General features: G+C 60.9%; 189 protein-coding genes and 1 pseudogene (2 of these 190 cut by a window edge). 101 read left to right on the forward strand and 89 right to left on the reverse strand.

All coding sequences use genetic code 11. The features are described from left to right. Positions 1-172, forward strand: partial view of an MAPEG family protein gene (locus tag J4D25_RS01525; protein ID WP_057716609.1) — the final stretch only. The gene continues 251 nt to the left of window position 1, outside the view; the window shows 172 of its 423 coding nt (coding positions 252-423); its start codon lies beyond the left edge, outside the window; it ends in the stop codon at positions 170-172. A gap of 11 nt (positions 173-183) precedes the next feature. Here the strand turns inward: J4D25_RS01525 and J4D25_RS01530 are convergent, their stop codons facing one another. Continuing rightward, positions 184-576, reverse strand: coding sequence for a GFA family protein (locus J4D25_RS01530; protein ID WP_057714901.1), 393 nt, complete (start codon positions 574-576; stop codon positions 184-186). 333 nt (positions 577-909) lie between these two features. Here J4D25_RS01530 and J4D25_RS01535 point away from each other — a divergent pair, with 333 nt between their 5' ends. The 8 genes from J4D25_RS01535 to J4D25_RS01570 all read left to right on the forward strand — a co-directional run bounded on the left by J4D25_RS01535 (position 910) and on the right by J4D25_RS01570 (position 8685). Then, a complete protein-coding gene (locus J4D25_RS01535; protein WP_057714902.1) occupies positions 910-1590 on the forward strand; it encodes a DUF3313 domain-containing protein in 681 nt (226 codons plus the stop codon). Positions 1591-1749: 159 nt separating this feature from the next. After that, complete coding sequence (locus J4D25_RS01540) at positions 1750-2211, forward strand: hypothetical protein (RefSeq protein WP_079246826.1); 462 nt, start codon at positions 1750-1752, stop codon at positions 2209-2211. Positions 2212-2834: 623 nt separating this feature from the next. Next, the gene (locus tag J4D25_RS01545; RefSeq protein ID WP_057714904.1) at positions 2835-3656 is read left to right on the forward strand and encodes a transcriptional regulator; all 822 of its coding nucleotides are present in this window, start codon (positions 2835-2837) and stop codon (positions 3654-3656) included. Next, positions 3653-4135 (forward strand): hypothetical protein, encoded by a 483-nt coding sequence (locus tag J4D25_RS01550; RefSeq protein ID WP_057714905.1) that lies wholly within the window; start codon positions 3653-3655, stop codon positions 4133-4135. The genes J4D25_RS01545 and J4D25_RS01550 overlap by 4 nt, the downstream gene beginning before the upstream one ends. A 646-nt stretch (positions 4136-4781) precedes the next feature. Further along, positions 4782-5114, forward strand: a complete 333-nt coding sequence (locus J4D25_RS01555) for a hypothetical protein (protein WP_057714906.1) — start codon at positions 4782-4784, stop codon at positions 5112-5114. 127 nt (positions 5115-5241) lie between these two features. After that, complete coding sequence (locus J4D25_RS01560) at positions 5242-6255, forward strand: helix-turn-helix domain-containing protein (protein ID WP_057714907.1); 1014 nt, start codon at positions 5242-5244, stop codon at positions 6253-6255. A gap of 263 nt (positions 6256-6518) precedes the next feature. Then, a complete protein-coding gene (locus J4D25_RS01565) occupies positions 6519-8114 on the forward strand; it encodes an EAL domain-containing protein (RefSeq protein WP_057714908.1) in 1596 nt (531 codons plus the stop codon). Positions 8115-8184: 70 nt separating this feature from the next. After that, on the forward strand, positions 8185-8685 hold the full coding sequence (locus J4D25_RS01570) for an outer membrane beta-barrel protein (protein ID WP_057714909.1): 501 nt from the start codon (positions 8185-8187) through the stop codon (positions 8683-8685). Between the two features lie 86 nt (positions 8686-8771). Here the strand turns inward: J4D25_RS01570 and J4D25_RS01575 are convergent, their stop codons facing one another. From J4D25_RS01575 to J4D25_RS01675, 21 genes are all read right to left on the reverse strand, one after another. Next, positions 8772-10388, reverse strand: a complete 1617-nt coding sequence (locus tag J4D25_RS01575) for a mechanosensitive ion channel family protein (protein ID WP_057714910.1) — start codon at positions 10386-10388, stop codon at positions 8772-8774. Between the two features lie 288 nt (positions 10389-10676). After that, a complete protein-coding gene (locus tag J4D25_RS01580) occupies positions 10677-11132 on the reverse strand; it encodes a YMGG-like glycine zipper-containing protein (protein ID WP_057714911.1) in 456 nt (151 codons plus the stop codon). A gap of 538 nt (positions 11133-11670) precedes the next feature. Then, positions 11671-12381: an NAD(P)H-dependent oxidoreductase gene (locus tag J4D25_RS01585; RefSeq protein WP_057714912.1), complete on the reverse strand. Its 711-nt coding sequence runs from the start codon at positions 12379-12381 to the stop codon at positions 11671-11673. Between the two features lie 9 nt (positions 12382-12390). Beyond that, complete coding sequence (locus J4D25_RS01590; RefSeq protein WP_109790575.1) at positions 12391-14037, reverse strand: ABC transporter ATP-binding protein; 1647 nt, start codon at positions 14035-14037, stop codon at positions 12391-12393. 2 nt (positions 14038-14039) lie between these two features. Continuing rightward, entirely contained in the window at positions 14040-14867 is an 828-nt protein-coding gene (locus J4D25_RS01595) for an ABC transporter permease (protein WP_057714914.1), read from the reverse strand. 3 nt (positions 14868-14870) lie between these two features. Further along, positions 14871-15830 carry an ABC transporter permease gene (locus J4D25_RS01600; RefSeq protein ID WP_057714915.1) on the reverse strand — a complete coding sequence of 320 codons (960 nt, stop codon included), beginning with the start codon at positions 15828-15830 and terminating at the stop codon, positions 14871-14873. 169 nt (positions 15831-15999) lie between these two features. Then, positions 16000-17601: an ABC transporter substrate-binding protein gene (locus J4D25_RS01605; RefSeq protein WP_057714916.1), complete on the reverse strand. Its 1602-nt coding sequence runs from the start codon at positions 17599-17601 to the stop codon at positions 16000-16002. Positions 17602-17700: 99 nt separating this feature from the next. Continuing rightward, complete coding sequence (locus tag J4D25_RS01610; RefSeq protein WP_057714917.1) at positions 17701-19116, reverse strand: aldehyde dehydrogenase family protein; 1416 nt, start codon at positions 19114-19116, stop codon at positions 17701-17703. Beyond that, a complete protein-coding gene (locus J4D25_RS01615; RefSeq protein WP_057714918.1) occupies positions 19109-20299 on the reverse strand; it encodes a pyridoxal phosphate-dependent aminotransferase in 1191 nt (396 codons plus the stop codon). The genes J4D25_RS01610 and J4D25_RS01615 overlap by 8 nt, the downstream gene beginning before the upstream one ends. A 24-nt stretch (positions 20300-20323) precedes the next feature. After that, positions 20324-21931, reverse strand: coding sequence for a 5-guanidino-2-oxopentanoate decarboxylase (locus J4D25_RS01620; protein ID WP_057716611.1), 1608 nt, complete (start codon positions 21929-21931; stop codon positions 20324-20326). Between the two features lie 10 nt (positions 21932-21941). After that, positions 21942-24041: an acetate--CoA ligase family protein gene (locus J4D25_RS01625; protein WP_057714919.1), complete on the reverse strand. Its 2100-nt coding sequence runs from the start codon at positions 24039-24041 to the stop codon at positions 21942-21944. Between the two features lie 18 nt (positions 24042-24059). Continuing rightward, positions 24060-25220, reverse strand: coding sequence for an acyl-CoA dehydrogenase family protein (locus J4D25_RS01630; RefSeq protein ID WP_057714920.1), 1161 nt, complete (start codon positions 25218-25220; stop codon positions 24060-24062). A gap of 40 nt (positions 25221-25260) precedes the next feature. After that, the gene (locus J4D25_RS01635; RefSeq protein WP_057714921.1) at positions 25261-26052 is read right to left on the reverse strand and encodes an enoyl-CoA hydratase/isomerase family protein; all 792 of its coding nucleotides are present in this window, start codon (positions 26050-26052) and stop codon (positions 25261-25263) included. A gap of 384 nt (positions 26053-26436) precedes the next feature. Further along, positions 26437-26922, reverse strand: coding sequence for a hypothetical protein (locus J4D25_RS01640; RefSeq protein WP_057714922.1), 486 nt, complete (start codon positions 26920-26922; stop codon positions 26437-26439). Between the two features lie 250 nt (positions 26923-27172). Further along, the gene (locus J4D25_RS01645; protein ID WP_057714923.1) at positions 27173-28597 is read right to left on the reverse strand and encodes an amino acid permease; all 1425 of its coding nucleotides are present in this window, start codon (positions 28595-28597) and stop codon (positions 27173-27175) included. A 208-nt stretch (positions 28598-28805) separates the two neighbouring features. Continuing rightward, positions 28806-31061 (reverse strand): hybrid sensor histidine kinase/response regulator, encoded by a 2256-nt coding sequence (locus J4D25_RS01650; protein ID WP_057714924.1) that lies wholly within the window; start codon positions 31059-31061, stop codon positions 28806-28808. Further along, positions 31058-31831: an ABC transporter substrate-binding protein gene (locus J4D25_RS01655; RefSeq protein ID WP_057714925.1), complete on the reverse strand. Its 774-nt coding sequence runs from the start codon at positions 31829-31831 to the stop codon at positions 31058-31060. The genes J4D25_RS01650 and J4D25_RS01655 overlap by 4 nt, the downstream gene beginning before the upstream one ends. Before the next feature lie 5 nt (positions 31832-31836). Next, positions 31837-32553, reverse strand: coding sequence for a response regulator (locus J4D25_RS01660; RefSeq protein ID WP_057714926.1), 717 nt, complete (start codon positions 32551-32553; stop codon positions 31837-31839). Positions 32554-32645: 92 nt separating this feature from the next. Next, positions 32646-33293 (reverse strand): TetR family transcriptional regulator C-terminal domain-containing protein, encoded by a 648-nt coding sequence (locus J4D25_RS01665; protein ID WP_007981565.1) that lies wholly within the window; start codon positions 33291-33293, stop codon positions 32646-32648. Between the two features lie 213 nt (positions 33294-33506). Further along, entirely contained in the window at positions 33507-34295 is a 789-nt protein-coding gene (locus J4D25_RS01670; RefSeq protein WP_057714927.1) for a class II aldolase/adducin family protein, read from the reverse strand. Positions 34296-34370: 75 nt separating this feature from the next. After that, positions 34371-35420, reverse strand: a complete 1050-nt coding sequence (locus J4D25_RS01675; RefSeq protein WP_057714928.1) for an ABC transporter substrate-binding protein — start codon at positions 35418-35420, stop codon at positions 34371-34373. Between the two features lie 315 nt (positions 35421-35735). On the opposite strand from J4D25_RS01675, the gene J4D25_RS01680 reads away from it, so the two are divergent. Both J4D25_RS01680 and J4D25_RS01685 read left to right on the forward strand, forming a co-directional pair. Continuing rightward, positions 35736-37697 carry an FAD-dependent oxidoreductase gene (locus J4D25_RS01680; RefSeq protein ID WP_057714929.1) on the forward strand — a complete coding sequence of 654 codons (1962 nt, stop codon included), beginning with the start codon at positions 35736-35738 and terminating at the stop codon, positions 37695-37697. Between the two features lie 179 nt (positions 37698-37876). Next, on the forward strand, positions 37877-38473 hold the full coding sequence (locus J4D25_RS01685; RefSeq protein ID WP_057714930.1) for a cupin domain-containing protein: 597 nt from the start codon (positions 37877-37879) through the stop codon (positions 38471-38473). Here the strand turns inward: J4D25_RS01685 and J4D25_RS01690 are convergent. Continuing rightward, on the reverse strand, positions 38470-39402 hold the full coding sequence (locus J4D25_RS01690; RefSeq protein WP_057714931.1) for a helix-turn-helix domain-containing protein: 933 nt from the start codon (positions 39400-39402) through the stop codon (positions 38470-38472). The two genes, J4D25_RS01685 and J4D25_RS01690, sit on opposite strands and share 4 nt — an antisense overlap. A 162-nt stretch (positions 39403-39564) precedes the next feature. Between J4D25_RS01690 and J4D25_RS01695 the strand changes: the two genes are divergently transcribed. The 10 genes from J4D25_RS01695 to J4D25_RS01740 all read left to right on the forward strand — a co-directional run bounded on the left by J4D25_RS01695 (position 39565) and on the right by J4D25_RS01740 (position 51260). Further along, a complete protein-coding gene (locus J4D25_RS01695) occupies positions 39565-40923 on the forward strand; it encodes a glutamine synthetase family protein (protein WP_057714932.1) in 1359 nt (452 codons plus the stop codon). Between the two features lie 170 nt (positions 40924-41093). Beyond that, on the forward strand, positions 41094-42182 hold the full coding sequence (locus J4D25_RS01700; RefSeq protein ID WP_057714933.1) for a polyamine ABC transporter substrate-binding protein: 1089 nt from the start codon (positions 41094-41096) through the stop codon (positions 42180-42182). Then, entirely contained in the window at positions 42179-43480 is a 1302-nt protein-coding gene (locus J4D25_RS01705) for an FAD-binding oxidoreductase (RefSeq protein ID WP_057714934.1), read from the forward strand. Before J4D25_RS01700 ends, J4D25_RS01705 begins: the two co-directional genes overlap by 4 nt. A 239-nt stretch (positions 43481-43719) precedes the next feature. Further along, positions 43720-44316 carry a paraquat-inducible protein A gene (locus J4D25_RS01710; RefSeq protein WP_057714935.1) on the forward strand — a complete coding sequence of 199 codons (597 nt, stop codon included), beginning with the start codon at positions 43720-43722 and terminating at the stop codon, positions 44314-44316. Next, positions 44313-44969 carry a paraquat-inducible protein A gene (locus J4D25_RS01715; protein ID WP_057714936.1) on the forward strand — a complete coding sequence of 219 codons (657 nt, stop codon included), beginning with the start codon at positions 44313-44315 and terminating at the stop codon, positions 44967-44969. Before J4D25_RS01710 ends, J4D25_RS01715 begins: the two co-directional genes overlap by 4 nt. After that, positions 44950-46626: an intermembrane transport protein PqiB gene (locus J4D25_RS01720; protein ID WP_057714937.1), complete on the forward strand. Its 1677-nt coding sequence runs from the start codon at positions 44950-44952 to the stop codon at positions 46624-46626. Before J4D25_RS01715 ends, J4D25_RS01720 begins: the two co-directional genes overlap by 20 nt. Before the next feature lie 17 nt (positions 46627-46643). After that, positions 46644-47201 (forward strand): membrane integrity-associated transporter subunit PqiC, encoded by a 558-nt coding sequence (locus tag J4D25_RS01725; protein ID WP_057714938.1) that lies wholly within the window; start codon positions 46644-46646, stop codon positions 47199-47201. Between the two features lie 376 nt (positions 47202-47577). Next, positions 47578-48591 (forward strand): iron ABC transporter substrate-binding protein, encoded by a 1014-nt coding sequence (locus J4D25_RS01730; protein WP_057714939.1) that lies wholly within the window; start codon positions 47578-47580, stop codon positions 48589-48591. Positions 48592-48594: 3 nt separating this feature from the next. Continuing rightward, the gene (locus tag J4D25_RS01735; RefSeq protein WP_057714940.1) at positions 48595-50193 is read left to right on the forward strand and encodes an iron ABC transporter permease; all 1599 of its coding nucleotides are present in this window, start codon (positions 48595-48597) and stop codon (positions 50191-50193) included. Next, positions 50190-51260 (forward strand): ABC transporter ATP-binding protein, encoded by a 1071-nt coding sequence (locus J4D25_RS01740; RefSeq protein ID WP_057714941.1) that lies wholly within the window; start codon positions 50190-50192, stop codon positions 51258-51260. Before J4D25_RS01735 ends, J4D25_RS01740 begins: the two co-directional genes overlap by 4 nt. A gap of 4 nt (positions 51261-51264) precedes the next feature. Here the strand turns inward: J4D25_RS01740 and xerC are convergent, their stop codons facing one another. Next, positions 51265-52203, reverse strand: a complete 939-nt coding sequence (gene xerC, locus J4D25_RS01745; protein WP_057714942.1) for a tyrosine recombinase XerC — start codon at positions 52201-52203, stop codon at positions 51265-51267. A 461-nt stretch (positions 52204-52664) separates the two neighbouring features. Between xerC and J4D25_RS01750 the strand changes: the two genes are divergently transcribed. The 5 genes from J4D25_RS01750 (at position 52665) to J4D25_RS01770 (ending at position 58402) form a co-directional block, all read left to right on the forward strand. Further along, positions 52665-54044, forward strand: coding sequence for a UDP-glucose/GDP-mannose dehydrogenase family protein (locus tag J4D25_RS01750; RefSeq protein ID WP_057714943.1), 1380 nt, complete (start codon positions 52665-52667; stop codon positions 54042-54044). Between the two features lie 182 nt (positions 54045-54226). Then, positions 54227-55438, forward strand: coding sequence for an MFS transporter (locus J4D25_RS01755; protein WP_219733037.1), 1212 nt, complete (start codon positions 54227-54229; stop codon positions 55436-55438). A 158-nt stretch (positions 55439-55596) separates the two neighbouring features. Beyond that, positions 55597-56304, forward strand: coding sequence for an HPP family protein (locus J4D25_RS01760; RefSeq protein WP_057714944.1), 708 nt, complete (start codon positions 55597-55599; stop codon positions 56302-56304). A 97-nt stretch (positions 56305-56401) separates the two neighbouring features. Beyond that, positions 56402-57874, forward strand: coding sequence for a nucleobase:cation symporter-2 family protein (locus J4D25_RS01765; protein WP_057714945.1), 1473 nt, complete (start codon positions 56402-56404; stop codon positions 57872-57874). 57 nt (positions 57875-57931) lie between these two features. Beyond that, positions 57932-58402 (forward strand): LEA type 2 family protein, encoded by a 471-nt coding sequence (locus J4D25_RS01770; protein ID WP_057714946.1) that lies wholly within the window; start codon positions 57932-57934, stop codon positions 58400-58402. A gap of 35 nt (positions 58403-58437) precedes the next feature. On the opposite strand, the gene J4D25_RS01775 is transcribed toward J4D25_RS01770, so the two are convergent. Continuing rightward, positions 58438-59454 (reverse strand): AraC family transcriptional regulator, encoded by a 1017-nt coding sequence (locus J4D25_RS01775; protein ID WP_057714947.1) that lies wholly within the window; start codon positions 59452-59454, stop codon positions 58438-58440. Between the two features lie 183 nt (positions 59455-59637). Beyond that, a complete protein-coding gene (gene pssA, locus J4D25_RS01780) occupies positions 59638-60981 on the reverse strand; it encodes a CDP-diacylglycerol--serine O-phosphatidyltransferase (RefSeq protein WP_057714948.1) in 1344 nt (447 codons plus the stop codon). A 217-nt stretch (positions 60982-61198) separates the two neighbouring features. On the opposite strand from pssA, the gene J4D25_RS01785 reads away from it, so the two are divergent. The 3 genes from J4D25_RS01785 to J4D25_RS01795 all read left to right on the forward strand — a co-directional run bounded on the left by J4D25_RS01785 (position 61199) and on the right by J4D25_RS01795 (position 63264). Then, a complete protein-coding gene (locus J4D25_RS01785; RefSeq protein WP_057714949.1) occupies positions 61199-61762 on the forward strand; it encodes a TetR/AcrR family transcriptional regulator in 564 nt (187 codons plus the stop codon). A gap of 55 nt (positions 61763-61817) precedes the next feature. Continuing rightward, positions 61818-62294 (forward strand): nuclear transport factor 2 family protein, encoded by a 477-nt coding sequence (locus J4D25_RS01790; RefSeq protein WP_020799197.1) that lies wholly within the window; start codon positions 61818-61820, stop codon positions 62292-62294. A 190-nt stretch (positions 62295-62484) separates the two neighbouring features. Continuing rightward, complete coding sequence (locus tag J4D25_RS01795; RefSeq protein WP_057714950.1) at positions 62485-63264, forward strand: TSUP family transporter; 780 nt, start codon at positions 62485-62487, stop codon at positions 63262-63264. On the opposite strand, the gene nudC is transcribed toward J4D25_RS01795, so the two are convergent. Together nudC and J4D25_RS01805 are read right to left on the reverse strand one after the other, a co-directional pair. Continuing rightward, the gene (gene nudC, locus J4D25_RS01800) at positions 63232-64062 is read right to left on the reverse strand and encodes an NAD(+) diphosphatase (protein WP_057714951.1); all 831 of its coding nucleotides are present in this window, start codon (positions 64060-64062) and stop codon (positions 63232-63234) included. The two genes, J4D25_RS01795 and nudC, sit on opposite strands and share 33 nt — an antisense overlap. 6 nt (positions 64063-64068) lie before the next feature. Beyond that, positions 64069-64881 (reverse strand): crotonase/enoyl-CoA hydratase family protein, encoded by an 813-nt coding sequence (locus J4D25_RS01805; protein ID WP_057714952.1) that lies wholly within the window; start codon positions 64879-64881, stop codon positions 64069-64071. Positions 64882-65440: 559 nt separating this feature from the next. On the opposite strand from J4D25_RS01805, the gene glgA reads away from it, so the two are divergent. From glgA to J4D25_RS01845, 8 genes are all read left to right on the forward strand, one after another. Further along, complete coding sequence (gene glgA, locus J4D25_RS01810; protein WP_057714953.1) at positions 65441-67024, forward strand: glycogen synthase GlgA; 1584 nt, start codon at positions 65441-65443, stop codon at positions 67022-67024. A gap of 12 nt (positions 67025-67036) precedes the next feature. Next, positions 67037-68833, forward strand: a complete 1797-nt coding sequence (gene treZ, locus J4D25_RS01815; RefSeq protein WP_057714954.1) for a malto-oligosyltrehalose trehalohydrolase — start codon at positions 67037-67039, stop codon at positions 68831-68833. After that, positions 68830-70908, forward strand: coding sequence for a 4-alpha-glucanotransferase (gene malQ / locus J4D25_RS01820; RefSeq protein WP_057714955.1), 2079 nt, complete (start codon positions 68830-68832; stop codon positions 70906-70908). The genes treZ and malQ overlap by 4 nt, the downstream gene beginning before the upstream one ends. After that, a complete protein-coding gene (locus tag J4D25_RS01825; protein ID WP_057714956.1) occupies positions 70905-73700 on the forward strand; it encodes a malto-oligosyltrehalose synthase in 2796 nt (931 codons plus the stop codon). Before malQ ends, J4D25_RS01825 begins: the two co-directional genes overlap by 4 nt. A 21-nt stretch (positions 73701-73721) precedes the next feature. Continuing rightward, complete coding sequence (locus tag J4D25_RS01830; RefSeq protein ID WP_057714957.1) at positions 73722-74039, forward strand: DUF2934 domain-containing protein; 318 nt, start codon at positions 73722-73724, stop codon at positions 74037-74039. A gap of 229 nt (positions 74040-74268) precedes the next feature. Continuing rightward, positions 74269-76431: a glycogen debranching protein GlgX gene (gene glgX, locus J4D25_RS01835; protein ID WP_057714958.1), complete on the forward strand. Its 2163-nt coding sequence runs from the start codon at positions 74269-74271 to the stop codon at positions 76429-76431. A gap of 213 nt (positions 76432-76644) precedes the next feature. Then, the gene (locus J4D25_RS01840; protein WP_057714959.1) at positions 76645-77403 is read left to right on the forward strand and encodes a PIG-L deacetylase family protein; all 759 of its coding nucleotides are present in this window, start codon (positions 76645-76647) and stop codon (positions 77401-77403) included. Between the two features lie 114 nt (positions 77404-77517). Beyond that, positions 77518-78282, forward strand: coding sequence for an endonuclease/exonuclease/phosphatase family protein (locus J4D25_RS01845; RefSeq protein ID WP_057714960.1), 765 nt, complete (start codon positions 77518-77520; stop codon positions 78280-78282). Between the two features lie 159 nt (positions 78283-78441). Here the strand turns inward: J4D25_RS01845 and glgB are convergent, their stop codons facing one another. The 3 genes from glgB to J4D25_RS01860 all read right to left on the reverse strand — a co-directional run bounded on the left by glgB (position 78442) and on the right by J4D25_RS01860 (position 86244). Next, the gene (glgB, locus tag J4D25_RS01850) at positions 78442-80673 is read right to left on the reverse strand and encodes a 1,4-alpha-glucan branching protein GlgB (protein WP_057714961.1); all 2232 of its coding nucleotides are present in this window, start codon (positions 80671-80673) and stop codon (positions 78442-78444) included. A 2-nt stretch (positions 80674-80675) separates the two neighbouring features. Beyond that, positions 80676-84017 (reverse strand): maltose alpha-D-glucosyltransferase, encoded by a 3342-nt coding sequence (gene treS, locus J4D25_RS01855; RefSeq protein WP_057714962.1) that lies wholly within the window; start codon positions 84015-84017, stop codon positions 80676-80678. Positions 84018-84249: 232 nt separating this feature from the next. Next, positions 84250-86244, reverse strand: a complete 1995-nt coding sequence (locus tag J4D25_RS01860; RefSeq protein WP_057714963.1) for an alpha-1,4-glucan--maltose-1-phosphate maltosyltransferase — start codon at positions 86242-86244, stop codon at positions 84250-84252. 215 nt (positions 86245-86459) lie between these two features. Between J4D25_RS01860 and J4D25_RS01865 the strand changes: the two genes are divergently transcribed. Then, the gene (locus J4D25_RS01865) at positions 86460-86627 is read left to right on the forward strand and encodes a hypothetical protein (RefSeq protein WP_198530240.1); all 168 of its coding nucleotides are present in this window, start codon (positions 86460-86462) and stop codon (positions 86625-86627) included. Positions 86628-86664: 37 nt separating this feature from the next. Here J4D25_RS01865 and J4D25_RS01870 read toward each other — a convergent pair whose 3' ends face one another. Beyond that, positions 86665-87162, reverse strand: a complete 498-nt coding sequence (locus tag J4D25_RS01870; protein ID WP_057714964.1) for an MgtC/SapB family protein — start codon at positions 87160-87162, stop codon at positions 86665-86667. 121 nt (positions 87163-87283) lie between these two features. On the opposite strand from J4D25_RS01870, the gene J4D25_RS01875 reads away from it, so the two are divergent. The 3 genes from J4D25_RS01875 to mapR all read left to right on the forward strand — a co-directional run bounded on the left by J4D25_RS01875 (position 87284) and on the right by mapR (position 90714). Then, complete coding sequence (locus J4D25_RS01875; protein WP_057714965.1) at positions 87284-87517, forward strand: DUF3203 family protein; 234 nt, start codon at positions 87284-87286, stop codon at positions 87515-87517. 195 nt (positions 87518-87712) lie between these two features. Next, positions 87713-89125, forward strand: coding sequence for a cytochrome c oxidase accessory protein CcoG (gene ccoG, locus J4D25_RS01880; protein WP_057716613.1), 1413 nt, complete (start codon positions 87713-87715; stop codon positions 89123-89125). 179 nt (positions 89126-89304) lie between these two features. After that, positions 89305-90714: a GntR family transcriptional regulator MpaR gene (mapR, locus tag J4D25_RS01885; protein ID WP_057714966.1), complete on the forward strand. Its 1410-nt coding sequence runs from the start codon at positions 89305-89307 to the stop codon at positions 90712-90714. 150 nt (positions 90715-90864) lie between these two features. On the opposite strand, the gene J4D25_RS01890 is transcribed toward mapR, so the two are convergent. The 8 genes from J4D25_RS01890 to J4D25_RS01925 all read right to left on the reverse strand — a co-directional run bounded on the left by J4D25_RS01890 (position 90865) and on the right by J4D25_RS01925 (position 104367). Continuing rightward, positions 90865-91611 carry an SDR family oxidoreductase gene (locus J4D25_RS01890; protein ID WP_057714967.1) on the reverse strand — a complete coding sequence of 249 codons (747 nt, stop codon included), beginning with the start codon at positions 91609-91611 and terminating at the stop codon, positions 90865-90867. Positions 91612-91696: 85 nt separating this feature from the next. Further along, the gene (locus tag J4D25_RS01895) at positions 91697-93814 is read right to left on the reverse strand and encodes a bifunctional diguanylate cyclase/phosphodiesterase (RefSeq protein WP_057714968.1); all 2118 of its coding nucleotides are present in this window, start codon (positions 93812-93814) and stop codon (positions 91697-91699) included. Between the two features lie 284 nt (positions 93815-94098). Then, positions 94099-95580, reverse strand: a complete 1482-nt coding sequence (locus tag J4D25_RS01900) for an efflux transporter outer membrane subunit (protein WP_057714969.1) — start codon at positions 95578-95580, stop codon at positions 94099-94101. Beyond that, a complete protein-coding gene (locus J4D25_RS01905) occupies positions 95577-98684 on the reverse strand; it encodes an efflux RND transporter permease subunit (protein WP_057714970.1) in 3108 nt (1035 codons plus the stop codon). Before J4D25_RS01905 ends, J4D25_RS01900 begins: the two co-directional genes overlap by 4 nt. Continuing rightward, complete coding sequence (locus J4D25_RS01910) at positions 98681-101785, reverse strand: MdtB/MuxB family multidrug efflux RND transporter permease subunit (RefSeq protein WP_057714971.1); 3105 nt, start codon at positions 101783-101785, stop codon at positions 98681-98683. The genes J4D25_RS01905 and J4D25_RS01910 overlap by 4 nt, the downstream gene beginning before the upstream one ends. Next, positions 101782-103098 carry an MdtA/MuxA family multidrug efflux RND transporter periplasmic adaptor subunit gene (locus tag J4D25_RS01915; RefSeq protein WP_057714972.1) on the reverse strand — a complete coding sequence of 439 codons (1317 nt, stop codon included), beginning with the start codon at positions 103096-103098 and terminating at the stop codon, positions 101782-101784. Before J4D25_RS01915 ends, J4D25_RS01910 begins: the two co-directional genes overlap by 4 nt. A gap of 177 nt (positions 103099-103275) precedes the next feature. Continuing rightward, positions 103276-103776, reverse strand: coding sequence for a thiol peroxidase (gene tpx, locus J4D25_RS01920; RefSeq protein ID WP_057714973.1), 501 nt, complete (start codon positions 103774-103776; stop codon positions 103276-103278). Between the two features lie 147 nt (positions 103777-103923). Next, positions 103924-104367, reverse strand: coding sequence for a hypothetical protein (locus J4D25_RS01925; RefSeq protein WP_057714974.1), 444 nt, complete (start codon positions 104365-104367; stop codon positions 103924-103926). A 178-nt stretch (positions 104368-104545) separates the two neighbouring features. Here J4D25_RS01925 and J4D25_RS01930 point away from each other — a divergent pair, with 178 nt between their 5' ends. From J4D25_RS01930 to J4D25_RS01990, 13 genes and pseudogenes are all read left to right on the forward strand, one after another. Then, positions 104546-104971 carry a YciI family protein gene (locus J4D25_RS01930; RefSeq protein ID WP_057714975.1) on the forward strand — a complete coding sequence of 142 codons (426 nt, stop codon included), beginning with the start codon at positions 104546-104548 and terminating at the stop codon, positions 104969-104971. Positions 104972-105273: 302 nt separating this feature from the next. Then, positions 105274-105687, forward strand: a pseudogene (locus J4D25_RS01935) (hypothetical protein); the annotation flags it as partial. 115 nt (positions 105688-105802) lie between these two features. Beyond that, entirely contained in the window at positions 105803-106750 is a 948-nt protein-coding gene (locus tag J4D25_RS01940) for a transporter (RefSeq protein ID WP_057714976.1), read from the forward strand. A gap of 8 nt (positions 106751-106758) precedes the next feature. Beyond that, on the forward strand, positions 106759-107739 hold the full coding sequence (locus J4D25_RS01945; protein WP_057714977.1) for a MoxR family ATPase: 981 nt from the start codon (positions 106759-106761) through the stop codon (positions 107737-107739). Continuing rightward, a complete protein-coding gene (locus J4D25_RS01950) occupies positions 107736-108671 on the forward strand; it encodes a DUF58 domain-containing protein (protein ID WP_057714978.1) in 936 nt (311 codons plus the stop codon). The genes J4D25_RS01945 and J4D25_RS01950 overlap by 4 nt, the downstream gene beginning before the upstream one ends. Further along, positions 108668-109234, forward strand: coding sequence for a DUF4381 domain-containing protein (locus tag J4D25_RS01955; protein ID WP_057714979.1), 567 nt, complete (start codon positions 108668-108670; stop codon positions 109232-109234). Before J4D25_RS01950 ends, J4D25_RS01955 begins: the two co-directional genes overlap by 4 nt. Beyond that, positions 109221-110213, forward strand: coding sequence for a VWA domain-containing protein (locus tag J4D25_RS01960; protein ID WP_057714980.1), 993 nt, complete (start codon positions 109221-109223; stop codon positions 110211-110213). Before J4D25_RS01955 ends, J4D25_RS01960 begins: the two co-directional genes overlap by 14 nt. Before the next feature lies 1 nt (position 110214). Then, positions 110215-111795 carry a VWA domain-containing protein gene (locus J4D25_RS01965; RefSeq protein ID WP_057714981.1) on the forward strand — a complete coding sequence of 527 codons (1581 nt, stop codon included), beginning with the start codon at positions 110215-110217 and terminating at the stop codon, positions 111793-111795. Next, on the forward strand, positions 111792-113219 hold the full coding sequence (locus J4D25_RS01970; RefSeq protein WP_057714982.1) for a BatD family protein: 1428 nt from the start codon (positions 111792-111794) through the stop codon (positions 113217-113219). The genes J4D25_RS01965 and J4D25_RS01970 overlap by 4 nt, the downstream gene beginning before the upstream one ends. Then, positions 113216-114241, forward strand: coding sequence for an HAD family phosphatase (locus tag J4D25_RS01975; protein WP_057714983.1), 1026 nt, complete (start codon positions 113216-113218; stop codon positions 114239-114241). Before J4D25_RS01970 ends, J4D25_RS01975 begins: the two co-directional genes overlap by 4 nt. Positions 114242-114314: 73 nt before the next feature. Continuing rightward, on the forward strand, positions 114315-115895 hold the full coding sequence (locus tag J4D25_RS01980) for an arylsulfatase (RefSeq protein ID WP_057714984.1): 1581 nt from the start codon (positions 114315-114317) through the stop codon (positions 115893-115895). Between the two features lie 191 nt (positions 115896-116086). After that, positions 116087-118600: a fused MFS/spermidine synthase gene (locus J4D25_RS01985; protein WP_057714985.1), complete on the forward strand. Its 2514-nt coding sequence runs from the start codon at positions 116087-116089 to the stop codon at positions 118598-118600. Positions 118601-118824: 224 nt separating this feature from the next. After that, positions 118825-121185, forward strand: coding sequence for a tetratricopeptide repeat protein (locus J4D25_RS01990; RefSeq protein WP_057714986.1), 2361 nt, complete (start codon positions 118825-118827; stop codon positions 121183-121185). Positions 121186-121306: 121 nt separating this feature from the next. Here J4D25_RS01990 and J4D25_RS01995 read toward each other — a convergent pair whose 3' ends face one another. Further along, the gene (locus J4D25_RS01995) at positions 121307-121786 is read right to left on the reverse strand and encodes a DUF934 domain-containing protein (RefSeq protein WP_057714987.1); all 480 of its coding nucleotides are present in this window, start codon (positions 121784-121786) and stop codon (positions 121307-121309) included. Next, positions 121783-123456 carry a nitrite/sulfite reductase gene (locus tag J4D25_RS02000; RefSeq protein ID WP_057714988.1) on the reverse strand — a complete coding sequence of 558 codons (1674 nt, stop codon included), beginning with the start codon at positions 123454-123456 and terminating at the stop codon, positions 121783-121785. The genes J4D25_RS01995 and J4D25_RS02000 overlap by 4 nt, the downstream gene beginning before the upstream one ends. 359 nt (positions 123457-123815) lie before the next feature. Here J4D25_RS02000 and ccoN point away from each other — a divergent pair, with 359 nt between their 5' ends. Both ccoN and J4D25_RS02010 read left to right on the forward strand, forming a co-directional pair. After that, positions 123816-125243, forward strand: a complete 1428-nt coding sequence (gene ccoN, locus J4D25_RS02005; RefSeq protein ID WP_057714989.1) for a cytochrome-c oxidase, cbb3-type subunit I — start codon at positions 123816-123818, stop codon at positions 125241-125243. Further along, the gene (locus tag J4D25_RS02010; protein ID WP_057714990.1) at positions 125243-125464 is read left to right on the forward strand and encodes a hypothetical protein; all 222 of its coding nucleotides are present in this window, start codon (positions 125243-125245) and stop codon (positions 125462-125464) included. Before ccoN ends, J4D25_RS02010 begins: the two co-directional genes overlap by 1 nt. Before the next feature lie 57 nt (positions 125465-125521). Here J4D25_RS02010 and J4D25_RS02015 read toward each other — a convergent pair whose 3' ends face one another. The 4 genes from J4D25_RS02015 to J4D25_RS02030 all read right to left on the reverse strand — a co-directional run bounded on the left by J4D25_RS02015 (position 125522) and on the right by J4D25_RS02030 (position 128407). After that, positions 125522-126016, reverse strand: a complete 495-nt coding sequence (locus tag J4D25_RS02015) for a hypothetical protein (protein WP_057714991.1) — start codon at positions 126014-126016, stop codon at positions 125522-125524. 145 nt (positions 126017-126161) lie between these two features. Then, positions 126162-126683: a GNAT family N-acetyltransferase gene (locus J4D25_RS02020; protein ID WP_057714992.1), complete on the reverse strand. Its 522-nt coding sequence runs from the start codon at positions 126681-126683 to the stop codon at positions 126162-126164. Between the two features lie 232 nt (positions 126684-126915). Then, positions 126916-127893, reverse strand: a complete 978-nt coding sequence (locus tag J4D25_RS02025; protein ID WP_057714993.1) for a LysR family transcriptional regulator — start codon at positions 127891-127893, stop codon at positions 126916-126918. A 73-nt stretch (positions 127894-127966) separates the two neighbouring features. Further along, positions 127967-128407 (reverse strand): carboxymuconolactone decarboxylase family protein, encoded by a 441-nt coding sequence (locus J4D25_RS02030; RefSeq protein ID WP_057714994.1) that lies wholly within the window; start codon positions 128405-128407, stop codon positions 127967-127969. A gap of 204 nt (positions 128408-128611) precedes the next feature. Between J4D25_RS02030 and J4D25_RS02035 the strand changes: the two genes are divergently transcribed. The 5 genes from J4D25_RS02035 (at position 128612) to J4D25_RS02055 (ending at position 132783) form a co-directional block, all read left to right on the forward strand. Beyond that, positions 128612-130045 (forward strand): PLP-dependent aminotransferase family protein, encoded by a 1434-nt coding sequence (locus tag J4D25_RS02035; RefSeq protein ID WP_057714995.1) that lies wholly within the window; start codon positions 128612-128614, stop codon positions 130043-130045. A 123-nt stretch (positions 130046-130168) separates the two neighbouring features. Continuing rightward, entirely contained in the window at positions 130169-130462 is a 294-nt protein-coding gene (locus tag J4D25_RS02040) for a putative quinol monooxygenase (protein WP_057714996.1), read from the forward strand. Between the two features lie 238 nt (positions 130463-130700). Further along, the gene (locus J4D25_RS02045) at positions 130701-131120 is read left to right on the forward strand and encodes a cupin domain-containing protein (RefSeq protein ID WP_057714997.1); all 420 of its coding nucleotides are present in this window, start codon (positions 130701-130703) and stop codon (positions 131118-131120) included. Positions 131121-131348: 228 nt separating this feature from the next. Beyond that, the gene (locus tag J4D25_RS02050) at positions 131349-132062 is read left to right on the forward strand and encodes a hypothetical protein (protein ID WP_057714998.1); all 714 of its coding nucleotides are present in this window, start codon (positions 131349-131351) and stop codon (positions 132060-132062) included. Between the two features lie 145 nt (positions 132063-132207). Next, positions 132208-132783 (forward strand): hypothetical protein, encoded by a 576-nt coding sequence (locus J4D25_RS02055; protein ID WP_131726869.1) that lies wholly within the window; start codon positions 132208-132210, stop codon positions 132781-132783. Between the two features lie 90 nt (positions 132784-132873). Here the strand turns inward: J4D25_RS02055 and J4D25_RS02060 are convergent, their stop codons facing one another. Beyond that, entirely contained in the window at positions 132874-137772 is a 4899-nt protein-coding gene (locus J4D25_RS02060; RefSeq protein ID WP_057715000.1) for an NAD-glutamate dehydrogenase, read from the reverse strand. A gap of 503 nt (positions 137773-138275) precedes the next feature. On the opposite strand from J4D25_RS02060, the gene J4D25_RS02065 reads away from it, so the two are divergent. The 10 genes from J4D25_RS02065 to J4D25_RS02110 all read left to right on the forward strand — a co-directional run bounded on the left by J4D25_RS02065 (position 138276) and on the right by J4D25_RS02110 (position 151551). Next, positions 138276-138629 carry a hypothetical protein gene (locus J4D25_RS02065; protein WP_057715001.1) on the forward strand — a complete coding sequence of 118 codons (354 nt, stop codon included), beginning with the start codon at positions 138276-138278 and terminating at the stop codon, positions 138627-138629. Positions 138630-138915: 286 nt separating this feature from the next. Continuing rightward, complete coding sequence (locus J4D25_RS02070) at positions 138916-139875, forward strand: MoxR family ATPase (RefSeq protein WP_057715002.1); 960 nt, start codon at positions 138916-138918, stop codon at positions 139873-139875. 5 nt (positions 139876-139880) lie between these two features. Next, the gene (locus J4D25_RS02075; protein WP_057715003.1) at positions 139881-140825 is read left to right on the forward strand and encodes a DUF58 domain-containing protein; all 945 of its coding nucleotides are present in this window, start codon (positions 139881-139883) and stop codon (positions 140823-140825) included. After that, positions 140822-141316, forward strand: coding sequence for a DUF4381 domain-containing protein (locus tag J4D25_RS02080; RefSeq protein WP_057715004.1), 495 nt, complete (start codon positions 140822-140824; stop codon positions 141314-141316). Before J4D25_RS02075 ends, J4D25_RS02080 begins: the two co-directional genes overlap by 4 nt. Then, the gene (locus J4D25_RS02085) at positions 141309-142391 is read left to right on the forward strand and encodes a VWA domain-containing protein (RefSeq protein ID WP_057715005.1); all 1083 of its coding nucleotides are present in this window, start codon (positions 141309-141311) and stop codon (positions 142389-142391) included. Before J4D25_RS02080 ends, J4D25_RS02085 begins: the two co-directional genes overlap by 8 nt. Next, complete coding sequence (locus J4D25_RS02090) at positions 142388-144121, forward strand: VWA domain-containing protein (RefSeq protein WP_057715006.1); 1734 nt, start codon at positions 142388-142390, stop codon at positions 144119-144121. The genes J4D25_RS02085 and J4D25_RS02090 overlap by 4 nt, the downstream gene beginning before the upstream one ends. Beyond that, positions 144118-145767, forward strand: coding sequence for a BatD family protein (locus J4D25_RS02095; protein ID WP_057715007.1), 1650 nt, complete (start codon positions 144118-144120; stop codon positions 145765-145767). The genes J4D25_RS02090 and J4D25_RS02095 overlap by 4 nt, the downstream gene beginning before the upstream one ends. A 308-nt stretch (positions 145768-146075) precedes the next feature. Further along, positions 146076-147320, forward strand: coding sequence for an exonuclease SbcCD subunit D C-terminal domain-containing protein (locus J4D25_RS02100; protein WP_057715008.1), 1245 nt, complete (start codon positions 146076-146078; stop codon positions 147318-147320). Next, the gene (locus J4D25_RS02105) at positions 147317-150958 is read left to right on the forward strand and encodes an AAA family ATPase (protein ID WP_057715009.1); all 3642 of its coding nucleotides are present in this window, start codon (positions 147317-147319) and stop codon (positions 150956-150958) included. The genes J4D25_RS02100 and J4D25_RS02105 overlap by 4 nt, the downstream gene beginning before the upstream one ends. Next, entirely contained in the window at positions 150955-151551 is a 597-nt protein-coding gene (locus J4D25_RS02110) for a glutathione S-transferase (RefSeq protein ID WP_057715010.1), read from the forward strand. Before J4D25_RS02105 ends, J4D25_RS02110 begins: the two co-directional genes overlap by 4 nt. Before the next feature lie 116 nt (positions 151552-151667). On the opposite strand, the gene J4D25_RS02115 is transcribed toward J4D25_RS02110, so the two are convergent. The 9 genes from J4D25_RS02115 to J4D25_RS02150 all read right to left on the reverse strand — a co-directional run bounded on the left by J4D25_RS02115 (position 151668) and on the right by J4D25_RS02150 (position 158614). Beyond that, entirely contained in the window at positions 151668-151925 is a 258-nt protein-coding gene (locus J4D25_RS02115; protein WP_057715011.1) for a hypothetical protein, read from the reverse strand. Continuing rightward, positions 151922-152134 (reverse strand): hypothetical protein, encoded by a 213-nt coding sequence (locus J4D25_RS02120; RefSeq protein WP_057716614.1) that lies wholly within the window; start codon positions 152132-152134, stop codon positions 151922-151924. Before J4D25_RS02120 ends, J4D25_RS02115 begins: the two co-directional genes overlap by 4 nt. Before the next feature lie 115 nt (positions 152135-152249). Further along, positions 152250-152375 (reverse strand): hypothetical protein, encoded by a 126-nt coding sequence (locus tag J4D25_RS26875; RefSeq protein ID WP_258536466.1) that lies wholly within the window; start codon positions 152373-152375, stop codon positions 152250-152252. A 216-nt stretch (positions 152376-152591) separates the two neighbouring features. Then, a complete protein-coding gene (locus J4D25_RS02125) occupies positions 152592-152771 on the reverse strand; it encodes a hypothetical protein (RefSeq protein ID WP_057715012.1) in 180 nt (59 codons plus the stop codon). A 156-nt stretch (positions 152772-152927) separates the two neighbouring features. Then, the gene (locus J4D25_RS02130) at positions 152928-154097 is read right to left on the reverse strand and encodes a lactonase family protein (RefSeq protein ID WP_057715013.1); all 1170 of its coding nucleotides are present in this window, start codon (positions 154095-154097) and stop codon (positions 152928-152930) included. Beyond that, positions 154090-154428, reverse strand: a complete 339-nt coding sequence (locus J4D25_RS02135) for a DUF5629 family protein (RefSeq protein ID WP_057715014.1) — start codon at positions 154426-154428, stop codon at positions 154090-154092. Before J4D25_RS02135 ends, J4D25_RS02130 begins: the two co-directional genes overlap by 8 nt. Before the next feature lie 119 nt (positions 154429-154547). After that, entirely contained in the window at positions 154548-156128 is a 1581-nt protein-coding gene (locus tag J4D25_RS02140; RefSeq protein WP_057715015.1) for an aldehyde dehydrogenase (NADP(+)), read from the reverse strand. A 10-nt stretch (positions 156129-156138) separates the two neighbouring features. Then, positions 156139-157131, reverse strand: a complete 993-nt coding sequence (araD1, locus tag J4D25_RS02145; protein ID WP_057715016.1) for an AraD1 family protein — start codon at positions 157129-157131, stop codon at positions 156139-156141. Positions 157132-157291: 160 nt separating this feature from the next. Then, positions 157292-158614, reverse strand: a complete 1323-nt coding sequence (locus J4D25_RS02150; RefSeq protein WP_057715017.1) for an MFS transporter — start codon at positions 158612-158614, stop codon at positions 157292-157294. A gap of 194 nt (positions 158615-158808) precedes the next feature. Here J4D25_RS02150 and J4D25_RS02155 point away from each other — a divergent pair, with 194 nt between their 5' ends. Beyond that, on the forward strand, positions 158809-160545 hold the full coding sequence (locus J4D25_RS02155; protein WP_057715018.1) for an IlvD/Edd family dehydratase: 1737 nt from the start codon (positions 158809-158811) through the stop codon (positions 160543-160545). A gap of 172 nt (positions 160546-160717) precedes the next feature. Continuing rightward, positions 160718-161437 (forward strand): FadR/GntR family transcriptional regulator, encoded by a 720-nt coding sequence (locus tag J4D25_RS02160; RefSeq protein WP_057715019.1) that lies wholly within the window; start codon positions 160718-160720, stop codon positions 161435-161437. 176 nt (positions 161438-161613) lie between these two features. On the opposite strand, the gene J4D25_RS02165 is transcribed toward J4D25_RS02160, so the two are convergent. The 9 genes from J4D25_RS02165 to J4D25_RS02205 all read right to left on the reverse strand — a co-directional run bounded on the left by J4D25_RS02165 (position 161614) and on the right by J4D25_RS02205 (position 172822). Continuing rightward, positions 161614-163998: an RND family transporter gene (locus J4D25_RS02165; protein ID WP_057715020.1), complete on the reverse strand. Its 2385-nt coding sequence runs from the start codon at positions 163996-163998 to the stop codon at positions 161614-161616. A gap of 28 nt (positions 163999-164026) precedes the next feature. Further along, entirely contained in the window at positions 164027-165079 is a 1053-nt protein-coding gene (locus J4D25_RS02170) for a YCF48-related protein (RefSeq protein ID WP_057715021.1), read from the reverse strand. A 607-nt stretch (positions 165080-165686) separates the two neighbouring features. Beyond that, positions 165687-165842 carry a hypothetical protein gene (locus J4D25_RS02175; protein ID WP_207253304.1) on the reverse strand — a complete coding sequence of 52 codons (156 nt, stop codon included), beginning with the start codon at positions 165840-165842 and terminating at the stop codon, positions 165687-165689. A 464-nt stretch (positions 165843-166306) separates the two neighbouring features. Beyond that, on the reverse strand, positions 166307-168964 hold the full coding sequence (pepN, locus tag J4D25_RS02180; protein WP_057715022.1) for an aminopeptidase N: 2658 nt from the start codon (positions 168962-168964) through the stop codon (positions 166307-166309). Positions 168965-168974: 10 nt separating this feature from the next. After that, complete coding sequence (locus J4D25_RS02185; protein ID WP_057715023.1) at positions 168975-169805, reverse strand: DUF2797 domain-containing protein; 831 nt, start codon at positions 169803-169805, stop codon at positions 168975-168977. Continuing rightward, positions 169802-170062 (reverse strand): YeaC family protein, encoded by a 261-nt coding sequence (locus J4D25_RS02190; protein ID WP_053158810.1) that lies wholly within the window; start codon positions 170060-170062, stop codon positions 169802-169804. Before J4D25_RS02190 ends, J4D25_RS02185 begins: the two co-directional genes overlap by 4 nt. Before the next feature lie 32 nt (positions 170063-170094). After that, positions 170095-170964, reverse strand: a complete 870-nt coding sequence (locus tag J4D25_RS02195; protein ID WP_057715024.1) for a rhomboid family intramembrane serine protease — start codon at positions 170962-170964, stop codon at positions 170095-170097. Further along, on the reverse strand, positions 170961-171935 hold the full coding sequence (locus J4D25_RS02200) for a metallophosphoesterase (protein ID WP_371319467.1): 975 nt from the start codon (positions 171933-171935) through the stop codon (positions 170961-170963). The genes J4D25_RS02195 and J4D25_RS02200 overlap by 4 nt, the downstream gene beginning before the upstream one ends. Then, on the reverse strand, positions 171932-172822 hold the full coding sequence (locus J4D25_RS02205; protein WP_008016128.1) for an NAD(+) kinase: 891 nt from the start codon (positions 172820-172822) through the stop codon (positions 171932-171934). Before J4D25_RS02205 ends, J4D25_RS02200 begins: the two co-directional genes overlap by 4 nt. 117 nt (positions 172823-172939) lie before the next feature. Here J4D25_RS02205 and J4D25_RS02210 point away from each other — a divergent pair, with 117 nt between their 5' ends. After that, on the forward strand, positions 172940-173890 hold the full coding sequence (locus tag J4D25_RS02210; RefSeq protein ID WP_057715026.1) for a DUF1853 family protein: 951 nt from the start codon (positions 172940-172942) through the stop codon (positions 173888-173890). 196 nt (positions 173891-174086) lie between these two features. Here the strand turns inward: J4D25_RS02210 and J4D25_RS02215 are convergent, their stop codons facing one another. Continuing rightward, positions 174087-174647, reverse strand: coding sequence for an NADPH-dependent FMN reductase (locus J4D25_RS02215; protein ID WP_057715027.1), 561 nt, complete (start codon positions 174645-174647; stop codon positions 174087-174089). A gap of 174 nt (positions 174648-174821) precedes the next feature. On the opposite strand from J4D25_RS02215, the gene J4D25_RS02220 reads away from it, so the two are divergent. Further along, complete coding sequence (locus tag J4D25_RS02220) at positions 174822-175049, forward strand: hypothetical protein (RefSeq protein ID WP_057715028.1); 228 nt, start codon at positions 174822-174824, stop codon at positions 175047-175049. Positions 175050-175137: 88 nt separating this feature from the next. Then, entirely contained in the window at positions 175138-176031 is an 894-nt protein-coding gene (locus J4D25_RS02225) for a LysR family transcriptional regulator (RefSeq protein WP_057715029.1), read from the forward strand. On the opposite strand, the gene J4D25_RS02230 is transcribed toward J4D25_RS02225, so the two are convergent. The 5 genes from J4D25_RS02230 to J4D25_RS02250 form a co-directional block, all read right to left on the reverse strand. Beyond that, the gene (locus J4D25_RS02230) at positions 175997-176611 is read right to left on the reverse strand and encodes a GNAT family N-acetyltransferase (protein ID WP_057715030.1); all 615 of its coding nucleotides are present in this window, start codon (positions 176609-176611) and stop codon (positions 175997-175999) included. The two genes, J4D25_RS02225 and J4D25_RS02230, sit on opposite strands and share 35 nt — an antisense overlap. 14 nt (positions 176612-176625) lie before the next feature. Continuing rightward, positions 176626-178881 (reverse strand): arginine/lysine/ornithine decarboxylase, encoded by a 2256-nt coding sequence (locus J4D25_RS02235; RefSeq protein WP_057715031.1) that lies wholly within the window; start codon positions 178879-178881, stop codon positions 176626-176628. 141 nt (positions 178882-179022) lie between these two features. After that, complete coding sequence (gene dnaQ / locus J4D25_RS02240; protein WP_046037200.1) at positions 179023-179781, reverse strand: DNA polymerase III subunit epsilon; 759 nt, start codon at positions 179779-179781, stop codon at positions 179023-179025. Between the two features lie 213 nt (positions 179782-179994). Beyond that, entirely contained in the window at positions 179995-180447 is a 453-nt protein-coding gene (rnhA, locus tag J4D25_RS02245; protein WP_007979123.1) for a ribonuclease HI, read from the reverse strand. Between the two features lie 92 nt (positions 180448-180539). Beyond that, positions 180540-181298: a class I SAM-dependent methyltransferase gene (locus tag J4D25_RS02250; protein ID WP_007988453.1), complete on the reverse strand. Its 759-nt coding sequence runs from the start codon at positions 181296-181298 to the stop codon at positions 180540-180542. Between the two features lie 65 nt (positions 181299-181363). Between J4D25_RS02250 and gloB the strand changes: the two genes are divergently transcribed. The 8 genes from gloB to fabI all read left to right on the forward strand — a co-directional run bounded on the left by gloB (position 181364) and on the right by fabI (position 192055). Continuing rightward, on the forward strand, positions 181364-182131 hold the full coding sequence (gene gloB, locus J4D25_RS02255; RefSeq protein WP_057715032.1) for a hydroxyacylglutathione hydrolase: 768 nt from the start codon (positions 181364-181366) through the stop codon (positions 182129-182131). Between the two features lie 99 nt (positions 182132-182230). Next, a complete protein-coding gene (locus J4D25_RS02260) occupies positions 182231-183661 on the forward strand; it encodes a transglycosylase SLT domain-containing protein (RefSeq protein ID WP_057715033.1) in 1431 nt (476 codons plus the stop codon). Between the two features lie 210 nt (positions 183662-183871). Then, entirely contained in the window at positions 183872-185692 is a 1821-nt protein-coding gene (locus J4D25_RS02265; RefSeq protein ID WP_373423034.1) for an extracellular solute-binding protein, read from the forward strand. Next, entirely contained in the window at positions 185689-187530 is a 1842-nt protein-coding gene (locus J4D25_RS02270; RefSeq protein WP_057715035.1) for an extracellular solute-binding protein, read from the forward strand. Before J4D25_RS02265 ends, J4D25_RS02270 begins: the two co-directional genes overlap by 4 nt. A gap of 4 nt (positions 187531-187534) precedes the next feature. Beyond that, positions 187535-188608, forward strand: coding sequence for a microcin C ABC transporter permease YejB (locus J4D25_RS02275; RefSeq protein ID WP_057715036.1), 1074 nt, complete (start codon positions 187535-187537; stop codon positions 188606-188608). Between the two features lies 1 nt (position 188609). Then, on the forward strand, positions 188610-189629 hold the full coding sequence (locus J4D25_RS02280; RefSeq protein WP_057715037.1) for an ABC transporter permease: 1020 nt from the start codon (positions 188610-188612) through the stop codon (positions 189627-189629). Between the two features lies 1 nt (position 189630). Further along, positions 189631-191241: an ABC transporter ATP-binding protein gene (locus J4D25_RS02285; RefSeq protein WP_057715038.1), complete on the forward strand. Its 1611-nt coding sequence runs from the start codon at positions 189631-189633 to the stop codon at positions 191239-191241. A 19-nt stretch (positions 191242-191260) separates the two neighbouring features. Continuing rightward, complete coding sequence (gene fabI, locus J4D25_RS02290) at positions 191261-192055, forward strand: enoyl-ACP reductase FabI (protein ID WP_057715039.1); 795 nt, start codon at positions 191261-191263, stop codon at positions 192053-192055. Positions 192056-192235: 180 nt separating this feature from the next. Here fabI and J4D25_RS02295 read toward each other — a convergent pair whose 3' ends face one another. Then, complete coding sequence (locus J4D25_RS02295) at positions 192236-193102, reverse strand: LysR family transcriptional regulator (RefSeq protein ID WP_057715040.1); 867 nt, start codon at positions 193100-193102, stop codon at positions 192236-192238. 112 nt (positions 193103-193214) lie between these two features. Between J4D25_RS02295 and J4D25_RS02300 the strand changes: the two genes are divergently transcribed. After that, on the forward strand, positions 193215-193640 hold the full coding sequence (locus tag J4D25_RS02300; protein ID WP_057715041.1) for a VOC family protein: 426 nt from the start codon (positions 193215-193217) through the stop codon (positions 193638-193640). A 103-nt stretch (positions 193641-193743) separates the two neighbouring features. Here the strand turns inward: J4D25_RS02300 and J4D25_RS02305 are convergent, their stop codons facing one another. The 6 genes from J4D25_RS02305 to J4D25_RS02330 form a co-directional block, all read right to left on the reverse strand. Continuing rightward, positions 193744-194325, reverse strand: a complete 582-nt coding sequence (locus tag J4D25_RS02305) for a GGDEF domain-containing protein (RefSeq protein WP_057715042.1) — start codon at positions 194323-194325, stop codon at positions 193744-193746. Positions 194326-194399: 74 nt separating this feature from the next. Then, positions 194400-194981: a hypothetical protein gene (locus J4D25_RS02310; RefSeq protein WP_057715043.1), complete on the reverse strand. Its 582-nt coding sequence runs from the start codon at positions 194979-194981 to the stop codon at positions 194400-194402. Between the two features lies 1 nt (position 194982). Beyond that, complete coding sequence (locus J4D25_RS02315) at positions 194983-197151, reverse strand: xanthine dehydrogenase family protein molybdopterin-binding subunit (RefSeq protein WP_057715044.1); 2169 nt, start codon at positions 197149-197151, stop codon at positions 194983-194985. Positions 197152-197176: 25 nt separating this feature from the next. Then, a complete protein-coding gene (locus tag J4D25_RS02320; RefSeq protein WP_057715045.1) occupies positions 197177-197632 on the reverse strand; it encodes a (2Fe-2S)-binding protein in 456 nt (151 codons plus the stop codon). Between the two features lie 230 nt (positions 197633-197862). After that, the gene (locus J4D25_RS02325) at positions 197863-199017 is read right to left on the reverse strand and encodes an NnrS family protein (protein ID WP_057715046.1); all 1155 of its coding nucleotides are present in this window, start codon (positions 199015-199017) and stop codon (positions 197863-197865) included. Next, positions 199017-199265 (reverse strand): hypothetical protein, encoded by a 249-nt coding sequence (locus J4D25_RS02330; RefSeq protein ID WP_057715047.1) that lies wholly within the window; start codon positions 199263-199265, stop codon positions 199017-199019. Before J4D25_RS02330 ends, J4D25_RS02325 begins: the two co-directional genes overlap by 1 nt. A gap of 291 nt (positions 199266-199556) precedes the next feature. Between J4D25_RS02330 and J4D25_RS02335 the strand changes: the two genes are divergently transcribed. From J4D25_RS02335 to J4D25_RS02355, 5 genes are all read left to right on the forward strand, one after another. Continuing rightward, positions 199557-200081, forward strand: coding sequence for a sigma-70 family RNA polymerase sigma factor (locus tag J4D25_RS02335; RefSeq protein WP_057715048.1), 525 nt, complete (start codon positions 199557-199559; stop codon positions 200079-200081). Continuing rightward, on the forward strand, positions 200078-201061 hold the full coding sequence (locus J4D25_RS02340) for a FecR domain-containing protein (protein ID WP_057715049.1): 984 nt from the start codon (positions 200078-200080) through the stop codon (positions 201059-201061). Before J4D25_RS02335 ends, J4D25_RS02340 begins: the two co-directional genes overlap by 4 nt. A gap of 99 nt (positions 201062-201160) precedes the next feature. Then, entirely contained in the window at positions 201161-203650 is a 2490-nt protein-coding gene (locus tag J4D25_RS02345; protein ID WP_057715050.1) for a TonB-dependent siderophore receptor, read from the forward strand. Between the two features lie 103 nt (positions 203651-203753). Beyond that, positions 203754-204257 carry a VOC family protein gene (locus tag J4D25_RS02350; RefSeq protein ID WP_057715051.1) on the forward strand — a complete coding sequence of 168 codons (504 nt, stop codon included), beginning with the start codon at positions 203754-203756 and terminating at the stop codon, positions 204255-204257. A 33-nt stretch (positions 204258-204290) separates the two neighbouring features. After that, a complete protein-coding gene (locus tag J4D25_RS02355; protein WP_057715052.1) occupies positions 204291-205124 on the forward strand; it encodes an AraC family transcriptional regulator in 834 nt (277 codons plus the stop codon). Between the two features lie 177 nt (positions 205125-205301). Here the strand turns inward: J4D25_RS02355 and J4D25_RS02360 are convergent, their stop codons facing one another. Together J4D25_RS02360 and J4D25_RS02365 are read right to left on the reverse strand one after the other, a co-directional pair. Beyond that, positions 205302-205889, reverse strand: a complete 588-nt coding sequence (locus J4D25_RS02360; RefSeq protein ID WP_057715053.1) for a LysE family translocator — start codon at positions 205887-205889, stop codon at positions 205302-205304. A 91-nt stretch (positions 205890-205980) separates the two neighbouring features. Continuing rightward, positions 205981-207312, reverse strand: a complete 1332-nt coding sequence (locus J4D25_RS02365; protein ID WP_057715054.1) for a PLP-dependent aminotransferase family protein — start codon at positions 207310-207312, stop codon at positions 205981-205983. Between the two features lie 89 nt (positions 207313-207401). Here J4D25_RS02365 and J4D25_RS02370 point away from each other — a divergent pair, with 89 nt between their 5' ends. The 5 genes from J4D25_RS02370 to J4D25_RS02390 all read left to right on the forward strand — a co-directional run bounded on the left by J4D25_RS02370 (position 207402) and on the right by J4D25_RS02390 (position 211752). After that, positions 207402-208298: a DMT family transporter gene (locus J4D25_RS02370; RefSeq protein ID WP_057715055.1), complete on the forward strand. Its 897-nt coding sequence runs from the start codon at positions 207402-207404 to the stop codon at positions 208296-208298. A gap of 91 nt (positions 208299-208389) precedes the next feature. Then, positions 208390-209010: a LysE family translocator gene (locus J4D25_RS02375; RefSeq protein ID WP_057715056.1), complete on the forward strand. Its 621-nt coding sequence runs from the start codon at positions 208390-208392 to the stop codon at positions 209008-209010. 189 nt (positions 209011-209199) lie between these two features. Then, positions 209200-210282, forward strand: a complete 1083-nt coding sequence (locus J4D25_RS02380; protein WP_057716615.1) for a bifunctional transcriptional activator/DNA repair enzyme AdaA — start codon at positions 209200-209202, stop codon at positions 210280-210282. A 35-nt stretch (positions 210283-210317) separates the two neighbouring features. Beyond that, positions 210318-211130 (forward strand): isocitrate lyase/phosphoenolpyruvate mutase family protein, encoded by an 813-nt coding sequence (locus tag J4D25_RS02385; protein ID WP_057715057.1) that lies wholly within the window; start codon positions 210318-210320, stop codon positions 211128-211130. A 4-nt stretch (positions 211131-211134) separates the two neighbouring features. Next, positions 211135-211752: a DNA-3-methyladenine glycosylase gene (locus J4D25_RS02390; RefSeq protein ID WP_057715058.1), complete on the forward strand. Its 618-nt coding sequence runs from the start codon at positions 211135-211137 to the stop codon at positions 211750-211752. A 152-nt stretch (positions 211753-211904) separates the two neighbouring features. Here the strand turns inward: J4D25_RS02390 and J4D25_RS02395 are convergent, their stop codons facing one another. The 3 genes from J4D25_RS02395 to J4D25_RS02405 all read right to left on the reverse strand — a co-directional run bounded on the left by J4D25_RS02395 (position 211905) and on the right by J4D25_RS02405 (position 215114). Then, entirely contained in the window at positions 211905-213002 is a 1098-nt protein-coding gene (locus tag J4D25_RS02395) for an extracellular solute-binding protein (protein WP_057715059.1), read from the reverse strand. A 2-nt stretch (positions 213003-213004) separates the two neighbouring features. Further along, the gene (gene aguA, locus J4D25_RS02400) at positions 213005-214129 is read right to left on the reverse strand and encodes an agmatine deiminase (RefSeq protein ID WP_057715060.1); all 1125 of its coding nucleotides are present in this window, start codon (positions 214127-214129) and stop codon (positions 213005-213007) included. Positions 214130-214229: 100 nt separating this feature from the next. Next, the gene (locus J4D25_RS02405) at positions 214230-215114 is read right to left on the reverse strand and encodes a LysR substrate-binding domain-containing protein (protein WP_057716616.1); all 885 of its coding nucleotides are present in this window, start codon (positions 215112-215114) and stop codon (positions 214230-214232) included. A 423-nt stretch (positions 215115-215537) separates the two neighbouring features. Here J4D25_RS02405 and J4D25_RS02410 point away from each other — a divergent pair, with 423 nt between their 5' ends. Continuing rightward, positions 215538-216032, forward strand: a complete 495-nt coding sequence (locus J4D25_RS02410; protein ID WP_057715061.1) for a GFA family protein — start codon at positions 215538-215540, stop codon at positions 216030-216032. Between the two features lie 102 nt (positions 216033-216134). Continuing rightward, entirely contained in the window at positions 216135-218384 is a 2250-nt protein-coding gene (locus tag J4D25_RS02415; protein ID WP_057715062.1) for a TonB-dependent siderophore receptor, read from the forward strand. Positions 218385-218536: 152 nt separating this feature from the next. Here J4D25_RS02415 and J4D25_RS02420 read toward each other — a convergent pair whose 3' ends face one another. Next, the gene (locus J4D25_RS02420; RefSeq protein ID WP_007986374.1) at positions 218537-219145 is read right to left on the reverse strand and encodes a tRNA-(ms[2]io[6]A)-hydroxylase; all 609 of its coding nucleotides are present in this window, start codon (positions 219143-219145) and stop codon (positions 218537-218539) included. 162 nt (positions 219146-219307) lie between these two features. On the opposite strand from J4D25_RS02420, the gene J4D25_RS02425 reads away from it, so the two are divergent. After that, complete coding sequence (locus J4D25_RS02425; RefSeq protein WP_057715063.1) at positions 219308-220171, forward strand: universal stress protein; 864 nt, start codon at positions 219308-219310, stop codon at positions 220169-220171. A gap of 147 nt (positions 220172-220318) precedes the next feature. Here J4D25_RS02425 and J4D25_RS02430 read toward each other — a convergent pair whose 3' ends face one another. Then, positions 220319-220789: a DUF1289 domain-containing protein gene (locus J4D25_RS02430; protein ID WP_057715064.1), complete on the reverse strand. Its 471-nt coding sequence runs from the start codon at positions 220787-220789 to the stop codon at positions 220319-220321. A 457-nt stretch (positions 220790-221246) separates the two neighbouring features. Between J4D25_RS02430 and acnB the strand changes: the two genes are divergently transcribed. Next, complete coding sequence (gene acnB / locus J4D25_RS02435) at positions 221247-223847, forward strand: bifunctional aconitate hydratase 2/2-methylisocitrate dehydratase (protein ID WP_057715065.1); 2601 nt, start codon at positions 221247-221249, stop codon at positions 223845-223847. Between the two features lie 310 nt (positions 223848-224157). Here the strand turns inward: acnB and J4D25_RS02440 are convergent, their stop codons facing one another. From J4D25_RS02440 to J4D25_RS02450, 3 genes are all read right to left on the reverse strand, one after another. Next, positions 224158-225438, reverse strand: coding sequence for a serine/threonine transporter (locus tag J4D25_RS02440; protein ID WP_057715067.1), 1281 nt, complete (start codon positions 225436-225438; stop codon positions 224158-224160). A 480-nt stretch (positions 225439-225918) separates the two neighbouring features. Beyond that, positions 225919-227304, reverse strand: coding sequence for a DEAD/DEAH box helicase (locus J4D25_RS02445; protein ID WP_057715068.1), 1386 nt, complete (start codon positions 227302-227304; stop codon positions 225919-225921). Next, the gene (locus J4D25_RS02450) at positions 227301-227882 is read right to left on the reverse strand and encodes a hypothetical protein (RefSeq protein WP_057715069.1); all 582 of its coding nucleotides are present in this window, start codon (positions 227880-227882) and stop codon (positions 227301-227303) included. Before J4D25_RS02450 ends, J4D25_RS02445 begins: the two co-directional genes overlap by 4 nt. 111 nt (positions 227883-227993) lie before the next feature. Between J4D25_RS02450 and J4D25_RS02455 the strand changes: the two genes are divergently transcribed. Beyond that, a complete protein-coding gene (locus J4D25_RS02455) occupies positions 227994-228248 on the forward strand; it encodes a helix-turn-helix domain-containing protein (protein WP_057716617.1) in 255 nt (84 codons plus the stop codon). Between the two features lie 199 nt (positions 228249-228447). Beyond that, positions 228448-228897 carry an antitoxin Xre/MbcA/ParS toxin-binding domain-containing protein gene (locus J4D25_RS02460; RefSeq protein WP_057715070.1) on the forward strand — a complete coding sequence of 150 codons (450 nt, stop codon included), beginning with the start codon at positions 228448-228450 and terminating at the stop codon, positions 228895-228897. A 687-nt stretch (positions 228898-229584) separates the two neighbouring features. Here the strand turns inward: J4D25_RS02460 and J4D25_RS02465 are convergent. Then, positions 229585-230686: the 3' portion of an MFS transporter gene (locus tag J4D25_RS02465; protein ID WP_057715071.1), read on the reverse strand. Its footprint extends 92 nt past the window's final position; 1102 of the gene's 1194 nt are visible here — the last part of the coding sequence; its start codon lies off the right edge, out of view; the stop codon is at positions 229585-229587.

Here is a 230686-nt window from a genome sequence, read left to right on the forward strand (position 1 = left end):
CGCAGTGAACTACTTGTCCACACTCGTCCTGATCGCTCGCGTGTGCCAGTCATTGGTTCACGTCTCCCATGAGCAAACCAATGCGTTCGTGGCAGTTCGGTTTGCCTTCTTTAGTGTTCAGTTGGTGTGTTTTCTCGCGCTCATTGTCATAGCCGCTTGTTATGGCATATGAATAGGCGCCCGCTAATCCTCAAATCGCCCCGTGCCGTCTCGATCGCGCTCGTAGTGTCGGGTGAGTGCAAACGCCGGCAACCAGGCCTCGCGCCGCACAGTCCAGCTCTCGTAGGTTGGCGTCAACTGGTCGGGGGCATCCAGAGATCCAAGGTTCACCTCGACTTCGTCTGCGCTGCGTGAGAACACCGACGAACCGCACTGCGGACAGAAGTGCCGCCCGGCGTAGTCACGCGTTTCGCCCTCGATTGTCACAGCATCCTGATGAAATATCGCGGACGCGTGGAACAGCGCCCCATGGTGCTTGCGGCAGTCGAGACAGTGACAAACGCCAACCCGGAACGGGCGCCCCGACGCGACAAGACGCACTTTGCCGCACAAACAACCGCCGGTGAATCGGTCCATGCGGTGCCTCCTTCAGGCCGTCCGAAACGGCGTATCAGCGTGGAAACAGGAACATCACGGCGATGCCAAAACCGGCGTTGCAAAGGGTTAGCGTAGGCAACTGTGATCGATGTGCAATTTGTCCCGACCGCGTGTTTAACAGTTTTTGAGAGTTATTGATTCGGATTATCCCGCCGCTACGGGCAGCATTCGGCCCGCATTGACCGGCGTGCAAGCACCTGCTTTGCGTAACCGACTGGCAAATACCAGTGCCTGAAAACAAGGCGCCCGGACTAATGCCCGGGGCCAGGTCGGAACCCGAATGACAACTTTCATCACTTGAGAACCAAACATATGGGCATGTCGAATAAATGGATTGCGGGTATTGCTTTGAGCTGTGTATTTCAGGTCGGCTGTGTCTCGCAAGTCGCGCAGCAAGAGCAATACTCGGGCTTCCTGGGCAATTACCAGGGCCTGGAGGAGCAAACTACGCCAAGTGAGCAGAAAGTATTGCGCTGGGTATCGCCAGGGTTCGATCCACGCGCGTATTCCACAGTGGTGTTCAGGCAGATGGAACTGTATCCATCGCCGCAGCCGACCGCGCGCGTCAGCCTGAAAACCCTGCAAGACCTGCAATTGATGGCCAGCAACAGCGTCAAGACCGCCTTTGCCCGCCGCTATGCGATCGTCCCTTATCCACAGTTGGCGCCGACCAATTCACGGTCGCTGATCCTGCAGGCGGCGATCACTCACGTCAGCGCCAACAACGAAGGCATGCACTGGTATGAAGTCGTACCAATCGGGGCCATTGTCGGGGCGACACAAGCAGCCACCGGGCACCGGGACCAGACCGCCGAGATGTACATCGAAGCCAACCTGATCGACGCCAAAACCGGTTTGCCGGTAGCGAAGATCGTGCGCAAGGTGTTCGGCGAGACCATCAAGAATGCCAAGCAGCCGATTGTTGCCAATGACTTCAAGGTTGCACTCAAAGGCATGTCAGACGATATGCAGGCCCTGCTCCTCAAGCACTGACGTTCAAGCAAACCCCATCGCAAGCGTGAAAGTGCCTGCCGTCCACCGGCATTGGATGGCATTGCAAGCAAACCGGCATGGGGTTTCGACGTGGCGCCACGCCGCGTTTTCCCTCTGACAAACCGTTAGCCGTGCCGACGCCTGACGCGAGACTCTATGATGAAAATTCTGGCCCATACCCTGGCGATCCTGATGCTGTTGCCGAGCACCAGCGCCCTGGCGGCGACCGTGATTCCCCTCAAAGGTCAGACCTCCCAGACCATCCAGCAGGACACCAGTGCCTGCCAATCCCAAGCCAACGCGCAGCATCCGGTACAAAGCACCGTGCCCTCCGGTGGTCGGGCCAAGGGCGCCGCAACCGCTGCGGTAGCCGGTGCGACGGCGGCGGAAGTTCGGGGCCGCCAACATGAAAACGTCTATGACCAGATCGACGACGATACCCGCCAAGACTATCGCCAGAACCACGCACGCAGTGCCGCGGCTGCCGGCGTCGTCGTGGGGGGCGCCAGGCAACGCCAGGCGCGCCGGGAGAATCTGAGTGAGAGCGAACAAAGCATCACCGCCAACAACTCCGTCTACAGCAGCTGCCTGCAACAACGTGGCTACGATGTTTTGCCTTGATCGATGACGACAACGGCGTGAAGAACCAAAAAAAAGCCCCGGGCCCTTCATGAAAGGACTCGGGGCAAAGTCGTAGAACGAGAGGTGAGGATCGTTGACGCCGCGAGAAACAAACCGTGGACACGCAACGTTCCTCGAGATCCATTTAAATCGGTAACGTCCCTGGTTAAAAGCTAATAAGAATCAAAAATAATCTTTCACAAGCCAAGTGCACAAGAACACCATCATTGATTTGTATCCTGATAGTTCAGGCTGATACAGAAACCTGGCGCAACAGCGAGGTTAGTTCATTGAGGTGTAGCCGCGCGTCCCCCCTCCTGCCCGAGCTTGCAGTTTTCGGATAGCGCAGTTAATCCATTCCAAGCATTATTCATGGTGTCCAAATCGAAAACCATGGGTCATCCAGCAATGCTTTTCCTTTGTATGATTGAACGGATACCTCTGACAGACAGGGCTGTTTGCCGAACTGCACGCCTCTGAAACGAGCCAATCCAGCATCGTAAATGCAACACACAGTGCACCTTCCGCTGGGCCCTCATCTTCGTTCACTTCCCAGACCAGAATGTACCGAGCCAAATCCGGCCCCTATACTCAGGCCAGCACCGCCTGAACGGAAGATTTCTATGAGTTACACCTTCAAGTTGAAAAATGGCGCCGTCGCGGTGTTCGACCCGGACAGCGCCATGCTTTCCATTACAACACCCCATGGAGATGTACAGAATTCCACGTTAGGTAGAGCTGAGTCGCGCCTGTTGGACCTGCTGCTCATGGAGCCAGGTGTCACTAAAAGCCGCGATGAAATCATCGACTACACCTGGAATGACCGCGTGGTTGCCTCCGGCAGTTTGAATCAAACGGTTTTCTCACTACGCAATATTCTCAATGACAGCCGGGATCACGAGATCTTGATGACTGTTCCTCGACGAGGATATTGCTTCAACCGGCAATGTGTCGTCGATGCAGAAGCACATGTACCGGCACCCCTGGAGGAAACAACTCAGCCCCCCGCCCCCATCCCTGGACAACTACCGCCAGCTGGTAGTGATGGACTGCTTGCACCCTCAGGTAAAACCAATGAATCCGCGCGCATTACAAAAGCCCAGCTGATCGCTTATATCGTTACGCTGGCAGTCGTTGCCTTTACTGTTTTTCAATTCGACTTCGACGCGCCAAAAATTGAAATTTCCAGTACCGACAAGAATGGGCTAGTCATACACGCCGTGGGCAGCGATCTTGCCGAGGCGCAAGCGCTGATGGAGTTGTCGGCCAAACAAACCGAACAGCTGCCACCAAACCTGAAGGGCCAGGTCTGGATCAACCTGTATAAAGCCAATTATTCCGTTTCGTGCATCCGCCAGGATCTAAGCACTGCAAATCTACAATTGAACAGCAGCGAAAGGGACCTCGCCTTGATGATTCGTCAATGTCTGGAAGTCACTTTATGAAATTTGAAATTTCGCAAGCGGTTCACTGGCCTCTTATAGGCTTGATCAATGCACTGTGCATTTTCTCTTTCGTTTACTCACCTTCGCACTACATGGAAAACATCAGTTACCAGACAAAATCCCGACAATGGCTGGAAGATCTCAACCAACTCAACACCGAAGAGTACCTCACTATCGGGCATGGCAGGCTCACGGGGACCACGCTGGAAAGCCTGAATGGGAAAATCCGCAACGCGACCATCTCAGCGAACATAATCGGAGAAACCAATAAACACGTCGAGATCAAAGTCAGCAACATCAAGCTCAGCCAGGACAATGAACTTTTTGCCATTGAAAAGACCCCTGACTTGTTCTTTAGACGTCAATACGTCTTGCAAGAAGGCGCCATTCTGAACTACGAGTTGATCCCGACCCAGGATAAAAACGCGGTGTGTTTTTACATCCATGAACTTGGCCGTTTGCGCTGCATGAACCATTAATCGGCCTCCCGAACGGGCTCGACACCCGCCTGGCAAAGGTTCACATCAAAGAGTTTTCAAACAAAAATAATGCTTATTGATTTGAATCAAACGTCTCCCCCGCCAAAAATCCCTCCTCGATAATCCTTGGAATCGAGCCCGCTTGATTCTCGTCCGGGACAATGCCCTACAGGGGGAATCAAGTGAACGCCATGCATTTCCTGCGAGCCCATAAATCTACGACTTTCAGATTCCTGGGGGTCTTGTTTCTGTCTGCCTTTCCACTTTATTCGTTGGCGCACGACGAGCACTCCGTCGAAAGCACGACCATTGAATATTATGAAGTTGAAACAAGCCCGGATGACAGCCAGAAACTATCGCATCTGAAGATTCACAGTGAGAATGAGTATCATACAGACGAGCAGAGCAGTGATTCTACTCTCCCCGCCCCACCACAAAGTGACACAGGCATGAGCTACGCCAGTTCGCTCATACTTCTATGAGGGGCGGGCAAACGCTGACTGGCCTCTTCTGACGACCTGACAAATATGAGTTATTGACTTTGGCAGGCACCATCGAAGTGAGATTATTTGCAGCCCAAGTCGTGGCAGAGATGCAGCTGACATTCTGCGCTGCCTGAATAAACTGTTAATAAGGAATCGCCTCGATGCTACTGAAAAACTTCGTCACCGTGTCGTTTGGTTTATTGCTTTCTCTCAAGGCCATGGCCGACGACAAGGGTGTCTACAGTGCCAAATTGACGAGTGTCGAAACCAACAAAAAGGCCCCAACTACTGTGAAAACTGGCTATCAGGTAAAAAACGGTTATCGTATTGACGACTTTTACGCCTTTACAGCAGCAGCCATTGACCCAATGAAACCCCAATCGCAGATCTTCAGTTCGAAAATCGATCCGCGCAACGTTCAACACATGGACGACTCACCGTTGGACAGCAAGTACGCATTTTCGGCGGAACTGGAACTGATCCGGGGACTCTGAAAACCCGTTCAAAGCCAATGACAATGGGGTCGATTTCACCGACAGCGAGAACGCCCAATCGCGCATCTTCTCCATGACTGCCCGTCAGGCTTGACCCTTATCATTTAACAGATGAGCCTTCAATTTCATGAGTATCGCACCGCCCGACGAGATCTTTCATTTGTCCTCTGCCTTGCCGAGCCAACTGAACAGAACAATAGGCAAATGGGAAATGAGCCTTATTCCGACCGAGCATGAAGCGCGCATTCGGCAACACAAACTCTTTCACAGTCCGCAACTGCAGTGCAGTCGCCTTGAGTTCGACTCATCCGTGACGCTGGTCAGTTCTGTCCCTGCCGGATTCGTGACATTCGCCATCTCCCAGGCACCGATTGGCCGCCCCGTCGTAAACAATCAAAAACTACGACCTGACGAAGTCATCGTACTGCACAGTGACGAATCGGTGCATTACACCTGCGAACCGAATGAAACACTTTTCACCATCACCACGACACTGGAAAACTATGAGCGGTGCCGCCAACATCACTCTGTCATAGATATCCTTGCAAACAGAACACAACACCGCTTCCAGGCTGAAAACTTTCAATTCATACAATCGGCCATTCAAGCCATCAGCGCGTGCTGTGTCGACATCAACGACGCTGCTTCAGCACAGCGCAGCGAAACAGAGGGTTCGACGATTGAAAGTGCGGTACTCGCTTCTCTGTTGCAATCGTTGACGCCCGCTGGCCGCTTCATCCGCAAAGTCCCGACAAGAAGAAAGGTGGCGATACAAGCCATACAGTACATCCATGAAAACACAAAAAAAACGCTCACTATAAAATCGCTGGTAAGGCAACTGGAAACCACCACTCGCACTTTGCATTTTGGCTTTATTGAAACGTTCGGGATATCGCCAATCGCTTATATCAGAAACTTGAGGCTCGCAAGCGCCCGTCGCGACCTGATCAATAAAACGTGGCCTACCGTCACAGAAACCGCGATGTTTTGGAATTTTCACCATCTGGGCCGGTTTTCCAAGGCCTATCAACTGGCTTACGGAGAGACGCCGTCGGAAACGGCCAAGCGCAACTCGGCCAGGCCAAGGAACACGACCTCATCTGTTTACAACCAGGTCGTCGGGGATAGAAATTATCGTTAACAGGCGTTTATCAAAGCCCCGAAAATGATGATTAATGATTTCCCTTGATTAACCACAAGTTTCCACAATTGCTTATTTGCCTACTCAAGGAGATAAGCATGCAACATCGAATAAACACACTGCCACTCAAGCAGAAAATCGCACTGTGTCTTACCGTCTATGCCAGCGGCATCTTGTTGGCTTGGGTAATTGACTGGTACTGAAGTCGCTTAATCCGCGACTACAGAAAACACAGTGAAATAATGATACCTCGGAGTTTTTCGATGGTTGCCGCATATAAAGCGTTACTTGGAAGGCACGCAGTCACTGTATGTCTGATTGCTGCAACAGGTTGGGCCGCATGGTTCTGTGCTGGAGGGTTGGCGGATCAATTCGTTGCACGGAAGTTGAATAATGTTTATGCCGATCTGCGTGCTGCTCAAGTGGAGCCCAATGCGCAGATCGACAAAGTACTGGAAACCCTCGGCGATCTCGATCGCTCGGGTCAGGAATGCTCCGTAGAGCAATACTCACAACTGGCTGACCTGGTCAAGAACCTGCGATTTGTTGATCAAGCGGCAATCCAGTTGCCCAATGGCAAGATCTGTTCCTCCAACGGACAAGCACCTCCCTCGATACTGGCCGATAGCGACAAGCGCAAGTTTTCCGTTGGAAAGCGAACCTACTGGGTGGATGCTGGCCACACGGTTTCCGCGGACACCGATTTTATCATTGTGTCGGAACAGTCAACCTACGTCTGGGCAAACAAGAAGCTCCTGCTAGACAACTTGAAGTTTCCCAAGGACCTGCAACTGGACCTCATCGGCCCCGGCGGCGCAGTGCCCATTGCCTCTACGGGCCACAAACCGCTGACGGTGCAGAAACCGTTCCACCTGGAAGAACTGGTTACCTCGGCAGACAAGGTCCTCATCGCCTTTGCGGGCAACCGAAATGAACTGATCTCGGTCATTTCTCTTCCGTTGAGCTACCTGACGAGTCTCAAATTCAAATTATTCATTGGCCTTGTCTGCGTGTTCGCAGCGCTGTTTTTGCTCGCATGGTGTGTCAAACGGCATTACACCTCTACCGCCGTACGGCTTCGCAATGCCCTGAAAGCCAACAGGCTGGATGTTCACTACCAGCCTATCGTCAACCTGACGACGGGCTATCTGGTGGGCGCTGAATCACTTTCTCGCTGGAACGACAACGGCACCCAAGTGCCTGCGGATGTTTTCATTGCGGTGGCGGAAAAATCCGACTTGATCCGCGTACTTACACGTTCGGTAATTCGACAGGTGGCGGAGGATTACAGTACCTACCTTTGGGCGTGCAAGGACTTCTACATTACGGTCAATCTTTGCGCCCAGGATATCCAGGACCCAAGTTTTCCAGACTATGTGGCCAGCGTGCTGGCAACCTACAACATGCCAGTGTCCGCCATGGCTTTTGAAATCACCGAAAGGACCCTGATCGATCAGAAGCCTGCCGCCCTGCAATTGCGACGGCTTCGTGCGTGCGGACATCGTATTGCCGTGGACGACTTCGGTATCGGCTATTCCAACCTTTCGCTCCTCGATTCAGTGCCTTTCGACATTCTGAAATTAGATCGCTCATTCATCGCCGACGACAAGATCGCGGCCAAGGATGCCTTGTGGCGCCACATTGCCCAGTTGGCCAGGTCGCTGAGACTCAAGGTCGTGGCCGAAGGTGTCGAGACTCAGGAGCAACTGCCGCATCTGGTCTCGGAGGGGGTTCTATTGGCGCAAGGCTGGTTGTTCTCGAAAGCGCTGCCAATTCAAGCATTGGCAAGACGCTACTTTCAATGTCCGGAAAACATCCCGCCTTACGACTCAAAAATATCAATCAATGATTTTTATTAACCCTTCATGGCCCCTCAAATGCTCGCCGAACCCTAACACCAGACAAACCTGAACAAGGACTCCACCACCCATGCTACTTCGAAACCTTGGCTTCGCTTCACTGCTATCGCTGCTGTCTTTTCAAGCGCTCGCTGATGACAAAGGTTTATATCTTGGAGCTGGCGTAAGCAGCATACAGACCGACGAATCCAGATTGGACGACGACGACACCAGCTACAAGGTTTATGCCGGGTATCGCGTCAATAGCTACCTGGCCTTCGAGGGGGCCTACGTCGACCTGGGTCAATTCAAGGACAAGAATGTCGATTTCGATGGTAAATCGGCTCAGGCTGCCGCCCATGTCGGCTTTCCGCTGGGCGATCGGTTGCGGGTATTCGGCAGTGTCGGTGCTCACGCCTGGGACGCCGACGGCAATGCCACCGACGACGATACCGGGGTTGACCTGACCTACGGTGTCGGCGTTGAGTTCGATGTCTTTCGCAACATCGGCCTGCGCGCTGAATACGAAGTTCTGGAGGTCGGAGAGATCGACCTGAATCAGACGACTGCATCCGCCTATATGCTTTTCTGACACCGCTACAACTGAGCGGCCTCCCCCGGGTCGCTCATCGCACTCTGCACAATGTTCGTCTTCGCCCTACCTACCCCACCCTGCCATTACTTCAACGTCTCCTGCGATTCCTGCGCAGGTGCCATGTACCACTTGTCCCTGGGCACCCATTTCTCCTGTGGCGGATCGCCCAGATAGTGCGGCGACATGATCTGCACACCGTACTCGTTGAACACGTCCTGGATGTTGGCGTGCAGCATGCTCAGCAGCACGGCGCGCGGTCGAGGCTGGCTGGGTATGGCCTGGGCCACCAGCCGGTATTCCGGGTAGAAGTCCGACAATGCCGTCTGGAACACTTGCGGCGGTGGGGTTTCGAGGACGCCGGGCGTGCGTCTGGCGGCTTCCAGCAACATCCCTTCGACCTGCCGCCAGGGGGTGTCATAGCCAATGGTGACTACGGTGTCGACCACATAACCGGGGCCTTGTACGACCCGTGAGTAGTTCTTGGTGACCGTACCGGTGATCATCGAGTTGGGCAGGGTCAGCACTTCGCCCAGGCCGGTACGAATGCTCGTGGTGAACATGCCCAGTTCAGTGACCGTCCCTTCGTGCTCGCCAATGCGCACGAACTCACCGGGACGCAGGGTTCGGGTGTACGTCAGGATCAATCCGGCCGCCGCCTGCCCGACGACGCTGGAAGCACCCAGGGAGATCATCAGGCCGACCAGCACCGACAAGCCTTTGAACGCATCGGTACCGGCACCCGGCAAGTAGGGATAAGCCATGGCCAGGGCAAACAACCAGATCGCCAGCGAAGTCAGGCGCTGAGTCGGTTTCAGGGTTTCGTGGTTCAGCCAGTTGAAGGTGCCGGGCGTGGCCATGCGCCGCAGTATCCGGCGAGAGAACGCTGTCGCGCCACGGGCAATGAAAAAGATCGCCAGCGCCACGCCGAGCCCGGGGATGGCCCCTAGAATCCCTTGCAGCAAATAGTCGGCGACTTCCAGCAGATAGTTGTTAAGGCTTTCACCCCAAGGCCGGGTATAGGGAAACCGCGACAGGACAAACCCCAACCACTCGTAAGAGAGCAGCAGCACGATGACCCAGCGCAGCAACTCCAGCACGCGGCTGACCAATGGATACAGGAAGTTGGCGTCGATCAGCGGAACCTTTCCGACTTTCAGCGCCTGGGTGTGCCGATGCATCAGTTCAGGCAGTTTCTGCAGCACTCTGCGCCGCAGGTACGACATGCCGAACAGCAGCGCGATGTAAATGCCGGTGGCCAGCAACGCGGCGACGACGGAACGCAGGATCAACTGCAGGCTACGGGCTTCCCGGGTTTCGGCCACGACCTGGCGCAGCCTGTCGGCCGCGGCTTCAGCGGCCAGTTGCACCGAGTCGAATTCGGTCTCGTCGAAATCCTTGGGCGAAACGATAAAAGCACGGCGAGACCCCAGCAGCACCATGTAGCTTTTCATGATCGGGTCGAGGGTGACATTGAGGTCGTCGGCGTCATCCAGCGCCTCACCGATCACCGCTTTCGCGCGTTTGACCCGCGAGGCCGGGGCTTCACCGAGGATGGTCGCGCGAAACACCATGATGCTGCGGTTGGCCACTTTCAATTCAACGGGAGCATCGACCACTTTCGGGGCGTCTTCAGCCCACAGTTGCACCGACCAAAACATCCCGAAAACAGTAAACATTACAGCGAGCAGCCTGCTCCGCATGTGTCAGATCCTTACGTCACGAAATTCAAATCCAGAGTACGTATCGCAGCGTAGTTCACCGATGAACGGTTGTCAGATTGGAGCTACAGGCCGTTTCCTTATCCGTCTGTTTTTTTGAAACAGCGAGCTCAAGCCCCGGAAATTGCGCTCTTGACCGAATTCTCGAAACACCGAAGACCCCTCTGGGAGTGAGCCTGCTCGCGATAGCGGTGGGTCAGACACCGGGATATTGAATGTACCGCCGCCATCGCGAGCAAGCTCGCTCCCACAGTGTGTTCCATACCTGATTCAAGGATTGACCTGATAACCCTTGCCTTGCAAACAGCTGGTGTAAGCCGTCGTGGTGTTCGCCTGCGTGGTTTTCGATTGCTCCCGGCGTTCCTGGCGCTGACGTGAAGCACCGACCACGGCGCCGGCCGCCGCCGTCTCCTTGGCGCGGTTCTGGCGATAGTCCTGTTTCCTGTCATCGTCGACACGATCATAAGCTTCGTCATGCTGATTGCCGCGCACCTGGGCCCCGACCGCGCCGGCGGCGGCCCCGGCAGCAGCACCCTTGATCCTCCCGCCGGAAGGCGTGGAAGCCGTCGAGGCACTCTGGCTGGCGGCGATGCTGTTGCATTCGTTGATGTCGGCCTGGGTTTGTTGCGAACTTTGCCCTTTCATCGGCACCACCGATTGCGCCCAACCCGGGGCACTCAAAATCGACAATGCGATACATAGGCTGACCGGTGAAAATCGTTTCATGATGACCTCCGACAGGCTTGCCACAACGGGCAAGCCTTTGGGTCGACTGGCGGGCGGCAAGCGGCGCCATGCGTCGCCTGCCGATCGGGTGGAGCACCTGAAAAGTGTAGTTCAACGGCCCCGCACAGAAGGACTTCCGTACAAGCGGTGGACGTTGTGTAGGAGCGAGCCTGCTCGCGATGGCGGTGTATCAGGCACATAAATGTCGAATGTACGGCCGATATCGCGAGCAGGCTCGCTCCTACAGGTCTATTGGTGATCTGCGGATGTGCGGTTACTCAGCCGGATCGAGCCGATCCAGCGCCCGATTCACTGCCAATACCAAACGAGGGGTGGTGGCCATACGCAGGTTGGTAGACCGGCCCAGGAACCCGGCGCATCCGAAGACGCCCTACGCAGGCTGCAGAATACCTGGCACACACCAAAAACCTGTGGGAGCGAGCTTGCTCGCGATGGCGGTGGCTCAGTCAACATGGATGTTGAAGCTGATGTCCTCATCGCGAGCAAGCTCGCTCCCACAGGGGGTATGTGGTGTTGGTCAGGCATTGGTTGTCAGCGGATAGAGCTTGTCATCAAACTCCGCCAACTTCGGAAACACCAGCGGCTGATCATCGCTCAGATGCTGCAGTCGCTGCCCGTAATCCACCAGAAACTGCTGGCGCGCCTCGTCACTGATGTACGGCACATGCCAGGCCACGAACGGCTCCAGCACATCAAAACCAACATAAGCCAGGGTGCCACGCAGGATCGGCCGCAGCATGTCCTCCAGCGGACCGTGAATCGCACCTTCGCCGAACATGTGTTCACGCCCGCCCAGGGTCACGGTCACCAGCGCTTTCTTGCCGGCCAGACCGCCCTGATCGTAGAAACGCTTGCCGCCATAGCAGATGCCCGACACCAGCACCCGGTCGATCCAGCCCTTGAGCATGGCCGGGGTGGAGAACCAGAAGATCGGGAAGTTGAGGATCAGCAGGTCGGCCCACAGCAGTTTGTCCAGCTCAGCCTGGATGTCCGCCGCCAGCGACTGGCTTTTCACGCCCAGGCGTTGCTCCAGGGCGTAGACCAGGTATTCGGGGTTTTCCCGATTCGAGAAGTCCGCGTCGCTGGCCACCGGGTTCCAGTTCATTTTGTACAGGTCACTGACCTGCACTTCGTGGCCCTGGGCTTCAAGCGTGGCGACAGCCTGGTCCCGCAGGGCGGCGGTGAAGGATTGCGGCTCCGGGTGAGCGTGGACGATCAGTACTTTCATGGTGGTTCCTTAGACTTGTTCCAGCGTATCGGTTGAAGGTGTGGAAGCGCGCGTGGCCAGCAACCGGTCGAGCCAGTCGGGGTCCATTTGCGGTTCGGAAGAAAACAGCAGCCCGGTATAGTCCTGGTGCGGTGGGGTGAAGATCTGGCTGCGCGAGCCGTGGTCCACCACCCTGCCCCGTTGCATCACCAATACCTCATCGGCGATCGCCCGCACAGTAGCAACATCGTGGGTGATGAACAGATAGCCGACACCCAGTTGCTGCTGGATGCGGTTGAGCAATTTCAGTACGCCTTCAGCCACCAATTGGTCGAGGGCCGAGGTCACTTCATCGCAGATGATCAGTTGCGGTTCGGCCGCCAGGGCCCTGGCGATGCAGATGCGTTGCTTCTGCCCGCCGGACAGCTCCCGGGGCTGACGATCCATGAAGGTCGCGGGGTCGAGTTCGATCATCTCCAGCAGTTCGGCAACCCGGGCGCGCATGGCTTTACCCTTGAGGCCCAGATAAAACGTCAGCGGCCGGCCGATAATGTCGACGATGCGCTGGCGCGGATTCAGCGCGGTGTCGGGGATCTGGTAGATCATCTGAATGCGCCGCAGTTGCTCCTTGCTGCGTTGGCGAAAGTCTGCCGGCAAGAGTTCGCCGTCGTACAGCACCTGGCCGTAAGTCGGTGGCAGCAAACCGGTGATCAACCGCGCGGTGGAGCTTTTGCCGCTGCCTGACTCGCCGATCACCGCCAGGGTCTGACCACGGTAGAGCTTGAGGGAAACGTCGTGCAGCACCGGTTGCTGGCCATAACTGGCGCAACTGTTGCGCAGTTCCAACAGCGGTTGTTCCTGCTGCGGACAGGCCTTGGGTTCGGTGCGGAAACTGCGCACCGCCCACAACGACTTGGTGTAGTCCTCCTGCGGGTCACCGAGCATCTGCCGGGTTTCGGCTTCTTCCACCAGCTTGCCGTGACGCAGCACCATGATGCGGTCGGCCATCTGCGCCACCACCGCCAGGTCGTGGCTGATGTAGATCGCCGCGCTGCCATAGGTCGCGACCGCGTCACGAATGGCTGCCAGCACCTCGATCTGGGTGGTGACGTCCAGCGCGGTGGTCGGTTCGTCGAAGATGATCAGGTCCGGATGGCAGGCCATCGCCATGGCAGTCATGACCCGCTGCAACTGGCCGCCGGAGACCTGATGCGGATAGCGCTGGCCGATGGTTTCGGGATTGGGCAAGCGCAGCACCCGGTACAACTCCACCGCCTCGCGCATGGCCTGCTCGCGGCTCATGCCGCCGTTTTTCACAGCGGTTTCGACGTGCTGGTCAATCAGGCGATGGGCCGGGTTGAACGAGGCTGCCGCGCTCTGTGCCACATAGGCAATACGCAGCCCCCGCAGTTTACGCAGGGCTTCAGGCTTGGCGTTGAGCAAGTCGATACCGTCGAAGTGCACCGAGCCACCGGTGATCCGGCAGCCGTCGCGGGTGTAGCCCATGGCCGACAGGCCGAGGGTCGACTTGCCCGCGCCGGACTCGCCGATCAGCCCCAGCACCTCGCCCCGTTGCAGGGTCAGGTCGATGCCCTTGATCAGCGGATGCCAGGCATCTTCGTAATGCCCTTCGATGTGCAGGTTGCGGATTTCCAGCAGAGGTTTTGAGGTCGTCATGTTCAGCATTCCTTGAGGCCGCTGGATTTGTGCAGCATCCAGTCGACGACGAAATTGACGCTGACTGTGATCAAGGCCACGGCCAGGGCGGGCAGCAACGGGCTGATGTCGCCAAAGGTGATCAGCACCGCGTTGTCGCGCACCATGCTGCCCCAGTCGGCGGTGGGCGGCTGGATGCCCAGGCCGAGGAACGACAGCGCACTGATGAACAGGAACACGAAGCAGAAACGCAGGCCGAACTCGGCAATCAGCGGTGCCGCCGCGTTCGGCAACACCTCGCGGGTCACCAGCCACCACAGGCCTTCACCGCGCAGGCGTGCGGCTTCGACGAAATCCTGCACCACCACGTTCATCGCCACAGCACGAGACAGCCGAAACACCCGGGTCGCATCCAGCAGCGCAATCACCAGCACCAGCGACGTCGCCGTGGTGCCGACCACGCTGAGGATCAGCAAGGCAAAGATCAGTTGCGGAATGGCCATCAGGATGTCCACCACCCGGGACAATCCCTGATCGACCCAACCGCCCTTGATCGCCGCGATCAAGCCGCTCAAGCCGCCGAGCAGAAACGCCAGGACGGTGGTGAGGAAGGCTATGCCCAGGGTGTTGCGCGCGCCATAGACCAGGCGACTGAACATGTCGCGCCCCAGGTTATCGGTGCCCAACAGGAACTGCCCGCCCCAGGGGGCGAAGCCCTCGCCCACCACCTGGGTTTCGCCGAACGGTGCCAATACCGGCGCGAACACCGCCACCAGCACGTACAGCAGGATCATCAACAAACCGAACTTGGCGCTCAGGGGCGCCTGCCACACTTGTTTTAACAGGCTCATGGTCTACCCCTTCGGATGCATCAGGCGTGGGTTGCTGGCAATCGACAGCACATCGGCACTGGTGTTGAGCAGGATGTAGGTCGCGGCAAAGATCAGGCTGCAGGCCTGCACCACCGGGATGTCACGCTTGGCCACCGAGTCCACCAGCAACTGGCCGAGCCCCGGATAGACAAACACCACTTCGACCACCACCACGCCAACCACCAGGTACGCGAGGTTCAGCGCCACCACGTTGACGATGGGGGCCAGGGCATTGGGCAAGGCGTGACGGAAGATGATCCGCGACTGGCTGATGCCCTTGAGCCGGGCCATTTCGATGTAGGGGCTGGCCAGCAGGTTGATCAAGGATGCGCGGGTCATGCGCATCATCTGCGCGATGACCACCAGGCTCAGGGTCGCCACCGGCAACACCGAACGCTCCAGTACCGTGCCCAATGAGGCGTCCGGCGCGAGGTTGGAAATGCTCGGGAACCAGTTGAGCTTCACCGCGAACACCAGGATCAGGATGTAGGCGACGAAAAACTCGGGGAACGACACCGCGCTCAGCGCCGAGGTGTTGAGCAAACGGTCGAACCAGCTGTTGCGGTACAACGCCGCGAGCATCCCCAGCAGCAAAGCCAGCGGCACCGACACCAGCGCTGCCAGCAATGCGAGGCTGAAGGTGTTGCCCAAACGCGTACCCACCAGTTCGGCGATCGGCCGCTGGTTGGCCAGCGACACACCGAGATCACCGTGCAGCAACTGCCAGATCCAGTGGCCAAAGCGGGACAATGGCGGCAGGTCCAACCCCAGTTGCGCGCGGTAGGCGGCCACGGTTTCCGGGGTGGCCGACTGGCCCAGCATGGCCTGGGCGATATCGCCCGGGAGCATGCCGACGGCCAGGAAAATGATCACTGAGACGGCGAACAGCGAGAGCAGGCCTAGCGCCAGACGCTGCCCCAACAGCTTGAAAATACTTCTCATCGTGCAGTTCCTTGAATTGGGCACGTCTTTGAAGACTGCGATTTCCCCTGTGGGAGCGGGCTTGCTCGCGAAGAGGTTCTGTCAGCTGACATATGTGGCGACTGACACACCGCTTTCGCGAGCAAGCCCGCTCCCACAGTTGATCGTCATTGTTTGATCGATCCCGGCATCACGCCTGCCACCACCGCTCGATCACCCGCAGGCCATCCAGCTCGCCATAGGGCGCGGTCTGTGCGCCGTGAGCAACCTTGTTCGAGCGCGCCGCCACGGAACTGGCGAACAACGGCACGATCGCCCCACCCTCGTCCCGGCACAGCGCCTGCATTTCGTTGTACATCTCGCGGCGCAGCGGGTCGTTCATTTCGCCGCGAGCGGCGTTGAGCAGTTGATTGAAGCGCGGGTTGTCCCAGTGGGTTTCGTTCCACGCCGCGCCCTTGGCGTAACCGATGCTGAACATGCGGTCGGCGGTCAGGCTGCTGTACCAGAACGAGGTGGTGAACGGTTGCTTCATCCACACGTTGGAGAAGAAGCCGTCCGCCGGTTCGCGCACCACGTCGATGTCGATCCCGGCGGCGCGAGCCTGTTCCTTGAACAGCACCGAAGCATCCACGGCGCCGGTATAGGCTGCGTCGGAGGCTTGCAGGCGAACCTTGAGCGAATCCAGACCGGCCTTTTTCAGGTAGAAGCGCGACTTGTCCGGGTCGTAGGTGCGCTGCTCCAGCGCAGTGTTGATGAAGCGGCTGCCAGGCTGGATCGGATGGTCGTTGCCCACCAGGCCATAGCCATGCAGCACCGAAGCCAGCAGGGTTTCGCGGTTGATCGCGTGCTTCATCGCCAGGCGCACGTCGTTGTTCTGGAACACCTGGCTGTCGGTGAGCATCGGGAAGGTGTAGTGCTGGGCGCCCTTGGTTTCTTCGATGACCAGATTCGGGTTGCGCTTGAGCAGCGCGACGGTTTTCAGGTCGACCTTGTTGATCACATCCACTTGCCCGGTGACCAGCGCGTTGACCCGCGCCGCGCCGTCGGCGATGGCGATCAATTCGGCACTGGCGAAGTGTGCCCGGCCCGGTTTCCAGTAATCGGGGCTGCGTTCCAGGGTCATGCGCACGCCCGGCTCGAAGTCCTTGAGGCGATAGCCACCGGTGCCGGCGCCGGCCTGCCAGTCCGCCGCGCCATCCTTGCTCGGCATGATCGCCAGGTGGTAATCGGCGACCACATACGAGAAGTCGGCGTTGCCCGAGTGCAGTTCGAACACCACGCTGTCGCTGCCGTTGGCGCTGACCTTGGCCACGTCACCCAGCACGGTCTTGGCCGCCGAGGTGGATTTCTCGCCGAGGTGGTGCTGGATCGAAGCGACCACGTCGTCGGCGGTCAGGGTCTTGCCGTTGTGGAAGGTCACGCCCTGACGGATTTTGAAGGTCCAGATGCGCGCGTCCGGGGTCGAGGTCCAGCTTTGCGCCAGTTCGGGGATGGCCGTGCCGTCGACGGCAATTTCGGTCAGGGTGTTATAGACCGCCGAGAAGCCGACGAAGGTGAAGGTGTCGGACCAGGAGCCAGGGTCCCTGGAGTCGGTGGTGCTGCCACCGGCCAGGCCCAGACGCAGAACACCGCCGGGCTTTGGCGTGGCCTCCCCGGCAAAGGCGCCAAACGGCAGGCCCATGGAGAACGCCCCGGCCACCGCTGCGGCAGCAGCGCTGTACTTGAGGAAGTCTCTACGCGGAAAACTGAATTCATGGTTCGCTTGAGTAATCTTGTTTTTGTTATCGCTCATTGCATTGCCCCTGATCAAAAAGCTAATGAATTACCGGTTCAAAACCACGCAAGACACCGGGCCATGGCCCGGTGCATACAACGTTTGAATCGCCAACCGTCACACCTGGATCGCCTTCACTTCGACGAACTCGTTCAGCCCCTCCTCACCCCATTCGCGACCGTTACCCGACTGTTTGTAGCCACCGAACGGCGCCTGATAATTGAATGCAGCACCGTTGAGGAAGCACTGACCGGCGCGCAGCTGACGCCCCAGTTGCAAGGCACGCTCGGCACTGCCGGCCCAGACGCCGCTGGACAGGCCGAACGGCGAGTCGTTGGCGATCTGGATCGCTTGCGTCTCATCGGCGTAGGGAATCAGGCACAGCACCGGGCCGAAGATTTCTTCCTGGGCAATGCGCATGCGGTTGTCGACATCGGCGAACAGCGTCGGGCTGACATAGAAGCCGCGCTCGAACGTCGATGGCGTGTCACCGCCGCACAGCAGTCGTGCGCCTTCCTGTTGGCCGACCTTGATGTAATCGAGCACGGTGCGTTTTTGCCCGGCCGAGCACATCGGGCCGAGGAAGCTTTGCGGGTCGAGGGGATCGCCCATGCGCAGACTCAACGTTTCCGCCAGCGCCAGTTCGACGGCCTCCGCGTAGCGGCTGGCCGGCAGCAGCATGCGGGTCAGCGCGGTGCAGGTCTGGCCGGAGTTGATCATCACGTCCTGCACGCCGTAGCGCACCGCCGCTGCCAGGTCGGCATCCTCGGCGATCAGCAACGGCGACTTGCCGCCCAGTTCCAGGCACACGCGTTTGACTGAAGGTGCCGCTGCTTGCGCGACCCGCACCCCGGCGCCGGTGGAGCCGGTAAACGACACCATGTCCACGTCCGGGTGTTTGGCCAGCGCTTCACCGACTTTCGAGCCCGGCCCGCTGACCAGGTTGAACACCCCGGCAGGCAGGCCGATGTCCTCGATCATCTGCGCCAGCAGGAAGGCATGCAGCGGGGTTTCCTGACTCGGCTTGACCACCACCGTGCAACCGGCGGCCAGTGCCGGGGCCAGTTTGCCGATCAACTGGTGCAGCGGGTAATTCCACGGATTGATGAACGCGCAGACACCCACGGCCTCGCGGATCACCAGCGAGTTGCCGACTTCGCGCACCTCGTCCATGAGATGCGCCAGTTCGACGTACTGCTCAAGGCCCGTGATCGGCCCGTCGACCTGCACCGAGCGGCACCATTGCACCGGCATGCCCAGTTCCGTAGTGATGACCGCGGCCATCTCATCGGCACGATTGCGCAGTTGATCGGCCAGTGCACGGATATAACCGGCACGCACGCTGGACGGCGTGCGCGACCATGAAGCGAAGGCCCGGCGAGCCGACGCCACGGCGTTTTCAACATCGAGTTCATCACCCAGCGGAACGCTGCCGCAGGCTTCCTCGGTGGCCGGGTTGATCACCTCGGCGATGCCCCGCCCCGACGGGGTTTGCCAGCGGCCATCAATGAACAGTGTCTTGTGATTAAGCATGAACCTGGGCCTCCATCAATTCCTGGGCACAACGGGCAATGCGCTGGCAGGCATCGCGCAGCGGTTCGGCACCGACCACCAGACCGAGGCGAATGTGCCCCGCCGCGCTCGGACCAAAGGCCTCGCCCGCCAGGACCGACACGCCGTGGCGATCCAGCAGACGGTCGGCAAACGCCTGGGCGCTGAGCCCGGTCTGGCGGATATCGAGCATCACGAACATCCCGCCATCGGGTTTCAACGCCCGCACGCCGGGGCAATCGGCCAGGCTGTCGCACACCAGATCGCGACGCTGGCGATAGGCTTCGCGCATGGCTTCGAGTTCCGGCAGGTTGCTTTCCAGGGCCACCACGGCGGCGTCCTGAATGAAATCCGGCGAGCCGTAGAGCATGCACAGGGCGAGGTTTTCCAGGTGCGCGGCCAAAGATGGCGGCGCCACCACCCAGCCGACGCGCCAACCGGTCATGGCGTGGGATTTCGACAGGCTGTTGAGGGTCGCGGTGCGCTCGGCCATGCCCGGCAGGCTCGCCGGGCTGACGTGTTCGCCTTCGAACAGCAGTTCGCTGTAGACCTCATCGGAAATCAGCCACAGGTCGTGGGCGATGCACAACTCAGCCAAGGCGGCCCAGGTGCTGCGCGGCAGGCTCGCGCCCGACGGGTTGTGCGGGCTGTTCAGTGCCAGCGCCCGGGTGCGCGGAGTGATGCGCGCGGCGACATCTTCGGGCAACACGCGAAAGCCGTTTTCCGAGCGTACGGGCACCGGCACCACCACGGCACCGCAAGCACCGAATACCGCTTCGTAGGTGACGTACATGGGCTCGGCGACGATCACTTCGTCACCCGGATTGAGTACGCATTGGGCCACGCTGAACAGCGCACATTGCGCCCCGGCCAGTACGGTGACCTGATCGGCCGAAACGCTTTGGCCGCTGCGTTGTTGATGACGCCTGGCAATGGCCTCGCGCAGGGCACGCTTGCCGCGCACCTCGGCATAGTGCGTGTTGCCGTTTAGCAGGCTGTCGATCGCACCCTGCACGATGGGCTGTGGCGTGTCGAAATCCGGATCGCCCACGGACAACAGCAGAATGTCTTCACCTTGCTCGCGCAGTGCCAGGGCGCGGTAGTGAATGTCCCACGCGGCGGCGCCGTCACCGGCGATACGTTGAGTCAGATCGGAAAAGCGCATGGCTTCATCCCCTTAAAATGCAGATCAATGCGCACAGGCATGCTTGAGTTCGATCAGGGTCACGCCGTTGCGCTTGAAGCCATGGCGCAAGTCGGTCTGCAACTCGGCGAGGCTTTGCGGCTGGGTCACGGTGCAGCCGAACGCACGCGCTAGGGCGGCGAAATCCGGGTTGCGCGGCAATACGCCGATGGGCTCGATGTCCAGGCCGAGCATGTCGTCGCGGATCTGCCCCAGCGCATCGTTGTTCCACAGCAGCACCACCAGCGGGCTGTCAAGTTCTTCCACGGAGGTGGCCAGTTCCTGGGCGGTGTAGAGGAAACCACCGTCGCCCACCAGCACCAGCCCAGGCCGCTGCGGCGCACCGAATTTGGCGCCGATCCCGGCAGGCAGGCCATATCCCAAGGTGCCGTAGCCGGTCGGGTGCAACCAACTGCGAATGGCGAGGCTGTCGAAGGCATAGTTACCGGTGTAGGCCAGTTGGGTCATGTCGGTGCTGATGAAAGCGTTGTCCGGCAGCTCCGCCGCAATGCGATCCAGGATCGACTGATGAATCGATTGCAAGGGGCCATGGCTGGCCTTGACCGCTTTACGCAGTGCGGCGACCGAGGCAATCGCAGCGCTGGCCTCGCGCACGTCGGTTGGCAGGCGCTCAAGCAAGCCACTGAGGGTTTGTTGCGCATCGCCATGCAACGCCACCGCGCAGGGGTAGAAGTCGTTGAATTTGCGTGGGTCGATGTCCACCCGCAGCAGTTCGCCATTGAGTGGCAGGCGTTCGCGCCAGAAGTCGGTGTCGGCCATTTCGGTGCCGACCGCCAGCACCACGTCGGCCTCGGCGATCAGGTTCCAGCCCGGCTCCACACACAGGGATGAGCCGGCGTTGAGCGGCGCGTCCGGCGGCAGCAGGCCTTTACCGGCGACGCTGGTGAACAGTGGCGCGGCCAGTCGGGTGCTGACTTCTTGCAGCTCAGAGGTGGCATTCAAGGCGCCACCACCGGCAATGATCATTGGTCGCTTGGCAGCGTTGAGTTTGGCCACGGCCTGATCAATTGCGGTGGTCGACGCCGGGCCACGACCCGGACGACGCACCACCTCATTGCTCCAGTCACGGGCAATCGGCGCCGACAACACGTCCAGCGGCACCGAGATGTGCACCGGGCGCGGGCGCTCGCTGTCGAACACCGCGTAGGCACGGGCGATCAGTTCCGGCAGGTCTTCGGCAGTCAGTGCCACGGCCGAGAACGCAGTGATCGGCGCGGTCATTGCGCGCTGGTCCTGGCACTCGTGCAGGCTGCCCCAGCCCTTGCCCAGGCTGGCGCTGTGGTTGACGCTGGAAATCACCAGCATCGGAATCGAGTCGGCGTAGGCCTGGCCGATGCCGGTGGCGGCGTTGGTCACGCCGGGGCCGGTGATGACGAAGCACACACCGGGTTTGCCGCTGACCCGGGCGTAGCCGTCGGCCATGAAACTGGCGCCCTGCTCATGACGAGTCAGCACATGACGGATGCCGCTGCCGGGCAAGCCGCGATACAGCTCCAGGGTGTGTACGCCGGGAATGCCGAACACGGTATCGACGCCGTAGTTGGCCAACAGGCGCACCAGGGCCTGGCCACCGGTCAATGTTTTGCTTTGCATATTCATGTCCTCACTCGTGGCCGAGGCGAATCAACGCATCGACCGCAGTCGTGCCTTGGGCACTGACCAACAATGGGTTCACATCGAGTTCCAGCAACTGCGCGGCGTTTTCGCAGGCGTAATCGGCCACGGCGCGAATCGCGGCCACCAAGGCGTCCAGGTCAGCAGACTCACGACCACGGAAACCTTGCAGTAGCGGTGCGCTGCGCAGACTGAGCAAGGCATTGCGGATCGCGCCGTCGGTGGTCGGCAGCAACAGACTGCGACTGTCCTTGAGCAACTCCACCAGAATGCCGCCGGCACCGATCACCAGGGCGAGGCCGAAATCGTTTTCGCGCTTGATGCCGACAATCAGCTCAGCCAGTGGCGGCTTGGCCATGGGTTCGAGCAACAGCTGATCGAACACGACGCCCGGGGCGTAAGCAGCAATGCTGGCGCGCATCTTCTCCAGTGCAGCGCTCAATACCGCGCCGTCCTTGAGGTTCAGCGCCACGGCACCGGCCTCGGTCTTGTGTGGCAGTTGAGCGCTGACCGCTTTGAGTACCAGCGGATAGCCCAGGGTTTCTGCGTCCTTCAGGGCCTTGTCCGGCGTGCTCAATACGCCGTTGGGCGTCGGCAGGCCAAAGGCTTTTAACGCCTGTTTGGAATCCCATTCATTGAGCAAGCGTCCCTCGCCTTCCAGCGCTTGCGGGCACAACGGCACCAGCGCCGATTCCCCCAGCGCCAGCAAGGCATGGCGATTGCGCTGATAACCGGCGATGCGGCCCCACGCGGCCAACCCGTCTTCAACGCCCTGCAAGGCTGCGACGCCTTGGGCGTGCAGACGTTCACGGGCATGGGCCGGCAGCAACTCGGGGAAGGCCGAGGTGACAAAGCCGGTCTTGCCGTGACGTTGCAGTGCCGCGCAGTACAACTCCAGCAGCAGGTCGCATTCCTTGCGCTCGCCGGTGAACTCCGACGGATAGTCGAGCACCAGCATCGCCGCGTCGGCTTCGGTGCGCAGCGCGCTGTCGAGCATGCGGTTCAAGGCTTCGCCGTCGCCCCAGATCGCGGTGGTGAAATCCAGCGGGTTGACCAGGTTGGCATAGGTCGGCAGCACTTGCGCGAGTTCACCGACCTGCCCTTGATCGAGTTTCGGCAGGCTCAGGTCGTTGCGTTCGGCGTAGTCGGCAATCAACCCGGCGTCGCCACCGGAACAGGCCAGCGCTATCAGGCTGTTGCCCGCCGGCAGATTGCCGCAGGCCGCGGCTTTGAGGGTTTCGACAAAACTCACCGGGCCGCTGACGCGAATCACCCCGAGACGGTCGAACAACGCGTCATACAGCGCATCGGAGCCGGACAGCGAACTGGTGTGACTCAAGGCCAGTTCGGCACCGATCTGCGACACGCCGGTTTTCAGGGCGATGATCGGAATGCCCTTCTCCAGTGCCTTGTGCGCAGCGCGGGCAAAACCCGGCACATTCTTCAGGCCTTCCAGATGCAGGCCGATGGCGGTGACCCGAGGTTCGTCGAGCAACACGTCCATCAGTTCAGCCACGCCCAGTTGCGCCTGATTGCCCACCGAGGCCATGTAGGCCACCGGCAGCGAGCGGTCGCTCATGGACAGGTTGTAGGCGAAATTGCCGCTCTGGGTCAGCACCGCCACGCCCTTCTCGACTGCCTTGCCGCCGTGGGCCACCGGCCACAGAGCGGAGCTGTGCAGGTAGTCGAGCAAGCCGTAGCAGTTGGGACCGAGCAAGGCCATGTCGCCAGCGACCTTGAGCAGTTGCTGTTGCAGGGCCTGGCCTTCGGCACCGGTCTCGGCGAAGCCGGAGGCATAGCAGATCGCGCCGCCTGCGCCGATGGCGGCCAGTTCGGCCACGCAAGTCAGGGTCAACTCACGGTTGGTGGCGATGAATACCGCGTCCGGGGCGCAAGGCAGCTCGGCAACGCTGCGCACGCAAGGAACGCCTTCGAGGCTGTCGTGTTGCGGGTTGACCAGCCACATTTGCCCTTGGTAGCCGCCTTCGGCGCAGCGCTTGAGGGCGCGCGCCATGCTGCGGCCGCCGACGAACGCCACGTGTTGCGGCGCGAGCATGCGTTTGAGGTTGTCACGAATGGTTTGGGACATGGGAGTTCTCCGGGCCGATCAGCGCAGCAGCGGCCGCAGCAGCTCGCGGGAAATGATGTGGCGCTGGATTTCCGAAGTGCCTTCCCAGATCCGTTCGATCCGCGCGTTACGCCAGATGCGCTCCACCGGACCTTCGTCCATCAGGCCCATGCCGCCGAAGATCTGCACCGCTTCGTCGGCGGTACGGCCGAGCACTTCACTGGCGAACAGCTTGGCCATGCCGGCCTCGCCATCGGTCATGGTGCCCTGGTCCATTTTCCAGGCGGTGTGCAGGGTCAGCAGTTCCGCGGCGCGGATTTGCGTGGCCATGTCCGCCAGCTTGAAAGACACGCCTTGATAGGTGCCGATCGGCTGGCCGAATTGCTTGCGGTCCGCCGCCCATTGCAAGGACACGTCCAGTGCGCGCTGGGCCTGACCGACACAGTTGGCCGCGACCATCACGCGCCCGGCGGTCAGCCAGGCGTTGGCCACGTCCCAACCCTTGCCGACTTCGCCCAGCACTTTGCTGGCCGGCACGCGGCAGTCGTCGAAGAACATTTCGAAGGTGTGATAACCACGGTTGCTCACGCACTTCGGCCCACGGCGGATGGTCATGCCCGGGGTGTTGCGGTCGACCAGGAACGAGGTCACGGCGTTGCGCTTCTTACCGTTGTGTTCGTAGGTGTCGGTGACGGCGAAGACGATGGCGAAGTCGGCGTGGCCGGCGTGGCTGATGAAGTGCTTGCTGCCGTTGAGAATGAAGTCGTCGCCTTCACGCACGGCGCGGGTCTTGATCGCATTGGCATCGGAGCCGGCACCCGGTTCGGTCAAGGCGAAGCAGTCGATTTTTTCGCCCTGGATACACGGCAACAGGTAGTCGTTGATCTGTTCGCCCTTGCAAGCCATGAGGATTTTCGACGGCCGTGCGACAAACACGTGCAGCGCCCAGGACACCTTGGACAGCTCGCGCTCGATCAGCGCCTGGGACAGGTAGTCCAGGCCACCGCCACCCACTTCTTCGGGCATGTTGAAGGCGTAGAAACCTGCCACGATGGCCTTGCCGCGAATCTGCGCTGCCAGTTCCGGGGAAACCTCGTCGGCGCGGTCGACTTGCTCTTCATAGGGCAGCAGTTCCTTCTCGACGAAGCTGCGTACCGAGTCCACCAACATTTCTTGTTCTTGGGTCAGTTGGAAATTCATGGTGCTACCTGTTGTTCGTGTTCTGGGAGATGGAGAGGAATCAACGACCGATGAAGCGTGCCGGGCGTTTTTCCATGGCGGCACGCAGGGCTTCGTTGCCGTCTTCGCTGCGACCGCAGAGCAGGCCGGCGGCGAGTTCGGCTTGCAGTTGTTCGGCCAGGCTGCGTTCGGCGCCTTCACGCATGAGTTTCTTCGTCTGGGCGAAGGCAAAGGTCGGGCCAGCGGCCAGGCGTGCGGCCAGTTCGCTGGTGACCGTCAGCAGTTGATCGTCGGCACAGACATCGCCGACCAGACCGGCGTCGAGGGCACGGTCGGCGCCCCACAATTCGTCCAGGAACAGCAGACGCTTGGCCTGTTCGCTGCCGATCAGGCGCGGCAAGTGCCAACTGGCGCCGGCGTCCGGCGAGTACGCCATGCTGGTGTAGCCGGCCTTGAAGCGTGCCGATTGCCCGGCGATGCGCAGGTCGCAGCACAGGGTCAGGTCCATCCCGGCGCCGACCGCGGTGCCGTTGATGGCGGCGATGGTCGGTTTTTCCAGGCTGTGCAGGCGGGTCATCAGGGCGTGGGCGGTTTCGGTCCAGCCGTAGGTTTCCAACGCACCCCGGGCTTCGGCATCGGCCCATTCATCAAGGTCCGCGCCGGCGCAGAAACTACGGCCGCTACCGGTGAGCACCACCACGCGCACCGCTGGATCGGCGTTGTAAGCGTCGAGCAGGCCGTGCAGGTTTTTCAGCGTCGGAATGTCCAGCGCATTGCGCTGGGCAGTGCGATTGAGGGTGATCCAGGCAACGCCTGCTTCGACCTGACTGAGCAGCGACGATTGAGTGGTCATGGGAATCCTCGAATTATTGTGTTTGGTCTGAGGTGATGCGACTTGAGGCCATACTAAACGAGCGTTCAGTAAGGCGGCAATCGGCGGGGAAATGGGCTGTAACAAGCTCAATAGATAGTTAAATTATTGTTTTTATTGAGTTATTTTTTGATTGGCGAGCGTGAGCCGTTGGTACTGTTACAACTTCGAACAACTGGCGACAGGACGTCAGTCGCAGATCTTTTGCCCACCACAAACCAATGTGGGAGCGAGCTTGCTCGCGATGACGGCGTCAAATTCAACATCACAGTTGACTGACTTACCGCAATCGCGAGCAAGCTCGCTCCCACAGGAGATGTAACCGGGTTTGAGGGTGATGTTGTCGGAACTGACTATGGAATTGTTTTAACCGACCGATTTATCCGAAAGATCCACTGTGTACTTCACGTTGTTGAGGTAGATCGGTCCCAACGCTGTTGGTTGAGATACAGGCGCAAGTGCAATAGACAATTGCACTTCAGTGACACTAGATCGCATATCGCCGATGTATTCAAATACTGTGCTGGTTCCGGATAACGTGAAGGGTATGAGCAATATGATTGGCATCGGTTGGGAAGGCTCGAATCCGGAGAGCGTGCAATACAACTTGGTGGTAGCGTCTTCATCACCGGGTTCAGGCACGGAAACTTCAAGGGACAGCTTGAACTGTGGCCGCCTGATTGAGAAGCGCGCTGTTTCGAGCAATACCGGCTTTCCTTTACCCAGAGTGACTCTGGCTCTGTAGCCACTTCCATCCCTCACGACTTTCGCTGTCCCGTCATTTTCGCTCACCGTCCAATGCTCGAAGTTTCCGGTGGTAAAGTCACCGTTCCTGATCCGATTGCTGTCCATTGGGTGCTCCTTCCTGGTTGATTTTAATCTCGCACGGCAGACCGACGAATTCCGCATCATTAGGCTGTGGAGTTCCGATGCAATCTACTGTCAGATCTGACAGTCGCGACCAGCGGCTAATCGCTTGAAACCCCTGTGGGAGCGAGCTTGCTCGCGATAGCGGTAGACCAGTCAACAGTGATGTTGGACCTGATGCCGCCATCGCGAGCAAGCTCGCTCCCACAGGGGGGGAAGTGGTTATCTGGAGGTGTTATGCAGCCGGCAAGCTCGGCGCCAGCACCGCCCCGCGCTTGCGATGAATCAGGAAGTACGCGCCATAGCACAGCGCAATGAATCCAAAGCCCCAATACAGCGACGGACGCTGGGTTTCATCCAGGGCCAGGAACACGAACAGCGAGCAGCACAATGTGATGCACATCAGCGGAAGCACCGGGAACCACGGCGCGCGGTATTTCAGGTCGCGGAGTTTGCCGCCGTCACGCAAATACGCCTTGCGGAACTTGTACTGCGCCAGCGCGATGACAATCCAGGTCACGGTGCCGGACATGCCGCTCACCGCCATCAGCACCATGAACAAGGTGTCGGCGGCGACGAAGCTGGTCATCAGCGACACCAGTGCGAAGCACAGGGTGATGCTCAAGGCGCGCAGCGGCACGCCACGCTTGCTCAAGGGCGACAGGCTCTTGGGCGCCATGCCGGTTTTCGACATTGCCCACAGGATGCGCGTCGAGGCATACAGGCCGGAGTTGCCCACCGACAGGATCGCGGTAAGGATCACGAAGTTCATCAGGTCGGCCGCATAGGGAATGCCGACCATGTCGAACACCTGCACGAACGGGCTTTCCATCAGGCCCGCCTGCTGCCACGGCACGATGGCCGACAGCACGATGATCGCCAGCACGTAGAAGATCAGCACACGGAACACCACGTTACGCACGGCGCGGGGAATGCTCTTTTCCGGCTGATCGGTTTCACCGGCAGCCACGCCCATGATCTCGCAACCCTGGAACGCGTAGACCACGGTCATCATCACCGCGAACACGGCTGACAGGCCGTTGGGGAACAGCGAATCGCCGATCAGGTTGGTCGCCATCGGCGCGGGTGCGCCGCTGCTCAGGGGCATCACGCCGAAGATCACCAGCACGCCGACCACGATGAAACCGAGAATCGCCGCGACCTTGATCCCCGAAAACCAGTATTCGGCTTCACCAAAGGCGCGGGTCGCCATGGCATTGATACCGAACAGCACCACCACGAACAGCGCCGACCAGTACCAGATTGGCACCTCCGGGAACCAACGGGTCATCAGCATGCCGGCGGCGGTGAATTCCAGACCCACGGTGGTGGCCCAGCTCATCCAGTACACCCAGCCAATCATGAACCCGGTGGCCGGGCCGATGTATTTTGTGGCGTGGGTCTGGAACGAACCGGACACCGGCATCTGCACCGACAGTTCACCCAGGCAGACCATCACCAGGTACATCAGGAAACCCGCGACCAGGTAAGCCAGGATCGCCCCCACCGGGCCGCCCTGGTTGATGGTCACGCCAGAGCCCATGAACAACCCGGTGCCGATGACGCCGCCCAGGGACAGCATGAAGATGTGCCGGCTCTTGAGGGCCCGGGTCAGCTGGATGCCTTTGTGATCAGTGCTGCGATCAGTGTTTTCGTTCATGTCGGCACCTCAGCAGTCAGAGAGGTGCGCAGCGCGCGACAGGACGTCACGGCGCAGGGAGGGATCAGCTTTACGGCAATTCATTATTATTATCTCCAATAAGCTTCGAAGACCGCGCTGCGGCGGTTGCGTCGATTATTGGAAAGCCATGTAAGTTCGCGTTGACCGTAAAGATCGAAGTTGTTCGAAGTCGTAACAAACCTGTACGTCAGCTCTGCAACAGGCCTTTGAGAGTATCGAGCGAATGCTGCAATTGCTCATCGAGCGTGAGGCTCAGGCGGCGGATCGCCGATTCATCGTTTGCCAGCGCCAAGGTCTCCAGCGCCCTTAACGTGCTGGCCAAGCCCCGAAAACCCAGGGAATCGCAGCTACCGGCCAGGCGGTGAGCCAGTTGCGCGACCTCTGTGCAGTCATCGGCGGCCATGGCTTCATTCAGCGCATCGCGGTGCTGCAGGATCGAGTCACGCAGAACCGCCAGCAGACCCTGGACCTTTTGCGCACCGAGCAGGCTGCGATGGGTCTGTAACAGCGGCCAGTCCATTGCCTCATCGCTGAGCAGCGATTCGACCACAGGCACATGCCCTTCCAGCACCTGGCGCAGGTTTTCCAGCTTCAAGGGCTTGGCCAGGACACCGTCCATGCCGGCCTCCAGATAACCGCGCACCAGTGCCGGTTGCACGCTGGCGGTCAGGGCGAAAATACGGGTATGGCGGTTCGCCCCGTCGCTGTGGCGGATCTGGCGGCATAACTCGACACCACTAATGCCCGGCAGATGCACGTCCAGCAGCATCAGGTCGAACACCTGCGCCGCGCAGTGTTGCAGCGCCTGATCCGCTTCTTCGGCGAGCCACACCCGGTGGCCGTCCCGTTGCAGCAGGCCCTGGACCACTTCGCGGTTGAGCGCCACGTCTTCGACCACCAGGATGTTCAGTGCCGGCCCCGCCGCCCGAACCGGCGGGGCCTCAGCAACGCCGCTGGCCGGCTGCAAGGACAACTCGAACCAGAAGCAACTGCCGCGCCCCTCTTCACTGTCCACGCCGATGCAGCCCCCCATCTGCTCCACCAGGTGTTTGCAGATCGCCAACCCCAACCCCGTGCCCCCAAAACGTTGCGCGACTTCTTCGCTGGCCTGGGTGAAACGCTCGAAAATCTTTTCCTGCATCTGCGGGGCAATGCCGATGCCGTCATCCGTGACACAGACCCGCAGCCGCTGTCCCAACTGCTCGCCAGTTTCGCCAAGAAGCCCCACCTCGACGCTGACTTCGCCGCCTTCGGTGAACTTGATCGCGTTGGCCAGCAGGTTGCTCAGCACTTGGCGCAGGAACTGCTCGGCGCCGTGGTGATGCTCGGCAATCCGCCGGTCGACGCGGCAACTGAGGATCGTGTCGTTGTTCAGCGCTCGCGGTTCCAACAGAGTCAGTACCTCGTCGAGCAACTGGCGCAGCGAGAAATCCACCGGTTCGGGATGGCTGACGCCCTCCTCCAGCTTGGCGAAATACAGCACTTCGTTGAGGATTGTCAGCAAGCCTTCGCCGGCCTTGTGCAAGGCATCCAGGCGTTTGCCGTCCTGGGCATCCAGCCGAGCGCCGCGCAGCAATTCGGCCATGCCGAGAATGCCATTGAGGGGTGTGCGCAGTTCGTGGCTCATGGTCGCCAGGAACCGCGACTTGGCAAGGTTGGCCGCTTCCGCTTCGTCCTTGGCGCGCATCAGGCTGGCGGTGCGGCGCTCGACCATTTTCAGCAACTCGTCACGGTTGTCCTGCAAGGCCAGCCGATCGGTTTCCCGGCGCTCGATGTCCCGCAGGATCGCCCGGCGCATGTCGTCCAGCGCATGGGCCACGGTGTCGATTTCGTCACTGCCGCGGCGCTTGTCCAGATGCAAGGGTTCCTGCCATTCACCGGCGGCGATACGCCGGGCAAACTCGGCCATGACTTTCAGGTGCCGGGTCACCAGTCGATAAAACAAGCCCGACAAGGCAACGGCCAGACCGCAGAGAAACACCGCCATCCACAACAGGCTGGTCAAACCGGTGGCGTAGAGTCGCTGGTACACCGCCCCCAGATCGGTGCTGACTTCCAGTTCACCCAAGTTGCGCAAAGGGCCGGACGGCGGCTGATAGTCCAGGGCAAAGCGCTCGATGCGCAGCGGTCCCGCAGGGTCCGGATTGCCCTGTACCAGGTCGAAATCGGCGCTGGTCAAGTGCACCCGCGCGACGTCGGAGAAGTCCACCAGCCCGCGCAACTGCACATTCAACTGCTCTTGGTTCAAGTCCCAGAGGCTGCGTTCCAGGCTGGCCAGGTACCCGGCGCGGATCAGTTCCATGCGCGAATCGATGTCGCGCATTTCCCGTCGATACTCGATGTACAGTTGCACGCTGCTGGCGAGCACGGTGAAGCACAGGCTAAACAACAGAATGAACAGCAACAGGCGTCGCAACAGTCCACCGGGACGGGCGCGAATCATTGCGCATCCGCCGGCAGGTTGATCATGTCGCGGTAGGTCACTTCGCTTTCGTTGAGCCAGCGCTCGATGTCACCGGCATCGATCATGCGCTGCAACTGCGCATTGATCTCGGGCATGCGAGTGGCCAAGGGCGAGCGCCGCGACACGGCAACCCGCAGGTAGTCCACGTTCAACGCCTTGGGCAAGGCGACGATGTCCTGGCCGCCGGGCAGGTTTTCCACGTACAGCTGGCCGGTGCGCCGCTCCTGAGTGATGAAGTCGATGCGCCCGCGAATCAACTTGCCGAAGTTCTGGTGGCTGTCGGAAACCCATTCGATATTGTTGTTGCGCGCAACCATGCGATCGAACTCCACGCCGTAGCTCTCACCGAACAGCAGGCCGCCACGGTAATGGGCCAGGTCGTCCAGTTGTTCGAATTTCACCGGATGCTGGCGGTTGACGAACAACGCCACTTCTTCACGCAATACCGGCACCGTCGAGAACAGCATGCTCTGCTCCCGTTGCGCGGTGCTGTAGGCCAGTACCACATCGACCCGGCCTTCGGCGGCGTCCAGCAGGCAGCGTTTCCAGTTGCCCAGCACGACCATCTCGACTTCATACCCCAGTTGACCGAACAAGTGCTTCACCACGCTGGGCGCCAGGCCACGCACCTGCTTGCCATCACTCCAGGAGATCGGCGGGTACACCGGGTAATCGCAATAGCGAACCTTGTCCGCCGCGACGGCATGGCCGGCCACCAGTATCGCCAGCAGGCAAAGCCATCGCGCCATCGGCTTCAGGCCGCCACGCTGGCGGTGAACAGGTAACCGGCGCCGTGAATGGTGATGATCAACTGAGGTTCGGCCGGATCGTCATGCAACTTGCGGCGCAGGCGCCCGACCAGCACGTCGATGGAGCGGTCGTTGGGCACCCATTCGCGGTTGCGGATCTGGTCCATCAATTGATCGCGGCTGAGGGTGTGGCCGCTGTTGCGCAGGAACACGCTGAGCAACTGGTATTCGCCGTGGGTCAGCAGGGTTTCGCTGCCGGACGGATCGATCAGGCGACGACGGTCGGTGTCCAGCGCCCAGTCGGCGAACTGCTTGACCGGTTTGGCCGCCGCGATGGCGGGCGCTGGCGTTTGCGCATGACGTACCCGGCGAATCAGGTTTTTCGCCCGGGACACCAGCTCCCTTGGATTGAGGGGTTTGATCACGTAGTCATCGGCGCCACATTCGAGGCCGACGATGCGGTCGATTTCATCGTTGCGCCCGGTGATCAGGATGATCCCGACCTCCGAACGTACCCGCAACTCGCGGGTCAGGGTCAGGCCGTCCTTGCCCGGCAGGCGGATGTCGAGCATCACCAGGTCGACGGTCTGGCTAGCGAGGAAGGTTTCCGCCAGTTCCGCCGTGGCGGCGCAATGGACGTCGTAACCTTCCTGGGACAGGTAGGCGTGTAGCAGATCGCGAATCAGCGGATCGTCATCGACGATCAATACCCGAGGAGTCATCGCTTGGTGTCCGGCATAGGCCCGAGGGCCAGTTTCTTATTAGAGTGTTTTCCTGCGTCGGCGCCAGAGAGTATCGATTGCTGAACGACTGATCAACAGTCGCTCGTCTGCACGCAGAAGCGCTGTCGTCCGCCGGCCTGCAAACCATCGACCCAGGCCTCGCAAATCTGGATGCCCTGCTCCGGGGTGAAGGTGCCGGGGTTCAGCCCGGACTCCAGCCACAAGCCGTCGAGCAAGGCGCTGAGGCTGATGGCGGCGAGGTCGGCGTCGAAGTTTTCCCAGCCCTCCTCCTGGGCCAGCTCCGCCAGCACCTTGCGCAGGATGCCGCGATACTCGCCATAGGAATGATCGTGGGCCTGGTTGATGGCCTCGGCGGTTTTCACTGCGCCCCAGAACGCCAGCCACGCATCGATCAGTTGCGGATCGAGCAGCTCGGCGGAGAACGATCCGCGGAAAAACGCCGACAAGCGTTCCCGGGCATTCGGCGCGGCTTGCTCCATGGCGTCACGCAGCAAGGTCATGACCCGCCCGGTGATCGCCATGTAAGCCTCGGCCACCAGTTCATCCTTGCCGGAATAGTGATGGCTGATCAGCCCCACCGAGACCCCGGCCTCGGCGGAAATCTTGCGGATCGACGCGCCCTGGAAGCCATGACGCTTGAGGCACACCAGCGTCGCCTCGATCAGGTTGGCTTTGCGCAACTCCGGTTCCATGCGGGAAAAACGGGCTTCCTGATTCATGGGCGACACGCTCCTTGGTTCAATCGTTTAGGCCCGCGCGGGGTAGCGGCGGGCTGAACGAATGTACAGCAAGAGCGGGCAGTTTCTCTAGTCGGGTGTAAGCCAGGGGGACCGTGGCGCGCCCATCGCGAGCAAGCTCGCTCCCACAGTGGTTTGCCCTGTGGGAGCGAGCTTGCTCGCGATGGCGTCAGTCCATACAACACAGGATCTGGATCAGTCGCGATAACCCGGCGCCACTCGACCCAGCATTCTCAACAACGCCGCCCATGCCAGTTGCATGGCATCCGGATCACTCAGCTCCCCCTCCTCCAACGGCCGCCCCGGATCATTGAACTGCCGTTCGGTATGCGCGCAGACCTCGTCCGACGGCAGTACAACTTCACCGGCGGCCTGGGCGGCCAACTGGATCTCACAGGCCTTTTCCAGGTAGTACATGCGCAGAAACGCCTGGCTCACCGTCTCACCGACGGTCAGCAAACCATGGTTGCGCAGCATCAGTACCGATTTGTCGCCCAGGTCCGCGACCAGCCTTTTTTGCTCGCTCAAATCCAGCGCCACGCCTTCATAGTCGTGGTAGGCGACCCGGCCATAGAACTCCATGGAAATCTGGTTCACTGGCAACAGCCCGCACTTCAACGCCGCCACCGCGCAACCGGATTTGGTGTGGGTGTGCAGCACGCATTGCGCGTCTTCGCGGGCGCCGTGGATGGCGCTGTGGATCACGAAGCCAGCCGGATTGACCGGATACGGCGACGGTTCCACAGCGTGGCCATCAAGGTCGATCTTCACCAGGTTGGACGCGGTGATTTCATCGAACATCAACCCGTAAGGGTTGATCAGAAAGTGATGCTCCGGCCCCGGAATGCGCACCGAGATGTGGGTGAAGATCAAATCGGTCATGCGAAAGTGCGCAATCAAGCGGTAACAGGCCGCCAGTTCCTCACGCAGGCGCTGCTCGGTGGCGCTGCGTTCGGGTGCCAGGTGGGTGGCGATGTTGTTCATTCTTGTGGTTCTCCAGGCTGATCGGCTGGGGCAGACAGTAAGGCTGGACGCTCGGATACGTCCAGCCATCGGCAGTTATTTGCTGGCCCAGGCGTTGAAGCGCTCTTCGAGCTCTTCGCCATGATCGACCCAGAAACCGACGTTCATCGACAGTGCGCCCTTGAGGTTCTGCGGCGCGGTGGGCACCCATTGCGCCAGTTTGTCGTCCAGCCGTGCGGCGGCCTGGGTGTTGGTCGGGCCGTAGGGGATCTGTTGCACGTAGTTGACCTGGGCGTCCGGTTGATTGGCGAAGGCAATGAATCGCTTGGCCTGATCCACATGTTTGGACCCTTTGATGATCGCCCAGTAATCCATGCCGTACAGGCTGCCGGGCCAGACCAGACCCAGGTGGCTGCCTTTCTGCGCGGCGTCGGCGATGCGCCCGCTGTAGGTCGAGGTCATTACCACATCGCCGGCGGTCAGCCATTGCGGCGGTTGCGCGCCCGCCTCCCACCACTGGATGTAAGGCTTGAGTTCAGTGAGTTTGGCGAATGCCCGGTCCACGCCCTGCGGGGTGCTGAGTACCTTGTAGACGTCTTCGGTCTTGACCCCGTCCGCCAGCAAGGCGAATTCCAGGTTGTACACCGCGCGTTTACGCAGCCCACGCTTGCCGGGGGTTTTCTTCACGTCCCAAAAGTCTGCCCATGAGGTTGGGGCCTGGGCCAGTTTGTCGGTGTCGTAGGCAATGGCCACGCTCCACACCAGCGCAGCGGAGCCGCATTCCTGTGCCGCTTCGGGGATCAACTGGTCGGCATGGCCCAGACGGGTCCAGTCCAGGCGCTCGTACATGCCTTCCTCGCAACCGCGCATCAGGTCCGGGCCTTCGATCTGCACTACGTCCCAGTCGACGTTGCCGGTATCGACCATCACTTTTATTTTGGCCATTTCGCCGTTGTATTCGCTCTGGATCACTTTGCTTTGATCCACGGCGGCGAAGGGTTGAAAGAACGCCACGTCCTGGGCTTTTTGTCCGGCTCCGCCGTATCCGACCACCACCATGTCCGATGCTGCCTGAGCGCTGCCCAGGCCCATGGCCACGGACAACACCAAGGGATAAAAACCGTGCTTTAGCGTGTGCGATTTCATCAGTGGTTCCTCTTGCAGGTGCCACGGGACCCAAGGCCCGCGCAGCCCTTTTTTATTGTTGTGAGGTTTGGCCCTGGAGCGGGCTCGAGACGAAACTACTGCAAGGCATAGTAAAAAAACAAGTTGATTTTTTACTGAAGGTAAATTTCTATAGATAAAAATAACAACACCGAAAACCTTATGCCTCTGTAGGAGCGAGCTTGCTCGCGATGGACCTGAGGGCGACGCGTTCATCCAGACAACACGCGTTATCGTTAACGTCCATCGCGAGCAAGCTCGCTCCTACAGAGGTAGCCTGCCAGGAGTACCCGCCACATGACGACCTCGACACCCGCCTTCGCGCACCTGTTCGAACCCCTGGAGATCCGTGGCAAGCGCCTGAAGAATCGCATCATGTCCAGCGGACACGACACCTCGATGCCCACAGACAACCTGGTCAATGAACAATTGATCGCCTATCACCGGGCGCGTGCCGAAGGCGGAGCCGGGCTGATCGTGCTGCAAGTGGCCGGGGTGCATGACAGTGCGCGCTACACCTCCCACGTGCTGATGGCCACCGACGATGCGTGCATCGAGGGCTACCGCAAACTGGCGCAAACCTGCCATGCCCACGGCACTCTGGTGTTGTCCCAGGTGTTCCATCCGGGGCGGGAGATCATGGAGTCCAGCGATGGCCTGCTGGCGGTGGCCTACTCCGCATCGTCAGTGCCCAACGAACGTTTCCGGGTGATGCCCCGCGCGCTGGACCAGGCAATGATCGACGAGATCGTCGCCGGTTATGCCGCTGCCGCCCGCCGCCTGCATCAGGCAGGCATTGATGGCGTCGAGGTCGTGGCCAGCCACGGTTACCTGCCGGCACAGTTCATCAATCCGCGGGTCAACCGGCGTACCGATGGCTACAACGGTGAGCTGGACCAGCGTTTGCGTTTTCTACGCGAGGTCATCGCCGCCGTGCGCGCGGCAACCGACCAGCAGTTCATCATCGGCCTGCGCATTTCCGCCGACGAGCGCGACCCGGAAGGCCTGACCGAGGACGAATCCCTGGCCGCCGTGCAGTCACTGCAAGCGCAGCTTGATTACGTGCATATCGTCGCCGGCACCTCGGCTTCCCTTGGCGGCGCGGTGCATATCGTGCCGCCCATGGCGATCGAAGCCGCGTACCTGGCCAAGGAAGCCGGGACGTTCAAGGCCAGTTTGAACATTCCGTTGTTCGTCACCGGGCGCATCAACCAGCCCCAGGAAGCCGAGCTGATCCTGGCTCGTGGCCAGGCCGATGTGTGCGGCATGACCCGGGCACTGATCTGCGATCCGCAAATGCCCAACAAGACCGACACCGGCCGCGTCGAAGACGTGCGGGCGTGCATTGCCTGCAATCAGGCGTGCATCGGCCACTTCCACAAGGGCTTGCCGATTTCCTGTATCCAGCACCCGGAAACCGGACGCGAACTGATCTTCGGCGAACGGCGACAAGCGCCACAGCGCAAACGCATCATGATCGCCGGCGGTGGCCCGGCCGGGATGAAAGCCGCCACCGTCGCGGCCCAGCGCGGGCATGAGGTGACGTTGTACGAAGCCAGTTCGCAACTGGGCGGTCAGGTGCTGCTCGCGCAATTGCTGCCACGGCGCAGCGAATTCGGCGGTGCCAGCACCAACCTGCAGCGGGAAATGGAACTGGCCGGCGTGCGCGTAGTGCGCAATACCCGAGTCGACCGGGCACTGGTGGAGCAGGAAAAACCGGACATGGTGATCGTCGCTACCGGTGCCGAGCCCTACTGGCCGCCCTTCGAGCGCGGTGGTGAGTTGCAGGTGGTGGACGCCTGGCAGGTATTGCGCGATGAAGTACGGATCGGCCGTTCGGTGGTGGTGGTCGACTGGCGCTGCGACTGGATCGGCCCCGGCATCGCCGAACGCCTGGTTCGCGCCGGGCACCAGGTACAACTGGCGGTCAACGGCACCCATTGCGGGGAAAACCTGCCGCTGTACGTGCGCGATCAACTGGCCGGCGAGCTGCATAAACTGGGCGTGCCGATCACGCCATATGCGCGGTTGTATGGCTGCGATGACAACACGGTTTACCTGCAACACACCGCCAGTGGCGAACCGATGCTGATGGAGAACATCGACACGCTGGTGCTGTGCCAGGGGCATCAGCCGGTCGATACCCTGGGTGCGGAGTTGCAAGGGCTGGTGGAGTTTCGCCGGATCGGTGACTGCCTGGCGCCGCGCACCGCCGAAGAAGCAATTTATGAAGGCCTTAAAGTCGCGTGGGAGCTTTAAGGCTGTTTATACTCCGGGGCTTAGACGGCTAACACCAACCCTGTAGGAGCGAGCTCTGCTCGCGATGAACCCGAGAACACCGCTGGGTGTCAGGCTTCCAGCGTTATCGTTGGCGACCATCGCGAGCAAGCTCGCTCCTACAAGGGATTTGCGCCACTCCTCCCGGTTCGGATTTGACCATGAGCAACAGCAGCACCACACAGCCCGCACCCGGCAGCGCCGAACCGCACTTTCTCGGCACGCGCATTCGCGGCCTGCGCAAGCGTCGGGGCATGACCCTGACGGAACTGGCGCAACAGAGCGAACTCACCGCCGGCTACATCAGCCAGCTGGAACGCAACCTCGCCTACCCTTCGATTCCGGCGCTGTTCAACATTGCCCGCAGCCTCGGCGTCACCATCCAGTGGTTCTTCGCCAGTGAAGCGGTCACCGCACCCGAAGACGATGGCATCGTGGTGCGCAAGAACAGCCGCCTGAACGTGCATTACGAAGACGGCATCGTCGACCAGTTGCTGACACCGCAAGCCAACCGCCAACTGGAAATGCTCCACTCGCGTTTCCCGCCCGGCACCTACAGCCAGCAAAGCTACAGCCACGACGGTGAAGAAGCCGGCTACTTGCTCTCGGGGAGTTTCGAGTTGTGGGTGGGCGAGCGCCATTTCCAGCTCAATGAAGGCGACAGCTTCAGCTTTTCCAGCCAGGAACCGCACCGCTATGGCAACCCCGGCGATGTCGATGCGGTGGTGATCTGGGTAATTACACCGCCGACGTTCTAACGTCGGCCGCGACCAGGGGACGGCGTGACACTCGCACGCTTGAGGGTGTCGCTCGGCAATTCCTTGAACAGCGCACGATAGCTGCTGGAAAACCGCCCCAGATGCCAGAACGACCAACGCATCGCCACTTCAGCCACGGTGGTTTGCGTCGGCGTGCGACTCAGCAATTCGCGGTGGGCACTGTTGAGTCGGCGCAGGCGCAGCCACTGGGTCGGCGACATGCCGGTGTAGGTCTTGAACGCATGCTGCAACTGACGCAGTGAAAACCCCGCGATCTGGGACAATTCCAGCAGATTGAGATGTTCTTCCGGGGTGTCAGCGGCCCATTCCCCTACCCGTTTCATGATCGAGCGCTCCCCGGCCCGACGCTGCAAGGCGCCCTGGTCGAGGCCGACACACGCGTTGTCGAGGATGAACAGGCAATCTTCCAGCAGTTGCTGGGTCAGCGCTTCGCGGCTCGGTGGATCGAAGGTCTGCGACAGCCGCGTCAAGGTTCCGCTGAGCCAACGGCAAAACAGCGCGTTCTGCTGGGCGTTGAGCGGTGCCATGAACAACCCTTCAAGCCTGGCGATGTCCAGGCTGTGGCGCTTTACAAACTCCGGCCCGAACACCACGGCGATTTCCTGGTAGTTCTCCGGGGTGATCCAGATGTTGCGGCTTTCGCCATTCAACACGTACAGCGCGTTGTCACCGCGATCGAAACAGAACGATAACGAACCCTGGGGCGCGCTGAAATTCTGCTCGACCCGGGTGTTCATCGACTCTTCGTAAATCTCCACGCCCTGCAGATCCAGATAACGCACCCTACCCGCGAAGTGCCCCGGCGACATCTGCTGGTATTGCTGCACCCAGCCCGGCGTGGCGCGGATTTGCTCGGCGACATCGGCGGTGTTGAACGCTTGGACCTGGAGGGAACTGGAACCTGTCATGGGGCGACCTTACGCACTCTTTTGGTGCGTTTTGTGCTGCTTAAAGTGGATAGATGGAACCGCAAGGCTCGCACAAGATAGTCGTCAACGCGCTACAGGGGAAGTGTCTGGCGGATGAAACCGGTCTCTCCTGGCGTTAATAAAACCAATAACGAGGTCTTTATGAATGTCCCTTTCGATCAGCTGTTCACTTGGCTGAAAGATCACAAGATTACCGAAGTCGAGTGCGTCGTCAGCGATCTGACCGGCATTGCACGCGGCAAAATTGCACCGACCAACAAGTTCCTGCATGAGCGAGGCATGCGCCTGCCGGAAAGTGTCCTTCTGCAAACGGTAACCGGGGACTTTGTCGACGACGACATCTACTACGACCTGCTCGACCCGGCGGATATCGACATGGTCTGCAAGCCGGACGCCGACGCCGTCTACGTGGTGCCATGGGCCATCGAGCCGACCGCCATCGTGATCCACGACACCTTCGACAAGTTCGGCAACCCGATCGAACTGTCGCCGCGCAATGTGTTGAAGAAAGTCCTGCAGTTGTACACCGATAAAGGCTGGCGGCCGATTGTCGCGCCGGAAATGGAGTTCTACCTGACCCAGCGCTGCGAAGACCCGGACCTGCCGCTCAAGGCGCCGATGGGCCGTTCGGGCCGTGCCGAAAGCGGTCGTCAGTCGTTCTCCATCGACGCGGCCAACGAATTCGACCCGCTGTTCGAAGACGTCTACGACTGGTGCGAACTGCAAGGCCTGGACCTCGACACGCTGATCCACGAAGACGGCCCGGCGCAGATGGAAATCAACTTCCGTCATGGCAACGCCCTGGACCTGGCCGACCAGATCACCGTGTTCAAGCGCACCATGCGTGAAGCGGCGCTCAAGCACAACGTGGCGGCAACCTTCATGGCCAAGCCGGTCGGCGACGAGCCCGGCAGCGCCATGCACCTTCACCAGAGCGTGGTGGACATTGCCACCGGCCAACCGATCTTCGCCGATGCCGATGGCAACATGAGCGAACTGTTCCTGCATCACATTGGCGGCCTGCAGAAGTACATCCCGAAAGTGCTGCCGATGTTCGCGCCGAACGTCAACTCGTTCCGCCGCTTCCTGCCGGACACCTCAGCACCGGTGAACGTCGAGTGGGGCGAAGAAAACCGCACCGTCGGCCTGCGCGTGCCGACCTCCAGCCCCGACGCCATGCGTGTCGAGAACCGTCTGCCGGGCGCTGACGCCAACCCGTACCTGGCCATCGCCGCCAGCCTGCTGTGTGGTTACCTGGGCATGGTCGAACGCATCGAGCCAAGCGCTGCAGTACAGGGCCGCGCCTATGAGCGTCGCAACCTGCGCCTGCCGATCACCATCGAGGACGCCCTGACCCAGATGGAAGAGTGCGTCACCATTGGCCGTTACCTGGGCAGCAAGTTCGTGCGGGGCTATGTCGCGGTCAAGCGCGCCGAGCACGAGAACTTCAAACGGGTGATCAGCTCCTGGGAGCGTGAGTTCCTGATGCTCAGTGTCTAAATAACCCGCTCTCGCATGGGATCACACATCCCTTGTGGGAGCGAGCTTGCTCGCGATGAGGCCAGTGAATCCAATATCTTCGTTGACTGACAGGCCGCCATCGCGAGCAAGCTCGCTCCCACAGGTAGGTGATCACCTGAAGAATCCAATAATTCCAAGAAGGTATCGATATGCGCTTATTGAAATCCATGGTCCCGGCCGCACTCGCGGTCTTGTTCAGCGCCGTTGCCCAGGCCCAGCCACAGGTCAGCGTCTACAACTGGACCGACTACATCGGCGAAACCACCCTCGCCGACTTTCAGGCCAAGACCGGGATCAAGGTGATCTACGACGTATTCGATTCCAACGAAACCCTGGAAGGCAAACTGCTTGCCGGTCGTACCGGGTATGACGTGGTGGTGCCGTCCAACCACTTCCTCGCCCGCCAGGTGAAGGCCGGCGCGTTCCTCAAGCTCGATCGCGAGCAACTGCCGAATTTCAAGAACCTCGACCCGAAATTGCTGGCGCTGCTGGAGAAAAACGATCCGGGCAACGCGCACTCGGTGCCGTACCTGTGGGGCACCAACGGCATCGGCTATAACGTCGACAAGGTCAAGGCTGTGCTGGGCATCGACAAGATCGACTCCTGGGCAGTGCTGTTCGAACCGGAGAACATCAAGAAACTCAGCGCCTGCGGCGTGTCGATGATGGACTCGGCGGACGAAGTGTTCCCGGCGATGCTCAACTACATGGGCATGGACCCACGCAGCGAAAACCCCGAGGACTTCAAAAAGGCCGAAGCCAAGCTGCTGCAGATCCGCCCCTACATCACCTACTTCCACTCCTCCAAGTACGTGTCGGACCTGGCCAACGGCGATATCTGCGTAGCGTTCGGATACTCGGGTGATGTGTTCCAGGCCGCCAACCGCGCCAAGGAAGCCGGCAACGGTGTGAACATCGCCTACGCCATTCCCAAGGAAGGCGCCAACCTGTGGTTCGACCTGCTGGCCATCCCCGCCGACGCCAGCAATCCGAAGGAAGCTCATGCCTTCATCAACTACCTGCTGGACCCGCAAGTGATTGCCAAGGTCAGTGAGTCGGTCGGCTACGCCAACCCGAACCCGGCCGCCAAGCAGTACATGGACCCTGAGCTGGTCAGCAACCCCGAGGTTTATCCGTCCCAGGAAGTCCTCGACAAACTCTACATCTCCACCACGCCGCCGCAGTCGATCATGCGCCTGATGACCCGTTCGTGGAGCAAAGTGAAGTCCAACAAATGAATCAGTACACCAAGGAACACACCCACTCCTATTACGCAGCGTCCGCCAAGGGCATGAGGCAGCGCCCCGCGCTGGCCTCGGACCTGGTGGCCGATGTCTGCGTGGTCGGCGCGGGTTTCACCGGCATCAACACCGCCATCGAGCTGGCCCAGCGTGGGCTCTCGGTAGTCCTGCTGGAGGCCCGACGGATCGGCTGGGGCGCCAGCGGGCGCAACGGCGGCCAGCTGATTCGTGGTATCGGCCATGACGTCAGCGGTTTCGCCAAGCACATCGGCGCCGATGGCGTGCAATACCTGGAACACGCCGGGAACGAGTCGGTGCAAGTCGTGGCCAATCGCATCCGCGAGCACGGCATCGATTGCGACCTGAGCTGGGGCTTCTGCGAACTGGCCAATACCCCGGCCCAGTTCAAGGCGCTCAAGGCCGAGCAGGTGCAACTGATTGAATCCGGCTACGCCTTTGAAACCCGACTGGTGGCGCCAGAACAAATCCGTGAACAGGTGGTGAACTCCGGTGTGTACGCCGGCGGCCTGGTGGACATGGGCTCGGGGCATTTGCATCCGCTGAACCTGGTCCTTGGCGAAGCGCAAGTCGCCGAGTCCCTTGGGGTGCGGATTTTCGAGCAGAGCCCGGTGCTGGAGTTGATCCACGGCAGCACAGTGCAAGTGCGCTGCGCCGGTGGCACTGTGAGTGCAGGCACGTTGGTGCTTGCTTGCAATGCCCATCTGGAAGAGCTCGAACCGAAGCTCAGCGGCAAAGTACTCCCGGCAGGCAGCTACATCATCGCCACCGAACCCTTGTCGCAAGAGGCCGCTGCAAAACTGATCCCGCACAATGTTGCGCTGTGCGACCAGAAAGTCGGCCTGGATTACTACCGGCTCTCGGCTGACCGGCGCTTGTTGTTCGGTGGTGCCTGCCATTACTCCGGGCGCGATCCTTCGGACATCAGCGCCTACATGCGCCCGCAGATGCTCAAGGTGTTCCCGCAACTGGCCGATGTGCGCATCGACTATCAGTGGGGCGGCAAGATCGGCATCTCGGCCAACCGCTTCCCCCAGGTCGGGCGCCTGAGCCAGCACCCGAACGTGTTCTACGCCCAGGGCTACTCAGGCCATGGCCTGAACGTGACCCACTGGTGCGCGAAGTTGTTGGGCGAAGCGATCCATGCCGGCCACAGCAAAGGCTTCGACGTGTTCAGCGCCGTGCCGCACATGACCTTCCCCGGCGGACGCGCACTGCGTTCACCCTTGCTGGCCCTTGGCATGTTCTGGTATCGGATGCGGGAAATGCTGGGCTGACGTCGTCCTGCCGGGCGCCTGCTAACCACTGTGGGAGCGAGCTTGCTCGCGATAGCGACCTGAAATCCAATGATTGGGTTGTCTGGCACACCGCTATCGCGAGCAAGCTCGCTCCCACACTGTTTTACGTATTCCCTCTTCTACCATCCCCTTGTTTCGACTTTCGATTTGCTCAATTGCGAGTCACTTCTATATTGAGGGAGTGCTCTGAACTTCCTGCCTTCTGTCGAGCTTGACCCATGGCAACTACTGATCAGCTGATCATCTGCGAGCACTGCGACAGCGTGTACCAAAAAGTGACGCTCGCCAAACATCAAAAAACCCTGTGTACACGCTGCGGCGGCGTGCTTCAGCGCTATAACGGCCTCACTGTGGAGCAGCGTCTTGCGTTGACCTTCACCGCGTTGATGCTCTGGATATTCGCCAATTTCTATCCGGTAATGAGCATCAACCTCAAAGGCGTGAAGAACAGCGCAACGCTCTGGGACTCGGTGCTGGCCCTGAGCCTGGGGCCTATCACCTTCATCGCCATGGTGGCGGCAATCGCCATGATCATCGCGCCGATTTTCCAGTTGCTGCTGCTGATCTGGGTGCTGGGCTTCGCACTCGGCGGGCGACGCTCGCCCGGATTCAAATTCTGCATGCGCTGGCTCGAAACCCTCAGGCCCTGGAGCATGCTCGAAGTCTGCCTGCTGGGCGCCATGGTCGCGGTGATCAAGCTCGCCGGACTGCTCGATGTGCTGCCCGGCATAGGGTTGTTTGCCCTGGCGGCGCTGAGCCTGATGATGATCCGCATCGCCGGGCGCGACATTCGCGAACTATGGGACATTGTATGAGCACGCCTCCTTACGCCGACGAGCTCAACCTGTGCCTGTGCCACACCTGCGGCCTGGCCTGCGACATGACTTGCGAGCCCCACGAATGCGAGCGTTGCGGTGCACCGCTGCACCGGCGCAAAGCCAATTCTCTGGCCCGCACCTGGGCCTACATGATCGCGGCCCTGGTGTTCTACATCCCGGCCAACCTGTTGCCGGTGATGAACACCGAGATGGTCGGCAACGGCGCCGACAGCACGATCATGAGCGGCGTGCTGGAGTTCTGGGAAGCCGGGGCCTGGGATATCGCCCTGATCATATTCATTGCCAGTATCGCGGTGCCGGGAATCAAGTTCGTCGCCATCACATTGCTGCTGGTCACCGTGCAACGCGACAGCGAGTGGGCACGCAAGGAGCGGTCGACGCTGTACCGCTTCGTCGAAGTCATCGGTTACTGGTCGATGCTCGATGTGATCGTGGTCGCCCTGGTGGCCTCGCTGGTGAAATTCCAGGCCCTGGCCGACATCGAACCGCGCCCGGGCATTCTGTTCTTTGGTCTGGTAGTGGTGTTCACCATGCTTTCGGCAATGAGTTTCGATCCCCGCATGATCTGGGATAAAGAACGGAAAAACCCACACAATGAGGAGGTCAATGATGAAGTCACAAGCCACTGACGGGCCACAAGCCCCCGGGCAGGCGCCGATCAAGACCCGCCGTTTCAGCGTTTCGCTGGTCTGGATCGTCCCGATCGTCGCGGTGCTGGTGGGTATTTCGCTGGTGGTCCACAGCATTTTGCAGCAAGGCCCGACCATCGTTGTCACGTTCAAGACCGGTAACGGCCTGACCGCGAACAAGACCGAGGTCAAATACCGCAATGTCGTGATTGGTCATGTCTCCGATGTGGAGCTCAGCAGTGACCAGAAAAGCGTCAACGCCACCATCAAACTGGAAAAGCAGGCCGAAAGCTTTACCCGCGAAGATTCGCAGTTCTGGGTCGTGCGGCCGCGCATTGGCGCGGGCGGTGTGTCGGGGATCGATACGCTGCTGTCGGGCGATTACATCGGGGCCGATATCGGCCAGGCCAACGGCCGGGCAAAAAACTTCATCGGACTGGAGAATCCGCCACCCATCACCTACGGCGAACCGGGCAAGCGTTTTACGCTGTTCACCCAGGACCTGGGGTCGCTGGACATCGGCTCTCCGGTCTACTACCGCAAGATCCCCGTGGGCCAGGTGGTGGCCTACGCGCTGGACCCGGATGGCAAGGGCGTGAACATTGAACTGTTCATCCATGCACCCAATGACAAGTACGTCACCGAAAACACCCGTTTCTGGAACGCAAGCGGCATTGACGTGAACGTCGGCGCCAATGGCTTTGCGGTCAAGACCGAGTCGTTGTCTTCCTTGCTGGTGGGCGGCATAGCCTTCCGCGCGCCCGACTACAGCCCCAACGACAAGCCGGCTGCCGCAGAGTACGCCTACGAATTGTTCGACGACCAACAAACCGCCCTGGCCCCGCCGAACGGCAAGCCGCAATACCTGGCCATGCGCTTCGACCAGGCACTGCGCGGGCTCAAGGTCGATGCCCCGGTGGAGTTCCTCGGTGTGGAAATCGGCAAGGTAGTGGCGGTCAATCTGGATTACGACGAGAAAAAGCGCTCCTTTCCGGTCAACGTCGGTATCGTGATCTACCCGCAGCGCCTGGGCCAGGCCCATGTCAAAATGCTCAAGGCGCTCAATCATGACCCTGATAACGAAGCCGCTGGCGTACGCTTGATCGGTACCTTTATCGAAAACGGCCTGCGTGCCCAGGCCCGCACCGGCAACTTCCTGACCGGCCAGTTGTACATTGCCCTGGACTTCTACCCCAAGACCGACAAGGTCGCCTTCGATGTAAACGCACGCCCGGTCATGATTCCGACCATTCCCGGCAGCCTCGAGCAATTGCAGGAAAAACTCGAATCCATGGTCGACAAGATCAACAAACTGCCGATCGAGCGTATTGCCGGCAATCTCGATGGCAATCTCGTCGAACTGCGCAAAGGCATGATGCAATTCAACGGAAAGATCTTGCCTGGCGTGCAAACCACTTTGTCGGAAGTCAGCAAGACGCTGGAAACGGCCAATTCGACCCTGCAGTCGGCCAGTTCGACCTTGGCCGAGGATTCGCCGCAACGGGAAAAACTGGGGCTAACCCTGGATGAACTGGGACGCACGTCCAGATCCTTGCGTGATCTTTCGGATTACCTGGGACGGCATCCGGAATCGCTGCTTCGCGGTCGTCCGAATAATGCCGCCCCCATGGATCTGCAAGGGCCACCGCGCAATTGAACACAGGAGCAACACCCATGGCTTTACCGCTGAAGTTCACCCTGGTCACCGCGATGTTGCTGCTCGCCGCCTGCCGCAGCGACCCGATTCAATTCCATACCCTGACCCCGGCCCAGGAGGGCAATCACTCAAGGACCACCGTCGGCGTGATCCAGATCGAGTCGATCAGCGTGCCGCCCCAGGTCGATCGTGCGCAGATCGTCATTCGCGAGGGCAACAGTGGCCTGGCGATCCTGGAAACCCAATGGTGGGGAGCAACCCTGGTGGACGAACTGCGCAGTGCGTTGGTCGATCAACTGAGCAACAGTTCTGTACAAGGCCGACACTCGGTGCGGGTCGATGTGCAGCGTTTCGACTCGGTGCCCGGCCAGTACGCCTTGATGGACGTGGAATGGCGCCTGCGCAGCGCCAGCACCGGCGACACGGCACGGTTGATTTGCCGCAGCACCTTGCAAACGCCCTCGGGTGCGAGCATCGATGACCTGGTGCTTGCCCAGCAAAACAACGTCAAACGCCTGGCCGCGCTGATCAGCCAGGCTGCCGTCAGACCACAGGCAACCTGCCCTGCGCCCTGAATGTATTCCTCCCCAGGATCAACGGCGACAAGTTCGCCGTTAATCCGTCCTTCCTGTTTCCTGTTGTCATTCCCCGCGACAGGCGGCCCGCAGCAACTGGCAACGTCAAATACGCCGAGGCACACGACAAAAAGGCAGCCGGGGCAGCGTCATATTCTGATCGGCGGCATCGTTTGATCGACGAGTCGAAACACAGCGGGCACAGTGCTGCTAATCTGAATGAAAATTACATGTATTAACGGTTTTTTTGACGTTATTTTCTCATTTGGATCTCTACATTTCCCGCACTTCAAAAACATGCAAATGATTCGCATTGGTTAACTGGCGTTTCAATGCCCATGACTTTCAAAAAAATGTACCAGGAGCAGCCCGCAGAATGATTCCAAAAATCCCTTCGTTCTTGAAAAAGGCCCTGCTGGCCACCGCTTTGCTGAGCGCTGGCCAGGCCTATGCAGCCGACTCCGTCGGCATCGTGGTGTACAACGCGCAACACGCAGGCCTGACCAAGGCCTGGGTCGAGGGTTTTACCCAGGAGACAGGTATTCCCGTCACCTTGCGCAACGGCGATGACACCGAAATGGGCAACCAGATCGTGCAGGAAGGTGCGGCTTCGCCGGCGGACGTATTCCTGACCGAGAACTCCCCGGCCATGGTCCTGGTCGACAACGCCGGGCTGTTTGCGCCTGTCGATAAGGCCACGCTGGAGCAGATTGACTCCGCCTACCGTCCGGCCCACGGCAAATGGGTAGGCATCGCCGCGCGCTCCACGGTGTTCGTCTACAACCCGAGCAAACTGCCAGAAGCCGACCTGCCGAAATCGATCATGGACCTGGCTTCACCGAGCTGGAAGGGTCGCTGGGGTGCATCGCCCGGTGGTGCTGACTTCCAGGCCATCGTCGCTGCCATCCTCCAACAAAAGGGTGAAGCCGCCACGCTGGATTGGCTCAAGGCGATGAAAACCAACTATGCCAACTACCGTGGCAACAGCTCGGTACTCAAGGCCGTGAATGCCGGGCAGATCGACAGCGGCGTGATTTACCACTATTACAGCCTGGTGGATCAGTCCAAGACCGGCGAAAACAGCAAGAACACCGCCCTGCACTATTTCAGGCACAAAGACCCGGGCGCTTTTGTTAGCATCTCCGGCGGCGGCGTCCTCGCTTCCAGTAAGCACCAGGACCAAGCCCAGGCGTTCCTCAAGTACATTACCGGCAAGGATGGCCAGGCTGTCCTGAAGAACGGCAAGTCGTTTGAATACGCCGTGGGTAAAGGCGCTGAATCCAACCCTAAACTGGTGCCTCTGAATCAACTCGATGCGCCGACTGTCGATGCGTCAAAACTCGACAGTAAAAAAGCCGTGGAGCTGATGACACAGGCCGGACTGCTCTAATTGATGCCAGAAACCCTGCCTGCGGAGGTCGCTGAGGCGACACCCGCACATTTGCGTCGACGCTCCCGCGGAGTCTTTGCGGGGCGTGGCGGTGTATGGGTGATCGGTTTGTCGGTGCTGGTTTCATTACTGGCACTGCTACCGATCGCCTACGTTATTGGTGTGTCCCTGCAAACCGGCTGGTCAACCGTTGTGACCCTGGTGTTCCGCCCTCGGGTCGGTGAACTGCTGGTCAACACCGTGCTGCTGGTGCTGCTGACGATTCCCTTGTGCGTCGCGCTGGGGGTGACGCTGGCGTGGCTCACGGAACGCACGAATCTGCCGGGGCGGCGCTGGTGGTCGTTGCTGGCCACCGCGCCGCTGGCAGTGCCTGCGTTCGTTCACAGCTACGCCTGGGTCAGCCTGGTGCCTCCGATTCACGGCTTGTTTGCCGGTGTCCTGGTCTCGGTCATCGCCTACTTCCCGTTCCTGTATTTGCCGGTAGCGGCCACTTTGCGCCGGCTCGATCCGGCCATCGAAGACGTCGCCGAGTCCATGGGGCTCAAACCCTGGAAAGTGTTTTTCCGCGTTGTGTTGCCGCAATTGCGCCTGGCGATCTGCGGCGGCGCCTTGCTGGTCGGCCTGCACCTGCTGGCCGAATATGGCCTGTACGCCATGATCCGCTTCGACACCTTTACCACCGCGATCTTCGATCAGTTCAAATCGACCTTCAACGGCGCAGCGGCGCACATGCTGGCCAGTGTGCTGGCGCTGTGTTGCCTGGCGATGTTGACGGCCGAATCCGCCGCCCGGGGTTCGGCGCGTTACGCCCGCGTCGGTTCGGGAAGCGCCCGGGAGCAACGGGTCGTACGCCTGAAACCGGTATCCACCCTGCTCTCGCTGACGCTGCAGATCGCGACCTGCGCCCTGGCCCTTGGCGTGCCCTTGATCACCCTGGGCAAGTGGCTCATCGCCGGAGGCGTGGAAGTCTGGGACATGGCCGAATTGTTGCCTGCACTGGAGCAAACCCTGTTGCTGGGCATCGGGGGGGCGGCGCTGACCACCTGCGCGGCGATCCCGATTGCCTGGCTGTCGATCCGCTACCCCGGTCGATTGCAACGGGTGCTGGAAAGCTGCAACTACATCACCAGTTCCTTGCCCGGCATTATCGTGGCGCTGGCACTGGTGACCGTCACGATCCACTTTGCCCGGCCGATATACCAGACCACCTTCACCGTGCTGCTGGCGTACCTGTTGATGTTCTTGCCCCGTGCCCTGGTGAGCCTGCGCGCGGGCATTGCCCAGGCCCCGGTGGAACTGGAAAACATCGCTCGCAGCCTTGGCCGCTCGCCAGCCCGGGCACTGTGGCTGATCACCTTGCGCCTTGCTGCCCCGGGGGCGGCCGCCGGCGCGGCGCTGGTGTTCCTGGCGATCACCAACGAATTGACCGCCACCCTGCTGCTGGCCCCGAACGGCACGCGCACCCTGGCGACCGGGTTCTGGGCCTTGACCAGCGAAATCGATTACGCAGCCGCCGCACCCTACGCCTTATTGATGGTTGTGCTGTCGCTTCCGTTGACCGGACTTCTTTATCACCAATCGAAAAAAACGGCTGGCCGATGAACACTCTTGAATTGAATGCCCTCTACAAGTCCTATGGCGCCCATTGCGCCCTGGACAACGTCAGCCTCTCGGTGCCCAGCGGCAGTCGCACGGTCATCGTAGGTCCCTCCGGCTCGGGCAAGACCACGTTGCTGCGGATGATTGCCGGTTTCGAGTTCCCCGATTCCGGACGCCTGTCGCTCAATGGCCAGACCCTGGTCGACGGCACCCACGAAGTGCCGGCCCATCAACGCCTGATCGGCTACGTGCCACAGGACGGCGCACTGTTCCCGCACATGACCGTGGCAGCGAACATCGGCTTCGGCCTGGCGACCAAGGGCACTGAAAAACAGCAGCGCGTTGCCGAACTGATGGACAGCGTGGCGCTGGACGCGAAGATGGCCGAACGCTGGCCTCACGAATTGTCCGGCGGCCAGCAACAACGAGTGGCCCTGGCCCGAGCCTTGGCGCAACAGCCACGACTGATGCTGCTGGACGAGCCGTTCTCGGCGCTCGACACCGGATTGCGCGCCGCCATGCGCAAGATGGTTGCACGGCTGCTGGAGGACGCGGGCGTCACCACCATTCTGGTCACCCATGACCAGAGTGAAGCCCTGTCGTTCGCCGACCAGTTGGCGGTGATGCGTCATGGCCGACTGGTCCAGTCAGGGCATCCGCTGGACCTTTACCGCTATCCCGAAGACGAGCAAACCGCGCTGTTCCTGGGGGATGCCGTGGTGATGCCCGCACGCATCGAGGCCGGTTGGGCCCATTGCGACTTGGGCCGGATCCCCGTCAACAACCACCGCAACAACAGTTCGGCGCAGATCATGCTGCGCCCCGAACAACTGCAACTGGCCAGCATCCTCCCCAGCGACCCGGAAGCCAGCGGTTGCCGGGCCGTGGTCACCGATCGGGATTTCAGCGGCAACACCTGCACGCTGACGGTGGAACTGCAGCCATTGACCCGCAACGCGCAGTCGGGCCGATCACTGCTGGTGCGCAGTTCAGGCATGTATGCACCACCCGCCGGCAGCTCGGTTCAAGTCTCGACCATCGGCCATGCCCATGTACTGAGCGAGGTGTGATCGTTCACAGATCGAATCGATCCACCGCCCGACGCCGCTCGTTGTCATCGCGCACATCGTAGTTGGCCGTGGTCTGGATATTGCTGTGGTGCGCCAGCTTTTGCGCAATCGACAAGTCATGCTCTTCAATCACCCGGGTGATGAATGAACGCCGGAAGTCGTGGGGCATGATTTTCACCCCGACCTGCGCGCCCCGTTGCCGGGCGATGTAGTAAATCGCGTGTTTGGTGATGCGCTCCCGGGTGATGTGGCTGCCACGGCGGATGCGGTTGAACAGGAACGGGTCGTCCGACTCGCCGTCCTTGAGCATCGAACGGCGCAGCTCGAGCCAGGCTTCAAGCTTGGCGAAGGCCCAGGCCGGTGCGTACTTGATCAACTGCTTGTTGCCCTTGGCCGTCACCCGCAGGCTGCGCTCGGTGAAATCGACCTGGTTCAGCTCCAGGTTCACCGATTCGGATTTGCGCATCCCGGAACCGTACAAAATCCCGATGATCGCGGCATCCCGCAGGCCTTGCGGCCGCGGATCGGCAGCGCAGACCGCCATCAATTCCTGGATCAGCGTACGCCTGAGATTGCGCCCCTGGGACAGCCGTGTACCGGCCATGCCCTTCACCGTACGCATCTTCAACAGATGCTCCTGAGAGATCAGGCTCATGCGCCACGCTTCGTTCATCACCCCGCGCACCGCGTTGACATAGAGCGAAGACGTGTTCGGCGCATAGCCGTCCGAACGCAAGGTGGCCACCAACGCAATGACGTCCTCTGGCTGCAGATTGTGCCAGGGAATTTCCTCGATATCGTGGTCTTCGAAGCCCAAGCGGTCGGCGGCATCCTGCAGCACATAACGCATGGTCAGTTGGCTGGACGGCGCCAGTCGCGCCAGATACAGGGTCAGTGGATTGGTGAGGGGTGTGCGTGAATCAGATACAGGTAAGTCAATCAAACGAAACGGCCTTGAATTAAAACAGTTAAGTGAAACAACTAATAAGTAAAAAAACAATGATGTAAAGGCTATTTACGTTTACAGCCCCAGGGCTGCCCAAGAGTCAGGCATTTCTCCCTTTTTCCCGGCACGGTATCGGCGACGAGGAAATCGCTGCCGTAGAGCATGCCGCTGTTCTTCAGGCCTTGCGCCCGTTGCAGTACTGGGCAGCGTCGGCATTGTCCTGGCGGTTGCAACAGCCGGATGTGGCTTTTTTCAACACGATAGACAAATTGAAATATGACCTTGCCTATCCTGACTCGGTTTTGATTATTCCTCAGGCGGCACCATGAGCCTGGTATTGCTACTGGTCGCCTGTCTGCTGACCTGTCTGGAAAAGCCTTGGCGTGGCATTGCTCTTCCTCGGCGTCATAACCATCAATATCCCGACCTGCTCGTGCGCCTGAATCAAGGAGTGACCCATGAAAATCAGTGTATTCGGTAGCGGATATGTCGGCCTGGTGCAGGCAGCGGTATTGGCGGAAGTCGGCCACGACGTGGTCTGCATGGACGTTGACGAGAATAAAGTCGAACTGCTCCAACAGGGCCACGTGAGCATATTCGAACCCGGGCTGGCCAGCCTGGTACGCGAAGGCCTTGACGCCAGGCGGTTGCAGTTCACCAGTGACGAAAAATTCGCCGTCCAGCACGGGCAGGTACTGTTCATCGCGGTTGGCACCCCGTCCCGGGACGACGGCTCGGCGGACTTGCGCTACGTGATGTCGGTGGGCGACGCCGTGGCCCGTCATCGCGAGCAACCGGCGATCCTGGTGGAGAAATCCACCGTCCCGGTCGGCACCGGCGATGCCTTGCGTGCACACATCGACAAATGCCTGATCAGCGTCGGGCGCGTATTGCAGTTCGATATCGTCTCCAATCCGGAGTTCTTGAAAGAAGGTTCGGCCGTGGCCGACTGCCGACGCCCGGACCGTATCGTCATCGGCTGTGAACGCGAAGAAGTGCGTGAGGTGATGCGTGATCTGTACTCGCCCTTCAACCGCAACCATGAGCGCATCATGTTCATGGACCTGCGCAGCGCCGAGCTGACCAAGTACGCCGCCAACTGCATGCTGGCGACCAAGATCAGCTTCATCAACCAGATCGCAGAACTGGCCGAACACCTGGGTGCCGACATCGAATCGATACGCCTGGGCATCGGCGCCGACTCCCGCATCGGCTACCACTTCATCTACCCCGGTTGCGGCTACGGTGGCTCATGTTTCCCCAAGGACATGCGCGCCCTGATCCACAGCGCTGAACAGGCCCATTGCTCCAGTGACCTGCTGCAAGCGGTGGAAGCCATCAACGAGCGGCAGAAATACAAGCTGTTCGAGCGCATCAACGCGTTCTACAAGGGCGACTTGCGTGGCAGGACCTTTGCTCTGTGGGGCCTGGCATTCAAGCCAAACACCGACGACATGCGCGATGCGCCGAGCCGGGTGTTGCTCGAATCCTTGTGGGCCGCCGGAGCGAATGTCCGTGCGTTCGATCCGGAAGCCATGCAGGAAACCCAGAAGCTGTATCCCGATGAATCGAAGCTGATGCTCATGGGTACACCCGAGTCGGTCTTGTCCGGTGCCGATGCACTGATCATCTGCACCGAATGGCAACAGTTCAAGGCGCCGGACTTTCAGCTGATCCGGCAGCGGCTCAACGCACCGCTGATCTTCGACGGCCGCAACCTTTACGACACAGACCGTCTGGCACGCATCGGTTTCACCTACTTCCCGATCGGACGGGGCGAGTCGAGCAAATTGCCGATTCCGTACCAGCAATGGTTTGCCGAGTCAGTGGTCGCCTGAACAGCCTGTTCCCTCACATCCGCCAACAGTCTCCCGCGCTGGGTCTGCACGGCCGTCGGGGCATTGCCGCCAGTGCTGGGCGGGCGGTTCGACAAGAATGATTTTGTGCTGCGGCACCTCAAGCAAATCCCGTAGCAACGACCGCGTATCTGACTGCTAGAGTAGCGCTCACGATCGGGCTGATGCCGGCCCGATCGAATAAGGATATTCGCGCCGTGACCAGCTACTCCCCCCTCATCCGCCGCCTGTTGATCTGTTCGCTGACCATCGTCGTCAGTCGCGCCATCACCAGCCCTTTGCTCACGCTGTTCGTCAGCGACAAGCTGGGGCTCAACCAGCAGGACGTTGGCTTGCTGCTCGGCATTGCGGTGTTCGTCGCCACCCTGCTCTCCCTGTATGGCGGCTACATCATCGACCGCTTCGAAAAGCGCCGGTTGCTGATTCTCTCGATGGCGTCCAGCGCTGTCGGCCTGGTGTTGCTGACCTTTGCTGAAAACCTCTACCTGACGACCATCACCCTGATCGTCACCGAAACCGCTTCATCGCTGTTCCTCATCGGTTCGAAAGCGATCCTCAGCGACAACCTCCCGGTGGGTCAACGCGCCAAGGCGTTTTCCCTGAGCTATACGCTGACCAACATTGGCTACGCTGTCGGGCCGATGCTCGGCGTGCTGATTGCCGGGGCCTTTGCCAGTGCCCCCTTCCTGATCGCTGCGGCCATCGCTTTTTTCAGTATTTTCCTGATGACCGGGATCGCGAAGGACCCGGCGCGCTCAACTGTCGGCGGCCAAGGGCAGAGTTTCCTCAAAACCCTGATCACCCTGAAAAACGACCGCACCCTGATCCTGTTCACCGCCGGTTGCCTGCTCAGCACCGTGGTGCACGGGCGATTTACCTTTTACCTGTCGCAGTACCTGCTGGTGACCAGCAATCCCCAACACACCATGGAAATCATGGCCGCCCTGCTCGCCTGCAACGCCATCAGTGTGATCTTGCTGCAATACCAGATCGGGCGTTTTCTCAAGCGCGAGCAACTGCGCCAATGGATCGTGGCCGGCACCGGCCTGTTCATCCTCGGGCTGATCGGTTTCAGCCTGGCGGACAGCCTGGTGAGCTGGTGCGTGGCGATGTTCATCTTCACCCTCGGTGAAATCATCATTTACCCGGCCGAGTTTCTCTTCGTCGACACCCTGGCGCCGGAAGAACTGCGGGGCAGCTACTACGGCGCGCAAAACCTTGCTGCCCTTGGCGGTGCGTTGAGCCCGGTGATTTGCGGTTTCATGCTGATGCACACCCCGGCGCCGACGATGTTTTATGCCTTGAGTGCACTCGCGGCCCTGGGCGGCTTGCTGTGCTACACAAGCGGTCGACGGAGCAAATTACAGCAAAATTAATGCACTGAAAGCTCATTAATATGAATTTGTCAGTAGCAGGATAGGACGGCACACTGTGCGCGTTCCTCCCCCAACCGTTGGAACAACTTCAAGGGCTTTCTGGGTTCCCCAGCCAAGCCCTTTTTTTTGCCTGGATTTTCTGCCGGAGTCTTCTCGAAATGCTAGCTCGCTGGTTGCCCGCTGCCATCAACACCCGCCCCACCGAATGGAGCCGCGCCGCCATCGGCATGGCCCTGGGGACACTGATGAGCGTATGGCTCTGTAGCCAGGTGTTCGGCATTGAGGTGGCCCAGCACCTGATCGGCCCGCTGGGGGCGTCGGCGGTGCTGTTGTTTGCCGTGTCTTCGGGCGCGCTCGCCCAGCCCTGGTCGATTCTCGGTGGTTACTTGAGCGCCGGTGTGATTGCCCTGCTGGTGGCCCATGTGTTGGGCCGAACCCTGGGTAGCGCTTGCCTGGCGGCGGGCATGGCGTTGATCCTGATGTGCTGGCTGCGGTGCCTGCATCCACCGGCCGGTGCGTTGGCCCTGACCCTGGTGCTGGCCGATCCGGCAACCATTGCCATGGACTGGAAAGCCATTGGACCGGTGATGCTCAGCGCGGCGACGATGCTGCTGTGCGCCCTGGCCTACAACAACCTGACCCGCGTTCGTTACCCCAAGAGCGCCAGCGAGCCCGCGGCCAGGATTCCTGCCGATCACCCGCCGGTCGACCGTCAGGCCATCACCGCCGAAGACCTGAAACTGGCGTTGGCCGACATGGAAGCGTTCTATGACGTGACCCCCGAAGACCTCGAACAGTTGATCCAGGCCAGCGAACTGCACGCCAAACGCCGCAGCGTTGGCGAAGTGCTCGCCCCACGACTGTAAGTCGCTGTTCTGGAGGTTCTTTTGCCGTGGCCGGGCGGTTCTGGCATCCTGCGCCTCCATTTTCTGACCCGGCCCGCCTTCTGGCACGCAAACCACCATGACCGCCTCCGAAAAAGCCCCCGCTCCACGCCACAGCGACCTGATCTACGGCCTCGATGACCGCCCGCATCTGACCGCCACCGTCTTCGCCGCCCTGCAACACGTGCTGGCAAGTTTCGTCGGCATCATCACCCCGACGCTGATCATGGGCAGCGCCCTGGGCCTGCAAAGTGAAATTCCTTACTTGATCAGCATGGCGCTGTTCGTCTCCGGCCTGGGCACCTTCGTGCAGGCGCGGCGCTTCGGCCCGGTGGGCTCTGGCCTGTTGTGCCTGCAAGGCACCAGTTTCTCGTTCATCAGTGTGATTCTCAGTGCCGGCTTCATGGTCAAGGCTCGTGGTGGCGGTACCGATGAGATTCTCTCGACCATTTTCGGCGTGTGCTTTTTTGCCGCGTTCATCGAGGTGGTGTTGAGCCAGTTCATCGGCAAATTGCGCATGCTGATCACCCCGGTGGTGACCGGCACGATCATCACGCTGATGGGCTTGTCGCTGATCAAGGTGGCGATGACCGACATCGCCGGCGGCTTCGGCGCCCCTGACCTGGGAGCGGCCAGTCACCTGGCCCTGGCGGCGCTGGTGCTGGGAACCATCGTAGTGTTGAACCGGGTGGATGTGCCGTTTCTGCGCCTGGGGGCGATTGTCATCGGCCTGACCCTGGGCTACGGGGTGGCATGGCTCATGGGCCAGGTGGATTTCAACAGCCTGCCCGAAGTGCCGCTGATGAGCGTACCGGTGCCGTTCAAGTACGGGTTCTCCTTCGATTGGGTGGCGTTCATTCCGGTGGCGGTGATTTTCCTCGTCTCGCCGCTGGAGGCCGCCGGTGACCTCACGGCCAACTCGATGATCTCCCGGCAACCGGTCAAAGGCCCGGTGTACATTCGCCGGATCAAGTCCGGCCTGCTCGCCGATGGCCTCAACTCGGCCATGGCCGCGGTGTTCAACAGCATGCCGATGGTGACCTTCGCCCAGAACAACGGAGTGATCCAGCTCACCGGCGTGGCCAGCCGCTACGTGGCGTTTTTCATTGCCGGATTGCTGGTGGTGCTTGGCCTGTTCCCGATGATCGGCGCGGTACTGCAACTGATGCCGAAACCGGTGCTCGGTGGCGCGGAACTAGTGATGTTCGGCACCGTCGCCGTGGCCGGGATCAAGATTCTCGCCGAGGCGGGCCTGCATCGTCGCAACATGCTGATCGTGGCGATTTCCATCGGCATGGGCCTGGGCGTGGCCGCCGTGCCGGAAGTCTTGCGTGAACTGCCCAAGGCCCTGCACAACATTTTCGAATCGCCCATCACCGTCGGCGCGCTGTGCGCTATCGTTCTTAATATCTTCCTGCCCGAGGAGTTCATCGAGCTGGAGGAAGACGAATTCGATCCGGAAGCCTCCGTGCTTCAGGTGATGCAGAACCCCGATGTGACCGTCAGGGATGAACCCGCAAAGGCTGCGGTGGTTGCACAGTCGAACCACTAGGCGGGCTCAAGGGCTGAGCCGCTGGCGGTTCAGCCTTTTTCAGATGAGAACACGTCCATGCGCAGCCTCCACGCGGTCCTGATTTCCCTCCTGCTTTGTCTGAGCGCCTGTTCCTCGCTGCCCAATCGAGACCCGTTGAAAATCAACGTCGTGGATGTCGAACCCCTGCAAGGCGAAGGCATGGAAGTGCGCTTTGCCGTGAGAATCCGCGTGCAGAACCCCAATGACTACACCCTCACCTACAGCGGCGTTGCCTTGGACCTGGACATCAACGGCCAGCCCTTCGCCTCTGGCGTCACCGATGAGAGGGGTACGATCGGGCGCTTTTCCGACACCATCGTCAGCGTACCGGTCAGCGTTTCGGCGTTTTCGATGATCCGCCAGACCTATGGCATCAGCCAGATGGAAACCCTCAACAACATGCCTTATGTCCTGCGCGGCAAGCTCTCGGGTGGGGTGTTCAACACGAAGCGTTTCGTGGACAGTGGCACGCTTAATCTGCCTGGACCGACCACTGGCAGCCGTTAAGCGCCTTGGATGAAATGGCTGTTGAGCCGCGGAATTCACTCGGTGTCATTGAGAATCAGGCTGCGGTAATGCCCCGGATTTGACCCCGACCATTTGCGAAACGCCTTGTAGAACGAACTGACGTCAGCGAACCCGAGCCGCGTGGCGATTTCGCTGAAGCTGATCGTAGGTTCCGCCAGCCAGACAATCGCCAACTCCTTGCGTACGCCGTCCTTGAGGCCTTGGTAGGTTTGCCCTTCTTCGGCCAGTCGGCGGCGCAAGGTTGAAGCCGACATGCACAGGCGTTGCGCCAGGGCTTCGGTTTCCGGCCAGTGTTCGGCCGGCAGGTGGCGCAGGTCGTGTTTGATGCGGCTGGCCAGGCTCTGCGGATCGCGGTACTTCACCAGAATGTTCGCCGGCGCACGGGCCAGGAATCGCTCGAGTTCTTCAGGGCTGCGCTTGATGGGCAGGTCCAGGCAATCGGCGGAGAAAATCATCCGGGTGCGTGGGCGGTCGAAGCGCAGGTTCTCGGAAAACATCACCTGATAGTCATCGCAGAAATCCGGTTTGGAACAGCGCAGCTCGATGGCAAGGATCGGAATCCGCCGTCCTGCCAGCCAGCAGGCAACGCCGTGCACGATCATCCAGTAAGTGAAATAAGTGAAGGCCCGGCGCGGGTCCTTGTCGTCCTCCAGCAGGACGATTTCCGCCAGGCTTTGCTGACGTACCAACTGCGCCGGCAAGTATTCGAGGATCAACGACAGAAACGCCAGGCCGCTGGCCACTCCCGCCGCCACGTTGGGCTGGAGCATGGCGCTGCGGCACAGGAACGCAAAGCTGCCGGACTTGAGTTTGCGTGGGTCCATGCCAAAGAACTCATCATCCCCGCGCCGTGCCAGCAACCGCCACAGGCGCGCATAAGCCGTGGCCGGAACACGGGCGTCGGTGCTGCCCAACAATTGCGGGTCGATGCCGACCTTGATCAACACCTCATCCGTGGCGATTCCTGGCGCGCAGCTTTGCAACAGTGCTTCACGCACCAGTTGAATGGAGATGGTGTCTTTTTCCGACATGGATCGCGGCAAGCCCTGTTCTTGTTCGAGTGGGGGGCATCTTAGCTGAAACAGTATCCCTGTTGATTGATCCACCGCTATCGCGAGCAAGCTCGCTCCCACACTGGATCTGCGTTGTTCACAAATGCTGTGAACACCCGGATTCCTGTGGGAGCGAGCTTGCTCGCGATGGCTTTTCTGAATTCACAGAATGCGGTAGAGCAACCGTTCGATCCGCACACGACTCACGCGCTTGAGGAACTTGGCCACGCCCGCCGGGTATTCGGCCAGGGTTTCCAGGTTCTGGAAGTGCTCGATTCGCCGGGTGTGCTGGAAGATCTCCGCCAGCTCTTTGCCACGCGATTCCAGCAGTTCGCCATGGGGATCATCGAGCAACAAGGCGTTTTCCAGATCGAGTCGAAACGCTCGCGGGTTGAGGTTGTTACCGGTCAGCAAGGTATAGCGCCGGTCGATCCACATGCCCTTGAGGTGGTAGGTGTTGTCACCGTCACGCCACAGATGCAGGTTCAACTGCCCGCTGTCGATGTTGCGCTGATGACGCTTGGCAAACCGGCGCAAGCTGATTTCGTACAGGTACGGCAGCGCCGAAATGACCCGGAACGGTTCGCTCGGCGGAATGTAGAAGTCGTTGGCCGTCTTGTCGCCGACCACAATGTCGATCTTCACCCCGCGGGCCAGCGCGCGGTTGATCTCGCGGATGATCGCCAGCGGCAGGTTGAAGTACGGTGTGCAAATGGTCAGTTGCTGCTGGGCGCTGGCGATCAGTTCGCAGATCACCCGGTTCAGCGGATTGTTCTTGCCGACGCCAAGCAGCGGGCTGACGGACAAACCGGTCCTGTCGGTGGTGCCCTGCGTGGTGTCGTACGCCGCGTGCTTGAGGCGGCTGCGCAGGTCACCGATGTCATTGCGCAGGCTGCGGGTGGTCGGCAGGTTTGGCAGGTCGAGGCGGTGCACCGCTTTGGAAGCCACCAGGCCGTGCTGCACCAGGTGCTGCATCGAATCGGCCAGCTCACGATTGTGCAGCAGGTGATAGCGGTCGTAGCGGTACTTGTCGAACTTGTGCAGATACACGTTGTTCAGGCTCGCACCGCTGTAGATCACGCAGTCATCGATCACGAAGCCTTTAAGGTGCAACACACCGAACAGTTCGCGGGTTTGTACCGGGACGCCGTAGATCGGCACTTCGCTGGCATGGATGCGGGTCATTTCCTGATACCAGGCGGAGTTGCCCGGTTGCTTGCCGGCACCGATCAGGCCGCGCTGGGCGCGCAGCCAGTCAACGACCACCACCACGTCCAGTTCCGGACGCGCCAGTTTGGCGGCGTGCAAGGCATCGAGAATTTCCTGGCCGGCTTCATCCTGTTGCAGGTACAGGGCAACGATGTAGATGCGCCGGGTCGCGCTGGCGATTTTCTCCAGCAGGCAACGACGGAATTCGGCAGCGCCGCAAAGGACGCCAACGGCATCGGCCGTCAGCGGAAAACTGCGCAACTTGGGCAGCAGGGAGCGTTTGAAAAGCGACGGCATAGGGCTCGCAATGGGTCGAATCCGAAGAACCAGAGAGCTTACACCATCGATGGGTTCGGGTCTTGTTACTGTCTGTAATGACGCCATCGCGAGCAAGCTCGCTCCCACGGAAAAGCGCGCGTCAAAGTGTGGGAGCGGGCTTGCTCGCGAAGACCATTTGTCAAACGCCACAAAAAACCGATTGACCAAGGAGAACGATCGTTCTACTGTTTGCAGCATGAACGAAATCACTAGCAACGACACACGCGACATCATTCTGGATGTCACCGAAAAGTTGATCTACAAAAGTGGCATAGCCGCCACTGGCATGGATCTTCTGGTGAAAACCGCCGGCGTCTCCAGAAAAAGTATCTACCGCTACTTCGCCAACAAGGACGAACTGGTGGTGGCCGCCCTGCAACGCCGGGACCAGCGCTGGATGCACTGGTACAGAGGCGCAGTCGGCCAGGCACAAACCCCGGCCGAGCGACTGCTCAACCTGTTTACCGTACTCAAATCGTGGTTCGCCTCCGACGGTTTCCGCGGCTGCGCGTTCATCAACACCAGTGGCGAAACCGGCGACCCGCAAGACCCGGTGCGCCTAGTCGCCAAAGAACATAAACAGAAGCTGCTCGACTACGTGTGCGAGCTGTGTACCGAACATGGCGCCGAGGATCCGCAACTGCTGGCCAAACAGCTGCTGATCCTGATCGACGGTGCCATTACCGTGGCGCTTGTCATGGGTGATCACAGTGCCGCCGATAATGCGCAATGCATGGCGCGAAAGTTATTGGACCTGTAGCAACCTGATCAAGCTCGACTGTTGTTTTAACTTTAACTTGATACGGAGACTTTAAATGTCTAATGCCGAAGTTCGTCCGCCATTACCCCCTTTCACCCGTGAATCGGCCATTGAAAAAGTTCGCCTGGCCGAAGACGGCTGGAACTCCCGGGACCCGGAGCGGGTGTCCCTGGCCTATACCCTGGACACTAAGTGGCGCAATCGCGCCGAGTTCGCCTATAACCGCGAAGAAGCCAAAGGCTTCCTGACCCGCAAGTGGGCCAAGGAGCTTGATTATCGGTTGATCAAGGAGCTGTGGGCGTTCACCGACAACCGAATTGCCGTGCGTTATGCCTATGAATGGCATGACGACTCGGGCAACTGGTTCCGCTCCTACGGCAACGAAAACTGGGAGTTCAACGAGGACGGCCTGATGGCCCGCCGCTTCGCCTGCATCAACGACATGCCGATCAAGGAAAGCGAGCGCAAGTTCCACTGGCCGCTGGGGCGTCGTCCTGACGATCATCCGAGTTTGTCGGATCTGGGCTTGTAATTCAGCTTCACGCTAAACCCTGTGGGAGCGAGCTTGCTCGCGATAGCGGTTGTACACTCAACAGATCTGTTGCCTGTCACACCGCCATCGCGAGCAAGCTCGCTCCCACATTGGTTTTGTGTTGTACAGATGAGTAAGATGCTGCCCTTCCCCGCAGCCTCTTTCTGCACCCGCCGAATAAGCCGATCCCATGCCTTTCGAACTCAGCGTTGACCTCTCCACCCTGGCCATCCTGGCCTTAGTCGCTTTTGTTGCCGGTTTCATCGACGCCATTGCCGGTGGCGGTGGGCTGTTGACCACCCCGGCCTTGTTGACCGCCGGCCTGCCGCCGCATCTGGTGCTGGGCACCAACAAACTCAGCTCGACCTTCGGCTCGGCCATCGCCAGCTTCACCTTCTACCGCCGCAAGCTGTTCCACCCCGCGCAATGGATTCATGCCATCGTCGGCACCCTGGTCGGTGCGCTGACCGGTGCCGTGGTCGCGCATTACCTGCCGGCGGAATGGCTGAACAAGATGCTGCCGGTGATCGTCTTCGCTTGCGGTGTCTATCTATTGTTTGGCGGCACGCCAAAAGCGCCACTGGACAGCGAGGCACCGATCAAGAAAAAGTGGCAGTCGACCCAAGGCTTCAGCCTCGGCTTCTATGACGGTGTGGCGGGTCCCGGCACGGGCGCGTTCTGGACCGTGAGCAGCCTGCTGCTCTACCCCATCGATCTGGTGAAAGCCAGCGGTGTGGCACGCAGCATGAACTTCGTCAGCAACGCGGCGGCGCTGTCGATCTTCATCTTTTCCGGTCAGGTGGACTGGATCATCGGCCTGTGCATGGGCTTGTCGTTGATGGTCGGCGCCTTCTTTGGCGCCCGCACCGCCATCAGCGGCGGCGCGAAATTCATTCGTCCGGTGTTCATCACCGTGGTGCTGGGCCTGACCGTGCGCCTAGCCTGGCAGCACTGGTTCAGCGTGGCCTAAGCGCCGCGCCACGTAGACGTCGATCAGGTAACGGGCAATCGAGCGTGACGCCGGCAACGGCGGCAGCTCGTGCACGTTGAACCACTGGGCGTCCTCGATCTCGTCTTCCTGACAGACGATCTCGCCACCGGCATATTCGGCGTGAAAGCCGAGCATCATCGAGTGCGGGAACGGCCAGCACTGGCTGCCCATGTACTGGATGTTCCTGACCTCGATGCTCACCTCTTCGCGAACTTCGCGAATCAGGCAGTCCTCGGCCGATTCGCCCGGCTCGGCAAACCCGGCCAGGGTGCTGTAGACACCGCTGACAAAACGCGGTGAGCGCGCCAACAGCACTTCATCGCCTCGGGTCACCAGTACGATCATGCTCGGCGAAATCCGTGGGTAGCTGCGCAGATCGCACGGCTGACAATACATCGCCCGTTCGCGCGGCACCTGGGTCATGGCCTGACCGCAGTTACCGCAATAGCGGTGTTCACGGGCCCAGGTGCCGATCTGTGCGGCGTAACCGAGCACCTTGTAGAGCGTGTGATCGCCTTCGAGCATGAACGCCCGCAGGCCTTTCCAGTTGCAACCCGACACTTCGCTGTGACTGCGCAACTCCAGCAGATAGACCGGCTCGCCATCGAGATGACCGATGCCATGCTCGGCAAGAATCGACAGGTCCTGGCGCTTGAGCCATTCGCGAGCGAACAGTGCGCCGTTGTCATCGAACAGAAAGCCTTCGGGGCTGCGCGCGATGGCCCAGCCGCCGGGTTGATCGGTGTCCAGTACTGCGGTGGTCCAGCGAGGAATCATGGTTAATCAATCCAGAAATTCGGGTTTCTGTTTGCTCATATGGGCGGCCATGGCCACGCGCAGATCGGTGGATTGCAGCATGGCGGCGTTCCAGGTGGCGATGTATTCGAGGCCGTCATCGATGCGATGGTCGCGCATGTAGCTGATCATTTCCTTGGTACCGGTGACGGCGATCGGCGACTTGCTGGCGATTGCGTAGGCAATGCCCATGACGCCGTCGAGCAGGCTGGCGTTGTCGCTGTAGACGCGATTGACCAAGCCCATGCCTCGCGCTTCATCGGCGCCGAAGGTGCGACCAGTGTAAGCCAGTTCGCGCAGCATGCCGTCACCGATGATCCGCGGCAAGCGTTGCAGCGTGCCAACGTCGGCGGCCATGCCGATGTCGATTTCCTTGATCGAAAACTGTGCGTCCTCGGCGGCATAACGCATGTCGCACGCGGCAATCAGGTCGATGGCGCCCCCCAGGCAGTAACCCTGAATGGCCGCAAGCACCGGTTTGCGGCAGTTATCGACTGCATTGAAGGACGCTTGCAGGGTGAGGATCTTGCGCCGCAACAGGCGCGCATTGCGTCCGACGTCCTTGCCCAGCTCATTGGCCACACCGGCCAGCATCATCAGGTCGATCCCCGAGGAGAAATGCTTGCCTGCCCCGCTGAGGACCACCACGCGCACTTCATCGGTGTCGTCGATCCACTGGAAGATCTCGACGATCTCGCTCCAGAACGCCGCGTTCATCGAGTTGATCTTCTCCGGTCGGTTGATCTGTACGTGGGCGATTTTATCGACCAGCTCGACGTTGAACGCGCTGTATTGAGACATGCCAATGATCCTTTTGCGGGCAAAAATGAGGCCCGAACTATAACAAGGCATCAAGGTGGGCAGTAAGGCAGCGGTTCGGCCAAATGCGGGACTCAAACCGGCGCACCAGAACAGTGCGTTCCTGATAAATCACGTCGCACATTTATGTGACTGCCCAGTGACTTTTTGATGCCAAAACGCAAAAAAACCTGCACTTCGTCGGGGCGTTTGCACCTCTATCAGGCACGTTCGTACCGCTACAAACCGATTGTCGAACAATTTTGCCATCTGGCCTTTACCGCTCTAAGTTCTGGCCTAGACTCATTTTCTTGAGGCGAAACCGGTCGGTCACAAAGTGGAAAAATAGTCGAAACTTTTTCCAATCCCGATCGGTCCTCTGACAAGAAGGTGCGTTGCGACTGGTGCAATCCTTGCAATGGCTCATTCACCCCTTTTGCTTCGACGCATTGGGCAGCGCTTGCTCACTGATGCGTAGCGCGATTGCGCCCGGCCACAGCAATTGGCCATGAAACACCGTTTGCCAGACCTAAGAATTAGATCAACAACACGGGAGATTCATATGATCAGTACGGCTTTGGAAATACAGGGAGAGCGTGCTCATCAGGTCGGCGAATCGAGCGCCGTAACTGTCGCAAACACCCAACCCGTCGGCGTTCCTGGCACCAGGACGCTGACTCCGGCAGCCAACCAGAATCCCAACCGTAAAAAAGTGTTGTTCGTCACCTCGGAAATTGCCGACCTGGTGAAGACCGGTGGCCTGGGCGACGTTTCTGCAGCGCTGCCACGGGCCATGGCCCATCTGCACGATGTGCGGGTACTGATCCCGGGTTACCCGCAGGTGCTGAACAGCGAAAATCCGATCCATATCATTGGCGAGCTTGGCGGTCATGCTGCGCTGCCACCGTGCAAGATCGGGCGCATGGACATGCCCGACGGTCTGGTCATTTACGTACTGATCTGCCCCGAACTCTACGAGCGCGAAGGTTCGCCCTATGGCGCCAACAACGGCCGCGACTGGCCGGACAACCATATCCGTTTCGCCCGTCTGGGCCTGGCGGCGGCCGATATTGCCGCCAACCTCGCGCAGATCCATTGGTGCCCGGACCTGGTGCACGCTCACGACTGGCCCGCCGGCCTGGCCCCGGCCTACATGCACTGGCGTGGGCAGCGCACGCCGACGCTGTTCACCATTCACAACCTGGCGTATCAAGGCGTGACCAGCCTGGGCTCGTGCCCCGAACTGGGCATTCCCCATCACGCGCTGCAACAGGAAGGCATGGAGTTCTACGGCAAGATGTCGTTCCTCAAGGCCGGCATGGCCTATTCGAGCCACATCACCACCGTCAGCGCGACCTACGCCCAGGAAATCACCACCCCGGATTTCGGCTGCGGCCTGGACGGTTTCCTCGCCGCCAAGACCCAGCAAGGCCTGCTCAGCGGCATTCCCAACGGCATCGATGAAAGCTGGGATGCGGCGACCGATCCGCACCTGTTCTGCCCGTTCAGCATCGGCGACTGGGATGGCAAGGCGGTGAACGCCGCCCATGTCCGCGAGCTGTTCGGCCTGCAAGACTCCGAAGGGCCGCTGTTCGCCGTGGTTTCGCGCCTGGTCTACCAGAAAGGCCTGGACCTGACCGAAGCGGTGTCCGAGTACATCGTCAAGTCCGGCGGCCAGATCGCGATCATCGGCCGTGGCGAACCGGAAGAAGAACAGTCGATGCGCCAGCTTGCCCTGCGTTTCCCCGGGCAGATCGGCGTACGCATCGGCTTCAACGAAACCGACGCCCGGCGCATGTTCGCCGGCAGCGACTTCCTGCTGATGCCTTCGCGTTACGAGCCATGCGGCCTGAGCCAGATGTACGCCCAGCGCTTCGGTTCGTTGCCGGTGGCGCGCAACACCGGTGGCCTGGCCGACACCATCGAAAACGGCGTGACCGGTTTCCTGTTCGATGAATCCACGGTGCAGAGCTACCAGGAAGCCCTGAGCCGCGCGTTCAAGGTGTTCGCCTTTCCCGACCTGCTGCACGCCATGCGCTGCCGGGCCATGGCGGCGCCGTTCAACTGGTGCAAGGCGGTCGAACCCTACGCCGAGCTCTACGAACAGCTTGTGGCTAAGGCATTGGGGAAATCGCACAAACAGTAAGAGGCTTTCAAGATGCCGTTACGGACCCTTGAGACCTGGCCCCACGGCGCAATCATGCTGGACGCAGAGCACACGCGATTCGCGTTGTGGGCGCCAGATGCGTTCTACGTCAGTGTCGAACTGGAAAATGGACAGTCCTTGCCGTTGCTGCCCCAGGCCGACGGCTGGTTCGTGAGCAACATCCGATGCGCGGCGGGCACGCGTTACCGCTACAGCATCGACGGCGAACTGGAAGTGCCCGACCCGGCCTCCCGCGCTCAGGCCGGCGATATCGACCGGCACAGTGTGGTGGTCGATCCGCTGGTCTATGCCTGGCAACACAGTGCCTGGCAGGGACGGCCATGGAACGAAGCGGTGATCTACGAACTGCATGTCGGTGTGCTCGGCGGCTTCAGCGCCGTCGAGCAGCATCTGGCGCGGCTGGTCGAACTGGGTGTCACCGCGATCGAACTGATGCCCGTCGCGCAGTTTCCCGGTGAGCGCAATTGGGGTTATGACGGCGTCCTGCCCTACGCGCCCCAGGCGTCATACGGCTCCCCCGAGCAGCTCAAGCACTTGATCGACACCGCCCACGGCCACGGCCTGGCGGTGATTCTCGACGTGGTCTACAACCACTTCGGCCCGGATGGCAATTACCTGCATCGTTATGCCAAGGGCTTTTTTCGCGAAGACAAACACACGCCGTGGGGCGCGGCCATCGACTTGCGCCGTCGCGAAGTACGGGACTTCTTCATCGAAAACGCCTTGATGTGGCTGCTGGAATACCGTTTCGACGGTTTGCGCCTGGACGCGGTGCACGCCATCGAAGACCCGGATTTCCTCCAGGAACTGGCACGACGGGTGCGCCAGCAGACGGGCCCGACGCGGCATGTGTGGCTGATGGTGGAGAACGAACACAACCAGGCCAGCCTGCTCGAACAGGGTTACGACGCGCAGTGGAACGATGACGGCCACAACGCCCTGCATGTGTTGCTGACCGGGGAAACCGACGCCTATTACGCCGATTACGCGCAAAACCCCACCGAGCAACTGGCGCGCTGCCTGAGCCAGGGTTTCGTGTTCCAGGGCCATCTCAACCGCCATGGTGTGGCGCGGGGTGAACCCAGCGGGCATCTGCCGCCCAGTGCATTCATCCTGTTTTTGCAGAACCATGACCAGATCGGCAACCGGGCCTTCGGCGAGCGCCTGCATCAACTCGCCCACCCGCAAGCGCTGCGGGCCGCCACGGTGCTGCTGCTGTTATCGCCGATGATTCCGCTGCTGTTCATGGGCGACGAATTTGCGGTCGAGCAGCCCTTCCTGTTTTTCACCAGCCATCATGGTGAATTGGCCAAGCAGGTTCGCGACGGCCGGCGCAGCGAGTTCGCGGCGCTCAGCGCCTTTGCCGACCCGATCCTGCGCGAACACATTCCGGACCCGAATGATCCGCAGACGTTTGCAGCGTCCCGCCCGGTCCTGCCATCGACCGGCCATTGCGAGATGCACGACCTGTATTGCCGACTGTTGCAGATCCGTCACCGGCACATCATCCCGCGCCTGCCGGGCGCCCAGGCACTGGGAACCGATGTGCTGGGCGAAGGCGCAGTCAGTGCATCCTGGCGCTTGGGCGATGGCAGCCAGCTGCGCATTGACCTGAACCTCAGCGCCAGGCCTGTAGCCTATACCTCACAGACCGACGCCATGCGCTTGTTCGAATACCCGCCACTGAACCCCGACCTGCCGGCTACAAACACTCTTGCCCCGTATTGCGCGCTCGTCAGCCTCGCCGCCGCAGTCCCCTTTGCTACCTCGTTTGGAGAGCGTCCATGAGTGATGCGCAACTGGAAATCCTGGCCAGCCGTGCCGGCCTCGCCGTCGACTGGATCGACGCCAACGGCCGCCCGCAAAAAGTCGCGCCGTCCGTGTTGCGCAACGTGCTGGCCGGCCTGGGCCACCCGGCCGGCAGTGCCCAGGAAATCGACGCCAGCCTGCTGGAACTGCAAGAGGCGCAACAGACCCATCACTTGCCGCCATTGATCACCGCCGATGCGGGGATGGGCCTGGACCTGGCGCGCTTTTTCGAGCCCGGGACCCCTTGCGAAATCCACCTGGAGGACGGTTCGCGGCTCAACCTGAAACTGGACGCCAACGCGGTGCTGCCGGGGCTGGTACCGGTCGGCTATCAACAGATCAGCATGGACGGACAAACCTTCACTCTCGCCGTGGCCCCGGCCCGTTGCTATAGCGTGGCCGATGCCGTGGACAACCCGATCCCCCGAGCCTGGGGCCTGAGCGTGCAGTTGTATGGACTGCGCCGCCCCGGCGACGGCGGGTTTGGTGACACCCAGGCGCTGGAGGACCTCGCCCGGGTAGCCGGCGAGCGTGGTGCCGAGGCGCTGGCGATCAGCCCGCTGCATGCGATGTTTTCCAGTGACACCCAACGCTACAGCCCGTATTCGCCGTCCAGCCGTTTGTTTCTCAACAGCCTTTACTGCGCCCCCGGCACCATTCTCGGCGAACGCGCGCTGCGTACCGCCATCGATGCAACCGGGCTGGCCATTGAACTCAAGGCGCTGGAAGAGCGTCCGCTGATTGACTGGCCGGCCGCCGCCGAAGCCAAGCATCGGCTGTTGCAGTCGCTGTACGAAGGTTTCGTCCAGGGTGAACACCCCTTGCACGAAGACTTCAGCAGCTTCCGTCACGCCGCTGGCGAAGCGCTGGAAAACCACTGCCGCTTCGAAGCCATCCAGGAGGCGCGCGCCGCCCGGGGTGAACACCTCGACTGGCGGCAGTGGCCCGAACCCTGGCGCAACCCGCGCAGCGCCGAACTGGCGGCATTCGCCGAAGAGAATGCCGGGCGCATCGGCTTCTTCGCCTTCTGTCAGTGGCTGATCACTCGCTGCCTGGAGCGCGCGCAAACCGCCGCCCGCGCCAGCGGCATGAGTATCGGCCTGATCGCCGACCTGGCCGTTGGCGCCGATGGCGGCGGGAGCCAGGCCTGGAGCCGTCAGGACGAACTGCTCGCGTCCCTCACCGTCGGCGCGCCACCGGATATTCTCAACCGCACCGGCCAGGGCTGGGGGATTTCCGCGTTCTCCCCTGAAGGCCTGGTGCGCAATGGTTTCCGGGCCTTCATCGAAATGTTGCGGGCCAACTTCGCCCACTGCGGCGGCTTGCGCATCGATCACGTCATGGGCTTGCAGCGTTTGTGGGTCATCCCCAACGGATCGCCGCCGGCCGACGGCGCTTACCTGTACTACCCGGTGGACGATCTGCTGCGTTTGCTGACCCTGGAATCCCATCGTCACCAGGCCATCGTCCTCGGCGAAGACCTCGGCACCGTGCCGGACGGCCTGCGGGAAAAACTCATCGCCCGTTCAATGCTGGGCATGCGGGTATTGCTGTTCGAACAGGACAACACGCACTTCAAACCGATCCTCGACTGGCCGGACAACGCCCTGGCCACCACCAGCACCCATGACCTGCCGACCCTCAACGGCTGGTGGCATGGTCGCGATATCGACTGGAATGCCCGGCTCGGCATGGTCGATGCCAGCGGTGAAATCGAATGGCGCCAGCACCGCGAACGCGAGCGCGAAGGCCTGCGCCGGGCGTTGAGCCAGGACCCGCAGAACTTTCGCGAAGAGTCCCACGAAACCGACCAGGTGCTCGATGCCAGCGTGCGCTTCCTCGGTCATACCCGGGCACCCTTGGTGCTGCTGCCCCTGGAAGATGCCCTTGGCGTCGAACAGCAAGCCAACCTGCCCGGCACCACCGACACCCACCCCAACTGGTCGCGGCGCTTGCCAGGTTACAGCGAAGCCCTGCTCGACGGAGCGGATGCCGCGCGACGTCTGGAATTGCTCGCCTGCGCACGGCTCCAGGCGGCCGAGCGTGATCGATGACCCAGGTGCCGACCCGACCACTGCGCGCCACCTTGCGCCTGCAATTTCACAAAGGCTTCACGCTCGAAGATGCGGTGCCACTGGTGCCGTATTTCGCCCGCCTCGGCATCAGCCATGTCTACGCCTCCCCGCTGTTGCGCTCCCGCGCCGGGTCGATGCATGGCTACGACGTGGTGGATCCGACCAGGGTCAATCCGGAACTGGGTGGTGAGGCAGCGCTGAACAGCCTGGTCAGCGCCCTGCATGGGCACAACATGGGGTTGATCCTCGACGTCGTCTCCAACCACATGGCGGTCGGCGGCAACGATAATCCCTGGTGGCTGGATTTGCTGGAGTGGGGACGCCTGAGTCCTTACGGAGAGTTTTTCGATATCCAGTGGCACTCATCCGACCCGTTGATGGAAGGCCAGTTGCTCCTGCCGTTTCTGGGCAGCGACTACGGCGTCGCGTTGCAGGACGGCACCCTGCCCCTGCGATTCGATGCCTGGCACGGCACCTTCCATGTCGAGCACTACGAACACCGCTTTCCCATTTGCCCCAGCGATTACGGGGAGCTGCTCAGGACCGATGCACCGCTCGATACGCAACAGGCCGAACAACTGAAAAACCTGGCCGATCGCTTCAGCACCCTGAGCTACCAGACCGACGCCCACAGCCTGGCCCTGCCATTGAAAGCAGAACTTCGCGATCTGGTCAGCGATCCGGCCCTTGCCCAAGCCATTGAGCAGCACCTGAACAACTACGTCTCACTGACCGGCGAAGGCTTCCAGCGCCTGCACAACCTGCTGGAACGCCAGAGCTATCGCCTTGCCAGCTGGCGCACCGCCGCCGATGACATCAACTGGCGGCGCTTCTTCGATATCAATGAGTTGGGCGGACTGCGCGTCGAGCGTCCCGCCGTGTTCGAAGCCACCCACGCGAAGATCTTCCAATTGGTGGCTCAAGGGCTGATCGACGGGTTGCGCATCGACCACATCGACGGCCTCGCCGACCCGCGGGGCTACTGCCGAAAACTGCGCCGCCGGGTCGACAGCCTGTCAGCGGGCCGCCACCTGCCCATCTATGTGGAAAAAATCCTCGGCGAAGGGGAAACCCTGCATCGCGACTGGTCGGTGGACGGCACCACCGGCTACGAATTCATGAACCAGTTGTCACTGTTGCAACAGGATCCACGGGGCGCGCAGACACTGGCCGAACTCTGGCATCGTCACAGCGAGCGGCCCGCCGACTTCTGCCAGGAAGCACAACTGGCCCGTCAACAAGTCCTCGGTGGTTCCCTGGCCGGAGATTTCGAAAGCGTCGCCCAGGCCCTGCTGCAAGTGGCCCGGGACAACCTCATGACCCGCGACCTGACCCTCGGCGCCATTCGCCGGGCCTTGCAGGCGCTGATCGTGCATTTCCCGGTGTACCGCACCTACATAGGCCCCCTTGGCCGTTCAGCCCGGGACGAGGCGTTTTTCCGCCAGGCCATGGACGGTGCCCGCCAAACCCTGGGCGAAGCGGACTGGCCGGTGCTCGACTGCCTGGCCGGCTGGCTCGGCGGTGAACCCTGGCGTTCGCACCCGGCCGGGCGCGAGCGCAAGCGTCTGAAGCACGCCTGCGTACGTTTCCAGCAACTGACCTCGCCAGCGGCAGCGAAATCGGTGGAAGACACCGCGCTCTATCGATCGGCCGTCCTGCTCTCGCGCAATGACGTTGGCTTCAACACCGAACAGTTCAGCGCACCGGCCGCCGACTTTCATCAGGCCTGCATCGAGCGCCTCGACACCTTCCCGGACAATCTGCTGGCCAGCGCCACCCACGACCACAAGCGCGGCGAAGATTCACGGGCGCGGCTGGCGGTACTGAGCGAGCGCAGCGGCTGGTACGTCGACCAGATCGGCCTGTGGCGCGCCCTTGCCCGGCCCTTGCGCAACGACGATCAAATGCCATCGTCGGGCGATGAAATGATTCTGTACCAGACGATTCTCGGCAGTTGGCCGCTGGAGTTGGGGATCGATCATCCGCCGTCCCTCGAGGACTACGCAAAACGTATCTGGCAGTGGCAACGCAAGGCCCTGCGTGAAGCCAAACTGCAAAGCAGCTGGAGCGCGCCCAATGACCCTTACGAGCAAGCGACAGAGGACTTTATCCAGCGCCTGTTGCTCAGCCCCGAAGGTGAGCTGTTGCGTACGGCCCTGGCCAAGGCTGCCCGTTCGATTGCCGTCCCCGGCGCACTCAATGGTTTGGCGCAAACCTTGCTGCGCATGACCGTGCCCGGCGTGCCGGATTTGTATCAGGGCAACGATTTCTGGGACTTCAGCCTGGTCGACCCGGACAACCGTCGTCCCGTGGATTACGCCAGCCGCCAGCAGGCGTTGCAGCAAGCGGTGGACCTGCCGGACTTGTTGCAGAACTGGCGTGACGGACGCATCAAGCAAACCTTGATTGCGCGCACCCTGAGCCTGCGCGCCGAGCATGCCGAGCTGTTTCGGCGTGGCACCTACCAGGCCCTGGAAGTGGTGGGCAGCGAGGCCCATCGAGTGCTGGGATTTGTCCGTGAACGGGAGGGGAAACGCGCCATTGTGATTGTGCCGATACGTTGTGCCGATCTGCTGGAAAACGGTGCCGAACCACAGGTCCACGCGCCGCGGTGGGGCGAAACCCGGGTCAGACTGCCGTTCACCGTCCCTGACGAACATCTGCAGGGACTTTTTTCCGGCATCACAGTCACAAAACACAGGGAGCTGTTGATCAGCGCCGCGCTGGGGGATTTCCCGGTCAATCTCATTATTCAAACTACCCACACTTGAGTTCAGTTCAGGAGCATTGCGATGAGTACCGACGAAAAACGCATCCGCGAATTTGCCTATCAGATCTGGGAATCCGAAGGAAAACCCGAAGGCCAGGAAGCCCGCCACTGGGAGATGGCGTGCAAACTGGCGGACGCCGAAGCCCTGGCCCCGAAAAAACCGGCCAAGGCTGCCCCGAAAACCCCGGTCAGCAAAACGGCCAATGGCAAGGCTGGCGATGCCAAGGTCGCCGCGCCAAAAACCAAGGCCAAACCGACAGCGGCTTCAAAAGTGATCCCGCCGGGGGAAAAGGCCGTCGAGAAAAAGCCCCGGGCTGCGCGAAAACCGCCAGCGGTTTGAATATGTCTTGAGGCCCCTTCGCGGGCAAGTCGGACCGCCGCACCGCCGCTCCCACAGTGTTTGAAGGTGTGGCTGCAATCTGTGGCAACTCACAATACCTGTGGGAGCGGGCTTGCCCGCGAAGAGGCCATCACTTCCAGCATTGATGTTGCCTGACACACCGTTTTCGTCGGAGCGCCGCCCGGAGCAAACTCGCTCCTACAGGTAACCCCCGTTTACAGGAGTACCCATGACCAGTCCGAAGAAAGCCGCCGCGCCAGCCCCTCGTGCCGAAACCACACGAATCCGCGAAGGCCTGCCCTTTCCGCTGGGTGCCACCTGGGATGGACTGGGAGTCAACTTCGCTCTGTTTTCCGCCCACGCCACCAAGGTTGAACTGTGCCTGTTCGACGACGCTGGCGAAGTGGAACTCGAACGCATCGAACTGCCCGAATACACCGACGAGATTTACCACGGCTACCTGCCCGACGCCCATCCGGGGTTGGTTTATGGCTATCGCGTCTACGGTCCGTACGACCCGGCCAACGGCCATCGCTTCAACCCCAACAAACTGCTGATCGACCCCTACGCCAAACAACTGGTGGGCAAGTTGAAATGGTCCGAAGCGCTGTTCGGCTACACCATCGGCCACCCCGACGCCGACCTCAGCTTCGATGAGCGCGACAGCGCGCCCTTCGTGCCCAAATGCAAGGTCATCGACCCGGCGCACACCTGGGGCCACGATCATCGTGTCAGCGTGCCGTGGGACAGGACGATCATCTATGAAACCCATGTGCGCGGCTTCAGCATGCGTCACCCTGCCGTCCCCGAGAATCTGCGCGGCACCTTTGCCGGGTTGATGGTCGATGAAGTGGTCGAGCACATCCGCAAACTCGGTGTGTCGACCGTGGAGCTGCTGCCGATCCATGCGTTCGTCAACGACCAGCATTTGCTGCACAAGGGCATGACCAACTATTGGGGCTACAACAGCATTGCATTCTTCGCCCCCGACCCGCGGTACCTGGCCAGTGGCAAGATTGCCGAATTCAAGGAAATGGTCGCGCACCTGCACGAAGCCAATCTGGAGGTGATCCTCGACGTGGTCTACAACCACACCGCCGAGGGCAACGAACAAGGCCCGACCCTGTCCATGCGCGGCATCGACAATGCGTCCTACTACCGCCTGATGCCCGATGACAAACGCTTCTATATCAACGATTCCGGCACCGGCAACACCCTGGACCTGAGCCACCCGTGCGTGCTGCAAATGGTCACCGACTCCCTGCGCTACTGGGCCACGGAAATGCACGTGGACGGCTTTCGCTTTGACCTCGCAACCATCCTTGGGCGCTATCACGACGGTTTCGACGAGCGCCACAGTTTCCTGGTGGCCTGCCGCCAGGACCCGGTGCTGCGCCAGGTCAAACTGATCGCCGAGTCGTGGGACTGCGGCCCCGGCGGTTATCAGGTCGGCAATTTTCCGCCGGGCTGGGTCGAGTGGAACGACAAGTTCCGCGACACCGTGCGCGCCTTCTGGAAAGGCGACGACGGGCAACTGGCGGACTTTGCCAACCGCCTGACCGCTTCGGGCGAAATGTTCAACCAACGTGGTCGGCGGCCTTACTCATCAGTCAATTTCGTCACCGCCCACGACGGTTTCACCCTCAACGACCTGGTGTCCTACAACGACAAGCACAACGAAGCCAACGACGAAAACAATCAAGACGGCAGCAACAACAACCTGTCCTGGAACCACGGCGTCGAAGGCCCCACCGACGATCCCGAGATCAACGCGCTGCGCCATCGGCAGATGCGCAATTTCTTCGCCACCCTGCTGCTGGCCCAAGGCACGCCGATGCTGGTGGCCGGCGACGAGTTCGCCCGCACCCAGGACGGCAACAACAATGCGTACTGCCAGGACAGCGAGACCGGCTGGGTCAACTGGGACCTCAGCGACGACGGCAAGGCCCTGCTCAAGTTCGTCAAACGCCTGATCAAATTGCGCCTGACCTACCCGGTCCTGCGGCGCGGGCGTTTCCTGGTGGGTAATTACAACGAGGACATCGGCGTCAAGGACGTGACCTGGCTGGCGCCGGACGGTACGGAAATGACCACCGAGCATTGGCACGATGCGCACAATCGATGCCTGGGCATGCTGCTCGATGGCCGCGCCCAGGAAACCGGCATTCGCCGCAAAGGCGTCGACGCGACATTGATGCTGGTGGTCAACGCACATCACGACATCGTCAATTTCCGGCTGCCTGAAGTGCCTGACGGTGGTTTCTGGACATGCATGATCGACACCAACCAACCGTCGATCCGCGGCCAGGAGCGCTTTGAGTTTGGCCACGAGTACTCGGTCACCGGCCGTTCGTTGCTGCTGTTCGAATTGCAGCATGAGGAAGAAGAGTAAAAGAGACGCCAGGTATTCATAGCCGTGACACCGCAGGGCGGAAATATCATTGCGGACAACTTCACGACGCGACGAATAGCGTTACATGAGCAATACTCGATTTGCGGCAATCCAGGGTTTGGCTTGTCGCGCCGCTATCCACCAGCCCTCAAGGGTCTGCCGGGCTTGTCCCATGCACGACTGAAGGCGACGCAGAACAAGGACGTATCCACCATGAAACCCGTTTCCCTGAGCGAAGTCAGCCTGCCCTCACAGATCTGGAACAGCGCCCCGCAACTGGACAGCATTCCGGTCATCAACACCCAATCCCTGGTACCCACCGGCGCACGCGTGGTGCTCATTGCCCCGCACCCCGGCGATGAAGTCGTGACCTGCGGCGGCCTGCTGCAATTGCTCAGTAACCTGGGCCACCCGCTGCAATTGATCTCGATCACCGACGGCAGCGCCAGCCATCCGGGGTCACAGCAGTGGTCGGAAAAACGCCTCAGCGTATTTCGTCCCCAGGAAAGCGTGGAAGCCATACGTCGACTCGGGTTGCCGATGCACAGCCTGAAGTGGATTCGTGGCGGGTTTACCGATAACGCGCTGGCGGAGCAGGAAGATCAGATCGCCCGATTCATCACGCGCTACCTGCGCCCAGGTGATGTGGTGTTCAGCACCTGGCGCCAGGACGGCAATGTCGACCACGACACGGTTGGCCGCGCGAGCGCCAGGGCGGCGGCCAATATCGGGGCCACCTACAACGACGTACCGTTCTGGGCCTGGCACTGGCCGGCACGGGACCGGGAGCTGATTCCCTGGCACCGTGCCCGCAAGGTGCGCCTCGATACCTGGACCGTCGCCCGCAAGAGTCACGCCACCCACGCCTACGCCAGCCAACTGGACGGCGAACCGGCCATCGGCCTCGCGCCGTTGCTGCCCCGGCCGCTGCTGGAGCGTATCCGTTTGCCTTATGAAATTGTGCTGGTTTGAAAACGCAGCCCATTGGACTGAACTGCCTGCTATCGCATCAGTCGCATACATAAGCAGCCCTGAGTCAGAGGAGTGCATGTGGCCAGTCATTCAAAACCGCAGGTAACCGAATCAATGCCATTGAACACGCCCCCCGCGATTCATCGGCTTCGCGTGCTGACGGTCAACACCCATAAGGGTTTTACCGCACTCAACCGGCGCTTCATCCTTCCTGAATTGCGTGAAGCGGTGCGCAGTACGTCGGCAGACCTGGTGTTCCTGCAAGAAGTCGTCGGCGAGCACGACCGCCACTCCTCCCGCTACAACGATTGGCCACAAACCTCGCAATATGAATTCCTCGCCGACAGCATGTGGAGCGACTTCGCCTATGAGCGCAATGCCGTCTACCCCGACGGTCACCATGGCAATGCCCTGCTGTCGAAATATCCGATCCGCGAGTATCGAAACCTGGATGTTTCCATTACCGGCCCGGAACGCCGTGGCTTGCTGCACTGCGTGCTGGACGTGCCGGGGCATCGCGAAGTGCATGCGATTTGCGTTCACCTCAGCCTGCTGGAAAGCCATCGTCAGCTGCAATTGCAGTTGCTCTGTCAGCTCCTCGAGTCCCTGCCGGATGATGCGCCGGTGATCATTGCCGGCGACTTCAACGACTGGCAGATGCAGGGCAATGCCACCCTTGCCCGCCACGATTACTTGCACGAAGCCTTCGAACGCCACCTGGGTCGTCCTGCCAAAACCTACCCCGCACGGTTTCCCTTGCTGCGCCTGGACCGCGTCTACCTGCGCAACGCCAGCAGCCATGAGCCGCAAATACTGGGAAACAAGCCGTGGACGCACCTGTCCGACCATTTGCCGCTGGCGGTGGAAGTGCATCTCTGAATCACGGCCATTCATTGCCAGGTGTCGGCGTCGATAGCACCGGCCCCTTCGCGAGCAAGTCGAATCGTCGCACCGCCGCTCCCACACTGGATTGATGCCGTACTCAAAACCAGTGTGGGAGCGGGCTTGCTCGCGAATAGCAGCACCGCCGACCTCGAATCAGCCCTGCGGCCTTAACATCAACACCGCCAACGGCGGCAAATTCAGCACCAACGACAACGCCTGGCCATGGCTCGGCGTTTCCTCGGCAACCGCCCCGCCACTGTTGCCGTAGTTGGAACCGGCATAAATGGACGAGTCGCTGTTGAGCACCTCGTTCCACTGCCCGGCAAACGGCACCCCGACGCGATAAGCCTCGCGAGGCACTGGCGTGAAGTTGGCCACCACCAACACCGGTTCGCCGTCCTTGCTCCAGCGCAACCACGCATAAACGCTGTTGATCGCGTCATCGCCGATCAGCCATTGGAAACCCTGCGGCACGTCGTCCTGCTCATGCAGCGCCGGCTCTTCGCGGTACAAGCGGTTGAGGTCGGCCACCAGTTTCTGCACCCCCTGGTGCTCGGGGTATTGCAGCAGGTACCAGTCCAGTTGCTGGTCATGGTTCCACTCGCGCCACTGGCCGAACTCGCAGCCCATGAACAGCAGTTTCTTGCCCGGATGCGCCCACATGAAACTCAGGTAGGCCCGCAGGTTGGCGAATTTCTGCCAGCGGTCGCCGGGCATCTTGTCGATCAGCGAGTGTTTGCCGTGCACCACTTCATCGTGGGAGATCGGCAGGATGAAGCGCTCGGACCACGCATACACCAGGCCGAAACTCAGTTCGTTGTGGTGATGGGCGCGGTACACCGGGTCCTGCTGGATGTAATGCAGCGAGTCGTGCATCCAGCCCATGTTCCATTTGTAGGCAAAGCCCAGGCCGCCCTGTTGGGTGCCCTGGCTTACACCGGGCCATGCGGTGGATTCCTCGGCGATCACCAGCGCACCGGGCGCTTCGAGGGCCACCACGTCATTGAGGTGACGCAGGAAGTCGATGGCTTCCAGGTTCTCCCGCCCGCCATGGCGGTTCGGCACCCACTCGCCGGCCTTGCGCGAGTAGTCGCGGTAGAGCATCGAGGCCACTGCATCGACCCGCAGGCCGTCGACGTGGAAATGCTTGAGCCAGTGCAGCGCCGACGCCAGCATGTAACCATGCACTTCGGTGCGACCCAGGTTGTAGATCAGTGTGTCCCAGTCCTGATGGAAACCTTCCTGCGGGTTGCCGTACTCGTACAGCGCCGTGCCGTCGAACTGGGCCAGGCCGTGGGTATCGGTGGGGAAATGCGCCGGCACCCAATCGAGAATCACCCCGAGTTCGGCCTGGTGGCAGGCGTTGATGAACGCGGCGAACTCGTCCGGCGTGCCATACCGCGCACTCGGCGCGAATTGCGACAACAACTGATAACCCCACGAGCCGCCGAACGGGTGCTCCATGATCGGCATCAGTTCGATGTGGGTGAAACCGAGGTCTTTGACATAGGGAATCAGCCGCTCGGTCAATTCGGGCCAGGTGTACTGGCGGGCCACTTCGCCCAGATCGTCCAGCTCGCATTGCCACGAGCCGGCGTGCAATTCGTAGATCGACAACGGCGCCGTCACCCGCTGGCGGTCGCCCCGGGACATCATCCAGTCCTGATCCTGCCAGTCGATGTTCAAGGGTGAAGCGACTTTCGAGGCGGTGTCCGGTGGCAGGCTGGTGGCCAACGCCACGGGGTCGGCCTTCAACGGCAGGATGCCGTGGGCGCCGAGAATCTCGTATTTGTAGGTGTCCCCGGCTTGCAGGCGCGGGATGAACAATTCCCAGACGCCTGTGGGGTGACGCAGGCGCATCGGGTGCCGGCGCCCGTCCCAGACGTTGAAATCACCAACCACCGACACCCGCCGGGCATTCGGCGCCCACACGGCGAAACGCACGCCGTCGATGCCGTCCACGGTTTTCAGTTGCGCGCCCAGGCACCCGCTGAGGTCGCGGTGATTGCCTTCGGCAAACAGATACAAATCCATTTCGCCCAACAACGGACCGAAGCTGTAAGGATCTTCTGCCGTTTGCTCGCCGCCGGCCCAACGGGTACGCAGCAGATACGCTTGCGCACGTTCGAAATGCCCGACAAACAATCCCGGCGTCTCTGTGGCTTCAAGTTGGCCGAGCTCTTGTCCGGTATCCCTGGCCAGCACCTGCACACTCAAGGCACCCGGCAGATACGCGCGAATGAATTGCCCGCCAGCGCCATCAGCGTGGGGGCCAAGAATCGCAAAAGGATCGATATGCTCGGCGCGCACCAATGCGTCGATATCCCGCGCCCTGGGCAGCAGCGCTTCTTTGTGATGACCCTGTTCCTTGTTCGAGACACTCATGACTACTCTCCACCAAGATCGGAAAAGGGTTTAAGCCCACTCAATAATCCATATAAACCGTGCAACGGCACGGGCAACCAGGCGGGGCGATTTTCCGCCTCATAAGCCACTTCATACGCCGCCTTCTCCAGACCGAACAACGCCAGCGCGGCATCCTCGCCTTCGGGATCTTGCCATGCATGGGCAAGACTAGCTGCCGCCAGCCGATAAGCGTCGACAAATGCTTGCCGCGCCTCGCTCAAGTAGCGATCGGTGACCCGCAAGCGCGCGGCATCGGCCGCTGCGGTGTTATCGACGCTCTGCACGTTGATCGCCATCGCCGCCGCATAGTCGAAGGACCGCAGCACGCCGCTGACATCCTTGTACGGGCTGTGTTTGCCCCGTCGTTCATGCAATGGCCGGGCCGGTTCGCCTTCGAAGTCGATCAGGTAGGCATCGCCCTTGATCACCAGCACCTGCCCCAGGTGCAGGTCGCCGTGTACACGAATGCGCAAGCCGCCCGCGATCTTTTTGCCCAACGCCTGTACATGGCCGAGGATGGCTTTCTTGTTGTCCAGTAAACGACCGACCAGGGTCTGGTCCGCCGGGTCAAGTTGATGTTTATGCTGCTTGAGCAAGTTCAGCGCGCGCTCGATTTGCGCCGCGACATCCTTGGCCGAGGCCAGCGCCTCCTTCTGCGTAGTGACCTGGGGCAAAAAGTCCGGGTTGGCACTCGGCGCCGCCAGCACCTGGTGCATTTCCCCCAGACGCTGACCAAGCATAGCGGCGAAATCTTTCAGTTCGCCGAGCGCGTTGTAATGCTGTTCCTGCTCGGACACGGCGTCGGCCAGTTCATCACGAAGCGCCCGTTCGAGGTTGTTCTGGGTCCATTCCCAGGCGTCGCCCTGATTGCTCAGGTAGCCTTGGGCGATCATCAGCAAATTATCTTCACCCGCCCCGTCCCGGCGCACCACGGCCCCCAGCAATGGTGAAATATTGCTGAACCCGGCTTGCGTCAGGTACGCGCTCATTTCCAGCTCAGGGTGCACGCCGCAGGCGACCTTGCGGATCAGCTTCAGCACCAGGCTGTTGCCGATCACCACCGAGCTGTTGGACTGTTCGGCCGACAGGTAACGCACCGGCGACTCGGCATTGAGGCCGAGTTTTTCCAGTTCGGCGGTGGACTCGAAGCGAATGTCGCCATCGCTGGAGGCCAATACGGTGCCGGCCTGAATGCCCTGCAATACGGCATGCACAAAGGTGTCCAGGCTGAAGGCATCGGTGATCAGGCCGACCTGGCGCCCACGCCGTACCCGCGACAATGCCAATTGCTGCGGCAAGGGAGTACCGACCTGATCTTCCGAGATAAAACCGAACGGCAACTGGTAGCGGCTGCTCTGGCCACCGCTGGTGACATTGATCTCGCTGAACAGCACCGGGTGCTGCGGATCGCCGAATCGCACGCCATAGGCCAGTTCGACCTGTTCGATGGCGGCGTCCTTACCTGCGAACCAGCGGCGGTTCTGCAACCAGTTGGGCAGGATGCTTTGCTCCAGCGTGGTGCGTGACGGTGCTTCGAGCAGTTCCTCCATGCGTTTTTTCAGCACCAGCGTGGTGAAGTCCGGCAGGCTCTGTGCAGGCTCCACGTGCCAGCTCGGCATCTGGTTTTCCGCGGCGAGGCCGAACCAGTAGAAGCCGTAAGGCGCCAGCGTCAGGAGGAAGTTCAGCTGGCCGATGGGGGGGAATGCGTTACCCCCGAGCATCTCCACCGGCACCATGCCGACGTAGGCCGACAGATCCAGCTCGGCGGCCTGGGCGCTGCGCGACACGTTGGCCACGCACAGAATGATTTCGTGTTTGCCGTCCACCCCGGTGTATTCACGGGTGTAGGCCAGAATCCGCCGGTTGCTGGGCGACAGCATCTTCAACGTGCCGCGCCCGAAGGCCTTGGAATGCTTGCGCACGGCAAGCATGCGCCGGGTCCAGTTCAATAGCGAATGCGGGTCGCCAGCCTGGGTTTCGACGTTGACCGACAGGTAGCCGTATTGCGGGTCCATGATCGGCGGCAGCACCAGACTCGCCGGGTCGGCTCGGGAGAAACCGCCGTTACGGTCGATGGACCATTGCATCGGCGTACGCACACCGTCGCGGTCGCCGAGGTAGATGTTGTCGCCCATGCCGATCTCATCGCCGTAATACAGGGTCGGCGTGCCGGGCATGGACAGCAGCAGGCTGTTAAGCAACTCGACCCGACGGCGGTCGCGTTCCATCAGCGGCGCCAGACGCCGGCGAATCCCCAGGTTGATCCGCGCCCGGCGGTCGGCGGCATAGTAATTCCACAGGTAGTCGCGTTCCTTGTCGGTGACCATCTCCAGGGTCAGCTCATCGTGGTTGCGCAGGAAGATCGCCCATTGGCAGTTGGCGGGTATATCCGGGGTCTGGCGCAGAATGTCGGTAATCGGGAAACGATCTTCCTGGGCCAGCGCCATATACATGCGCGGCATCAACGGGAAGTGGAAGGCCATGTGGCATTCATCGCCGTTCAGGCCTTTCTTGTCGGTGTCGCCGAAGTACAACTGAGTATCCTCCGGCCACTGATTGGCCTCGGCCAGCAACATGCGGTCGGGGTAGTTGGCGTCGATTTCCGCACGGATCTTTTTCAGGACGTCGTGGGTTTCCGGCAAGTTCTCATTGTTGGTACCGTCGCGCTCGATCAGGTAGGGAATCGCGTCCAGGCGCAAGCCGTCGATGCCCATGTCGAGCCAGTAACGCATCACCGACAGCACCGCTTTCATGACTTGCGGGTTATCGAAGTTCAGGTCCGGTTGGTGGGAGTAGAAACGGTGCCAGAAGTATTGGCCGGCGACCGGGTCCCAGGTCCAGTTGGACTTCTCTGTATCGAGAAAGATGATGCGGGTGCCATCGTATTTTTGATCGTCATCGGACCACACGTAGAAGTCCCGCGCCGCCGATCCGGGTTTGGCCTTGCGCGCCCGCTGGAACCACGGGTGCTGGTCGGAGGTGTGGTTGATGACCAGTTCGGTGATCACCCGCAGGCCGCGTTTGTGCGCCTCGGCAATGAAGCGCCTGGCATCGGCCATGGTGCCGTAGTCGCTGTGTACGCCACGGTATTCGGCGATGTCGTAGCCGTCATCGCGCCGTGGCGAGGGGTAGAACGGCAACAGCCAGATGGTGTTGACGCCCAGGTCGGCGATGTAATCGAGCTTGGCGATGAGGCCGGGAAAGTCGCCAATCCCGTCGTTGTTGGAGTCGAAATACGATTTGACGTGGACTTGATAGATCACCGCGTCCTTGTACCAGAGCGGGTCCTTGATGAACGTGGCTGCCTTGGGTTTCTTCGCCATGTGCAACTCCTGGTGAATTCGACTTGGCCACAGGCTGAGAATCCCCTGTGGTGAGGATGCTTACCTGTGGCGAGGGGGCTTGCCCCCGTTCGGCTGCGAAGCAGTCGTCAATACAGCGACTTGGTGTGTTGGAAAGAAAGAGCGGGGCCGCTTCGCGACCCAACGGGGGCAAGCCCCCTCGCCACAGGCAGCCCCCTCGCCACCGGCAAGCTCGCTCCCACAAGTTCAGCGTCTACGCGGTAATGCGCCAAATCCCGAACGGCTGATACGCCGGGTCGATCCGCATGAACTGCTGCTTGCCGTGCCAGGTCCAGCGATGACCATTCATCAAATCTTCGCCCTGGGTGCTGGCGTAGTCAGGCAAGCCCATGTCCCACAACGGCAACTCGAAGTTCGCTTCCTGCACGTTGTGCGGATCGAGACTGACCGCCACCAGAATGAAATTGCCTCCATCGGCGCTGCGCTTGCCGAAGTACAGGATGTTGTCGTTCCAGGCGTTGTAGACCTTCAGGCCCAGATGCGTGTGCAACGCCGGGTTCTGCCGTCGGATACGGTTGAGCTGGGCGATCTCGGCAATGATGTTGCCCGGCGCGTTGAAGTCCCGCGGGCGGATCTCATACTTCTCGGAATCGAGGTATTCCTCCTTACCCGGTACCGGAGCCGACTCGCACAACTCGAAACCCGAATACATGCCCCACAGGCCCGAGCCCATGGTCGCCAGCACGGCGCGAATGAGAAACCCGGGACGCCCGGATTCGTGGAGGAACGCCGGGTTGATGTCCGGTGTATTGACGAAGAAATTCGGCCGGTAGCATTCTCGCCACGGCGATTCGTTGAGTTCGGTGAAGTAGGTCGCCAGTTCGGCCTTGGTGTTACGCCAGGTGAAATAGGTGTAGCTCTGGGAGTAACCGACCTTGCCCAGGCGCGCCATCATTGCCGGGGTGGTAAAGGCTTCGGCGAGGAAGATCACCTCGGGGTACAGCGCCCGTACATCGGCGATCAGCCATTGCCAGAACGGCAACGGCTTGGTGTGCGGATTATCGACGCGAAAGATCTTCACGCCCTCCTCGACCCAGCCCACCACGATGTCGCGCAGTTCCACCCACAGGCTCGGAATCGCCTCGGGGGTATAGAAGTCGACGTTGACGATGTCCTGGTATTTCTTCGGTGGGTTCTCGGCATATTTGATCGTGCCGTCCGGCCGCCAGTTGAACCAGCCGGGGTGTTGCTTGAGCCATGGATGGTCCTGGGAACACTGGATGGCAAAATCCAGGGCGATTTCCAGACCATGGGCCGCAGCGGCCGCCACCAGTCGGCGAAAGTCTTCGCGGGTACCCAATTGCGAGTGAATCGCCTCGTGCCCGCCTTCCTCGCTACCAATCGCATAGGGGCTGCCCGGATCATCGGGACCCGCCGTCAGCGAGTTGTTCGGGCCTTTGCGGTAGCTGCGCCCGATCGGGTGGATCGGCGGGAAATACAGCACATCGAAACCCATGTCCTGGATCATCGCCAGTCGCGTATGCACGTCATTGAAGGTGCCATGGCGCGTCGGGCTGTCGGTGATCGAGCGCGGGAACAATTCATACCAACTGGCGAACTGCGCCAGTTCGCGCTCGACATCCACCGGGTACTCCGGGCTCAGGCTCAGGTAGGCGCGATGATTGACGCGGGCCATGAGGTCGGCGCTACGGGGGTGCAAAAACAGTGCGACCTGCTCGGTTTCGAGCAGTCCTGACAGTTCATGGTGCAAGGCCGCCAGTTGCTCGCTGAGTAGCCCTTCGCTACGCTCGGCGGCCTGCTGGACGTGAATCCGCCCTTCCTGCAATTCCAGACTGACGGGCACTGCTGCCGCATGCTTCTTTTCCAGCTCATGGCAAAAACTGGCGAACTGATCGATCCAGGCTTCGATACAGAACAGATAACGGCCCTGGCTGTCGACCCGGAACTGCCCTTGCCAGCCGTTATTGCCCAGGTCGTTCATGGCCGCGCTTTGCCAGGCGTCCTCGTCCTCGGCCCGCCAGCGCACGCGCACCGCCAGCTTGTCATGCCCGTCGGCGAAGACCTTGGCCGTCACCACCACGTCCTGCCCCACCACGGCCTTGACGGCGAATTGTCCGCCTTCAAGGATCGGCATGATGTTTTCAATGACGATACGCGGCAGCAACAACGCCTGCGACAGCGGCATGTGCGGGTTGTAGCTCAACTCAGTCGGTTTTTCAGCCGTCATCGAGCCTCTCTCCTTACGCCCCATGGACGCGCTTGTGTCTGGTCGCCACCCCGCCGGGCAATCCGCCCCGGGATGCACTCACTTAGGTTCCGAGCGACAGCCGCCGGGAAAGTTTCATCGGCAATTCCCGGAATCAAGTCCTTCGCGCCGCGGTCAACCAATCAGTCCACCTACTTAAGCACGACTCACGCCATGTGCCACCGGAGGCTTGAACAATGAACAATCCATTCCCGGCTGAAACCCCCGATCCCAACATCGACAACCCGGTGATCCCACCCAGCGATCCGCAACCGGTGCCCGAACAGGATCCGCCCGGCACGAACCCGCCACCAAGGGAAGATCCGCCAACGACAATGCCGCCGGTGATTGTGCCCCCTGAATGACGACAGTTGATCGCTCCCATACTGCCGGGGAACGATCTCATTGGTGATCCTTGTCGATCAGTTTCACAATCCCCGGCATCACACTGAACACTCCCAGCGCCAACAACGTACTGAACACCGCCGTCGCCTCCCGGCCCAGCCCTGCCGCGACGCCGATGGCGGCGGTCATCCACAGGCCGGCGGCGGTGGTCAGGCCCTTGACGTGCCCCTCATCGCCGTCGCGGTTTTTCAGGATAGTGCCAGCCCCCAGGAAGCCGATCCCGGCAATCACGCCCTGCACCACCCGACTCATGGCATCGGCCTGTGAGCCGGACATCTGCGGCACCAACACGAACAGCGCCGCCCCCATCGCCACCAGCATGTGGGTGCGCACGCCGGCGGCCTTGCCCTGGTGTTCACGCTCGAACCCGAGAATTCCGCCCAGCACCGCGGCCATCAACAGGCGCACGGTCACTCGCGTCAATTGCGAGGCATCGCCGATGTCGGCGAACTCGCCTTGCAGCGTCACCCAGACTTCGTGCCACCAAGTGTTCATGGGATTGTCCTTGTGAGGGGCCATGGACGGTGGACCGCAGCGACCATTAATCAGTTGCACAGAACGATGACCGGCGGTTGCGGCCTGAAACTTTAGTTTCCACTGAAAAAAGGATCCCGCCATGACCGTACGCATCGAGAACCAGACCTGCTTTTTCACCACTGAAAATGGCGAACTCATTCGTCTGTGTCCCGACGTGACCATCATCACCGACGGTGCCATGGCCATGTCGGCAGTGGACATCGAAGGCGAGCGCATCTACATCACGGAAGCCGAGGCCGACGCCTTGACCGTCGCAGGCGCGGTGGATGGACGCCGGCACCTGAAAGCTACCGACAGTGGTTCGGTGATTTGACCGGGTTTGATCCGCACTTGCCGCCGCTGCTTTGCAAAGCTCCATGGACCCTGCAGCGGTGGCTGCTTCAAGTTGTCGCAGTCCGTGCAAACATGGCCATCTGATCCGCTTTTTAATGCAATACCTGAGTCTGTTATGCAAACAGATCACCGCTCATAGTGCTCATGCCTGATGGAGGCTGATGAGCGAATGACCATGAGCGAAAGAATCCCCGTCCGAACCGTAGAAACATTCGAGCCTTCGCGCCCCAAGATGAAGGCCAAATCCAGCGACAACCTGATCCACACCCGCAGCTTCACCGGGCTATACCGCAACCTGCGCATCAGCGGCGCCGGTTTTCTGTTTGTGCTGTTTTTCGGCACCGTGTGGCTGAACTGGGGCGGCCGCCAGGCGGTGCTCTGGGATCTTTCGCAAAGCAAGTTCCATATCTTCGGCGCGACCTTCTGGCCGCACGATTTCATCCTGCTCTCGGCGTTGTTGATCATTGCCGCGTTCGGCCTGTTTGCGATCACCGTGTTCGCGGGCCGGGTCTGGTGCGGCTACACCTGCCCACAAAGTTCATGGACCTGGATCTTCATGTGGTGCGAGAAGATCACCGAAGGCGAACGCAACCAGCGGATCAAGTTGCAAGCCGCGCCGTGGGGCCTGAACAAGCTGATGCGTCGCGCGGCCAAGCACACCTTGTGGTTGGCCATCAGCCTGCTGACCGGCCTGACCTTCGTCGGCTACTTCACGCCGATCCGGCCGTTGGCCGAAGAGCTGCTGACCTTCCAGATGAGTGGCGTCAGCCTGTTCTGGATGCTGTTCTTCACCGGCGCCACGTACATCAATGCCGGTTGGCTGCGTGAAGCGGTGTGCATGCACATGTGTCCCTACGCGCGGTTTCAGAGCGTGATGTTCGACAAGGACACCCTGACCATTTCCTACGACGTGGCCCGTGGCGAGAGTCGTGGCCCACGCAAGCGCGAAGTCAAACCGGCCGAGGTCGGGCTGGGTGATTGCATCGACTGCCAGCTGTGCGTACAGGTCTGCCCCACCGGCATCGATATCCGCGACGGCTTGCAGATGGAATGCATCGGTTGCGCGGCGTGCATCGACGCCTGTGACTCGATCATGGACAAAATGGGCTACGCCCCAGGGTTGATCAGCTACACCTCAGAGCATCAGTTGCAGGGTGGCAAGACGCACCTGCTGCGCCCACGTCTTGTCGGCTACACCGCCGTGCTGCTGGTGATGATCGCAGCCCTGGTGATGGCGCTGGTGGAACGACCGATGGTGTCCCTTGATGTCAGCAAGGACCGGGGCCTGTTCCGCGAGAACAGCCAGGGGCAGATCGAAAACATCTACAGTCTGAAGGTGATCAACAAAACCCAGCAGCGTCAGGACTATCAATTGAGCCTGGTGGATGCCGATGATTTCCAGTTGCAGGGCAGGACCGAATTCAGCCTGGCGCCGGGCGAAATTGTCGATGTGCCGGTGTCGGTGGCGATGCTCACGGAGCGTCCGGCCAGCAGTTCACAGAGCCTCGGCTTCAAGGTGGTCGACAGCGATGAGCCTGGCGTCTACAGCGTGGCGAAGAGCCGGTTTGTGGCGCCAATGAATCGCTGAGCCTTTAAGATGCTGACCTTTGTGAAGTGCAGTCTTGTTTTGGCAATGCAATCCACTGTGGCGAGGGGGCTTGCCCCCGTTGGATCGCGAAGCGGCCCCAAAATGGGACTGCTGCGCAGTCCAACGGGGGCAAGCCCCCTCGCCACAATTAATCGAACCGACTCCATTGCGGGACACCGATGAAACGCTACGAAAAATTCGCCGACGACATCGCAGAACTGATCCGCTCCGGCGTCCTGGGTCCCGGCCAGCGGGTGCCGTCGGTGCGCTACGCCAGCCAGACCTACGGGGTCAGCCCGTCGACGGTGTTCCAGGCCTATTACCTGCTGGAGCGTCGCGGCCTGATCCGCGCTCGGCCGCGCTCCGGCTATTTCGTCAACGCCCACGCACCCCGGCCGTTTTCCGAGCCGGTGATCAGCAATGAGGTCAACGAGTCGACGGAAGTAGACGTCAGCGAACTGGTGTTTTCGGTGCTCGACTCGATCAAGGACCCGAACACCGTGCCCTTCGGCTCGGCGTTCCCCAGCCCGACGTTGTTTCCCCTGCAACGTTTGTCCCGCTCCCTGGCCAGCGCCAGCCGCGACATGGACCCGCGCATGGTGGTCACCGACATGTCGCCGGGCAACCCGCAACTGCGCCGGCAAATCGCCCTGCGCTATATGGTCGGCGGGCTGATGTTGCCCATGGAGGAACTGCTGATCACCAACGGCGCCCTCGAAGCCCTGAACCTTTGCCTGCAAGCGGTGACCGAACCTGGCGATCTGGTGGCCATCGAAGCCCCGGCGTTCTACGCCTGTCTGCAAGTACTCGAACGCCTGAAACTCAAGGCCGTGGAAATTCCCGTGCACCCGCGCGATGGCATCGACCTCGGCGTACTCGAGCAAACCCTGGAACGGCATCCGATCAAGGCCTGCTGGTGCATGACCAGTTTCCAGAACCCCATGGGCGCGACCCTGCCCGAGGCCAAGAAACAGCAGCTTGTGGAATTGTTGCGGCGCCACCAGGTGCCGCTGATCGAAGACGATGTCTACGCCGAACTCTATTACGGCCAGCAAGCACCGAAACCAGCCAAGGCCTTTGATACCGAAGGCCTGGTGATGCACTGTGGTTCATTCGCCAAGAGCCTGGCCCCTGGCTACCGCATCGGCTGGGTGGCTGCCGGGCGTTACGCACAGAAAATCGAACGGCTGAAACTCATGACCTCGCTGTGCGCCTCGATGCCGGCCCAGGCGGCAATCGCCGATTACCTGCAACACGGCGGCTACGACCGGCACCTGCGTAAATTGCGCCACGCCCTGGAAGACCAGCAAAGCGCCATGCTCGCCGCCATCGCCCGCTATTTCCCGGCGCAGACGCGGGTCAGTCAACCGGCCGGCGGGTACTTTCTGTGGCTGGAATTGCCGCAGCAGATGGATTCGTTGAAATTGTTCCAGATGGCATTGGCGCAAGGCATCAGCATTGCACCGGGGCCGATCTTTTCACCGACCCAGCGCTTCAGGAATTGTATTCGGTTGAATTACGGCAGCCCGTGGACCGAGGACTCGGAGAAGGCGATGGAGACGTTGGGGCGGATTGTGCGGTCGTTCTGACAGCGCCATGTCGTTTTATAAATTGCTATCGCGAGCAAGCTCGCTCCCACAGGTTTCTCTGTACACACAAGATTTGTGAGCACTTGAGATCCACTGTGGGAGCGAGCTTGCTCGCGATGAGGCCAGCGCAGACAACGCTTGTCTCAGGAACTAACGCCCACCACCAAGATCAACAAAAGTCCCCGTCGCATAGGAAGCCTTGTCCGACAACAACCAGACAATCGCCTCCGCCACTTCATCCGGACGGCCGCCCCGCGCCATCGGGATCGCCGATTCCAGCTTGCTGACCCGATCCGGATCGCCGCTCAAGGCATGGAAATCGGTGTAGATGTAACCCGGACGCACGGCGTTGACCCGAATCCCCTCACCCGCCACTTCCTTGGACAGGCCGATGGTGAAGGTGTCCAGCGCGCCTTTGGACGCTGCGTAATCCACGTACTCGTTGGGCGATCCCAAACGCGAGGCGACCGACGACACGTTGACGATGCTGCCGCCCTGCCCGCCGTGCCTGGGCGACATGCGCAGGATCGCGTGCTTGGCACAGAGCATCGGCGCCAGGACGTTGGTTTTCATGATTTTGAGAATGCGGAACTCGGACATCTCGTCGACCCGGGACTTCTGCCCGACGGTGCCGGCGTTGTTCACCAGCGCAGTGACCCGCCCCAGTTCACTGTCCACCCGATTGAACAGCGCGATCACTTCGTCTTCGATGCTGACGTCGGCCCGTACCGCAATGGCTTGCGCACCGAGGGCGCGGACTTGCTCCAGCACGCCGAATGCAGACTGTTCGTCCGCCTGATAGTTGATGCAGATCCGATAGCCCTGCGCGGCGGCCAACAGAGCGGTGGCGGCACCGATGCCGCGGCTACCGCCAGTGATGACTATGACTTTGTCCATGCGAGCTTTCCCCCAATCAAAGCTTAAGCGGTCGGGGGCAAGAATAACCGCCATTGGCGGTTTTTGCATGGCTTCACATCGGCTGTCATGTCATCGACATCTCGCGCCTGGCACTGGCTTTCAACTGCTCGACCAACTGCTCCCCGCGATGGATTTCCACCATGAAACCTGCTGCCGGCAGCGGATGCCCCAGCAGGTAACCCTGCAACGAATCGCAGCCGAGCTGAGTCAGGAAGTCCTGCTGCACGCCGGTTTCCACGCCTTCGGCGACGATGCGCAACCCCAGTGCCTGCCCGAGGGCGACGATGGCCGAAACGATGGCGGCGTCATCGCTGTCGCGCTCCAGGTCCCGGACAAAACCGCGGTCGATCTTCAGCTCGTTGGCCGGCAGGCGCTTGAGGTACATCAAGCTCGAATAGCCGGTACCAAAATCGTCGATGGACAGGTCGACACCCATTTCCGACAGTTCCTGCAGCACCGTCATGCTCGCATCGGCATCGCTCATGGCGGTGGTTTCGGTGATTTCCAGGGTCAGGCTGTTGGGTGGCAGATGGTGCGTCGCCAGCGCCCTGGCGACGCTCTGGACCAGCCCGGCATGGCAAAACTGAATGGCCGAAAGGTTCACCGCGATGCGCCAGTCGGTGTAGCCCAGCACATACCACTCGCGCATCTGACGGCAGGCTTCGTTGAGCACCCACTCGCCGATCGGAATGATCAGCCCGGTTTTTTCCGCCAGCTCGATGAATTTGTCCGGCAACAGCATTCCTTGAGTCGGGTGTTCCCAGCGCAACAAGGCCTCGGCGCCCACTGGCCGGCCATTGGCGGCGTCGAACTTGGGCTGGTAATGCAGGCTGAATTCCTGCTGTTCCACGGCATTGCGCAGATCCTGCAGCAATTGCAGCTGCTTGCGGGCGTTGTTGTTCATCGAGACATCGAAAAAGCTGTAGCCGTTTTTACCCGCGCCCTTGGCGTGGTACATCGCCGCGTCGGCGTTCATCAGCAGTTCGTGGGCGGACTGCCCGTTACCCGGGTAGAGCGCGATGCCGACGCTGGCGGAAATGTGCAAATCATGTTCGGCAACCCGGAACGCGCGCGCGATCAACCCGACCTGACGGGCCGCCAGGTTCAAGGCGTCGTTCTGTTCGCTCAATTGCACCAGCAACACGAACTCATCGCCGCCGATCCGCGCCAGGGTGTCCTGGCTGCGCAAGTCTTCGCGCAGGCGCAGGGCCACTTCGCGCAACAACAGATCACCCATGTGGTGGCCAAAGGCATCGTTGACCGGTTTGAAGCCGTCCAGATCGATGAACATCAGGGCAAAGCACCCCCCTTCTTCCCGGACCCGCGACATGGCCTGATCGATTCGATCGGCGAGCAACGTCCGGTTCGGCAACCCGGTGAGGGTGTCGTGCAGGGCCAATTGGGTCAGTTCACGGTTGGCCTCGGTCAGCGACTGGGCCAGGCTCGCGGTGCGAGCCTCCAGGCGTGCATCGAGGATCGAGGTCAGCAGGGCAATGCTCAGCACCGCCAACGTGGTGATCAGCACCAGGTTGTCCAGGCCATTGCCGCTCAATCCATTGACCGCCGCGCCACAGAAACTGCCGTCGGCAAAGCGTGCGGCGGCCATCCCGGTGTAGTGCATGCCGACGATGGCGATGCCCATGATCACGGCGGCGCCACCACGGATCAGACGGACATAAGGCGTGTGCTGGCGCAGATGGAAAGCGATCCACAATGCTGCGCCCGAAGCACCGACAGCGATCAGCAGCGAGGCGCCGAACAGCGTCGGGTCATAGTCGATGCCCGGTTGCATGCGCATGGCAGCCATGCCGGTGTAGTGCATCGCGCTGATGCCGGCGCCCATGACCAACGCGCCAAAGGCCAGTTGCCAGGCCGGCAATTGCGGCTGGCTGACCAGCCACAGCGCAAAACCGCTGGAGAGCACGCCGATCAGCAACGACAACAGGGTGATGGTCCCGTCGTACCCCAGGTCGATCGGCAACTTGAACGCGAGCATGCCGATAAAGTGCATCGACCAGATGCCGATGCCCATGGCAACGGCCCCGCCCGCAGTCCACAAATGCACGGCGCGGCCTTTGGCGGTGGCAATGCGTCCGGTCAGGTCCAATGCGGTGTATGAGGCGAGAATCGCTACACAGAGCGAAATGATGACCAGGGTGGGGGAATAGCTGCCGATGAGCATGGAGACTTCTCGCGAAAGCCCCCTTGTTAATGGCTTTCATTCTCGGGTGGGGGCAAATGCGGCGATTGTACTGATTCCAAATGAGAACGCACTCACAAAATGAGCAAAGGGCCATCAGTCCGATGAAACGCTTGTTTTAAGGTTTTACATTAACTTGCTTCAAGCTGCCGGCACCTGACAAAACCTGTGGGAGCGAGCTTGCTCGCGATAGCGGTGGGTCAGGCAACATCCATGCTGAATGTGACGCAGCCATCGCGAGCAAGCTCGCTCCCACAGGGATTACGCTATCGGTTTTCGCTCACCTCAAGCTGCCCGTCCCAGCCACCCCCCAACGCGGCAATCAACTGCACACTGGCTATCAGGCGGCTTTGCAACAGGTCCAGGTTGCTGCGTTCATTGTTCAGCGCCGCCGCCTGGGTCACCACCACATCGATGTACGCGATCAAACCGGCCTTGTACTGGTTCTGGGTCAGGCGCAACGATTCACGGGCGGCATCCAGTGCCTGTTGGCGCACGACGGCTTCATCCTCAAGCACCTTGAGCTGCACCAGGTAGTTTTCCACTTCGCGGAATCCGTCCAGTACGGTCTGGCGGTACTTGGCCACCGTTTCGTCATAGGCCGCTTCACTGCGGTCGACTTCCGCCGAGCGCTGGCCACCGTCGAACAGGGTCATGGCCAATTGCGGTCCGACCGACCAGAAGCGGTTCGGCAGGCTGAACAAGTCTTTCGAGGTACTGCTGCTGTAACCACCGTTCAAGCTCAGGGTCAGGTCCGGGTAATAGGCAGCCTTGGCCACACCTATGTTGGCGTTGGCGGCCATCACCGAGCGCTCGGCCGAAGCGATGTCCGGGCGACGCTCCAGCAACTGCGAAGGCAGCGCCAGCGGTACTTGCGGCAATTGCGGGATGTCCTGGCTTTGCGCCAGGCTGAACTCGGCCGGCGGCAGGCCGATCAGCACAGCGATGGCGTTCTCCAACTGGGCGCGTTGCCAGATCAGGTCGATCATATCGGCTTCGGTGCTTTTGAGCTGTGTCTGGGCCTGGGCCACCGCGTCCTTGCCCGATACGCCTGCGCGGTACTGGTTTTCGGTCATCTTCAACGAACGCTGATATGCCTCGACCGTGTCCTGGAGCAAGCGTTTCTGGCCATCGATCACGCGCAGTTGCAGGTAATTCTGCACCAGCTCCGACTGTTGACTCAGGCGCATGGCCGCCAGATCGGCAAAGCTTGCCTGGGCATTGGCGGTATCGGCTTCGAGGCCTCGGCGCAGCTTGCCCCATACGTCCGCTTCCCAACTGACGCCCGCCTGGGCCGAGTACGTGTCGCGAATACCGCTGGACGAACTGCTCAGGCTGGAGCTGCTGCTGCCGGTGCCCTGGCTTGAACGGTTCTTGCTGACGTTCAGGTCCACCGTCGGGAAAAACGCCCCGCGTGCACTGCGCACCAAGGCCTGGGCCTGGCGGTACTGCGCTTCGGACTGGGCGACGGTCTGGTTGGCGCTGTTGAGTTTTTCGATCAGGTCGTTGAGCTGCCGGTCGCCATACAACTCCCACCACGCGCCACGCGCCAGGGCATCGCTCGGGTTGGCCTGACGCCAGCCCTCCGCTGCCTTGTACTGCGCAGGCTCGGCGGTTTGCGGGCGCTGGTAATCCGGGCCGACGGCGCAGGCACTGAGCATCGCCACGCACAGTGACAGGCTCAACAGGCGCGAGCCTCGAGCCGTTATCAGCGGTGCAGCCAGGTTGAAAAGCGAACGGTCAGTCATAGCGGAGTTTCCAGAGCAACATCAGTACGCACCCCGCGCCATTTATTGAAGCGATGGCGCAGGTTGTCGAGATAGAGGTAAACCACCGGGGTGGTGTAAAGCGTCAGTACCTGGCTGAAGATCAGCCCGCCGATGATGGTCAGGCCGAGCGGCTGGCGCATTTCCGCCCCTTCGGCGCGGCTCAGCAGCAACGGCAAGGCACCGAGGATCGCCGCCAGGGTGGTCATCAGGATAGGTCGCAAACGTTGCAGGCAGGCGCTGCGGATCGATTCCAGCGGTGCCATGCCCTGGTTTCGTTCCAGTTGCAACGCCAGGTCGATCATCAGGATCGCGTTTTTCTTCACCACGCCGATCAACAGAAACAGCCCCAGCAACGAAATCAGGCTGAACTCGCCGCCCAGCGCATAGATCGACAGCAACGCGCCGACCCCGGCCGACGGCAGGGTCGAGAGAATCGTCAGCGGGTGAATGTAGCTTTCGTACAGCACACCCAAGACCAGATACACCGCCACCAGCGCCCCCAGAATCATCCACGGCTGACTTTTTTGGGTCGCCGCGAAAGCGTTGGCTGTGCCGGCCATTTTCGCGATCACGTCTTCCGGCAGGCCGACCTTGGCAATCGCCCGCTCGATGGCGGCACCGCCCTGCTCCACGGTCACGCCTTCGGCCATGTCGAAGGCAATGCTCTCCGAAGCAAACTGGCCTTCGTGGCTGACCCGGTCGTTTTCCAGGCTGTTTTCGTAATGGGCGATGGTCGACAGCGGGATTCGCGCGCCGTCAGCGGTGATCACCTGGACTTGCGTGAGGGTGATCGGGTCCTGGGCGTATTTCGGATTGACCTCCATCACCACCTGATACTGGTTAAGACTGTCGTAGATGGTCGAAATCTGCCGCTGACTGTAGGCGTTGTTCAGCACCGCCGTGACCATGTCCATGTCGACACCCAGACGCTTGGCCTGGTTTCGGTCGACGATCAGGGTCACTTGGCGGGCGCCCCGGCCTTCCCGCGCATCGATCGCCGTCAGCTCCGGCAAGGCCCTGAGCGCGGTGACGACTTTCGGATACCACTCGCGCAATGCCCCCAGATCCCCGCTCTGCAGGATGTACGAGTATTGCGAGGTGGTCTGCTCACGGCCACCACCGAATTGCAGGTCCTGGTCCGCCATGAGCATCAGTTGTGCCCCGGGAACCTTGGGCATTTCCTTGCGCAGGCGTTCGATGACTTTCTGCGCGGAAATGCTGCGCTCCTTGATCGGCTTGAGGCGCACCAGCATGAAGGCGTTGTTGGTGCCGTTATTGCCGCCAATGAACCCGGCGACGCTTTCTACCGCCTCATCCTTCAACACCGCACGGCGGAAAATCTCCATCTTCGGCTGCATCACACTGAACGACAGGCCGTCGTCGCCGCGCACGAAACCGATCAGCTGACCGGTATCCTGCTGAGGTAAAAACGCTTTAGGAACAACCACATACAACGCAATGTTCACACCAATTGTCACAAACAGACTGAGCAAGGTCAGGCGCTTGTGGCGCAGTACCCAGTCGAGGCTGGTGGCGTATTTGCCGACCATCCAGTCGTTGGTCCGCCGGCTCCAGCGTTGCAGGCGGTTCTCCTGCCCCGGCGTGTGCGGCTTGAGCCAGCGAGCGCAGAGCATCGGGGTCAGGGTCAACGACACCACCAGCGAGACCACGATGGCCGCCGCCAGGGTGATGGAGAATTCGCGGAACAGGCTTTCGATGATCCCGCCCATGAACAGGATCGACAGGAACACCGCCACCAGCGACACGTTCATCGACAGCAAGGTAAAACCGACTTCCTGGGCGCCGAGGTACGCGGCCCTCATCGGCCGCACGCCTTCGTCGATGTGCCGGGAAATGTTCTCCAGCACCACGATGGCATCGTCCACCACCAGCCCGGTGGCCAGGATCAGCGCCATCAGCGACAGGTTGTTCAGCGAAAAACCGTAGAGGTACATCACGGCAAAGGTACCGACCAGCGACACCGGCACCGCCAGGGTCGGGATCAGCGAGGCACGGAAGTTACCGAGGAACAGGAACACCACCAGGATCACCAGCGCCACGGCGATCAGCAGGGTCATTTCCGCCTCGTGCAGCGTGGCCTTGATCACCGGCGAGCGGTCCATGGCCAGGTTCAGCTTGACGCTGGCCGGCAGCACCGCCTGCAACGCCGGCAGTTGGGCCTTGATCTCGTTGACCGTTTCGATGATGTTCGCACCGGCCTGGCGGTTGATCACCAGCAGCACCGCCGCGTCGTCGTTGAAGAAACCGCTGTTGTAACGGTCCTCGACGCCATCGCTGACCTTGGCGACATCCTTCAGGCGCAGGGCCGCGCCACCGTTGTAGTGGATGATCAGCGACTCGTAGTCCTTGGCTTTCTCCAGCTGATCGTTGGCCTGGACCTGCCACAGCCGCTGATCGTCTTCCACCGAGCCCTTGGGCCGGCGCACGTTGGCATTGGCAATGGTGTTGCGCACATCGTCCAGGGCCACGCCGTACTGGTTCAATGACTGCGGTTCAAGCTCGATACGTACCGCCGGCAACGAACTGCCGCCGATCTGCACCTCGCCGACGCCCTGCACCTGGGACAGGCTCTGGGACAGGATGGTCGATGCCAGGTCATAGAGCTGGCCTTTTTCCAGCACGTCCGACGTCAGCGACAGCACCATGATCGGCGCCTGGGACGGGTTGACCTTCTTGTAGGTCGGCATGCTACGCATCCCGCTCGGCAGCAGGGTGCGCGAGGCGTTGATCGCTGCCTGCACTTCCCGCGCCGCGCCGTTGATGTCGCGGTCCAGGTCGAATTGCAGGATCACCCGGGTCGAACCCTGGCTGGACCGGCTGCTCATGGTGTTGACCCCGGCAATGCTGCCGAAGGAGCGCTCCAAAGGCGTGGCCACGGTCGACGCCATCACCTCGGGGCTGGCCCCGGGCAGGCTGGCCTGGACCACGATCACCGGAAAGTCCATTTGCGGCAGCGGCGACACGGGCAGCAAACCGAAGCTCACGCCGCCCAGCAGCATGATCGCCAGGCTCAGCAGCATGGTCGCGACCGGGCGCTTGATGAAAGGTCCCGAAAGGTTCATGGCTGCTCTACCGCTTCCACGGACTCAGGCTTGCGGCCCCAGCGCCGACCGAGACGGTCGAAGTACAGATAGATCACAGGCGTAGTGAACAGCGTCAGAATCTGGCTCAGCAACAGGCCGCCGACCATCACCAGACCCAGCGGTTGGCGCAGTTCCGCGCCGGAACCGGTGGCCAGCATCAACGGCACGGCACCGAACAAAGCCGCCAGGGTGGTCATCAGGATCGGCCGGAAACGCAGCAATGCCGCCTGATAGATCGCCGTTTGCGGGTCCATGCCCTGGTTGCGCTCGGCGTCAAGGGCGAAGTCGATCATCATGATCGCGTTCTTCTTCACGATGCCGATCAACAGGATGATGCCGATGATCGCGATCATGCCCAGGTCGTTGCCGCTGAGGATCAACGCCAGCAAGGCGCCCACCGCCGCCGAAGGCAAGGTCGAAAGAATGGTGATCGGGTGGATGTAGCTCTCGTAGAGCACCCCCAGCACGATGTACATGGTCACCACCGCCGCCAGAATCAGCAACAAGGTGCTTGACAACGAAGCCTGGAACGCCTGCGCCGCGCCCTGGAACTGGGTCTGCACGCCAATCGGCATGCCGATGTCCTTCTGCACCTGCTCGATGATCTCGACCGCATGCCCCAGCGCCACGCCGGGCGCGAGGTTGAAGGACATCATCACCGCCGGGAACTGGCCGATGTGGGTGATCGCCAGTTGCGCCTGACGCTCCTCGACATGCGCCAGGCTGGACAGGCGCACCTGACCGCCATCGGTGGTCTTGACGTGAATCTGCTCCAGCGCCTGCGGGCCGATCTTCTCACCGGACTGCGATTGCAGCACCACGCGGTACTGACTGGCCTGGGTATAGATCGTAGAAATCTGCCGCTGACCAAAGGCGTCGTACAGCGCGTCGGTGATGTTCGACACCGACACACCGACCCGCGACGCCGCATCGCGGTCAATCACCAGATAGACCTGCAAGCCCTTGTCCTGCAAATCGCTGGCGACGTCGGTCAATTCCGGCCGGTCGGCCAAAGCCTCGACCAGACGCCCGCTCCACAGGCTCAGCAGCTCCGAGTCCGGCGACGACATGCTGAACTGATACTGCGTGCGGCTGACCCGGTCTTCGATGGTCAGGTCCTGCACCGGCTGCATGAACAGGCGGATGCCGACCAGTTTGTCCAGTTCCGGTTGCAGGCGGGCAATCACTTGCATGGCGCTCAGATCGCGGTCGTTGTGCGACTTGAGGTTGATCAGCAACCGGCCGCTGTTGAGGGTCGAGTTGTCGCCGTCCACGCCAATGTAGGAGGACAGGCTCTCGACCGCCGGGTCGGCCAGGATGACCTTGGCCAGTTCCTGCTGGCGCTCGCTCATGGCGGCGAAGGAAATCGATTGCGGCGCCTCGGAAATGCCCTGGATGACGCCGGTGTCCTGCACCGGGAAGAAGCCCTTGGGCACCACCATGTACAGCAATACCGTCAGCGCCAAGGTGCCAATGGCCACCATCAAGGTCAGCGGCTGGTGCTTGAGCACCCACTGCAACTTGCGCCCGTAGGCGGCGATCATCCAGTCGATGAACGCACCACTGGCACGGTAAAAACGGCCCTGCTCTGCTTCCTTGGGTTCACGCTTGAGCAACCGCGCGCACATCATCGGCGTCAGGGTCAGGGAAACGACCAGGGAAATCAGGATCGCTACCGCCAGCGTAATGGCAAATTCGCGGAACAAGCGACCGACCACGTCCGCCATGAACAGCAGCGGAATCAGCACGGCGATCAGCGACAACGTCAGGGAGATCAGGGTGAAACCGATCTGCTTGGCGCCCTTGAGCGCCGCGTTCAGCGGGCTGTCGCCCTCTTCGATAAAACGCGAAATGTTCTCCAGCATGACGATCGCATCGTCCACCACGAAACCGGTGGCGATGGTCAGGGCCATCAGGGTCAGGTTATTGACCGAGAACCCAGCCAGGTACATCACGCCGAACGTACCGATCAGCGACAGCGGCACGGCCACCGACGGAATGATCGTGGCGCTGGCACGACGCAGGAACAGGAAGGTGACCATGACCACCAGGGCGATGGCGATCAGCAATTCGTGCTGCACGTCCTTGACCGAGGCGCGGATGGTCTGGGTGCGGTCAGTCAGCACCACCACGTCGAGGCCGGCCGGCAGGTTGTCGGTGATGCTCGGCAGCAGGGCCTTGATCCGGTCCACCACCTCGATCACGTTGGCGCCGGGCTGACGCTGGATGTTCAGCAGCACGGCCTGGTTCTCGTTGGCCCACGCGGCGAGCCGCTCGTTCTCGGCGCCGTCGACGATCTCCGCCACGTCCTTGAGCCGCAACGGCGCGCCGTTGGCGTAGGCCAGGATCAGGTTGGCGTAGTCCTTGGGCGACGTCAGTTGATCGTTGGCATCGAGCATCGAGACCCGGGTCGGGCCGTCGAAGTTGCCTTTGGGCTGGTTGACGTTGGAGGCGCCGATCAGCGTGCGCACATCCGACAGGTTCAGGCCGTTGGCCGCCAAAGCCTCGGGATTGACCTTGATCCGCACGGCCTGGCGTTGACCACCGGCAATGCTGACCATGCCGACGCCGCTGATCTGGGCAATCTTCTGCGCCATGCGCGTATCGACCAGATCGTTGAGCTTGGGCAACAACATGGTCTTGGAAGTGATGGCCAAGGTCAGCACCGGCGTATCGGCCGGGTTGACCTTGTTGTACACCGGCGGTGCCGGCAGGTCCTTGGGCAACAGGTTGGTCGCGGCGTTGATCGCCGCCTGCACTTGCTGCTCGGCCACATCCATGTTGATGTCGAGGCTGAACCGCAGGGTCAGCACCGACGCGCCGCCGGAACTGGTGGACGCCATTTGCGTCAGGCCGGGCATCTGCCCGAACTGCCGCTCAAGTGGCGCGGTCACCGCGCTGGTCATGACATCCGGACTGGCGCCGGGGTACAAGGTCATGACGCGAATGGTCGGGTAATCGACCTGGGGCAACGCCGACACCGGCAGCAATCGGTAGGCGATGACGCCGGCCAGGATAATCGCCAGCATGCTCAGCGTGGTGGCTACCGGGCGAAGGATGAACAGCCGCGAGAGATTCATGCGCCGCCCTTTTTCGCCTTGTCGGTGGTCGCAGGCTCAGCCGCGTTGACCGCCGATTTGCCTTGCAGGTGTTCGGTCGGCGAGGTCGGCACGTCCTGGCTGTCGTTGACCACCTCCACATCGCTGCCGTCTTTCAGGCGGTCAGTGCCTTCCAGTACGACCCGATCGCCCGCCGACAATCCTTCGGTGACCACAGTGTTCAGGCCGTCACTGGCGCCGACTTTCAACTGACGGATCTTGACCTTCTTGTCACCGTCCAGGACATAGGCGAACGTGCCGTTGGTGCCGAACTGGATCGCGGCGGAAGGCGCCAGTACCACGTTTTTGAGGGTGTCGGCCAACAGCCGCACATTGACGAACTGATTGGGGAACAGCGACTGATCGCGGTTCTCGTAACGGGCCTTGAATTTCAGGGTGCCGGTGGTGACGTCGATCTGGTTGTCCAGGCTCTGCAGCACGCCAGTGGCTTGCAGTTTGGTATCACCGCGGTCCCAGGCTTCAGCCGGCAGTTTGGCGCCGCTGCGATAACGGGCCAGCACGGTGTCGAGGCTGTTTTCCGGCAGGGTGAAGGCCACGCTGATCGGTTGGGTCTGAGTGATGATCGCCAATGCAGTGGTGTCGTTGGCCGCTACCAGGTTGCCGACGTCCAGTTGACGCAGGCCGACGCGACCGGTAATCGGGGCGCGGATCCTGGTGAATTCGAGGTTGAGCCTGGCGTCGTTGACCGCCGCCTGATTGGTCTTGACCGTGCCCTGGAACTGACCGACCAGCGCTTCGGCGGTGTCCAGGGTCTGCTTGGCAATACTGTCTTCGCGGTACAGGCCGCGATAACGCTCGACGTCGACCTGGGCGTTTTTCAGCTGCGCCTGATTCTGCAGCAAGGTGCCTTCGGCCTGAAGCAAGGCATTCTGGTAAGGGCGCGGGTCGATTTCGACGAGCATGTCGCCGGCCTTGACCATCTGCCCTTCTTCGAAATAGATCTTGACCAACTCACCGCCAACGCGACTGCGGACATTGATGGTGTTGAGCGCCGTAACCGTGCCCAACGCCTTGAAATACAGCGGGAAGTCACCGGTGACTGCCGGAGCCACTCGCACCGGCACCGGCCCGGACGCGCCACCGAATCCCGGGCGCATCCCGCCCGACCTGCCGGTATGCCCGGCGACGGCTTTCTGCCCCGTAGCCTCTTTGGGTGCAGCGCTGCCGGGCCAGAATTTCCAGCACAGGCCAGCGATGACCAACAGGACAAGCAGGCCGAACAGCCAGCGACGAGGACTACGGGAAGCGGAGGATTGCATTGAGTGATCAACCATTGGGCGCGTGGGCTTTTTTACATGAGGCTGAACGATAAGCACTGGCGGGTTTTAAGCAAAGCGCCTTTACCGGCAATTTACCTTCGGCTTACGTAACAGGAGAATTATCCAAGACACTGAAACACAAATGAAAACGGCCTGGACAGGGCCAGGCCGTTAAACATTGTAAAGCCCGGCTTATTTCAGAACAGCAAGTGCCGCGTCATAGTTCGGCTCGTCAGCGATTTCGCCAACCAGTTCGCTGTGCAGCACGTTGTCGTTTTCGTCCAGAACCACGACGGCGCGGGCGGTCAAGCCTTTGAGCGGGCCGTCGGCGATGGCCACGCCGTAGTTCTGGATGAACTCGGCACCGCGCAGGGTCGACAGGTTCTGTACGTTTTCCAGGCCTTCGGCGCCGCAGAAACGGGCCTGGGCGAACGGCAGGTCAGCGGAGATGCACAGCACGACAGTGTTGTCGACGCTGCTGGCCTTGGCGTTGAACTGGCGCACGGAGGTGGCGCAGGTCGGGGTATCAACGCTTGGGAAGATGTTCAGCACTTTGCGCTTGCCGGCAAAGTCCTTCAGGGTGACGTCGGACAGATTGCCGGCAACCAGGGAAAAGGCTGGCGCCTTGGAACCGGCTTGTGGCAGTTGGCCGTTGACTTGAACCGGGTTGCCTTTGAGAGTGACTTGAGCCATGAACGGAGTCCTTCTGAACGTTGTGGTGGAGAATTTTGACGAGGCCGAAGTTAACCACGAAATTGTCCGACGACCTATGACCAAACATAAATTGTCATGTATCAGAGCACAAAACTGGATACAACCCACAATCCTGTGGGAGCGGTGCTACTTGAGTAACTGCAGCATATTGCGATGTCGCGCCTCGAAAATCCTCCGCATGTAGCCATTGACCAGCAACCACTCCAATGGCGCACCCCCCATCGCCGAATACGTCACCCGGTCGGTATATAGCGTACCGCCCTCTCCCGCCTCGACCCGATGTTCATGACGAAAGGCACGCATCGGTCCCTTTAGCATCTCGTCGATGAAATGCATTTCACCGACTTCACGGATCACCACCGTCCAGTCCGACGGAATCACATTGAACATCCAGTGGCGAAAGCGGAATTGCCGCCCGGCTTCAATCCGCAAGTTGTTCAGATCGATATCGCCCAGCGGGGTAATGCGTTCGGGAAAAATCCTTGGGAAATTGACGCCTTCCAGGCAGAAATCGAGGACCTGTTCGGGCGTGCGACCTGGGATGAGTGTGGTGAGTTCCAGAATTGGCATACAGGAAACATTCCTTTGATCGCTGGACAGGCGCGCCAGAAATACGGTGTAGCGAAATGGCGGTCGAAATGAAACCTGCCAAAGTGTCTGCTACGACAATTTTTTTGAGGGGCTGTCGATTTGCAACGCAGCCATTCGACTATTAAGCGAGTCACTCAATTACAACGGAGACATCACCATGCGATTTATGATCATCATCAAGGCCAGCCAGGATTCCGAAGCCGGCGTGATGCCCAGCCAGGAACTGCTGACCGCCATGGGTAACTACAACGAAGAACTGGTCAAGGCCGGCATCATGCTCGCGGGCGAAGGCCTGCACCCGAGCAGCAAAGGCGCTCGTATAAAGTTTTCAGGTGACAAACGCACGGTGATCGACGGCCCCTTCATCGAAACCAAGGAACTGATTGCCGGTTTCTGGTTGTGGAAAGTGAAGTCCAAAGAAGAAGCCATCGAATGGGTCAAGCGCTGCCCCAACCCGATGCCGGGCACCGAGGCCGAGATCGAGATTCGCCAGGTGTTTGAAGCGGAAGATTTTGGTGCGGAGTTCACACCGGAACTGCGCGAGCAGGAACAGCGGGTTTGGGAACAGGCGAAGAAGAACTGAGGTTGACTGAACCGGCTGTTGCTTCAGTTTCCTGTGGGAGCGAGCCTGCTCGCCCCTGCATCGGCTAGATAGTTACTTAACTTGTTTGGGCAAACGCTTGATCCGTATTAACTTTTTAGTACACGAAATTAACGAGAAACTGCCCATAAAACGAAAGAATTGATCCTTCCTACTGGTTAACCCGCGGTTAACTGCTAAGTTCATCTGACGAGTCCTACAGGCTTGATCGGAAAGGGATCACGCAGTTACGGCCAGATTCAGGGGCCGTCTGCCCAATCAGCCACCAGGGAACGGGGGGATTAATGTCTAAGAATTTGCGGAAGTACGCCTTTGTATGGGTGACTTCATTCGCACCTGCTGTTTGTGCTCACGCGGATAACGCCGAGACCGCCAACAAAAGCAACAACCCGCTGAACCTGGCACCCGGTATAAACCTGCAGGATTACTACACACCCAAGCTGTTCGATACCAACGCTCACACCAATGATGCGCTGCTGCGCGGCGCCCTTCCGATGGCAGTCAATGACGTCATAGGCGTCCCGCAGTTGCTGCGCGTCACGCTCCCCGTCAGCACCCGACCCGATCCGCACAACGGCTACAGCACCGGCATCGGCGACCTGAACGTATTCGACATTTTCCTGCTCAAGACCAAAGGCGTGCAGCTGGGCATCGGCCCGCAAATCACTGCGCCGACCGCCGAGCAGGATGAACTGGGGTGGTCCGTTCTACGGGATTTTGCGTTTGTATCTACCAAAACCGGAAGTCACCAACGGCCAATGGCACATGCCGTTGCTGACTCCTGTCACCCCAAAACAATAAACGGAGTCAGGCATGTTCAGGCCTCTCGTAGCGCGCCCCTTGTTGGCGCTGTGCATGGTCAGCGGTAGTCCATTGGTACTGGCGGCCGAGGGCGGTGTCGGTCGCCCCATCACCGGGCAGCAAGTGTTTTCCAACGCAGGGATCGTGCCCCCGGAGCCGGGTTGGGTCATGTCCCTGACCAGCATCTGGTACGACGGCGAACTCAAGGGCAGCGCTCAAGTGCCGATCGTGGGTGCCATCAGTACCGGGCTGGACATGAAGGTTTCCTACACCATGGCCAACTTCACCCATGTCTGGGACACCGGCAAGGGTCCCTGGAACTATGCCTCGGCCATAGGCGTGCCAGTGCAGTACACCGACATCACCGCCAACGTGACCGGTCCCCGTGGCCGTACCCTGGGCACTTCGGACACCGGCACCCAGTTCGCCGACATGCTGGTGACCCCGATTGCGGCCGGCTACCACTTCGACGAACTCAACCACATCTCGTTCTCGCTACCGATCTACGTGCCGACAGGCGCCTACAACGTCGATCGCCTGGCCAACCCCGGGCAGAACAATTACACCTTCATGCCTACCGTGGCGTTCACCCACCTGGATGGCAAGGGCGGCGAATTCACCCTGTCGAGCGGCCTGGAGTTCTACACCGAGAACGATGCCACGGATTATCGCAACGGCAACATTTTCACCCTCGATGCACTGTGGACCCATGGATTCGGCAACGGCTGGAACGCCGGCATGGTGGCAGGCTATATCCAGCAGGTCACCGATGACTCCGGATCCGGCGCAACCAGTGGCTTTCGCGGGCGCTCCGTGGGCGCCGGCCCGACAGTGGGCTGGACCGGCAAGTTCGCCGACGCCCAGGCCAATATCAGTGCTCGCTGGGTCCCGGAGTTCGATACCAAGAACCGGCCTGAAGGCAATGGTTTCAGCGTCAACATGACCCTGGCGTTTTTCTAGGAGACCCCATGACCGCACTCAACGACCTCAATGCCCTGCAAGCCAGCATCGCCGAAGCCGTGCTCGGCCAGGATCAGGTCATTCGACAAATCCTTGTGGGCCTGCTGGCCAACGGTCATCTGCTGCTGGAAAGCCTGCCCGGCCTGGCCAAGACCCGCACGGTGAAAGCATTGGCCAAACACCTGGACGCGAAGATGAGCCGCATCCAGTTCACCCCGGATTTGCTGCCGTCGGACATCACCGGCGCCGAGGTGCTGCATCAGGTCGAGGGCAAGAACGAAATCCGCTTCCAGCCCGGCCCGCTGTTCGGCAACCTGATTCTCGCCGACGAAATCAACCGTGCACCGGCCAAGGTCCAGGCGGCGTTGCTCGAAGCCATGGAAGAACGCCAGATCACCGTGGCCGGCAACAGCCATGTGCTGCCGGAACTGTTCATTGTGGTAGCGACTCAGAACCCGATCGAACAGGAAGGCACGTACCCGCTGCCGGAAGCGCAGATGGACCGCTTCCTGATGAAAGTGTTGCTCGATTACCCGAGCGCGGAAAACGAAAGCCAGGTGCTGCGTCTGCTGCGCGAAGAAGAACAGGCCCTCGGCGCCAGGACCGCTGCGGTGCAGGGATTCTCGTTGTCTCAGGACGTGGTGTTCGCCGCGCGCCGAGAAGTCAGTGCCGTGCACGTCTCCCCGGCCATCGACCGTTACCTGATCGACCTGATCAACGCCACTCGCCACCCTGTCGATTACGACGCCGACCTCGGGCGCTGGATCAGCATCGGCGCCAGCCCTCGCGGCGGCATCGGTCTGGACCGCTGCGCTCGGGCGGACGCCTGGTTGCAGGGCCAGGATTTCGTTTCTCCGGACAACGTCCGCGCCGTGGTGCACCCGGTGCTGCGCCATCGTCTGCAACTGAGCTACGACGCGGTGGCCGATGGTGTGAGCGCCGATCAGGTGCTCGACCGTCTGCTCGATAAAGTGGCGATTCCTGCGTGAACACCGACGGCCTGGTGTATGTCTCTCTGGCGCAGTTGATGGCCCTGGAGTTCAAGGCCCGTGACCTGAGCTTTCTGGCGCGTCAGCCCCAGGGCAGCATCCTGGCCGGCAACCACGCTTCGCGTTTGCGTGGCCGGGGCCTGAACTTCGATGAACTGCGGCGCTATCAACCGGGGGACGATTTGCGTCACCTCGACTGGCGCGCGTCCCTGCGCACAGGCAAACCGGTGGTACGGACATTCACCGAAGAGCGCGACCGCCCGGCGCTGATCCTCGTCGACCAGCGTATGTCGATGTTCTTTGGTTCGCAACGCAGCTTCAAATCGGCGGTCGCCGCCGAGCTCGGCGCCCTGGCGGCGTGGATGGTGTTCAACGCCGGCGACCGCGTCGGTGGACTGGTCTTCAACGATCAACGCATCGACAGCATCGCCCCGCTGCGCAGCCGCAAACGGATCGAAGCGCTGTGCAGCCGCATCGCCCAGCAGAACCAGGCGCTCAATGCCGCCAACCCGGACGCCGAGGGCGAAGACCGGCTCGACAAGGTCCTGCAGCATTGCCTGGCCGTGGCCGGTCACGATCACCTGATCTGCATCGTCAGCGACTTCGCCGGGGCCGGCGAACGCACCTTGCAACTGATGCGGCAACTGGCGGCGCACAACGATGTAATTGCCATGCAGGTGTATGACCCGCTTGCGCTTAACCTGCCGAAAAACGGCCGCGTGCTGGTCACCCAAGGGCAATTGCAGGTGGAGCTGGCGGTGGATCGGCAACAGGTGCACCAGCCGCTTGGGGATTTTCTCAGCGGGCGGCTCAAGGATGTCGCGACTTTGCTGCGCCGCAGCCAGGTGCCACTGATGATGTTCAGCACCGCAACAGAAGCCCACGAACAACTGCGCGCCGAACTGGGCAAGCTTACCGGAGGGCGCCGATGAACCCCGCTATCCCGAGCATCGACCAGCTCAAGGAAATGGCGCTGCCGGTGCCAGTCAGTTATGCACCGCAAACCTGGGGGTGGTGGGCGTTGCTGGCGTTGTTGATCGTTACGCTGGTGGTGACCGGCGCGCGGCGCTACCGGCAATGGCGGCGCGATCGCTATCGGCGCGAGGCGTTGGTGCGGCTGGAGGAATTGCAGCAGCGCAGTAATGACCTGAGTGCGTTGCGCGAGCTTCCGGAGTTGCTCAAACGGGTCGCGATCTCTATGCCTTACGCAAAACCTGTGGGAGCGAGCTTGCTCGCGATGGCGTCCGGTCAGTCACCACCACCTTTGATTGCAAGCTCGCTCCCACAGGACTCTCCAGCGGGGTTGGGGAAAGAGGACTGGCAGGCATTTTTGCAGCGGCACAGTAAACAGCCGCTACCCGTCGACTTCAGCCAACAACTGTCGCTGCTGGCCTACGCCCCCGACGCAACATTGCGGGCCATGCCCGATGAACAGCGCCAACAGCTGTTCAGCACCTGCAAAACCTGGGTGGAGCGTCATCATGTGGCAGCTTGATTACCCCTGGCTGCTGATCCTGCTGCCGCTGCCGTGGTTCGGCTATCGCTACCTGTCCGACTACCGCGAAGCGCGCAGCGCCGTGCGTGTACCGTTTTTCGGGGCGATGAGCCGCGCCGTCGGCCAGGCACCGAGCCAGGCCGGCACCCGCAGCAACGGCTGGCAATTGCTCCTGAATCTGCTGGTCTGGGCACTGCTGCTGGTGGCGGCGAGTCGGCCGGTGTTGGTGGAAAAACCCATCGAGCGCCAGCAGCCGGTGCGGGACCTGATGCTGGCCATCGACATTTCCCAGTCGATGGAAACCACCGACTTCACCGACGCCAACGGCCAGAAAATCAATCGCCTGGCCGCAGTCAAGGAAGTGGTGCACGGGTTCATCGACAAACGTAAAGACGATCGAATCGGACTGATCGTGTTCGGCACAGGTGCCTATCCGCAGGCACCGCTGACCCTCGACCACGCCAGCCTGTCGCTACTTCTGGACGACACCGGCATCGGCATGGCCGGCCCCAACACCGCCATCGGCGACGCCATCGGCCTGAGCCTGAAACTGCTGACTCAGGCCCACGAGCAGGAAAAAGTGCTGATCCTGCTCACTGACGGCAATGACACCAGCAGCGCCATCACCCCGGATCACGCGGCCGCCATGGCCGCGGCCAAAGGCGTGGTGATTCACACCATCGGCATCGGCGACCCGACTGCCGAGGGCGAAGCCAGGGTCAACCTGCAAGGCTTGCAGGACATTGCCCAAGCCACGGGCGGGCGTTTCTTCCGCGCCGAAGACCGCAATGCCCTGGATCAGGTCTACAGCACCCTGGACAAACTCACCCCGCATCAGGTGAAAACCCTCAGCCACCAGCCCAAACGCGACCTGTTCTGGTGGCCGCTGGGCGCTGCCATTGCCCTGCTGGCGCTTTATCACCTGGGCGCCCTGCTGCTTCCACGGCTGATGCTCGCCCGTCAACGGCAGGAAGCCTGACATGGACATCAACCTCAGCGACTTCCATTTCCTGCGCCCACTGTGGCTGTTGCTCGCGGTGTTCGGCGCATTGCTGCCATTGCTGTGGCGGCGCAACCAGGACCTGCAACGGCGCTTGCGCAGCAACATCGCGGCGCACCTGCTGCCGCATCTGCTGATCACCCCGCAGGACCGGCAACGCCTGCGTCCCGTGCACCTGGTATGTGCGCTGCTGGTACTGGGCGCCATCGCCGCCGCCGGGCCGACCTGGGAACAGGATCGGCCGGACTTTCTGGAAAACCGTGCGCCGCTGATCATTGCCATCGACCTGTCGCCCTCCATGGACGCCAGCGACGTTCCACCCAGTCGCCTGGAAGCGGTCAAGCACAAGCTCCACGACTTGATCCAGCGTCGCGCCGGTTCGCGCAATGCCTTGATTGCCTACGCCGGCAGCGCGCATCTGGTGTTGCCCGCCACCGACGACCCGGCGCTGCTCGATACGTTCATTCAGGCCCTGAGCACCGACCTGATCAGCAAACCGGGGAAAAATGTCAGCGCGGTCATCGATCAGGCCAAGCGCCTGCTCGCCGCCGAGAAAACGCCCGGCACCCTGCTGTTGATCACCGATGGCGCCGACATCTCGGCACTGGCCGGGCTGGACAAGCAACTGGCAGACAGTGCGCTGCAAGTGCTGATATTGGCGGCCGGCAGCAGCGACGGCGGGATCATCCGCGATGCCAGCGGCCAGCCACGCACCGACAGCGACGGTCGCCCGCAACTCGGCAGCTTCGATCAGGACGCCCTCAAGCAGCTTGCCTCAACGCTGGACGCCCCGCTGGGCAGCCTGACCCTCAACGATGACGATCTGGACTGGATCGAACTGCACGCCGAGCAGCACTTCCAGGCAGCCAGTGACGAGCAGCGCGAATTGCACTGGAAAGACGCCGGTTACTGGCTGTGCTGGCCGCTGTTGTTGCTCGCCTTCTTCAGCGTACGCAGGGGCTGGAGCCTGAACTGGATGGCTGCACTACTGCTGGCGGTGGGCTTGGGCCTGCAACCGGCGCCGGCACAGGCCAACGCGCTGACCGATGCCTTTTTCACCCGCGACCAGCAAGGTCGCTGGGCCTTCGAACATGAGCACTACCCTCAGGCGGCGGCGCTATTTGTCGATCCGTACTGGAAAGGCGTGGCCGCCTACAACGCCGCCGATTTCGATCTGGCACTGGCCAGCTTCGCTCGGCTCGATACACCGCAGGCGTATTTCTACCTGGGCAACATCTACGTGCGCCGGTTCAAGTTCGATCAGGCCATCGCGTCCTATACCCAGGCGCTGAAATTGCAACCGCAGTTCCCGGAAGCCACGGCCAACCTGGCCCTGGCCATTGCCTTGCAGAAAGACACCGAAAGCGCCGAGAAAAACACGCCAGAGGTCAAACCCGACGAAATCAAGATGGACAAGGCGCCGGGTAAAGGCCAAAGCAAAAAGGTGGAGACCCAGCAAGCGGCCTCGGATGAGCAATGGTTGCAGAATCTCACCACATCGCCGGCGAAATTCCTCAAGCAGAAATTCAGCTTGCAGGATCAGGCGGGGGTCAAGCCATGACCTACCTTCAGGACCGAGTCGCTGCCATCGCGGGCAAGCCCGCTCCCACATTTGATCCAAGCACCCCACAAATCCACTGTAGGAGCCAGCCTGCTCGCGATGGCGCCAGATCAATCACCACAACACTCTGCGCCCTGCTCATTAGCCTGATCAGCCTCAACACATTCGCCGCCGACCCTCAGTTGAAAGTCCAGGCCACCCTGCAACCCGCCGACCCCGTCATGGTCGGCAGCCTGGTCAAGTTGCAACTCGATGTCTTCACCGACTCCTGGTTCACCAGCGCCCCCACCCTGCCCGACCTGAAGCTGCCCGGCGCATTGGTGATGCCACCGGACGGCCATGCCCAGCACATCAACCAGACCTTCGACGGCCAGTCCTTCAGCGGAATGCGCTACAGCTACCTGATCACCCCGAACCTGGCCCAAGGCTACGACATTCCGGCGCTGACGGTACAAGCCACACCGGGTCAGGCCAGCCACGAACTCAGCGCCCAAAGCCAGCCTTTGCATTTCAATGCCGCGCAACCACCGGGGTTCCAGCCCGGTGAGGCGGTGCTGGTGGCTCAAGGGCTGCGGTTTACCCAGAAGACCGTCAATTCGGCCACGCCGCTGAAGGTCGGCGACAGCATCACCCGGGAACTGACCTTGCAGGCCGATGGTGCCCTGGCCATGTCACTGCCGACACCGACGCAGGATGTCATCAAGGGCCTGAGCCGTTACCCGAAAGCACCGCAAATCCGCAATCTGGATGACGGTCGCGGCAACTTCAATGGCGGCCAGCGCATCGACAGCGTGACTTATCGAATCGACACCGAAGGCCACTACAGCCTGCCATCCGTCGAAATCAAATGGTGGGATGCCAGCAGCCAGCAAACCCGCACGGCCACGGTGCCAGCCGTGACCTTCGACGCGGTGGCCAACAGCGCCTACAAGCCGGTGTTTTCCATTACCGAAGACCTGAAAAAACTCGGCCAGCAGAATCGCCTGCACCTTTCCGGGCACTGGTTCGGACTATTGACACTGGTGTTGGCGGTAATGGCACTCGGCTGGTTCAGTCGCCCGCTCGTACACCGCACGCACCTCAAGTGGCAAGCCCGACGCCGCGCCCGACATGCCGCCTGGCTGGAGTCCGCCGACTACGCGTGGCGGCAGATCCCGCCGCAGATCGAAGGCAAACCGGTGCAACTCAGCGCCCTGTACCTGTGGACCCGACGCAGCCGCCGGGGCCTGAAACTGACCGGCCTCGGCCCACGCCTGCAAACCTTCCTGCGCGCCTGTTATGGCCGCGAACCGGACAAAGACCAGGCGCTGCGCCAAATCAGGGAATCCTTGTCTACGCTGCATAGTCAGGCCGAGCGTAACAGGGAATCAGTCGCACCTGCCCTGCGCCCACTCAACCCGGTTCACGAGAAGGAATTCCCATGACAAATCCGATGACGTTTCGCCACCCGGGCTTCAAGTTTTTGCTGACCCTGGCCTTGAGCCTGCCGCTGCTGGTGCAGGCAGCCGAGCCACTGCCCTCCTGGAACGACGGTCCATCGAAAAAGCAGATCATCGAGTTCGTGCAGACGGTCACCGATCAAAACAGCAAGGACTTCGTCAAACCCGAGGACCGCATTGCCGTGTTCGACAACGACGGCACCTTGTGGAGCGAGCAACCGATGTACTTCGAGTTGCTGTTCGCCCTGGAAGAAGTCAAACGCACCGCGCCGCAACACCCGGAATGGAAAACCACCCAGCCGTTCCAGGCCGTGCTGGAAAACGATCACAAGGCACTGGCCGCCACCGGCATGGAGGGCCTGCTGAAGATCTTCGGTGCGACCCACACCGGCATGACCACCGAAGCGTTCGATGACTATGCCAAGACCTGGCTGAGTCAAGCCAGGCATCCGAAAACCGGCAAGCCGTACACCGAAATGATCTTCCAGCCGATGCTTGAGATGCTCGACTACCTGCGCGGCAAAGACTTCAAGACCTACATCGTCTCCGGTGGCGACACCGGGTTCATGAGAGCCTTCGCCGAGAAGGTCTATGGGGTACCGCCCGAGCAGGTTATCGGCACGACCTTCGTTACCAGCTTTGAATACAAGGATGGCAAGGCGTCGATCCTGCGCACGCCGAAACTGGCCCACAACGACGATGGCCCGGGCAAACCGGAAAGCATCGACGCGGTGATCGGTCGTCGGCCAATCCTCGCCTTCGGCAACTCCGACGGCGACCTGCAAATGCTCCAGTGGACCGCCGACGGTCCCGGCAAACGATTCATGGGCCTGGTGCATCACACCGACGCCAAACGCGAATGGGCATACGACCGGCAGTCGCAGATCGGTCGTCTGGACAAGGCCCTGGACGAAGCAAACAAGCGTGGCTGGACGGTCGTCGACATGGCGTCCGAATGGCGTCGTATCTACCCGTTCGATGCCGCCACTTCCGAGCAAGTGCAATAAAAAGACGTTACGCAGGACCGCAATAAACGTTTGTCGCAGCACGCGACGCAAGTGAGCATAAGGAGCCAGTCAGATGACTCGCATACGTAAGTGGATACCGAAACTCGCCCTGGTGGCGACTACGGTCATGGCGTTTTCGGCAACCGCCGGGGCCGCTGAGAAACCCAACATTCTCGTGATCTTCGGCGACGATATTGGCCAGACCAACATCAGCGCCTACTCCATGGGCGTGGTCGGCTACAAGACTCCGAACATCGACCGGATTGCCAAAGAAGGCATGATGTTCACCGACTACTATGCGGAGAACAGCTGCACCGCCGGCCGGTCGACATTCATCACCGGACAGTCGGCGCTACGTACCGGGCTGTCGAAAGTCGGGATGCCGGGTGCCCCGGTCGGCCTGCAAAAACGCGACATCACCATCGCCCAGGCCCTCAAGTCCCAAGGCTACGCCACCGGTCAGTTTGGCAAGAACCACCTGGGCGACAAAGATGAATACCTGCCGACCAACCACGGATTCGACGAATTCTTCGGCAACCTGTATCACCTCAACGCCGAAGAAGAACCCGAGCGTCCGTACTGGCCCAAGGACGACCCCGCGTTCGTCAAGGCCTACTCGCCGCGCGGCGTGATCCACAGCTTCGCCGATGGCAAGATCGAAGACACCGGCCCGCTGAACACCAAGCGCATGGAAACCATCGACGACGAAACCACCGCGGCCGCGCAGGCGTTCATCGAGAAACAGGCCAAGGCGGACAAGCCGTTCTTCGTCTGGATGAACACCACTCGCATGCACTTGTTCACTCACGTGCGTGAATCGATGAAGGGCCAGAGCGGCATGCCCGGCAACGATTATGCCGATGGCATGATCGAGCACGACGGCGACGTCGGCAAACTGCTGAAAACCCTCGATGACCTGAAAATCACCGACAACACCATCGTCGTCTACACCACCGACAACGGCCCGAACCAGTTCTCCTGGCCGGACGCGGCAACCACGCCGTTCCGTAACGAGAAGAACTCCAACTGGGAAGGTGCGTACCGCGTTCCGGCGATGGTCCGCTGGCCAGGCAAGATCAAGCCGGGCGAAGTGTCCAACGAGATGTTCTCGGGCATGGACTGGTTCCCGACCTTGCTGGCCGCCGCTGGTGATGCCGACGTGAAAACCAAGCTGCTCAAGGGGTGGGCACCGACTTCCGGCGGCACCAACTTCAAGGTGCATCTGGACGGTTACAACCAACTGCCGTACCTGACCGGCCAGGCGCCCAAGGGTGAGCGCAAGGAGTTTTACTACTTCAACGATGACGGCGTGCTGGTGTCGATGCGCTTCGACAACTGGAAAGCCGTGTTCTGCGAACAGCGCGCACCGGGCGGCTTCAAGGTCTGGAGCGAACCGTTCGTATGCTTGCGCGTACCGAAAATCTTCAACCTGCGCATGGACCCGTATGAACGTGCCGACGTGGTTTCCGACCAGTATTACGACTGGCAAACCAAGAACGTCTACCTGGCGGCTGTAGCCGTCGAAAAATCGGCAACGTTCCTGCAGACCTTCATCGAGTATCCACCCAGCCAGAGACCGGCCAGCTTCAGCATCGACCAGATCCGTGCTGCGGTAGACGCCAAGATCGCTGAAAAAATGAAAGCTGCACAGTAAGACCGCTGGACCGCCGCTCGCCTTCATTGGCGAGCGGTACTGTTTCCGAGTTGGGACCGTATTGGCCCCAATCGCGGGCAAGCCCGCTCCCACAGGGATTTTGTCGTACCGAAGATCCAGTGTGGGAGCGGGCTTGCCCGCGATGAGGCCCGTACAGTCGCAGTTTTCTTGAATTGCAAAGGCAATCCGCAATGACCTCACGTGTCGCCAGCAAATCGTCGGCCATACCTGCCCCGCAAGTCGCCTCCCCGGCGCTGTTGATCCCCGCCCTGCTGCTGTTTGTCTCCGGCGCCGCGGCGCTGGTGTATCAGGTGCTGTGGATCAAGCAGTTGTCGTTGGTCGTAGGCGTCGAGGTCTATGCCATCACCACCGGGATCAGCGCGTTCTTTGCCGGGCTGGCCTTGGGTGGCTTGCTGTTCGGGCGCTGGGCGGACCGGATGCAGCAACCGGTTGTGCTGTACGCCGGGCTGGAAGTGCTGGTGGCCGTGCTCGGTGTCGCTGCAACCTTTGCCATGAGCCTGGCGGCCAGCCCGTTTGCCTGGCTGGAGGCACACTTGGGCTTGCTGGCCTGGGTGCTGCCGTTCGCGCTGGTGGGTATTCCCGCCCTGTTGATGGGCGGCACCCTGCCGGTGCTGGTTCGCTCCCTGGCCACTGACCCGCAACACCTGGGCAAGGCCGGCGGGCAGCTGTATGCGGCGAACACCGCCGGGGCCATCGCCGGCACCCTGCTCGCCGCGTTCGTGCTGATTGCCACCCTCGGTGTGCGCGGCAGCGCGCTGGCCGCCGCCATGCTGAACCTGCTGGCCGCCGCTGGGGCCTTGTGGTTCCAGCGCCAGCGCGGGGTACCCGTCGATACCCCGGTGAAACATCACACTGAAAAAGCCCCCGACCGCCTGGCCCTGTGGCTGTACTCCATTGCCGGTGGCGTAGCCCTGGGCTACGAAGTGGTGTGGTCGCAATCGATCGTGCAATTCATGAGCACCCGCACCTACGCCTTTGCCGTGGTGCTGGCGACTTACCTCACCGGCTTGTTCCTGGGCAGCATGCTGCTGGCCCGTCGGGTCGATCGCCTGCGCGATCCCTGGGGAGTGTTCGGTGTGCTGATTGCCGCAGCCGGCGCGATTGCCTTGCTGGAAGTGGCGTTGCTCGGACGCTGGCTGGTGCTCGCCCAGACCCTGGCCGAATCCTGGGTATTGTCATTAGGCGGCAGTGAACTGGCTGGCATGAGCACGCGGTTTGCGGTGGCTGCCTTGAGCATCGTGTTTGTGCCGACCCTGTTGCTGGGGGCTGCGTTCCCCTTGGCCCTGCGCTTGAGCGTTGGTGGCGAACAGGTGGGGCGCCATGTCGGCGAAGTCGTCGCGTTCAATACCCTTGGCGGGATTGTCGGCGTGATGCTCTGCGGCTTTGTCCTGATCCCGATGCTGGGTCTGGTACGGACCCTGGGCCTGCTGGCGCTGATTGCCGCCGGTATCGCGTACCTCGCCGTGCGCAAGGGCCATGGTGTGAAGAAAGGCCGGCGTCAGGCGGTGATTGCCATCGGCCTGGTGTCCCTGGCGCTCGCCGTGTTCACGCCGGTCAACAAGCTCGCCAGCCTGCTGCCGGGCGCGCGCAATGGCACGCTGACGTTCTACGAAGAAGGCCGTGGCGGCACCGTCGCCGTGGTCACTCAGGGCAAGGGAGAAAGGGCATTCCAGCGTTTGTACATTCAGGGCGTATCCAATACCGGTGACGCCATGCCGTCCCTGCGCTACATGCGGATCCAGGCGCTGCTGCCCCTGCTGATCCACAACGGTGAGCCGCGCTCGGCACTGGTGATCGGGTTCGGTACCGGCATCACCGCGGGCGCCCTGACCCGCTATCCCGGCCTGGAACATCGCGTGGTTGCCGAACTGCTGCCTTCGGTGGTCAAGGCAGCCCCCTTGTTCAAAGGCAATTTCAACGCCGCGGCCGATCCGGGGGTCGATGTGCGCTTGCGTGACGGTCGCCAGGAACTGCTGCGCAATCCGCAGCGCTACGACCTGATCACTCTCGAGCCGCCACCGCCCTCCGCTGCCGGCGTGGTCAACCTGTATTCCCGGGACTTCTACCAACTGGCCGCCAGCCGTTTGCACAAACAAGGCCTGGTCGCCCAATGGCTGCCGCTGCCGACGCAGAACATCGACGACTCGCGCTCACTGGTGCGCAGCTTCCTCGACGTGTTCCCGTACGCGACCCTGTGGACCAGCGAGTTCCACGAGATGCTGCTGGTGGGTTCGATGGAGCCGATTGAGCTGGATTCAGCAAAGATCAACGCGCGCTTCCAGCAGGACAGCGTTCGCAGCACCTTGCAGGATGTCGGCGTCGGTTCGGCCGCAGCATTGCTCGCGACATGGGTGACTGATCGTGAGGGGCTTGAACGCTTCGCTGGCGATGCGCAACCGGTGACGGACGATCAACCGCGCATCGAGTACGCACCCTGGGTTCGCTCGAAAGAGATCAGCCGCGTGTTGCCCGCCCTGCTCGCCCTGCACCAGTCGCCAGCCGTGTTGAACGCCGACGCCGGGTTCATCGAGCGCATGAACACCCAGCAACAACGCCTGATGCAGTTCTATCGGGCGAGCCTGCATGCGTACGACGGAAACCGTGACGCTTGGGCCAGGGATATGCGCGAGGTAATGCGTGGGGATTCCGGGAATCCGTATTACCGGTGGTTTGTCGGGGAGTGACGTGGCGCCTGACAGATCGCCTTCGCGGGCAAGCCCGCTCCCACAGGTTCGGTGTCGATCACAACATTTGTGCACGACACAAGACCTGTGGGAGCGAGCTTGCTCGCGATGGGGCCATCAGCTTCACAACATCCGCCATTTGACACACGCCGGTCATCCGGCAAAGCTGCATCGAGCGTCATCGCGCGCCGCAAGGCAATCGCACCTGGACCATGGAAGTCGTAATGCCGAAACATAAAAATAAAGCTGCAACCCCAAACCCTGATTCGCAACCGACCCTGATCAACCGTTATCTGTTCCCTGTCACCATCGGCATCCTGCTGCTGGCTGTGGCGGGTATTGGCTGGTTTTTGCTGGGCAGTACACCGACACCGCTCAAGCCAGTCCCCGTCAGCGCGCCTGCCGTGCAACCGGCCAAACCGCAACCGGTCGCTGTCAAGCCTGCGAAAATGGTCGATGAGCAACAATGCCAGGGCTGCCACGGCGAGCAGGTCAAGGACTGGCAAGGCTCCCATCACCAACTGGCGATGCAGCAAGCCAACGCGGACACCCTGCTCGGCGACTTCAACAACGTCACCTTCAAGGCCGAAAAAGAGACCACGGTGTTCTCGCGCAAAGGCGACGAATTCTGGGTCAACACGCCGGGTATCGATGGCAAGAATGCCGATTTCAAAGTCGCCTACACCTTTGGCATCGCCCCCTTGCAGCAATACCTGATCGAGGTCGGCGAAGGCCGGCTCCAGGCCCTCGGCGTGGCCTGGGATACCGAGAAGCAGCGCTGGTTTCACCTCTATCCGGGTCAGGGCGTGACCTTCAAGAACCCGTTGCACTGGAGCAAGCCGAGCCAGAACGCCAACTTCATGTGCGTCGAGTGCCACACCACCGGTTACAAGCGCAATTTCGATGCGGCGAAAAACACCTTCGACAGTCACTGGAACAGCCTCGGTGTCGGCTGCCAGGCCTGCCATGGCCCGGCGTCCAATCACCTGGAATGGACGGCGAAGAAAACCGACCTGATCCACGTAGGCTTTGCCGTCGACCTCAAGGACAAGAACGCCACCGTCGAAATCGAAACCTGCGCCCGCTGCCACTCTCGCCGCGCGCCCCTGGACGATGGCTACACGGTCGGCAAACGGCTGATGGACGACTACCTGCCGAGCGTCCTGACCCGCGAGTTGTACGCGCTGGACGGCAAGATCAAGGACGAAGTGTTCGAACACGGCTCCTTTGCCCAGAGCAAAATGTTCGACAAGGGCGTGCGTTGCAGCAACTGCCACAACCCCCACAGTACACAGTTGAAGGCACCCGACAACGGCGTTTGCCTGCAATGTCACAACACCGCCGGCAAAACCACCGTGGAGGGCGTCGACGGCAAGGGCCTGCAAGCGAAAAACTACGATTCCATCGAACACACTCGCCACACCATGGGCCAGCCGGGTTCGCAGTGCGTGGATTGCCACATGCCCGGCAAGTTCTACATGGGCAACGACTTGCGGCATGACCACAGCTTCAGCATTCCCAATCCTGAGCGAGCAAAGAAACTCGGTACGCCTGACGCCTGCCTGACCTGCCACAAAGGCAAGGCCGGCGACAAGGTCACCGAGCAGTTCAAGCTGTGGAACACCGCCAACGCCAGCGCGGTACAAGCCCCTCGCTACGACGAAAGCCTGTGGCTGATTCGCAACGGCCAGCCCGGCGCCGCGCAGGCGTTGTTCGAGCAACTGCAACGCAGCAACCTGCCGGCGATTCAGCGCGCGACGCTGCTGGCCGAACTGCCGGCGTACCCGAGCGAACAGGCGTTGAAACTGGCTACCAGGGACCTGGGCAACCCGGCGCCGCAAGTCCGCGAGAGCGCGGTGCGGGCGGTCAGTGCCTTCCTGCCGCCTGCGGAGCGCGCGCCATTGCTGACGCCGTTGCTGAGCGACCCGGTGCGGGCTGTACGCATCGCCGTCGCCCGGGACCTGCTCAGCGTCGCACGCAATGGCTTGGGCAGCGCCCAGGACGCCTGGAATGCCGCCATTGCCGAGTACGAAGCGGTGCAAAAGAGTCTGGCCGAGCGCGCCGAGGCCAACCTGAACCTGGCCATGCTCTATCAGGCCGATGGCCGCAGCGCAGAAGTCGAAGCTTTGCTGCGTACCGCCCTGCAGCGCGATCCGGACTTCTACCCGGCGCTGGTCACCCTGGTGCAATGGCTGGAGGCCAACGGTCGCAGTCAGGAAGCCCATGCCCTGCTGGGGCAAAGCCTCAAGGACCACCCCGACTCTGGCCTGCTGCAACACACTCAGGGCCTGGCGCTGATTCGTGCGGGCCAGGCCGCTCAAGCCATGCCGTACCTGCGCAAGGCCGCGCAACTGGATCCCCAGAGCGGGCAGTTCGGCTATGTGCTGGCAGTGGCCCTGCATGACAGCGGCAAGATTGACCAGGCGTGCGCCGAACTGGAACGGCTGTTGAAGGTGCAGCCGGCCAATCGCAATGCCCGGTTGTCGTTGATCCAGTATTACCTGGACAACGGCCAGGAGCCCAAGGCGCAAGTGCTGTTGCAGGGCTGGAAGAAAATGAACATGGGGGATCCGGCGTTGAAGTGACGGGAGATTCTTGTAGGAGCGAGCTTGCTCGCGATGGCGTTACAGGCGACGCGTTTATCCAAAAAAATCGCGTTTTCGTTGACGTCCATCGCGAGCAAGCTCGCTCCTGCAGGGGCCGAATTCAGCGGCGCCTGAACAACGGCCGCGGCTCAATCACCGAACGCCCGTACAACACGCTCATCCCCGCCAATCCCTTCAATGCATCTTCTGCGGATTTGTCTTCACGCACGGCAAAGCTGTCGAAACCGCATTGGCGCATGTGGCTGAGTTGATCGCGCAAGACATCGCCGATGGCGCGCAACTCGCCGGCCCAACCCAATCGCGCACGCAGCAGATACGCCTGGCTGTACCCGCGGCCATCGCGAAAGCTCGGAAAATCCAGGGCGATCAAGGGCAGTTGGGTAAACCATGGCTGAAGGCTTTCCACTTCATCGTCCGGCCCCAGCCACACGCCGTTTTGCGACGGGTTTTCCAGCCAACGGCTCAGCGGCAGAATCGTTGCACCCACGGGCAGCGGTGCTTGCGGGTCGCGCACGAGCTTCCATGGATCATCCGCGACAATCCGCGCCACGCCCTCTTCCAGCCGCAACAGATTGTTCATGCCGACACCTCCAGCACTTTCGCATAGACAGCCTCCTTGAACGGCTCTAGCCCGATCCGTTGGAAGGCGTCGACGAACAGTTCTTCGCTCTCGCGATAACGCACGAAGGTGTCGATGATGCGCTCGATCACCTCGGGCACTTCGGCGGAGCTGAAGGACGGGCCAATGACCTTGCCCAACGCACTGTTCTTGCCCTGGGCGCCGCCGAGGGTGATCTGGTACCACTCGGTGCCGTTCTTATCGACCCCCAGAATGCCGATGTTGCCAATGTGATGGTGACCGCAGGCATTCATGCAGCCGGAAATATTGAGGCTGATATCGCCCAGGTCGTGCAGGTAGTCGAGGTCTTCGAAGCGTGCGGCAATAGCCTTGGCGATGGGGATCGACTTGGCGTTGGCCAGCGCGCAGAAGTCGCCACCGGGGCAGGCGATGATGTCGGTGAGCAATCCGGCGTTGGCGCTGCCCAGATTGTGTCCGCAGGCCAGGCGCCACAGGGTGAACAGATCGGCCTTGGACACGTCCGGAAGGACGATATTCTGCTCATGGGCAATGCGGATTTCACCGAAGCCAAAGCGCTCGGACCACTCGGCCACCGCCTCCATCTGCTCGGTGGTGACATCGCCCGGTGGCGCAGCGCTGCCGGGCTTGGTCGACAACACCACGCTGGCATAGCCCGATATTTTGTGCGGCTGCACGTTACGCTGCACCCAACGAGCGAACGCCGGGTTTTCGGCCAGGTGCGTGCCGAAATCGAGACTGGTGTCGGACAGATCACGATAGGGCGGTGCGACGAACGCACTGGCCACCCGCTCGAACTCGTCAAGGGTCAGTTGCGCCGGGCCGTCCTTGAGGAACTGCCACTCTTCTTCCACTTCCCGGGCGAAGGCCTCGATGCCCAGGGCTTTGACCAGAATCTTGATTCGCGCCTTGTACTTGTTGTCCCGCCGGCCATGGCGGTTATACACCCGCAGCACCGCCTCTACGTAAGACAGCAGGTGTTGCCACGGCAAGCCTTCGCGGATCTGCACGCCGAGGATCGGCGTGCGCCCCAGACCGCCGCCCACCATGACTCGCAGGAGCATGTGTCCTTCGGAGCCTGGGTAAAGATAAAGGCCGATGTCATGCATCATGATCGCCGCGCGGTCCTGCTCGGCCGAGCAGATGGCGATCTTGAACTTGCGCGGCAGGAACAGGAATTCCGGGTTGATGGTCGACCACTGCCGCAGAATTTCCGCCAACGGTCGCGGGTCAATCATTTCGTCGGCCGCAACCCCGGCAAAGGCTTCGGTGGTGATGTTGCGCACACAGTTGCCGGAGGTCTGGATCGCATGCATTTCCACCTCGGCCAGGCGTTCGAGGATCGACGGCACCTGGGCCAGTTCGATCCAGTTGAACTGCATGTTCTGCCGGGTGGTGAAATGGCCGTAACCGCGATCGTAATCCCTGGCGATGCTCGCCAACGTACGCATCTGCCGGGCACTCAGCGTGCCGTAGGGAATCGCCACTCGCAGCATGTAGGCATGCTTTTGCATGTACAGGCCGTTCTGCAGGCGCAATGGCAGGAACTCTTCTTCGTTCAGCTCACCGGCCAGAAAGCGCTCGACCTGATCACGAAACTGCGCAACTCGTTCGAGCACCAATGCCCGGTCGTAGTCGTCGTACTGATACATCTGGCTACCTCATCAGAATTAGGCACAGAACCCTGTAGGAGCGAGCTTGCTCGCGATGGAGGTCAACGAAAACGCGAACCTCCTGGATAAACGCATCGCCTTTGACTCCATCGCGAGCAAGCTCGCTCCTACAGGGGGCGCAAGTCGGGCTCTGCGGCTCGTTTCGAGGTAACGACTATGAGCTTGCGGCGCAGTACGTTACAGATTCACTTGAACTCTAAAAAACCGTATCAGAACACGACTGAAAGCCGCAGGAGTGGCGAAGAATCTGATCCGCACAAATGAATTTTCCCTGAGCCTGTTTTGTTTTTACCGGTGTTTTTACAGTGCACGGCATTGCAACCGAGGAAGCATTGACCATGAGCACAACAACCATCGGACAGGCCTATAACTACAAGGTCGTCCGCCAATTCATCGTGGCGACCGTAATCTGGGGCATCGTGGGGATGGCGATGGGCGTGTGGATCGCCTCGCAACTGGTGTGGCCGCAGATGAACCTGGACCTGCCGTGGACCACCTTCGGCCGCTTGCGCCCGCTGCACACCAGCCTGGTGATTTTCGGTTTCGCCGGCAGCGCGCAATTCGCCGCCAGCTATTACGCAGTGCAACGCACCTGCCAGGTACGGCTGTTCTCGGACACACTCGCTGCCTTCACGTTCTGGGGCTGGCAGTCGGTGATTGTGGTGATGCTGATCACCCTGCCGCTGGGCTACACCACCACCAAGGAATACGCCGAAATCGAATTCACCGGCGCGGTGTGGATGACCGTGGTCTGGGTTGCGTACGCCGTGGTGTTCTTCACTACCGTAGTGCAACGCAAGACCAGACACATCTACGTCGGCAACTGGTTTTTCGGTGCATTCATCGTGGTCATCGCCATGCTGCACGTGGTCAATCACCTGTCGATTCCAGTCGACTGGTTCAAGTCCTATCCGGTGTATTCCGGGGCTACCGACGCCATGGTGCAATGGTGGTACGGGCACAACGCCGTGGGCTTTTTCCTGACCACAGGTTTCCTGGGGATGATGTATTACTTCGTGCCGAAACAGGCGGGCCGGCCGGTGTATTCCTATCGCCTGTCGATTGTGCACTTCTGGGCGCTGATCACCCTGTACATCTGGGCTGGCCCGCACCACTTGCACTACACCGCGCTGCCGGACTGGGCGCAGTCGCTGGGCATGGCCATGTCGCTGATCCTGCTGGCGCCGAGTTGGGGCGGAATGATCAACGGCATGATGACCCTGTCCGGTGCCTGGCATAAGTTGCGCACCGACCCGATCCTGCGTTTCCTCGTGCTGTCCCTGGCGTTCTACGGCATGTCGACCTTCGAGGGGCCGATGATGGCGATCAAGACCGTCAACGCCCTCTCCCACTATACCGACTGGACCATCGGCCACGTGCACGCCGGGGCGCTGGGCTGGGTGGCGATGATTACCTTCGGTGCGACCTATCACATGGTGCCGAAGGTATTCGGGCGCGATCAGATGCACAGCACGCCGCTGATCAACCTGCACTTTTGGCTGGCGACCATCGGCACCGTGCTGTACATCGCCTCGATGTGGGTCAACGGCATCACCCAGGGCCTGATGTGGCGCGCGATCAACGATGACGGCACGCTGACCTACTCCTTCGTCGAAGCCTTGCAGGCAAGCCATCCGGGATTCGTCGTGCGCTTTGCCGGCGGGGTGTTCTTCCTCAGCGGCATGCTGCTGATGGCCTACAACGTGTGGCGCACGGTGCGGGTAACGGACGTGGCGATAGCCGAACGCGAGGCGCGGTTTGCCTGATGATTGAAGTCATACTGAACATTCTGGGTGTGGCATTTTTGTGGTTCGCCGTCGAGTATTGTCTGCGCCACCAGACCGCCGAGAGCCTGGACGATGCAAGCCTGATCCCGTTTGCGGATGACCCGGAAGTGGCGCGGCGGGTGGAATTGGCGACCGGAAAAACCGTTAGAACACTGCCGCCGGAAGAGGCGAACCCGGATTGGGAAACCCTCGATATCTGATGTAGCACCGATTACTGTGGGAGCAAGCTCGCTCCCACAGGGTTGTATGTCGAGATTTCAGGCACGCTCCCTGGGAATCAGGCTTTGCAGTTGTTGCGCCAGGAAGTTTGCATCGAACTCAAAAGTGTCCGGGTCTTTCAAGCCATTGGTCTTGCGCCACTGCCAGCCAGTGGATGGCGGCAGGCACACCAGTGACACGCTGCCATAACGTGCTGCTGTAAAGCCCATCACCGCCACGGAAATCTGCCCGCCGACACCCATCACCTCCGGCACGAATTCCACCGGTTTGCCAGTGATCAGGATGCTCAGCTTTTCGGTCTTGAACGGAGAGCTCTCCACCGGAACACTCGGCCCCGACGCGACGTACACTTCGCGGTTCACTACGAGCAGGTCAGGTGCCTTGACCGGTTCCAACCACTGCTGGATCTGATCGAACAGCGCACCAATGCGCTTCGCCCACTCGGCCGATTGCGACTCGAACACTTGCTTTTTGTGCGCTTCGCTTTCGGCGTAGTGGCGAAGCATTTCGCCCAGTTGCTGTACATCGTCCATAGCGGTGTTCCTTTGGTTGAAGCGGTGTTGCGGACATTAAGCATGGCAGATGCGCGTGGCGGGCGTACGAGTAAAAGCGTGAGCGGTACTGCCACCGCCGGACTGAATGCGCAGGAGGCGGTGGCTTTCGCCCTGGGTGGCTGACTCAACCGGCCTTGGGCGTGCGGCGCAGGCGCGCCATGCTCAAGGTGTCCACCAGCACGCCGTCACGCACGGCGTAGTCGCGGAACAGGCCCTCGGTTTCGAAGCCGAACTTGCGGTACAGGGAAATGGCCGCTTCGTTGTCGGCATACACCGAAAGCTCGATGCGCTGCAGATTCATCCAGTTGTCGGCGATATCCAGCGCCGTCGCGAGCAGCTTCGAGCCCACCCCCTTGCCCTGCCACGCCACCGCAACGCCCATGCCGAAACTGCCGGCATGGCTGCGACGAATGCGTGAGAACTGCTCCAGGCCAATGTTGCCGATGACCGTGCCTTGATGCAGGGCCACCACATTCACCAAGCGTTCGTTATCCAGCGCAAGGCGACTGCGCCAGAGTTCGGTGGACTGAAACGGCATTTGCAGGGTTTGACGGGCGATGGCCGGGTCGTTGTACAGCGCCGCAACGCCTTCGATATGGGATTCGTTGAAGCGTTCGAGGGTGATGACGGGTTCGGTGGCTGGCATGGGTGAATCATCCTTGAAGCAGACATGGCCGTTCACTCTATAACGAACGAAACCTCTGTGGCGAGGGGGCTTGCCCCCGTTGGGTTGCGTAGCGACCCCCAACAAACCAATACTCGTTTTCACCCTGCAAACCGCAGTGCCCGTTATTACGGCTGCTGCGCAACCGAACGGGGCGGTGCGGCGGTCCGACAAGCCCCCTCGCCACAAGGATTGCAGTCTATTCAAGCTATCTTCATTCGAACCACTCCCGGCGCTCGCTGAAAGTGTTTTCGATCAATTCGACGATCACCCGTACTTGCTCGTCGTCCCCGGAATCAGCATTGACCGCCATCCACACCTGACGCCGCATAGGCTGGTCAAACAGGCCCGGCAAGGCAATCAGCCCGCGGTCGAAGTGGCTCATGTAGTGCGGCAGCAGGCCGATGCCGGCACTGCAACGGATCATCTCCAGCATCAGCTCCCAGGATTGCAGTTGCACCACCCCGGCCGGGCGCTGATCCACCAGCGTATTCCATGGCCGGAAGCTCTCAACCTGGCCGTCCTGCCGCCATTGCACCAGGAGAAAATCGGCCAGGTCATCCAGGCATTCCGGCCTGGAGGCAACCCGCGAGTAGCGCTTGGCAATGTGCGGCAGGTAATCGAGTTGCGCCAGGCGCCGGGGTTCGGTGGTGGCAAAGCTCGGTCCCGGTAACGGCGATCCGGTCTCGCCCAGCCACACCACCACGTCGGCGCTGACTGCCTGCAAGGCCAACTCGCTGTCGAGCGTCATGATCTCCAGCCGAACGCTGGCGTTGCGCCGCAGCAGTGCAACCAGGTCGCGCCCGAGAATGTCATGCAGGATCGAATCCGCCACGGCCAGGCGAATCAACGGCTGCTCGACCACAGGCAAACCGCGCTCATGGGCCAGGGCGATCAATTGTGCGTGCAAGCGCAAGCCATCGCGGCTGAGGCTCAAACCATTGTCGCCATGGTTGAACAGCGAACATTGGAGCTGCGTTTCCAGCAGCACCAGTTGCCTGCGCAGGCGGGTGGTCTTGATGTTGAGACTGCGGGCGGCCTGCATGAAGCAACCGCAACGGGCGCTGACGGTGAAACACAGCGCCAGTTCGGGGTCGATAGCCGCCGCCAACTGGTGCCAGGACGCATTTTTATCAATAGCTACACGATATTCCGCAGCCCCCTGGTGGGCGCTGGCTTCCATGAATGACATCGAGGACTCCCTGTCGATCTGACACTGACAGGTGCATCCTGCGGATCGTTCATGAACCTGCTGTGACAATGACTCAGGCGCTGGGTGTCTGCCGAAAGCTCACGGCCAGGCGATTCCAGCTGTTGATGGTGGTAACGGCAATGGTCAGGTCGACCATTTCGCTTTCACTGAACTGCTCCCTGGCTTGCGCGTAGACATCGTCCGGCACATGGCTTTCGGAGAGCAAGGTGACCGCCTCGGTCCAGGCCAGCGCGGCTCTTTCCCGAGGATTGAAAAAGTTGCTGTCGCGCCAGACCACAATGGAATACAGACGCCGGTCGCTTTCGCCCAGGCGCCGTGCATCCACCGAGTGCATATCGGTGCAAAAGGCACAGCCATTGAGCTGCGAAGCACGAATCTTGATCAGGTGCAGCAGGCCCTGCTCGATACTCAGGCTGCTGGCCAGGGCCTCCATGGCGATCATGGCTTTCATCGCTTTGGGCGACGCGCTGTAGTAATCCAGGCGGGGGTTCATGGGGCGATCTCGTGCAGGCGTGATGTGAACTTCACGGTAGTCGCTGGCTCGGGGGCATGACAGATCCAATCAGGCGATTTCCCCGGGGACCACCGCCGCCAGACCAATTGACGGTTTTTCCACTGCACAACTTCTGTACCACAAGCGGATAGGGGTAATCTTGCGCGACGCACACGCGCCCAACAGCCCCGGAGCCTCGCCGGTATGGAACTACATGTTGTCATCAACGGTCGCAAGGACCTGGCCGGCCAGCTGTACAACCAACTGCGCAGCGCTATCGAGTCCGGTCGCCTGACCGCCGGGACACAACTGCCCCCCAGCCGCTTGCTGGCCGAACAACTGGGTATTTCGCGCAAGACCATTTCCGACACCTACGCCCAACTGACTTACGAAAACTTCCTCACCGGGGTGGTCGGCAAAGGCACCTATGTCAACGCGCGCTCGTCGAAGGTGCAGCGTAAACAGAACCACACCGAACTCGGCGGCTTCGAGGTGATCGAGTACTGGCGCAACCTGCCGGTGTTTCTGCGTCATCCGACCCTGGAAGGCTCGCTGCGCTACGACTTCATTGGTGGCGCCACCAGCAAGGGCCAGTTTCCCCAGGATGACTGGCGGCGCTGCACCTCTCATGCACTGCGCCAGATTGCCGGTTCCAAGGGCTTATACAGCCAGCCCGAGGGCTTGCCGGCGCTACGTAACGCCATTGCGCAGCACATCGCGTTCTCCCGCGGGGTCAATTGTCAGGATGAGGATGTGGTGGTGTGCAACGGTGCGCAGCAGGCGCTGGACCTGATTGCCCGGGTGCTGATCAGTCCGGGCAGCCTGGTCGCCATGGAGGACCCCGGCTACCCGCCGGCGCGCCTGCTGTTCGGCACCCATGGCGCCACGGTCATTGGCGTACCGGTGGACGCCGAAGGCATTGTGGTGGACCAGATTCCTCGCGGCACGCGCCTGATCTACGTCACCCCGTCGCACCAGTTCCCGCTGGGCATGCCGATGAGTCAGGCGCGCCGGGAAGCACTGCTGGCCAAGGCCCATGAGTTGGGTGCGATCATCATCGAGGACGACTACGACAGCGAGTTCCGCTATGAAGGCCGCCCCACCGATTCCCTGCAAAGCATGGATGAACGGGGAATCGTCGCGTACGTCGGGACGTTCTCCAAAACCCTGTTACCGGAACTGCGGCTCGGCTACGGGATCCTGCCGCCGGCGATCCTCGAGGCCGTGGTGCGCGCCAAGCAGCTCACCGACCTGCACACCTCGACCCTGCCCCAATGGGCGCTGGCCAAGTTCATCGCCGAAGGTTGCCTGCTCAAGCACATCCGGCGCTGCCATACGATCTATGCCGGGCGCCGCGAGCGGATCCTGGCGCGCATGGCCGGCGATCTTTCGCCCTGGCTGGAGGCGGTACCGTCCACTGCCGGCTTCCACATGGTGGTGATGTGCAAAGTGCCGATGGATATTCCATTGGTGATCGAACTGGCGAAAAAAGTCGAAGTCGGGCTATATGCCATCGACAGCTTTTTCTATCAGGAAACGCCCAGGGCCGGGCTTTTTTTCGGTTTTGGCGCCATCGAAACCCTCGACATCGACATCGCCCTGGACCGTTTGCGCGACATCCTGCAGCAAGTGGCCTGACGGATTGGCCTGCGGTTTTATCCGGGGATTGGCTATTGGCGGTCCCGGGGGCCGGGCCTATCCTGCATAGGCGTTATCCCTCAATGAGCAGGATTCGTCCGGCCTGATTCAGGAGTGTGAGCAATGTCCCATGAAGTGATCAATACCGTACAGGTACAAGCCGCCGCCGGGCGCTCGGATGAACTGGGTAAGCAACTGCAAAAGATTGTCGAAACCCTGCGTGAACTTCCCGGGTGCGAATCCTATATGGTCGACCGCTGCCCCGAGGACAGCAATCGCTGGACCGTCAGCGCCCACTGGCAATCGGAAGAGGCCATGCGATCGCATTTCAACAGCCCGCAAGTCCAGGGTTTCATCGACCTGATCGATTGCCAACTGGCCAACTCCGTCGACTTCAACAGCTTTCCGATCCGCTAGCCCCCCCTTGTAGGAGCGAGCTCGCTCGCGATGGTCGTCAACGATAACGCGTGCTTCCTGGTTAAACGCGGCGAATCTGAATCCATCGCGAGCAAGCTCGCTCCTACAGAATTACCCCCCGCTGGAGCGAGCTGTCCAGACATTGGTCCCCTGGCCTTCCCGAATATTGGCTGTTTGTTTGTCACCCGCTGCGGACTAGATTTGTCCATGACAACTTATCCAACGCAGGTAATGAACCATGAACGTTTTGCGCTTCTGTGCCGCTCCCCTTGTTGCCCTGACCCTGGCCGTCGGTGCCCCGGCATTCGCCCATGAAGCCGGTGACCCCTCGGAAAAAGTCACGGTATTGCAGGATCACATGCTGAAAAACGTGCCGGGCAAAAAAGCACTGATGATCGAAGTCGACTACAAGCCCGGCCAATCGTCCATTGCCCACAAGCACGACGGTACAGCCATGGCCTACGTCCTTTCAGGGTCTGTCACCTCTCACGTGAAAGGCGAGAAAGCCGTGACGTACAAGGCGGGCGAATACTGGTATGAAGCAGCCGGATCCGAGCACCTGGTCTCGAAAAACGCCAGCGCTACCGAGCCTGCCAAGTTGCTGGTGTTCATGGTGTTGTCGCCGGACGAACAGGTGCTGGTCCCCCTGAAAAACTGATCGCTGATCGAATAGCCATAAATAAACACGCCCAAATTCGCTATTCGGGCGTTTTTAATTCCCGGGGCAATTAACCCGACTTGTTTAAATCAAACAAAACTATGGGCCAGCCAATAAGCACGCAATTGGCTATTTCATTCTTCACTTTGCGGTTTAGTCTGGAGCAACTGCCGAACACTTGCGGCATTTCCAACTTCCTTACTGATGTTGTTTCACTGGAGTAACACAATGAAACTTGCATTTGTCAGTACGCTTACCCTATCAGCTGCGCTTTTGGCTGGCTGCTCGGTTCCCACCGCACCCTCTGCGGGGCCTTCGCTGGAAAGTGTGTTCACCGAACCGGTCGGCCGCAGCAACGCGACTCGTATTCCCAACGGCAGCAATGTGGCCCTGGGCGTGGTGTACAGCCAAAACACCCACGCTAACCGTGCCTATCTACAGAATTACCAGGCCAATGCCGGCACGGGTTTCGGCCAGAGTCTGCTGGTACGGGAGATCCACGACGCCTATGTCGCCACCTCCAGACCCGACCTCGCGGTGGATTGGGTCAAAGCCTCGCTTCAACGGCAATTCGGATCGGTCACCGTGTACCCGGACATGCAGAGCCTCAAGGCGGCGAAACCGGATGTGGTAGCCATTGTCGACAGCCGCAGCCAATTGATCACCTCGCGCAGTTCGGACGTCGAGTCCAAAGTCAGTGCCGATTTCTATGACAGCCACTTCAACTACATTGGCACCGCACAAGGTTATGACGCCAGAGCGCTCAGCCCGGTATGGGCGGACTATAAACGCAGTGAAGAGATTGTTGCCGATATTAACGAGCAACAAAACGTGCAAGTAAGGGCATTGCAGAAGTTTGACCAGTCGCTCAGTAATTTATTGACCAGCCCGACAAGTAACGTCTCGATGATCCACCAGACCTCAGAGCGGAAATTGTATTAAGACTAAGGCAGATAATGTGAGTAAACCCTGACCAGGACAGGAAGGGTTTGCTCACAATTAATCAAAATCATGACTTTCGATTAGCGCTATCTTTAGATCCGCGTTAAAGCGCGACCAACCGTTTTCTACAGACAGGGAAGTCTCAATGACTAAAGACCAGGAAAGATCCTTCATTGCCCGCATCAAGTGCAATGGTGTCAACATGACATTTTTTGACCAGATATTGAGCTCGAGGCATTTTGAACCTCAGAGACTCAAATCGCCGATCCCGCCAAATATAGTGTCTACCTTCGAAGCCTATGATCCTGTAAGCCGAGAACTGCTCCCTGTAGGTGGCAGAAAAAGGCCGGCCATGGTCATCCACTTCTGGTGTTATGACGACTACTACAACATGCAGATTTTGAGCGAAGCCTACTATCAAAAATATTTTAGCAAGAACGAACATGGCGTCCTGGGCGCCTTCCCGGCCGCCGGCGGTGATACCACCTCCTTCAATTTGCTGGACAGCAATCAGCAAATCATCACGCTTGATGATTTGAGCGGTGACACAGCCACCGTTCACTTGAAAGCACGCAACGCCGCCATTATCAAAAAAGAAATCTGGCGTGATCCGGCGTACAGCAGGTGCTTCACCGACAAGTCCGGCGACATTGCCACGTTCGAGCTGAAAATTCTGGAAAGGCAGGTCTCCTCACCCGCAAGTTCAACACCCTACAGCTGAGTTCCAACCATGGGCCCGCGTGTTGTCTTGCCCCTTGAATGAAAAAAGCCCCGCATCTCTCGATGCGGGGCTTTTTCATTCAACGCCTGATCAGGCAGCCGGTTCCAGCTCGGCGGCGGCGACGGCGGCAGGCACCACCGCTTGACCGCTCAACGCCAGGTCCAGCAGTTCGCGGTTGGCCACCGCGTACATGGCGTAGTCGGTGCCGCTGGCGGCACGGATTTCCACCAGCATGGCACGCCAGCGTTCGATCATGCTTTCATGCTGCTGCATCCACAGGTCCAGGCGTGTTTCCACCTCCTGGGAACCGTCGCCCTGTTGCAGGACCGAGATGGTGATCGCACGTTGCTGCCAGTCGACGTCATCACGGAACGCTTCACGGGCCAGGGCCTGCCAGTTGTTTTCAACCGGCAGAGCGCTGATCTGTTGCAGGTACCAGGTGATGTCCAGTGCACTGCCCACGGCGAAGTAGGCCTTGGCCACGTCGGCAGGATCCTGGCCGGTCACGTCGGAAGCCTCGATGATCGGCAGCAGCGTATACAGATGCGTGGTGCCAGCCACCATGCGCGCCAGCAACTCCGGCACACCGGCTTCGACGTACGCCTGATAACGGGTCTGCCAGGTTTCGCGGATCTCGCCACTGAGCAATTCGTCGAGTTTGAGGCCCAACGCCGCCAGATGCGGACCGAAGTGCGCGACGTCACGGGCAGCGTTCTGCTCGTTGCGACGGGCACGCAGGAACCAGCGCGTGGCGCGACGGCCCAGGCGCATCAGCTCGTCCATCAGTTCCAGTTGTACGTCGGCGGAAACCTTGTAGTCCAGGTTTTCAATCTGACGGAACCAGTGCGGGAGGTGGAAAATGTCACGCACGATCACATAAGCACCGGCCACGTTCGCCGGGCTCATGCCGGTCGACTCTTTGAGTCGTTGAACGAAGGTGATACCCATGTGGTTGACCAGATCGTTGGCAATCTGGGTGCTGACGATTTCGCGCTTCAGACGGTGACGACGCATCGCCGCGGAGAACTTGCTCACCAGTGTTGGCGGGAAAGCGGTTTCCATGTCGCGGGTCAGGTAGTCGTCGTCCGGCACCAGGGAGCCCAGCAACTGCTCCTTGAGGTCGATCTTGCTGTACGAGATCAGCACCGACAGCTCGGCACGGGTCAGGCCATGACCTTCGGCGATGCGCTCGTTGATCGCTTCTTCGGCCGGCAGGAACTCGATGGCGCGATCCAGCTTGCCGCGACCTTCCAGGTCGTTCATCAGGCGCTTGTATTCGGCAATCCGCGGCAATGCACGGCGGGCTGCCAACGACAGGGCCTGAGTCTGCTTGTAGTTGTTACCCAGCACCAGACCACCGACTTCGTCGGTCATGCTCGCCAGCAACTCATTACGTTGCTTGTCGGTCATGTCGCCGGCCTGAACCACTTCGTTGAGCAGGATCTTGATGTTCACTTCGTGGTCGGAGCAGTCCACACCACCGGCGTTGTCGATGAAGTCGGTGTTGGAACCGCCGCCATTGAGGCCGAACTCGACGCGACCCAGTTGGGTCATGCCCAGGTTACCGCCCTCGCCCACGACTTTGCAGCGCAGTTCGTTGCCGTTCACCCGCAGTGCATCGTTGGCCTTGTCGCCGACATCGGCGTGGCTTTCGCTGCTGGCCTTCACGTAAGTACCGATACCGCCGTTCCACAACAGATCCACCGGTGCCTTGAGCAAGGCGTTGAGCAGTTCGGTCGGGGTCAGCTTGTCGGCCTGGATATCGAAGCGTTCCTGCATTTGCGGGGAAATCGCAATGCTCTTCGCGCTACGGGAGAAGATGCCGCCGCCTTCGGACATGAGGCTGGTGTCGTAGTCCGACCAGGCCGAACGTGGCAGGTCGAACAGGCGCTGACGCTCGGCGAAGCTCGACGCCGGCTCAGGGTTCGGATCGATGAAAATGTGCAGGTGGTTGAACGCTGCGACCAGTTGCAGCTTGTCGGACATCAGCAAGCCGTTACCGAACACGTCACCGGCCATGTCGCCGACACCGACCACGGTGATGCTGTCTTCCTGGACATTGATGCCGCGCTCGCGGAAGTGGCGCTGTACGCCGACCCACGCGCCCTTGGCGGTGATGCCCATTTTCTTGTGGTCGTAACCGGCCGAACCGCCGGACGCAAACGCGTCACCCAGCCAGAAACCGTAGTCGATGGCGATGCCGTTGGCGATGTCGGAGAAGGTCGCAGTGCCCTTGTCCGCCGCTACGACCAGGTACGGGTCATCGTCGTCATGACGCACGACGTTGGCCGGCGGCACCAGGGCGCCGTCCTTCAGATTGTCGGTGATGTCCAACAGACCCGAAATGAAGATGCGGTAGCAGGCGATGCCCTCGGCCGCGATCTCGTCACGGCTGCCGCCCAGTGGCAGGCGACGCGGCAGGAAGCCGCCCTTCGCACCCACCGGCACGATCACCGAGTTCTTCACTTGCTGGGCTTTTACCAGGCCCAGGACTTCGGTACGGAAGTCTTCTTCACGGTCGGACCAGCGCAGGCCACCACGGGCCACGTTGCCGAAGCGCAGGTGCACGCCTTCGACGCGCGGCGAGTAAACGAAGATTTCGAACTTCGGTACAGGCTTGGGCAGCTCGGGAATCAAGTGCGGGTTGAACTTGAAGCTGAAGTACGACTTGTTATGGCCGTTGGCGTCAGTCTGGTAGAAGTTGGTGCGCAGGGTGGCCTTGATCAGGTCCAGGTAGCGACGCAGGATGCGGTCTTCGTTCAGTACCTGGACGTCGTCCAGGGCGCTGAGGATCGCGTGTTCCAGGCGTTGCTGCTTGTCCCCCAGATCTTCGCCGGTCAGCTTGCGCGCCAGGTAGAAACGGGTCTTGAACAACCGGGTCAGCTCGTGAGCGATATCGGTGTGGTTGTTCAGGGTGCTGGCGATATAGCCCAGGTCGAAGCCCAGACGGATCTGCTTCATGTAGCGGGCGTAGGCACGCAGCAGCGCCACGTCGCGCCATGGCAGGCCGGCGGTCAGTACCAGACGGTTGAACCCGTCGTTCTCGGCGTCGCCACGCACGATGTGGACGAATGCGTCCTGCAGCGTGTCGTTCAACTGCTGGATGTCGAGTTCCAGGCCTTCGGCGGCGGTGAACGCGAAATCGTGAATCCAGAACTCGCGGCCACTGTTGTGGCGCAGGCGATACGGGAACTCACCCAGCACGCGCAGGCCGAGGTTTTCCAGGATCGGCAGCACGTCGGACAGCGCCAGCGGGGTATCGGCGTGGTACAGCTTGCAGTGCAGCATGCGCTGGCCGGAAACCTGACCCAGCGGCTGGTAGAAGCTCATCACCAGCGGATTTTTTTCGTTGAGACTCAGCAGGTGCTGCATGTCGACCACAGCCGAGTGGGCTGCGAAACGCTCGCGGTAACCGGCGGGGAAGCCTTTCGGGAAGTCGGCCAGCACGTTGGTGCCATGGGCTTCACCGAAGCTTTCAACGGTCAGGGCGGCGTAGTCGTCCTGCCAGCTGCGGCAGGCCTGCACCACTTCTTTTTCCAGCAGCAACGGGTCGATATCGAGGCGGTTTTTCGGGTCGACGCGCAGAATCAACTGCACGCGGGCCAGCACGGACTCGGAGAAGAAGGTCCAGAACTCGCAGTCCGAGGCTTTCAGGCGATCCATCAGCACTTGCTGGATCTTCTGGCGCACTTCGGTGGAATAGATGTCACGCGGCACGTAGGCCAGGCAGTAGCAGAAACGGCCGTACGGGTCTTTGCGCAGGAACACGCGAATCTTGTTGCGTTCCTGGATCTGCACGATCGACATCACGGTGCTGAACAGCTCGTCCACCGGGGTCTGGAACAGATCGTCGCGCGGCAGCACTTCGAGCACCTGCGCCAGTTCCTTGCCCAGGTGAGCCTTGGCCTGGAAGCCGGAACGGCGTTCGATTTCCTCGACCTTGCGGCGGATGTACGGGATCACCCGCACGCTCTCGCCATACACCGACGAGGTGTACAGACCCATGAAACGGCATTCCTTGATGACCTTGCCGTCGGCGTCGATTTCGCGGATCGACACGTAGTCCGGGTAAGCCGGACGGTGTACACGGCTTGGGTGCGCGGCCTTGGCGAACGACAGCAGGGTCGGTTCGCGCAGGTAGTTCACGGCGTAGTCTTCGATGCGCAGGTCATCGTAGGTCAGGCCGGCACGCAGCAGCTTGGTCAGGCCGAGGAAGGAGTCCTTGTCGTAGACGATATGGCCGCCATCGGCTTCGTCGCTGACCACGAACTCTTCATAACCGAGGAAGGTGAAGTGGTTGCCCACCAGCCATTCCAGGAAGCTCTTGATTTCGTTCTTCTCGTCGCCATCGACGGCGAACTGGCTGTTGTCCAGCTTGGTCAGGATGTCCTGGACCTTGGCCTTCATCGGCTCGAAATCGCCGACGGCCACGCGGACTTCACCGAGCACCTGCTCCAGCTCTTTGCTCAGCACATTGAGCTCGGCGGTGTTGGCGCAGCGGTCGATCTCCAGGTACATCAGCGACTCTTGCTGAATGTCGTCGCCCTGGGTGCCTTTAGGCAGGATTTCCAGCAACTCGCCCTTGCTGCCACGACGCACGCTCAGCACGGTGGTTTGCAGGGTATGGATGCTGTAACCGCGGCGGTTCAGCTCGGTACGCACCGAGTCCACCAGGAAAGGCAGGTCGTGGTGCAGCACTTCGACCGCGGTATGGGTCGACTGCCAGCCGTGGCGTTCGTAATCAGGGTTGTAGACGCGCACTTGCGGCTGCGCGTGATCAAAGCGCTCAAGCATGCGCCATGCAGAAAGGGTGCAGCCAGCAAGGTCGGACAACCGACGCTGGGTCAGCTCGTCAAGGGAAATGATGCCGAAGAATTGTTCAGAAAACAGCGCCACTTGTGGCAGTGCCTGTTCACTGATGTGCTGCGCCAGTGCCGCTTGCAGTTGGTGCTGGAAGTCGGCTTTGCTGGCTGCGGTGAAGAACGCCATCTGTGGTACTCCGCTTGGGCTTGTTATTGATGAAAGCGTCGCGTGCAAAACCCCTTTCGGGGTGGTCCGTCACCCGGTTCCTGATTCTCGGGCAGAGGAAACAGGGTGACAGGTGGGTGAAGCTGGACGAGACACTCAGGTCACATTCACCTTCCGTGAATGGGCATCTGCAAAAACGACTGGACTGCGTGCAGCGCAATGTCTTTACGGGTGCTCATCCGTTGCGCAGCTTAACGAGTGCGGCAAGGCCCGTGCTTGCGGTGCTGCGACATATTCGGTCAACGGTACGCTGCTCAACGCATGCGCATCGAACAACACTAGCATTCGCACAGGAAAATGACGGTTTTCTGTCCGGTTTTACGGGACATGCGTACCAGAAATGACCAGTAACACTCTGGCCGTCCACGACCCGGTCATTGACACTCGGACAAGCAGAAATGTGCGCGGGCTGGCAGAATCGCCCGTTATTGCGTTTACCACGCTCGTCGAACCAGGAATTTCCCATGAAAATGAAAACCGCCCTCTTGATCGTCAACCCTTGCGACGACGAAGAAGACAACATGGCCATGCTCTGCTGCCACAGCGACCAGGGCGAAATGTTCCTGATGAGCCGCTACCCGGATGAAGACGAGCTGGAAATCACTCTGGACGGCGAGCCTTCGACCCTGGACGGCGTGAAAGTCACCCTAAGCCCTTCCCTGCTGAAGATCGAAATTGCCGCGGCTGATGCCGATGCGCTCAACGGCGACGATGTATTGGAAATCACCTTTGATGCCGACATGGTGGATATGGATGAAGTTGAGCTGACCTTGAAGAACATTCTTGATGGCACTGGCACCTTCATTAGCCAGCTCTGAATATCAGCGCCTGTTCCGACCTCATCGCGAGCAAGCTCGCTCCCATATTTGATTGCATGCCTCAGTGACGGCGTGGTCCCCTGTGGGAGCGAGCTTGCTCGCGATGGCGTCAGTAAGCCCGCCACAATACTGAAATGGAACGAACCTCCAACAATTTCACCCATCTTTTCCCGCACTTTGCGCAAAATGCCGTTAGTCGCCACCCCCCGCGATGGATTAAAGTAACGCCCCCAGCCCTGGCGCATTTCGAACGTCCTCGGCCACCCTTTTGCAGGAACAGTCATCGATGGAACATCGTGAAGCGCTGCTAGCGCTGCGAACCTTTCTTTCAACGCAGATTCTCGGCCAGGAAAAACTCATCGAGCGATTGCTCATCGCCCTGCTCGCCGACGGCCATATGCTGGTCGAGGGTGCTCCTGGCCTGGCCAAGACCAAGGCCATCAAAGAACTTGCCGAAGGCATCGAAGCGCAGTTCCACCGCATCCAGTTCACCCCTGACCTGTTGCCGGCCGACATTACCGGTACGGAAATCTACCGCCCGGAAACCGGCAGCTTCGTGTTCCAGCAAGGCCCTATCTTCCACAACCTGGTATTGGCGGACGAAATCAACCGAGCCCCGGCCAAGGTCCAGTCGGCCTTGCTCGAAGCCATGGGCGAGCGGCAAGTCAGTGTCGGGCGCAGCACCTACGAGCTGTCGCCGCTGTTCCTGGTGATGGCCACGCAGAACCCGATCGAGCAGGAAGGCACCTACCCGTTGCCGGAAGCCCAGCTTGACCGGTTCCTGATGCACGTGAAAATCGGCTTTCCCGATGCCACTGTCGAGCGCCGGATTCTGCAGCAAGCCCGTGGAGAAGCCCTGAACGGCGAAGCGAAGCCTGAGCGTCGGGTTACTCAACAGACGATTTTTGTCGCACGCAAGGAAATCCTCGGTCTGTACATGGCCGACGCCGTGGAGGAGTACCTGGTACAACTGGTCATGGCCACCCGCACCCCGGCCAAATTCGACCCGGAGATGGCCGAGTGGATCGCCTACGGCGCCAGCCCCCGAGGTTCGATTGCCCTGGACCGCTGCGCCCGCGCCCACGCCTGGCTGGCCGGACGTGATTTCGTCAGCCCGGAAGACATCCAGGCCGTGCTGTTCGACGTGCTGCGCCATCGCATCATTCTTTCCTTTGAAGCCGAAGCCGCTGGCATCGATCAGGACCGTGTGGTCCAGCGGATTCTCGACGTCGTAGCCGTCGCTTGACCCCGATGAACGCCAGCCTGCCGCCCGAGCCGGGCATCCGTGTCAGCCTCGCCGACCTGATCGAGATGCGCCATCGCGTGCGCGAAGTGCAGCTGTTTTCCACGCCTGGCCAACGCAGCCCGCTGATCGGCCTGCACCATTCCAAATTGCGCGGGCGTGGCGTCGACTTCGATCAGGTGCGGGTCTATCAGGCCGGCGACGATGTGCGCACCATTGACTGGCGTGTGACCGCGCGCACCCAGGAGCCTCACACCAAACTGTTCCACGAAGAACGTGAGCGGCCGATATTCATCATGGTCGAACAAAGCCACCGGCTGTTTTTCGGGTCGGGCCTGATGTTCAAGTCGGTGCTCGCCGCCCAGGCCGCGAGCCTGATCGGCTGGGCAGCCCTGGGCCACAACGACCGGGTCGGCGGGCTGGTGTATGGCGACAATGAGCACTATGAAATCAAGCCTCGGCGCAGCAAGCAAAGCCTGCTGCAGTTGCTCAACCGGCTGGTGCGGGTCAACCGGTCGCTGACCACCGAGGGCGAGCCGGACCGCGACGCCTTTGGCATTGCCTTGCGCCGAGCGCGTGAGGTGTCACGTCCGGGCAGCCTTGTCATTGTGATTTGCGACGAACGCGCGCTATCGGAAAGCGCCGAGCAACAGCTGAGCCTGTTATCGCGTCATTGCGACCTGTTGCTGCTGCCGGTGTCCGATCCGCTGGATCATGCCCTGCCCGCCGCCGGCCTTTTACGTTTCGCCGAGCGCGGAGCGCAATTGGAACTCGATACGCTGAATTTCGACCTGCGCCAGGCTTACCGGGCCCAGGCTGAAGCGCGTATCGCGCGCTGGGAGCTGCTCGCGCAAAAACTGCGGGTGCTGATGATGCCGTTGAGCACTCAGAGCGAGATGGTCGAGCAATTGCGCGAATACCTGAACCCACAGAAACCGGGGAAAGGTCGATGAGCAGCCTTGATCAACTGCAACCACTGATATCCCCGCCACCGGTGGAATTCTGGCCTCCGGCACCGGGTTGGTGGTTGCTGCTTCTGTTGGTGCCGCTGATCGGTTTGGGCCTGTGGAAGCTGCGTCGTTTTATTCCGGACAGGCGCCCCGTGGTGCGTGCAGAACAGCCGCTTGACCCGGTGCGTCTTGCCGCCCTGGCGGAGCTGGCCTTGATGCCCAAGCCCTACGACGGTGCGCCGGCCGGTGCCTGGCTGCAGCAACTCAACGGTTTGCTCAAACGCCTGTGCCGCAACCACTACCCCTACAGCCAGAGCCACACCCTCAACGGGCGAAAATGGCTGGCGTTCCTCGACAATCGCTGCCCGGCCGCCGGCCTGACTCGCTGGATGGTGCTGGTCGAAGGCGCCTACAAACCCGAATGCAAACTCGACGACAAGGCCATCGCCGGCCTGACCCAGGCCGTCGACACATGGATTCGCAAGCATGTTTGAGTTCGCCTGGCCGTGGATTTTTGCCCTTCTGCCGCTGCCGTGGCTGATGCGCATCATATTGCCGGTGGCCGACAGTGGCGAACCGGCGCTCAAGGTCAGCTTCCTCAGCGACCTGGAAGGCCTCGCCGGGCGTCGCGCCCGGGCCAACCTGCCAGCATGGCGCCAGCAGGCACCGTTCATAGTGCTGTGGCTGTTGCTGCTGGTCGCGGCGGCCCGCCCGCAATGGCTCGGCGAACCCTTGCCGATTGCCGCCAGTGGCCGTGACTTGCTGGTGGCGGTGGACGTTTCCGGTTCCATGGACTTCCCTGACATGCAGTGGCAGGACGAAGAAGTGAGCCGACTGGCGTTGGTCCAGCACCTGCTCGGCGATTTCCTCGAAAGCCGCGAAGGTGACCGGGTCGGCCTGATCCTGTTCGGTAGCCAGGCCTACCTGCAGGCGCCGCTGACCTTCGACCGCCACACCGTGCGCGTCTGGCTCGATGAAGCGCGTATCGGCATTGCCGGCAAAAACACCGCCATCGGCGATGCTATCGGCCTGGCCCTCAAGCGCCTGCGTTCTCGTCCGGCAACAAGCCGCGTGCTGATTCTGGTCACCGACGGCGCCAACAATGGCGGTGAAATCGACCCGTTCACCGCAGCCCGGCTGGCGGCCAAGGAAGGCGTGAAAATCTATCCGATCGGCATTGGCGCCGATCCAGAGCAAAGCGGTTCCGTGGGTTTCCTCGGCGTGAACCCGAGCCTGGACCTCGACGAGCCGTCCCTCAAGGCCATCGCCGAAGTCACCGGCGGTCAGTACTTCCGCGCCCACGATGGCAAGGAACTGCAATCGATCAAGGACACCCTTGACCAACTGGAGCCCGTGACCCAGCAACCGACCCAGGCCCGCCCGGCCCAAGCGTTGTATCACTGGCCGCTGGCCCTGGCGCTGTGGTTGAGCATGCTGCTGCTGGCCCCCGTACTCTGGCCGGACAACCCGTTGCAACGCCTGTTTACCAGGGATCTGTTTTTGCAAACGCAATTGCTGCCTGACTGGCGCCAGCGTCTCAAACGCCTGCGCCTGCGGAGGCGCCGATGAGTGCGCTGTGGCCGTACTGGTTCCGCCCCTGGTGGCTGCTGTTGCTGCCGGTGCTTGGCTGGTTGCTCTGGCAACTCTGGCACCGCAAGAAGCGCGCCGGGCGCTGGCAAATGATCCTGCCTGCGGCGTTTCACACGACATTGCTCAGCGGTGGCAGTGGACGTGACAGTAAATTGCCCTGGATCGCCCTCGGTCTCGCGTGGCTGTTGACCGTGCTCGCCCTGCTGGGTCCGGGCTGGCAGCGTGTCGAGCAGACCAGTCAAAAGCCCGCCGATCCGCTGGTGGTGATTCTCGAACTGACCCCGGAAATGCTCGCCACCGACGTCACACCCAACCGACTCGAACAGGCACGACGCAAGGTGCTTGATCTGCTGCAGATTCGCAGCGACGCGCAAACCGCCATCGTCGTCTACGCCGGCAGTGCCCACACGCTGGTGCCGCTGTCAGATGATCTTTCCACCAGCCGCAATCTGTTGGATGCGCTGAAACCGTCGTTGATGCCAGCGGCCGGTCATCGCGCCGATCTGGCGGTGCTCAAGGCCCTGGCGTTGCTCGAACAGGCTGCTTTGGGCGATGGCCGGATCCTGCTGATTGGATCGTCCCTGACCGACCAGGAGCGGCTGGGCATCCGTCGCGCGCTGAACGGCAAATCGACTCAATTTTTGATGCTCGGCATCGGCACCGCCGAAGGCTCGCCGATCACCCAGGAAGACGGCAGCTTCCTCAAGGATGAACAAGGCGCCATTCTCGTGCCGCGCCTGGACGAGCCCGGCTTGAAAAATTTCGCCAACGACCTGGATGGCCGCTATCGCCAGGCGCGCCTGGACGATAGCGACCTGCACGCCCTTGGCCTGCTCGACGGTCCACGCCACTTGCGCAACGACGGTCAGACCTTGCGCCTGGACACCTGGGCCGATCAGGGATACTGGCTGCTGCTGCCACTGCTGCTGCTCGCGGCCTGCGCGGGGCGTCGCGGTTGGCTGTTGTGCCTGCCGCTGCTATTGGCGCTGCCTCAACCGAGCTACGCCTTCGACCTCGCAGACCTTTGGCTGCGTCCGGATCAACAAGGCTCGCATTTACTCAAGCAGAAACGCCCCGCCGAGGCCTCCCGACGCTTCGAAAATCATCAGTGGCAAGGCGTGGCGCTCTATGAGGCCGGCGACTACGCAGGCGCCGCCGAGCGGTTTGCCGAAGGCGACGATGCCCACTCCCACTACAATCGAGGCAATGCCCTGGCCAAAAGCGGTGAGCTGGAGGCGGCCCTGGACGCTTACGAACAGGCACTGGAACGTCAACCGGATTTGCGTCCGGCACTGACCAACAAGGCGCTGGTCGAACGCCTGCTCAAGGAGAAAAATACTCCTCCTGAGCCAGACGCCGCCAGCAACGCCCGGCCCGAAGCCGAATCGCCGGAGCCACCGCCCGGTGTCGCCGCTCAACCCTCGAGCAGCGGCGAACCAAAAACCGAGGGGCAACCGGCCCGCCCGGGTGAGGAACAACCACCCACCACACCGCCGAAACCGGGGGGCAACGAGGTTCCGGGCAGCGAACTGGGTGACGAACAACACACCACACCGCCCTTGCGCCCGGCCACCGACAGTATCGAAGGTGAGCAGCGCCAGGCACTGGAGCAATGGCTGCGACAGATCCCGGATGACCCCGGTGAACTGCTCAGGCGCAAATTCTGGTACGAACAGCAACAACATCAGGATCAGGAAGAAACTCGATGACCCGCTTCACCGTTTTATTGCTCGCGCTGCTGCATGGCCTGTTGTTCTGCACCGTTCAGGCACAGGCAGCAGAACTGGTCGCCAGTGTTGATCGCAGTCGCCTGAGCTCAGGCGAGACGGTCGAGCTGACCCTGGAATCCAGCGATGTCACTCAGTTCGGCAAACCGGACCTGGCGGCGCTGGAGCCGTTGTTCGAAGTGCGCGGCACACGCCAGGTCAACCAGCTGAACACCCTGAGCGGAGAAAACCAGGCCACCACCCGCTGGATCGTCACCCTCCTGCCCCGGCAAAACGGCAGCGTGGTGATTCCGTCATTGCAACTGGGGGAACTGCAGAGCCAGCCGATCACCCTGCAAGTGGTCGAGAGCGCAACACCGGACAACCCGAACCAGCGGGCCGCGGTGTTCATCGATGCCAGCCTCGATCAAACCAGCGTGTACGTGCAGGCCCAGGCGGTCCTGACCCTGCGCATCTACCATTCGGTGTCGCTGTACGACGACAGCAGCCTGCCACCCTTGCAGATACCTGACGCACGCATCGAACAATTGGGCGACTCACGCACCTACGAAAAGGACATCGACGGCCTGCGCCATGGCGTGATCGAAATGCGCTACGCGATCTACCCGCAACACAGCGGCGAACTGATCATTCCGGCACAGGTTTTCAACGCCGCGCTGGTCGACCCACAACCGGTACAGGACGCAGCCCAGGGGCCAAAAGCCGGCAAGCTGATGCGCGTCACCTCGGCCGAACTGCTGTTGACGGTCAAGGCCAAGCCCCTCACCTATCCGGCCGACGCGCCCTGGCTGCCTGCCCGCAGCCTGACCCTGAGCGAAATCTGGAACCCGGAGCCGGATCACACTCAGGTCGGCGATTCGCTGACCCGCAGCCTGACGGTGAAGGCCGAAGGCTTGTCCAGCACCCAACTGCCACCGCTGCCCGGCACCGACGTCGGCGGCCTGCGCCGCTACCCGGATCAACCGGTGCTCGGCAACCAGAACAGCGAACGCGGCCTGGTCGGCAGTCGTGAAGACCGCGAGGCCCTGGTGCCGACAAGGACCGGCGCCATCGAGCTGCCCACCGTCGACGTGGTTTGGTGGAACACCTTCGAAGATCATCTGGAACACAGCAGCCTGCCTGCTCGCACGCTGCACGTGGTGGCCAATCCGAGCCTGCTGGCCGACACCCCGGCCGGCGCCTCACCGGTCGATGCCAGCGCCGACAGCGAAGCACTCTGGCGCTGGAAGCTCAGTACCTTGATCCTGGCCTGCACCACCCTGCTCGGCTTTGGCCTCTGGTGGCGTGCCCGCTGGCAACCGGCGGTGGCGCGTGTCGCGCAAACCGGCCCGAGCCCGCGCACCGTGCTCGACGACCTCAAGCGCGCCTGCCAGGCCAACGACTCCCACGCCACCCGCCAGGCCCTCGACGCCTGGGCCCGCCAGCAGCCGGAAACCCTGGCCGACATGGCCGCCCGCTTCGTACCTCTGTCCGACGCCCTCGACGGCCTGAACGGCGCGCTGTACAGCGAAACCGGCCAGTATTGGCAAGGTGACGAACTGTGGCGGGCGATCAAGGCGATTCCGATGGCCGAACGGGTTCAGGACCCTGTCGGTGACAGTGGGTTGCCGCCGCTTTATCCCAAGTAAACACCGACCTGGCGACAAAGATGCATTTGTGGCGAGGGGGCTTGCCCCCGTTCGGGCGCGAAGCGGCCGTAAATCCGGGCGGCTCGGTGTACCAGGAAAAACCTGGGGCCGCTCCGCAGCCCAACGGGGGCAAGCCCCCTCGCCACAGGCAAGCCCCCTCGCCACAGGCAGCCGTCCTCGCCACAGAACTCCCTGCCATAAGAAGTTTGGTGTGCAACCACACCCGACCGGTTTACCAGTAAACTCTTCCCCCTTTCGCCGCCTTCATTTTTCACGCGGCCATTACCTATTTTGTAGCGGAGTTCGCCTTGCGCTTGTTTCACACCTCCGACTGGCACCTCGGGCAGAACCTGCACGGCCAGGATCGCGATTTCGAACACGGCTGTTTTCTCGAGTGGCTGTTGCGTCAATTGAAGCTCGACCAGCCGGATGTGCTGTTGATTGCCGGCGATATCTTCGACACGGTCAATCCGCCGGTCAAAGCCCAGGAGCGTCTCTACGACTTCATCGTCAGCGCCCACGAACAGCAGCCGTTGCTGACCATCGTGATGATTGCCGGCAACCACGATTCCGGCTCGCGGATCGAACTGCCCGCGCCGTTGATGCGCCGCTTGCGCACTCACGCGCTCGGTCGTGTGTTGTGGCTGGATGACGGGCAACTGGATGCCGAGCGTTTGCTGTTGCCGCTGCCGGATGCCAAAGGCAAAACCGTCGCCTGGTGCCTGGCGCTGCCGTTCCTGCGCCCTGCCGAAGTCACCGGCGCGCATCTGGGCGACAACTACCTGCGTGGCATTGGCCAGGTCCATGAATGGCTGATCGAGGCGGCGAACGCAAAGCGCAAGAAAGGCCAGGCGCTGATCGCCATCAGTCACGCGCACATGGCGGGCGGTTCGGTGTCGGAAGACTCGGAGCGCAGCCTGATCATCGGCAATGCCGAAGCCCTGCCCGCCAGCCTGTTCGGACCGAGCATCAGTTACGTTGCCCTCGGCCACTTGCACAAGCCGCAGAAGGTCAACGGCGAGGAGCGCATCCGCTACAGCGGCTCGCCGATTCCGTTGTCGTTCTCCGAGATCAGCTATCAGCACCAGATCCTCGACATCAAACTCGATGGCGAAACCCTGGTCAGCGTCGAGCCGAAACTGATCCCCCGCGCGGTCAACCTGCAACGCATCGGCCCGGCGCCATTGAGCGAGATCCTGGTGCAACTGGCGGACCTGCCGAACATCGACCTGTTGGCCGACATCCAGCGCCAGCCATGGCTGGAGGTGCGGGTGCGTCTCGACGAGCCGCAGCCCGACCTGCGCAATCAAGTGGAAACCGCCCTGCAAGGCAAGGCCGTGCGCCTGGTGCGCATCGCCGCCGAGTACGCCGGCAACGGCGGCCGTGACGGTGCCGACGAAGGCAGCACGCTGATCGAACTGGACCAACTCACGCCTCAGGAACTGTTCAGCCGCGCCTGGCAGGACAACTACGGCAGCGAGGTCGACGAGCAGACCCTCAAGGACTTTGCCGAGCTGTTGCAGGACGTGCAGATGGAGAGCGAACAACCATGAAAATCCTCGCGATCCGCCTGAAAAACCTCGCCTCCCTGGCCGGGCCATTTGAAATCGACTTCACCGCCGAACCCCTGGCCAGTGCCGGACTGTTCGCCATCACCGGCCCCACCGGCGCTGGTAAAAGCACCTTGCTCGATGCCCTGTGCCTGGCGCTGTTTGGCGCCGTACCGCGCCTGAACAACACCGGGCGCGACGCCAAGGTGCCGGACGCCGACGGCGAAATCGCTACCGGCGACCCACGCACCCTGCTACGTCGCGGCACGGGTGAAGGCTATGCGGAAGTGGATTTCGTCGGCGTCGACGGCCGCCGCTACCGCGCCCGCTGGGAGGCCAATCGCGCCCGGGACAAGGCCGCTGGCAAGCTGCAGGCCAGCCGCCAGAGCTTGCGTGACATCGATCAGGATCAATTGCTCGCCAGCCAGAAAGGCGAATACAAGACTCAGCTCGAAGCCGCGCTGGGGCTGAATTTCGAACAATTCACCCGCGCTGTGATGTTGGCGCAAAGCGAGTTCAGCGCGTTCCTCAAGGCCGACGACAACGACCGCAGCGAACTGCTGGAAAAACTCACCGATACGGCGCTCTACACTCGCCTCGGTCGTCGGGCCTTCGACAAGACCAAGGAGGCCCGCGAGGCGCACAAGCTGCTGCAGGATCAGGCCAGCGGGGTAACGCCGCTGTCACCCGAAGCCCGCGTGGAACTGGATGAGCGCTTCAGCCAGGCGCAGCAACAACTCAAGACCCAACAGGCGCAGCTCAAGCAGCTTGAACTGCAGGACACCTGGCTCAAGGACCTGCGTCGATTGCAGGACGAGCATCTGGCCGCCAGCGAACAACTGCAATCGGCGCAGACCCACTGGGAGGCCTTGGCCAGCGAGCGGTTGAGGCTCACCCGTCTCGAACAGCTGGCCCCGCAACGGCACCAGTTCGCCCGTAAAGCCGAGGTCGACGCGCTGCTGACACCCTTGGCGGCGCAAATTGCCTTGCAGACGCAGCAACATGGCGAACTCGGTGAGCGCCAGACGCTGCTTGAGCAACAGCTCGGCAGCGCCCGGATCGCCTTGAGCGAAACCCAACAGCGACAAGCCGACAGCGCGCCGTTGCTGCGTCAGGCCTTCGAAGCCCAAAGCACCCTCGCCCGCCTGGCCAAGGACACCGCCCTCAGCGCCGAAGCCAGGCAGCAGGCGCAACAGGCCTGCACCCAGGGTCAGGGCACGATTCAGACCTTGCTCGATCAGCAAGCCCGAGGCGCCGGGGACTTGCAGCGCATCGCCACGGGGCTTGAGCAAAGCACGCATCTGGCACCGCTGAGCGATGCCTGGAATGCCTATCGCGACCGGCTGCAACAGTTGATGCTGATCGGCAATCGACTGAATCAGGGCCAGGCCGAACTGGCCAGCCTCGAACAAAACGCCGCGAGCACCGACCAGGCGCTCACCGCGCAGAAGCAGCAACTGGAGGTGCTGTTCAAGGAGGCCGGTGCCGAACCGGATGCCGTCGCCGAACAGATCGGCATCCTGGGTAGCCTGTTGCAGGACAACCGCAAGCAACTGCGCGCCGTCGAAGACCTTGCGCGCCTGTGGGCCAGCCAGCAGGATCTGGACAAACGCAGCGCCGAGCTGCAACAGCGCCAGCTCACCGCGCAGCAGGAACGTGAACGCCTGACCCAGGACGGGGTCAAGGCCAAGGCTGATCTGAGCGTTGCCGAACAGACCCTCAACGTCACTCGCGAACTGCTGGAGCGTCAGCGTCTGGCGCGCAGTGCCAGTGTCGAAGAGCTGCGCGCGCAGTTGCAGGACGATCAGCCATGTCCGGTCTGCGGCAGCAACGAGCACCCCTATCATCAGCCCGAAGCCCTGCTGCAAAGCCTCGGTCGTTTTGATGAAAGCGAACAGGCCAACGCGCAAAAGGCCGTCGACCTGCTCAAGGAAAAACTCACTGACCTGCGTGCCGAAGTCGGCGGGCTGATCGCCCAGCAAAAGGAACTGCTGCAACAGCAGGAGCAACTGGCGACCCAGCAGCAAGCCCTCGCTCCGAGCCTGGAAGCGCACCCGCTGGCGGCCCAACTGCTGAATCAGGATGCCGCCAAACGCGATGCCTGGCTCGTCCAGCAAAACAGTCAGCTCAACCAGAGCATCAGCCAGGACGAGCAACGGCAGAGCGCGCTGCTCACCCTGCAACAGGATGCCGCACGCCTGACCCAGCAACTGCGCCATGCCGAAACCGCGCACCAGCAAGCGGCCCAGCACCTGAGCAATCAACAGCGCGAATTGAACAACGACCGCCAGCGTCTGGACGAAGAACTCAAGGCATTCGCCAACCTGCTGCCGGCCGAAACCCTGCAAGCGCTGCGCGTCGAACCGGCCGCGACCTTCATGCAGCTCGACCGGCAGATCGCCGAGCGCCTGGCGCAACTCGAACAACAAAAGGAAGAACTGGCCGAGCAGCAACAGCGCCAGCAACACCTGGAGAAGGAACAGGATCGCCAGCAAAGCCGCGTGCAGCAATTGCAGGCCGCCGAACAGCAATTCACCGGGCTGGCCGAGCAGCAACAGGCGAGCCAGCACACACTCGGGCAATTACTCGGCGAACACAGCAGCGCCGAGCATTGGCAACAGCAACTGGAACAGACCGTGGAACAGGCACGCAGCGCCGAAGCCAGCACTGCGCAGACGTTGCAAAGCGTCGTCACGCAGTCAGTGCAAATCGCCGCCGAGCTCAAAGCCCAGCGGGAACGCTTGCATGCATTGGAAGGCGAAGAACTTGAGCTCGCCGGCAAGATCGGCGACTGGCGTGCCCGTCATCCCGAGCTGGATGACGGCGGCCTCGAAAACCTGTTGAGCGTCGACGACACCCAGGTCAGCGAACTGCGCCAGCGCTTGCAGCACAGCGAAAAAGCCATCGAACAGGCCAACGTCCTGGTACAGGAGCGCAACAAACACCTGCTCAATCATCAGGCACAACAGAACGGCAACCTCGATGCCGAGCAATTGGCCAGTGCGCTGATCGACCTGCAAAACCTGGCCGCCGCCAGCGAGCAACACTGCGCCGAACTGCGCGCCGAGCAGGCCGAGGACCAGCGCCGGCAGAACGCCAATCAGGCCCTGGCGCAGCAGATTGCCGACGCCTACAACGAGTATCAACGCTGGGCACGCCTGAATGCGTTGATCGGCTCCGCCACCGGCGACACCTTCCGCAAGATCGCCCAGGCCTACAACCTCGACCTGCTGGTGCATCACGCCAACGTGCAATTGCGCCAACTGGTGCGCCGCTATCGCCTCAAGCGCGGCGGCAGCATGCTCGGGTTGCTGGTGATGGACACCGAAATGGGCGACGAACTGCGTTCTGTGCATTCGCTGTCCGGTGGCGAGACCTTCCTGGTGTCGCTGGCGCTGGCCCTCGGTTTGGCGTCGATGGCGTCGAGCACGTTGAAAATCGAGTCGCTGTTCATCGACGAAGGCTTCGGCAGCCTCGATCCCGAATCCCTGCAACTGGCCATGGATGCCCTCGACGGCTTGCAGGCTCAGGGCCGCAAGGTCGCGGTGATTTCCCACGTACAGGAAATGCATGAACGGATTCCGGTGCAGATTCAGGTCCAGCGCCAGGGCAACGGCCTGAGTACCCTGGAGGTGAAATGAACACGCTGTATTCCTTCCGCCGCTGCCCGTACGCCATGCGCGCACGCATGGCCCTGCGTTATTCGGGAGTGGCCGTGGACATCGTCGAAGTCAGCCTGAAGGCCAAGCCCGCCGAGATGCTCGCACTGTCGGGCAAAGGCACGGTCCCGGTGCTCAGCGCCGATGGCCGGGTGATCGACGAAAGCCTCGACATCATGCGCTGGGCCCTGGCTCAGAACGATCCTCAGGACTGGTTGCTCAAGAATGATCCTGTCGCAGCGGAGCAAATCGCTCCTTTGATTGAACAGAACGATCAGGTGTTCAAGGTGCACTTGAATCGCTACAAGTACGCGGAACGTTATCCCGAGCAGCCGATGGAGGTTTATCGCAATGAGGGTGAGGTGTTCCTGCGCAGGCTGGATCAGATGCTGGAAGGCCGCGACTATTTGCTGGCGGACCATCCAAGTCTGGCGGATGTGGCGTTGATGCCGTTCGTACGGCAATTCGCCCATGTCGATCGCGATTGGTTCGGGCAGACCCCTTACCTGCGCTTGCAGGCATGGCTACAGCGGCTTTTGGAGTCGGACCTGTTCACATCAATCATGAAGAAATAACCATCTCCCCTGTAGGAGCCAGCTTGTTGGCGAAGGTGTGTCAGTTGACGCTGTGGTGCCTGATACACCATCGCCAGCAAGCTGGCTCCTACAAAGGTCCGTGGTGCGTCGAAGACTCAGGCCAGCACCTGACACATCCCGATGGCCGAGCAATCGACCTGGAACGGGCCGAAAACCACACCTTCACTCCTGATCGGTGGATTGCCGGCCAGCATGCCCTGGGCATTGGCGTTTTCGATGTTGCGGGCAATGTTGTGATTGGCTTCGATGGCCCGTGCCACCGAGCCTGCCGAGCCCTGTCCGATCCCCAACAGGGAGGATCCGTTGGTCATGAACGCCAGGAAAGCGATGACCCAGAGTCTGTGTCCTTTCATGCGCCGACGACTCCTGCGAGTTCAGCCTGATCAACGCTGGCGTTTTGCGCACGGTGTTCAAACTGGATGCCGGGATGAGCGACCTGGATCGGCGCCTCGAAGGTGGATTGCGACTGCGCTGAAAGGCTGACCAGCAGCACCATGGCAAGGTAAAGACCGATCGCCACATAGGCGCCGTGTTTGGCAGAAGTGAGAATTGCGCTGGCCATGATGTTCTCCGCAGGCATGTTTCAATGCCCACAGAATCGATCAAAAAAGCCTGGTTAACCACTCAGGGATATCCATAGTGACCATCAACTTCATTGATCATTAAGCCAGACTATTTCAGTCTTCAATAAAACTCATCAAGCGCTCGCGCGCAGCATCCGGCTCACCCGGAACAGGGTCGGCTGCCGACAGAATGGGGGTGGAATAGAGAAAAAGTAGAACCAATGCCAGACGCGTCACCATGCTGTCGATCCTTGCCGTGAGGAGGAGTCAAAAAATCAGCGTCAATTTAAACTCATGGCAATGTGATATCAAGCGCGATGTTGATGGCAAAGTGATGCTGTCGCAAATGCGTTATGCAGGAGCGACATCACTCTGATCGTTTTCAACACCTGTTTTTCAACATCAGGCTCTTCGATCATCAGTGACTTCGCTCCCGCATAAAGGCAGGGCTGACGTTCAGGCTTGGGTTTTGTGATCCAGCGCGGCGTAGAAGTTGGCACTCTGTTGCAGGTACTTCGGGGTGTAGCTCTGGGTGTGGGCTTTTTTGTCGCTGATTTCAACGTTTGCACTGGCTGGCAGCGCAACGGTGGCGGAAATGGCGGAAGCGGCGATGACAGAGAAGATGTTGAAGTTCATGGCGGTATTCCTCGGATTCGGTTGGCTTGCTTGCCCGGTGGGGCCGTGAAGCAAACTTAACCCTCGAGGGTTCGTGCCTTGAAATGCTTTGTAGCAGTACCAGATATCAGCGTCATTGATAAAAGCAGGCAGGCCCCATCAACCGGGGCCTGCGGCTTATTGACGCAGCAGAAACCTGAGGTCGCTCGGGGCATCCATCGGCAGTTTTTGCACGGTCTTGCCCAGCAGACCGGTCCTGGCGTCGCGTTCGACGACGACAATCTGGTTGCTCTTCTGGTTGGCGATCAACAGGAATTTGCCGCTCGGATCGAGGCTGAATTCCCGCGGATGATCGCCCTCCACCGCCCGCCGTTGCAGCTCACTGAGGTGGCCGGTCGCCGGATCGATGGCAAACACCAGCAGTTGATTGGCCGTGCCACGGTTGCTGACGTAGAGGAACTTGCCGTCAGCCGAGGCATGCAACGCCGCCGCAGCCTTGTCCGATACCGGTTGCCCGGCAGCCAGATCGACCATCTGCGTCTGTTCGAGTTGGCCGTCGTGGTAATCGAACACCGCCACTTGCGCGCTCATTTCCATGGTCAGCCAGGCATGTTTGCCATCGGCGCTGAACAGCAGGTGGCGCGGCCCGCTGCCCGGCGGCAGTTGCACGAATGCCGGGGTGGCCGGGGTCAACGGCAGTTCCGGGTTGGCCTTGGGGTCGAAGCGGTAGGCAAACACCTTGTCGGCGCCCAGGTCATTGGCGAACACGTATCTGCCGTCCGGCGACGGGATCGTCGAATGCACATGGGCCGAGGCCTGGCGTTCGGGATTGACCCGGCTCGCCGGGTGGCTGCTCATCTGCACCACCGCTTTGAGCTTGCCATCGGCCGCCACCGGCAATACCGCCAGGGTGCCGCCCGGGTCTTCGGCCACCGAGTAATTGCTGACAAACAAATGGCTGCCGTCGATGCTGAGGCTGGAATGGGTCGGCTCGTTGCCCAGGCTTTGCACCTGGCTGATCAGGCTCAGCGCGTGGGTCTTGGGATCAATCGCGAAACTGCTGACGCGCCCTACCGGATCGGTCTGGCCAGGGCCGTTTTCGTTGACCACGAACAGGTGTCGCTGATCCTTCGACAGGGTCAACCACGACGGGTTCGCGCTCTTGATCACTTGCAGGGGGCTGGCATCGATCTGCCCGGTGCGGCTGTCGAACGCCAGGCGGTAGATGCCCTGGCTTTGACCAGCGGTGTAGGAGCCCACCAGCAGCTGATAGTCCTCGGCGGATGCGACCTGGACGCCCATGGCGCCGATGCTGCCGGCCATCAACAGTGGCCAGAGGTTACGCATCGTCTTGGTCGTCTTCTTCGTTGTCACCGCTGACGACATCGCCCAGGCACACCAAACGGTGTTCACCCGAGTCACCGGTGATCAACCAGCTTTGCAGCGTAGAGTCGAAGGTCGCGGCCTGGACCTGCGCCGGAGTGAACTCCCAGTGTTTGGCCGCACGGCCATCCATGCATTCAATGTGCAGGTTATCGAACTCGTCGAGGGCGAATTCGAAGGCATGCAGCCCGTCGATCTCCACCATTCCGCAGTGTTCGAGGGCATTGAGCAAGGTGTCGGTTGGGGAAGTCATGGCAATCAATCTTTGAATGAGAAAGACGCAATGATAGCTCATGCACCACCTCCCCTGTAGGAGCGAGCCTGCTCGCGATGGCGGACAGCCAGTCAACATCTGCATTGACTGGACTACCGCTATCGCGAGCAGGCTCGCTCCTACAGGGATTGTGTCAGCCGCTAGAGTGCCTCGCGGGACGACTGCCCATCCACCAGTCGCTGGATGCGCAGCGGATTGCCGTTCTTCAGTGCATCCGGCAGCAAGCTGTCCGGGTAGTTCTGGAAGCACACCGGGCGCAGGAAACGATCGATGGCCAGTGTGCCCACCGAGGTACCGCGCGCATCGGACGTTGCCGGGTAAGGCCCGCCGTGGACCATCGAATCGCAGACTTCCACGCCCGTCGGATAGCCATTGAGCAGGATGCGTCCGACCTTCTGCTCCAGCAACGCCGTCAGCCCGGCGAACTGTTCGAAGTCTTCCGGCTCGCCAATGACGGTGGCGGTCAACTGGCCGTGCAGACCATTCAGGGCGGCCATCAGTTGCGCATGATCGGCCACTTCAACCACCACCGTGGTCGGACCGAACACTTCCTCCTGCAGCACTTCGTCGCCATCGAGCAGCAGGCTGACGTCGGCCTTGAACAGCTGCGGCTGTGCCTGATTGCCCTGTTGCGGATTGCCGGCCAGGTGCTCAATCCCCGGATGCGCGAGCAGTTTTTGCAAGCCCTGACCGTAGCTGCTCAGGGTTCCGGCATTGAGCATGGTTTGCGCCGGCTGATCGCCCATCAACCCGGCCACTTGCTGCACAAAGGCACTGAACGGCGCTGAGCGAATGCCGATCACCAGGCCCGGATTGGTGCAGAACTGGCCGCAGCCCTGAACCACCGACGCCGTGAGATCCCGGGCGACCGTGTCGGCCCGCGCCTGCAGCGCCTCGGGCAAGACGATCACCGGGTTGATGCTCGACATCTCGGCAAACACCGGAATCGGTTGTGCGCGGGCCGCTGCCATGTCGCACAAGGCTCGACCGCCCTTGAGCGAACCGGTGAAGCCCACGGCCTGAATCGCCGGATGCTTGACCAGCGCCTCGCCGACGCCACCGCCGTAGATCATGTTGAACACGCCGGCCGGCATCCCGGTTTTCTCGGCGGCTCGAATGATCGCGTCAGCCACCCATTCAGCCGTGGCCATGTGACCGCTGTGGGCTTTGAACACCACCGGGCACCCGGCGGCCAGCGCCGAGGCGGTATCGCCGCCGGCGGTGGAGAACGCCAGCGGAAAGTTGCTGGCACCGAACACCGCCACAGGTCCCAAGCCGATGCGGTATTGCCGCAGGTCCGGACGCGGCAACGGTTGACGCTCCGGCAATGCCCGGTCGATCCGTGCGCCGTAGAAATCACCGCGACGCAGGACTTTGGCAAACAGGCGCATCTGCCCGCTGGTGCGTCCACGCTCGCCTTGAATCCGGCCGGCGGGCAGCGCCGTCTCGCGGCAGACCACCGCGACAAAATCATCACCGAGGGCATCCAGTTCATCGGCAATGGCCTCGAGAAACTGCGCCCGTCGTTCCGCGCTCAGGCTGCGATTGGCCGGATACGCGGCCGCCGCCGCGCCGGCCGCCGCATCGACTTCCTGCACTGTCGCCTGATAAAAGGCGTGAGGCAAAGCCTCGCCCGTTGTTGCATCGACACTCTGCAACTTGATGCTGCCGGCGGCGCTGCGCTGGCCGCCGATGTAGTTGTGACCAAGGATCCGGGTCATGGGTAACTCCTCAAAGTGTGCCGACGGTGCCGGGCTCGAAAGCCGCTGCGACCGGTGCGATGCCGTTGATCAATGGCGCGCCGAATTCAGCCTGGGTGATCTCGAACACGTCACCCGGTTGCGTGCGAATGCCATCGGCAAAGGACAGGGTCGCCGTGCCGAAGAAGTGAATGTGCACGTCCCCCGGGCGCAGGAACTGGCTGTACTTGAAATGATGGAATTCGAGGTTGGCGAGGCTGTGGCACATGTTCGCCTCGCCGCTGAGAAACTCGTTCTGCCACAGCACTTCGCCGTCACGCAGGATGCGGCTGGTGCCCGCCAGATGCTGCGGCAGTTCGCCAACCCGCAGTTCCGGGCCATAGCTGCAGCTGCGCAGTTTCGAGTGGGCCAGGTACAGGTAGTTCTTGCGCTCCATGACGTGGTCGGAGAACTCGTTGCCCACGGCAAAACCCAGGCGATACGGCTTGCCGTCGTGACCAATCACGTATAGGCCAGCGATCTCCGGCTCTTCGCCGGCATCTTCGGCAAACGGCGGCAGGGGAAACGGCTGGCCCGGCCTGACGACGATGCCGCCATCGCCTTTGTAGAACCACTCCGGCTGCACACCGGCTTCATCCACCGCCGGCTTACCGCCCTCCACGCCCCATTTGAAGATGCGCATGGTGTCGGTCATCGCGGTTTCGTCTCCACTTTGCTGGTGCATCTTGTCCCGGGCCGAGGCGCTGCCCAGGTGGGTCAGGCCCGTGCCGCTGACCAGCATGTGCGCCGGGTCCGCATGGTCCAGGGGCGGCAGGATGCGCCGTTGTGTCAGCAACTCGGCATAGTCGTGGCTGATGCCCAGCCCCAGGCTCTGTACCTGTTGCTCAAGGCTTGCGCTCGCCTCGATCGCCGCCAATGCCAGATCGCGAACGGTGCGCGTGTCCTGTACTTCTCGGACCAGGCCCGCCTCGACCACGCCGACACGACGTTCGCCGTTACTCAATTCGAACTGAACCAAACGCATGAATTTTCTCCTGTTAACCCAGAACCTGGGCAAACACGACTCCCTGTGGGAGCGGGCTTGCCCGCGATGACGGCGGCACATTCAACATTGATGTGCCAGACAGATTGCTATCGCGGGCAAGCCCGCTCCCACAGGGTCCGTGATGATTTGTTGTTTCCTGTCAGGTGCGCGAAGCCCCACGTGCACTTGCTGCAAATTGATCGGCTGGCAGGACGTATTTACGTTCCAGCAAGCGATACACCACACCGGTCAACACCAGCCCGAACACCATCACCCCCGACAGGAAGTACAGGCCCGAAGCCAGGTTGCCGGTGTATTCCTTGAGTGCGCCGATCACGAACGGACCGAGGTAACCGCCGAGGTTGCCCACCGAATTGATCAACGCAATCCCCGCCGCCGCACTGGCACCGGCGAAGAAGCGGCCCGGCAAGGTCCAGAACACCGCCGTGCAGGAGAACAGTGCAAACGCCACCAGGCACAGCGCCGCCAGTTGCAGCACAGGCACCGACAGCCAGGCGCTGAGGAACAGGCCAATCGCACCCAGCACGTAAAGCACGGCGAGGTGGCCGTAGCGGTCGTTCAAGCGGTCGGAACTGCGCGGGATGATCAGCAAACCGACAATGCCAAAGATGTACGGCACCGCCGAGACGAATCCGGTCACCAGGTCGCTGCCGCCGAACTGTTTGATCAGGGTCGGCAGCCACAAACCCAGGCCATAGATGCTCAGGGTCACCGGCAGGTAGAACAGCGCCAGCAGCAGGACGCGCTTGTCCTTGAGGGCGTGCAACGGGTTGCCGTGACGGGTCTGGCCGTAGGCATCCAGATCCTTTTTCAGCTCGCCACTGAGCCAGTCCTTTTCCGCCTGGTCCATCCACTTCACTTGCTGCGGGCCGTCCGGCAGGTAACGCAGCACCGGCCAGGTCAACAGGATCGCCGGGGCACCAATGACGATGAACAGCCACTGCCAGCCGTGCAGCCCCAACACGCCGTCCATGCCCAGCAAACCACCGGACACCGGGCCGGTGATCATCATCGCAATGGGTTGCGACAGGATGAACAACCCGAGGATCTTGCCGCGATGGCGCACCGGGAACCATTGGGTGATGTAGTACAGAACGCCCGGGAAGAACCCGGCTTCGGCGGCGCCGAGCAAAAAGCGCATCACATAGAAGCTGTTCGGTCCCTGGACGAAGGCCATGCCGATGGTGATGGCGCCCCAGGTGACCATGATCCGCGCGAACCAGCGCCGTGCGCCGAAGCGGTCGAGCATCAGGTTGCTGGGGATTTCCAGCAGGAAGTAGCCGATGAAGAACAACCCGGCGCCAAGACCGTAGGCGGCATCGCCCAGGCCGATGTCTGCGCCCATGTGCAATTTGGCGAAGCCGACCGCGGAGCGGTCCACATAGGCGATCAGGTACAGCAGGATCAGGAAGGGAATCAGTTTCAGCGTGATGCGGCGGATAAGCCGCAGTTCCTGGCTCATGAGAACGGTCTCCGATTGTTGTTGTTATAGAACCTCGGGGGACGCCTCTCGCGAAGAATTCGCCAGGGCCATCCCTCCGTTTGAGCGGACTATATAGTAATACTTTTTACTCAACAACACTTCCAAAGCGCACAATTTGCGCTTATGTTACGCCTCAGCTCGAACAATATAGTCATACAATAAGAGAATCGATCATGTCTGATAAGAAACCCACCCTGCGCTCCGCCCAATGGTTTGGCACCGCCGACAAGAACGGCTTCATGTACCGCAGCTGGATGAAGAATCAGGGCATCGCCGACCACCAGTTCCATGGCAAGCCGATCATCGGCATCTGCAACACCTGGTCGGAACTGACCCCGTGCAACGCGCACTTCCGCCAGATCGCCGAGCACGTCAAACGCGGTGTGATCGAGGCCGGGGGCTTCCCGGTGGAGTTTCCGGTGTTCTCCAACGGCGAATCGAACCTGCGCCCTACCGCCATGCTCACCCGCAACCTGGCGAGCATGGACGTGGAAGAAGCCATTCGCGGCAACCCGATTGACGGCGTCGTGCTGCTGACCGGTTGCGACAAGACCACCCCGGCGTTGCTGATGGGCGCCGCCAGTTGCGACGTGCCGGCCATCGTCGTCACCGGCGGGCCGATGCTCAACGGCAAGCACAAGGGCAAGGACATTGGCTCGGGCACCGTGGTCTGGCAGCTCAGCGAACAGGTCAAGGCCGGCACCATCAGCATCGACGATTTCCTCGCGGCCGAGGGCGGCATGTCCCGCTCGGCCGGTACCTGCAACACCATGGGCACCGCCTCGACCATGGCCTGCATGGCCGAAGCGCTCGGCACCTCCCTGCCCCACAACGCGGCGATTCCGGCCGTGGACGCACGCCGTTATGTGCTGGCGCACATGTCCGGCATGCGTGCCGTGGAGATGGTGCGCGAAGACTTGAAGCTGTCGAAGATCCTCACCAAGGAAGCCTTCGAAAACGCCATCCGCGTCAATGCCGCCATCGGCGGTTCGACCAACGCGGTGATTCACTTGAAAGCCATCGCCGGTCGCATCGGCGTCGAGCTGGACCTGGACGACTGGACCCGTATCGGTCGCGGCATGCCGACCATCGTCGACCTGCAACCGTCCGGGCGCTTCCTGATGGAAGAGTTCTATTACGCCGGTGGCTTGCCGGCGGTGCTGCGTCGCCTCGGCGAAGCCAACCTGATCCCGAACCCGAACGCCTTGACCGTCAACGGCAAGTCCATCGGCGAGAACACCAGGGACGCGCCGATCTATGGCGAGGACGAAGTGATCCGCACCCTCGACAACCCGATCCGCGCCGATGGCGGCATCTGTGTATTGCGCGGCAACCTGGCACCGCTGGGCGCCGTGCTCAAGCCGTCCGCCGCCACGCCCGAACTGATGCAGCATCGCGGTCGTGCGGTGGTGTTCGAGAACTTCGACATGTACAAGGCTCGGATCAACGATCCGGAACTGGACGTGGATGCCAACTCGATCCTGGTGATGAAGAACTGCGGGCCGAAGGGTTATCCGGGCATGGCCGAAGTGGGCAACATGGGCCTGCCGGCCAAGCTGCTGGCCCAGGGTGTGACGGACATGGTGCGTATTTCCGATGCGCGCATGAGTGGCACGGCGTACGGCACGGTTGTGCTGCACGTCGCCCCGGAGGCCGCTGCCGGCGGTCCGCTGGCCGCAGTGAAGGAAGGCGACTGGATCGAACTCGATTGCGCCAGCGGCCGCTTGCACCTGGATATTGCGGACACCGAGCTGGCCGCGCGCATGGCCGATCTGCAACCGCCACAGAACCTGATCGTCGGTGGGTATCGTCAGTTGTACATCGACCACGTGCTGCAAGCGGACCAGGGTTGCGACTTCGACTTCCTGGTCGGTTGCCGTGGGGCCGAGGTGCCGCGTCACTCCCACTGACACCCCCCCTTGTAGGAGCGAGCTCGCTCGCGATGGACCCGAGACCGCCGCGGGGTGTCAGGTTCCCCACGTTATCGTTGACGTCCATCGCGAGCGAGCTCGCTCCTACAGTCGACTCGCCGCGCCTGCTATCATGCGCGACACCTCTTCGCACAGGACCGTGCCGTTTCCCATGGATTACCGCAAACCCTCCGACCGCAAAAGCATGCACTCGCGCATCGTCCAGGAACTGGGCATGCAGATCGTCTCGGGACGTTTCCTGCCCGACGACAAACTGCCCGCCGAAGCGCTGTTGTGCGAAGAATATGCGGTCAGCCGGCCGGTGCTGCGTGAAGCCACCCGGGTACTGGTCGCCAAGGGCCTGGTGTATTCCCGCCCGCGGGTCGGCACCGTGGTCAAGCCGCGCAAGGACTGGCACATGCTCGATCCGGACGTGCTGCACTGGTTGATGCAGAGCAGTCCGCAGAATCAGTTTTTCGACCTGCTGACCAGCGTGCGCAGCATCATCGAACCGGCCGCTGCCGCCCTCGCCGCGCAATTCGCCACGGATGCGGATATCGCCTCCATCGGTGAGGCCTACCAACGCATGGAAGCCGCACCGACGCCGGAGGCTCTGTTGCAGCCGGACCTGGACTTCCACAGTCGCATCGCCGATGCCACGCACAACGACCTGCTGGCCAACCTGTGCAACATGCTCTCGGTGGCCATCGCCGAAGCCTTGAAGCATTCGAACCAGCGGCCGAACCTGCATGAACTGGCGCTGCCCCGGCACAAGGCGATCCTGACCGCCATCGAAAACCGCGACGCCCTCGGCGCGCGGCATGCGACGTTGGTGCAGCTGGACGATGCCCGCAGCGCGCTGAATGTGGTGCTCGGCAGCGATCCCGCCTGATCACCGAAGAACCCTGTGGGAGCGAGCTTGCTCGCGATGGCCGCCGAATGTTCGATATCAATGCGGCTGACACTCCGCAATCGCGAGCAAGCTCGCTCCCACAGGTTCCAGGGCGAAACCATCGGGCATAAAAAAGCCGCAACCCAAGGTTGCGGCTTTTTTGTTTCAGCTGTCGATCAGTGGGCGAACAACGAATTGCCCTTCTGCCCCGCCAGTTTCTCCGGCTTGATCAGGAACCGCGCCAGTGCCGGCAACAGCCACAGCGCACCGAACATGTTCCACAGCAACATGAAGGTCAGCATCAGGCCCATGTCGGCCTGGAACTTGATGGCCGAGAAGATCCAGGTGCACACGCCGATGGCCAGGCACAGACCGGTGAACAGCACCGCCTTACCGGTGGACTTCAGTGTCTGGTAGTACGCCTCTTGCAGCGGCAGGCCGGCACGCAGGAAGCTTTCCAGGCGGCTGTAGATGTAGATGCCGTAGTCCACGCCAATCCCCACCCCGAGCGCCACGACCGGCAGGGTCGCCACTTTCACGCCGATACCCATGAAGGCCATCAGGGCATTGCCGAGTACCGAGGTCAGCACCAGCGGCAACACGATGCACAAGGTCGCCGCCCACGAACGGAAGGTGATCATGCACATGACCGCGACGCAGATGTACACCAGGACCAGGATGGTCAGTTCGGACTTCTTGATCACCTCGTTGGTGGCCGCCTCGATCCCGGCGTTACCGGCAGCGAGGATGAACTCCAGGCCTTCCTTGTTGTTTTCCTTGGCGAACTCCTGCACCGCATGTACCGCGCGATCCAGGGTCTCGGCCTTGTGATCGTTGAGGAACACCAGCACCGGCGCCACGGAACAGCTGTTGTTGTACAGGCCGTCAGCGCGGGCAATGGAGTTGTTCAACACATCAGGGTTACGCGACAGGGTTTCCCATTTCAGGTTGCCCTCGTTCATGCCCTTGATCATTTGCTTGGACACGGTCACCAGGGAAATCGCCGACTGCACGCCCTCGGTGTTCTGCATCTTCCACATCAGCTCGTCGATCGGCGCCATGGCTTCGTAGCGCGAACAGCCTTCGGACTTGGTCTTGACCATCACCACCAACACGTCGGAGCTGGTGGAGTAGTTGTTGATGATGAAGTTGTTGTCCTTGTTGTAGCGCGAGTCCGGACGCAGCTCCGGGGCACCCTGGTCGAGGTCGCCGATTTTCAGGTTCTGGCTGTACCACAGGCCGCCACCAAAGGCGACCAGTGCCAGCAGAATGGAAACCGGGGCCACTTTCGCGCTGGCAAAGTTCGACAACAGGCGCCAGAACGGATGCTCGCGAGTCGCGTCCTTTTTGCTGCGGTCGACGGCACGCTTGCTGATGCCGACATAGGAAATCGCCACTGGCAACAGGATCAGGTTGGTGAACACGATCACCGCCACACCGATGGATGCGCCGATGGCCAGCTCACGGATCACACCGATATCGATGATCAGCAGCGTGATGAAACCCACGGCATCGGCGAGGATCGCGATCATCCCCGGCAGGAACAATTGACGGAAGGTGCGACGCGCCGCCGTCAGGGCGTTGTCCGCCTCACTCGATTGCAGGGCGATCCCGTTGATCTTCTGCACGCCGTGGGAAATACCGATGGCGAAGATCAGGAACGGTACCAACATCGAATAGGGGTCGAGCCCGAAGCCGAAGAAGTGCATCAAGCCCAGTTGCCAGACCACTGCCACCAGCGTCGTGCTCAACACGGCGACCGTACTGCGCAGGCAGTTGGTGAACCACAGCAAGAGGATCAGGGTGATGACGAAGGCAACGCCGAAGAACATCACCACCATCACCAGGCCATCGATGAGGTCACCGACTTTCTTGGCGAAACCGACGATGTGGATCTTCACGTTCGGGTTCTGTGCTTCGAACTTGGTGCGGATCTTGTCCTCAAGCTCGTGGGAGAACTGGCGATAGTCCAGCGCCAGCAGCTTGCCCTGGTCCTGCGGGTCCGGGTAGGACTCCAGCAACGGAATGTCGACGATGCTCGATTTGAAATCGTTGGACACCAACCGCCCGACCTGACCCGACTTGAGCACGTTGTTGCGCAACAGATCGAGGCTGGCCTGGGAGCCGTTGTAGCTTTGCGGAATCACTTCACCGCCGGCGAAGCCCTCTTCAGTCACTTCGGTCCAGCGAACGCTGGGGCTCCACAGCGACTTGAGGCCGGAACGGTCGACGCCGGAGATGTAGAACACCTCGTCGTTGATCTGACGCAGGGTCTCCATGTACTCCTTGGAGAAGATGTCGCCATCGGTGGCTTCCACCGAGATCCGCACGGTGTTGCCCAGGTTCGCCAGATCGTTGCGGTGCTCCATCATCTTCTGGATGAAGGGGTGCTCCAGCGGGATCATTTTTTCGAAGCTGGTGGACGGACGGATCAGCGTCGCCTGCCAGAACAGAAAAATACTGACCAGCAGGCAGATCGTGATCACTGCCGGGCGGTTGTTGAAGATCAGGCGCTCGAGGAACGTCGCCTTGTCCTGGTGATGAGTACTCAAGGAAGTCATAGCTCCGCCTTCTTATTATTAACCCGGCTCATTTGCCCGACTCGGTGCCGCTTGGCGAAGTGACGCGAACGCCGCCCTGCCCGGCCAGAACCAGATTGCCATTGCCTGCCGCAGTCACTGCCGAGACGGAAATACGGTCCGGGCGGTTGACCACCTTGAAGGTTTCGCCATTGTCACTGCTGCGAATGACCGAACCGCCGTTGCCGACGATCACGATGGAACCATCGTCGAGCAGCGTACCGCCGGACAGCCCGAACTCCAGGTCGCCACGTTCAGCCTTGAGCTCGACCTGGTCCCAGGTGGTGCCGAAATCCGTGGAACGGTAAAGATTGCCGCGCAGGCCGTAGGCCAGCAACGTATTGGACTGCGCCGTACCGATCACGCCGAACAGCGAGCCTTCGTACGGGCCTTCGAGTTTCTCCCAGGTCTGGCCCCAGTCCGCGGAGCGGAACATGCTGCCCTGCTCACCGACGATGAACAGCCCGGCGTCCTTGACCGCGGCGATCGCGTTCAGGTGGTACTGGTCTTCGTTGTCCAGGCGGTCGCTGGCGTCTTCCCAATGCTTGCCACCGTCGGTGGTTTCCATCAGCGAGCCGTAGGCGCCCACGGCAAAGCCGCTGTCGACGTCCTTGAACCAGACATCGAGCAGCGGCGATTCGCGTTTCAGATCTTCGAATTGCTTGGTCCAGGTCGCGCCGCCGTCCTCGCTGGCGAGGATCTGCGCGTCATGGCCGACGGCCCAGCCGTGCATGTCATCGACGAAGAACACCGACGTCAGCAGGGCCCGGGTCGGGACCTTGGCCTGGGTCCAGGTAGCGCCCTGGTCATCGGAATACAGGATGTGCCCACGATCCCCGACCGCCACCAGGCGCTTGCCGGCGTGGACGACATCGAGCATCAGGCTTTTGGCAGCCTTGGCCGATTCAATGGAATAGACAACATCGGATGCTGGCGCCGCCGCGGCCAGCGCAGGCGCCGACAGCATGGCAGAGCCCAACAGCGAGAGCGCTGTGGCCAGCAACGCGAATTTGCGTAATGCCGGCGGGCGGCAGATACCCACACCCATGACAGGCTCACTCATAGACCTTCTCCCATTATTATTGTTAGGTCGTTCAACCTTACTGGGCGCCGCAAGGGTGCGTGTCCGGACCGGCTGTTTCAGAGCATAGTCCTGAAACCCGCAATCCAGAGCCCCTTCGGAAGCTGGCCTATCCTATCGGTGTTTTTTAATGTCTGACAATCGACGCCACGTTATGTTTTGTTAACCAAGGGGGATGGGCGCTTGTTCTGAATGGTTGGGTATCAGGTAGGGTGATTGCGGTTTCGGTGGTGGGGGTAGCGACCGGTGTTCGGTGTACATATCCGTTGCAGCGGTAACGGCTGCTTTTCCAATCGGCGTACATATCCATTTCTGCGGTAACGGCTGCTGGCGGTTTCGCTCTTACAGCGAGTCCCTTTTTCAAACGCCAAAAAGGAACCAAAAGGCTTCGCCCCGGCGTACGGCACCTCGCCAAGGCTCGGTGTTCCCTCGCTACGGTGTCCATCAGGGGGCATCGCCTACGGTCTGCTTCGCGACGACCTCCTCTCGATGTGTTCGACTTCGTCGAACGGCGCTACGCGCCTAACCCCCTGATGAACACCTACGCTCGGCCTGCCGAAGGGGCGAAAGATCAAAAGCCAGATCAAGATCAAAAGCCAAAGCCAAAGCCAAAGCCAAAGCCAAAGCCAAAGCCAAAGCCAAAGCCAAAGCCAAAGCCAAAGCCAAAGCCAAAGCCAAAGCCAAAGCCAAAGCCAAAGCCGTAGATGGGGGTTCTGAAAATGTTGTGCAACCAGATAGGATTCAAGCGACTGGCAGGCCGCCATCGCGAGCAAGCTCGCTCCCACAGAAGAGCAAAAAGCAGAGCATCCCGCACCACCGCGTCGCTTCTCACCACTCATCAGGCCGAGCGTTAGCTCGCCTGCAGCTCTTGATCTTGATCCACCCGCCCCCTCGGCAGGCTGAGTGGAGGTGTTCATCCGGGGATTGGCGCGCAGCGCCGTTCGACGCAGTCGAACACATCGCATGTAGGTGCCAGCGAAGCCAACCGGAGGGCGATGCCCCCGGATGAATGCCGGAGCGAAGGAACCCCGAGCCTCAGCGAGGGGCCGTACGTAAGGGGCGAGACCTTTTGGTTCCTTTTGGGGCGTTTGCCAAAAGGGACTCGCCGTAAGGGCGAAACCGCCAGCCGCCGTTACCGCAGCAACGGATATGTACTCAATCAACCAAGAACCTGGTCGGCCCAAAGGCCGCCAAGTTCAAAAGCCAAGATCAAGCCAAACTCTTGCTGACCACTTCAAACACATCACTGGACAACTGCCCCGAAGCCCGAATCCGCTCCAGCTCCGCCTTCATCAAAGCCTGACGAGCACTGTCGTACTTGCGCCAGCGAGTCAAAGGCGCCAACTGCCGAGAAGCAATCTGCGGATTGAAGCCATTCAACTCGATCACCAAATCCGCCAGGAAGCGATACCCGGAACCGTCAGCGGCATGGAAGTTGATCAGGTTCTGCCCGGCAAACGCACCGACCAGTGCCCGCACCTTGTTCGGATTCTTGATGTTGAACGCAGGATGCTGCATCAACTGACGAACCCGCTCCAGACCACCAGGCAACACGCTGCCGGCCTGGACGCTGAACCACTGATCCATGACCAACGGGTTGTCCTTGAAGTGTTCGGCGAAGCTGGCCAGCGCCTTGGCCTTCTCGGCTTCGAACGGTGAATTGACCAACACGGCAAGTGCGGTCAGGCGCTCGGTCATGTTGTCGCACGAATCGAACTGCTCCAGAGTCGCAGCCACAACTTCCGGCTTGCCGCTGAGCATCAGGTACGACAGCGCAATGTTCTGCAACGCGCGGCGAGCGAAGTGCTCGGCTTCGGCCACGTACGGCGTCTGCTTCGACAACTCGCGATTGGCCTGATAACGCAGCCACAAACCTTCGAACAACGCGTCAGCCAGTTGCTTACGGGCAAATTCACGCGCCGTGTGAATCGCTTCGACATCCGCCACTTCGCTGATCTCGGTCAGGTACGCCTCGCTTGGCAGAGAGAGCATTTCCGCGACCATCGCCTGATCCAGCGACTCATCCGAAAGCACCGTGCGCAACGCCGTCACCAGACGCTGATCGAGTACCAGCGCTTCGCCCTTCTGCTGCTGGGCGATCAGCTCTTGCAGCACCTGCACCGACAGTTGCTGGCCGGCATCCCAGCGGTTGAAGCCGTCGCTGTCATGCTGCATCAGGAACATCAGCTGATCACGGTTGTACGGGAAGCTCAATTTCACCGGCGCCGAGAAGCCGCGCAGCAACGACGGCAACGGTTGTTCGGCGATGTCGACGAAGGTGAAAGTCTGCTCGGCTTCGGTCACCGAAATGACCCGCGAGGTGCCTTGCGCGGTGGCTTCACCGGACAGACGCAGGGCAATCGCTGCCCCTTTGGAATCCAGCAGCCCCAGTTCGACCGGGATCACGAACGGCAGTTTTTGCACCTTGTCCGGGGTTTCCGGGCAGCTCTGACGGAAGGTCAGGCTGTAGGTTTTCGCCGCCGCGTCATAAGACTCGCTCACCGCCAGGCGCGGTGTACCGGCCTGGCTGTACCAGCGCTTGAACTGGGTCAGGTCAACGCCATTGGCATCTTCCATGGCCTTGATGAAGTCATCGCAGGTCACGGCCTGGCCGTCGTGGCGTTCGAAGTACAGGTCGCTGCCTTTGCGGAAGCCTTCGGCGCCGAGCAAGGTGTGGATCATGCCGACCACTTCCGAGCCCTTTTCGTACACGGTCAGGGTGTAGAAGTTGGAAATCTCGATGAAGCTGTCCGGGCGCACGGCGTGGGCCATGGGGCCGGCGTCTTCGGCGAACTGGTGGGTGCGCAGGTACGCCACATCCTGGATGCGCTTGACCGTGGCCGAGTTCATGTCCGAGGAGAAACCGGCATCGCGGAACACGGTGAAGCCTTCCTTGAGCGACAGCTGGAACCAGTCGCGGCAGGTCACGCGGTTACCCGACCAGTTGTGGAAGTACTCGTGGGCGACGATCGCCTCGACCCGCTGGTGCGCGGCATCGGTGGCGGTTTCGGCCTTGGCCAGCACGGCGCTGGAGTTGAAAATGTTGAGGCCCTTGTTTTCCATGGCGCCCATGTTGAAGTCATTCACGGCGACGATCATGAAGATGTCCAGGTCGTACTCGCGACCGTAGACCTCTTCGTCCCAGCGCATGGATTTCTTCAGGCTGTTCATCGCGTGCTGGCACTTGTCGATGTTTTCCGGCTCGACGTAAATGCGCAGCGCCACGTTGCGCTCGCTCATGGTGGTGAAGCTGTCTTCGACGCACCACAGGTCGCCGGCCACCAGCGCAAACAGGTACGCCGGTTTCTTGAACGGGTCTTCCCAGGTCGCCCAGTGCCGGCCCTCTTCACCGGGACCGGAAGCGATCGGGTTGCCGTTGGACAGCAGCACCGGATAACTGTGTTGTTCGGCGACGACCGTGGTGGTGAAGGTGCTCATCACGTCCGGGCGGTCGAGGTAATAGGTGATCTTGCGAAAACCTTCGGCCTCGCACTGGGTGCAGAACATCGTGCCGGACTTGTACAAGCCTTCCAGCGCGGTATTGGTTTCCGGGTGGATCCGGACGCTGGTATCGACGGTGAAGGTGGTGCTGGTCGGGTGCAGGGTCAGGTGATTCTCGGTCAGCTGATACTGCGCCTCGGAAAGCTCCTGGTCGGCAAGAGTGACCGACAGCAGTTCCAGCTGCTGGCCGTCCAGCACCAGCGGCGGCAGGCCCGGGCCACGCTCGGGGTTGCGGCGCATCACCAGTTGCGCATGGACCAGGCTGTGGTCCTCGTACAACTCGAAGGTCAGGTGCGTTTCGTCGATCAGGTACTCGGGCGCCTGATAGTCCTTGAGGTAGATCATCTTCGGTTGTTCGGTGCGCATGCTGGAGTCCTTACTGATGCACGGCGAGCTGGTAAGCCGTGTATTTACGAATGTTGATCACGCCGGTGTCGAAGATCAGGTATTGACCCTTGATCCCCATCAGCGTGCCTTCGGCAATCGGGTTCTTGTCCAGGTTGAAGCTGACGATCTTCGCCGGGTACTGCTCGACCGGGTAGCGGATTTCCAGCGGTTCGACGTCGGTCACCGGCTGGATCGCCTGCAAGCCAAATCGCTGCTGCAACCCGAGCAAACCTTCGGCACAGCTGTCGAACAGTTGATCGCGGACCTCGGCCAGGTTCACCGCCACCGCATCGCCCTTGAGCAAAGCGCGCCAGTTGGTCTTGTCGGCCACCTGGCTGCGCAACAGATCCTCGACGAAACCGGACTGCTGGCGAGTCGATACGCGCATGATCGGCAAGGCCTGGCTCGCACCCTGGTCGAGCCAGCGGGTCGGCAACTGGGTGGCGCGGGTAATCCCGACTTTGACCCCCGACGAATTGGCCAGGTACACCACGTGATCGGTCATACAGAACTTCTGGCCCCACTCAGGCTCCCGGCAGGTGCCAGCCTCGAAGTGGCAGCGTTCCGGGCTCATGATGCACACGTCGCACTGGGCCAGTTTGGTCATGCACGGGTAGCAGTAACCCTGGCTGAAACTGGTCTTGGTCTTGCGTCCGCAATGGGTGCAGTGGATCGCGCCCAGGTATTCCAGGCGCACCGTGGTACCGATCAACGGATTGACCGGGACCTCGGTTTCGCCCAGACGAAATGCGTATTGCACGTTCGGCCCGTCCAGGCGCGCCGACATTTTGCTGATTGCACCGCGGCCAATCTCGATCAATGGATGGCATCCGACTTGAACAGAATATTCGGCACTTGAATCGACTTGGAGCTGCATTCCTGCGGGCCCATGTAGCCGGTGCGCTGGTCCTCTGGCAGGTTCTGGATTTCCCAGGCGATCATCGCCTGCAGCGACAGCTCGCGTTGTTCGGCGGTGAGCTTGCCACCGTCGGACCATTTGCCGATTTCCACGGCCAGTTTCAGGCTCTCGTAGATATCGGGGGTGATGTTCTTGATCATTTCGTTAAAAGAGGACATTGGGTCTCCGTCTCTTTATTGCATGTTCTGAATTAGGCGGCCAGTTTACGGCGGTTATACAAACCGCCCAACAAACCGGTGAAGCATCCGATGAGTAACCCGCTGACGTGGGCCGCGTTGGCGATCTCGCCGAAGCCGATCATCGAGACCAGCCCGGACAGGCACAGCAGCAACCACACCAGCATCATCACCAGCACGCCTCGCGGCAGGCGATAGGCCGGGTTCGGCGCCAGCACCTGGAAGATCCAGCAATGCCCGAGCAGGCCGTACAGTACGCCGGACAAACCGCCGAACAAGGTCGGGCCGCTGAAGAAATACTGGGCAAAGTTCGACACCAGGCTGAACAGCAAGGTCAGGCCGATCAGGTTGATACTGCCCTGACGCGACTCGATGCGCCGCCCCAGCTCCCAGTACCACATGCCGTTCATCGCCAGGTGCAGGATGCCGAAGTGGATCAGCATCGGCGTGACCAGGCGCCACCACTGCCCCGCCGCCAGGCTGTCGGCCAGTGGCGTGAAGTGGATGTATTCGCCGACCACGCGGAACTCGAGGAAGGTCAGCCAGCGCATCGTTTCAAGATTGTCGCCCAGCATGGTCACCGCGCCGACAACCAGGCTCAGCAGCAGCACCAGCGCGGTGGCCCTGGCGTATTTCAACTGCTCGACGAACCCCGGGCGCTTGACGGTCTGCGCCACCGGAATGTCCAGTTGCTGATCGGGGTCACCCGCCGGAAAACGCTCGTACAGCGCACGCACGTCTTCACTGATGTTGTCCGGCACCCACAGCACCTGCTCGCCAGCTTCCTCGCTGACCCGATGGGGCACTTGCATGCGCTTGAGCAGGGTGACGAACCCGCTCAAGTCCACCGCCAGGGGCAGACGCAATACCGCTACAGCACTCATTGCAGCACCTCCGGCCGCTCGACATCGACCCAGACGAATTTTTGCGGATCCAGGCGGGTTTCCTGATCCAGTCGGTAGGCAACCAGTTTGCCGTACAGCACCGCGCTGTAATCCAGACAGGCCAGGTTCGGCCGGATCGGTGCCGGCTTGCCGCTGCGCCAGTAATGGCCGACGAACAACAACGGCTCATCGATGCCATAGCGCAGCAAACTGTTCTTTTCGGTGGACGACAGCGGCGTCCGGGCCACGGGTTCCGGCAGTGCATCCGGTTGGAACACGATGTCGCCGTAGGTTTTCGGATCGTCTTCCCAGAACTTGGTGCGGAAGAACGAACGCACCAGACCGTCGCCGCTGGTCATGGTCAGGCCATGGGGCAAACGCATGTCCGTGCCGCGCAGCAGCCGGTCGAATACGGTGCAGGCAAAAGAGCCCGACTCCGCCGACGCCTGGAGAAAATGCTCGTCGACGCAGCCGTTGGGGAACAACGCCCGCAGCGGCTCGATCAGCCCGGCGTCCCAGCAGGCGTGGACCACGCGAAAACGCCCGGCATCAACGAACAATGGCAACTGGTAGAACCATTGCTGGAAGTCGTGCCAGTCACCCGGATGGTGTTCGAACTGGGTCAGGGTTTCGTGCAGCAGGCGGGCATGGCGCGGCGTGTGCTCACGCACGAACTGCTTGCCGCTGCCGGGCAGTGCCGGCGTGCTCCAGCCCAGCGCATTGAACTCGTGGTTGCCCATGATGCACAGCGCCTGACCGGCCTCGACCATGTCGTGGACGATATGCAGTGCCTCGCGAATCCGCGGGCCGCGGTCGATGATATCGCCGACGAACACCGCCATGCGCGAGGCATGTCGCCAGACGCCACCCTGCTTGTGATAACCGAGTCGGTCGAGCAAGTGCTCCAGGGTCAGAGCGCAACCGTGCACGTCACCGATCAGGTCGTAGCTACGCGCGGGATCGAGCATCAGTCGCCTCCACCCCCCAACTTGCTGCCCCAGCCAAGCTTGGTCCGGCAGACTTCATAGTAATTGTGGTCCAGCGGATGGATCAGCCGCAGTTTCTGGGCTTTCTTGCTGACGGTAATGGTGTCGCCCGGCGCGCAGGTGAAGTGGTTCTGCCCGTCGCACGAGACTTGCGGGTAAATCTGCATATCCTTGGACACGACGATTTTCAGCTCACTGTTGCCATCGACCACAATCGGTCTACCCGACAAGGTATGGGGGTACATCGGCACAATCACAATGGCGTCGAGCTTGGGATGCATGATCGGCCCGCCGGCGGACAACGCATAGGCGGTGGAACCGGTCGGCGTCGCGACGATCAGGCCGTCGGCCTTCTGGCTGCAGACGAACTGGCCGTCGATGTACAGCTCGAACTCGATCATTCGCGTGGATTTGCCGGGGTGCAGCACGACGTCGTTCAGTGCATCGCCCTGGCCGATGGCCTCGCCGTGGCGGCGGACTTCGGCCTGCAACAAAAAGCGGTTTTCCACCAGATAGTGGCCATCCAGCACTTCGGCGACCTTGGTTTCCAGCTCATCGGGACGGATATCGGTGAGGAAACCCAGGCTGCCCCGGTTGATGCCGAGCACCGGAATATTGTGTTTGGCCAACGCCCGGGCGGCACCGAGCAGGCTGCCGTCACCACCGACCACTATGACCATGTCGCAGACTTCGCCGAGCATCTTGCGCGACGAGGTTTGCAAGCCGTGCCCTGGCAGCACTTCGGCGATGGTGTCTTCGAGGATCACGTGCAGGTGACGATCGAGCAGAAACCGTTTCAGTCGGCGGACGGTATCCAGCACCTGGGAACTGCCCAGGCGACCGATGATGCCGATATTGCGAAATTGCTCCATGGGGCTCCTGCGGGGATCTGCGTGGCGGCGAAAACCACGATTATGGGCGAAAGCCGCCCGTAGACAAAATCCTTTCAGTTTCAGGGGTGTGCCCGGGTTTCGGGCTATGCTCGCAAGATGATGCTATTTCCGGATTTGCTCCACCTGCCCCATCAGTTACGCCATCCCGAAGTGCGTGACCTGGCGTGGGTCATCCTCGCGCCGCCCATGCTGGACAATACCCCGTGGCCGCAGCGTCACCCGCTGGCCGGCAGCGACTGGGTGCAGGCACCGGATCGGCTGGAGCATTGGCTGCGGCAACTGGATCGGGACAGTTATGGCCTGCTGCACTGGCTGGCACAGGCCCGGACCCGGCGCCTGGGCTTGTACTACGAACGCCTCTGGCAATTCGCCGTGCAGCATGCACCGGGCATTGAACTGATTGCCGCCAACATGCCGATTCGCCGCGAAGGGCACACCCTCGGTGAACTGGACATGCTGCTGCGCGACCGCGACGGCGTGCATCACCTGGAACTGGCGATCAAGCTCTACCTTGGCCCGCAATCCGGCGACGGACACGACACTGCCAAGTGGCTGGGCCCGGGCTGCCACGACCGGCTCGACCGCAAACTGGCGCACCTGAGCCAGCATCAATTGCCGATTTCCACACGCCCCGAGAGCCGTGAAGTGCTCGCGGCGCTGGATATCCAGGCGTTCAGCGCACATTTATGGCTGGGGGGTTACTTGCTGTACCCGTGGCCCGGACAAGCCGCCCCGCCATTGGGTGCCCATCCGCAGCATTTGCGGGGTCGCTGGTTGCATCAAAAGGATTGGCCGGCGTTGTTGGCCCAAAGCCCACCCGGTCGCTGGCAACCCCTGCCCCGTCACGCCTGGCTGGCGCCGGCGCATTATTCGGCGGAGCACACCTGGAACCCCGGACAGATGCAGGCGTGGCTGGATGACCTGGACCCGCTGGCGCCAGCACAACTGCTGGTGCGCCTGGCGGAAAATGTCAGCGGCGACTGGGAAGAGGCCGAGCGATTGTTTCTGGTGGCGGATCTTTGGCCGAATGTGCCGGGCAATGCCTGAGTTTTGCGTTGTCTGAGCCGGCCCCATCGCGAGCAAGCTCGCTCCCACATTGGAACTCAGCCGTATACACGCCTTGTATCCACTGAAGATCCCTGTGGGAGCGAGCTTGCTCGCGATAGGGTCAACCCGGTCCAAAGAGACAACCGTATCCCCGATTGTCCAACGCTTCGCAGGACAAAGCGCCGGCCAATGACCATCAGTCTTTCTTGTGCTGCTCGACCCATTGCCCATAGGCATTGATGAAGCTTTGCAGGAACGGCTTTACCGACTCGGACAACTTGCCCGATTCGTCGAACGCCGAACCGGCGTTCCCCAGATAGGCCTCCGGTTGCTGCATCATCGGCACATTGAGAAACACCATGGATTGACGCAGGTTGTGATTGGCACCAAACCCGCCGACGGCCCCCGGCGACGCACTGATAACGGCTCCCGGCTTACCGCTCCAGGCGCTTTTGCCATATGGACGCGAGCCCACGTCAATCGCGTTTTTCAACGGTGCCGGCACCGACCGGTTGTATTCCGGGGTCACGAACAACACCGCGTCGGATGAGCTCACCTGTTGTCGGAAAGTGCTGTAGGCTGCCGGCGGTGAAGCGCCATCGATATCTTCGTTATAGAGCGGCAGATCGCCAATTTCGACAATGTTGAGCTTGAGATTGGCCGGCGCCAGTTCTATCAGGGCCCGTGCGACCTTGCGGTTGATCGATTCCTTTCTCAAGCTGCCGACCACGACGGCGATCGTATAGACGTTGCTCATAAGATTTCTCGACTGTCCGATAGGAAGAGCTTGTAGTTATAGATGACGATTCAAACAGCGGGCGACCGAAAACCCCGTCCCTGACTATTTTTTTCCCGTAGGAAAACTTACCTCGCCCAAGCACGGTCTACAGTGCCGCAAATTGAGTGATTTATCTCCAGAGGTTCTAAGCAGATGGCAGCAGTACTCGTCGGTCAGTTCCATGCAAGAGACGCGCAAGGCCGCATTTATTCGGTGCACGAGTTTCAGGACTCCACCCCGGCGGCAGAAGGTTCAGGGCCTGTCACCACCTACAAACTGGCCATTGGCGACCGCGTCAACAAGGTCGACGACAATGAATTCATGCTGGTGCAAACCGGCGTGACCATTACCCGCGAACCGCAAATCGCCAGCGCTTCATAACCCGTCGTTATGAGCAGAAGTCATATGCACGGACTTGGGGTAGGATTCAGCCACTGACTCCTCCACCTGCTGAACATGGACTTCACGCATGCGCTTACGCCATATCGAAGTGATCCAGGCACTCTTGCAGACCGGTCACCTGGGCACCGCCGCCGAATGGCTGCAGTTGCCGGTGGCCGAAGTCGAGCGCTTGCTGCGCGACGCCGAGGATCAGTTGGGTTTCATGCTGTTCGCCAGCGTACGCGGACGATTGCAGGCCACCCGCGAAGCGCGGGAACTGCAGGTGGAAATTGCCCGGGTCTACGATGCGCTCGAACCGGTGCAGCGCTTGGCCAACAGCCTCAGGCAATACCTGGCGCCGCCGCTGCGCATCATCTGCACCCCTCCCCTGGCCAACCAATTGTTGCCACACAGTATCGCGGCCCTGCGCCGACGCCTGCCCGATGCGCCTTGCACGCTGCTGAGCCAGCCCACCCGCGACATCGTCAGAAGCCTGCTGCTGCGTGAAAGCGATCTGGGCCTGAGCCTGCATGACCCCGATCACGCCGACCTCGACTGCCATGTGATCGCCCAGGGCAAACTTCAGTTGCTCGCCCCCCATGGCTGGCTGCAACCGAAACAGAAATACATTTCACTGCAGGATCTGGCCGGCCAATCGATGATCGGCCTGGAGGGGCAGGACCCGTTGAGCCCGGCGCTGGAAAACAAACTGCACGGTTTGCGCCCTGCCCCGGTGATTCAGACCCGGGTCCAGACGCATCAGATGATGCGCAGCATGGTCGAGGCCGGCGAAGGCCTGGCCATCGTCGACCCCTTCACCGCCCTCGGCGCCAAAGCCTCGGGGCTGGACACCTGCCCGCTGGCGCCAGCGGTCCCGATCAGCCTCTACGCCCTGACCCTGAAAAACGCCGAACCCTCACCGGCGGTTCAGACACTGTTAACCATCGTCACGGAACAAGCCGCGGCGATGCTGACGAACTGAACGGATTTTCCAGCGGGTTTTCGAACAATCGATACCAGAACAGCGCCACTTCGGCGGTGTTCGGATCGATGCCGCGATAGCGCAGGTGGTCGATCCCACCAATCACGTAACCGCAGCGTTCGTAGAGCCTGCAGGCCCCCAGGTTGTTGTTCTGGGTTTCGAGCATGATGCCTGGCAGCTTTTTCTTGCGGCTCCAGAACTGCGCCACATCCAGCAGGGCCTTGGCCACGCCATGCCGCCGGGCCGGTGCGTGCACCGCCAGCTCGTCGATATGGGCAAAGCCGTTCCAGTTGGTGCTGACCACCAGGTGCCCCACGGGCTGGTCATCCAGATAAGCCATGAAAATCGCGCTGTCGGCGGAATCGCGAAAGCTGCTGAATTCCTCGGGATCGATGCCGTAGCACTTGCGATAAGGCGTGATCGGGGTGACAGGCCACTGTGCCACCGGCGCTCCTATTTGTGCCGCACCGTAGGCCGCGACTTCAAAACTGAAATCACTGCCCCAGATATAGGCGGCAAAACCCTCGTCGGCAACCCGTACCGACAACCCTGGATAATTCGGATTTATAACCGGCTGCATACTGGGAAATGTCCTCATTCCTTGATGCAATCGACGGTGTAGCACCGTCCACTGCCCTGATCTTCATGTTGCAATCCGTGCACATCAGCAACGAACCCCGGAAAACTGCTATCGAACGCGCGGGCAAACGCCAGGTAATCGATGATCGAGCGGGTCGACTCGGTAAAGCGCTCACCCGGCATGATCAGCGGAATGCCGGGTGGGTACGGCACCAGCATCACCGCAGCGATCCGCCCGTCCAGCGCATCGATCGACACGGCTTCGACTTCACCCCGCACCAATTGATCATAGGCGTCCGCCGGCTTCATCGCGACTTCCGGCAGAACGGTGTACATGCGCTTGAGGTGCCTGGCGGTGGCATTGCTGCGATAACAGGCATGCAACTGATCGCACAGATCACGCAACCCCATGCCCTGATAGCGTGCGACATTCTCTTGCGCCACACAGGGCAGGCAACTGGCCAGACTGACGTTGGCGTCGTAGCTGCGCTTGAACTCCAGCAGTTCGGTGAGCAGCGTGCTCCACTTGCCCTTGGTGATACCCATGGAGAACAACACCAGGAACGAGTACAGCCCAGTCTTCTCGACCACCAGGCCGCGCTCCCACAGGAACTTGCTGACCACCGCCGCCGGAATCCCGCGCTCGCTGAGGGCGCCACCGGCGGTCAATCCCGGCATCACCAGCGTGACCTTGATCGGGTCGAGCAGCACATAGTCGTCGGTCACGCCGCCAAAGCCGTGCCAGTCGGCATCGGGTTGCAGCAACCAGTCCTCGGTGACGACCCGCTCGATGCCTTCCGCCGACGGCGGTTGCCAGATCGAGAACCACCAGTCATCGGCGGCAATGTGCTGGCGCAAATTGGCCAGCGCACGGCGAAAACTCAGGGCTTCGTCGAACATTTCCTGCAGCAGCGAACGCCCGGCCGGCCCTTCCATCATCGCCGAAGCCACATCCAGCGAGGCGATGATGCCATACTGCGGCGAGGTCGAGATGTGCATCATGAATGCTTCGTTGAAGCGATCCCGATCCAGTTGCCGCGCACCGCCATCGCGCACATGAATCATCGATGCCTGACTGAAGGCCGCCAGCAACTTGTGGGTCGAATGGGTGGTGAACACCAACGGGCTGTCTTCATCACGGGAGGTGCCCATGCCGTAGCGCCCGGCAAAAAACTCATGAAACGCTGCATAGGCGTACCAGGCCTCGTCGAAGTGCAACACCTCAACGCTATTGCCCAACTGCTGTCTGATCAGTTCGGCGTTGTAGCAGAGGCCGTCATAGGTTGAATTGGTCACCACGGCAAGCTTGACCTTCGGTGAACGCCCCTTGGTCAGCGGACTGGCGTCGATCTTGGCCTGGATCGATTCTCGACTGAACTCACTCAGGGGAATCGGGCCGATGATCCCCAGTTCATTACGCTCCGGACACAAGTACAGAGGGATGGCGCCAGTCATGATGATCGAATGCAGCACCGACTTGTGGCAATTGCGGTCCACCAGCACCAGGTCATCGCGGGCGACCACCGAGTGCCAGACAATCTTGTTGGCCGTGGACGTGCCATTGATCACGAAAAAGGTGTGATCGGCGCCGAAATTGCGTGCTGCACGGGCCTCGGCTTCAGCCAGGGGGCCGGTATGATCGAGCAAGGAGCCGAGCTCCGGCACCGACACTGAAAGATCCGAGCGCAGGGTGTTTTCCCCGAAAAACTGGTGAAACGCCTGCCCGACCGGGCTCTTGTGGTACGCCACGCCACCGCCGTGACCGGGGGTGTGCCAAGAGTAGTTGGAATCCGCCGTGTGCTGCACCAACGCCTTGAAAAACGGCGGCAGCAGGCCATCGAGGTACTTGCGCGCGGCGCGGGCCACCTGCCGGGCGAGAAAGGGCACGGTGTCCTCAAACAGATAAAGAATGCCGCGCAACTGATTGAGCTCGGCCATGGCGTCGGCGGGTGCGTTTTCCAGGGTCACTTTTTCGCCCAGGGCGAAGATCGGCAGATCCGGTGCACGCACCCGCGCCAGACCGATCAGTTCGGCCATGTTTTGCAACAAATGAGAATGGGTGCTGGCGTCTTCAGAGGCAATCAACATGCAGGACAGGCCGTGGTAAGTCGACGCCACCAGTCGTCCTTCGGTGTAGTCCACCGCCGAAACGACGCTGAACCCTTCCTGCTCCAGCTCCCGGGCAATCCCCCGCACGCGGTCACCGGCAACGCTGTCGGCCTTGATGTCGCGATGAACGATCAGGACCGGGAATTTCAAGTCTTTGTACATGAGGCTCAGCGTCCTGAGGCGGCAGACCAGAGCCTGCCAATCACCTCAGGTTAGAGTGTTGCAGCGGATGTGGCGAGCGGGATGCACCAACTTGTGGCGACGAGGGAGTTTCCCTGTGGCGAGTATCTGCCAAATAGGGTGTTATGCCTGCGCTTCAGCCTCGGCCAACTGCACCCACAACGCCGGGGCACCAGCGGATTTGCCGATGATTTCCAGGCGCGCCGCGTGGCGGGCCAGGTCGTCTTCACTGGCGCGGATGATGCGCGTCGGCTGACGGTCCGCCGGCAAACGGCGAATCTCGGTGGCCGAATTGTCCGCCCCTTCACCCGAGCCATTGCCATCGGAGGCGTTGCCGGCCAGGGACAGACTGGTCTGCCCCCCGGTCATGGTCAGGTAGACGTCGGCAAGAATCTCGGAGTCGAGCAAGGCGCCGTGCAGTTCACGACCGGAGTTGTCGACGCCATAGCGTTTGCACAGGGCGTCGAGGCTGTTGCGCTGCCCCGGGTGACGTTCCCGGGCCATCATCAGGGTGTCGAGGATCGAGCAGTGCTGCGTGATGTCCGCGCGGTCCTGTTGGCCCATCAGGGCGAATTCGTTGTTGATGAAGCCAACGTCGAACGCCGCGTTATGGATGATCAGCTGCGCGCCCTTGATGAACTCGAAGAACTCTTCGGCCACCTCGGCAAAACGCGGCTTGCCCACGAGGAATTCGTTGGTGATGCCGTGGACGCCGATCGCGCCCTCGTCACTTTCGCGATCGGGTTGCAGGTACACATGGAAGTGCCGGCCCGTCAGGCGTCGGCCGATCAACTCGACACAACCGATTTCGATAATCCGGTGGCCGTCGGTCACCGGCATGCCGGTGGTTTCGGTGTCGAGTACAACGGATCTGGTGGCCATCAGTGCTCAGCTCTCAATCGGTCAATCGTGCAAAAGCGGCGATGTTAACACGCTCGCCGGGGTCTTTCAGGTACACCGAGTCGCCGCCTTCGCGAGTAAGCCCGCTCCCACATTGAATCGGCGTCAGCTCACAACTTTGTGGACGACACGAATCCAGTGTGGGAGCGGGCTTGCTCGCGAAGGCCACGGCGCGGTGCATCGGCAGTACCCGAATCAGCCCTGCTTGTACCCACGCACTTCATCCACACCACGGTTGGCCAACTGGTCGGCCCGTTCGTTGCCGTGATGGCCAATGTGTCCGCGCACCCATTTCCAGGTGACCTTGTGACGGTTGACCTGCTCGTCGAGCAACTTCCACAGGTCAGCGTTTTTCACCGGCTCCTTCGCCGCGGTTTTCCAGCCGCGCTTCTTCCAGTTGTCCATCCACTCGTTGATGCCTTTCATCACGTACTGCGAGTCGGTCACCAACAACACCTCGCAGGGACGCTTGAGCTCCTCCAGGCCACGGATCGCGCCCATCAGCTCCATGCGGTTGTTGGTGGTATTGGCTTCGCCGCCCCAGAGTTCCTTCTCGACGCCCTTGCACACCAGCAGTGCGCCCCAGCCGCCGGGACCAGGGTTGCCTTTGCAGGCGCCGTCGGTGAACAGTTCTACGCTATCGCTCATGCCAATCTATCCAGAAAATGCGCTGGCCCGCCGATCGCTGATCGACGACGCCCGAAGCCGGGACATGCCCGGCCACAAATGAAAAGTGTGTATTACGGTTCGATGTTGCGCCGGTTGACCTTGGCCATCGGCAACGGGATCAGCTTGCCCATCGGTTCGCGCCGCTCCTGGCGGACCGGTCGCAAGCCCACCACGATCTTGCGCGCCACCAATAAATAGAAGCCGCCGCCCGACAGTTGCCAGTCACCGGCCTTGCGCTCCCAACCGGCCAGGCGGGTCTGCCACGCCGGTGACGCAAGCGGCGGACGATAGCACCCGAAGCGGCGTTTCTCCAGCGCGAAACCCAGCAGGTTCAGCCAGTCGGCAACCCGTGACGGCGAAATGCAGCGCGCCTTGCGCAGCGCATCCTGGGCAAACACATGCCGCAGGCCCCAACTGCTCCAGGGGTTGATGCCAATGATCAGCAAATGCCCGCCGGGACGTACGCTGCTTGCCGCCTCGCGAAGCAGACCGTGGGGCGACAGGCAGAAATCCAGGCCATGCTGCAGCACCACCACATCGGCAGCATGCTCGCTCAGCGGCCAGGCCTGCTCCTCACAAACGATCTCGACCCCCGGCAACGGCGCACCAAGGCGTACATTGCGCTGTACCTGAGGGGCAGACGGCGGAGTCTGGGCCGAGGGACCGTAATGCACCAGATAGCCACCAAAGAACCGCCCGAGCTCGTCTTCGAGCATGCGCCGCTCTTCGTCCAGCAGAAATTGCCCGAGGGGACCGGCCAGCCACTCGCGGGCGGCGCTGATCAACGCCAGCCAGTCAGGATCGGCTTGTGCGAACGCTTTATCAGTCATTGCATTCTCCAACGCGCCAGGAAGTTCTAAGATGCGCCAATGTTTTCCGCTTGGCGAATCCGACGATGATACAGATCACTGCCCTGCCCGCCTTCACCGACAACTACATCTGGTTGTTACAAGACCACGGCAGCAAGCGCTGCGCGGTCGTCGACCCGGGTGATGCCGGCCCCGTACAAGCCTGGCTTGCGGCCAATCCGGGCTGGGTACTGAGTGATATTTTGATCACTCATCACCATCATGACCACGTCGGCGGCGTCGAACAGCTGAAAAAAGCGACGGACGCGAAAGTCTATGGTCCGGCCAGCGAAACGATCCCGGCGCGGGACGTTGCGCTCAAGGACAACGACAAGGTCTGCGTGCTCGGCTGGGACTTCGACGTCCTCGCAGTCCCTGGCCACACCCTGGGGCACATCGCCTATTACCATCACGGCTTGCTGTTCTGCGGCGACACACTGTTTGCCGCCGGCTGCGGACGCTTGTTCGAAGGCACGCCACAGCAAATGTACAGTTCGCTGACACGCCTGGCCGGGTTGCCGGAAGACACTCTGGTGTACTGCACCCATGAATACACCCTCGGCAACCTGAAGTTTGCCGCGGCCGTCGAACCGAACAACCCGCACACCGCCGAGCGCCTGGCCAAAGTCACCCGCCAACGGGAATCCGGGATCATGACGCTGCCGTCGACACTGGCGCTGGAAAAGCTCACAAACCCGTTTTTGCGCTCCGGTGAAACATCCGTTAAAGAAAAAGCGGACGAACGGACCGGCACCGATAACTCGGCGCCCGATATGGTTTTTGCGGCGCTTCGAGCGTGGAAAGACAGGTTCTAAAGAGGCCTATCAAGATTGCAACAATTCTGAAAGGTTGACCGCGCAGGGTGCGCTTCCTAGAATCGCCCGACATTTTTGCCCGGAACTTACTTCCAGCCAATGTCGTCACCTATTCGCAAAGCCATCAGTTCAGACGCATTGACCCGCTTGGCTCAAGCCATTGCGGTGGCTGTGTCCGCCACCCTGGCGGGCTGTTCCAGCCATGCGCCGCAGACCGATGCGGCGCACACGCAGAACATCGCCGCGCGCGCCAAGCAGAAGCCGATCTGGCTCAGCGAAAAACCCAGTCCGCAAATTCCCCAGGACGTCTGGGAGCGCATGCGCCAGGGCTTCCAGCTGCAAGACGGGCTGGGCGTCAACCCGCGCATCGAGCAACAGCGCCTGTGGTTCGCCAGCAATCCATCTTTCCTCGAAAACGCCGGCGAGCGTGGCAGCCTCTACATTCACTACATCGTCGAACGCCTTGAAGAACGCAACATGCCGCTGGAACTGGCCCTGCTGCCAGTGATCGAAAGCGCCTACAACCCGATGGCCTATTCCCGGGCCAACGCGGTGGGTCTTTGGCAGTTCATCCCGTCCACCGGGCGTTACTTCAACCTGCGTCAAACCCGCTTCTATGATGGCCGTCGCGACATCACCGCGTCGACCACCGCCGCCCTGGATTACCTGACCCGCCTGCACGACATGTTCAACGGCGACTGGATGCTGGCCCTGGCGGCCTACAACGCCGGCGAAGGCACCGTCAGCCGGGCCATTGAGCGCAACGAACGCCTCGGCCTGCCGACCGACTACTGGAACCTGCCGCTGCCCTCTGAAACCCAGGCCTATGTGCCAAAGTTGCTGGCACTGTCACAGGTGGTGATGGCGCCGGAAGCCTACGGCGTGAACCTCAATCCGATCGCCAACGAGCCCTACTTCCAGGTCGTCGAAATCAACCAGCGCATGGACCTGTCCAAGGTTGCTGAAGTTGCCAACATCGACGAAGACGAACTGTTCCAGCTCAACCCGGCCTTCAAGCAGCGCACCACCCTCGATGGCCCGCAACATCTGCTGGTGCCGACCTCCAAGGCGCAATTGCTGACCAGCAGCCTGCAGACCATGCGTCCTGAAGAACTGATCAGCAAGAAATCGCTCAAGCCGGTCTTCGAAGGTGCCGACGACAGCCAGGTCGCCAGCGTCAAGCGTTCCTATCGGGTCAAGCGGGGTGACAACCTCGGTTCCATCGCCAAGGCCAACAACGTTGACGTGAAGGACCTGCAACGCTGGAACAAACTGAGCGGCAAGAACCTCAAGCCGGGCCAGACCCTGGTCATGCAGGACAACAGCAAACGCAACTCCGGGCGCGTCAACACCGTGATTGCAGCCAATACCAAAAAGCAGCAGGCCAAGTACAAGGTCCAGCAAGGCGACTCGCTGTACATCGTGGCCAAGCGCTTCAACGTAGAGATGCAGCACCTCAAGCGCTGGAATCCGCGTGTCGGCCAGGCGCTCAAGCCTGGTCAGATGTTGACGGTGGCCAATCCGCACTAACTGTAGGAGCGAGCCTGCTCGCGAGAAACCCAAGGGCACCGAGTTGATTCAGGTGCCCCGCGTCATCATTGACCACCATCGCGAGCAAGCTCGCTCCTACAGGAATGCGATCGCCCGGATCCCCCGTCTTTTTCCTGTCCATACAAGCTGTTACTGTACGGTCCACAAAGCCCAAGCCGCCTGGATCGGATCCCCTATTTGAAGCGTCCCCTGCCCCTGCTCCTGATCAGCCTGGCCTTAAGCTCCACCGCAAGCGCGACGATCAGCGAAAGCCATGGTTATGCGCAGTTCGGCACGCTCAAGTACCCGGCCCGATTTACCCACTTCGACTGGGTCAACCCGCAAGCGCCCAAGAGCGGTACTTTGCGGGTGATGGCGTTTGGCACCTTCGACACGCTCAATCCCTACACCTTCAAGGGCACCAGCCCGGTCACCACGCCGAGTTTCCTGCAATACGGCATCAACGAGCTCAACGAACCGCTGATGGTCGGCACGGGGCAGTACGCACCTTCGGGTGACGAGCCCGCGTCCAGCTACGGCCTGATTGCCCAGTCGGTGGAGTACAACGAGAACCGCAGCTGGGTGGTGTTCAACCTGCGTCCCGAAGCACGCTTCCATGACGGCACGCCGATCACCGCCTACGACGTCGCGTTCTCCTATCGCGTGTTGCTCAAGGAAGGCCATCCGCTGTACCGCACCAGTCTTCAGGAAGTGTCGCGGGTCGACATCCTCAACCCGCAGCGCATCCGTTTCGTGTTCAAGCGAGCCGGCAATCCGCTGCTGATCCTGCGCCTGGGTGAAATGCCGGTGCTGGCGCAGCACTACTGGAAAGGCCGCGACTTCAAGGCCACCACTTTCGAGCCGCCGCTGGGCAGCGGGCCGTATCGCATCACCTCGGTCACGCCAGGACGACAGATCGTCTTCGAACGGGTCAAGGATTACTGGGGCAAAGACCTGCCGGTCAATCGCGGCAAGTACAACTTCGACCGCATGGAAGTCGAGTTCTACCGCGACAGCGTCGTGGCGTTCGAGGCGTTCAAGGCCGGTGAGTTCGACATCTATATCGAGCACCAGGCGAAGAACTGGGACACCGGCTACAACTTCCCCGCCGTACGCCGCGGCGAGGTGATCAAGGCGCAGATTCCCCATCAGATCCCGACCCAGACCCAGGGCCTGTTCATGAACAGCCGCCGTCCGGCTTTCTCGGACACCAAGGTCCGTGAAGCGCTGGGGCTGATGTTCAACTTTGAATGGACCAACCGCTCGCTGTTCGGCGGCGCCTACCAACGCGCCATGAGCTATTACCCCAACAGCGAGTTTTCGGCCAGCGGTTTGCCGGTCGGACATGAATGGCTGCTGCTCAAGCCCTATCGCGAGCAACTGCCGGCCAGGCTCTTTACCGAGCCGTTCAGCCTGCCGCAGACCGATGGCCGTGGCATTCCCCGGGAGACCCTGCGCAAAGCCCTCGGCCTGCTCGCCGAAGCCGGCTGGAAGCTCAATGGCCAGCGCCTGCAAAACACCGCCGGGCAGCCGCTGCGCCTGGAACTGCTGCTGGTCAACCCGAACCTGGAACGCATCCTCCAACCTTACGTCGAGAACCTGGCCAGCATCGGCATCGACGCGCGGCTGCGCACGGTCGATCGCGCGCAATACAAGCAGCGCCTCGACCAGTTCGATTTCGACATGATTCTGATGACCCTCAACCAGACACTCAGCCCGGGCCTGGAACAATGGCAGTACTTTCACTCCAGCCAGGCCGGGGTCAAGGGCAGCAAGAACTACGCCGGCATTGCCAACCCGGTGGTCGACCATTTGCTCGAACAGTTGCTGGCCGCCCGGACCCGCGATGAACAGGTCGCCGCCGGCAAGGCCCTCGACCGCGTGCTGCTGTGGCAGCACTACATCGTTCCCAACTGGTACCTCAATTATCACCGCCTGGGGTACCGCAACCGGCTCGCCTTCGTCACCACGCCGCCCTACACCCTGGGCCTGAACGCGTGGTGGCTGAAATCTTCGGAGAAAGATCAATGAAACCCATCCGTGCCCTGCTCCTGCAGGCCAGCGGTGTGCTGTTCGCCGGGCTGGCCTGCGCCGCCCCGCAACATGCCGTGACCCTGTATAACGAACCGCCGAAATACCCGGCCGATTTCAAACACTTCGACTACGTCAACCCGGACGCGCCCAAGGGCGGGATTTTCCGCCAGGCCGGTTTCGGCGGCTTCGACAGCCTTAACCCCTTCATCAGCAAAGGCGTGCCGGCGGACGATATCGGCATGATCTACGACACCCTGGCCAAGCAAGGCCTGGACGAGCCGTTCACCGAGTACGGCTTGATCGCCCGCCTGATCGAGAAAGCCCCGGACAACGCCTGGGTGCGCTTCTACCTGCGCCCGGAGGCACGCTTCCATGACGGCCATCCGATTCGCGCCGAGGACGTGGTGTTCAGCTTTCAGATGCTGACCAAGGACGGCGCGCCGATGTACCGCGGCTACTACAGCGATGTGGCCGAAGTGATCGCCGAAGACCCGCTCACCGTACTGTTCAAGTTCAAGCACACCAACAACCGCGAACTGCCGCTGATCCTCGGCCAGTTGCCGGTACTGCCAAAGCACTGGTGGGCCGACCGTGACTTCAACAAGGGCAACCTGGAAATGCCGCTGGGCAGTGGCCCGTACAAGGTCAGCGAAGTGAAGGCCGGACGCTCGGTGCGATACGAGCGGGTCAAGGACTACTGGGGCAAGGACCTGCCGGTCAATCGCGGTTTCTACAACTTCGACGTGATGACCACCGACTACTACCGCGACAACACCGTGGCCCTGGAAGCGCTCAAGGCCGGGCAGTTCGACTACTGGCTGGAAATGACCGCGAAGAACTGGGCCAACGCCTACAACATTGCGGCGGTCACCGAAGGTCGACTGGTCAAGGAACAGATTCCCAACGGCAATCCCACCGGCATGCAAGGGTTCGTATTCAATATGCGCCGCCCGGTGTTCCAGGATGTGCGGGTGCGCCAGGCCTTGTCGCTGTTGCTGGATTTCGAATGGACCAACAAGCAATTGTTCAACGGTGCCTACGCGCGTACCCGCAGTTACTTCGAGAACTCGGAAATGGCCGCCACCGGCCTGCCTGACACCGATCAGGTGGCGATCCTCGAACCGTTCCGTAGCAAGCTGGCGCCGCAGGTGTTCAACGAAGCCTTCCAGAACCCGACCACCGACGGCAGCGGCATGATCCGCGCCCAGCAACGGCAAGCCTATCAATTGCTGCAGGAGGCCGGCTGGCGCATCGTCGATGACAAGATGGTCGATGCCACCGGCAAGCCGGTGGTCATCGAGTTCCTGTTGGCCCAGACCGAATTCGAACGGGTGCTGCTGCCGTTCAAACGCAACCTGAGCGACCTGGGCATCGACCTGGTGATCCGCCGGGTCGACGTCTCGCAGTACATCAACCGCGTGCGTTCCCGGGACTTCGACATGATCGTCGGCAGTTTCCCGCAGTCCAACTCGCCGGGTAACGAACAACGGGAATTCTGGATGTCGGATGCCGCCGACAAGCCCGGCAGCCGCAACTCCATGGGCCTGAAAGATCCGGTGGTCGATCAGCTGGTCGAGCAACTGATCAACGCCGATTCGCGCAACAGCCTGGTGGCCCACGCCCGCGCGCTGGACCGAGTACTGCAATGGGGCTATTACGTAATACCCAACTGGCACATCAAGACCTGGCGCGTGGCGTACTGGAACCACATCGGCCATCCCAAGGTCTCGCCTAAATACGATATCGGCACGGCCACCTGGTGGGTCAAGCCGGACATCAAGCCGGCAATAGAAGTCGAAACCACACTGCAGGCCGATCCTGCGGGCACGGAGTAATCAGATGCTGGCGTACATTTTTCGGCGACTGTTGCTGATCATTCCGACCCTGTTCGGCATTCTGCTGATCAACTTCGTGATCATCCAGGCGGCCCCCGGTGGACCGGTGGAGCAGATGATCGCCAAGCTCGAAGGCTTCGAGGGCGCCACCAGCCGCATCGCCGGCGGTGGTGCCGAAGTCTCGGTGGCAGGCTCGGCCTATCGCGGCGCCCAGGGCCTGGACCCGGCGCTGATCAAGGAAATCGAGCACATGTACGGCTTCGACAAATCGGCGCCGGAACGCTTGTGGATCATGGTCAAGAACTATGCATCCCTGGATTTCGGCGACAGCTTCTTCCGCGACGCCAAGGTCATCGACCTGATCAAGGAAAAGATGCCGGTGTCGATCTCCCTCGGGCTGTGGAGCACGCTGATCATGTACCTGGTGTCGATCCCGCTGGGGATCGCCAAGGCCAAGCGGCACGGCAGCCACTTCGACGTCTGGACCAGTTCGGCGATCATTGTCGGCTACGCGATCCCGGCGTTCCTGTTCGCCATCCTGTTGATCGTGGTGTTCGCCGGCGGCAGTTACCTGGACTGGTTCCCCTTGCGCGGGCTGACCTCGAACAACTTCGATGAACTGAGCATGGGCGGCAAGATCCTCGACTACTTCTGGCACCTGGCGCTGCCGGTGACCGCGCTGGTCATCGGCAACTTCGCAACCATGACCCTGCTGACCAAAAACAGCTTCCTCGACGAGATCAACAAGCAATACGTGATCACCGCCAGGGCCAAGGGCCTGACCAACCACCGCGTGCTGTACGGCCACGTGTTCCGCAACGCCATGCTGCTGGTGATCGCCGGGTTTCCTTCGGCCTTCATCGGCATCTTCTTCACCGGTTCGTTGCTGGTGGAGGTGATCTTCTCCCTCGACGGCCTCGGCCTGATGAGTTTCGAGGCGGCGATCAACCGCGATTACCCGGTGGTGTTCGGCACGCTGTTCATCTTCACCCTGCTCGGGCTGGTGGTGAAACTGATCGGCGACCTCACCTACACCTTTGTCGATCCGCGCATCGACTTCGAAAGCCGGGAGCATTGAGATGAACCTGTCCCCTCTCAATCGCCGCCGCTTCGAACTGTTCAAGGCCAACAAGCGTGGCTGGTGGTCGCTGTGGCTGTTCCTGGTCCTGTTCGGCGCAAGCCTGGGTGCCGAGTTGATCGCCAACGACAAGCCGCTGGTGGTGCACTACGACAACAACTGGTACTTCCCGGCGCTCAAACGCTACCCGGAAACCACCTTCGGCGGCGAATTTCCGCTGGAAGCCAACTACAAGAGCCCGTACATCCGCGAACTGCTCAAGGCCAAGGACGCCTGGGTGCTGTGGGCGCCGATTCCCTACAGCTACCAGAGCATCAACTACGACCTGAAAGTCCCGGCCCCGGCCCCGCCCTCGACGGACAACCTGCTGGGCACCGACGATCAAGGCCGCGACGTGCTGGCCCGGGTGATCTACGGTTTCCGCATTTCCGTGCTGTTCGCCCTGACCCTGACCGTGCTCAGCTCGATCATCGGCGTGATCGCCGGGGCCTTGCAGGGTTTCTACGGCGGCTGGGTGGATCTGGCCGGGCAGCGGTTCCTGGAAATCTGGTCCGGATTGCCGGTGCTGTACCTGCTGATCATCCTTGCCAGTTTCGTGCAGCCCAACTTCTGGTGGTTGCTGGGGATCATGCTGCTGTTCTCATGGATGAGCCTGGTCGACGTGGTGCGCGCCGAGTTCCTGCGCGGGCGCAACCTGGAATACGTGCGCGCCGCCCGCGCCCTGGGCATGCAGAACGGCGCGATCATGTTCCGTCACATCCTGCCCAACGCGATGGTTTCGACCATGACCTTCATGCCGTTCATCCTCACCGGCGCCATCGGTACGCTGACCGCCCTGGACTTCCTCGGCTTCGGCTTGCCGGCGGGCAGCCCGTCCCTGGGTGAACTGGTGGCCCAGGGCAAATCCAACCTGCAGGCGCCGTGGCTGGGCATCAGCGCCTTCGCCGTGCTGGCCTTGATGTTGAGTCTGCTGGTGTTCATCGGCGAGTCCGCTCGCGATGCCTTCGACCCGAGGAAGTGAAATGAATCAGCACAATCTGATCGAAGTGCGCGACCTGTCCGTCAATTTTGTCGTCGGCAATCGCTGCCAGCGAGCGGTCGAAGGCGTCAGCTTCGACATCAAGCGCGGTGAAACCCTGGCGTTGGTCGGCGAGAGCGGTTCCGGCAAATCGGTCACCGCACACTCGATCCTGCGCCTGCTGCCCTACCCGCTCGCCCGGCATCCGTCCGGCACCATCTTGTATTCCGGGCAGAACCTGCTGGAGCTGAAAGAAAAAACCATCCGCCACATTCGCGGCAACCGGATTGCGATGATCTTCCAGGAGCCGATGACCTCGCTCAATCCCCTGCACTCGATCGAGAAACAGATCAATGAAGTGCTGGGCATCCACAAGGGCCTGACCGGCAAGGTCGCGACCAAACGCACCCTGGAGCTGCTGGAGATGGTCGGCATCCCCGAGCCGCACAAGCGACTCAAGGCCCTGCCCCACGAATTGTCCGGCGGCCAGCGTCAGCGGGTGATGATCGCCATGGCCCTGGCCAACGAGCCGGAACTGCTGATCGCCGACGAGCCGACCACCGCGCTGGACGTGACCGTTCAGCTGAAAATCCTCGAATTGCTCAAGGAATTGCAGGCCCGATTGGGCATGGCCCTGCTGCTGATCAGCCATGATTTGAACCTTGTGCGAAGAATTGCGCACCGCGTATGTGTCATGCAGCAAGGTTGCATCGTCGAACAGGCATCGTGCGAAGAACTGTTCCGCGCGCCGCAGCATCCGTACACTCGGGAACTGCTGGCAGCGGAGCCCGGCGGCAAGCCTGCAAGCAACGTGATCGGCCCGCCGTTACTGGCGGTCGAGGACCTCAAAGTCTGGTTTCCGATCAAGAAAGGCCTGCTCAAGCGCACGGTGGATTACGTCAAGGCGGTCGACGGCATCAATTTCAGCCTGCCCCAGGGCCAGACCCTGGGGATAGTGGGAGAAAGCGGTTCCGGCAAATCGACCCTGGGCCTGGCGATTCTGCGGTTGATCGCCAGCAAGGGCGCCATCCGCTTTGAAGGCCAGCAGCTAGACTGCCTGACGCAGCAACAGGTCAGGCCGCTGCGACGGGAGATGCAAGTGGTGTTTCAGGACCCGTTCGGCAGCCTGAGCCCGCGGATGTGCGTGAGCCAGATCGTTGGCGAAGGCCTGCGGATCCACAAGATGGGCACCGAGGCGGAACAGGAACAAGCGATCATTGCGGCACTCAAGGAGGTAGGTCTGGATCCGGAAACCCGGCACCGCTACCCCCACGAATTTTCCGGCGGGCAACGGCAGAGAATCGCCATTGCCCGGGCATTGGTGTTAAAACCGGCGTTGATTTTGCTGGACGAGCCGACTTCGGCCCTCGACCGCACGGTACAACGCCAGGTAGTGGAGCTTTTGCGTTCACTGCAAACCAAGTACAACCTGACGTATCTGTTTATCAGCCATGACCTGGCTGTGGTGAAAGCGCTGAGCCACCAGTTGATGGTGGTCAAGCATGGCCAAGTGGTCGAACAGGGAGACGCGCAGAGCATTTTTGCCGCCCCCCAACATCCGTATACACAGCAGTTGCTGGAAGCCGCTTTTTTGGCCCCGGCTACTGCGCAATAACCTGAAAGAGGAGCAACACATGGGTTTTCTCGCCGGTAAGCGCGTACTGATCGTCGGTGTCGCCAGCAAGCTGTCCATCGCATCCGGCATCGCTGCCGCCATGCATCGCGAGGGCGCTGAGCTTGCCTTCACTTATCAGAACGACAAACTCAAGGGTCGTGTCGAAGAGTTCGCACAAGGCTGGGGTTCGAGCCCTGAGCTGTGCTTCCCGTGCGACGTGGCCAGCGATGAAGAAATCGCCAAGGTCTTCGAAGAGCTGAGCAAGAAGTGGGACGGCCTGGACTGCATCGTGCACTCCGTCGGCTTCGCCCCGGGCGACCAACTGGACGGCGACTTCACCGAAGCCACCACCCGCGAAGGTTTCCGCATCTCCCACGACATCAGCGCCTACAGCTTCGTGGCCCTGGCCAAGGCTGGCCGCGAAATGATGAAAGGCCGCAACGGCAGCCTGCTGACCCTGTCGTACCTGGGCGCCGAGCGCACCATGCCGAACTACAACGTCATGGGCATGGCCAAGGCTTCCCTGGAAGCTGGCGTACGCTACCTGGCCGGCTCCCTGGGCCCGGACGGTACTCGCGTCAACTGTGTATCGGCAGGTCCCATCCGCACCCTCGCCGCTTCCGGCATCAAGAACTTCCGCAAGATGCTGGCCGCCAACGAAGCGCAAACCCCGCTGCGCCGCAACGTCACCATCGAAGAAGTCGGCAACGCCGGCGCCTTCCTGTGCTCGGACCTGGCGTCCGGCATCAGCGGTGAAATCATGTACGTGGACGGTGGCTTCAACACCACGGCCATGGGCAGCATCGAAGAGTAATCTTCGCTCAGCCAAAAAACCCGCCGCTTTTGGCGGGTTTTTTATGCCTGCGATTTCCCGGACAAACACAGCCCCCCCCCGTGGGAGCGAGCTTGCTCGCGATTACGGCCTGTCAGTCGACATCAATGGTGAATGTCAGTCCGATATCGCGAGCAAGCTCGCTCCCACAGGGGATCATGTTCAGTCAGCTATCGGCGTCAGGCATTTGGCAAACAACTGCTGAATCGGCTGCATCCGCTGGCTATAGCGCTGCAACAGCACGATCTCCCGATGGAAGGTCAGTTCGCCCAGCGGGACGATCCGCACCCCCGCCCCATGCTCCAGCCACAGCCCCGCCTCCGGCAACAACGAAACCCCCAACCCACACTCGACCATTTTGACAATGGCCTCCAGTTCATCCAGCTCCAGAGCCACGTGCACCTCGATCTGCCGTTCGCGCAGAAACCGCGTCACCAGCCGCCCGCCAAACGAATTGCGGTCGTAGCGCACATGAGGGTGCTCGTCGAGCAGTTGCAGCGGATCATCGCCGTCCAGGTCCGCCGGTACGATCAGCACGAACGGTTCCCGGCGAATGACCTGCGCAGACAATTCCTTGGGCAACTCAAACGGCGGCTTGATCAGGATCGCTAGGTCCACTTCTCCCGTGTCGACCTGACTCAGCAGGTTCAGTGACACACCGGGCACCAGCTTGGGCTCCAGCAAGGGCGCCTGTTGGCGCAAGCGCACCAGCGCCTGGGGCAGCAGCCCGGTCTGAGCGGTCGCCACTGCGCCGATTCTCAGTTCACCACGGTACTCACTGACATCGTCGCTGACGGCCATGCGGCTGAAGGTTTCGAGCATTTCCCTGGCCATCGGCAACGCACGCTGCCCCGCCGCGTTGAGCAGCGCCTGGCGGCCGGTGCGGTCGAACAGACGGATGCCAAGGGCTTGTTCCAGGTTGCGAATCTGCGCGCTGACCGCCGACTGCGTCAGGCCGATGTGCATGCCCGCTGCCGCGAACGTGCCGTAACGCGCCACCGCGATAAAGGTTTTCAGTTCGCGCAGCATGGCGGCCTCGATTGATCGAAATTATTTGAGCTCGATGCAAAAATTATCGTCTTTCAATCAAAAAGCACAGGGCTAAACTCGACACATTCCCACCCACACCGAGGTTCGCCTGATGCAACTGTCCCCTTTTCACCTGGCCATTCCGGTCTACGACTTGCCGGCCGCCCGACATTTCTATGGTTCAGTGTTTGGCCTGGAAGAAGGCCGCTCAAGCGATCAATGGGTGGACTTCAATTTTTTCGGCCATCAACTGGTGATTCACCTGGCACCGAAAAACCCCACGCAAGAAGCCGCGCACACCAATGCCGTGGATGGTCACGATGTGCCGGTGCCGCATTTTGGCGTGGTGCTCGGGATGGCCGAGTGGGAGGCGCTGGCCGAGCGGCTGAAGTCGCTGGAGACACGCTTCGTGATCGAACCGGGGATTCGTTTTCAGGGGCTGGTGGGTGAACAGGCGACGATGTTTCTGTTTGATCCTTGCGGGAATGCGCTGGAGTTCAAGGCGTTCAAGGATATTGGGCAGTTGTTTGCCAAGTAGGCGTTGCCTGTCAGGACGCCATCGCGAGCAAGCTCGCTCCCACAGTGGATTTGTGGCGTCCATAAATCCTGCTCGCGAAGAGGCCCGCTAATACAACACCGCCCTAACGGCTCATCACACGCTCGGCCTCCTCCAGCAGTTCCTCGATTGAGTCATGAACAGCGGGGTTGTATTCGACCTGGGTAACGCTGAACCGAATGTCATAACTGCGATGCGCCGTGGCGTTGCGCTCATCGAGTATCTCATTGAGTCGCACCTTGATCGCCTCAATCTCAACGGCACTGGACCCGGTCAGCAGCGCCACGAACCGGTCGCCGTCGAGTCGGCCGACCACATCGTTTTCACGAAAGCCGATACGCAGGACATCGGCGAACGTCTTGAGCGCATCGTCACCTTTGGCCCGGCCATACAGATAGCAGATGAGCTTGAATTCATCGAGGCTGAAGTACAGCAGTGTCGCCGGCGTCTCCAGTTGTCGGCAGGCGTCCAGCCCGAGTTGGGCCAATGCGGTGAAACCATGGCGATTGGACAGCAGCGTCAGCTCGTCCATGCTCGCCATCTGCACCCCTGCCAGTTCTTGTTCGGCCTGGCGAGCCAGTTCGCGCAACCGTTCACGTTCTTGCTGTGGCGTGAGCAACGGGTTGGCTGATTGGCCCGGTTTACCTGTTTTGCCTGAGATCAACATCGTTCACTCCCTTGGCGGGTATGTACGTTAGAGTCGCCCGTACCCACATTGACTCCCTGTAAGCGTGCCGCTGGTCAGCTACCTGCCACCGGGCACGGTCCTCCCGCATCGGCCCAGCGCTTGAACTGGGCGACGAAAGTATCGTGGGGCACCGGCACAGGCGCGCGATTGCCGCCGGGGTTCCAGCCCCACAGCACCAGCTTGTCGTCGCTGACGTGCTTGATCAGCGCGGCAAAATCCCGATCGCCGTTGCTGGAGCGATCCTTGATCATCGCGCACAGCCGGTCGGCTGGCAGGCCGATCCAGGCCATGCGGTGCGCGGCCGGTGGCAAACTCCAGTGCGGCGCCCCGGGTGGTGCGTGGGGGCCATAACTGGCCGGCGGATTGCTTTGTGCATGGCAGGTTGCACAGGGCAACCCGGCCGAACCCTTGCCGTCCATGCCACGCACGACATTCATGGCGTGGGGCACGCCGGCATCGAATTGCAGCGGCGAATCCCCAGGAATATGGCAGTTCTGGCAACGGGGGCTCTGGAAGACCTTCTGCACGGTGTCGAACGCCTGCAAGGCCTCGCGGTCATCGGCGAACACGTGCGATGCGTAGGCGATGAGACAGACCAGGATCACCGCCCCAAGCAACCAGTGATGTCGTTTCATCTCACACCCCCGCCAGCTGCAAGGGCAGCTCCCGCAGGCGCTGCCCGGTCAGGGCAAACACCGCGTTGGCCACCGCTGGCGCCATGGGTGGCACACCGGCTTCGCCGATACCACCGGGTTTGTCGCTGCTGGGCACGATATGCACTTCGACCAGCGGCATTTCGTTGAGTCGCAGCACCCGATAGTCGTGATAGTTGGATTGCACCACCTGCCCGTCCTTGAGTGTCAGCTTGCTGTGCAAGGCGAAGCTGAGGCCAAAGGTAATACACGACTCCATCTGCGCGGCGATGCTCTGCGGGTTGACCGCAATGCCGCAATCCACCGCGCACACCACCCGGTGCACGCGGATGGCGAGGTTGTCCTGGGACACCTCGGCCACCTGGGCCACGTAGCTGCCGAACGACTCATGCACCGCCACACCCAGGGCATGGCCGTCCGGCAGTGGCGCCTTCCAGTTGGCCTTCTGCACCGCGAGGTTCAGCACACCGAGATGGCGCGGATGGTCCTTGAGCAAGGTGCGCCGATATTCCACCGGATCCTTGCCGGCCGCCGTGGCCAGTTCATCGATCAGCGACTCCATGACAAACGCGGTGTGGGTGTGCCCCACCGAACGCAGCCACAACACGCTGATGCCGGTCTGCGGTGAATGCAGTTCAATCTGGTGATTGGCCAACCCTTCGAGGTAGGGGCTGTCCGCCACGCCTTCGACGGAGGTCTTGTCGATCCCGTCCTTGACCATGCTCGCTTCAAGCGAGGTCCCGGCCATGATCGACTGCCCGACCATCACATGCTTCCAGGCCAGTGGCAGGCCGTCAGCGCCGAGCCCGATACGCGCATGGTGCAGGAACGCCGAGCGGTAATAGCCGCCGCGGATGTCGTCCTCCCGCGCCCACACGGTTTTCACCGGTGCACCGGCAGCCTTGGCGACATACACCGCTTCGCTGACGAAATCCGACGTCGGATTGGCCCGACGCCCAAAGCCGCCACCGAGAAACTCGGTATGGATCACCACCTGTTCGGGTTTGAGCCCGGTGATTTTCCCGGCGACCATTTGGTCCAGGGTCTGGAACTGGGTGCCGGTCCAGATTTCGCATTTGTCCTTGGTGATGCTCACCGTGCAGTTCAGTGGCTCCATCGGCGCGTGGGCCAGATAAGGCACACTGTATTCAACGTCGATCTTCTTGGCCGCTTTCGCCAGCGCAGCCTGGGTATCCCCCGCCTGGCCTGCGTTCAGGCCCTGGGTGGTGGCGAGTTTGCGGAAGTTCTCCAGCAACGCCTGGCTGTCGAGCCCAGCGTTCGGCCCCGGATTCCACTCGATTTTCAGCGCATCGCGCCCCAGCTTCGCCGCCCAAAAATGATCGGCAATCACCGCGATGCCGGTCGGCACTTGCACCACTTTGTGCACACCCGGAATCGCCAGCGCTTCGGCGCCTTCAAAGGATTTGACGCTACCGCCGAAGGTGGGCGAACGGGCGACCATCGCAGTCATCAGCCCGTCAAACTGCACGTCCATGCCGAACTTCGCCCGGCCGGTGATTTTTTCCGGAGTGTCCAGACGTTGGGTGGGTTTGCCGATCAGCTTCCAGTCCTTTGCGTCCTTGAGTTTGATCGAGGCCGGGTCTGGCCGTGGCAATTGCCCAGCCTCATCGGCCAGTTCGCCGTAGGTGGCACGGTGCTCACCGGCCATGACCACCCCCGATTCGGTATGAATCTCGGACGGCGCGACGTTGAAACGCTTGGCCGCTGCGTCGATCAACATCAAACGCGCCGCCGCGCCGGCCTGGCGATAGCGGTCGAACTCCATCCAGGTCGAGGTCGAGCCGCCGGTGATTTGCATCCCGCCAAAACCAGGCAGGCCGTAATCGGCGGCCGAAGCCGGTGCATGCTCGACGCGGATTTTCGTCCAGTCGGCGTCCAGTTCTTCGGCGATCAGCATGGTCAGGCCGGTCCAGATGCCCTGGCCCATTTCCGAGTGCCCCAGCAATACGGTGACACTGTTGTCGTTGCCAATACGCAGGAAGGCATTGGGCGCAAACACGTTGCCCTGGTTTTCCGCGCCCATGGCGAAACGGTGGGCACCGGGCATGGCAAACGCGACCACCAGCCCGCCGCCCAGCATGGCACTGCCCTTGAGAAAACCACGACGCGATAACGCGTTGATGCTGTTCATGGCGCAAGCTCCCTTCAACCCGGCCTCAACCCAGCTCGGCGGCGCGCTTGACCGCCGCGCGGATCCTCGGGTAAGTGCCGCAACGGCAGATGTTCCCGGACAGCGCCTGATCGATGTCGCTGTCGGTCGGTTTCGGAATTTTCGCCAGCAATGCGGCCGCCGACATGATCTGCCCGGACTGACAGTAGCCACACTGGACCACGTCAAGTTCCGCCCAGGCCTGTTGGACCGGGTGCGAACCATCCGCGGAAAGGCCTTCGATGGTGAGAATTTTTTGCCCATGGGCCACGGCCGTGGCCGGTGTGATGCACGAACGCAGCGGTGCGCCATCGACGTGCACGGTGCAGGCCCCGCATTGGGCGATGCCGCAGCCGAATTTGGTGCCGGTGAGGTGGGCGACATCGCGCAAGACCCAGAGCAGCGGCATGTCGGCGGGGACATCCAGCTCCTGATCCTGGCCATTGATGTTCAGGGTCAGCATGGCGCGGTTCCTCAGACTCAGGGTGATCTGAAGGGGCGTCGCTGCGGCCTTGTAAAACCTGCGCGCGCCTCGGGTTACCCTTCAGCTAAGCGCAATTTTGCCGGCAGGCCGAGGCGCATCGACCACCGGTCACCTGTAGGAGCGAGCTTGCTCGCGAAAAACGTCAGTACAACGCGGTCATTCAGACAGGGCGCGTTATCGTTGACGTCCGTCGCGAGCAAGCTTCGCTCCTACACCCTGGGCTTGAACAAAATACCGGTGTAACGCGACAGAAACAGCCCGAATGCCATACACCAAAGCAGCGCCGACATTCCCAATCCCCACCCGGAAAACGGCACCAGCAACACCCGTGACACACCCGCCACCAGCACCAGGGCAAATCCCACAACGATTACTTTCGAGGGCAGCAACGGCCGCCCGGTGTGCCCCAGGCTGACCCGCGCGATCATCGCCAGAACCAACCCGCCGATGCCGCCGACGGCCAGCGAATGGGTGGCCAGGCTTTGCTGCGGCATCCAGCCCAGGTGCCACAGCGCCATGGCCAGCGCCGCCACCGCGAGCCAGGTGTAAGCCAGGTACAGCGACCACAGCAGCGGCACGCGCCACAGACCGCGATCATGCCAGCGCCACAATCGCAGCAGATGCAGACCGCTGATCAACGCAAACAACAGCGCCAGCCACACACGTGGGACGTCATTCAAACCGGCGGCAAAAGACACCGCCGCCAGCATCGCGCTGATCAGCAACACCTTGCCCGGCAACGGATGAGCCGCGGGCGTTGCGGGACGGTTCAAGCCGCGCTGGATGAAGAACGGAATCACCCGCCCGCCGATCACGCTCATCAGCGCGCCCACCAGCCACAAAGCGGCCAGCACGCCATGCCGCTGCAGATTCACGTCTTCATTGAAAATACCCAGCAACGTCAGCGCCTGACAGCCTGCCAACAACGTGACCATCAGTAAAACCGGATAGTTTTCCCGCTTGCCGGCGGCGATCAAATCCCGTCCCAGCACACACGCCAGCAGCGGCAGAAAGGGCACTTGCAAGGCCAGCAACAGGATGGCGGGCATCGGCATCAACCAGGCCAGCCGAGCGATCAGCCATACCAGCACCAGCCCGATCAGCGGCCACCCATTGAGCCCTGGCCGGCCGGTCCAGTTGGGTACCGCCGTCAACAGAAACCCGGCAATGATGGCCGCGGTAAAACCGAATGGCATTTCATGGCGATGCCAGGCGAGCATGCCACCCATTGGTTGTGCGCCGGGGAGTCGACCGTACAACCACAACGCCCAGACCGCCACCGCGATGGCCGCGAACCCGGCACCCGCCAGAAAAAACGGGCGAAAGCCGAGGGAGAAAACAGGTGCAGCAGCGATTCCACGCATCACGCCACCACCCTGGCCGGAGTTTGGCTCAGCCCGTACTGCGACAGCAGCCGCATGACATAGCCGATTTTCAGCAGGGTCGGGCCGAGGATGGTCATGGCGTGCATCGACACCAGGGCGCCAATCGACAGGTGGCCTGCGTAGAGATAGGCGCCGTAGACTCCGGCGAAAAACATGACCAGGCCAACGCCGAGTACACGACTGGAGAGATGCAGAACGTTTTGAGGGTTGCTGAAGAAATGGGACATTTTCCGTACGCCTGTAGCCGCTCAGTTGTACGTTTGATGCTTCATGTTCCGTGCCAGCTCATGAGCCCTTGTAAACCGGCACCTCCAGATCAACGAAGTCAATTTGACTCAACCCCGACATTGTCCTTATGACAACATCAAGAGTCATTACGACAACAACGTCCTCCAGACACGATTCAATCAACCTAAAAGCAAACCAATATCATTTGCACAGACATGGGCCATTTGCTTTAATCGCGATCAATTCTTATTTACACAAGGACGCGAACCGCCCATGGACATGCGCTCACGATGACGGTTGCCGATTCCTCCTGCGTCCAGACCCTCTACGCCACGCATCACCGCTGGTTGCACGCGCTGCTGCGCCGGCGTCTGAACAACGCGTTTGATGCTGCCGACCTGGCCCATGACACCTTCATCCGTGTGCTCAAGCGCCCTCAGGTGTTCGACGGCGAAACCCACGAACGTTCGTATCTGGCGACCATCGCCCGAGGCTTGTGTATCGATCACTGGCGTCGTCGGCAACTTGAACAGGCCTGGCTGGACACCCTCGCGGCGCAGCCCCAAGCCGTTCACCCTTCGCCAGAGCAGCGGGCGATCATCGTCGAAACCCTGTATGAAGTGGACGCCATGTTGCAACGCTTGCCCCAACGGGTACGTGATGCGTTCTTGTTGGCCCAGTTGCAGGGGTTGCCCTACCGCGCCATCGCCGAAGAAATCGGCGTGTGTGAGCGCATGGTGAAGAAGTACCTGGCCCAGGCATTGATGCATTGCGCCATGCTCGAAGCAGAACTCGATGGCCTGCTGATTCAATGACACAGACCGCATCGAACGCCATCAGCCATGCCAGTCTCGAACAAGCTGCGCAATGGTATGTCCAACTCAACGACCAACAGGCCGGGGAACAAGACCGCCAGCACTGGCAAGCCTGGCTGACGCAAAGTAGCGAGCATCAGGCTGCCTGGCATTATGTCGAGCGGGTTGGCCAGCGCTTTGCCGCCTTGCAGAACGATCATCCGCAAGCGGTCAGCCATGTACTGCGCAACACCGAACGTGCCGCCATCAGTCGCCGCCACACCGTGAAGGGTCTGCTGGTTCTGGTGTCGGGAGGTTTGCTGGGGTGGAGTGCCTGGGAGGAAACCGCCCAGGCGCCTACCCTGGTTCGCTGGCGCGCCGACCTCTCCACCGGCACCGGCGAAACCCGCGAAACCCGGCTCAGCGATGGCAGCCAGATCTGGCTCAATGCGTTGAGCGCGCTGAATGTTCGGTTCGACAGCACACAACGACTGCTGCTGTTGCGGCTTGGGGAGGTGTTGATCGACACCGCCAAAGACAGCCACCGCCCGCTGCTGGTGCACACCGCCCAGGGCCGGATGCGCGCGCTGGGCACGCACTTCAGTGTGCGCCAGGAGGATCGGCGGACAGTGCTCAACGTCTACGAAGGCGCCGTCGAAGTCCGGACTGCCCAAGGCCAGGTTCAGGTGGTGGAAACGGGACGCCAAGTGGCATTCAGCGAAAACCACATTCCGACACCGACCGCCGCCACGGCGACTCGTGAAGCCTGGCGCCGTGGCCTGTTGCTGGCAGACAACCTGCCGTTGGGCCAATTGCTCCAGGAGCTGAGCCAATACCGTCACGGGCATCTGGGCTGCGACCCGGCGGTGGCCGGGCTGCCGGTCATGGGTTCGTTCCCGCTCAAGGACACCGATCAGGCTTTGCGCCTGCTGGAAGCGGCATTGCCGGTACGGGTGCAGAAGCCGCTGGACTGGTGGGTCAACGTCGGCCCAAAAGCCTGATGAAGATTTTTTCTGTCGCGCCGGTTCCCTTTTGCCTTTTTCGTCCGGTTAACCCTTCAAGCACCTCGATTGCCGATTGATCCGACTCCCGGGAACCCCATGCCGCGCGCCACCGTTACCCGCACCCGCTTCGCCTTGCATCCGCTGATGCTGGCTCTGGCGGTTGTCTTGCCGGGCCTGGACGTGTCGCGAACTCAAGCCGCCCCCCTCGTCAACAGCGAACAACCCGGCAGCCAGGCACGCCATTACACCATCGCTGCCGGATCGCTGGTGAGCGTCCTCAACCGCTTTGCCGAACAGGCCGGGATTTTTCTCGCCGGACACAATGACCTCGCGGCCGGCAAACGCAGCCCTGGTCTTGACGGTGTCTACAGCCAGCAGCAAGCGTTGCAACGACTGCTGCAAGGCAGTGGCCTGCAAGCGCAACGCCAGGGCACCGGCAGCTACGTGCTGCAAGCCACAGCCGTGACACAAGAGGCACTGGAACTGGGTGCGACGAACATTTCCGGGCAGGCACCCGGGACGATCAGCGAAGACTCCCGCGCCTACACCGTCGGCTCGACGTCTTCAGCCACTGGTCTGCCGCTGTCCCTGCGCGAAACGCCGCAATCGGTCACGGTCATCACCCGCCAACTCATGGACGACCAGGGGGCCACCAGCATCGTCGATGTCCTGCGCCGCACTCCTGGCATCAGCGTGCAAAACTACGACAGCGAACGCTGGGAATTTTCCAGTCGTGGCTTGCCGATCACCAATTTCCAGTACGACGGCGTCAATACCGACTACGACGGTGTCTACGACTACGGCACCTCGAGCACCGACATGGCACCCTATGACCGCGTTGAGATCATCAAAGGCGCGACCGGCCTGATGACCGGGGCGGGGGATCCCTCGGCAACCGTCAATCTGATTCGCAAGCGCCCGACCCCGGCATTCAAAGCCTCGGTCACCGGCACCGTCGGCTCATGGGACAACTATCGCAGCGAAGGCGATGTTTCCGGCCCGCTGAGCGCCAGCGCAAATGTCCGCGGGCGTCTGGTCGGGGTCCACCAGGACCGCAGCGCCTACACCGATCACTACCGCAGCACCAAGGACATCGCCTACGGCATTGTCGAAGCCGACTTGACCCCGGACACCCTTGTCACCGTCGGTATCGACCAGCAAGACACCCGTTCCCGGGGCGCCAGCTGGACCGGTTTCCCGATGTACTACAGCGACGGCTCGCGCACCGATTTCTCCCGGTCCTTCAACCCGGCCACCGACTGGAGCCGTCGCGACTTCACCAACCAGACGGTGTTCGCCTCCGTGCAGCAGCAACTGGTCAACGATTGGGCACTCAAGGTCAGTTACGACCGCAAACACCGCCAGCACGATACCTTCCTCGCCTCCGCCAGTGGCGGCAACCCGGACCCGGTCAGCGGTAACGGCATGTTCATGTACATGGGCAAGTTCGAGGGCGATCAGGTTCAGGACAACATCGACGTCAACCTGACCGGTCCATTCACCCTATGGGGTGGCGATCACGAACTGATCGTCGGTTTCATGTCAATGAACACGCGCCAGGACATCCCGGTGTACGGTTCGGTGTACCCGCCAGTGGACGGCAGCATCTTCGACTGGCGCGGCGAGTTTGCGAAACCCGGGATCCCACGGGTGGGCACCAACGACATTGTCCAGCGCCAGACCGGTGCCTACCTGGCTACCCGGCTCAAGCCCGTCGATGACCTGGCGCTGATCCTCGGCACGCGTGTCAGCGACTTCTCGGGGCACGACGACCTGGATTACAGCGACCCGCACACCGCCGACCTGCGCGACAGCTATCGCCAGAGCGGTGTCGTCACGCCTTATGCCGGGCTTGTCTATGATTTCGACGACACCTGGTCGGTGTACACCAGCTACACCAGCATCTATCAGCCGCAAATGAGCAAGGACGCCAACCGGCGACTGCTCGATCCGGTACAAGGCAAAAGTCTTGAAGCGGGCATCAAGGCTGAATACTTCGACGGGCGCCTGAACGCCAGGTTCGCCCTGTACCGCATCGAACAGGACAACATCGCCGAGTATGTCAGCGGCGTTGATACCGAGTCGGTGTACCGCGCCGTCCAGGGTGCCACCACCAAAGGCTTCGAGATCGAACTGGCCGGCGAGTTGCGGGACGGCTGGAACCTGTCGGCCGGCTACACCTATAACCACACCCGCGATGCCAAGGGTGATTACGTCTACGGTTCGGTGCTGCAAACCACTGCACCGGAACAGGTGGTGCGAGTATTCAGCACCTACCGCCTGCCTGGACCCTGGGACAGGCTCACCGTCGGTGCAGGCGTGAACTGGCAAAGCGAATTCTTTGGCAATGTGTTCCGTCCCGACCCCGCCGATACGGTGAACTTCGGTCAGTACACGACGATCACCCAGCCCGGTTACGCCCTGGTGGACGCGATGGCGCGCTATCGCTTCAACGAGCACCTGAGCACCACACTGAACGTGAAGAACCTGTTCGATAAAACCTACTACACCGGGCTTGGCAACTTTGGCACCGGGTTTTATGGCGAACCGCGCGCCGTACAACTGACCACCCGATGGGCGTTCTGATCGTGGCCTGAAACGGGTGTTTGGCGATCTACGGTACTGCCGAACGAACTCAGGCTGGCTACGCTGTAATCCAGCATGCATAACCTGCCGAGGAGTGCCCGCCATGCAACGTGTTCAAAAACTGACGCCCTGCCTGTGGTTCGACAATCAGGCCGAAGAGGCGGCAAAGTTCTATTGCTCGATCTTCGACCATTCGAAAATCACCGCCATCACCCATTACGGCCACGCCGGATTCGAATTCCACGGCCGGCCCGAAGGTTCGGTCATGACCGTCAGCTTCGAACTCGACGGGCAGAGCTTCACCGGTCTCAACGGCGGGCCGATGTTCACGTTCAGTGAAGCGGTTTCGTTTCAGGTCAATTGCCAGACCCAGGAAGAAGTCGACCATTACTGGGGCCGCCTGTCGGCCGGCGGCGCGCCCGAGGCCCAGCAATGCGGCTGGCTCAAGGACAAGTTCGGGCTGTCATGGCAGATCGTCCCCGTTGCGATGATGGACATGATCAAAGACCCGGACACGAAAAAATCCCAACGAGCCATGCAGGCGATGATGCAGATGAAAAAACTCGATATCGCCGAACTGCAACGAGCCTTTGACGGCGAGAGCTAATACACTCGGGCACTGACCTGCCGAGGAGCGAGCATGAAGCACGCCGTTGCCAAGAACGCCGACAAGGCCCCGCGCTTCTGGCGCGATGATGCCCTGCCTTTCATCGAAGCCCGCTCCATCGCCGACGGGCGCGAAGTCTGCTACACACGGCATGCCCACGAGCACTTTTCCATCGGAGCGATCACCGCCGGGCGCAGCACCTATCTCCATGAGCAGTCGGCGTTCGAGGTCAGCGTCGGCACTGTCGTGCTGATGAACCCCGGTGACGTCCACGCCTGCAACCCGATCGAAGACCAACCCTGGTCGTACCTGATGCTGTACGTCGATACGCCGTGGCTGACCGATTTGCAGCATCAGCTCGGGTTCTGCGATGACGCGGCGTTTCGCCGCTTTTCAGTGACCCATACCCGGGACGCCAACCTGTTTGCCGGCCTCGCTGGCTTGTATGAGGTACTGGTCGATCCACAGCAAGACGTGCTGCGCAAACACAGCGTGGCCGTGGAGTTCTTTACCGAGGTTCAGCTCCGGTTCAACCCGGTCGATCAGCCGCTGCGCGAACCCAATTTCAAGCTGGAGCGTGCTGCCGATTACATCCGCGACCACTGCACGCAAACCCTCAAGCTCGAAGACATATGCGAGGCGGCGCAACTGTCACCGTCCTACCTGATCCGCGCCTTCAAACAGCATTACGGCATGACGCCCCACGCGTTCCTGGTGAACCGGCGCATCCAGTTCGCCCAGGATCAATTGCGCAGCGGCAAGCTGATTGCGGACGTGGCACTGGAAGCGGGGTTCGCCGATCAGGCGCATTTTCAACGGGCATTCAAACAGCACCTGGCAGCGACACCGGGGCAGTATCGGGGCTGAGGCAACACAAAGAGGCTCTTGAGCCTGACTCTCCCCTGTGGCGAGGGGGCTTGCCCCCGTTGGGCTGCGAAGCGGCCCCCGACGTTCTTTCAGACATACATTGCATGCAGGATTTACGACGGCTGCGCCGCCGAACGGGGGCAAGCCCCCTCGCCACAAAACCTGCAGTGACTGCCGTTACGGCAGCAACAGGTACACCGCGCTCACCACCAGCAGCAACGCCATGGTGCGATTGAACAGGCGCATGCCGGCCGGGTTGTGCAAAAAGCCGCGCAGAAACGTCCCGGCATAAGCCCAGCAACCGACCGACGCATAGCAGATCACCAGGTAGATCGCGGCGAATTGCCAAACCAGGCGTGCCTCGCCATCGGCGACAAACGCGCCCATGCCGGCCACGCAGGCCAGCCAGGCTTTCGGGTTGAGCCATTGCATGATGGCGCCATACAGCATCGACGGCGCCTGCGCCGATTCGCTGGTTTGCACCTGCCCATTGTCGGCCGCCAGCTTGAAGGCCATGTACAACAGAAACGCCACGCCTGCCCATTGCACCCCCTGCGTCAGTGCCGGCCATCGTTGCAACAACTCATGCAGCCCCAACCCCATCAGCACCAACAGCAAAACAAACCCCAGGGTGGCCCCGGCCACGTGACGCTGGCTGGCCCGGAAGCCAAACCGCGCGCCGGAACTCAACGCCACAATGTTGACCGGCCCCGGCGTGATGGACGCGACCAGCGCAAACGCTGCCATGGACATCATCAGACTCATTGCACACCTTCTTCCATCGAGTTGAACAAGGCCCTCAAGGTAAAGAGCCCACCGGCTCGCGTATTGAAGAAAACTACCCTTCCCGGCCTCGCTACGAGTAATAGCTGACGATGCTTTTCACTTTGCTCAAGGCAGTGCGCAACGAGTCCATGTCCACCGAACCCAACGCCAGGCGTATCGCGTGCGGCACGTGGGCCGAAATCGCAAAAGGCTCGGCCGGCGACACCGACACCTGCTCGCGCATCAGTGCCATGGCGATCTGGTCGGCCCGGGCGTCCTCCGCCAACGGCAGCCAGATGAAGTAGGAATTGGGGTGACTGATGGTCCTGAGCCCTGCCAGCATCTCGCGGGCCAGGGCTTGCCGGGTCCGGGCGTCTGCACGTTTTTGCGATTCCAGTTGGCTGACGGTGCCATCGTCGAGCCAGGCCGTGGCGATGGCGGTCACAACGCCGGGAGTGTTCCAGGTGGTCGCCATGATCGTGCGCTCGAAGGCGGCGACCCATTGCGCCGGTGCGGCGATGAAGCCAACGCGCAGCCCGGTGGCGACATTCTTCGACAGACCGGACACGTACACCGTCCTCTCCGGCGCCAGCTCGGCCAACGGTGGCGGTACGTTTTCAGCCAGGAACGCGTAGGCGGCGTCCTCGATGATCGTCAGGTCATGCCGGCGCGCAATCGCCACCAACTGCTCGCGCTGATCCAGGTCCATCACCCAGCCCAAAGGGTTGTGCAGGGTCGGCATCGAGTACAGCGCCCGTACCAATCGGCTGCGACAGAGTTTTTCCAGGGCAGGCAGATCAGGCCCGGTATCCGTGACCGGAATGGGCAAGACTTCCAGATGCAGGGTTTCGGCCAGCGTCTTGAAACCGGGATAGGTCAGCGCATCGGCGGCGATCACATCACCAGGCTTGAGCAGCGACATCATCGCCACCGCCAGGCCATGCTGGGCGCCGCTGACGATCAACACCTGTTCAGCCGGCACGTTCAGCCCCCGATCAAGCAGATGGCGCGCGACCGAGGCCCGCTCGTGCAGGCGTCCCGCGTGAGGCTGATAGCGCAGGAGGGATTCAAGGTCCCCGGATAACGCCAGTTGACGCAAGGCAGTGCGCAACAGGTCGGCCTGACCGGGCAATGACGGGTAGTTGAAATTCAGGTCGATCATCCCCGCCGCCACCACGTGCTGCGAGATGCCCTGCCCCGGCGGCAGCGAGGTCTCCCTGACAAAGGTCCCGCGTCCGGTTTCGCCGCTGACCAGGCCCATACCCTCCAGCTCGGCATACACCCGGCTGGCGGTGACCAGCGCCAGACCGTGCTCGGTTGCCAGTTGCCGGTGAGTCGGCAGGCGCGTGCCGGGCGGCAGATGCCCGGAGCGGATGTCGGCGGCAAAGGCATCTACCAGGGTCTTGTAGCGGGATCGAGGCATGTCGAGATGTATCCATGACAATTTTTTGATTGTATCGATAGTCACTCATAGGATGAGTTTCGTGCAATCAGACAATGAGCGTGAGCCAAATGGAACGGACCTCGAACCTGCAACCCCGGACGCTGGAAAACAGCACCAGCGGCTGGATCAACGGCCTGATCGGCGTGGTGATCTTCAGCGGCTCGCTACCGGCGACACGGGTGGCGGTGCTGGAGTTTGACCCCGTGTTCCTGACGGTTGCGCGCGCGACCATCGCGGCGGTCCTGGCGTTGTGCCTGCTGTGGTTATTCAAGGAAAAACGCCCGGCGCGCCAGCAACTGATTCCGTTGATGATCGTCGCCCTGGGCGTGGTCATCGGCTTTCCCCTGTTGACCGCGCTGGCGCTGCAATACGTGACTTCCGCGCACTCCATTGTCTTCGTCGGCCTGTTACCCCTGGCAACAGCGGTGTTTGGCGTTCTGCGCGGCGGCGAGCGGCCAAGGGCGGCGTTCTGGATTTTCTCGGTGCTGGGCAGCCTGCTGGTGGTCGGGTTTGCCCTGTCCCAAGGGCTGACCGCCTCCCCCCAAGGCGACATCTTGATGCTGCTGGCCATCCTCGCCTGCGGCCTGGGTTATGCCGAAGGCGCGAAACTGTCGCGCACCCTCGGTGGCTGGCAGGTGATTAGCTGGGCGCTGGTGCTGTCGCTGCCGGTCGTGGCCGTGCTCAGCTGGATGCGCATGCCGGCTTCGTTCACCGGCATCAGCACGCCGGCCTGGTTCAGCCTGGCTTACGTCTCGCTGTTCAGCATGCTGATCGGATTCGTGTTCTGGTATCGCGGCCTGGCCCAAGGGGGCATCGCCGCCGTCGGGCAATTGCAGCTGCTTCAGCCGTTTTTCGGGCTGACCCTGGCCGCCACCCTGCTGCATGAGCATGTCAGCCTCGGCATGCTGGGTGTCACCGTCGCCGTGATCCTCTGCGTCGCCGGGGCGAAAAAGTTCGCGAAATAACCCCGTGTACGGTGGTTTGCGCCCATCACTGTATGGGTCTGGCCAAGGGTGAGCCGTGATAAAAATAGCGCTCTTGCTACAGGAGCCCACCATGGACCTCGCCACCCTCACCCTGTTTCTGCCGGCCTGTTTTGCCCTCAACATGGCGCCAGGCCCCAACAACCTGTTGTCGGTCAGCAATTCGACCCGCTATGGCTACCGCACCGCGTGCGTGGCCGGTATCGGCCGGTTGTTGGCATTCGCCGGGATGATTGCCCTGGCCTCGGCGGGGCTGGCGGTGGTGTTGCAAACCTCCGAGCTGCTGTTCTACGCCATCAAGATCCTCGGCGCGGCTTACCTGTTCTACCTCGCCTGGCAATTGTGGCGCGCAGATCCGGGTGTGGAAAACGTGGTCACCTCAGCGCCCGTGGGCACGCTGGCGCTGGCCCGGCAGGAATTCCTAGTCGCGGCCGGCAACCCCAAGGCCATCCTGATTTTCACCGCGTTCCTGCCGCAATTCGTCGACTCGACCCACGCCATTGCGCCGCAGTTCGTGGTGTTGGGCGCGCTGTTTCTGGTGCTGGAATGGGTCGCCATCGGCGCTTACGCCTACATGGGCCTGCACATGCGCCGCTGGTTCGCCAGGCCATCGGGCAAGCGGATGTTCAACCGCTGCTGCGCCGGGTTGCTGTCGGCGGCGGCTTCGGTACTTCTGATGGCCAGACGCGCCTGAAGTAGATATTTTTCCCATGTGGGAGCGGGCTTGCTCGCGATTGCTGTCTCACATTCAACATTGATGCTGCCTGATACACCGCCATCGCGAGCAAGCTCGCTCCCACATTGACTCGCAGTGTTCAAAGGAGCGAAATTCGCTGTCGATTTTCCGGTGGAGGTCGCCCATGACGCGATCTATGCTGGGCCCATGAACCTACAAAAAACGCTTCTACCGCCCCGTGCCGAGATGGTTCGCGCCATGCTCGAACGAGACACCTCCTACGAGGGGGTGTTTTTCACGGCGGTCAAGACCACAGGCATCTTCTGCCGTCCCGGTTGCACCGCCCGCAGCCCGAAGCCTGAGAACGTCGAGTTCTTTGCCAGCGCCGAACAATGCCTGGCGGCGGGCTATCGCGCCTGCAAGCGCTGCAAACCGCTGGACACCGCCGCCAGCGCGCCGGACTGGGTGCAGAAACTGTTCAAGTCGGTAGACGCCGACCCGGAACAGCGCTGGACCGACGCCCGGCTACTGGCTGAAGGCATCGAACCACTGAAACTGCGTCGCTGGTTCAAGCAGCACTTCGGCATGACCTTCCACGCCTGGCTGCGCACCCGGCGCCTGGGCATGGCGCTGGGCGGGATCAAACAGGGCGACTCCATCGATGACGTCGCCTTCGATTCCGGCTACGAGTCCCTGAGCGGTTTTCGCGATGCCTTTCAAAAATCCTTTCACATCACCCCGGGCCGGGCGGCCAACAGCGAGCCGCTGCTGTTCACGCGCCTGACCACCCCCCTGGGGCCGATGATCGCCATGGCCGAACGGCGTGGGCTGGTGCTGCTGGAGTTTCTCGATCAGGCCTCGCTGAACCCTTCGGTCCAGGCGCTGCAAAACCGTTTCGGTTATGCCGTGGCACCGGGGCACAACGCGCATTTGCAGCAGATCGAAGAGCAGTTGTCCGCGTATTTCGCCGGTACGCTCACTGAGTTCAGCGTGGCCTTGCACATGCCCGGTAGCGAGTTTTCCCGCAGGGTCTGGGCTGAACTGGCGAAGATCCCTTACGGCCGGACCACCACCTACGGCGCCATTGCGGCGATTCTGGGCAAGCCCGGTGCCAGCCGGGCGGTGGGCCTGGCCAACGGGCATAACCGCTTATCGATTGTCGTGCCCTGCCACCGGGTGATCGGCGCCGACGGCTCGTTGACCGGCTACGCTGGAGGCCAGCCGCGCAAGGCGTTTCTGCTCAGGCTGGAAAACGCAGCGGTGCAGCTCACGGAGCAGCTGGCGTTCTGATCCCCCCACAGTTTTTTCATAAGGAAGGAAACTCGATGGACAGGCTCGACAATCAACTGCACCAACTGCATCACGAGGGTTTGCTGATCCTCACCAACGTCGCCGATGCCGCCGGTGCGCGGCTGGTGGAGCAACTGGGCAACAAGGCCGTCGCCACCAGCAGTGCGGCGGTGGCCTGGGTACATGGCTATCCGGACGGCAACACCCTGCCCCTTGAGCGCCTGGTCTCGACGGTCGAGTCGATTGCCCGGGTCATTTCGGTGCCACTGACCGTGGACATCGAAGCCGGTTACTCCGATGACCTGGAACGGGTGGCAAAAGTGGTTGACGCCGTGATTGCCGCCGGCGCTGTCGGAATCAATATCGAGGACGGCTCCTCGCCGCCGGAATTACTGGTACGCAAGATTGAAACCGTGCGCCAGGTGGCCGATCGACGTAACGTGAACCTGTTCATCAATGCGCGCACCGATGTTTATCTTCGGGGTCTGGTGCCTGCCGAAGATCGCGTCGCCGAAACCCTCGAGCGCGCCAAGCTGTATCAGGCGGCCGGTGCCAATGGCCTGTTTGCGGCGGGCGTTACCGCGGAGTACGAGATCAAGGCGCTGTGCCACGGCACCTCGCTGCCGCTGAATGTGCTTGGCTTCCCGGGCCTGCCGTCGCCCGAAGTGCTCAAAGAACTTGGTGTGCGCCGTCTGTCCGCAGGTTCAGGCATCGCCGAATTCCTCTACGGTGCCATGGCCGGCATTGCCAAAAGCTTTCTGCAAACCGGCAAGTTCGATACCCACGACCTGAAGGCCCTCACCTATGGCGAAGTGAACGCCCTCTTGAAACCGTCCGGGAAAGCCTGAGCCCATGGCTGACGGCTATCAGGCGGCCAGTGCGTTCCTGGCGGCCATCGATGACGACTGGCGCCGCCACATCGACGCCGTCGGCCCGTGCCTGCACCAGCCGCACGCGGCCCGTGATCCCTATGAGTCGCTGGTGCGGGCGATTGCCTATCAGCAACTGCACGCCAAGGCCGGCGATGCGATTGTCGGCCGGCTGCTGGCACTGTTCGGTTCGGGTGCGTTTCCCAGGCCTGAGCAGATCGTCGCCACGGATTTCGACCGACTGCGTAGTTGCGGATTTTCCGCGAGCAAGATCACGACCATTCAGGGTATCGCCCAGGCGGCGCTGGACGGCGTGGTGCCGGATTACGCCACGGCGCTGGCCATGGACGATGAAGCACTGATCGAACGCCTGATCACTTTACGCGGCGTGGGCCGCTGGACCGTGGAGATGCTGCTGATCTACAGCCTGGAGCGGCCGGACATCCTGCCGGCCGATGACTTTGGCGTGCGTGAGGGCTATAGGCGACTCAAGGGCCTGGAGGTGCAGCCGACACGCAAGCAGATGATCGAGATCGGGTTGGGGTGGAGTCCTTATCGGACGGTGGCCTCCTGGTATTTGTGGCGGGTGCCCGGGCGGTAGACCGCGTTATCGTTCATCGCGAGCAAGCTCGCTCCCACATGGACTCTGTGTACATAAAATCTTTGGCAGACACAAAACCTGTGGGAGCGAGCTTGCTCCGGGCGGCGATCCGACGATGGCGTCAGTAGAGACACCACATCATCCAAAACCAGTCACAACCCCGACTTCAACCGACTGAACGCCCTGATCAACGCCCGGTTGAACTCCTTGCCATTGTCATTCTTGCTGTACAGCGAAGCCCGGACCGCGGCCGGCGGATACGTCCCCGGATCGTTGCGAATCGCCGGGTCGATCAAGCCGTCCGCCGCCGTAATCGCATTGGCGTAGTGGATGGTGTCGGTGATCGGCGCGATCACTTGCGGAGTCATCAGGTAATCCATCAACGCCAGGCCGGCCTGCGGATGCGGCGCGTCCTTGGGAATGACCATGGCATCGAACCAGATCAACGTGCCCTCCTTCGGAATCCGGTACTTCAGCGAGTACGGCTTGCCCGCCGCCTCGGCCTGGCCCGCCGCAATGGCCACGTTGCCGTTCCACGACATCGCCACGCAGGTGTTGCCGTTGGCCAGGTCGCTGATGTTCAGGTCGTTGTCGAAGTAGCGGATGTACGGACGAATCTTCGCCAGTTGCTGCTCGGCCAACTTCAGGTCATCGAGGTTCTGGCGGTTAATGTCCAGGCCCAGGTACTTCATGACCGCCGCAAACACTTCGTTGGGATCGTTGAGCAAGCTGACCCCGCAATCGGCGAATTTCGAGACCACGGCCGGCTCGAACAGCATCGCCCAACTGTCGGTCGGCGCGTCGTGCAGGCGCTGTTTGACAGCCTGTTCCTGATACCCCACACCCGTGGTGCCCCAGGCGTATATCCCGGCATAGCGGTTGCCCGGGTCGAACACCGCCATGTGCTGGCGGAACTCCTCGCCGACGCCGGCAAAGTGCGGCAGTTGCTGCTTGTCGACCGTCTGCACCGCGCCACTCTCGATGGCCCGGGACAGGTGCTGCCCCGCCGTCAGCACCAGATCGTAGCCACTGCGGCCGGTGAGCAGCTTGGTCTCGACGGTTTCCAGGGAGTCGAAGTGGTCGACCACCACATGGATGCCGGTTTTCGCTTCAAAATTCTTCAAGGTGTCCGGGGCCAGGTACTCGCCCCAAATGTACAGGTTGACCACCGGTTTGGCGGTGTCGGCAGCCTGCACACACAGGGGTGCAAGCACCAGCAGTATTGCTTGAGTCAGTTTGTGCAGGCCCACGATCACGCTCCCTTTTTGTTGGAGGTGGTGACGGCGTACTGCGGCATGGTGATGCACGCGACGTTGCCACCACCGAGGAGGATTTCCCGGGAGTTTTCGATGCCGACGATGCTGTGTTGCGGGAACAGCTCGGCCAGGGTCGCCAGCGCCACTTTGTCGTTGCGATCACCAAACAGCGGCACCACGATGGAGCTGTTACCGGCGTAGTAGTTGATGTACGACGCGCAGATTTTCGTCCCGGCCTGGCGGGTATGGGTGCTGTCCTGCCGGTCCAGGCCTTCGGCTTCTTCGGCGGTCCACTCCAGCACATCCGGCTGCGGCAGCTTGTGCACGATCAACTCGCGGCCACGACTGTCGCGGGTGCTGCGCAGGATGTCGTAGGCCTCCTGATAGATTTCCCACTGCGGATCGTCGCGGTTGTCGGTCCATTGCAACACCACTTCACCGGGGCGCACGAAGCACGCGAGGTCGTCGACGTGGCCGTCGGTTTCATCGAACTTGCAGCCCCGCGGCAGCCAGATCACCTGCTCGGCGCCGAGGTAATCGGTCAGGCGGCGGGTGACTTCGTCCTTGCCCAGGTGCTGGTTGCGATTGCGGTTGAGCAGGCATTGCTCAGTGGTCAGGATGCTGCCCTGGCCGTCGCTCTGGATGCCGCCCAGTTCGGCGATCAACGGTGCGCGATAGCGGTCGAAGCGTTCGATTTCGAGGATCTTGCCGGCGATCTGGTCGTCCTTGTCCCACGGATAGTACAAACCGCCGTCGAGGCCGCCGTAGGCGTTGAATTCGAAGTCGACGCCGCGCACTTCGCCACGCTGGTCATTGACCACAAAACACGGGCCGCTGTCGCGGAACCAGGTGTCGTTGCAGGTCATTTCGACCACGCGTACTTGCGGCGGCAACTGGCGGCGCGCGGTGGCGAACTGTGCCGCCGAGGCGCACACGGTGACCGGTTCGCTCATGGAAATGGCGGTGACGATCTGCACCCAGACTTTCTGCGCCGGCTTGGCACCGTTGCGCCAGACGTCGGTACGCTCCGGCCAGCCGAGCCAGCAACCGGACTTGGCTTCGAATTCGCCGGGCAGACGGAAACCGTCCTGTTTGGGAGTGGTGTCGAGCAAACGGGCCATGGTCAAACCTCTTCAGCGGGGATTGGAATGACCACAGGCTAAGGGCGACAGCGACTGGCTCGCCAACGATGATTATTTCGGAGTACTTGAATTCAACTCATCAATCGAGCAACTGATCGTTGAACCATTCCAGCATTTGCGCCACCGCCGGACGCTCCAGCCGCAGCCGCTCGCACACCAGCGCATATTGGCCCAGCGCGGTCATGCTCGAGGTGAACGGCCGGACCAGCCGCCCGCTGAGCAAATCTTCCTGGGCCGTCAAGTTGTCGCCCATGGCCACGCCCTGCCCTTGGGCCGCGGCCTCCAGTGCCAGCCCGGCGTGGTCGAAATACAATTGACGATCAGGGCGCTGGTCACCGGCATGGCTGGTAAGCCACGCGGTCCAGGTCTTGCCGTCCTGGTCGTCGTGCAGCAGACAGTGGCGGGCCAGGTCCTTCGGGGTTTTCAGGGTGCCTTGGTTGAACAGGCCGGGGCTGCACACCGGGAAGAATTGCAACGCAGGCAGCGGCCGGACGAAATACGCGGTGCTGTCCACCGGGCCGGTGCCGTAGGTGATCGCCAGGTCGATGTCTTCCCCGGGTGCCGTGGCGTCGATCGGCTGTTCGTACAGATGCAAGGTGATGTGTGGGTAACGCGCGTAGAAATCCGTGAGACGACTCATCAGCCACTTTTGCGCCAGCTCGGCGGTGACCGCCAGACGCAATACCGCCAGGGATGAAGGGTCGCGCAGTTCATCGCAGGCATCGCCAATCAGTTCGAAAGCCTGCTGCAAACTTTGCATCAGGCGCCCGGCGGCCAGGGTCGGGCGAATCTGCCGGCCCTCGCGCACGAACAGCGGCACACCGAGTTGCTCTTCGAGTTGGCGAATCTGGTGGCTGACCGCGCTGTCGGTGACACACAACTCGGCCGCCGCCCGACCGAAATGGGCGTGACGGGCGGCGCATTCGAAGGTTCGCAGGGCTGCCAGGGAGGGTAAGCGTCGCATGGGGGTCATGTCCCGGTTTCGAGGGGGACATGCTGACTTGGCCTTTCGTGGGCGTCCAGTGGGACCGCGTTATCGTTCATCGCGAGCAAGCTCGCTCCCACAGGGGATTGCATTCCAAATGTGGGAGCGAGCTTGCTCGCGATGGGGCCAGTATATTCACCATAAATCCACCGCCCTATCACGCTGGCTGATCAACGATGACATGCCCCCGAACCCGGCGCATGTTGAACCCTCAACCGGAGGGATTCGCCATGCTCAACACACTCAAACAGATCAACTCAACCTCGGCCTTCAACCGCTGGGCCGGCTTTGAAGTCACCCGCGCTGAAACTGGTGGCGACCGGCGACGCGATTCTGGTGCCGGTCGAGTAGCCCTTACGGTCTAGGCTGTTCAGGGTACGCTCAAGTCAGCCGGAGGCTCCCATGCATCTCGAAGGTTCCTGCCATTGCGGCGCGGTGTCGTTCAGTTTGACCAGCGCCCACCCCTACCCTTACCAGCGTTGCTACTGCTCGATCTGCCGCAAGACACAGGGCGGTGGCGGCTATGCGATCAACCTCGGTGGCGATGCCGCCAGCCTCAAGGTTCGCGGGCGCAAACACATCGCGATTTACCATGCGCGGCTCAAGGAACAAGACGACAAGCGCGCCCACAGCAGCACGGCCGAGCGGCATTTCTGCTCGGTCTGCGCAACGGCTCTGTGGCTATTCAGCCCGGAGTGGCCTGAGTTGATTCACCCCTTCGCCTCGGCCATCGACACGCCGCTGCCGGTGCCGCCGGAGCACACGCATCTGATGCTCGGTTCAAAAGCGCCGTGGGTGGAGGTCCAGGCGCTGCCCGGGGATCAACAGTTCGATCTGTACCCCGTGGAATCCATCGCCCAGTGGCATGAGCGTCTCGGCCTGGTCTGCCGAGAATAATTATCAGTTTTTTTCATACGGCAGTTCCCCTTTGCGTTTTTCGTTCGGTCAACCCCTCAGAAGCACTTCAACTACCGATCGATTCGATGCAAAGGGATCCCCATGTCGCACCCGCTTGTCGCCCGTTTCCGTTTTGCCTTGTGCCCTCTGGCGCTGGCCCTGCCTGCCGCTCTGCTGAGCCTTGTACCCGTTGCCCACGCCGCTGAAACCGATGCCGAAAAGAACTCGGCCCGGGACGACGGCGTACTGCAACTGGGCGCAACGACCATTTCCGGCCAGGCGCTGGGGGCTACCACTGAAGGCACCCACTCCTACACCACCGGTTCAACATCCACGGCCACCGGCCTGCCCCTGTCGATCCGCGAAACGCCGCAATCGGTGACCGTCATTACCCGTCAGCAGATGGACGACCGCGGTGTGCAGAGCATCGGCGACGCGCTACGCAACACCCCCGGCATTTCGACGCAGAAGTACGACAGTGACCGCACCGAGTTTTCCGCCCGCGGCTTTGCCATCACCAACTTCCAGTACGACGGCGTGAACATTCCGTATGACGGTGTCTACGGTGAAAACCCTAACAACGGCGACGACGCGTCCAGCCTGGACCGCATCGAAATCGTCAAGGGTGCGACCGGCCTGATGACCGGTTCGGGCGACCCGTCCGCCACCGTCAACCTGATCCGCAAGAAGCCGACCAAGGAATTCAAGGCGTCGATCAGCGGCACCGTCGGTTACTGGGACGCGTATCGCAGCGTCGGCGATATTTCCGGTTCGCTGAACGATTCCGGCAGTGTGCGTGGCCGCTTCGTCGGTGCTTATTCCGACAAGAACTCCTACCAGGATCATTACAGCCAGAAGAAAGACCTGTTCTACGGCATCCTCGAAGCCGATCTGACACCCGACACCCTGCTGACCTTCGGCGTCGACAAGTCAAGCACCACCCCGCGAGGCTCGTCCTGGACCGGCAACCCGGTGTACTTCTCGGACGGAGGCCGTACCGACTTCCCCCGGCACTTCAACCCGGGCGCCGACTGGAGTCGTCGCGACTTCGACGACATCACTTACTTCGCCTCCCTGGAACAGGCTCTGGCCAACGACTGGAAGTTCAAGGCCAGCATCGACCAGAAAACCACCGACCACGACACTCGCCTGGCCTCGGCCAGCGGCGGCAACCCGGACCGCGCCACTGGTGAAGGCATGTTCCTGTACTGGGGTCGCTGGGAAGGTCATCGCGTGCAAAACACCGCTGACGTGAACGTCACTGGCCCCTTCACCCTGGGAGGCCGCGAGCATGAACTGGTGGCTGGCTTCATGGCTTCCCACTCGCGCCAGACCGGCGCGACCTACGACACCAGCGCCTTCGAATTGGTCCCGGGCAGCATCTACGACTGGAACGGCAATCTGCCGGAACAGAACTTCCCGAAAAACGGCAAGTACGAACGCACCCAAAGCCAGAATGGCCTGTACCTGGCCACGCGCCTGCACGCGACCGACGATCTGTCGATCATCCTCGGCAGCCGCCTGAGCACCTTCAAGTACAACGAGGATTATTCGTACTATCCGGGTGCGGGACTCGATGACACCCATGCCAGCTACAAGGAACATGGCGTGGTCACGCCCTATGCCGGTGTGGTTTATGACCTGGACGACACCTATTCTGCATACGCCAGCTACACCAGCATCTACCAGCCACAAACCTACAAGGACGCCAACGGTTCGACCCTGGCACCGGTCGAGGGCGCCAGTTACGAAGCCGGCCTGAAAGCCGCTTACTTCGACGGGCGACTGAACGCCAGCCTGGCCTTCTTCCGCATCGAGCAAGACAACCTCGCCGAATCGATCGGAACCAACCCGGTCACCAACGAAGGCATCTACAAAGCCATCGACGGCGCAACCACCAAAGGTGTGGAACTGGAACTGGCCGGTGAAGCGGCCGAAGGTTGGAACCTGTCGGCCGGCTATACCTACGCCCGCACCCGTGACGCTGATGAACAGCGCATCTTTGGCTTCCCGCTGGCGACCTCCAAACCGGAACATGTCGTGCGTACGTTCACCACCTACCGCCTGCCCGGCGCACTGGACCAGGTGACCATCGGTGGTGGAATCAGCTGGCAGAGCGCGTTCTACGGCAAGATCTACAGCCCGACAACGGGCGGCGACACCCGCATCAAGCAAGGTGGCTACACCCTCGTCGACCTGATGAGCCGCTACCAGTTCAACGAAAACCTGAGCTTCACCGTCAACGCCAACAACGTCTTCGACAAACGCTACCTGACGGGCCTGGGCAACTTCGACACCACGTACTACGGCGAACCACGCAACGTGATGTTGACCACCAAGTGGGATTTCTAAGCTGAGCGCCCGCCAGAAAACTGATACCTGTCAGTTAACACCGGAACCTGTGGGAGCGAGCTTGCTCGCGATAGCGGTCTGTCAGCCACCTCAGGTGTGACTGCCTGATCCGTCATCGCGAGCAAGCTCGCTCCCACAATGGGTTGCGGTGTTTATGCGGCGGCCGGTACACCGCTATGGAAGCGGAACTCAACATCCGGGGATTCGATCAGTTCCTGCTCGGCGGCACGGACCTTGTCGATCACCTGGGCGATGTCCTTGGCGTCCCCATATTGGTAGGCCAGCTTCAGGTAACCCTGGAAATGCCTGGCCTCGCTCTTGAGCAGACCGAAATAGAACTTGCCCAGTTCTTCGTCCAGGTGCGGCACCAGCGCTTCGAAACGCTCGCAACTGCGGGCTTCGATGAAGGCGCCGACCACCAGGGTGTCCACCAGTTTCACCGGCTCGTGACTGCGCACCACCTTGCGCAGCCCCGACGCATAGCGCCCGGCGGACAGCTGGCGCAGTTCGATCTTGCGCCGTTTCATCAGGCGCATGACCTGTTCGTGGTGCACCAGTTCTTCCCGGGCCAGGCGCGACATCATGTTGATCAGATCGACGTGGGAGTGATACTTGGCGATCAGGCTCAACGCGGTGCTGGCGGCCTTGAATTCGCAGTTCTTGTGGTCGATCAGCAGGGTTTCCTGATCGGCCAGCGCGGCCTGGATCCAGCCGTCGGGGGTGCGGCAGCCAAGGAACTCGTGAATTTCGGGAAGGATCATGGGGCTCACGGAAAAATAGGTTCAAAACGAAGGGCGCCGATTATACCGGCCTGCCCGCAGACCACCAGTCGCCGACCGTTGATATGCATCAAGTCCCCGAATCGCCGACAGCAACTATAGTTGTGCAACGCCGTGCTTTTTCATTTTCAGGAGATCCCGCTCATGCAAGCCATTCGCAGCATTCTGGTGGTCATCGAACCCGAGCACTCGGAAAGCCTGGCGCTCAAACGGGCGAAGTTGATCGCCGGTGTGACCCAGGCGCAGTTGCATCTGCTGGTGTGCGACCCCAAGCATGATCACAGTGGCATGTTGGGTGTGCTCAAGGCCGCTTTGACAGAGGACGGCTACAGCGTCACCACCGAGCAGGCCTGGAACGACAGCCAACACCAAACCATCGTCGATGTGCAGCAAGCCGAAGGTTGCGGCCTGGTGGTCAAGCAGCACTTCCCCGACAGCCCGTTGAAAAAAGCCCTGCTGACCCCGCAGGACTGGAAGCTGTTGCGGTCCTGCCCGACTCCGGTGCTGCTGGTGAAAACCGCCGATTCATGGAAAGACAAAGTGATCCTGGCAGCCATCGACGTCGGTAACACCGACCAGGAACATCGCCACCTGCACAACACCATCATCGATCATGGCTATGACATCGCAACCCTGGCCAAGGCCCGCCTGCACGTGATCAGCGCCCACCCGTCGCCGATGCTGTCGGCGGCCGACCCGACGTTTCAACTGAGCGAAACCATCCAGGCGCGCTATCGCGAACAGTGCAAGGCGTTCCAGGCGGAATTCGACATCGACGATGATCACCTGCACATCGAGGAAGGCCCGGCGGATGTGCTGATTCCGTTCATGGTGCACAAACTGCAGGCAGCGGTGACGGTGATCGGCACCGTAGCCCGCAGCGGGTTGTCAGGGGCGTTGATCGGCAATACGGCGGAAGTGGTGCTCGATGCGGTCGAGAGCGATGTGCTGGTGCTCAAGCCGATGGAAGTGGCGGATCATCTCGAGGAGATTGCGGACAAGCATTGAAGCCGAACATGCTTTTGTGGCGAGGGGGCTCGCCCCCGCTGGGTCGCGAAGCGGCCCCCTGCATTCCGGCAGATGTACTGTGCCAGCTCAATTTGCGACGGCTGCGCCGCCTTACGGGGGCAAGCCCCCTCGCCACATATCAGCGGGTCAGCCGCCAAAGGCATCTTGCAGGAACCCCGGCGCAATATAGCGCTGGTAATGGGCTTCGGAGAGCAGGAAAAATTCCCGATCAATGGCGTCGCGCAATTCCGGCAGGTTCCACTCGCGAAACTCCGGCAGCAGCACCATCCCGTAGGCTTCCAGGTTGTTGATCACCCGCGCACCGCGCGCGATCAACTGGTAGGCCCAGCAATATTCCGACTGATGGGGCACGAAGCGGATCTTGCGCTGCTCCAGCTGCATTCGGAGCAGCGCCGGATCGAAAATTTCCACCTTGGCGGCCATCACCTGTGACAGCAACTGCTCAAGACGCAGCCATACCGCGCGCTTTTCTTCCTCGTTGTAACCGTTCCAGTGGATCACTTCGTGGTGGAAACGCTTGCAGCCACGGCACACCAGATCACCGTAAACAGTGGAGCAGAGGCCGACGCAGGGAGTCTTGATGGTCTGATTGGGCATAGATAGGCAAAACGCGAAAAAGCAGAACAGGCCGGCATGTTAGCCCTTTGTCGGCCATTGATCACCCCTCAAAGTTCAGGGCCTGTGGAGAATCGGGCTCTGGTGACCGCCACCACCAAAGTCCAATAAACACTGACTTACCTTTAATTTTTTTTTGCCGTAGAATCAGCCTGCCTTTTTAGGCGCCAATGTCCGTTAGAAGCTGTTTTCAAAGCGTCACGAGCACAGTCGTTCCTTCAGAGCGGTGTTGGCGAGGGGTTTTTCCAGCGGGGAAAAGCCCAACGCCAACCCTCATCAGCTCCCGTTCTGCAGGCGTAAAACTTTGAAAGCAGCTTCTGTAAGGAATTGTCGGTAAATCTGGCTAAGTGGCTCACAACGCCATGCAGCGCATGAGTACGGCAATTTCGGGATGAGCGTCCCGGACACCCATTTGGGACCACTGATGAGGGTAATAACTGTGCTTGAAGCCTACCGCAAACATATCGAAGAGCGCGCAGCACTGGGTATCGTTCCCCAGCCGCTAAACGCCGAACAAACTGCAGGCCTGGTCGAGCTGCTGAAAAATCCCCCGGCTGGCGAAGAAGCATTCCTCGTTGACCTGATCACCAATCGCGTTCCGCCTGGAGTGGACGAAGCAGCCTATGTAAAGGCCGGCTTCCTGTCCGCCATCGCCAAAGGCGAAGCCAAATCCCCCCTGATCGACAAGAAGCGCGCTGTTGAACTGCTCGGCACCATGCAGGGCGGCTACAACATCGTGACTCTGGTTAACCTGCTGGACGACGCCGAACTGGCTCCAGTAGCGGCCGAAGAACTCAAGCACACCCTGCTGATGTTCGACGCCTTCCACGACGTCGCTGAAAAAGCCAAGAACGGTAACGTTCACGCCCAAGGCGTGCTGCAATCCTGGGCTGACGGCGAGTGGTTCGTGAAGCGCCCGACCCTGGCCGACAAGATCAGCCTGCGCGTATTCAAGGTCACTGGCGAAACCAACACCGACGACCTGTCCCCTGCTCCTGATGCCTGGTCCCGTCCAGACATCCCGCTGCACGCCCTGGCCATGCTGAAAATGGCTCGCGACGGCATCGTGCCTGACGCACAAGGCGTCACCGGTCCGATGAAGCAGATCGAAGAAATGCGCAACGCCGGTTTCCCTATCGCCTACGTCGGTGACGTGGTCGGTACCGGTTCTTCGCGTAAATCGGCGACCAACTCCGTACTGTGGTTCTTCGGCGACGACGTTCCTTATGTACCGAACAAGCGTGCCGGCGGTTTCTGCTTCGGCAGCAAGATCGCTCCGATCTTCTACAACACCATGGAAGATGCTGGCGCACTGCCAATCGAATTCGATGTTTCCAACATGCACATGGGCGACGTGATCGACCTGTACCCGCATGCTGGCAAAGTCTGCAAGCACGGCACCGACGAAGTCCTGACCACCTTCGAAATGAAGACTCCGGTGCTGTTGGACGAAGTTCGCGCTGGCGGCCGTATCCCGCTGATCATCGGCCGTGGCCTGACCGAGAAGGCTCGCACCGAGCTGGGTCTGCCACCTTCGACCCTGTTCAAGAAGCCTGAAGCACCGGCTGAAAGCACCAAGGGTTTCACCCTGGCGCAGAAAATGGTCGGCAAGGCTTGCGGCGTGACCGGCGTTCGTCCGGGCACCTACTGCGAACCGAAGATGACCACCGTGGGTTCCCAGGACACCACCGGTCCCATGACCCGTGACGAACTGAAAGACCTGGCGTGCCTGGGCTTCTCGACCGACCTGGTGATGCAGTCCTTCTGCCACACCGCGGCTTACCCTAAGCCGATCGACGTGACCACCCACCACACCCTGCCTGACTTCATCATGACCCGCGGCGGCGTTTCCCTGCGTCCGGGCGACGGCATCATCCACTCGTGGCTGAACCGCATGCTGCTGCCAGACACCGTCGGTACCGGTGGTGACTCCCACACCCGTTTCCCGATCGGCATCTCGTTCCCGGCCGGTTCCGGCCTGGTTGCGTTCGCCGCAGCCACCGGCGTCATGCCGCTGGACATGCCTGAGTCGATCCTGGTTCGCTTCAAAGGCGAACTGCAGCCAGGCGTCACCCTGCGTGACCTGGTTCACGCCATTCCTTACTACGCGATCCAGGCTGGCCTGCTGACCGTAGAGAAGAAAGGCAAGAAGAACGCCTTCTCCGGTCGCATCCTGGAGATCGAAGGTCTGCCTAAACTGACCGTAGAGCAAGCGTTCGAACTGTCTGACGCCTCGGCTGAACGTTCGGCTGCCGGTTGCACCATCCAGCTGTCCAAAGAGTCGATTGCCGAATACCTGCAGTCCAACATCACCCTGCTGCGCTGGATGATCGGCGAAGGCTACGGCGATGCACGTACTCTGGAACGTCGCGCTCAAGCAATGGAAGCCTGGCTGGCCAACCCTGAGCTGCTGGAAGCCGACAAAGACGCCGAATACGCCGAAGTCATCGAGATCGACCTGGCCGACATCAAGGAGCCTGTGCTCTGCGCGCCGAACGACCCGGACGACGCCCGCCTGCTCTCCAGCGTTGCTGGCGAGAAGATCGACGAAGTGTTCATCGGTTCGTGCATGACCAACATCGGTCACTTCCGCGCCGCCGGCAAGTTGCTGGAACAGGTCAAGGGTCAGCTGCCAACCCGTCTGTGGCTGTCGCCGCCGACCAAGATGGACGCTCACCAGCTGACCGAAGAAGGCTACTACGGCATCTACGGCAAGGCCGGCGCTCGCATGGAAATGCCAGGCTGCTCGCTGTGCATGGGTAACCAGGCACGTGTAGAGCCGAACTCGACTGTCGTGTCGACTTCGACCCGTAACTTCCCGAACCGTCTGGGTGACGGCGCGAACGTCTACCTGGCTTCGGCAGAGCTGGCGTCCGTGGCTTCCATCCTGGGTCGCCTGCCGACCGTCGAGGAGTACATGGAATACGCTGGCAAGATCGACAGCATGGCGGCCGATGTCTACCGCTACCTGTCCTTCGACCAGATCGCCGAGTTCCGTGAAGCTGCTGCGAACGCCAACATCCCGGTCGTTCAAGCCTAACGTTGCAACGCAATGAAAAACGCCGCCCATCGTGAGATGAGCGGCGTTTTTTTATGGCTGTTTTTTGTGTACATATCCGTTTCTGGAGTAATGGCTGAGATCCCCGAACCTCTGTAGGAGCGAGCCTGCACGCGATGGTCGTCAACGATAACGCAGGCTGTCTGAATCCCCGCGGTGTCCCGGCGTTTTTCGCGAGCAGGCTCGCTCCTACAGCCGACTGCGGCAGACCGAATACCCCCGAGCCCCCCCAAAAAAACGGCCAACCCGAAAACCGGATCAGCCGTCATTCACTCATCAAATCAAACAGCAATCACGCACTCAGCGAATAGACCAACGCCGAAATCGCCACCAGGCCCACCGCCGTCACGAAGACATTGGACGCCTGACCGCGATAGCGTGCCATCGCCGGCACCTTGCGGATGGCGTACATCGGCATCAGGAACAGGATCGCCGCGATCACCGGGCCACCGAGGGTTTCGATCATGCCGAGGATGCTCGGGTTCAGCGTAGCGACGATCCAGCACACCACCAGCATGAACGCGGCGGTCATACGGTCCAGGGCCTTGGCGGACGGACGCTTGCCGCTCTTGACGATCAGACCCTTGAGGCCTTCGCTGGCGCCGATGTAGTGCCCCAGGAACGACTTGGAAATGGCCACGAAGGCAATCAACGGCGCCGCAAAGGCAATGGTCGGATTGCTGAAGTGGTTGGCCAGGTACGACAGGATCGACAGGTTCTGCGCCTTGGCTTCAGCCAGTTGCGCTGGCGACAGGGTCAGCACGCAACTGAAGACGAAGAACAGCACCATCACTACCATCAACAGATGGGCACGGGACAGGATCTGCGAGCTGCGTTCCTCGGCGTGTTCGCCATAACGACGCTTCTGGTCGACCGCAAACGCCGAGATGATCGGCGAGTGGTTGAACGAGAACACCATCACCGGTATCGCCAGCCACAGGGTATGCAGCAGCGCCGACGGCGCAGGCACTTGGCTCGCTGTGGCGAGAATGCCGCCGTTCCAGTGCGGAATCAGGTACACCGCCAGAAACAGCAGCGCCACGATGAACGGGTAAACCATCAGGCTCATGGCCTTGACGATCATTTGCTCGCCGCAGCGCACCACGGCCAGCAGGCCAAGGATCAGCACCAGCGACAACACGGCGCGCGGTGGCGGCGTGATGTGCAATTGATGCTCAAGGAAACTGCCCACGGTGTTGGTCAGTGCCACGCTGTAGATCAGCAGGATCGGGAAGATCGCGAAGAAGTACAACAGCGTGATCAGCGCGCCGGCCTTGATGCCGAAATGTTCTTCCACCACTTCAGTGATGTCGGCGCCTTCGCGACCGGACAACACGAAACGGGTCAGCCCGCGGTGTGCGTAGAACGTCATCGGAAACGCCAGCAACGCCAGGATCAGCAGCGGCCAGAAACCGCCCAGGCCTGCGTTGATCGGCAAAAACAGGGTTCCGGCACCAATCGCCGTGCCAAACAGCCCCAGCATCCAGGTGGTGTCTTGGCGATTCCAGCTCGTAAGCGTCGCGGGTGTCGCGTCTACATAGCGTTCGTTAACGCTATTGGCCTGATCATTCATCCGGTGGGATCTCCACATTCCGGTCACTTGCCACCCGGCCAGGACGCGTCGGAATACCCGACAGGCTGCGCCCGGCCGAAACAGGGGCGCGATTCTGGAGGATTAGTGAGCAGAAGCAAAGACTTAGGTGAGGAACGGTGGTACCAGGTAGACGAAAGTCCCCTGTGGGAGCGAGCTTGCCGTAGGTTTTCAGTATTGTTTGGACTTTTTTCACGATCTTTGAACGGACGCTTGGACTCCACAGGCCATTTTTCGAGGTAGTTCAGACGTTTGAGAGTGACAAAGTGAACCCCGAAAATGGGTATCACTCCCTAATTATTACGTGAGAGGTGAGTGACCATTCACCCATTACTCCGCGGTAAGCGCACTAGACAAAACGACCTAGAGGCTACCGTCGACCGGAGGCAAAACCGCTAGATAGCGGAACTTCTCGGCGATTGGGCCAAGGCTGTTACGACCTGGTGTTGGATAAGCAACACATCAGAAAACGGCCAGCAATTGCTGGCGATAACTTTTCGAAAAGCTTATTTGATAAGTCGATACAGAAGCCAGATCGCCCGGGGGTAACACCTCCTGTACTGAAGCGGTAGGGGCTGAGGTGAATGGTTCTTTCAGCGCACAGCGAATCGAGCTATCCAACTCACCGTCTGTCGAGCAAGCCTCAGGTGCTGATGCACCTACAGCGCACACGACAGCCAAATCTTCCGGCAAATCATCGGCGATACGCTGTGAGAATCGCTTTAGTGTCGGCTCCGCCAAGACGAACAACCAAGCTTGATCGTCAATCTCGCCCATACGACGAAGGACTCTTCCCAGGACCTGACGGTAATGCAGCTCAGTACGAATTCGACTGAGATAGCAGCATACCTGGAGCCGAGGGATATCAGTTCCCTCGCTGATCATTCCCACAGCAACAATCCAACGGCAATCGCTATTTTTGAAACCGTTGATTACCTGTTGCGCGTCCGGGGTTTTGGTGGTCACGACCTGGAAGCTTTCGCCCCTGTCCTTCAACGCCATAGCGACTTGGTGAGCATGCTCGATATTCGTGGCGACAACCAAGCCCGCGGCATTGTGTTTGAGCATCCGCACTTCATCGAGCTTCTTGCTTCCCAGATTGAGCAACTGGTTGAGCGCATCCTCATGACAAATCAGGTCCTCGTATGAGACCGGAGACTCATGCAGTAGCTTAGCGATGCTAGGAAAAAGCTTGACGGTACTGTCGCTCGCAGAATCTTCTTTGAGCCTTAACATCTGGTTATCTAGCAGAACGATGCGAGGTGACCGGCAAACCCCATCGGAAATGGCTTCTTTAAGGCCGTAGCGATAGTCGCAAATCAATCGACCTTCCGGGTTGGAGTAACGAGCCAGCGCAATGCCTCTGTCATCGGAACGCCATGGTGTCCCCGATAGAGCTAAGGTGAAGGCGGCACGATCCTGCATTTTCAGTAAAATTTGTTGCCCCCAGGCGTTGCTCAAAAGCGGATCGTATCCGGAGCAGTGATGGATCTCGTCGAACACCGCAAGCACACGGTAGTCATCGAAAAGCTTCCAGAAGTCGTCATCCTGGTGCTCCATGGCCTGATAGGTACTTGCAGCTCCAACGGCGCCAATAAGTCCATCAAGGCGCCTCCCCAATACAGCGGAGAATGTCGAGCGAAAGCCGTCGACTACTTGGCATGACGGAGCAAAACAGAGTACGAGATCAATCTTGCCCTGCTCCAACAGTTGTCGAGCCAGCTCAGCGGCCATTCGAGTTTTACCCGCCCCTGGAGTCGCCTGACAGAAGAAGTGTGGTGTTGTTTTGTAGTGCTCAAGCGCAATTTCAATGCATTGGCTCTGCCATTTTCTCGGTGATGCTTTCATCGCGCGGACATGACTGTTTTGAGCGTCTTTTCGACCGCTCGCAGATGTCCTAAAAGACGAGAGCTTCGGTCTCGAGCTTCCAGATACTCACCTTCGACTTGGTCTTTCAGGTGCGGCATCTCGTCAAGCAATTGCTTATAGCGCTCTGCCTCTCCCATCGAGGAAAGGAAATCGAGCCGAATCTCTTTGAGTATGGATTCCAGGTGCTCGATCACATCTGGACCTGGCTGCTCTGGGTCAATGCTTTGTAAGGGCTGATGAGACGGTTTATTCACCGGCTTAGCACTGCTCTCGTACCCATTATCGATGAGTTCCACCTGCAAGTTCGCTGGAATACCCTGCCAGTGATAGATCTGACCCCGCTTCTGTCGTTTTTCATCCTGAATGACCCATCCGGTACGCAGCATGCGTCGGATCTGCTCATAGACATATCGACGCAAGTCGCTGCTGTTGAACGTCATACCCGTCAGGTGCGCAGCGTAGGCGTCACGTAGATCCTGGGTCGTAAACTGGCGTAGATGCCCCTGCTGAAACAGGTCGTAGAGCCGCCTGTCGAGGATGAATGAATCGGGTTTCATGCAGGCACCTGGAAGGGAAATTCGCGGAACAGCCAAAATGCGGATTATAATCCGTGGTTGATTCATCCGCAAACGCACGATAGTGCCGCCTCAATGGGAACCGAGGCGGTTATGCATCAGCTTGCAAAGGCATTGGGCGAAAGAATACGGACACAAAGGAAGGCCAAAGGATTTTCCCAAGATGCCTTGGCGCATGCCTGCAGTGTCGATCGTAGCTATATGGGGCGTATTGAACGTGGTGAAGTCAACATCACCGTGGAAAAGCTATATCGCATAGCTAGCGTATTGGAATGCGAGCCTCAATTCCTCTTGCCTGAAGCGCTGTCTCTTCACGAATTGGCTTCTGATTTGGCGGCAAGCGACTGAGCCAACAAGCATGCGTCGACATGAATTTAGCTATCCCTATTATTTTTTCCCCGACCGAACGCCCTAGTGATTGGGCGCTTCCCTACCCCCTCCAGTTCTAAATGACCCCATGCGGCAGCGGCCGTAAAAATTTGCGCGCTTTCATGCGATACAATGTGCCAGATACTAAGTGGCAAAGATCCAACCATGAAGGTGCGCCATGCTTGCCGAAGTGCTGAACGAGAATTCTTATAGTGACTTCCGGGACCGGTTGTCAGAATTTCTCAATGTCCCCATCGACGCTTCAGACTCGGACATCCATGAGATGATCAATGCCGGTTTTTTAGCCGATCGGATCAACATTTTTTGCGAGCAGGGCAAAATCCCCCCGCAACAACGCGACCAGATCATCCCTTACAAGACACTCAGCTCCAGGTTGACGCTCGGGCAGAGACTCACGGTGGATGAGAGTGAGCGCTTATTTCGACATGCCTACATCGCCGCTATGGCAGAAGTACTTTTTGGTAGAAGAGAGAAAGCCAGTTCGTGGCTCTCGAAGCCTAAGGATCATTTTTCTGGGAAAAGTCCAATAGCAATGCTCTCAACCAAACAAGGCACTCACCAGGTTGAGCAGTTACTAATACAGGTTGCTGAAGGGTACGCATTTTGATCGTTGGGCACGTCGGTGCAACGCAGAATTGAGAGATTCTTCCTCCAGCTAAACCGACCGGGAATAGACGGCGGCATCGCCGCACCGAAGACCTCCACGATCCGCGCCACCGCGATGTCAGTGCTCATGACCATGCGCTTGACGTCGAGGTGAATGGAGTCGATGCGAATCATTGCGTCTGTCCACGGACGAATCGGGCACAGCCATCAGGATCGGAGACAGGCCATTTCACGACTATCGTTCCGTGTGCGCAGAGGCAACCCGATGCTGACGGACTGCTAGTTCTGAATGTTTGGCGCTAGCTTCACGACAAGAAAGCAGGCAAGTCACTGAGGTGTCGATCACCGTAAAGCGACAACCAATTGCGCAGTCGTTGGCGTTGAAAACCCTCCACTACAACATTAATAAAGAGCCATTCATGCGCATCGTCTGGGATACAGCTCGCCCCACGGGAGACGCGTCACCGCCCAGTCAACGTCCACCGCGAAAGCTGGACCACTCCAGATGACCTCGTGCCGATTTTCGGAATCGGGAACGGAATGCCGCCTTAACAACCTTCCAGCGACAAGCCATTACTAGTGGGTCTTCCAAGTGGTAGCGTTGGTAACCGTTTTTTGATAGCCGCTGTCGAGTACCGCCGCTGTGCCGTGGGCCGGATATCCGTACCAACAGCACCTCTTATCGCTCCTACCTTTTATTCCTACACAAATAGAGCACCGCAACAAATCCACCCATCGACATCAACGCAGCACAGAGAAATATCGCCGCATAGCCTAGGCCAGAAGCAACCAGGCCCATCACCGGGCCGGCCAGCCCCACTGCGATATCAAAGAATAAAGAAAGTGCACTGAGCGCCGAATTACGGTTGGCCGCCGGAGTGCTGGACAGTGTTTCCACCCCTAACCCCGGATAGACCCATGACACCCCTATCCCGGTCAGCGCACCGCCAGCAATTGCCAGTGCAGGAGATGGCGCGAGCCATATCAGCAGCATGCCCAGGGTCTGTATAAGCAGGCAGCCGCCCACCACCTTGTAGCCCCTGAATCGCTGCAGTATTCCCGGCGAGGACAAGCGGGCAACGATAAAGCCAGCCCCGAACCCACTCAAACAGTAGGCGGCGTGGTCCCAGCCCTGGCTGTCGAAGTACAGTGCGACGAATGCCGTCAGGCCGCCAAACCCTACCGAACTGCACACCAGGACCAGACCATTGGGCATGACCGCGAAGAGAACTCGATAGAATGCCAATCGGGCGCCTGTGATCAAAGGCGCCGGGCGCTTGCCCAGCGCCAAAATCAGGAATATCAGGCCTAGCAACACCGTGCACAGCCCGACACTGGCGATACCCAACGAATTACGCAGCAGCACGCCCAGCGGCGCTCCGACTGCCGTACCACCGTAAGCCGCTATTCCGTTCCACGACATGACCTGTGCTGCCCGAGGCGCACCACATAACCCAATGGCCCAGGTGCAGCAAGGCGTGGAGATCATGGCCGTGGAGGCCCCCAACACCAGCCTGCCCAGCAGTATGAGTGTCAGGGTCAACCAGGGTTGGGTGGGCAAGATGATCGCAAGCGCGGTCAGGGTGCCACTCAACATCAAGCCACTGAGCCCACACACCACTGCGTATTTGGCGCCCTGGCGGTCAGCCACGCCACCGGCCAACGGACGAGCCAGGAGCGTCGCCAGGTACTGCGAGCTAATCACCACGCCGGCAAAAACCGAGGTCAGGCCTAGGTCATTGAGGACATAGCCCGGCAACACTGCAAGTGGCAAGCCACTGCAGACGTAC

Source organism: Pseudomonas sp. GW456-L13, assembly GCF_017350115.1.
Lineage (GTDB): Bacteria > Pseudomonadota > Gammaproteobacteria > Pseudomonadales > Pseudomonadaceae > Aquipseudomonas > Aquipseudomonas jessenii.

Coding starts and splice junctions, on each gene's coding strand:
- J4D25_RS01660 (WP_057714926.1), bottom strand. CDS start 32,553: ATGACTCCTCGGGTATTGATCGTCGATGACGATCCGCTGATTCGCGAT.
- J4D25_RS01840 (WP_057714959.1), top strand. CDS start 76,645: ATGAAACCCGTTTCCCTGAGCGAAGTCAGCCTGCCCTCACAGATCTGG.
- J4D25_RS02295 (WP_057715040.1), bottom strand. CDS start 193,102: ATGCTGCGCGAACTGAAAACCTTTATCGCGGTGGCGCGTTACGGCACG.
- dnaQ (WP_046037200.1), bottom strand. CDS start 179,781: ATGGCCACCAGATCCGTTGTACTCGACACCGAAACCACCGGCATGCCG.
- J4D25_RS02420 (WP_007986374.1), bottom strand. CDS start 219,145: ATGATCCTTCCCGAAATTCACGAGTTCCTTGGCTGCCGCACCCCCGAC.
- J4D25_RS02125 (WP_057715012.1), bottom strand. CDS start 152,771: ATGAACTTCAACATCTTCTCTGTCATCGCCGCTTCCGCCATTTCCGCC.
- J4D25_RS02360 (WP_057715053.1), bottom strand. CDS start 205,889: ATGAGTCTGATGATGTCCATGGCAGCGTTTGCGCTGGTCGCGTCCATC.
- J4D25_RS02220 (WP_057715028.1), top strand. CDS start 174,822: ATGGCAGCAGTACTCGTCGGTCAGTTCCATGCAAGAGACGCGCAAGGC.
- J4D25_RS02455 (WP_057716617.1), top strand. CDS start 227,994: ATGCATCAGCTTGCAAAGGCATTGGGCGAAAGAATACGGACACAAAGG.
- J4D25_RS01785 (WP_057714949.1), top strand. CDS start 61,199: ATGAACGAAATCACTAGCAACGACACACGCGACATCATTCTGGATGTC.
- J4D25_RS02090 (WP_057715006.1), top strand. CDS start 142,388: ATGAGTGCGCTGTGGCCGTACTGGTTCCGCCCCTGGTGGCTGCTGTTG.
- J4D25_RS01875 (WP_057714965.1), top strand. CDS start 87,284: ATGACCGTACGCATCGAGAACCAGACCTGCTTTTTCACCACTGAAAAT.
- J4D25_RS01770 (WP_057714946.1), top strand. CDS start 57,932: ATGCGCAGCCTCCACGCGGTCCTGATTTCCCTCCTGCTTTGTCTGAGC.
- J4D25_RS01705 (WP_057714934.1), top strand. CDS start 42,179: ATGAATCAGTACACCAAGGAACACACCCACTCCTATTACGCAGCGTCC.
- J4D25_RS02065 (WP_057715001.1), top strand. CDS start 138,276: ATGAAAATGAAAACCGCCCTCTTGATCGTCAACCCTTGCGACGACGAA.
- J4D25_RS01590 (WP_109790575.1), bottom strand. CDS start 14,037: ATGACGACCTCAAAACCTCTGCTGGAAATCCGCAACCTGCACATCGAA.
- J4D25_RS02170 (WP_057715021.1), bottom strand. CDS start 165,079: ATGAGTGAGCCTGTCATGGGTGTGGGTATCTGCCGCCCGCCGGCATTA.
- glgX (WP_057714958.1), top strand. CDS start 74,269: ATGACCAGTCCGAAGAAAGCCGCCGCGCCAGCCCCTCGTGCCGAAACC.
- J4D25_RS01625 (WP_057714919.1), bottom strand. CDS start 24,041: ATGTCCCAAACCATTCGTGACAACCTCAAACGCATGCTCGCGCCGCAA.
- J4D25_RS01565 (WP_057714908.1), top strand. CDS start 6,519: ATGGTTGCCGCATATAAAGCGTTACTTGGAAGGCACGCAGTCACTGTA.
- J4D25_RS01690 (WP_057714931.1), bottom strand. CDS start 39,402: ATGACAGGTTCCAGTTCCCTCCAGGTCCAAGCGTTCAACACCGCCGAT.
- J4D25_RS01715 (WP_057714936.1), top strand. CDS start 44,313: ATGAGCACGCCTCCTTACGCCGACGAGCTCAACCTGTGCCTGTGCCAC.
- J4D25_RS02165 (WP_057715020.1), bottom strand. CDS start 163,998: ATGACTTCCTTGAGTACTCATCACCAGGACAAGGCGACGTTCCTCGAG.
- J4D25_RS01865 (WP_198530240.1), top strand. CDS start 86,460: ATGAACAATCCATTCCCGGCTGAAACCCCCGATCCCAACATCGACAAC.
- J4D25_RS01945 (WP_057714977.1), top strand. CDS start 106,759: ATGACCGCACTCAACGACCTCAATGCCCTGCAAGCCAGCATCGCCGAA.
- J4D25_RS02440 (WP_057715067.1), bottom strand. CDS start 225,438: ATGAATGATCAGGCCAATAGCGTTAACGAACGCTATGTAGACGCGACA.
- J4D25_RS01720 (WP_057714937.1), top strand. CDS start 44,950: ATGAAGTCACAAGCCACTGACGGGCCACAAGCCCCCGGGCAGGCGCCG.
- J4D25_RS01630 (WP_057714920.1), bottom strand. CDS start 25,220: ATGAATTTCCAACTGACCCAAGAACAAGAAATGTTGGTGGACTCGGTA.
- J4D25_RS02405 (WP_057716616.1), bottom strand. CDS start 215,114: ATGCGACGCTTACCCTCCCTGGCAGCCCTGCGAACCTTCGAATGCGCC.
- gloB (WP_057715032.1), top strand. CDS start 181,364: ATGATACAGATCACTGCCCTGCCCGCCTTCACCGACAACTACATCTGG.
- J4D25_RS01860 (WP_057714963.1), bottom strand. CDS start 86,244: ATGACGGCTGAAAAACCGACTGAGTTGAGCTACAACCCGCACATGCCG.
- nudC (WP_057714951.1), bottom strand. CDS start 64,062: ATGATTCCTCGCTGGACCACCGCAGTACTGGACACCGATCAACCCGGC.
- J4D25_RS01675 (WP_057714928.1), bottom strand. CDS start 35,420: ATGAAATCGCACACGCTAAAGCACGGTTTTTATCCCTTGGTGTTGTCC.
- J4D25_RS01830 (WP_057714957.1), top strand. CDS start 73,722: ATGAGTACCGACGAAAAACGCATCCGCGAATTTGCCTATCAGATCTGG.
- J4D25_RS01930 (WP_057714975.1), top strand. CDS start 104,546: ATGCGATTTATGATCATCATCAAGGCCAGCCAGGATTCCGAAGCCGGC.
- J4D25_RS02380 (WP_057716615.1), top strand. CDS start 209,200: ATGAACCTACAAAAAACGCTTCTACCGCCCCGTGCCGAGATGGTTCGC.
- ccoN (WP_057714989.1), top strand. CDS start 123,816: ATGAGCACAACAACCATCGGACAGGCCTATAACTACAAGGTCGTCCGC.
- J4D25_RS01925 (WP_057714974.1), bottom strand. CDS start 104,367: ATGCCAATTCTGGAACTCACCACACTCATCCCAGGTCGCACGCCCGAA.
- J4D25_RS01560 (WP_057714907.1), top strand. CDS start 5,242: ATGAGTATCGCACCGCCCGACGAGATCTTTCATTTGTCCTCTGCCTTG.
- J4D25_RS02275 (WP_057715036.1), top strand. CDS start 187,535: ATGCTGGCGTACATTTTTCGGCGACTGTTGCTGATCATTCCGACCCTG.
- J4D25_RS01635 (WP_057714921.1), bottom strand. CDS start 26,052: ATGACCACTCAATCGTCGCTGCTCAGTCAGGTCGAAGCAGGCGTTGCC.
- J4D25_RS01760 (WP_057714944.1), top strand. CDS start 55,597: ATGCTAGCTCGCTGGTTGCCCGCTGCCATCAACACCCGCCCCACCGAA.
- J4D25_RS02450 (WP_057715069.1), bottom strand. CDS start 227,882: ATGAAACCCGATTCATTCATCCTCGACAGGCGGCTCTACGACCTGTTT.
- J4D25_RS01790 (WP_020799197.1), top strand. CDS start 61,818: ATGTCTAATGCCGAAGTTCGTCCGCCATTACCCCCTTTCACCCGTGAA.
- J4D25_RS02230 (WP_057715030.1), bottom strand. CDS start 176,611: ATGCAGCCGGTTATAAATCCGAATTATCCAGGGTTGTCGGTACGGGTT.
- pepN (WP_057715022.1), bottom strand. CDS start 168,964: ATGCGCACCGAACAACCGAAGATGATCTACCTCAAGGACTATCAGGCG.
- J4D25_RS02160 (WP_057715019.1), top strand. CDS start 160,718: ATGGATTACCGCAAACCCTCCGACCGCAAAAGCATGCACTCGCGCATC.
- J4D25_RS01735 (WP_057714940.1), top strand. CDS start 48,595: ATGCCAGAAACCCTGCCTGCGGAGGTCGCTGAGGCGACACCCGCACAT.
- rnhA (WP_007979123.1), bottom strand. CDS start 180,447: ATGAGCGATAGCGTAGAACTGTTCACCGACGGCGCCTGCAAAGGCAAC.
- J4D25_RS01980 (WP_057714984.1), top strand. CDS start 114,315: ATGACTCGCATACGTAAGTGGATACCGAAACTCGCCCTGGTGGCGACT.
- fabI (WP_057715039.1), top strand. CDS start 191,261: ATGGGTTTTCTCGCCGGTAAGCGCGTACTGATCGTCGGTGTCGCCAGC.
- J4D25_RS02050 (WP_057714998.1), top strand. CDS start 131,349: ATGAAACTTGCATTTGTCAGTACGCTTACCCTATCAGCTGCGCTTTTG.
- J4D25_RS02260 (WP_057715033.1), top strand. CDS start 182,231: ATGTCGTCACCTATTCGCAAAGCCATCAGTTCAGACGCATTGACCCGC.
- J4D25_RS02000 (WP_057714988.1), bottom strand. CDS start 123,456: ATGTATCAGTACGACGACTACGACCGGGCATTGGTGCTCGAACGAGTT.
- J4D25_RS01765 (WP_057714945.1), top strand. CDS start 56,402: ATGACCGCCTCCGAAAAAGCCCCCGCTCCACGCCACAGCGACCTGATC.
- J4D25_RS02460 (WP_057715070.1), top strand. CDS start 228,448: ATGCTTGCCGAAGTGCTGAACGAGAATTCTTATAGTGACTTCCGGGAC.
- J4D25_RS02430 (WP_057715064.1), bottom strand. CDS start 220,789: ATGCCCAATCAGACCATCAAGACTCCCTGCGTCGGCCTCTGCTCCACT.
- J4D25_RS02040 (WP_057714996.1), top strand. CDS start 130,169: ATGTCCCATGAAGTGATCAATACCGTACAGGTACAAGCCGCCGCCGGG.
- J4D25_RS02080 (WP_057715004.1), top strand. CDS start 140,822: ATGAGCAGCCTTGATCAACTGCAACCACTGATATCCCCGCCACCGGTG.
- J4D25_RS02020 (WP_057714992.1), bottom strand. CDS start 126,683: ATGCCAGCCACCGAACCCGTCATCACCCTCGAACGCTTCAACGAATCC.
- J4D25_RS01650 (WP_057714924.1), bottom strand. CDS start 31,061: ATGATTCGCGCCCGTCCCGGTGGACTGTTGCGACGCCTGTTGCTGTTC.
- J4D25_RS01685 (WP_057714930.1), top strand. CDS start 37,877: ATGAGCAACAGCAGCACCACACAGCCCGCACCCGGCAGCGCCGAACCG.
- J4D25_RS01580 (WP_057714911.1), bottom strand. CDS start 11,132: ATGAAACGATTTTCACCGGTCAGCCTATGTATCGCATTGTCGATTTTG.
- pssA (WP_057714948.1), bottom strand. CDS start 60,981: ATGCCGTCGCTTTTCAAACGCTCCCTGCTGCCCAAGTTGCGCAGTTTT.
- J4D25_RS02140 (WP_057715015.1), bottom strand. CDS start 156,128: ATGACCCGGATCCTTGGTCACAACTACATCGGCGGCCAGCGCAGCGCC.
- J4D25_RS02210 (WP_057715026.1), top strand. CDS start 172,940: ATGATGCTATTTCCGGATTTGCTCCACCTGCCCCATCAGTTACGCCAT.
- J4D25_RS02135 (WP_057715014.1), bottom strand. CDS start 154,428: ATGAGCTATCATTGCGTCTTTCTCATTCAAAGATTGATTGCCATGACT.
- J4D25_RS01975 (WP_057714983.1), top strand. CDS start 113,216: ATGACAAATCCGATGACGTTTCGCCACCCGGGCTTCAAGTTTTTGCTG.
- J4D25_RS01895 (WP_057714968.1), bottom strand. CDS start 93,814: ATGCTCATCGGCAGCTATTCCCCCACCCTGGTCATCATTTCGCTCTGT.
- J4D25_RS01540 (WP_079246826.1), top strand. CDS start 1,750: ATGAAAATTCTGGCCCATACCCTGGCGATCCTGATGCTGTTGCCGAGC.
- J4D25_RS02035 (WP_057714995.1), top strand. CDS start 128,612: ATGGAACTACATGTTGTCATCAACGGTCGCAAGGACCTGGCCGGCCAG.
- araD1 (WP_057715016.1), bottom strand. CDS start 157,131: ATGCGTTTGGTTCAGTTCGAATTGAGTAACGGCGAACGTCGTGTCGGC.
- J4D25_RS02355 (WP_057715052.1), top strand. CDS start 204,291: ATGAAGCACGCCGTTGCCAAGAACGCCGACAAGGCCCCGCGCTTCTGG.
- J4D25_RS01755 (WP_219733037.1), top strand. CDS start 54,227: ATGCCGGCCCGATCGAATAAGGATATTCGCGCCGTGACCAGCTACTCC.
- J4D25_RS01940 (WP_057714976.1), top strand. CDS start 105,803: ATGTTCAGGCCTCTCGTAGCGCGCCCCTTGTTGGCGCTGTGCATGGTC.
- J4D25_RS01680 (WP_057714929.1), top strand. CDS start 35,736: ATGACGACCTCGACACCCGCCTTCGCGCACCTGTTCGAACCCCTGGAG.
- J4D25_RS02280 (WP_057715037.1), top strand. CDS start 188,610: ATGAACCTGTCCCCTCTCAATCGCCGCCGCTTCGAACTGTTCAAGGCC.
- treZ (WP_057714954.1), top strand. CDS start 67,037: ATGCCGTTACGGACCCTTGAGACCTGGCCCCACGGCGCAATCATGCTG.
- J4D25_RS02030 (WP_057714994.1), bottom strand. CDS start 128,407: ATGAACCCCCGCCTGGATTACTACAGCGCGTCGCCCAAAGCGATGAAA.
- J4D25_RS02105 (WP_057715009.1), top strand. CDS start 147,317: ATGAAAATCCTCGCGATCCGCCTGAAAAACCTCGCCTCCCTGGCCGGG.
- J4D25_RS01955 (WP_057714979.1), top strand. CDS start 108,668: ATGAACCCCGCTATCCCGAGCATCGACCAGCTCAAGGAAATGGCGCTG.
- J4D25_RS01750 (WP_057714943.1), top strand. CDS start 52,665: ATGAAAATCAGTGTATTCGGTAGCGGATATGTCGGCCTGGTGCAGGCA.
- J4D25_RS02045 (WP_057714997.1), top strand. CDS start 130,701: ATGAACGTTTTGCGCTTCTGTGCCGCTCCCCTTGTTGCCCTGACCCTG.
- J4D25_RS01530 (WP_057714901.1), bottom strand. CDS start 576: ATGGACCGATTCACCGGCGGTTGTTTGTGCGGCAAAGTGCGTCTTGTC.
- glgA (WP_057714953.1), top strand. CDS start 65,441: ATGATCAGTACGGCTTTGGAAATACAGGGAGAGCGTGCTCATCAGGTC.
- J4D25_RS02055 (WP_131726869.1), top strand. CDS start 132,208: ATGACTAAAGACCAGGAAAGATCCTTCATTGCCCGCATCAAGTGCAAT.
- J4D25_RS01965 (WP_057714981.1), top strand. CDS start 110,215: ATGGACATCAACCTCAGCGACTTCCATTTCCTGCGCCCACTGTGGCTG.
- J4D25_RS01645 (WP_057714923.1), bottom strand. CDS start 28,597: ATGAACGAAAACACTGATCGCAGCACTGATCACAAAGGCATCCAGCTG.
- J4D25_RS01610 (WP_057714917.1), bottom strand. CDS start 19,116: ATGCTTAATCACAAGACACTGTTCATTGATGGCCGCTGGCAAACCCCG.
- J4D25_RS02155 (WP_057715018.1), top strand. CDS start 158,809: ATGTCTGATAAGAAACCCACCCTGCGCTCCGCCCAATGGTTTGGCACC.
- J4D25_RS02370 (WP_057715055.1), top strand. CDS start 207,402: ATGGAACGGACCTCGAACCTGCAACCCCGGACGCTGGAAAACAGCACC.
- malQ (WP_057714955.1), top strand. CDS start 68,830: ATGAGTGATGCGCAACTGGAAATCCTGGCCAGCCGTGCCGGCCTCGCC.
- J4D25_RS02195 (WP_057715024.1), bottom strand. CDS start 170,964: ATGAGTGCTGTAGCGGTATTGCGTCTGCCCCTGGCGGTGGACTTGAGC.
- J4D25_RS02150 (WP_057715017.1), bottom strand. CDS start 158,614: ATGAGCCAGGAACTGCGGCTTATCCGCCGCATCACGCTGAAACTGATT.
- J4D25_RS02205 (WP_008016128.1), bottom strand. CDS start 172,822: ATGGAGCAATTTCGCAATATCGGCATCATCGGTCGCCTGGGCAGTTCC.
- J4D25_RS01890 (WP_057714967.1), bottom strand. CDS start 91,611: ATGGACAAAGTCATAGTCATCACTGGCGGTAGCCGCGGCATCGGTGCC.
- J4D25_RS02315 (WP_057715044.1), bottom strand. CDS start 197,151: ATGAACAGCATCAACGCGTTATCGCGTCGTGGTTTTCTCAAGGGCAGT.
- J4D25_RS01905 (WP_057714970.1), bottom strand. CDS start 98,684: ATGAACCTTTCGGGACCTTTCATCAAGCGCCCGGTCGCGACCATGCTG.
- J4D25_RS01695 (WP_057714932.1), top strand. CDS start 39,565: ATGAATGTCCCTTTCGATCAGCTGTTCACTTGGCTGAAAGATCACAAG.
- J4D25_RS02075 (WP_057715003.1), top strand. CDS start 139,881: ATGAACGCCAGCCTGCCGCCCGAGCCGGGCATCCGTGTCAGCCTCGCC.
- J4D25_RS01670 (WP_057714927.1), bottom strand. CDS start 34,295: ATGAACAACATCGCCACCCACCTGGCACCCGAACGCAGCGCCACCGAG.
- J4D25_RS01585 (WP_057714912.1), bottom strand. CDS start 12,381: ATGAAAGTACTGATCGTCCACGCTCACCCGGAGCCGCAATCCTTCACC.
- J4D25_RS01640 (WP_057714922.1), bottom strand. CDS start 26,922: ATGGACAGCAATCGGATCAGGAACGGTGACTTTACCACCGGAAACTTC.
- J4D25_RS02340 (WP_057715049.1), top strand. CDS start 200,078: ATGACACAGACCGCATCGAACGCCATCAGCCATGCCAGTCTCGAACAA.
- J4D25_RS01985 (WP_057714985.1), top strand. CDS start 116,087: ATGACCTCACGTGTCGCCAGCAAATCGTCGGCCATACCTGCCCCGCAA.
- J4D25_RS01805 (WP_057714952.1), bottom strand. CDS start 64,881: ATGTCTCAATACAGCGCGTTCAACGTCGAGCTGGTCGATAAAATCGCC.
- J4D25_RS01595 (WP_057714914.1), bottom strand. CDS start 14,867: ATGAGCCTGTTAAAACAAGTGTGGCAGGCGCCCCTGAGCGCCAAGTTC.
- J4D25_RS02305 (WP_057715042.1), bottom strand. CDS start 194,325: ATGTTGATCTCAGGCAAAACAGGTAAACCGGGCCAATCAGCCAACCCG.
- J4D25_RS02390 (WP_057715058.1), top strand. CDS start 211,135: ATGGCTGACGGCTATCAGGCGGCCAGTGCGTTCCTGGCGGCCATCGAT.
- J4D25_RS02015 (WP_057714991.1), bottom strand. CDS start 126,016: ATGGACGATGTACAGCAACTGGGCGAAATGCTTCGCCACTACGCCGAA.
- J4D25_RS02330 (WP_057715047.1), bottom strand. CDS start 199,265: ATGTCCCATTTCTTCAGCAACCCTCAAAACGTTCTGCATCTCTCCAGT.
- J4D25_RS01730 (WP_057714939.1), top strand. CDS start 47,578: ATGATTCCAAAAATCCCTTCGTTCTTGAAAAAGGCCCTGCTGGCCACC.
- J4D25_RS01970 (WP_057714982.1), top strand. CDS start 111,792: ATGACCTACCTTCAGGACCGAGTCGCTGCCATCGCGGGCAAGCCCGCT.
- J4D25_RS01535 (WP_057714902.1), top strand. CDS start 910: ATGGGCATGTCGAATAAATGGATTGCGGGTATTGCTTTGAGCTGTGTA.
- J4D25_RS01845 (WP_057714960.1), top strand. CDS start 77,518: ATGCCATTGAACACGCCCCCCGCGATTCATCGGCTTCGCGTGCTGACG.
- J4D25_RS01740 (WP_057714941.1), top strand. CDS start 50,190: ATGAACACTCTTGAATTGAATGCCCTCTACAAGTCCTATGGCGCCCAT.
- J4D25_RS01665 (WP_007981565.1), bottom strand. CDS start 33,293: ATGAATCAGGAAGCCCGTTTTTCCCGCATGGAACCGGAGTTGCGCAAA.
- J4D25_RS02110 (WP_057715010.1), top strand. CDS start 150,955: ATGAACACGCTGTATTCCTTCCGCCGCTGCCCGTACGCCATGCGCGCA.
- J4D25_RS02250 (WP_007988453.1), bottom strand. CDS start 181,298: ATGACTGATAAAGCGTTCGCACAAGCCGATCCTGACTGGCTGGCGTTG.
- J4D25_RS02095 (WP_057715007.1), top strand. CDS start 144,118: ATGACCCGCTTCACCGTTTTATTGCTCGCGCTGCTGCATGGCCTGTTG.
- J4D25_RS01915 (WP_057714972.1), bottom strand. CDS start 103,098: ATGGTTGATCACTCAATGCAATCCTCCGCTTCCCGTAGTCCTCGTCGC.
- tpx (WP_057714973.1), bottom strand. CDS start 103,776: ATGGCTCAAGTCACTCTCAAAGGCAACCCGGTTCAAGTCAACGGCCAA.
- aguA (WP_057715060.1), bottom strand. CDS start 214,129: ATGGCCCGTTTGCTCGACACCACTCCCAAACAGGACGGTTTCCGTCTG.
- J4D25_RS01900 (WP_057714969.1), bottom strand. CDS start 95,580: ATGACTGACCGTTCGCTTTTCAACCTGGCTGCACCGCTGATAACGGCT.
- J4D25_RS02235 (WP_057715031.1), bottom strand. CDS start 178,881: ATGTACAAAGACTTGAAATTCCCGGTCCTGATCGTTCATCGCGACATC.
- J4D25_RS02130 (WP_057715013.1), bottom strand. CDS start 154,097: ATGCGTAACCTCTGGCCACTGTTGATGGCCGGCAGCATCGGCGCCATG.
- J4D25_RS02375 (WP_057715056.1), top strand. CDS start 208,390: ATGGACCTCGCCACCCTCACCCTGTTTCTGCCGGCCTGTTTTGCCCTC.
- J4D25_RS01910 (WP_057714971.1), bottom strand. CDS start 101,785: ATGAATCTCTCGCGGCTGTTCATCCTTCGCCCGGTAGCCACCACGCTG.
- J4D25_RS01615 (WP_057714918.1), bottom strand. CDS start 20,299: ATGCGCTTTTCCGATCTGACTCAACGTATCGCCGGTGACGGCGCCGCC.
- J4D25_RS01555 (WP_057714906.1), top strand. CDS start 4,782: ATGCTACTGAAAAACTTCGTCACCGTGTCGTTTGGTTTATTGCTTTCT.
- J4D25_RS02415 (WP_057715062.1), top strand. CDS start 216,135: ATGTCGCACCCGCTTGTCGCCCGTTTCCGTTTTGCCTTGTGCCCTCTG.
- J4D25_RS01775 (WP_057714947.1), bottom strand. CDS start 59,454: ATGTCGGAAAAAGACACCATCTCCATTCAACTGGTGCGTGAAGCACTG.
- J4D25_RS01545 (WP_057714904.1), top strand. CDS start 2,835: ATGAGTTACACCTTCAAGTTGAAAAATGGCGCCGTCGCGGTGTTCGAC.
- J4D25_RS01990 (WP_057714986.1), top strand. CDS start 118,825: ATGCCGAAACATAAAAATAAAGCTGCAACCCCAAACCCTGATTCGCAA.
- J4D25_RS01605 (WP_057714916.1), bottom strand. CDS start 17,601: ATGAGCGATAACAAAAACAAGATTACTCAAGCGAACCATGAATTCAGT.
- J4D25_RS26875 (WP_258536466.1), bottom strand. CDS start 152,375: ATGGTGACGCGTCTGGCATTGGTTCTACTTTTTCTCTATTCCACCCCC.
- J4D25_RS02325 (WP_057715046.1), bottom strand. CDS start 199,017: ATGCGTGGAATCGCTGCTGCACCTGTTTTCTCCCTCGGCTTTCGCCCG.
- J4D25_RS01995 (WP_057714987.1), bottom strand. CDS start 121,786: ATGAACAATCTGTTGCGGCTGGAAGAGGGCGTGGCGCGGATTGTCGCG.
- J4D25_RS01960 (WP_057714980.1), top strand. CDS start 109,221: ATGTGGCAGCTTGATTACCCCTGGCTGCTGATCCTGCTGCCGCTGCCG.
- J4D25_RS01575 (WP_057714910.1), bottom strand. CDS start 10,388: ATGCGGAGCAGGCTGCTCGCTGTAATGTTTACTGTTTTCGGGATGTTT.
- J4D25_RS02060 (WP_057715000.1), bottom strand. CDS start 137,772: ATGGCGTTCTTCACCGCAGCCAGCAAAGCCGACTTCCAGCACCAACTG.
- J4D25_RS01725 (WP_057714938.1), top strand. CDS start 46,644: ATGGCTTTACCGCTGAAGTTCACCCTGGTCACCGCGATGTTGCTGCTC.
- J4D25_RS02410 (WP_057715061.1), top strand. CDS start 215,538: ATGCATCTCGAAGGTTCCTGCCATTGCGGCGCGGTGTCGTTCAGTTTG.
- J4D25_RS01700 (WP_057714933.1), top strand. CDS start 41,094: ATGCGCTTATTGAAATCCATGGTCCCGGCCGCACTCGCGGTCTTGTTC.
- ccoG (WP_057716613.1), top strand. CDS start 87,713: ATGAGCGAAAGAATCCCCGTCCGAACCGTAGAAACATTCGAGCCTTCG.
- glgB (WP_057714961.1), bottom strand. CDS start 80,673: ATGAGTGTCTCGAACAAGGAACAGGGTCATCACAAAGAAGCGCTGCTG.
- J4D25_RS02270 (WP_057715035.1), top strand. CDS start 185,689: ATGAAACCCATCCGTGCCCTGCTCCTGCAGGCCAGCGGTGTGCTGTTC.
- J4D25_RS02300 (WP_057715041.1), top strand. CDS start 193,215: ATGCAACTGTCCCCTTTTCACCTGGCCATTCCGGTCTACGACTTGCCG.
- J4D25_RS02335 (WP_057715048.1), top strand. CDS start 199,557: ATGACGGTTGCCGATTCCTCCTGCGTCCAGACCCTCTACGCCACGCAT.
- J4D25_RS01600 (WP_057714915.1), bottom strand. CDS start 15,830: ATGAGAAGTATTTTCAAGCTGTTGGGGCAGCGTCTGGCGCTAGGCCTG.
- J4D25_RS02350 (WP_057715051.1), top strand. CDS start 203,754: ATGCAACGTGTTCAAAAACTGACGCCCTGCCTGTGGTTCGACAATCAG.
- J4D25_RS02215 (WP_057715027.1), bottom strand. CDS start 174,647: ATGAGCAACGTCTATACGATCGCCGTCGTGGTCGGCAGCTTGAGAAAG.
- J4D25_RS02010 (WP_057714990.1), top strand. CDS start 125,243: ATGATTGAAGTCATACTGAACATTCTGGGTGTGGCATTTTTGTGGTTC.
- J4D25_RS02310 (WP_057715043.1), bottom strand. CDS start 194,981: ATGAAACGACATCACTGGTTGCTTGGGGCGGTGATCCTGGTCTGTCTC.
- J4D25_RS01870 (WP_057714964.1), bottom strand. CDS start 87,162: ATGAACACTTGGTGGCACGAAGTCTGGGTGACGCTGCAAGGCGAGTTC.
- J4D25_RS02365 (WP_057715054.1), bottom strand. CDS start 207,312: ATGCCTCGATCCCGCTACAAGACCCTGGTAGATGCCTTTGCCGCCGAC.
- J4D25_RS02385 (WP_057715057.1), top strand. CDS start 210,318: ATGGACAGGCTCGACAATCAACTGCACCAACTGCATCACGAGGGTTTG.
- J4D25_RS02025 (WP_057714993.1), bottom strand. CDS start 127,893: ATGTCATTCATGGAAGCCAGCGCCCACCAGGGGGCTGCGGAATATCGT.
- J4D25_RS02425 (WP_057715063.1), top strand. CDS start 219,308: ATGCAAGCCATTCGCAGCATTCTGGTGGTCATCGAACCCGAGCACTCG.
- J4D25_RS01825 (WP_057714956.1), top strand. CDS start 70,905: ATGACCCAGGTGCCGACCCGACCACTGCGCGCCACCTTGCGCCTGCAA.
- mapR (WP_057714966.1), top strand. CDS start 89,305: ATGAAACGCTACGAAAAATTCGCCGACGACATCGCAGAACTGATCCGC.
- J4D25_RS02445 (WP_057715068.1), bottom strand. CDS start 227,304: ATGAAAGCATCACCGAGAAAATGGCAGAGCCAATGCATTGAAATTGCG.
- J4D25_RS01655 (WP_057714925.1), bottom strand. CDS start 31,831: ATGGCGCGATGGCTTTGCCTGCTGGCGATACTGGTGGCCGGCCATGCC.
- J4D25_RS01795 (WP_057714950.1), top strand. CDS start 62,485: ATGCCTTTCGAACTCAGCGTTGACCTCTCCACCCTGGCCATCCTGGCC.
- J4D25_RS01620 (WP_057716611.1), bottom strand. CDS start 21,931: ATGCAAAGCAAAACATTGACCGGTGGCCAGGCCCTGGTGCGCCTGTTG.
- J4D25_RS02070 (WP_057715002.1), top strand. CDS start 138,916: ATGGAACATCGTGAAGCGCTGCTAGCGCTGCGAACCTTTCTTTCAACG.
- J4D25_RS02085 (WP_057715005.1), top strand. CDS start 141,309: ATGTTTGAGTTCGCCTGGCCGTGGATTTTTGCCCTTCTGCCGCTGCCG.
- J4D25_RS02285 (WP_057715038.1), top strand. CDS start 189,631: ATGAATCAGCACAATCTGATCGAAGTGCGCGACCTGTCCGTCAATTTT.
- J4D25_RS02345 (WP_057715050.1), top strand. CDS start 201,161: ATGCCGCGCGCCACCGTTACCCGCACCCGCTTCGCCTTGCATCCGCTG.
- J4D25_RS02115 (WP_057715011.1), bottom strand. CDS start 151,925: ATGAAAGGACACAGACTCTGGGTCATCGCTTTCCTGGCGTTCATGACC.
- J4D25_RS01550 (WP_057714905.1), top strand. CDS start 3,653: ATGAAATTTGAAATTTCGCAAGCGGTTCACTGGCCTCTTATAGGCTTG.
- J4D25_RS01570 (WP_057714909.1), top strand. CDS start 8,185: ATGCTACTTCGAAACCTTGGCTTCGCTTCACTGCTATCGCTGCTGTCT.
- J4D25_RS01710 (WP_057714935.1), top strand. CDS start 43,720: ATGGCAACTACTGATCAGCTGATCATCTGCGAGCACTGCGACAGCGTG.
- treS (WP_057714962.1), bottom strand. CDS start 84,017: ATGGCGAAGAAACCCAAGGCAGCCACGTTCATCAAGGACCCGCTCTGG.
- J4D25_RS02190 (WP_053158810.1), bottom strand. CDS start 170,062: ATGTCCTCTTTTAACGAAATGATCAAGAACATCACCCCCGATATCTAC.
- J4D25_RS02225 (WP_057715029.1), top strand. CDS start 175,138: ATGCGCTTACGCCATATCGAAGTGATCCAGGCACTCTTGCAGACCGGT.
- J4D25_RS02320 (WP_057715045.1), bottom strand. CDS start 197,632: ATGCTGACCCTGAACATCAATGGCCAGGATCAGGAGCTGGATGTCCCC.
- J4D25_RS02120 (WP_057716614.1), bottom strand. CDS start 152,134: ATGGCCAGCGCAATTCTCACTTCTGCCAAACACGGCGCCTATGTGGCG.